Annotated in this window: 139 protein-coding genes and 1 pseudogene (1 of these 140 only partly in view); 65 read left to right on the forward strand and 75 right to left on the reverse strand. The window is 70.4% G+C overall.

The genetic code is table 11. The features are described 5' to 3' along the window. The 3 genes from BC793_RS28635 to BC793_RS28645 all read right to left on the reverse strand — a co-directional run. Positions 1-280, reverse strand: partial view of a lytic polysaccharide monooxygenase gene (locus tag BC793_RS28635; RefSeq protein ID WP_373871211.1) — the beginning only. It extends 833 nt beyond the left edge of the window; 280 of the gene's 1,113 nt are visible here — the first part of the coding sequence; its start codon is at positions 278-280; the stop codon falls past the left edge of the window. Then, entirely contained in the window at positions 277-3,204 is a 2,928-nt protein-coding gene (locus BC793_RS28640; RefSeq protein ID WP_109598109.1) for a glycoside hydrolase family 48 protein, read from the reverse strand. Before BC793_RS28640 ends, BC793_RS28635 begins: the two co-directional genes overlap by 4 nt. Positions 3,205-3,265: 61 nt before the next feature. Then, positions 3,266-5,938: a cellulose binding domain-containing protein gene (locus tag BC793_RS28645; RefSeq protein WP_109598110.1), complete on the reverse strand. Its 2,673-nt coding sequence runs from the start codon at positions 5,936-5,938 to the stop codon at positions 3,266-3,268. Between the two features lie 312 nt (positions 5,939-6,250). On the opposite strand from BC793_RS28645, the gene BC793_RS28650 reads away from it, so the two are divergent. From BC793_RS28650 to BC793_RS28665, 4 genes are all read left to right on the forward strand, one after another. Continuing rightward, positions 6,251-7,615, forward strand: coding sequence for a UDP-glucose dehydrogenase family protein (locus BC793_RS28650; RefSeq protein WP_109598112.1), 1,365 nt, complete (start codon positions 6,251-6,253; stop codon positions 7,613-7,615). Between the two features lie 361 nt (positions 7,616-7,976). Further along, positions 7,977-9,350, forward strand: a complete 1,374-nt coding sequence (locus BC793_RS28655; RefSeq protein WP_109598114.1) for an ABC transporter substrate-binding protein — start codon at positions 7,977-7,979, stop codon at positions 9,348-9,350. A gap of 121 nt (positions 9,351-9,471) precedes the next feature. Beyond that, positions 9,472-10,449 carry a carbohydrate ABC transporter permease gene (locus tag BC793_RS28660; protein WP_109598116.1) on the forward strand — a complete coding sequence of 326 codons (978 nt, stop codon included), beginning with the start codon at positions 9,472-9,474 and terminating at the stop codon, positions 10,447-10,449. Then, entirely contained in the window at positions 10,449-11,369 is a 921-nt protein-coding gene (locus BC793_RS28665) for a carbohydrate ABC transporter permease (protein ID WP_109598118.1), read from the forward strand. Before BC793_RS28660 ends, BC793_RS28665 begins: the two co-directional genes overlap by 1 nt. Before the next feature lie 89 nt (positions 11,370-11,458). Here BC793_RS28665 and BC793_RS28670 read toward each other — a convergent pair whose 3' ends face one another. Then, on the reverse strand, positions 11,459-13,150 hold the full coding sequence (locus tag BC793_RS28670; RefSeq protein ID WP_109598120.1) for an MFS transporter: 1,692 nt from the start codon (positions 13,148-13,150) through the stop codon (positions 11,459-11,461). A gap of 150 nt (positions 13,151-13,300) precedes the next feature. Further along, on the reverse strand, positions 13,301-15,184 hold the full coding sequence (locus BC793_RS28675) for a zinc metalloprotease (RefSeq protein WP_146246487.1): 1,884 nt from the start codon (positions 15,182-15,184) through the stop codon (positions 13,301-13,303). Between the two features lie 96 nt (positions 15,185-15,280). Between BC793_RS28675 and BC793_RS28680 the strand changes: the two genes are divergently transcribed. Both BC793_RS28680 and BC793_RS28685 read left to right on the forward strand, forming a co-directional pair. After that, positions 15,281-16,039 (forward strand): ABC transporter ATP-binding protein, encoded by a 759-nt coding sequence (locus BC793_RS28680; protein ID WP_109598124.1) that lies wholly within the window; start codon positions 15,281-15,283, stop codon positions 16,037-16,039. Further along, positions 16,036-17,895 (forward strand): GumC domain-containing protein, encoded by a 1,860-nt coding sequence (locus tag BC793_RS28685; RefSeq protein ID WP_146246488.1) that lies wholly within the window; start codon positions 16,036-16,038, stop codon positions 17,893-17,895. Before BC793_RS28680 ends, BC793_RS28685 begins: the two co-directional genes overlap by 4 nt. 105 nt (positions 17,896-18,000) lie before the next feature. Here BC793_RS28685 and BC793_RS28690 read toward each other — a convergent pair whose 3' ends face one another. The 13 genes from BC793_RS28690 to BC793_RS28750 form a co-directional block, all read right to left on the reverse strand. Then, entirely contained in the window at positions 18,001-18,426 is a 426-nt protein-coding gene (locus BC793_RS28690; protein WP_109598128.1) for a hypothetical protein, read from the reverse strand. Between the two features lie 177 nt (positions 18,427-18,603). Next, on the reverse strand, positions 18,604-19,953 hold the full coding sequence (locus BC793_RS28695; protein WP_109598130.1) for a nitrate/nitrite transporter: 1,350 nt from the start codon (positions 19,951-19,953) through the stop codon (positions 18,604-18,606). A gap of 2 nt (positions 19,954-19,955) precedes the next feature. Beyond that, entirely contained in the window at positions 19,956-20,273 is a 318-nt protein-coding gene (locus BC793_RS28700) for a Rieske (2Fe-2S) protein (RefSeq protein ID WP_109598132.1), read from the reverse strand. Next, a complete protein-coding gene (gene nirB, locus BC793_RS28705) occupies positions 20,270-22,732 on the reverse strand; it encodes a nitrite reductase large subunit NirB (protein WP_109598134.1) in 2,463 nt (820 codons plus the stop codon). The genes BC793_RS28700 and nirB overlap by 4 nt, the downstream gene beginning before the upstream one ends. Beyond that, positions 22,732-23,079 carry a molybdopterin oxidoreductase gene (locus BC793_RS28710; protein ID WP_109598136.1) on the reverse strand — a complete coding sequence of 116 codons (348 nt, stop codon included), beginning with the start codon at positions 23,077-23,079 and terminating at the stop codon, positions 22,732-22,734. Before BC793_RS28710 ends, nirB begins: the two co-directional genes overlap by 1 nt. Positions 23,080-23,081: 2 nt before the next feature. After that, entirely contained in the window at positions 23,082-25,181 is a 2,100-nt protein-coding gene (locus BC793_RS28715) for a molybdopterin oxidoreductase family protein (RefSeq protein ID WP_109598137.1), read from the reverse strand. A 95-nt stretch (positions 25,182-25,276) separates the two neighbouring features. Continuing rightward, complete coding sequence (locus tag BC793_RS28720) at positions 25,277-25,957, reverse strand: sirohydrochlorin chelatase (RefSeq protein ID WP_109598139.1); 681 nt, start codon at positions 25,955-25,957, stop codon at positions 25,277-25,279. Between the two features lie 239 nt (positions 25,958-26,196). Beyond that, positions 26,197-27,294: a uroporphyrinogen-III synthase gene (locus BC793_RS28725; RefSeq protein ID WP_203896150.1), complete on the reverse strand. Its 1,098-nt coding sequence runs from the start codon at positions 27,292-27,294 to the stop codon at positions 26,197-26,199. 131 nt (positions 27,295-27,425) lie between these two features. Continuing rightward, positions 27,426-27,644 (reverse strand): hypothetical protein, encoded by a 219-nt coding sequence (locus tag BC793_RS28730; protein WP_109598143.1) that lies wholly within the window; start codon positions 27,642-27,644, stop codon positions 27,426-27,428. 289 nt (positions 27,645-27,933) lie between these two features. Further along, complete coding sequence (locus BC793_RS28735) at positions 27,934-28,449, reverse strand: hypothetical protein (RefSeq protein WP_109598145.1); 516 nt, start codon at positions 28,447-28,449, stop codon at positions 27,934-27,936. A 53-nt stretch (positions 28,450-28,502) separates the two neighbouring features. Then, positions 28,503-29,405, reverse strand: a complete 903-nt coding sequence (locus BC793_RS28740; RefSeq protein ID WP_239169936.1) for a hypothetical protein — start codon at positions 29,403-29,405, stop codon at positions 28,503-28,505. Further along, positions 29,402-31,549: a hypothetical protein gene (locus tag BC793_RS28745; protein WP_239169937.1), complete on the reverse strand. Its 2,148-nt coding sequence runs from the start codon at positions 31,547-31,549 to the stop codon at positions 29,402-29,404. The genes BC793_RS28740 and BC793_RS28745 overlap by 4 nt, the downstream gene beginning before the upstream one ends. Continuing rightward, positions 31,542-32,300: a hypothetical protein gene (locus BC793_RS28750; RefSeq protein ID WP_109598147.1), complete on the reverse strand. Its 759-nt coding sequence runs from the start codon at positions 32,298-32,300 to the stop codon at positions 31,542-31,544. The genes BC793_RS28745 and BC793_RS28750 overlap by 8 nt, the downstream gene beginning before the upstream one ends. Before the next feature lie 169 nt (positions 32,301-32,469). Here BC793_RS28750 and BC793_RS28755 point away from each other — a divergent pair, with 169 nt between their 5' ends. Together BC793_RS28755 and BC793_RS28760 are read left to right on the forward strand one after the other, a co-directional pair. Beyond that, positions 32,470-32,973 (forward strand): Pycsar system effector family protein, encoded by a 504-nt coding sequence (locus BC793_RS28755; protein WP_109598149.1) that lies wholly within the window; start codon positions 32,470-32,472, stop codon positions 32,971-32,973. An 88-nt stretch (positions 32,974-33,061) separates the two neighbouring features. Next, positions 33,062-33,745, forward strand: a complete 684-nt coding sequence (locus tag BC793_RS28760) for a Crp/Fnr family transcriptional regulator (protein WP_109598151.1) — start codon at positions 33,062-33,064, stop codon at positions 33,743-33,745. A 52-nt stretch (positions 33,746-33,797) separates the two neighbouring features. Here the strand turns inward: BC793_RS28760 and BC793_RS28765 are convergent, their stop codons facing one another. After that, on the reverse strand, positions 33,798-34,709 hold the full coding sequence (locus BC793_RS28765; protein ID WP_109598152.1) for an AurF N-oxygenase family protein: 912 nt from the start codon (positions 34,707-34,709) through the stop codon (positions 33,798-33,800). Between the two features lie 53 nt (positions 34,710-34,762). On the opposite strand from BC793_RS28765, the gene BC793_RS28770 reads away from it, so the two are divergent. Genes BC793_RS28770 through BC793_RS28790 form a run of 5 tightly spaced genes read left to right on the forward strand, consistent with a single transcriptional unit; the run spans position 34,763 to position 39,155 of the window. Further along, positions 34,763-35,470 carry a TetR/AcrR family transcriptional regulator gene (locus BC793_RS28770; RefSeq protein WP_109598154.1) on the forward strand — a complete coding sequence of 236 codons (708 nt, stop codon included), beginning with the start codon at positions 34,763-34,765 and terminating at the stop codon, positions 35,468-35,470. Continuing rightward, entirely contained in the window at positions 35,467-35,988 is a 522-nt protein-coding gene (locus BC793_RS28775) for a DUF4873 domain-containing protein (protein ID WP_239169939.1), read from the forward strand. Before BC793_RS28770 ends, BC793_RS28775 begins: the two co-directional genes overlap by 4 nt. After that, on the forward strand, positions 35,981-37,450 hold the full coding sequence (locus tag BC793_RS28780) for a flavin-containing monooxygenase (protein WP_109598156.1): 1,470 nt from the start codon (positions 35,981-35,983) through the stop codon (positions 37,448-37,450). Before BC793_RS28775 ends, BC793_RS28780 begins: the two co-directional genes overlap by 8 nt. After that, a complete protein-coding gene (locus tag BC793_RS28785; RefSeq protein ID WP_109598158.1) occupies positions 37,447-38,319 on the forward strand; it encodes an SDR family NAD(P)-dependent oxidoreductase in 873 nt (290 codons plus the stop codon). The genes BC793_RS28780 and BC793_RS28785 overlap by 4 nt, the downstream gene beginning before the upstream one ends. Then, positions 38,316-39,155: an alpha/beta fold hydrolase gene (locus BC793_RS28790; protein WP_109598160.1), complete on the forward strand. Its 840-nt coding sequence runs from the start codon at positions 38,316-38,318 to the stop codon at positions 39,153-39,155. The genes BC793_RS28785 and BC793_RS28790 overlap by 4 nt, the downstream gene beginning before the upstream one ends. Positions 39,156-39,379: 224 nt before the next feature. On the opposite strand, the gene BC793_RS28795 is transcribed toward BC793_RS28790, so the two are convergent. Together BC793_RS28795 and BC793_RS28800 are read right to left on the reverse strand one after the other, a co-directional pair. After that, the gene (locus tag BC793_RS28795) at positions 39,380-40,282 is read right to left on the reverse strand and encodes a hypothetical protein (RefSeq protein WP_109598162.1); all 903 of its coding nucleotides are present in this window, start codon (positions 40,280-40,282) and stop codon (positions 39,380-39,382) included. Positions 40,283-40,512: 230 nt separating this feature from the next. Further along, positions 40,513-41,718, reverse strand: coding sequence for a citrate synthase 2 (locus tag BC793_RS28800; RefSeq protein WP_109598164.1), 1,206 nt, complete (start codon positions 41,716-41,718; stop codon positions 40,513-40,515). Positions 41,719-41,785: 67 nt separating this feature from the next. Between BC793_RS28800 and BC793_RS28805 the strand changes: the two genes are divergently transcribed. Both BC793_RS28805 and BC793_RS28810 read left to right on the forward strand, forming a co-directional pair. Further along, entirely contained in the window at positions 41,786-42,964 is a 1,179-nt protein-coding gene (locus tag BC793_RS28805) for a citrate synthase (protein ID WP_109598166.1), read from the forward strand. Between the two features lie 47 nt (positions 42,965-43,011). Further along, positions 43,012-43,653: a nitroreductase family protein gene (locus BC793_RS28810; protein WP_109598168.1), complete on the forward strand. Its 642-nt coding sequence runs from the start codon at positions 43,012-43,014 to the stop codon at positions 43,651-43,653. 78 nt (positions 43,654-43,731) lie between these two features. On the opposite strand, the gene BC793_RS28815 is transcribed toward BC793_RS28810, so the two are convergent. After that, on the reverse strand, positions 43,732-45,477 hold the full coding sequence (locus BC793_RS28815; RefSeq protein ID WP_203896152.1) for an ABC transporter ATP-binding protein: 1,746 nt from the start codon (positions 45,475-45,477) through the stop codon (positions 43,732-43,734). 166 nt (positions 45,478-45,643) lie between these two features. Between BC793_RS28815 and BC793_RS28820 the strand changes: the two genes are divergently transcribed. Beyond that, positions 45,644-46,057 (forward strand): MarR family winged helix-turn-helix transcriptional regulator, encoded by a 414-nt coding sequence (locus BC793_RS28820; RefSeq protein WP_170167285.1) that lies wholly within the window; start codon positions 45,644-45,646, stop codon positions 46,055-46,057. A gap of 169 nt (positions 46,058-46,226) precedes the next feature. Here BC793_RS28820 and BC793_RS28825 read toward each other — a convergent pair whose 3' ends face one another. Next, positions 46,227-47,108, reverse strand: coding sequence for a tetratricopeptide repeat protein (locus tag BC793_RS28825; RefSeq protein WP_109598173.1), 882 nt, complete (start codon positions 47,106-47,108; stop codon positions 46,227-46,229). Between the two features lie 116 nt (positions 47,109-47,224). Continuing rightward, positions 47,225-47,710, reverse strand: coding sequence for a MarR family winged helix-turn-helix transcriptional regulator (locus tag BC793_RS28830; RefSeq protein WP_109598175.1), 486 nt, complete (start codon positions 47,708-47,710; stop codon positions 47,225-47,227). 112 nt (positions 47,711-47,822) lie between these two features. Between BC793_RS28830 and BC793_RS28835 the strand changes: the two genes are divergently transcribed. Continuing rightward, positions 47,823-49,892, forward strand: coding sequence for an MMPL family transporter (locus tag BC793_RS28835; protein ID WP_109598177.1), 2,070 nt, complete (start codon positions 47,823-47,825; stop codon positions 49,890-49,892). Positions 49,893-49,947: 55 nt separating this feature from the next. Here the strand turns inward: BC793_RS28835 and BC793_RS28840 are convergent. Beyond that, positions 49,948-50,853, reverse strand: a pseudogene (locus BC793_RS28840) (LLM class flavin-dependent oxidoreductase); the annotation flags it as partial. 49 nt (positions 50,854-50,902) lie between these two features. On the opposite strand from BC793_RS28840, the gene BC793_RS28845 reads away from it, so the two are divergent. From BC793_RS28845 to BC793_RS28875, 7 genes are all read left to right on the forward strand, one after another. Beyond that, on the forward strand, positions 50,903-52,114 hold the full coding sequence (locus BC793_RS28845) for a molybdopterin-dependent oxidoreductase (protein WP_239169941.1): 1,212 nt from the start codon (positions 50,903-50,905) through the stop codon (positions 52,112-52,114). A gap of 9 nt (positions 52,115-52,123) precedes the next feature. Continuing rightward, the gene (locus BC793_RS28850) at positions 52,124-53,155 is read left to right on the forward strand and encodes a LacI family DNA-binding transcriptional regulator (protein ID WP_109598181.1); all 1,032 of its coding nucleotides are present in this window, start codon (positions 52,124-52,126) and stop codon (positions 53,153-53,155) included. 82 nt (positions 53,156-53,237) lie between these two features. Next, the gene (locus tag BC793_RS28855; RefSeq protein WP_109598182.1) at positions 53,238-54,917 is read left to right on the forward strand and encodes a glycoside hydrolase family 13 protein; all 1,680 of its coding nucleotides are present in this window, start codon (positions 53,238-53,240) and stop codon (positions 54,915-54,917) included. 192 nt (positions 54,918-55,109) lie between these two features. After that, entirely contained in the window at positions 55,110-60,011 is a 4,902-nt protein-coding gene (locus tag BC793_RS28860) for a diguanylate cyclase domain-containing protein (RefSeq protein WP_109598184.1), read from the forward strand. Then, entirely contained in the window at positions 60,008-61,942 is a 1,935-nt protein-coding gene (locus tag BC793_RS52410; protein WP_109598186.1) for a putative bifunctional diguanylate cyclase/phosphodiesterase, read from the forward strand. The genes BC793_RS28860 and BC793_RS52410 overlap by 4 nt, the downstream gene beginning before the upstream one ends. 426 nt (positions 61,943-62,368) lie before the next feature. Beyond that, entirely contained in the window at positions 62,369-63,181 is an 813-nt protein-coding gene (locus tag BC793_RS28870) for an SAM-dependent methyltransferase (RefSeq protein WP_109598188.1), read from the forward strand. Positions 63,182-63,409: 228 nt separating this feature from the next. Further along, positions 63,410-64,414, forward strand: coding sequence for a hypothetical protein (locus BC793_RS28875; protein ID WP_109598190.1), 1,005 nt, complete (start codon positions 63,410-63,412; stop codon positions 64,412-64,414). Positions 64,415-64,581: 167 nt separating this feature from the next. Here the strand turns inward: BC793_RS28875 and BC793_RS28880 are convergent, their stop codons facing one another. From BC793_RS28880 to BC793_RS28940, 13 genes are all read right to left on the reverse strand, one after another. Next, on the reverse strand, positions 64,582-65,340 hold the full coding sequence (locus BC793_RS28880) for an ABC transporter ATP-binding protein (RefSeq protein ID WP_109598192.1): 759 nt from the start codon (positions 65,338-65,340) through the stop codon (positions 64,582-64,584). Further along, positions 65,327-66,346 (reverse strand): taurine ABC transporter substrate-binding protein, encoded by a 1,020-nt coding sequence (locus tag BC793_RS28885; RefSeq protein ID WP_109598194.1) that lies wholly within the window; start codon positions 66,344-66,346, stop codon positions 65,327-65,329. Before BC793_RS28885 ends, BC793_RS28880 begins: the two co-directional genes overlap by 14 nt. Before the next feature lie 27 nt (positions 66,347-66,373). Then, complete coding sequence (locus tag BC793_RS28890) at positions 66,374-67,222, reverse strand: ABC transporter permease (RefSeq protein ID WP_109598196.1); 849 nt, start codon at positions 67,220-67,222, stop codon at positions 66,374-66,376. Between the two features lie 117 nt (positions 67,223-67,339). After that, positions 67,340-68,272, reverse strand: coding sequence for a LysR family transcriptional regulator (locus BC793_RS28895; RefSeq protein WP_109598198.1), 933 nt, complete (start codon positions 68,270-68,272; stop codon positions 67,340-67,342). Between the two features lie 163 nt (positions 68,273-68,435). After that, the gene (locus tag BC793_RS28900; protein ID WP_109598200.1) at positions 68,436-69,416 is read right to left on the reverse strand and encodes an SMP-30/gluconolactonase/LRE family protein; all 981 of its coding nucleotides are present in this window, start codon (positions 69,414-69,416) and stop codon (positions 68,436-68,438) included. 9 nt (positions 69,417-69,425) lie between these two features. Next, a complete protein-coding gene (locus BC793_RS28905) occupies positions 69,426-70,676 on the reverse strand; it encodes an MFS transporter (RefSeq protein WP_146246490.1) in 1,251 nt (416 codons plus the stop codon). A gap of 21 nt (positions 70,677-70,697) precedes the next feature. Further along, entirely contained in the window at positions 70,698-71,816 is a 1,119-nt protein-coding gene (locus BC793_RS28910) for an LLM class flavin-dependent oxidoreductase (protein WP_109598204.1), read from the reverse strand. Between the two features lie 70 nt (positions 71,817-71,886). Further along, on the reverse strand, positions 71,887-73,155 hold the full coding sequence (locus tag BC793_RS28915; RefSeq protein WP_109598206.1) for an LLM class flavin-dependent oxidoreductase: 1,269 nt from the start codon (positions 73,153-73,155) through the stop codon (positions 71,887-71,889). Next, positions 73,148-74,101 (reverse strand): LLM class flavin-dependent oxidoreductase, encoded by a 954-nt coding sequence (locus BC793_RS28920; RefSeq protein WP_109598208.1) that lies wholly within the window; start codon positions 74,099-74,101, stop codon positions 73,148-73,150. Before BC793_RS28920 ends, BC793_RS28915 begins: the two co-directional genes overlap by 8 nt. Beyond that, a complete protein-coding gene (gene nikE, locus BC793_RS28925; protein WP_109598209.1) occupies positions 74,098-75,627 on the reverse strand; it encodes a nickel ABC transporter ATP-binding protein NikE in 1,530 nt (509 codons plus the stop codon). Before nikE ends, BC793_RS28920 begins: the two co-directional genes overlap by 4 nt. Beyond that, positions 75,624-76,472 (reverse strand): ABC transporter permease, encoded by an 849-nt coding sequence (locus BC793_RS28930; protein ID WP_109598211.1) that lies wholly within the window; start codon positions 76,470-76,472, stop codon positions 75,624-75,626. The genes nikE and BC793_RS28930 overlap by 4 nt, the downstream gene beginning before the upstream one ends. A gap of 85 nt (positions 76,473-76,557) precedes the next feature. Further along, positions 76,558-77,478 carry an ABC transporter permease gene (locus tag BC793_RS28935; RefSeq protein WP_109598213.1) on the reverse strand — a complete coding sequence of 307 codons (921 nt, stop codon included), beginning with the start codon at positions 77,476-77,478 and terminating at the stop codon, positions 76,558-76,560. Next, complete coding sequence (locus tag BC793_RS28940) at positions 77,475-79,106, reverse strand: ABC transporter substrate-binding protein (protein ID WP_109598215.1); 1,632 nt, start codon at positions 79,104-79,106, stop codon at positions 77,475-77,477. Before BC793_RS28940 ends, BC793_RS28935 begins: the two co-directional genes overlap by 4 nt. Positions 79,107-79,233: 127 nt before the next feature. On the opposite strand from BC793_RS28940, the gene BC793_RS28945 reads away from it, so the two are divergent. Further along, on the forward strand, positions 79,234-81,177 hold the full coding sequence (locus BC793_RS28945; RefSeq protein ID WP_307784567.1) for a sulfatase-like hydrolase/transferase: 1,944 nt from the start codon (positions 79,234-79,236) through the stop codon (positions 81,175-81,177). A 25-nt stretch (positions 81,178-81,202) separates the two neighbouring features. Here BC793_RS28945 and BC793_RS49025 read toward each other — a convergent pair whose 3' ends face one another. Further along, positions 81,203-83,491, reverse strand: coding sequence for a hypothetical protein (locus BC793_RS49025; protein ID WP_146246491.1), 2,289 nt, complete (start codon positions 83,489-83,491; stop codon positions 81,203-81,205). 190 nt (positions 83,492-83,681) lie between these two features. Then, entirely contained in the window at positions 83,682-84,377 is a 696-nt protein-coding gene (locus tag BC793_RS28955) for a TetR/AcrR family transcriptional regulator (RefSeq protein ID WP_239169942.1), read from the reverse strand. A 50-nt stretch (positions 84,378-84,427) separates the two neighbouring features. Here BC793_RS28955 and BC793_RS28960 point away from each other — a divergent pair, with 50 nt between their 5' ends. Continuing rightward, positions 84,428-85,591: an acyl-CoA dehydrogenase family protein gene (locus tag BC793_RS28960; RefSeq protein ID WP_109598219.1), complete on the forward strand. Its 1,164-nt coding sequence runs from the start codon at positions 84,428-84,430 to the stop codon at positions 85,589-85,591. 27 nt (positions 85,592-85,618) lie between these two features. Then, a complete protein-coding gene (locus BC793_RS28965) occupies positions 85,619-86,701 on the forward strand; it encodes a CaiB/BaiF CoA transferase family protein (protein WP_109598221.1) in 1,083 nt (360 codons plus the stop codon). Positions 86,702-89,453: 2,752 nt separating this feature from the next. Here BC793_RS28965 and BC793_RS28970 read toward each other — a convergent pair. The 6 genes from BC793_RS28970 to BC793_RS28995 all read right to left on the reverse strand — a co-directional run bounded on the left by BC793_RS28970 (position 89,454) and on the right by BC793_RS28995 (position 94,653). After that, positions 89,454-90,803: a cellulase family glycosylhydrolase gene (locus BC793_RS28970; RefSeq protein ID WP_109598223.1), complete on the reverse strand. Its 1,350-nt coding sequence runs from the start codon at positions 90,801-90,803 to the stop codon at positions 89,454-89,456. Positions 90,804-90,935: 132 nt separating this feature from the next. Then, positions 90,936-91,988 carry a GGDEF domain-containing protein gene (locus BC793_RS28975; RefSeq protein ID WP_109598225.1) on the reverse strand — a complete coding sequence of 351 codons (1,053 nt, stop codon included), beginning with the start codon at positions 91,986-91,988 and terminating at the stop codon, positions 90,936-90,938. A 40-nt stretch (positions 91,989-92,028) separates the two neighbouring features. Beyond that, the gene (locus BC793_RS28980) at positions 92,029-92,319 is read right to left on the reverse strand and encodes a GGDEF domain-containing protein (protein WP_109598227.1); all 291 of its coding nucleotides are present in this window, start codon (positions 92,317-92,319) and stop codon (positions 92,029-92,031) included. After that, the gene (locus BC793_RS28985; RefSeq protein ID WP_109598229.1) at positions 92,291-93,850 is read right to left on the reverse strand and encodes a methyl-accepting chemotaxis protein; all 1,560 of its coding nucleotides are present in this window, start codon (positions 93,848-93,850) and stop codon (positions 92,291-92,293) included. Before BC793_RS28985 ends, BC793_RS28980 begins: the two co-directional genes overlap by 29 nt. Positions 93,851-93,918: 68 nt before the next feature. Then, complete coding sequence (locus BC793_RS28990; protein ID WP_109598231.1) at positions 93,919-94,269, reverse strand: UBP-type zinc finger domain-containing protein; 351 nt, start codon at positions 94,267-94,269, stop codon at positions 93,919-93,921. Between the two features lie 12 nt (positions 94,270-94,281). After that, on the reverse strand, positions 94,282-94,653 hold the full coding sequence (locus tag BC793_RS28995; RefSeq protein ID WP_239169945.1) for a winged helix-turn-helix transcriptional regulator: 372 nt from the start codon (positions 94,651-94,653) through the stop codon (positions 94,282-94,284). 163 nt (positions 94,654-94,816) lie between these two features. Between BC793_RS28995 and BC793_RS29000 the strand changes: the two genes are divergently transcribed. Continuing rightward, positions 94,817-95,671: an SDR family oxidoreductase gene (locus BC793_RS29000; RefSeq protein WP_109598235.1), complete on the forward strand. Its 855-nt coding sequence runs from the start codon at positions 94,817-94,819 to the stop codon at positions 95,669-95,671. A 42-nt stretch (positions 95,672-95,713) separates the two neighbouring features. Here BC793_RS29000 and BC793_RS29005 read toward each other — a convergent pair whose 3' ends face one another. Continuing rightward, complete coding sequence (locus BC793_RS29005; RefSeq protein ID WP_109598237.1) at positions 95,714-96,175, reverse strand: aminoacyl-tRNA deacylase; 462 nt, start codon at positions 96,173-96,175, stop codon at positions 95,714-95,716. Positions 96,176-96,191: 16 nt separating this feature from the next. Here BC793_RS29005 and BC793_RS29010 point away from each other — a divergent pair, with 16 nt between their 5' ends. Next, positions 96,192-96,566 (forward strand): DUF427 domain-containing protein, encoded by a 375-nt coding sequence (locus BC793_RS29010; RefSeq protein WP_109598239.1) that lies wholly within the window; start codon positions 96,192-96,194, stop codon positions 96,564-96,566. On the opposite strand, the gene BC793_RS29015 is transcribed toward BC793_RS29010, so the two are convergent. Next, positions 96,515-97,534, reverse strand: a complete 1,020-nt coding sequence (locus tag BC793_RS29015) for a TIGR03617 family F420-dependent LLM class oxidoreductase (RefSeq protein ID WP_109598241.1) — start codon at positions 97,532-97,534, stop codon at positions 96,515-96,517. The genes BC793_RS29010 and BC793_RS29015 overlap by 52 nt on opposite strands. Positions 97,535-97,594: 60 nt before the next feature. Between BC793_RS29015 and BC793_RS29020 the strand changes: the two genes are divergently transcribed. Next, positions 97,595-98,413 carry a MerR family transcriptional regulator gene (locus tag BC793_RS29020; RefSeq protein ID WP_109598243.1) on the forward strand — a complete coding sequence of 273 codons (819 nt, stop codon included), beginning with the start codon at positions 97,595-97,597 and terminating at the stop codon, positions 98,411-98,413. Here BC793_RS29020 and BC793_RS29025 read toward each other — a convergent pair. After that, positions 98,397-99,254: a P1 family peptidase gene (locus tag BC793_RS29025; protein ID WP_109598245.1), complete on the reverse strand. Its 858-nt coding sequence runs from the start codon at positions 99,252-99,254 to the stop codon at positions 98,397-98,399. The two genes, BC793_RS29020 and BC793_RS29025, sit on opposite strands and share 17 nt — an antisense overlap. A gap of 96 nt (positions 99,255-99,350) precedes the next feature. On the opposite strand from BC793_RS29025, the gene BC793_RS29030 reads away from it, so the two are divergent. Then, positions 99,351-101,396, forward strand: a complete 2,046-nt coding sequence (locus BC793_RS29030) for a catalase (RefSeq protein WP_109598247.1) — start codon at positions 99,351-99,353, stop codon at positions 101,394-101,396. A 245-nt stretch (positions 101,397-101,641) separates the two neighbouring features. On the opposite strand, the gene BC793_RS49030 is transcribed toward BC793_RS29030, so the two are convergent. Both BC793_RS49030 and BC793_RS29035 read right to left on the reverse strand, forming a co-directional pair. After that, positions 101,642-101,827 (reverse strand): hypothetical protein, encoded by a 186-nt coding sequence (locus BC793_RS49030; protein ID WP_146246492.1) that lies wholly within the window; start codon positions 101,825-101,827, stop codon positions 101,642-101,644. 247 nt (positions 101,828-102,074) lie between these two features. Continuing rightward, positions 102,075-102,566, reverse strand: a complete 492-nt coding sequence (locus tag BC793_RS29035) for an Hsp20/alpha crystallin family protein (RefSeq protein WP_109598249.1) — start codon at positions 102,564-102,566, stop codon at positions 102,075-102,077. Positions 102,567-102,848: 282 nt separating this feature from the next. Between BC793_RS29035 and BC793_RS29040 the strand changes: the two genes are divergently transcribed. Further along, the gene (locus BC793_RS29040; RefSeq protein WP_109598251.1) at positions 102,849-103,730 is read left to right on the forward strand and encodes an LLM class F420-dependent oxidoreductase; all 882 of its coding nucleotides are present in this window, start codon (positions 102,849-102,851) and stop codon (positions 103,728-103,730) included. 138 nt (positions 103,731-103,868) lie between these two features. Beyond that, positions 103,869-104,906, forward strand: a complete 1,038-nt coding sequence (locus BC793_RS29045) for a LacI family DNA-binding transcriptional regulator (RefSeq protein ID WP_109598253.1) — start codon at positions 103,869-103,871, stop codon at positions 104,904-104,906. Here BC793_RS29045 and BC793_RS29050 read toward each other — a convergent pair. From BC793_RS29050 to BC793_RS29060, 3 genes are all read right to left on the reverse strand, one after another. Then, positions 104,871-105,770, reverse strand: a complete 900-nt coding sequence (locus BC793_RS29050) for a carbohydrate ABC transporter permease (RefSeq protein ID WP_109598254.1) — start codon at positions 105,768-105,770, stop codon at positions 104,871-104,873. The two genes, BC793_RS29045 and BC793_RS29050, sit on opposite strands and share 36 nt — an antisense overlap. A 1-nt stretch (position 105,771) precedes the next feature. Next, entirely contained in the window at positions 105,772-106,620 is an 849-nt protein-coding gene (locus tag BC793_RS29055; protein ID WP_239169946.1) for a carbohydrate ABC transporter permease, read from the reverse strand. Positions 106,621-106,694: 74 nt separating this feature from the next. Continuing rightward, positions 106,695-108,011: an extracellular solute-binding protein gene (locus BC793_RS29060; protein ID WP_203896154.1), complete on the reverse strand. Its 1,317-nt coding sequence runs from the start codon at positions 108,009-108,011 to the stop codon at positions 106,695-106,697. Between the two features lie 234 nt (positions 108,012-108,245). On the opposite strand from BC793_RS29060, the gene BC793_RS29065 reads away from it, so the two are divergent. The 7 genes from BC793_RS29065 (at position 108,246) to BC793_RS29090 (ending at position 116,438) form a co-directional block, all read left to right on the forward strand. Next, positions 108,246-110,594 carry a glycoside hydrolase family 3 N-terminal domain-containing protein gene (locus BC793_RS29065; protein ID WP_239169947.1) on the forward strand — a complete coding sequence of 783 codons (2,349 nt, stop codon included), beginning with the start codon at positions 108,246-108,248 and terminating at the stop codon, positions 110,592-110,594. A 9-nt stretch (positions 110,595-110,603) separates the two neighbouring features. Next, positions 110,604-111,272 carry a GAF domain-containing protein gene (locus BC793_RS51650; protein WP_239169948.1) on the forward strand — a complete coding sequence of 223 codons (669 nt, stop codon included), beginning with the start codon at positions 110,604-110,606 and terminating at the stop codon, positions 111,270-111,272. Further along, the gene (locus BC793_RS51655) at positions 111,236-111,808 is read left to right on the forward strand and encodes a PP2C family protein-serine/threonine phosphatase (protein WP_239169949.1); all 573 of its coding nucleotides are present in this window, start codon (positions 111,236-111,238) and stop codon (positions 111,806-111,808) included. The genes BC793_RS51650 and BC793_RS51655 overlap by 37 nt, the downstream gene beginning before the upstream one ends. A 141-nt stretch (positions 111,809-111,949) precedes the next feature. Continuing rightward, positions 111,950-113,386 carry a gamma-aminobutyraldehyde dehydrogenase gene (locus tag BC793_RS29075; protein WP_109598262.1) on the forward strand — a complete coding sequence of 479 codons (1,437 nt, stop codon included), beginning with the start codon at positions 111,950-111,952 and terminating at the stop codon, positions 113,384-113,386. After that, positions 113,386-114,657 (forward strand): 4-aminobutyrate--2-oxoglutarate transaminase, encoded by a 1,272-nt coding sequence (gene gabT / locus BC793_RS29080; RefSeq protein ID WP_109598264.1) that lies wholly within the window; start codon positions 113,386-113,388, stop codon positions 114,655-114,657. Before BC793_RS29075 ends, gabT begins: the two co-directional genes overlap by 1 nt. A gap of 48 nt (positions 114,658-114,705) precedes the next feature. Beyond that, positions 114,706-115,161 (forward strand): Lrp/AsnC family transcriptional regulator, encoded by a 456-nt coding sequence (locus BC793_RS29085; protein WP_109598266.1) that lies wholly within the window; start codon positions 114,706-114,708, stop codon positions 115,159-115,161. 5 nt (positions 115,162-115,166) lie between these two features. Continuing rightward, positions 115,167-116,438 (forward strand): NAD(P)/FAD-dependent oxidoreductase, encoded by a 1,272-nt coding sequence (locus BC793_RS29090; RefSeq protein ID WP_109598267.1) that lies wholly within the window; start codon positions 115,167-115,169, stop codon positions 116,436-116,438. A 109-nt stretch (positions 116,439-116,547) separates the two neighbouring features. Here BC793_RS29090 and BC793_RS29095 read toward each other — a convergent pair whose 3' ends face one another. Both BC793_RS29095 and BC793_RS29100 read right to left on the reverse strand, forming a co-directional pair. Next, complete coding sequence (locus tag BC793_RS29095) at positions 116,548-118,203, reverse strand: sensor histidine kinase (RefSeq protein ID WP_239169950.1); 1,656 nt, start codon at positions 118,201-118,203, stop codon at positions 116,548-116,550. 50 nt (positions 118,204-118,253) lie between these two features. Next, complete coding sequence (locus BC793_RS29100) at positions 118,254-118,682, reverse strand: response regulator (protein ID WP_109598271.1); 429 nt, start codon at positions 118,680-118,682, stop codon at positions 118,254-118,256. 262 nt (positions 118,683-118,944) lie between these two features. On the opposite strand from BC793_RS29100, the gene BC793_RS29105 reads away from it, so the two are divergent. Next, positions 118,945-119,280: a gamma-glutamylcyclotransferase family protein gene (locus tag BC793_RS29105; protein ID WP_109598273.1), complete on the forward strand. Its 336-nt coding sequence runs from the start codon at positions 118,945-118,947 to the stop codon at positions 119,278-119,280. A gap of 220 nt (positions 119,281-119,500) precedes the next feature. On the opposite strand, the gene BC793_RS29110 is transcribed toward BC793_RS29105, so the two are convergent. Beyond that, positions 119,501-120,883: an aspartate aminotransferase family protein gene (locus tag BC793_RS29110; RefSeq protein ID WP_109598275.1), complete on the reverse strand. Its 1,383-nt coding sequence runs from the start codon at positions 120,881-120,883 to the stop codon at positions 119,501-119,503. A 104-nt stretch (positions 120,884-120,987) separates the two neighbouring features. Here BC793_RS29110 and BC793_RS29115 point away from each other — a divergent pair, with 104 nt between their 5' ends. After that, complete coding sequence (locus tag BC793_RS29115) at positions 120,988-121,800, forward strand: hypothetical protein (RefSeq protein ID WP_109598277.1); 813 nt, start codon at positions 120,988-120,990, stop codon at positions 121,798-121,800. A 48-nt stretch (positions 121,801-121,848) separates the two neighbouring features. Then, positions 121,849-124,098 carry a hypothetical protein gene (locus tag BC793_RS29120; protein ID WP_109598279.1) on the forward strand — a complete coding sequence of 750 codons (2,250 nt, stop codon included), beginning with the start codon at positions 121,849-121,851 and terminating at the stop codon, positions 124,096-124,098. A 28-nt stretch (positions 124,099-124,126) separates the two neighbouring features. On the opposite strand, the gene BC793_RS29125 is transcribed toward BC793_RS29120, so the two are convergent. The 7 genes from BC793_RS29125 to BC793_RS29155 all read right to left on the reverse strand — a co-directional run bounded on the left by BC793_RS29125 (position 124,127) and on the right by BC793_RS29155 (position 132,600). Then, entirely contained in the window at positions 124,127-124,918 is a 792-nt protein-coding gene (locus BC793_RS29125; RefSeq protein ID WP_109598281.1) for an ABC transporter permease, read from the reverse strand. Further along, positions 124,915-125,778, reverse strand: a complete 864-nt coding sequence (locus BC793_RS29130; RefSeq protein ID WP_109598283.1) for an ABC transporter permease — start codon at positions 125,776-125,778, stop codon at positions 124,915-124,917. Before BC793_RS29130 ends, BC793_RS29125 begins: the two co-directional genes overlap by 4 nt. Before the next feature lie 3 nt (positions 125,779-125,781). Beyond that, positions 125,782-126,990, reverse strand: a complete 1,209-nt coding sequence (locus tag BC793_RS29135) for a polyamine ABC transporter substrate-binding protein (protein ID WP_239169951.1) — start codon at positions 126,988-126,990, stop codon at positions 125,782-125,784. 41 nt (positions 126,991-127,031) lie between these two features. After that, on the reverse strand, positions 127,032-128,156 hold the full coding sequence (locus BC793_RS29140) for an ABC transporter ATP-binding protein (RefSeq protein WP_109598287.1): 1,125 nt from the start codon (positions 128,154-128,156) through the stop codon (positions 127,032-127,034). A 3-nt stretch (positions 128,157-128,159) separates the two neighbouring features. Then, positions 128,160-129,611 (reverse strand): gamma-aminobutyraldehyde dehydrogenase, encoded by a 1,452-nt coding sequence (locus BC793_RS29145; protein WP_203896155.1) that lies wholly within the window; start codon positions 129,609-129,611, stop codon positions 128,160-128,162. 153 nt (positions 129,612-129,764) lie between these two features. Continuing rightward, on the reverse strand, positions 129,765-131,102 hold the full coding sequence (locus BC793_RS29150; protein WP_203896156.1) for an aspartate aminotransferase family protein: 1,338 nt from the start codon (positions 131,100-131,102) through the stop codon (positions 129,765-129,767). 10 nt (positions 131,103-131,112) lie between these two features. Next, entirely contained in the window at positions 131,113-132,600 is a 1,488-nt protein-coding gene (locus BC793_RS29155) for a CoA-acylating methylmalonate-semialdehyde dehydrogenase (RefSeq protein WP_109598293.1), read from the reverse strand. 58 nt (positions 132,601-132,658) lie between these two features. On the opposite strand from BC793_RS29155, the gene BC793_RS29160 reads away from it, so the two are divergent. Continuing rightward, entirely contained in the window at positions 132,659-133,993 is a 1,335-nt protein-coding gene (locus BC793_RS29160; protein ID WP_109598295.1) for an aminotransferase class I/II-fold pyridoxal phosphate-dependent enzyme, read from the forward strand. A 332-nt stretch (positions 133,994-134,325) separates the two neighbouring features. Here the strand turns inward: BC793_RS29160 and BC793_RS51660 are convergent, their stop codons facing one another. From BC793_RS51660 to BC793_RS29175, 3 genes are all read right to left on the reverse strand, one after another. Continuing rightward, on the reverse strand, positions 134,326-137,097 hold the full coding sequence (locus BC793_RS51660; RefSeq protein WP_109598297.1) for a serine/threonine-protein kinase: 2,772 nt from the start codon (positions 137,095-137,097) through the stop codon (positions 134,326-134,328). A gap of 609 nt (positions 137,098-137,706) precedes the next feature. Continuing rightward, positions 137,707-139,926 carry an ABC transporter permease gene (locus tag BC793_RS29170; protein ID WP_109598299.1) on the reverse strand — a complete coding sequence of 740 codons (2,220 nt, stop codon included), beginning with the start codon at positions 139,924-139,926 and terminating at the stop codon, positions 137,707-137,709. Next, entirely contained in the window at positions 139,926-140,648 is a 723-nt protein-coding gene (locus BC793_RS29175; RefSeq protein WP_109598301.1) for an ABC transporter ATP-binding protein, read from the reverse strand. The genes BC793_RS29170 and BC793_RS29175 overlap by 1 nt, the downstream gene beginning before the upstream one ends. A gap of 133 nt (positions 140,649-140,781) precedes the next feature. Here BC793_RS29175 and BC793_RS29180 point away from each other — a divergent pair, with 133 nt between their 5' ends. From BC793_RS29180 to BC793_RS29190, 3 genes are all read left to right on the forward strand, one after another. Further along, complete coding sequence (locus BC793_RS29180; protein ID WP_109598303.1) at positions 140,782-141,924, forward strand: sensor histidine kinase; 1,143 nt, start codon at positions 140,782-140,784, stop codon at positions 141,922-141,924. Between the two features lie 139 nt (positions 141,925-142,063). Continuing rightward, positions 142,064-142,744: a response regulator gene (locus tag BC793_RS29185; protein WP_373871213.1), complete on the forward strand. Its 681-nt coding sequence runs from the start codon at positions 142,064-142,066 to the stop codon at positions 142,742-142,744. A 184-nt stretch (positions 142,745-142,928) separates the two neighbouring features. Beyond that, positions 142,929-143,345, forward strand: a complete 417-nt coding sequence (locus tag BC793_RS29190) for a phage holin family protein (protein ID WP_109598305.1) — start codon at positions 142,929-142,931, stop codon at positions 143,343-143,345. 169 nt (positions 143,346-143,514) lie between these two features. Here BC793_RS29190 and BC793_RS49790 read toward each other — a convergent pair whose 3' ends face one another. Continuing rightward, positions 143,515-144,390, reverse strand: a complete 876-nt coding sequence (locus BC793_RS49790; RefSeq protein ID WP_158319406.1) for a hypothetical protein — start codon at positions 144,388-144,390, stop codon at positions 143,515-143,517. An 826-nt stretch (positions 144,391-145,216) separates the two neighbouring features. On the opposite strand from BC793_RS49790, the gene BC793_RS49795 reads away from it, so the two are divergent. The 7 genes from BC793_RS49795 to BC793_RS29230 all read left to right on the forward strand — a co-directional run bounded on the left by BC793_RS49795 (position 145,217) and on the right by BC793_RS29230 (position 153,447). Beyond that, positions 145,217-146,245 (forward strand): DUF3618 domain-containing protein, encoded by a 1,029-nt coding sequence (locus BC793_RS49795; protein WP_158319407.1) that lies wholly within the window; start codon positions 145,217-145,219, stop codon positions 146,243-146,245. Between the two features lie 981 nt (positions 146,246-147,226). Continuing rightward, on the forward strand, positions 147,227-148,255 hold the full coding sequence (locus tag BC793_RS29205) for an autoinducer 2 ABC transporter substrate-binding protein (RefSeq protein WP_109598307.1): 1,029 nt from the start codon (positions 147,227-147,229) through the stop codon (positions 148,253-148,255). Beyond that, on the forward strand, positions 148,255-149,760 hold the full coding sequence (locus BC793_RS29210) for a sugar ABC transporter ATP-binding protein (RefSeq protein ID WP_109598309.1): 1,506 nt from the start codon (positions 148,255-148,257) through the stop codon (positions 149,758-149,760). The genes BC793_RS29205 and BC793_RS29210 overlap by 1 nt, the downstream gene beginning before the upstream one ends. A gap of 37 nt (positions 149,761-149,797) precedes the next feature. Then, complete coding sequence (locus BC793_RS29215; RefSeq protein ID WP_109598310.1) at positions 149,798-150,793, forward strand: ABC transporter permease; 996 nt, start codon at positions 149,798-149,800, stop codon at positions 150,791-150,793. After that, positions 150,790-151,848, forward strand: a complete 1,059-nt coding sequence (locus BC793_RS29220; protein ID WP_109598312.1) for an ABC transporter permease — start codon at positions 150,790-150,792, stop codon at positions 151,846-151,848. Before BC793_RS29215 ends, BC793_RS29220 begins: the two co-directional genes overlap by 4 nt. Then, the gene (gene rhaI / locus BC793_RS29225; RefSeq protein WP_109598314.1) at positions 151,845-152,996 is read left to right on the forward strand and encodes an L-rhamnose isomerase; all 1,152 of its coding nucleotides are present in this window, start codon (positions 151,845-151,847) and stop codon (positions 152,994-152,996) included. Before BC793_RS29220 ends, rhaI begins: the two co-directional genes overlap by 4 nt. 49 nt (positions 152,997-153,045) lie before the next feature. Further along, complete coding sequence (locus tag BC793_RS29230; RefSeq protein WP_109598316.1) at positions 153,046-153,447, forward strand: Hpt domain-containing protein; 402 nt, start codon at positions 153,046-153,048, stop codon at positions 153,445-153,447. Between the two features lie 11 nt (positions 153,448-153,458). Here the strand turns inward: BC793_RS29230 and BC793_RS29235 are convergent, their stop codons facing one another. Further along, positions 153,459-154,619 carry a response regulator gene (locus BC793_RS29235; RefSeq protein WP_109598318.1) on the reverse strand — a complete coding sequence of 387 codons (1,161 nt, stop codon included), beginning with the start codon at positions 154,617-154,619 and terminating at the stop codon, positions 153,459-153,461. Positions 154,620-154,810: 191 nt separating this feature from the next. On the opposite strand from BC793_RS29235, the gene BC793_RS52415 reads away from it, so the two are divergent. After that, the gene (locus BC793_RS52415) at positions 154,811-155,995 is read left to right on the forward strand and encodes a sensor histidine kinase (protein WP_109598320.1); all 1,185 of its coding nucleotides are present in this window, start codon (positions 154,811-154,813) and stop codon (positions 155,993-155,995) included. A 72-nt stretch (positions 155,996-156,067) separates the two neighbouring features. Beyond that, a complete protein-coding gene (locus BC793_RS29245) occupies positions 156,068-157,672 on the forward strand; it encodes a methyl-accepting chemotaxis protein (protein ID WP_109598322.1) in 1,605 nt (534 codons plus the stop codon). Here the strand turns inward: BC793_RS29245 and BC793_RS29250 are convergent. Further along, on the reverse strand, positions 157,640-157,975 hold the full coding sequence (locus tag BC793_RS29250; protein WP_109598324.1) for an STAS domain-containing protein: 336 nt from the start codon (positions 157,973-157,975) through the stop codon (positions 157,640-157,642). The genes BC793_RS29245 and BC793_RS29250 overlap by 33 nt on opposite strands. Further along, on the reverse strand, positions 157,972-158,367 hold the full coding sequence (locus BC793_RS29255; RefSeq protein WP_109598326.1) for an ATP-binding protein: 396 nt from the start codon (positions 158,365-158,367) through the stop codon (positions 157,972-157,974). Before BC793_RS29255 ends, BC793_RS29250 begins: the two co-directional genes overlap by 4 nt. 97 nt (positions 158,368-158,464) lie before the next feature. On the opposite strand from BC793_RS29255, the gene BC793_RS29260 reads away from it, so the two are divergent. From BC793_RS29260 to pflA, 3 genes are read left to right on the forward strand one after another with little or no spacing between them, the layout of a single operon-like run. After that, on the forward strand, positions 158,465-160,432 hold the full coding sequence (locus BC793_RS29260; RefSeq protein ID WP_109598328.1) for an ATP-binding protein: 1,968 nt from the start codon (positions 158,465-158,467) through the stop codon (positions 160,430-160,432). Positions 160,433-160,455: 23 nt separating this feature from the next. Next, positions 160,456-162,681: a formate C-acetyltransferase gene (pflB, locus tag BC793_RS29265; RefSeq protein ID WP_211340652.1), complete on the forward strand. Its 2,226-nt coding sequence runs from the start codon at positions 160,456-160,458 to the stop codon at positions 162,679-162,681. Next, a complete protein-coding gene (gene pflA / locus BC793_RS29270; protein ID WP_109598332.1) occupies positions 162,678-163,412 on the forward strand; it encodes a pyruvate formate-lyase-activating protein in 735 nt (244 codons plus the stop codon). Before pflB ends, pflA begins: the two co-directional genes overlap by 4 nt. 84 nt (positions 163,413-163,496) lie before the next feature. Here pflA and BC793_RS29275 read toward each other — a convergent pair whose 3' ends face one another. Together BC793_RS29275 and BC793_RS29280 are read right to left on the reverse strand one after the other, a co-directional pair. Further along, a complete protein-coding gene (locus BC793_RS29275) occupies positions 163,497-165,152 on the reverse strand; it encodes a CocE/NonD family hydrolase (RefSeq protein WP_109598333.1) in 1,656 nt (551 codons plus the stop codon). 217 nt (positions 165,153-165,369) lie between these two features. Continuing rightward, entirely contained in the window at positions 165,370-166,017 is a 648-nt protein-coding gene (locus BC793_RS29280; RefSeq protein ID WP_109598335.1) for a response regulator, read from the reverse strand. 161 nt (positions 166,018-166,178) lie between these two features. On the opposite strand from BC793_RS29280, the gene BC793_RS29285 reads away from it, so the two are divergent. The 6 genes from BC793_RS29285 (at position 166,179) to BC793_RS29310 (ending at position 171,421) form a co-directional block, all read left to right on the forward strand. Continuing rightward, entirely contained in the window at positions 166,179-167,750 is a 1,572-nt protein-coding gene (locus BC793_RS29285) for a GAF domain-containing sensor histidine kinase (protein ID WP_109598388.1), read from the forward strand. 47 nt (positions 167,751-167,797) lie between these two features. Further along, a complete protein-coding gene (locus tag BC793_RS29290; protein WP_109598337.1) occupies positions 167,798-168,754 on the forward strand; it encodes an Acg family FMN-binding oxidoreductase in 957 nt (318 codons plus the stop codon). A 64-nt stretch (positions 168,755-168,818) separates the two neighbouring features. Further along, positions 168,819-169,523, forward strand: coding sequence for an energy-coupling factor ABC transporter permease (locus BC793_RS29295; protein WP_203896158.1), 705 nt, complete (start codon positions 168,819-168,821; stop codon positions 169,521-169,523). Then, positions 169,520-169,861, forward strand: a complete 342-nt coding sequence (locus tag BC793_RS29300; protein ID WP_109598341.1) for a PDGLE domain-containing protein — start codon at positions 169,520-169,522, stop codon at positions 169,859-169,861. The genes BC793_RS29295 and BC793_RS29300 overlap by 4 nt, the downstream gene beginning before the upstream one ends. Beyond that, the gene (cbiQ, locus tag BC793_RS29305; protein ID WP_109598343.1) at positions 169,848-170,612 is read left to right on the forward strand and encodes a cobalt ECF transporter T component CbiQ; all 765 of its coding nucleotides are present in this window, start codon (positions 169,848-169,850) and stop codon (positions 170,610-170,612) included. Before BC793_RS29300 ends, cbiQ begins: the two co-directional genes overlap by 14 nt. Positions 170,613-170,674: 62 nt before the next feature. Then, complete coding sequence (locus BC793_RS29310) at positions 170,675-171,421, forward strand: energy-coupling factor ABC transporter ATP-binding protein (RefSeq protein WP_109598345.1); 747 nt, start codon at positions 170,675-170,677, stop codon at positions 171,419-171,421. Between the two features lie 22 nt (positions 171,422-171,443). Here BC793_RS29310 and BC793_RS29315 read toward each other — a convergent pair whose 3' ends face one another. Together BC793_RS29315 and BC793_RS29320 are read right to left on the reverse strand one after the other, a co-directional pair. Further along, the gene (locus BC793_RS29315) at positions 171,444-171,896 is read right to left on the reverse strand and encodes a peptidoglycan-binding domain-containing protein (RefSeq protein ID WP_109598347.1); all 453 of its coding nucleotides are present in this window, start codon (positions 171,894-171,896) and stop codon (positions 171,444-171,446) included. A 233-nt stretch (positions 171,897-172,129) separates the two neighbouring features. Then, positions 172,130-172,310 (reverse strand): phosphoketolase family protein (locus tag BC793_RS29320; protein WP_146246494.1); only part of this gene is annotated, 181 nt, incomplete at its 5' end.

A 172,310-nucleotide genomic window follows, 5' to 3' on the forward strand; every position in this document is an offset into this window, starting at 1 on the left:
GGAACCCGTTGACCCGCCCGGCCCCGTCGGACCGGAGCACGGCGAACCAGTTGTACAGAGAGGTGACGCCGCTCGCCGCCACCGCCGCGGCACAGGCCGCGTTCTTCGGCTCGATCGCGCCGGACTGCGGGTTGCGGCCGTCCTGGTAGCAGAACCAGGTACGGCTACCCGGAACTTGGATGGCGCCGTGTGCCTGGGCCGGGCTCGTCGGAAGAGCCAGGATCCCGGCCGTGGCGGCGAACAGGGCCACCACGGCCATGCGAATGAGTTTCATCGTCATCCCTGGGGGAAGAGGCGGGCGTATTCGGCGTAGCCGGTGGCCACGTCGACCTGCGCCCAGAACCGGTGATAGTTGAAGGACGGCGCGGGACCGCCCTTGAGGTAGGCGTCGAGCTTCGGGAAGTCGGGGTCGTCGCGGTAGAAGCTGCGGATGTCCAGGAACGAGACACCCGGCTTGATGACGTCGCCGTTCGGCATCTCACCGGTCCAGCCCGGCGGGATGTAGAGGCCCTGACCGGTGGAGGCGTTGTAGACGTCGTCCATCCGGTTGTAGTCGGCGCGGGTCTCGGTGCTCGACACGCCCTTGTCGTCCTTGAACGCCCAGATCGCGTCGAGCAGCCCCTTGGCCGCCGTCTTGGCCTGCGCGTTGCCGGACTTGGCGGCGTAGAAGGTGAGCAGCTTGGCGTACGAGCCGGCCACCCCGAGGTCCTGGCTGTGGTTGAGGACGGTCACGTGCAGGTTGGTGTTGGCGGCCGGGTTCGACGGGTTCCAGGTGGCCGGCGCGCCCGACCACTGCAGGTCGGACGGGATGGCGAAGGTGTTCGTCCCGATGGTGGTGTTCGCCAGCGCCCACGGCACCCACTTGTCGAGCACCGCCTTGGCCTTGGCGTTGCCGGTCACGTAGTACAGCTCGGCGAGCCGCTCCAGCGACCAGGTCTGCATGCCGAACCAGCGGTTGGACGGCGGGTCCTCGTAGACCGGGGCCTCGACGTACGACAGCCCGTAGAACTGCGGGACGTTCGTGGGCCGCGCCGAGTAGTTGCCGTTCCAGCTGTTGGTCGCACCGCCGGCGATGGCACCCTCGGACGACTGGAGCCACTGGTAGAACTCCAGCTGCCGGTCGAGGCTGGCCTGCCAGTCGGCCTTCGCGGTCGGCGACTTCGGGTTGAAGGCGCTGACGTTGGACATGATGTACGCGGCCATCGGGTTCTGATAGCCGAAGTGGCTGACGCTGGAGCCGATGCGCCACGCCCAGCCCGCGTTGGTGTCGTAGGCCCCGCCCCAGGCGTAGTACCACGACATCAGGTTGCTGGAGGCGTTCTTGCCGGTGCCGGCCGGGCACGAGGTGGACGCGCAGCCGGGCTGCTTGAAGTACTTGTCGTAGAACGAGTACCGCAGGTAGTCGCCCATCTTGGCGGCGTTGGCGACGGTGGTCGAGATCTGCGCCTGCTTGCCCTGCTCGGTGGCCCACTGCAGAGCCCAGTAGGCGACCTGTACGGCGCGGGCGTCGGCGTCCGGCGCGTTGGTGTACTTCCACTGCTTGGCGTAGGACGCGTCCTTGGTGAACAGGTCCAGGTAGCCGTTCGGGCCGCCGTGCGCGAACGTGTCGCAGGACGGCTGCGGCACGGTCTCGAAGGTCGACTCCTGCGGGCCGCGCTGGAACGTGTTGATGTACGCGACGCGGGTGGTGCCGTCACCGCAGCGGCCGAAGCCGTAGACGTTGTCGACGTCCAGCAGCCAGTGCATGCCGTAGATGTCGGAGGTGCCGTACGCCGACTTCAGTTCGGCGGCCAGCGGGTCGGTACCGACCGACACGCCGGTGTCGAGCTGCGACGGGTACTGCGACGGCAGCGGGTACTCGGCCGCGTACGTCGCCGGCTTGGCGGGGTTGTAGTTGTCGTTGGTCGGCTGGTCGGCGTGGGACGGGATGATGTACTTCTCCATCGTGGTCCAGGCGCTGTTGAACGGCGCCCAGTTGCCGGTGATCCGCGAGTTGGCGGCCTCCAGCCACAGCCAGTAGGAGAACGCCTCACTGGTGGTCTCGTGACCGTGGTCGGGCGCCTCGTCGATCAGCGTCTCGATCGAGTGGTAGGGCACGCCCTCCGGGCTGAAGTAGCCGTTGGCCGGGTTCTTCAGGTCGTTGTAGAGCTGGGTGAACCGGGTGTCCACCGAGCCGGGCTCGGTGACCGTGACGCCGAGCTGGGCCGCCGTGTAGCCGGTCGAGGTGGCCGAGATCGTCGCCGTGGAACCGGCGGTCGCGGTCGAGGCGGCCGCGACGGTGACCGACTGGCCGGTGCTCCAGTTCGACGGCGTGAAGGTGAGCGTCGCCGGGGTCACGGTGACCGCGGTGGACCCGGCGCTGCGGGCCACGGCCACGGTGACGTTCGCGGTCGGCGCCTTGCTCAGCGCGAGCTTGAACGAGCCGCTGGCGCCCGGGTTGATCGCCAGGGAGGTGGCGTCGGCGACGATCGCCGGGGTGGTCGCCGCGTCCACGAAGACCGGCACGTCGGCGGTGCTGCTCTTGGTACCGGCGTTGTCGTACGCGATGGCCTGCACGCGATAGGCGGCGCTCTGCGCCGGAACCCCGTCCCAGGAGTACGTGTACGGCGCGGTCGTGTCGGTGCCCAGCAGCAGCCCGTCGTGGTAGAACTCGACCTTGGCGATGGTCTGCCCGCTCGCCGCCGTGGCGGTCGCCGCGATCGGGATCGAGGCCGGCGCGGTGTAGCGGGTGTTCGCCGCCGGGCTGGTGATGGCGACGGTCGGCGCGTTCGCCGCCTGGTTGCAGGTGGTGCCGTTGAGCGTGAACGCGGTGGGCACCGGGTTGGCCGAGCCGAAGGAGCCGTTGAAGCCGGTGCCGACGGTCGCGTTGGTGCCCAGCGAACCGTTCCAGGCCGCGTTGTTGACGGTGACGCGCTGGCCGGACTGGCTGTAGATGCCGCTCCAGCCCTGTACCGCCTTCTGCGCGGCGTCCGGGAAGTCGAACTCGAGCTTCCAGGTGCTCAGCGGATCACCGGTGTTCTTGATCTGGATGTCGCCGGTGAAGCCGCCGGACCACTGGCTCTGCACCTTGTAGACGACGGTGCAGCCGGCCGCGGCATAGGCCGGGGCACCGGCCGCCAGGACCGCGCCGGCGCCGAGGACGGCGACGCCGGCGACGGCGACTCTGCGCCGGAACCTACCGGCGCGTCGGGGGGATGGGGTCACGGGGAATTCCTCTCCGCCGGAGGGGTGGCGCCCGGCCGGGACCGGGCGCCGCCACTCCGGTCTACGGGGTGGTGGAGCAGCTGATCGGGGACGGGACGGGGTTGGTGGTGCCGGTGTTGCTGCCGAGGAATCCGAAGGTGGTGGAAGCCCCGGACGACAGCGCGCCGTTGTAGCCGGCGTTCGCGACGGACACGGCGGTCCCGGACTGGGTGGCGGTACCGCCCCAGCCCTGGGTGACGACCTGCCCGGCGGTGTAGGACCAGCCGGCCCTCCAGCCGGTGACGGCGGTGGTCCCGGTGTTCTTGACCGTGATCTCGCCCTGGAAGCCGCCGGTCCACTGCCCGGTCACCCGGTAGGTGGCGGTGCAGCCGGTGGGGGTGCCGGGCGAGACGGAGACGGACGGCGAGACCGAGGCCGACGGCGAGACCGAGACCGAGGCCGACGAGCTCACCGATGCGGACGCCGGGACCGACGGGGTCGGGCTGGTGGGGCCGCCCTGCCGGTCGGCGTAGAGGATGCCCCGGCCGTTGGTGCCCAGGTAGACGCGGCCGTAGATGCGCGGGTCGCCGGCCAGGGCGTCGCCGGCGTTGCCGTACTGGTGCCTGTCGTCGTTGATCCGCACCCAGTAGGCGCCGGTGTTGTCGGACCGGAAGACGCCGTCGACGCCGTCGACCGTGCCGACCAGGAAGACCGCCGGGCGCGTGGTCCCCGGCGCGGCCTTGCCGAACGCCACGTTGACGCCCTCGGAGACCCCGCCGCCGATCGCGGTGAACGTGCGGCCGGAGTCGGTGGAGCGCAGCAGCCCGGTCTTACCGGCCAGCCACACCTCGCCGGCGACTCCCGGCACCGCCTTCAGGTTGACCCGGCCGTCGGCGGGCATCGCGGCGGTCGACGCGGTGAATGTCGCGCCGCCGTCCGTGCTGGTGTAGAACCTGCCGGCGGCGTACCCGTAGAAGGTTCTGGGGTCGACCCGGTCGCTCTCCACCTTCGCCCCGGCCGGGATGCCGGTGGACGCGCTCCACGTGCTGCCCCGCGTGGTGGAGTAGTGCACGCCGACGCCGGCCGGCGACCAGACCACCGCGTTCGCGTCGGCGCCGACCGCGACGGTGCCGCCGCCGGTCACGCCGGACGGCTCCTGTCCCTGGTACCAGCTCTTGCCGCCGTCGTTGGAGACCCCGATGTGCGGTGCCGCGTCGGCGTTGCCGACCCGGACGAAGAACGAGGGGCTCAGCTCGGCGAAGTCCAGGCCGGTGTTGCTGCCCAGCGCCGGGGTGTCGTGGAAGCCCGCCGGCACCGCGTCGAGGTCGGCGTGGTGGAAACCACCGATGTCACCGAGGGCGCTGACCAGGGGCGCGCCGCTGGGCGGGCTGGCCAGGTCGAGGACCGCGGTCTCCTCCAGGCCCTTGGCCATCGGCTTGATCGTGACCGTCGTGTTGTTGTCCCAGTTGGTCAGCTGGGTGGTGCCGTAGACGGTGGCGCCGGTGCCGTAGAGCATCCGGTTGGAGTCGAACGGGTCGATCGCAAGGGACTCGTTCATCCAGCCGAGCTTCGGGCTCTCCTCGGGCGGCTGGGCGGTGCTGTTGAAGTCCAGCCACGGGTTCGCGGAGATGTCCATGGTGTAGCGCTTGGTGCGGCTGGGGTAGCTGCTCCAGTCCCAGGCCCGGGTCCAGGTCGCCCCGTAGTCGGTGGAGCGGAAGAAGATCGCGTCCGGCCACCAGGAGATCTGCGTGGCGACCATCAGGGTGCCCGGCTTCCGGGCGTCGACGGTCAGGCCGGAGTAGCCGTGGTAGCGGTCGGCGACCGGGGTCGGCGAGATGTCGGTCCAGACGCCGGTGGTGGTGTCCAGCCGGGCGACCTGACCGGCCGCGCCGTCGTACGGCCCACCGGTGTCACTCGTCGCGATGAAGAGGTATCTGCCCTGGATCACGCCCTTGTGCGCGAGGTACCCGGTGGGCTGCCCGGGGACCCGCTCCCACGTCGCACCGGAGTCCGGCGACCGGTAGACCGGGTTCTCCTTGTCGGCCACCCCGACGTATACAGCCGGTGACGCCGGGTCGAAGGTGACCCATGTCAGACCTTGGTTCTGATTCAGATAGCCGTTCGGATCGGACGGGTCGGCGACGTAGTTACCGGCGTTCGGGAAGTCGGTCACTTTTCCCCACGTGGCGCCGTAGTCGGTGCTGCGCCAGAGCCCGTTTCCGCCCTCGGCGGCGAAATAGACGTTCCGGTTGTTCCGCGGGTCGACGGCGAGCCGTTCACCCATCCCCCGGCCCGGCATGTTCCCGCCGACCTTGAACGGCAGATACGTCCGTGACCAGGTGTTTCCCTTGTCGGTCGAGCGCAGGATCGCGCCGTTGTTCGGGTCCCAGCCGTTCGTGTACATGCCGACGGCGGCGTAGACGCGGTTCGTGTCGACCGGGTCGGCGGCGATGCTCAGGACACCGTTGTGACCCCAGTCGTCCTGTCCGACCCAGTCCAGCAGCGGGGTCCAGCTCTGCGCCGGCTGGTTCCAGCGGTAGGCGCCACCGATGTCGGTGCGGGCGTAGATGAGGTCCTTCTCGCCCGGGTTGAAGACGACACCGGGGACGAACCCGCCACCGTCAATGCGAACGTTTTTCCAGGTGTAGGGCTCTGCGGGGGCGGCGGCGGCGCCCTCTGGGCCGGAGGCTACGACGACCGCGGTCGCCGCCGTCACGAGAGCGGCGACGATGGCGAAGCCGGGGGACCTTCGCATGGATGGGGACCCTTTCATTGAAAGGCATGAGTGGGAGCGCTCCCAGAAGCGTCGGTCGCTGTCATCTTGATGTCAAGAGCCGGAAACTTCTCGGAGATGTTCGGGTTGCCGGGATTCGACCGTTCACCCCGTGGGAACCAACACGACATTAAGTGACAATTAGCCGCTGGAAGGGCTGTGTATCATTCGGCCGGAACACGCAGGTCGGCACCATCCGAGGCGCCGGCCGGCCGGCCCGGCGAGAGGCCGGTTGGGCCACTTGGCGAATACGTGGCGTAACCGCGGGTACGGCATAGCGGTGGAGGAGATTGCATGAAGGTTTGCGTTATCGGTACCGGCTATGTCGGCCTGACCACGGGCGTCAGCCTGGCCTTCCTCGGTCACGAGGTGACCTGTGTCGACCTCGACCAGGCCAAGGTCGACATGCTGCGCGGCGGCAAGTGCCCGATCTACGAGCCCGGGATGGAGGACCTGCTCGCCGAGGCGGCGCAGAACCTCACCTTCACCACCTCGTATGAGGAGGCCGTCCCCGGTGCGGACGTCGTGTTCGTGGCGGTGCAGACCCCGTCGGCCGAGGACGGCAGTCCCGACCTCCGCTATCTCCGCCGCGCCGCCGAGAGTGTCGCGCAGAGCCTGAACCACGACTTCACCGTCGTGGTCAACAAGTCCACCGTGCCGATCGGCAGCGGCAACTGGGTCGACGCCATCCTGCGCGACTCGTTCGTGCAGCGCGAGGACCGTCCCGAGGGCGTCGAGTTCGCCGTCGCGTCGAACCCGGAGTTCCTGCGCGAGGGCAACGCGATCGCGGACACCCTCTACCCGGACCGGATCGTCATCGGCTCGGACAACCCGCGCAGCCTCGAGGTGCTCAACCGCCTCTACCGGCCGATCATCAACCAGACGTTCACGCCGCCGACCTTCCTGCCCCGGCCGGAGGACGCGAACGCGGTTCCGCTGGTCTCCACCGACCTGGCCTCGGCCGAGCTGATCAAGTACGCGGCGAACGCGTTCCTGGCCCTGAAGATCAGCTACGCGAACGAGATCGGCCAGCTCGCCGCCAAGGTCGGCGCCGACATCACCGAGGTCGCCCGCGGCATGGGCCTGGACCAGCGGATCGGCTCCCGGTTCCTCCAGCCCGGCGTGGGCTGGGGCGGCTCCTGCTTCGGCAAGGACACCAAGGCGCTGATCGCCACCGCGTCGGAGTACAACCTCGACATGCCGATCGTGAAGGCGGCGCGCGAGGTCAACAGCCGGCAGCGGGCGATCGCCGTCGAGCGGCTGCAGGACGAGCTGCGGATCCTCAAGGGCCGCAAGATCGGCCTGCTCGGCCTGGCCTTCAAGCCGAACACCGACGACCTGCGCGACGCGCCTGCCCTGGACATCGCGAACTCGCTGATCGCCCGGGGTGCGCGGGTCAAGCTGCACGACCCGGTGGCGACCGGCCGCTTCCGCATCGAGCAGCCGGAGCTGGCGGCGTACCTGAGCGAGACCATCGACGACGTGTTCGCCGACTGCGACGCGGTCGTGCTGGTCACCGAGTGGGCGCAGTACCTGGAGCTGGACTGGTCGAAGTTCGTCGGCCTGATGCGTACCCCGATCCTGCTGGACGGCCGGCACGTGCTCGACGCCGACCGGATGCGCCGTCTCGGCTACCGCTACGTGGCGGTATCCGGGTAGGCACGGGTAGACGTACGTCAACCGCCGCGACGGCCACGGGCCGTCGCGGCGGTTTCTTTTTGCGGATCACCGAACCGGGCTTACCGCGAACCCAGCAAAACCGGCTCACACCATACTTGAGTGACGTTTAGTCCGGTTAAATACGGTTAAAGGCGTACCACTCCGGTCGGCAGCCGGTAGGCTCTTCCGCCAATCTCCTTAACCGGTTAAGGTGCCGGTAGGTCGCAGCGATATCGTTACCGACTCGATCGCGCTGAAATCATTGCGCAACTTGCCGGTTACCTCTTGACTGTTGGTCAAGAAGCGCTTCGGACGGCGGCGTCGCGAGACGCCGGAGGCGCTATATGACATAGGGAGCGGTATGTTCGTTCAACGTGGGAGTTCGCGATCGCGGATCGCGCTCGCCGGTGCCCTCAGCGCGGGCCTGGTTCTCGGCCTGAGCGCCTGCGCGGACAGTAAGGACGACGGAGGCAGCGGCACGGTTCCCGCCTCGTCGCTCGGAGCCATCGACTGCACGCCCTACACCGCGTTCGGTGACCTCAAGGGCAAGGAAGTCTCGATCTACACGGGCATCGTGACCCCGGAGGACGCCCCGCAGAAGCAGTCCTACAAGCCCTTCGAGGACTGCACCGGCGTCACCATCAAGTACGAGGGCGACAAGGCCTTCGAGACCCAGGTCCTGATCCGCGCCGAGGCCGGCAACCCGCCGGACGTCGCCTTCGTGCCGCAGCCGGGCCTGCTCCAGCGTCTGGTCGCCACCGGCAAGGCCAAGGAGGCCCCCGCCGAGACGGCCGCGCTCGTCGACAAGAACTTCGGCGCCGACTGGAAGGCGTACGGAACGGTCGACGGCAAGTTCTACGCCGCGCCGCTGGGTGCCAACGTGAAGTCGCTCGTGTGGTACTCCCCCAAGGAGTTCACCGACAACGGCTACACCGTGCCCACCACGCTCGCCGAGCTCAAGACCCTGAGCGACAAGATCGCCGCCACCGGCAAGAAGCCGTGGTGCGCGGGCATCTCCTCCGGTGAGGCGACCGGCTGGCCGATGACCGACTGGATGGAGGACTTCTACCTCCGGCTCAACGGCGTCGACGCCTACGACAAGTGGGTTAAGCACGAGACCCCGTTCAACAGCCCCGAGTCCACCAAGGCCCTCGACGCCGTCGGTGAGTACCTGAAGAACGACAAGTACGTCAACGGCGGTCTCGGCGACGTCAAGAGCATCGCCAGCACCACGTTCCAGGACGCCGGCCTCCAGATCATCGAGGGCGCCTGCTCGCTGCACCGCCAGGCCAGCTTCTACGCGGCCAACTTCGACAAGAACACCAAGGTGGCCGAGGACGGCGACGTCTACGCCTTCTACCTGCCGGGTGAGACCGCCGACAAGAAGCCGGTTCTCGGTGGCGGCGAGTTCGTCCTCGCGTTCGCGGACCGTCCGGAGGTCAAGGCCTTCCAGACCTTCCTGGCGACCGACACCTGGGCCAACGCCAAGGCGAAGGTCTCCTCGGGCTGGGTGAGCGCCAACAAGGGCCTCCAGATCTCCAACCTGGTGAACCCGATCGACCAGCTGTCCGCCAAGATCCTCCAGGACCCGAACGCGCAGTTCCGCTTCGACGGCTCGGACATGATGCCCGCCGCGGTCGGCTCCAACGCGTTCTGGAAGCAGGCCACCAACTGGATCACCGGTCAGGACACCAAGAAGACCCTCGACGCCATCGAGGCCGCGTGGCCCAAGTGACCCAATAGCTGCACCGGGGCCGGTCGGGATATCGCCCGACCGGCCCTAGCAGTCTGATCACTTCTGTTCTTCACTTATTACCTCTTCACCCCTCCGTACGTACTGAGGAGGAACGGGCCGCGTGTTCACCACCGCCACCACCACATCTCAGAAGATCCTGCAGATGTTCGCGGCGATCCTTCTGTTCGCCGCCGTCATCGGCCTGATCCTGTTCATCGCCGGCCGGTTCACCGGTAAGCGTGACCGCGCGATCGCCGCGCTCTACCTCGGCCCGACCGTGCTGATGCTCAGCGTCGGGCTGCTCTACCCCGGTCTGCGGACCATCTACCAGTCGTTCCTCGACGCCTCGCTGAAGAACTTCATCGGGTTCGACAACTACGTGACGATCCTCAGCGATCCGGAACAGCTGACGGTCCTGCGCAACACCGCGTTCTGGGTGCTGGTCACCCCGTTCGTCGCGACCGGCGTGGGCCTGCTCTACGCCATCCTGGTCGACAAGGCCCGGATGGAGTCGTTCGCCAAGGCGCTGATCTTCCTGCCGATGTCGATCTCGTTCGTCGCGGCCGGCGTCATCTGGAAGTTCATGTACGAGTTCCGGCCCGACCAGGGGAACATCAAGCAGATCGGCTTCGTCAACCAGCTCATCGTCTGGCTCGGCGGGGAACCTCAGCAGCTGCTCATCGACTCGCCGCTGAACACGTTCCTGCTGATCGCCGTGATGGTCTGGATCCAGGCCGGCTTCGCGATGACCGTGCTGTCGGCGGCCATCAAGGCGATCCCGGACGACATCATCGAGGCCGCCCGCCTCGACGGCGTCGGCCCCTGGGGCATGTTCCGGTTCGTGACCCTCCCGGCGATCCGCCCGGCGGTCATCGTCGTCATCACCACCATCGCGATCGGCACCCTGAAGGTCTTCGACATCGTCCAGACCATGACCGGCGGCCGGTTCGACACCAGCGTCATCGCGAACGAGTTCTACAGCCAGACCTTCCGCAGCGACAACCGGGGCCTCGGCGCCGCGCTCGCGGTGGTGCTGTTCATCCTCGTCATCCCGATCGTCGTCTACAACATCCGCCAGCTTCGCCGATCGGAGGCGTGATGACCACCGCAGCACCCCTCACCACCACTCCGGTCGCGACGACGGAGACCAAGAAGCTGTCCGCCGCCGCGTCGGCGAAGGCGAAGCTCACCTCACCGTGGGCGTCGCTCGCCGCGGTCGTCCTGGCCGTGCTCTGGACGATCCCGACGTTCGGGCTGCTCATCACGTCGTTCCGGACGACGGAGGACATCCGGCGCAGTGGCTGGTGGACGACGTTCACCAACCCGCTGTTCACGCTGGACAACTACAAGGCGGTCCTGGACCCCGAGCAGGCCGGCGCCAACCTGCCGGACTCGTTCCTGAACTCGCTGGTCATGACGATCCCGTCGGTGATCATCCCGCTGTGCCTGGCGTCGCTCGCTGCGTACGCGTTCGCGTGGATGAACTTCCCCGGCAAGAACATCCTGTTCATCGCGATCTTCGCGTTGCAGATCGTCCCGCTGCAGGTCACCCTCCTGCCGCTGCTCCAGCTGTTCGTGGCCTGGGACATCGACGGCACGTTCTGGACCGTCTGGCTGTCGCACTCGACGTTCGCGCTGCCGCTGGCGATCTACCTGCTGCACAACTTCATCAAAGAGGTGCCGGCCAGCCTCATCGAGGCGGCCCGGATCGACGGCGCGGGCCACGTGTCGATCTTCTTCCGGGTGCTGCTGCCGCTGCTCACCCCGGCGCTGGCGGCCTTCGGCATCTTCCAGTTCCTGTGGGTGTGGAACGACCTGCTGGTCTCGTTGACGTTCGCCGGCGCGCCGGCGATCTCCCCGCTGACCGTGCAGCTGTCCAACCTCACCGGCACCCGGGGCACCGCCTGGTACCTGTTGTCGGCCGGTGCGTTCGTCTCGATCATCGTGCCGGTCACGGTGTTCCTGCTGCTCCAGCGCTACTTCGTCCGCGGCCTGCTCGCGGGCAGCGTCAAGGGCTGACCCACCCGCAGCACAGCGCGAAGGCCGCATCCTCCACGAGGGTGCGGCCTTCTTGCACGCCGCACGGCCGCGTCCGCGCATTCCACCCCTCATCCGGTACGGGTGGAAGCGGCCCCCACCCGCAGGTCGCCGTGCTCCCCCGGCGGGCGTAGCGCGCGGTAGGCGACCAGCCAGCTCGCGGCCAGCAGGAGCACCGGCACCAGGTAGGCACCGGCGACCGCGACCGCCAGATCCGGGCGCAGCGCCTCGCGGGCCGCGTCACCGAGGCCGAGCATCGCCGGCACTCCCCTGTCCGGCCCCGGCATCGCCGCCGTGACCAGGACGCTGAGCGTGATCGCCGTGAGCGCGCCGGCGAGCGCGTTGGACAGCTGCACGACCAGCGCGAGCAGGGTGGTGCCGCGGGGTGTCTCGGCGTGGTCGAGGTCCCGCAGCGCGACCGTCATGGTCGGCATCAGCGTCGCCCCCGATCCGGCGCTGAGCAGCGCGGTCGCCGCCATGATCCACGGGTAGCCGGCGTCCATGCCGACCGTCACCAGCAGCATCGCGCCGCCCAGCGTGCCGAGGGCCGTCCCGGTGAGCACGATGCGCCGCGCCGGTATCCGGTCGACGAGCCGGGTCGCGACCTGTGCCACCAGGCCGACCGTGATCGCCTGTGGCAGTCCGATCACTCCGACCATCGACGCCGGATCGCCTCGGACCCCCTGGATGAACAGCGGCAGCACCGCCATCGACCCGAAATAGGCCGCCGCGAAGAGGACCAGCACCCCGGCGCCGGCCCGAACCGGCCGGTGCCGCAGGAGCCGGAGATCGACGATCGGATCGGCGGCCCGCCGCGCCCGCCACACGAAGCCGCCGAGCATCACCGACCCGAGCAGAATCAGGGCGAGCCCGCCCGTGAATCCGGCCGTCTGGTCCAGCATGGTCGCCCCGAAAACGGCCGTCACCGCGCCGCCGGAGAGCAGCACCAGACCACCCCAATCCGGCTGGCTCTCACCGCTGTCTCCGGGGCGCCGAGACAGCGGTGAGAGCCAGCCGACCAAGATCCGCCTGCCCGCCGGCCGGCCTTCGGGCGTCCGGACGGCGGGTGTCCCGGCGGCGGGCGCCCCGGCGGCCGGCGTCCGGGCGGCCGACATCCGAGCGGCGGGCGCCCCGGCAGCGGGCGTGCCCGCGGCGGGCTTCTGGGCGGGGGGTGAAGCGGCGTCGGGGGGCAGGACGCGGAGGCAGACCAGGGTGGCGAGCAGGCCGAGGGGGACGTTGAGCAGGAAGATCCAGCGCCACGAGGCGGTGTCGATCAGCCAGCCGGCCAGCAGCGGGCCCAGCACCGGACCGATCACCAGCGGCAGGACCAGCAGGCTCATCAGACGGCCGCGCGCCTCGCGGGGGGCCGCCCGCAGGCCGATGGCCTGACCGACCGGATTGAGCAGGCCGCCGCCGAGACCCTGGAGCACCCGGAAGACGGCCAGCGACGTCACGTCCCAGGCGAGACCGGTCAGCGCGGAGAAGGCGGTGAACACGAGCAGCGCCGCGAGGTAGACGCGGCGGGCACCGTATCGGGTGGACAGCCAGCCGGCCAGCGGGATCACCGCGACCAGCCCGAGCAGGTATCCGGCGGTCGCCCACTGCGCGGCCGGCAGGGACGCGTCCAGGCCGGACACGATCGCGGGCACGGCCACCGCGGTGACGGTCATGTCGATCACGACCATCAGGCCGCCGAGAGCCAGTGCGAGCCCGATCGCCCGGACCCGGCGGTCGAGCGGTGCGGCGTACGAGATCCCCGTCATGAGATGAGGCTCGGCCTTCAACAACGGTTGAGGTCAAGCCCGACGTTCTCCCGGGCGCACCGGCGGACCTCTTGGTGAGCTGTGGCGCGCGACGGGCGTACCGGGGAAAAAGATGCCGGTCCCGGCGGAAACCGGGACCGGCAAGGGGTGTTACGGCTGGCTGCGCGGGCTGTCCGGAGCCAGGGTGTCGATGAACTCGTGCGGGCTGTGCAGGTCGGTGGTGCGCCGGGATTGGTCGGCCTCGGCCTTGAGGGTGGTGGCCAGGCCGGCCGCGTCGACGCCCGGGATGGCGGCGACGGTGCCGTAGGCCTTCTCGGCCAGGGCGTAGGCGATCCGGTACTCGTGCGCGGCGAACGCCTTCGAGGCGCCGCCGAGCAGGGCGTCGGCGGCCTTCAGGGCGGTCCGGCCCTTACCGGCCGGGACCTGGGCGGCCAGACGGTTCGCGGCCTCCCAGTAGGCGGCGGTGAGGAACCGGTCGTTGTTGTCCCGGTCGAACTGGCTGAAGTCCCAGTTGACGTCGATGTAGCTCATCATCGAGTTGTTCTCGTCGCCGGCGTTGACGTAGTAGAACTCGTTCGCCGGGCCGTAGTCGACACCCGTGGCGCTGTCGTAGCCGTCGTGCGGGTGGCTCATGCCCAGGTGGTGACCGACCTCGTGGATCTGCGTCGTGGTCAGGCCGTAACCGGCGGCGACCACCTCCGGGGAGATGAACGAGAACACGTAGCTCTGAGTGCCGGTGACGTAGTCGTCGTCGGCGACACCGAGGCCGGGAGTCGGGACGCCCTCGCCGACGGCGTAGTTGAACAGCGGGATCTCGTAGTCGACCTTGCCCTCGTCGTCGAGAGCGCGGTCCAGGTTCTCCCGGTTGTAGAGATACAGGTTGGCGAACGCCGGGAAGCCGGTCTCCGGGTAGCAGGACTCCTCGGTGGCGGCGGCGCCGAGATAGCACTGCTCGGCCTTCGCGTCGTACGGCAGGTCCTGCGTGTCGTACGACAGCCGGTTGCGCCAGCGCAGCTCCGCCAGTTCGGCCTTGAGCAGTGCCGGGGTGGTGTACTCCTCGGACGCGTTGACGCCGGGCCAGCCCTCGTACGTGTTGTCGTCGATGTTCAGGCTCTTCGGCGGCTCGGCCGCCGGCAGCTCGACCGGGTACAACGGCGACGTGGTGAACAGCAGGTTCAGGGCCACGTACCGGGTGATCTTGCCGAGGTCACCGGCGAGGGCCGCCGGGGCCCGGTAGCCACCCGCGGCGTACTCCCAGGTCGGCGGCATCCGGTAGTCCTCGATGCCGTCGCCGTCGAGGTCACGGTTGTCGACGTCGTAGTTGCTGGTCCACGACTCGGGACCGGCCGACAGGTCGTGGAACCAGATCCGGCGGGTGCTGCCCAGACCGGTCTCCTCGTCGTCGGCGGTCGTGCCACCCCAGGCGATCATCTTGCGGCTGGCCCGGTTGACGCCGAAGTCGTAGCCGGTGTCCGGGTCCGGCTCGCCGGTCTTCGTGTAGACGTGGTGCTTGAAGTCGGACCGGCCGTACCAGTTGATGAAGAAGACGGTGTTGCGGCGGGTGTCGACACCGGCCGGCGCGTTGTAGGCCAGCCACTTCTCCACGCTCGGCGCGTCGATGACGTTGTTGTTCGCGATGTCCAGGACGTTGTTCTCCTGGTCGTTGTACGCCTGCTGGAACGTCGTCAGGTCGGCCGGCTTCGCGAGCTTGGTGAGCTGACGGAAGAACCGGTCCTCGTACTTCCGGTCGGCGTAGGTGAGCTTGTAGTCGTATTTGTAGGTGATGCCGAGCTTCTCGGTGACGCCGTAGTTGAGGCGGGACCGGACCACCGGCTCATAGCCGCCGGCCAGCTCGCCGAGGAACGCCTTCTTCCCCACCTGCTGCGGCTCGTAGCCGATGAACACCACGTTGACCGGCACCTTCTCGACCAGGCGCGGCTGGCCGCCGGGCTTCAGGTAGCCGTACGACCCCGCGGCCGCGGCGGACCCGGCGGGTCCCACCGAAGCTCCGACGAGGACCGCGACGGCAGCCACGGTGAAAGATCTTCTCCATCCCATGTGGTGACACGCTGCCATCAACGCAGGCCGATGGGAACCCCCGTCGATGCGTTGTTGACTATCCTGTCCGCCATGTCATCGCCTGCACTTCGGATTCGAGGACTCTGCAAGACCTTCGGAACGTTCCGGGCGGTGGATCACCTCGATTTGACCGTCGCGCCGGGCACCTTCCACGGCATCGTCGGGCCCAACGGCGCCGGCAAGTCCACCACCATCGGCATGGCCGTCGGTCTGGTCGTCCCGGACGCCGGCGAGATCAGCATCCTCGGCCACGACGCGATCCGCGACCGGGCCGGGGCACGTGCCGTCACCGGGGTCCTGCCCGACGGCCTGGACCTGCCGGAGCGGCTCACCGGCGCGGAACTCCTCCGGTACAGCGCGGGGCTGCGCGGGCTGTCGCGTGCCGCCGCGGCCCAGCGTGCCGGCGAACTGATCGAGGTCCTCGGCATCACCAAGGCGGCCGCCACCCCGCTCGCCGACTGTTCCACCGGCAACCGCAAGAAGGTCGGCCTCGCCCAGGCGCTGCTGCACGCGCCCCGGCTGCTGGTGCTCGACGAGCCGTTCGAGGCGGTCGACCCGGTGTCCGCGGCGGGCATCCGGCGGGTGCTGCGCCGGTTCGTCGACGGCGGCGGCACCGTCGTCCTGTCCACCCACTCGATGCTGCTGGTCGAGCAGATGTGCGACGACGTCACCGTCATCCACCAGGGCCGGGTGGTGGCGGCGGGCCCGGTCGCCGAGGTCGCCGGCGGCCTCCCGCTGGAGGACCGGTTCGTCGCGCTGGTCGGCGCCGAGACCAGCGGTGCCGACGGCCTGGACTGGCTCGTCCGATGAGCGCCGTCGGTACTCCCGCGCGGATGCGGGCGAGCATGTTCCGGCGCTCGCTGCGCGAGCATCCCGGTCCGGTGGTGGCCGCGATCGTCGGTCTGCTCACGGCCGCGTGGCTGATCAGATACGGGGTGTACGGCGACCGGCACACCCTGTCCATCCTGGCCGGGACGTGGGTGCTCGGCTGGATCGTGCTGCCGCTCATGCTCGGCGGCGGTCGTGGCCGGGTCCGCCCGTCGCATCTGCGCCTGGAGCCGGTCGGCAGCGTGGCGGCCGCGGCCGGGCTGCTGCTCGCCTCCGCCGTCGGGATCGGGCCGCTCGTCTCGCTGGTCGCGCTCACCGCGCTGCCCGTGCACGCCGCCCGCTACGGCGCCCGTGGTGTCGCGATCGCCGCGCTGGGCGCGCTGCTGTTGTGGCTGACCGGGCTGATCGGGTCGGCGGTCGCCCTGGAGGCGATCGGGCACGCGGCCGGCCCGGTCGGGGCGGTGCTCACCGGCGTGTTCACCGGAACCGTGATGGGCGTGCTCGGCTCGGTGTGGGCGGTCGCGTCGTGGATCACGTCCCTGCTCGCCGGAGCACCCGACCACATCGTCCGGTGGCTGCCGTGGTTCCCGGGGAGCTGGCCGCTGTCGGCGGTGGCCGGCCCGTCCGTCCGTGGCTTCGCGATGATCGCCGGGCTTCTCGGGATCGTCGTGGGGTTCGCGCTGGCGTACCTGCTGCTGGTCCGCCGGGCCCTGGTCGCCGGGACCACCTGGCGCCCGCGCCGCTCCCCCGCCTCCTCAGTCCCCGCGCCGGCGGTCGGCGTCCCGGTCGCGCGGGCGGCGGGCGACTCTGTCGGGTCGGTGGCACGCGGGCGCGGGCTGTCCGGGGGCTGGTGGGGGCCGGGGCCGGTGTGGGCGGTCGCCGGGCGTGAGCTGCGTACGTGGGTGCGGCATCCGCTGCGGGTGCAGTATCTGGCGTTCGCCGTGGTCTACGGGTCCCTGCTGGCCGGACTGCCGATGATCGCGGGCGCGGACCTGCTGGTGCCGTGGGCCGGTGTCCTCACCGCGCTGTGGGCCGCCGCCATGTCGGCCGGGTTGGTCGGGCTGGACGGGACGGCGTTGTGGATGCCGTTCACCAGTCCGGGCGGCGAACGGGCCGAGGTCCGCGGACGGGCACTGGCCTGGTTGCTGCTGGTCAGCCCGATCGCGGTGCTGCTCACCGTCGCCGGGATCCTGCTCGCCCCGGACGTCGACCCGCTGCCCGCGCTGGCGGTGCTGCCGGCGGTGCTGGGGGCGGGCGCGACCGTACCCGTGTGGGTGTCGCTGTTGCGGGTCCGCCCGGTGCCGGACCCGCGGCATCCGACGTCCGCCGACAACCCGACCGACATCATCAGTGTGCTCGTCGCCTCGGCAGCCGGCCTGGTCGCCGCGGCCCTGCCGATGGCCCTGATCATCTGGGGCCCGGACGGTCTGCGCCCGCTCGCCCCGGCGGTGGGCGCGGCCGCCGGTGCCGGCATGTGGTTCGCCGGCGCCTGGCTGGCCGACGACCGGCTCGCCACCCGCAGCGCCGAGGTGCTGACCGCCGCCGGTCAGCGCACCCGGCCACCGGAGACGGTGATCCCGCTGACCTGGGACGCCGACTGGTACCGCGCGAACCGGGCCACCGCATGGGCGCTGATCCTGCTGATGGCCGGCTGGATCCCGGTCGTCCCGCAGGGCCTGATGGTGCTGGTCTTCGACATCGGTGGCGGCTGGATCGTCGCCTCCCACGTCAGCGGGACCGCCCGGACCGGTGTGGCGGTCGCGATGGTCGCCCTCGGTGGCGCACTGCTCCTGACCGGCCTCGTGCTCTGGGGTCGGCGTCCCCGCCCCACTGCGTGACCCGCCGGCGGTTCCGCGATCTCCCTCTCGAGGGAGCGGATCCGGCGGGAACGGCCGAGGGCCGCGCCCCGGACAGGCGCGGCCCTCGGCCGATCGAGCGGACGCTCAGCTCTTGCGCTGACCGTAGCCGCCGTAGTTGTCACCACCGTGGGTGTAGTCGCCCTTGCCGCCGCTGTGACCGTAGTGGCCCTTGCCGCCGTTCCAGTGCTTGTTGCCGTGGTTGTAGTTCCAGCCGTAGTAGACCTTGAGCGCCCAGTCCCCGCTGTGGAAGCCGCGGTAGACCTTGAAGCAGCTGTACCGCTGCCACTGGTTCCTCCACTGACCGATGCGGCCGATCTTGTGGCAGGTCCGCGGGCTGTTGTAGAAGCCGAAGATCCGGTCGCGGCGCTGGAAGTCCTGCTTCTGGGCCACGGCCGGCCGGGCGCCCGGCGTGGTCGTGGTGGACACCGCGGTGGCGGGACCGGCGGCGACCGTGACGCCGGTGGCGACGGCGACCCCCGTCATGACGAGGGCGCGGGTCATCTTGTTCATACGATCACCGATTCCATAAGAAAGGGTAATTTCTGGACAAGATGGATCGTATGATCCCCCGGCGCCTGCGGCATGGGAGACGCGCACCCCGAAAGAGTGAACTCCCGCAGCCGAGCTGCGGGAGTTCATACTTTCAGCCGGTACTCTGGTCGGCCGAAGAGTGGAGCGCGGGGCGGATCAGACGGCGATCCTGGTGCGGGCCGCCGGCCGGAGGTAGACCGCCCACGTGATCACCACGCAGAGCGCGTAGAAGACGATGAACGCCATGTACGCCGCGTCCGCGTCCTTGTAGGTCAGGAACGACTGCCGGAAGGCCAGGTTGACCAGCACCCCGCCGACCGCGCCGATCGCACCGGCGATGCCGATGACCGCGCCGGAGATCCGCCGGGCCCGGTGCTCGTCACCGGCGAACTTCTGCTTGAAGATCGCCGGGATCATCTTGTAGGTCGAGCCGTTGCCGAGCCCGCTGAGGATGAACAGGAGGATGAACCCGACCAGGTAGAGCGGCAGCGAGCGCTGCTGCGCGGCGAAGAGCACGATGGACGCGCCGACCGCCATCGCGATGAAGTTGAGGAAGGTGACCTTCGCCCCGCCGAACCTGTCGGCGAGAGCGCCGCCGAACGGCCGGATCAGCGAACCCAGCAGCGGGCCGATGAAGGTCAGGTAGGCGGCCTTGACCGGGGTGTTGAAGATGTCCGCGAACTGCACCTGCAGCACCTGGCCGAAGGCGAACCCGAAGCCGATGAAGGACCCGAACGTGCCGATGTAGAGCACCGACATCACCCAGGTGTGCCCCTCCCTGGTCGCGTCACGCATCCCCCGCTTCTCGTTGCGGGCCTGGGTCAGGTTGTCCATGTAGACGGCCGAGCCGACCGCCGCGATCACGATCAGCGGGATGTAGACGCCGGCCACCAGGCCGGGGCTGCCGGCGCCGAAGGTGGCCAGCACGAACAGGCCGACCAGCTGCACCGCGGGAACACCGATGTTGCCGCCGCCGGCGTTGATGCCGAGCGCCCAGCCCTTGAGCCGGTCCGGGTAGAAGGCGTTGATGTTGGCCATCGAGGAGGCGAAGTTGCCGCCACCGACACCGGCGAGCGCCGCCAGGATCAGCAGGGTCGAGTACTCGACGCCCGGCTCGATCAGGAAGGCCGCCGCGATCGACGGGATGAGCAGCAGCGACGCGCTGATGATGGTCCAGTTACGGCCACCGAACCGGGCGACGGCGAAGGTGTACGGAATCCGCAGCGCCGCCCCGACCAGCGTGGGCACGGCGGTGAGCAGGAACTTCTGCGCCGGGTCGAAGCCGTAGGCGGGGCCGAGGAACAGCACCATGACCGACCACAGTGACCACACCGAGAAGCCGATGTGCTCGGAGAAGATCGAGAAGATCAGGTTGCGCTTGGCGATCTGCTTGCCGCCGTTGTCCCAGAATGCCGGGTCCTCGGGCCGCCAGTCGTCGATCCAGTGGCCCTTCAGCGTCTTCGCTTCCGGTCTGTCCGGTGTGATCGTGGGAAGTGTCGCAGTCATTGTCAGTCTCCCAGAATGATGTGACCGTCATCGACCCGTACCGGGTAGACGCTGATCGGGGGCTGTCCGGACTGGGAACACCCGGTGGCGAGGTCCCATGCGTAGAGGTGCAAGGGACAGACGACAACCTTGTTGTCGATCTGTCCGTCCGCGAGCGGACCGCCCTTGTGCGGGCACACCGCCGACACCGCGCGAAGGGAGCCGTCGCGGAGGCGGAAGACTGCGATCATCTCGGACCCGACGGCGTAGGTACGTCCTTCGCCGAGCGGGATCTCGTCGAGGGGGCCGAGCACGGTCGGGGCGAGGGGGGTGATGGTCATGAGCGCACCGGAACCTGAGGGAGAACGGTCAGGGGAAGGGAGGTACGGAACTGGCCGGGCGTGGCCGGGACGGCCCGCTCCTTCCAGGGGTCCTTGTAGGCCTGCACGGCCTCCTCGACGGCGGCGTCCAGAGCCTCGGCGATGCCGTCGGTGTCCTCGATGACGATCTCGCGGATCCGCTCGATGCCGATCCGGGGGACGAACGCGTAGGTGCGCTCCAGCCAGTTCGCGTTCTCGCGGTAGTACTGCAGGAACCGGCCGGTCAGACGGATCACCTCTTCGGGAGAGTCGACCGTGACGAGCAGGTCGCCCTTGCGGATGTGGGCGCCCGCGGCGCCGCCGACGTAGATCTCCCACTTACCGCCGTCGATCGCGACGACCCCGAGGTCCTTGACGTACGCCTCCGCGCAGTTACGGGGGCAGCCGGTGACCGCGAGCTTCATCTTTCCGGGACCCTCCAGCCCCTGGTAACGCTCCTCGATCGCGATGCCCAGCGCAGTCGAGTCACCGACACCGAATCGGCAGAAATCAGAGCCGACACAGGTCTTCACCGTGCGGAAACTCTTGCCGTAGGCGTACCCGGACGGCATGTCGAGGTCCGCCCACATGGCCGGCAGCTGCTCCTTCGGGATGCCGAGCAGGTCGATGCGCTGGCCGCCGGTGAGCTTGACCATCGGCACCTTGTACTTCTCGGCGACCTCGGCGATCCGCTTCAGCTCGGCCGGGGTGGTGACGCCGCCCTTCATCTGCGGGACGACCGAGAAGGTGCCGTCCTTCTGGATGTTGGCGTGCACCCGGTCGTTGATGAAGCGGGCGTCGCGCTCGTCGACGTACCGGTCGGCCCACATCATCTTGAGCAGCGAGGCCAGGCCCATCTTGCTCTTGGCGTCGTGCTCGCCACCGGGCACCAGCTTCTCGAAGACCGCGGAGACGCTGGTCAGCTCGTACTTGCGGATCGCGTCCATCAGTTCCGGCTTCGGCATCGGCACGCCCGGGACGTACCAGGACGCGGCCGGGTCCTCCTCGGCCTCGCCGCCGGCCGCCCACTCGACGATCCGCTGCACCAGCGGCTTGCAGGTGCCGCAGCCCTTGCCTGCACGGGTCTTGTCCATCACGCCGGAAACCGTCTTGCACCCGGCGTTGACGACACCGCAGATGGCGCCCTTGCTGACACCGTTGCAGTTGCAGACCTGCGCGTCGTCCGGCATGTCCTCCGGCTTGACCTCGCCGGCCGGGCCGCCGATGTCGAACAGCATCTCGGCGCGCTCCTCCGGCAGGGCCTGGGCGCGGTCGAACGACTGGATCAGGCCGGCGGCCTTGCTGTTGTCGCCGACCAGGATCGCACCGGCCAGTGCCCCGTCGCGGATGATGAGCTGCTTGTAGACGCCCTTCTTCGGCTCGCTGTAGATGATCACCTCGTCGTCGTCGGTCTCCGGCGCGATGAGACCCATCGAGGCGACGTCGATGCCGGCGACCTTGAGCTTCGTGGAGAGCTTCGAGCCGGTGTAGGCGGCTTCGGTGTCGCGGCCGGTGATGTGGTCGGCGAGCACCTTCGCCTGGTCCCACAGCGGCGCGACCAGGCCGTAGAGGTTGCCGCGGTGCTGGGCGCACTCACCGACCGAGTAGATGTCCTCCTCGTCCTGCACCCGCATCTGGTCGTCGACCACGATGCCGCGCTCGACGGTCAGCCCGCTGTCCGCGGCGACCTGAGTGTTCGGCCGGATGCCGGCGGCGATCACCACGACGTCGCACGGGATCACCGTGCCGTCGGCCAGTTTCACCCCGGTGACCCGGTCCTTGCCGAGGATCTCGGTCGTCATCGCGTTGGTGATTACCTTGATACCGAGCTTGTTCTCGACGCTGGCCTGGAGCATGTGGCCGGCCTTCTCGTCCAGCTGCCGCTCCATCAGGTGGCCCATGGCGTGCAGCAGCGTCACGTCGCTCAGGTGGTTCTGCAGGCCGCGGGCCGCCTCCAGGCCGAGCAGGCCACCGCCGATCACGACGGCGCGCTCGTGGTCCCGGGCGTAGCGGATCATGCCGCGGGTGTCGTCGAGCGTCCGGAACGCGAAGACGCCCTGGTGGAAGCCGCGCTTCGGGTTGTGGATGTTCTTGATCGGCGGCGTCCACGAGCTGGAGCCGGTCGCGATGATCAGCTTGTCGTACGGGGTGGCCGACCCGTCCGTCGCGTACACCTTCTTGGCGAACCGGTCGATCCGCTCGATCTTCACCCCGGCGTTGAGGGTGATGTCGTTGTCGGCGTACCAGCTGAGGTCGTTGAGGTAGATCCCGGCCTCGTCCTCCACCCCGGCGAGCAGGTTGGACAGCATGATCCGGTTGTAGTTGCCGTAGGGCTCGTCACCGAACATCGTGATGGAGAAGTCGCCGTTGCGGGCGAGGATCTCCTCGACCGTGCGGGCGCCCGCCATGCCGTTGCCGATGACTACCAGTTTCTTGGTCATCAGATCTCCACCAGTCCGAGGTCCACGATCACTGTTCCGTTCAGTCCGGCCGGCGCGGCGAGCCACAGCTCCACCGTGGTGCCGCCGGCGAGGTCCTCCAGCACCCGCAGCGGTACGTGGACGTCGCCCTTGGCGCCGACCGGGAAGTACCGCATGGGTGCTCCGTCGCGCACCAGCACGACGCAGATCAGTTCGTCACTCGCGTTGCCGGCGCGGAAGTAGACCGCCTGGGCGCTCGCGCCCGCCGGAACCGTGTAGCTGAGAGCGGTGCCGAGGGGGGCGGGCTCGTCGAGGCCTTTGCCCTCGAAGGCGAATACGCCCTGGAGAAAGCGAGGGGTGGAGTACATGGTCAGACGCTCCCGTCTTCGGCTTTACACAGGGCGATCGCGCACACCTTGAAGGCGGGCATCTTCGAATGGGGGTCCAGTGCCGGGTTGGTCAGTGCGTTGGCACCGGGCCAGTGGAACGGGGCGAACACCGTGTCCGGGCGGATGCCGTCACTGAGCCGGGCCCGCAACGTCGCGGCGCCCCGGCGGCTGCGCAACTCGACCAGGTCACCGTCGGCGATCCCGTGCCGGCGGGCCAGGTCGGGGTGGATCTCGGCACGTGGTTCGGGCAGCGCCACGGTGAGCGCCCGGACCCTTCTGGTCTGGTTGCCGCTCTGGTACTGCTGCATGTTGCGGCCGGTCGTCAACACGTACGGGAACGTCGAATCGGGAAGCTCCGCCGCGTCGCGGTGATCGACCCGGATGAATCTCGCGCGGCCGGAGGCGGTCGGGAAGTCCGCGCCGAACAGCCTCGGCGTCCCCGGGTGCGTCTCGTCCGGGCACGGCCAGAAGACGCCCTCCTCGGCCTCGATGCGCTCGTAGGTGATGCCGGCGTAGTCGGCGATCCCGCCGGCGCTCGCCCGGCGCAGCTCCTCGAACACCGCGCGCGGCTCGTCGCTGAAGAACCCACCCCGGCCCAGGTGCCCGGCCAGCTCCGCCAGCACCGTCAGGTCACTCTTGACCAGCGGCGGAGGCGGCAGCGCCATCTTCCGCCGGATGACACGGCCCTCGAGGTTCGTCATCGTGCCCTCCTCCTCCGCCCACTGGGCGGTCGGGAGGACGACGTCGGCGAACTCGGCGGTCTCCGAGCGGAAGATGTCCGAGACGACCAGGAAATCGAGTTTCCGCAGCTTGTCGACGACGTTGTTGCTGTGCGGGGCGGAGACCACGATGTTGCTGGCCAGCACCCAGAGAACCTTGACCCCGCCGTCGGCGCCGAGACGATCGATCATCTCGTACGCCGAGAGCCCGGGCCGTGGCAACTCGTCGGGTTCGATCCCCCACACCGCGGCCACGTGGGCGCGCGCCGCCGGGTCGTCGAGCCGGCGGTAACCCGGGAGCTGGTCGGCCTTCTGCCCGTGCTCGCGCCCCCCCTGCCCGTTGCCCTGGCCGGTGATCGTGCCGTACCCGGAGAAGGGCCTGCCGACCAGGCCGAGCGCGAGTGCCAGGTTGATCCACGCCTGCGCGGTGTCGGTGCCGTTGCTGTGCTGTTCGGCGCCGCGCGCGGTGAGGATCATGCCCGGGCCCTCGGTGGCGAGCAGCCGTACGGTCTCGCGCAGTTGCGCCTCCGGGACGCCGGTCATCCGCTCGACCCGCTCCGGCCAGTAGGAGTTCGCCGCTGCCCGGACGGCCGCGAAGCCCTCGGTCCTGGTCGCCACGTACTCCTCGTCGACCCAGCCCTCGCGGATCGCGATGTGCAGCATCCCGTTCGCCAGAGCCAGGTCGGTGCCGGGCAGCGGCTGCAGGTGCAGGTGGGCACCGTTGGCCGTGTTCGTGCGGCGCGGGTCCACCACGATGTGCTTGGCGCCGTTGGCCCGGCCGGCGTCCAGGTACTGCATGGACGGTGGCATCGCGTCCGCCGGGTTCGCGCCGACCAGCAGCACCGTGCGCGCCTCGGCCACGTCGGCCAGCGGGAACGGCAGTCCACGGTCGATCCCGAGGGCCCGGTTCGCCGCGGTGGCTGCGCTCGACATGCAGAACCGGCCGTTGTAGTCGATCGCCGACGACCGCAGCGCCACCCGTACGAACTTGCCGAGCGCGTACGCCTTCTCGTTCGTCAGGCCGCCGCCGCCGAACGCGCCGACACTGTCCGGGCCGAACCGCTCCTGACTGTCCCGGATCGCGGTCACGATCCGCTCGTACGCCTCCTCCCAGGACGCCTCCCGCAGGGGAGACTCCCGGTTGCCGGGCTCCTTGCGCACCAGCGGCGTCAGCAGCCGGTCCGTGTGGTCGAGCAGGTCCGCCGCGGTGAAGCCCTTGGCGCACAGGCCGCCCCGGTTGACCGGGAACTCGGCCGGTTCGAGCCGGACACCCGGCATCCCCAGTCGCGTGGGAAGCTCGGGCGTCAGCGTCATCCCGCACTGCAGGGCGCAGTACGGGCAATGCGTCTGGGTCGCCGTCACACCGAGAATGTTCTCGGCCCGCCGTTAACCCTTCAGACGTGTTGCGGTGACGCTGTTGTTCAGGAATCCCTACATTGGCTCCGCCACGGTTGTGACTACAAACCGCTACCGACGGTTGTGAGGATCGCGCTGTCGAACCGACGCAGCACCAGGTCGGCGACCTGCCCGTCGTGGCACAGCGCAGGGGTCACCGAGTCGGCGCCGGCACTGTGCAGGGTGCGGTAGAAGAGGCCCTCGGCCAGCAGATACGCGGCGACGGCGATGTTCCGGGCGCCCTCGGCCCGCAGCCTCGCCACGACGTCGGCGACCCGCGGGCCACTGCCGGACGTGCAACCCAGCTCGACCCGGCCGGGCAGTTCCGCCGCGACCTCCCGGATGCCCCGCACCCACAGCGGATCCGACGAACCGGCCGAGGCGAGCACGATCGCGTCGGCGCCGGCCGGAACGTTGCGGCGCAGGCTCTCCAGGAAGACGTCGTCCGGGCCCAGCGGCGCCGTCACCGGGAAGCCGGTCCCGGCGACCGCCTCGGCGATGTCGACCCGGACGTGGTAACCGGCCGACAGCAGGAGCGGCACGACGACGGCGTCGCCACGAGCGGCGGTCACTCCGGCGACGACGTCGGCGACCTTCGGCTCCTGCACGTCGACGTAGCAGAGGCGGACGTCCAGGCCGGGCCGGCGGCGGGCCACCGAGGCGGCCAGCTCCTGGATCTGCTGGCGGCCGGCGGGCGAGCGGGTGCCGTGGGCGACGGCGATCAGGGTGGTGTTCTCGCTCATGCGACATCTCCTCAAGGCGGTGCGGTGGGGAGCGGCCCGGCATGACATCAGGCTCGCGGTGCGGCTCCGGCGGCCACCGGGGGAATGTCCGCGGTGGCCGCGCCGGCCGTACTGGTTCAGCGTCTGGTTCCGGTGGCCCGGCATGGACATCGGGCGCTTCCAGGTCCGGCCTCGTCGCCGGTGGTGGTGACGGCCCGGCTGGTCATCGGGCTGCGTCGGGTGTCGGGTGTTGCGGAGGGTCAGGCGGCTTCGTCGATGCGCAGTCGGTACCCGCGCTTGATCACTGTCTCGATGTGTTTGCCGGAGCCGAGGGCCGCCCGCAGCCGGGCCACCGCCACGTCGACCGCGTGGCCGTCGTTGCCCCGGGGCAGAGACGCGGCCAGCTGGTCCTTCGAGACGACGGCGCCGGGTTTGCGGACCAGTGCCGAGAGGATCGACATCGCCGCGGGGGCGAGCGCGTGCGGCACCTCGTCGATCAGGACGGCGTGCCCGCGTACCTCCAGGGTAGTCCCGGCGACCTGGAGCCGGACCGCGCGCCGCGGCAGCTCGTCGGTGACCGTCTTGATGAGCGCGCCCAGGCGGTAGCGCTCCGGCATCACCGTGGGGATGCCGCGCTCGACCAGCGGCGCCGCCGTCACCGGGCCGACGCACGCGGCGAGCGTGTGATCGCTGAACGCCGTCGCGACGTCGGCTTTCGCCTCCTCGGCGATCTGCAGGAACGCCTTGACCGCGGGCGCACTGGTGAACGTCACGGCGTCGATCTGACCGGCCGCGACCTGTTCGGCGAGCCGCCGCACCGGGGCCACGTCGGGCGGCAGCGCCCAGCGGTAGACCGGCACCTCGACGACGGCCGCACCGGCCGTACGCAGTGTCTTCACGAACTCGGTCTGCGGCTCCCCGTGCTCCTGCACCACGATCCGCAGCCCGGCCACCCCCTCGCTGAGCAGCCGTTCGAGCACCTCCTCGGAGGCCTCCGTCTTGGCCGCCCAGTCCTCGATGAGCCCGGCCGCCCGGATCGCGCCGCACGGTTTCGGGCCGCGGGCGATGATCCGCGCGTTACGCAGCGACTCCCGCAGTGTCTCGGCCAGCCCCCAGCCCTCGGCCGCCTCCAGCCAGCCGCGGAACCCGAACCCGGTGGTCGCGACCACCAGATGCGGTTCCAGGCCGATGCAGGCCGCCGTCGCCGCGTGCAGCGCCTCGTCGTCGATCAGTGGAATGATGGTGATCGCGGGTGCGCTGATCACCCGTGCTCCGCGTCGTTCCAGCAGAGCAGCCATCTCGTTCCGGCGTCTCTCCGCGGTTACCGCCACGGTGAAGCCGGCCAGTGCGCCCTCGATCATCCGGTCCCCATCCTGTGCCGCCGTCCGGTGCAAGAGTCCTAAGGCCTGGTTTCGGGACCGGCAATCGAATGTTTCCGCCAGAATAACGGCTGGTCACTTGGCTGCGATCAGCTGTTGTGAGCTGTTGATCATGTGCCGGTGACGTCGTCCGGGCGCTCGAAGAGGGAGCCTTCCATCCCGAGAATGCGCCGCACCTCCATGATCAGGTGGAACGCCGCGATCCGGCCGTCCAGCACCCCGATCCGGTAATCGGCACCGATCTCCGCATCCTCAGCGATCTGCGGGTCCCGGTATCCGGCGGCCCCGTCCACCCGCCCGGCGTTGTAGGCCACCAGAGCGTCGTCCATCTCGTCCTCTCCCCCGGCACGTCACCGTTCATGCCGCACCGCAGGCCGGCACGTCACCGTTCACGCCGCACCGCAGGCCGGCACGTCACCGTTCACGCCGCACCGCAGGCCGGCACCTCACCGTTCACGCCGCACCGCAGACCGGCGCGGAACGTCGCGACAATGTCGCACACCATGCGGCCGTGGCCCACCGGCCGACCGTCCCGAACCGGACGCCCATCCGCCGCCGCCCGTCCGGCCGGTGGTAGGAGAGCGGCAACCTCGCCGAAACCGGCCGCCGGATGCCGGGTCAGCCCTCGTAAAGGGGGTGGTCGTCGGTGCTGGGCGGCGTGGGATCGACACCGGCGGCGATCAGGTCCGCGGCGGTGAAGGTGCAGTCGGCGCGGTCGCCGAGGAAGACGATGAGCAGTTCGTCGAGGATCAGCAGGTGGTCCTCGCGGGACTCGTCGTTACGGGACCAGATGCGGTCGCTGGCCGCCATCACGCGGGCACCGGTGGCGCCGGTGGCCTCCAGCCGCTGAAGCAGCAGGCCCGCCTCCAGGAACCCCGACCACGGCGTGGTCAGCGACAGCAGCGAACGGGCCGTCGACTGGAACAGCACGAACAGCACCCGGTCCGGAGCATCCTCGCGGCTCAGGCGCACACCGTAGAGGCGCTGTAGCCCGTCGAGCATCGCCTCCTGGTGGGCACGGAGCGCGGCGTTGTAGTCGGAGGACTCCGGATAGTAGCCGCCGTACCTCTCCCCCTCGCGCGTGGCCAGAAACGCATCGATCAGATCGCGCCGGCCGTACGTTCGCTCACTCATGATCTTGAATTTAGCCGCCGATGGGGCGCGGTGAGCCTGTTGATTCGCACACGTCACAGGGTTCGGGTGGTCGGCCCGTCCTGCCGGTGGCCGTTCGCCGGAGCTCCGTCGGCCTGCTGGAAGAGCCGGTCCGCGCGATGCTGTAAGCGCTCCAGCAAGGCGTCGAAGTGTTCAGTCCGTTCGAAGGTGTCACCGCCGTCCACCTTCCTGGTCATCAGCTCCTCGAGTTTCTCGGCGGTGGCGCGTTGCTCGTCGACGATCTTCCGGACCACCTCCGCCAGTTCGTTCTCGGTCATCTCCGCGGCACCACCGGCGACCGGGCTGACCATCAGGTCGGTCAGGATGGTCGTCCACTGCCTGCTGAGCCGTTCGGCGTACTCGGCGCGGCGCATCTGCACGTCGTGCTCGAAGTCGAGCTTGATGATCTGTTCCCAGTAGGGCCGGATCGCTTCCTTGACGTGCTCGTCCAACTCGACCCAGACGTGCGGGTCACAGCTGAGGGTCGCGCCCCGCCAGGTGAGGCTCCACGGCCCGCTCTGTTGCAGCTCCCGCTGGAGTTCGGCTTCGAACTCCCGCGCCCGGTGCGGGGAGTGCAGACGCGAGAGTCTGGCGGCGAGCGCTTTCAGGCGCCGGGTCGCATACGGCATGAGCGCGTCGATGGAGCTGGTCAACTCGTCCTGGTAGAGCCCGTCGGCCGCCCACACGAACGTGGCCTGGACGTGGAAGTTGAAGACGTAGCCGTTGGCCGGCACGACCAGCGGGGACGGCAGCCGGCGACGTCCCCGCAGCACGCCGGGAGGCGGCGGCGGTGGCGGCGCGGGTGCGGGCGAGAGCGGGATGACGGGCATCGGCTCCGGTTCACCGAAGGGGGCGAGAAACGCCCGCCACATCCGGCCGAGCCACGCGCAGAAACGCGTCCACAGGCCCGTTCGTGCGATCTCCGGCTCGACGATCATGATTCCCGCCTTTTCTGCTTCATCCAGTCCGGTGTCCAACCGGGAAGGCCGTTCCGGAACGTCGCCGTCCGGCTGAGGTAGAAGGCGACACGCCTCCGTGTCGTGGGCGAGCCGGCGGCCACCGCTTCGAGCAGCGACACCAGGATCGGGATGTACTCCTCGTGCCGGTCGGCGTAGTCCAGCCACCCGGCCAACGCCTCCCCGGCTGCGAACGCGCTGCGGGCATCGAGGAAGGCGCCGAGCCACAGACGGCCGAGTTGCTCGCGGTCCATGCCGCCCCGGAGGAGCCGTTCCAGCAGATCCGGCCGCTCGCCGGGGACGTCCTGGTCGGTTCTCGCCGCCAGGAGCACGAACGCACGAGCCGCATGCACCTGTAGCGAACGCTCCTTGGACCATTCGTGCAGCTCGGCGATGAGCCAGTCGGCGCGGTCCGGCCGGTAGAGCTGGCTGATCGCGACGGCCACGACCCGGCGGCGGCGCTGGAACGGGGCCACTGCGATGCGGGCGAGGTCGAACATGCTCCACGCCAGTACGGTCTGTTCCAGACCGCTCGCGTACACGCGGGCAGCCGTGTCGCCCTGGTAGCTGCGTTCGGAGCACCACTCGCTGAGCTTGGCCCGCACCATGGGCCCGACGTCACCGGCCTGGTCGGCGATGGTCATCGTCCACGCTGCGACCTGTCGCGTGGAGGCCCGGCCGGAGCGGGACCATCTGTCCACGAGGCCGGCATGGAGGCGGTCGAAATCGTGCAGAACCAGGATTCCGGCGGTGTCGGCGGCGGCCCGGCGCATCACTTCGTCGTCATCATCGGCGAGGCGGTCGAGCCACTTCAGCAACGCGGCACGGGTGCCGTCGAATTCGTGCCATGCCACGTCGATGATCGCCCGGCGTAGGCCGGCGTCGCGGAGCACCGCCGTACGCGAGGCGCCGCGTACCACGGATCCGGGCTTCTGCCCCTCGTCCCACTCCTCCGACAGCCGCTCGCCGAGCAGATCACGTACCGGGTGCAGCAGTGCCATGCTGCCCCAGTCCGGACGCAACGCCGCACTGTCGATCTCGTGCAGCAGCCGATCGGCGGCTTCGAACACGTAGTGCAGCGGTCGTCGCTCGAAGACGGCGTAGCACAGGCGGAAGGCACGCTCGTGCTGGCCGGCTCGGCGGACCCGGGAAGTCGTGTTCCGGTCGGGCAACAGGATGGCGGCGGCCCGCTCCCGCCGTTTCCCGTGTGAACGGTCGAGGATGTCGCGTACCTCTCGCTCGGTTGAAGGCCGTTTCTCAGCGAACGCATGCGCGAAGGCGACACTCTCCTTGGGCCCGTTGACGGCTTTCAGTTCGCCCCCGACCTCATCGCTCAGATACAGGGCGGGGATCGCCTGCCCCGTCTCGGCGAGCAGGTTCGTCAGATGTTCCTGGAAGACGGCGAACAGATCCGGGCGCTCGTGCCGTACCTCGCCACCCTGGTGTTCCCATCGCCAGGTGCCTTCGTCCCGAATGAGCAGGAGGCTCGACCGACGGCGGTGGAAGGTGCCCTCCAGTTTTCGCATCGCCCCGATGTGCCCGTTGCCGGCAAGCCGGAGCACGAAACCACTGTCCTCAGGAAGACGTTCGGGATCTCTGGTGAGTTCCTCCGGATCCACATCCGTCGGCAGCTTGATCTCGTAGACGCGGCGCGGGTCGTGCCGGACTTCCAGAGCCGCCCGTACGGTCGTGAACCGGCCCGAGTTCCGGAGCCCGGTCAGGCAACCGGTGGCACGCTGGGACAGGAGGTCATGGAGCCGCTTGTCGGCGTCCGCGGGCGCGTAGCACCGGAGGGCGGGAAGCGGATCGATGATCAGATCCAGCGGCTGCTCCCCAAAGTAGTTCTTCATCGTGTTGTGGCTGCCGAACTGGGCCGGCCCGTGGGTGGTCGTCTCGTCGAATCTGATTCCCAGCATCTCGGCGATGGCACGCGGATCGATGCGCAGGTCACCGACGGTGACCTCGTCATCCTCCGCATCGGTCACGGCCGGTGAGGGCTGCCGCGGTTCCGCCGGTTGTCGAGCGGCTCCGTCGGCCTCGGCGGGCTCGGGCGGCGGCGGCGAGTCCGGCGGCGACGGCAGCGCCGGGCCGTTGCCGGCCTCCTCGTCCGATTCCCCGTCAGCCATGAGAGTTCCGCATCGTGTTGTGGTTGCCGAACTGGGCCGGCGCGTGCGTGACGACGCCACTGAACGTCTGTCCGACGGGAGCGGGCGGCACCACGGTGGGCGCGCCTGTGACGGCTTCCGGAGTCGAGGAGTCCCCCACCTCGGGCGGGAACTCGGATCCGGCATGCGCGGCGTTCTCTCCCGGCACGTAGATCCAGGCAGCCGCACTGAAGTTCTTCTCCGGGATCTCCGCCCGGACCCGGGCGAACTGGTCGGGGCGCAGGTCCCGGTAGTGCTCGATCACGTCCCGGTAGAGGGAGTCCGAGACCACCAGGGCCACGTTCGCGTCCGGGAAGTCACGCAGCGCCCGCTTCACCTGCGGCGAGTCGACCAGCCGGCAGGTGTCGATGACGGCGTCGCCAGGGAATCCGTTGGCGCCCTCCAGATGCACGAGGCCCTGGTGCACGGCGAGGCGCAGACGAACCCTCGCCTCCGGAGCCAGTCCCTGGTTGTACTCCCGGAGCAACTGGTCCGCCACCGGCGCCAGCCTTCCCGCCACCGCGCGCTCACTGGCCGACGCGGGCAGGATCGCCAGTTCACCGTCGCCACCCTGCTGGATCTGCCAGTCCACACGGCGAAGGCCGACCACCGACGCGGCGTCGTCCATGATCTGCCGGAAGGCCGATTGGGCGCGGTACTGCAGAACGTTGTTGCGTTTGCTGTAGCTCTCCATGTCCGCGGCGACGACGATGCGGCGGTGCGGATCCTGCAATGGGGGCACGCGGGTTCACCCTTCGAGTCCGGTTCGATGTGTCCCCTCCTCTCTACCGGCGACGCCGTCCGGCGATTACGTATATCTATGGGTTGTCGGGATGTCGATCGATCACCGGAACCCGTACGAGGATGTAATCGTTTCGACGATCCGGCGCTGAACTGGAGCCATGACAGTTGAGGAACGATCCGACACGCTGCGCGACCTCCACTCGGCCCTGTTTTCCGCCACGTCGCTGCAGGAGACCATCCGCCACGCCGACATGAAGGCGCAGGCCCTGCTCGGCGTCCAGGGCGGGATCGCCGTGACGGTGCTGCAGCAAGCGCCGACCATCGCCGGCGCCCGATCACCGGCCCTCCTCGCGGTGGCGGGCATCGGCGCGGTCCTGTGGCTCGGCGGTCTGGGCGTCAGCGCCTGGCACCTGCTGGCCACGATCATGCCCCGCCTGGGCGGCGCACATCCGGGCAACAGGTTCACCTTCCCGGCCGCACGGCCCACACAGGAGGACATCCGCACGCAGCGGAACGAGGCATGGGACGCCGCCTCCGTGCTGGCGGACATCGCCCTGGCCAAGCATTCTCGGATCCGCCGCGCCCTGCCCTCGCTCATCGTCGCCTCGACCTCGGCGGGCGCGCTTCTGGCACTCGCGGTCACGGTCGCAGCCACGACGTGAGACCCGCGCAAGCCAGACGGAGCGATGGCACATAATGTAGCCGCAGAAGCACGCGGCGTAACCGCCCCCGTGTCCGGAGGAGGCATGCTTGACCGAATCACTGTGGCTTCAGGGCACGCTGCTCAGCCGCCTCAGCGACTCCACCCGCCGCAGGCTCCTCACCCTCGGCATCCCCCGGACCGCGGCGGCCTCCCGCGTCATCATTCAGGAGGGCATGAACGAGTCGCATGTCATCCTGCTCAACGACGGCCTGACGAAGGTGACCGTCGCGATGGCGGACGGGCGGCACGCCCTGCTCGACGTGCGCGTCTCCGGCGACCTCGTCGGTGAGATCTCCGCCTTGAACGGCACTCCCCGATCGGCGACCGTCACCACGTGCCGGGCCTCGGCGATCCGGATCATCCAGCGCAACGACTTCCGGTCGTTCCTGCGCGACCATCCGGACGCGGCCATGGCGATCGCCGGCATCGTGGCGGACAGGCTGCGGTTGGCCAATCGGCGCCGGGTCGACTTCGCCTCCTACCCGGTGAAGGTCCGTCTCGCCCGGATCCTCTGGGAGATCGCCATGGCGTACGGCTACCGCCAGGACGACGGCATCGTCGTGGACATCCAGCTCACCCAGTCGGAGCTGGCCACCATGTGCGGTGCGGCCGAGATAACCCTGCAGAAGGCGCTGCGCGAGCTGCGTGCGACCGGGATCGTCGACACCGGCTACCGCCAGGTCGTCGTCCGGAACGCGGCGGCGCTCCAGTCCTGCGCCGACGCGCTGTGACCGCCAACGGCGAGCGCCCGTCACACGCCCCGGCCGCTTCCCGGCGAACCGGTCAGGCGGTTGCGGCCGGACGTGGGAGCAGGCCGGACGCGTGCCAGAGGGCGGTTCCCGGGCCGCCGATCAGGTCGAGGTCGGTGAGGAAGGCGACGATCCGCTCGCCGGCCCAGCGCATCGTCTCCCGGTGGTGGGGGTTGGCGCGGGCGGCGCGGCGACCCTGCTCCGGGTCGAGGCCGACGGCCCGGTAGACGCGCGGGTCGATCAGGCGGGTGCCGGTCAGGTATGCGGCCCGCCCGATCACCAGCTTGTCGAAGGTGATCCGCCCGCGGCCGGCGGAGCGGATCTGCCGGGCCAGTTCCTCACGGGCGTACCGGACGTGCCGGGCCTCCTCGACGACGTGGATGCGGGACACCATCCGGACCAGGGGCTGCACGTTCTCGTCGTTCATCGCCTCGCGCTGCAGGGCGTCCAGGATCTCCTCGGCGATGAGGATGGCCGCGTACATGCGCGGGCCGACGCCGGTGTGCGCGATCCATTTGCCGAGCCACTGGTTGACGCCGGTCGGCTGGTAGAGCGGCGCGCCGAGGCGGGCGATCATGCGGCCGAACATGACCGAGTGGCGGCACTCGTCGGCGATCTCGGTGAGCGCGTACTGGGCGTGCGGGGCGGTCGGGTCCTGTTTGAAGTATTCGCGGATCAGCAGCTGCATGAGGATCGTCTCGAACCAGACACCCAGGCCGGCGATGCTCGCGACCTCGTGTTTGGTGAGTTCGATGCGCTGCTCCTCGGTCATCCGCTCCCAGAGGTCGGTGCCGTAGAGGCTGGAGCGGTGCGGCGGCACGAAGTACTTGCCTTCGACGAACGGGGCCTCCCAGTCGATCTCCACCTCGGGGTCGTACGAGTGCTCGGCCGAGGAGCGAAGCAGCCGGGTGGCGGTGCGGTCCCGGTCGGTAGGAGTGGTGGTCATCCGGTCCTCCAGAACACTTGACGTTACCGGCGGTAACAGTTACTTCTTGTACTATGAACTCGGCCACACCGCCCGTCAATCCCGGCTCCTCCGGCGCGAACCGTTCCGACGGCCGCCGCGGCCGCTGGGACGGCCATCGTGAACAGCGCCGGGCCGAGCTGACCTCCGCGGCCATCGAGGCGATCCGCCAGCATGGCCCGGATGTCGGCATGGAAGCCATCGCCGCGCACGCCGGCGTCAGCAAACCGGTCCTCTACCGCTACTTCGCCGACAAGTCGGAGTTGTGGCTCGCGGTCGGCCAGCAGGCCGGCGCGACCCTGCTGGAGGCGATGGTCCCGGCGGTCGCCGCAGTCCGGGAGGAGCGGGCCGTCGTGGCGGCAGCGATCGACGTCTACCTGGCGCACATCGAGGCCGACCTCAACCTGTACCGGTTCGTCGTGCACCAACCGGACATCGCCCGCCACCGGGATGTGGTCGCCGACGTGATGGACACCGTGGCCAGCGGCCTGGCCCGGATCTTCGGCGACCGCCTGCGGGCCCGCGGCCTCGACGCCGGTGCGGCACTGCCGTGGGCCTACGGGGTGGTCGGTTACGTGCAGTCGGTCGGCGACTGGTGGCTGCGCCAGCAGCAGCCGATCAGCCGGGAGGCCCTCGGCGATTACCTGACGACGTTCCTCTGGGGCGGTATCGCCGGCATGCGCCGGGCCGCCGACATCCCCGGTGGACTTGCCGCACACGAAGGGTGGGCGAGAGATCTGTGAGCACCGGCCCGAGCAATGTTGACTCGATCAATGTTGACCCGCTCAACATTGATGCAGCCAATGCAGTCAATGCGATCGATCAAGTTGACGCGGGTCATGAGGAGTACCGCGGTCCGGCCACGTTGCGCCTCGACGACGGCACGGTTCCGGTCGACATCCGGATGTCCGCGCGTTTCGAACCGATCGAGGGCCGCTTCCGCTGGGCCGGCCGTACCGGACGGCAGGACATGCTGCGCGAACGCGTCGGCGCCGGCCTGCGCAAGGCCACGATCGTCGTGCCGGGTTCGCCGGAGACCACGGTCAAACTGAGCGACCCCGACCCGTGGGGCGGCATCCGCCTCTCCGGCACGGGAACGCCCCCATGGTTCCCACCCACGGAACAGCCGACGGCCGAACGAGCGACGGCGACCGAACAAGCGACCGCGACCGAACAAGCGACCGCGACCGAACAAGCGACCGCGACCGAACGAGCGACCGCGGCGGGACGAGCGGCGAACGGGGAGACCTCGCATGTCTGACGACCAGCACTTCGACGTCCTGATCGTCGGCGCCGGGCTGTCCGGCATCGGCGCGGCCTGGCGGCTGCAACGGCAGCGCCCGCAGGACACGTACGCCGTCCTCGAGGCCCGGGACGCCATCGGCGGCACCTGGGATCTGTTCCGTTATCCCGGCGTCCGGTCCGATTCGGACATGTTCACTCTCAGCTATCCGTTCCGGCCGTGGCGCGAACCCGAGTCGCTGGCCTCCGGCGACAAGATCCGCCGGTACATCGAGGAGACCGCGGACGAGGCCGGCATCACCCGGCACATCCGCTTCGGCACCCGGGTGACCAGCGCCGCATGGTCGTCGGCGGAGGGGCGCTGGACCGTGCACACCTCCACCGGCGAGGTGCTGACGTGCGCTTTCCTCTACGGTTGTGCCGGCTACTACAACTACGCGGAGGGCTACCAGCCGGACTTTCCCGGCCTGGACGACTTCACCGGCACGGTCGTGCACCCGCAGTTCTGGCCGGAGGGCCTGGACTACCGCGGCAAGCGCGTGGTGATCATCGGCAGTGGCGCCACCGCCGTCACGCTGGTGCCGGCCATGGCCGCCGACGCGGCGCACGTGACGATGCTGCAGCGCTCCCCCTCGTACGTCACGCCTCTTCCGGACCGGGACGTGGTCGCCGACGTGGCCCGCCGCATCCTGCCGCCGAAGGCGGCGAACCGGGTGGCCCGCGCCAAGAACATCCTGCTCACGCAGGCCTTCTACCAGATCGCGAAGCGTCGCCCGAAACTGGTGCGGCGCGTGCTGCGTGGCGTCGCCGTGCACTTCCTGAAGAACCCGGGTTACGTGGACGAGCACTTCAAACCGCACTACGACCCTTGGGACCAGCGACTGTGCGTGATCCCGTCCGGGGATCTCTACCGGTCGATCAGCAGTGGCCGCGCCTCGGTCGTCACCGACCACATCGACACGTTCGTCCCGGGTGGTCTCCGCCTCAAGTCGGGAACGACTCTCGATGCCGACATCGTGGTCTCGGCAACCGGATTGTCACTGCTGCCGGTCGGCGGTATCCAGCTCTCCGTCGACGGCGACCCGGTCGACGTCGGGAAGTCGGCCTCCTACCGCGGCCTGATGCTCGGCGGCGTGCCGAACTTCGCCTACTGCATCGGATACGTCAACGCGTCGTGGACGCTGCGGGCCGATCTGTCCCACCGCTACCTGCTGAAACTGCTCGACCACATGGAACGTCACGGCTACGCGGCGGCGGCACCGACCGCGCCGACGGGCACCGGGCGCCCGCTGCTCGACCTCTCGTCTGGTTACGTGCAGCGTGCCCTCGACATCTTCCCCCGTCAGGGCGACCGCGATCCGTGGCTGGTCCGGCAGAACTACCTGCGCGATGCGTTCACCACCCCGCGCGCCGACGTCACCCACGACATGGAGTTCACCCGCCGTCCCGCTCCCGTCCGCTCTGCAGAGGTGGTCTCATGACCCGACTTCCCGAATACCGGTTCGCCGGTCGCACGGCCGTTCTCACCGGAGCGGCCGGCGGCATCGGCGAACAGGTCGCCTACGGCCTGGCCCATCGCGGCAGCGACCTGGTCCTGGTCGACGTCGACGAGAACCGGCTCCAGCCGGTCGCCGAACGTATCCGCACGTCGCATCCCGCCATCACCGTCCAGACCGTCGTCGCCGACCTCGCCGACCGGGCCGCCGTCGAAGGCCTCGCCGCGCAGGTGCTCGCCGAGCATCCGGCGATCGGGCTGCTCGTGAACAACGCCGGCATCGCGCTCGGCGGCCGCTTCGACCAGGTGTCGATCGACCAGTTCGAGCAGGTCATGAACGTGAACTTCCGGGCGCCGATGCTGCTCACGCACGCGCTGCTGCCGGCCCTCACCGCCACGCCCGGCGGGCATCTGGTCAACGTGTCCAGCCTGTTCGGGCTGATCGCGCCACCCGGCCAGAGTGCCTACTGCGCCAGCAAGTTCGCACTGCGGGGGCTCAGCGAATCCCTGCGCGGCGAACTGATCGACAACGGCGTGGGTGTGACCACCGTTCACCCCGGCGGGATCAAGACACGCATCGCCGAGTCCGCGCTGGTGGGCTCACGCGTACCGGAGGAGGAGATCGAACCCAACCGCAGACTCTTCGCCGCGCTGCTCAGCTATCCGCCGGAGAAGGCCGCGGAACAGATTCTGCGGGCTGTCGCGAAGCGAAAGGCCCGGCTGCTCATCGCGTCCAGCGCCAAGGCGCCGGACCTCCTCGCCCGGCTCCTGCCGGTCGGTCACGCCCGGATCGTCCGCGCGGCCACCGTCGCGGCCTCCTCCCGCGGCGCGCGACCGGCGGTGATCAAGAGATGAAATTCGAGGATGTACGGGGTACCCGCGTCCGTTTCCACGCAACAGGCGATCCGGCCGCCCCGCCGGTCGTGCTGCTGCACGGCATCGGCCGCAGTCTGGAGGACTGGGCGCTCCAGCACCCTCTTCTCGACAACGAATATCGTGTCATCAGCATCGACATGCCCGGGTTCGGACTGTCCCAGCGGATGCCGGCCGTCACCACCCTCGACGTCCTCGCCGAAGGTGTGTGGGCGACGCTCGACACGATCGGGGAAACCCGGCCCGTCCACCTGATGGGCAACTCGCTCGGCGGCGCCGTGTCGATGACCATGCTCGCCGGCATCCCCGACCGGGTGTCCACGCTGACCCTGGTCAACAGCGCCGGCTTCGGGAAGGAGGTGACCGTCGCGCTGCGCATGCTCGCCGTACCCGGCCTCGGCCGCCAGATGCTGCGCCGCATCGACCGGATCACCGCTCCCCGGATGGAACGCCTGATCTTCGCCGACCGCACCCTGGTCACCCCGGAACGCATCGCAATGGCCGTCAAGATCGCGCGCCAGCCGGACTTCGCACCCGTCTACCTGGAGATCGCCAAGGCCCTCGGCGGCGTCCGCGGTGTCGCCGCCGCCTGGCGCACCGATCTGCTGACCCGGGTCGCCTCCGCCACCCGGCCGACCATGCTCGTCTGGGGTGAGCGTGACCTGATCCTGCCGAGCAGGCACCTCGCCGCGGCCCGCGCCGCGTTCCCGCACGCGCAGTCGCACATGTTCGCCCGCACCGGCCACATGCCCCAGATCGAACGCCCGGAGGATTTCGCCGGGCTCGTCCGCCCGATGCTGGCCCGGGTCACCGTCTGAGACCTGGTCGAGGGGGCACGGTCCGGGTGGCAGCCGAGGGGGCGCCGCCCGGACCGCTCCGTCTCCGTCGCCTCCATCGCGAGACACGTCGCACGAGGTTCGCCATTCCCCCCGCCCTCCCGCGACGCGGCCGAAACGCCGACCGAAACTGAGGGCCCAGACCGAGCGGACACTGGGGGTCGGACCGACCCGACGCTCCCGCCTCGCCGAACCCCGTCTTCCGTCTAATCGGCCGCGCGCCGGACGGTGACATCGCTGCGGGCCAGGCTGGCGGGCAGGCCGTCGCGGGTCTCCCCCGCTTGCAGGCTTCGCGCGGTGGACGGGTCGACGACGACCGCCGTGAGCTGCAACGTGTCGTCACCACCGCTGTCCAGGGTGGCGGGGCCGCAGGCGAAGTTGTTCCCGCCCCGGCAGGCGCCCTCGACCCGGTAGGCGCCGGAACCGTGCCGCGACAACAGCCAGACCTGGTGGTCCCCGGGCATCTCGGCGGTACCGCTGACGGTCGTCGCCGCGGTGATGGTCTCACCTTCCCGAGGCTCACCCACGGTGACCGACGCGGCCGCCGCCGGGGTGCCGGAGCTGACGGCATCGGTCGCCGTTCGCGGTGCGGCCCCGACCGGCGTCTTCTCCGACGGCAGATCACGCACACCGGACAGCACGGCCGCATCCTCGTCAGTGATCGATGGAACCGGCATGGGCGATCCACTTCGGCCACTCGGCGAGGCGGACCGGGGGCTCGGCGACCGTGGCGCTTCGACCTCAGCCGGCGGGGCGTAGGGCGCGAGACCGGTGTGCACCGCGGCCGCCGAGACCCGCACCGGTGGTGCCGACATGACGGCGGCCGGTGGCGGGCGGAATTCGGGTGCCGCCGCCCCGGGCCCGGAGGCCGAGACGACGACGGCACCGAGTCCGGCGACCGCGAGTGCCGCGGCGAGCACCGGGCGCCGGTGTGCCTCACGGTTGGCCGCAACCGTCGCCCGGCCCAGCACCGCTGTCATGATCCGCAACGCCGCCAGCCCGTTGATCATCGTCAGGGAGCGCCGCGACCGGCTGGGCGGCGGCTGCTCGAAGCCGGCCGGGCTCTCGTGCGGGCCACCGGGTTCGGATCCCCGGGAGGTGACAACCATCGAACGCCTTCCGCATGTTCGGCTGGCCGCCGGTGAACCGCCGGCCGGAGCGCCGTGCTCGGCGGCGCCATCCGACCCGATAACCAAGCCGTCGCCGCTTTGGATGCGGTTGTCCGGAGTGTCGGCATTGTGGCGAGGCTCTCCCTGCCGCCGACGCCACCCGCCGACCGGCCGGATTCCGCCTGCCCACCGGCCTACCGCCCACCTTCAAAGACCGGACGCCGCAGCCTCTACCTCTGCGCGGGCCATCCGGCCACCTGGCCGGCGTCTCGCTCGCCGGGCCCCACGTAGTCGGCAGACGGACGGATGATCTTGCCGAGTCGCTTCTGCTCCAGGATGTGGGCGCTCCAGCCGGCGGTACGGGCGCAGGTGAACATGGCCGCGAACAGGTCGGCCGGAACGCCGGCGAAGTCCAGGATCACCGCCGCCCAGAACTCGACGTTGGTCTCCAGGACCCGGTCCGGTTTGCGTTCCCGGAGTTCGGCGAGGGCGGCCAGTTCCAGCTCGCGGGCCACCTCGTAGCGGGGGGCGCCCAGTTCGCGGGCCGTGCTGCGCAGGATCCGGGCGCGCGGGTCCTCGGCGCGGTAGATGGCGTGGCCGAAACCCATCAGCCGCCGGCCGGAGTCGAGGACCTCGCGCACGTAGCGACGCGCGTCGGCACCGGCCTCGACGGCCTCGATCATGCCGAGCGCCCGGGACGGTGCGCCGCCGTGCAGTGGGCCGGACAGTGCCGCGATCGCCGCGGACAGGCAGGCGGGAGCGTCGGCGCCGGTGCTCGCGACGACCCGGCCGGTGAACGTGGACGCGTTCATCCCGTGTTCGGCCGCGCAGATCCAGTAGCGGTCGATCGCCGCGACGTGCCGCGGGTCCGGCTCACCCTGCCACTCGATCATGAACCGTTCGGTGGCAGTCCGCCCGGCCTCGATGAGCCGCCGCGGCACAGCAGGGAGCCGGGAGCCCGAAGGTAGCCGGGAGCCCGCCGGGAGCCCGGACCCCGCGGGAAGCCGGGACCCCGCGGGGACTGCGGACCCCGCCGGGACTGCGGACCCGGCGGGCGGGAACGCCGCCCGGGCAGCCTGAGCGGCATACGACAGGACCGCCGCCGACGTGCGCGCCAGATCGTCGCGGGCCTGATCGTCCGGGATGTCGATCAGTTGCCGCAGGCCCCATCGGGGAGCCAGGAGCGCTACCGCGGCCTGTACGTCGGCGCGGATGTCACCGGAGTTGTCCACAGGCGGCAGGTGCTCGGCCGCCGGAAGCCCGCGGGTGAAGTCACCATCGACGAGCAGCCCCCACACGTCGCCGTAGGAGACGGTTCCGGCGAGGGAGTTGATGTCGACACCGCGGTAGCGCAGCGCCCCTCCGTCCCGGTCGGGTTCGGCGATCTCGGTGTCGAACGCGACGACACCGGCAAGTCCTGGATTGACTGTCAACATGACTTCAATCTGGATTCGTCAAGTGTTGATGTCAATATTGATCCAGTCAACATGAGAGGATGACGACATGACCGCGCAAACGCTGATGACCACCGAAGAGGTCGCTATCCTGCTGGGCGTCAAGCCGGCCACCGTCTACGCGTATGTGAGTCGTGGTCTGCTCACCAGCCGCCGCAACGCCGACGGCAAGAACAGCCTGTTCGCGAAGACCGACGTCGACGCGTTCCTGGCCGGCCGAAAACGCACGACCACCCCCGGCATCCAGACCGGCATCACCCTGATCAAGGACGACAACCTGTTCTTCCGCGGCCGTGACGCGACAGTGCTGGCCCGCTCCGCCACCTACGAGGCGGTCGCCTCCCTGTTGTGGACCGGTGAGCTCGACGACGTCCCGTTCCCGGTCAACCCGGAGCTGCGTTCCCTGGCCATGGACGTGACCGGCCGCCTGCCGAAGACGGCCCGCCTCACCGACCGGCTGCGCGTCACCGTCGCCGCGGCCGCGGCGGCCGACCCGCTGCGTTTCGACACCGCACCGACCGCCGTCGTCGCGACCGGCCGGCAACTGCTCGCCACCATGGTGCAGGGCCTGCCGCCCCGCAACGGCATCCCGGTCCGGCCGGTGCCGTTCGCCGAGGCACTGTGGCTGCGGCTCACCTCCCAGCGGCCCGGTGACACCGGGTTGCACCTGCTCAACGCCGCTCTGATCCTGCTCGCCGATCACGACATCGCGGCGTCGACGCTGGCCGCCCGGATCGCCGCGTCCACCCGGGCCCACCCGTACGCGGTGGTCAGCGCCGGTCTCGCCGTGCTCGACGGGCCGTTGCACGGGGCGGCGAGCGGTCTCGCGTACCCCCTGCTCGAGGAGGCCATCAACGGTCCGGGCCCGGTCGCCACGATCTCCGACCGCCTGCGTTCGGGGGTGCCGGTGGCCGGTTTCGGTCATCCGCTCTACGCGGGCGGCGATCCGCGGGCCACCGCCCTGTTCAGCCTGCTCGACGAGGGGCCGGTCAAGGACGCGGCGCTGCAACTCGACGCGACCATGCGTACCCGATCGGGCACCGCTGCCAACGTCGACCTCGCGCTGGCCGCGCTCGCCCTGCACCATCGCATGCCGGCCGACGCCGGCGAGGCGATCTTCGCGGTGGCCCGCACCGCCGGCTGGCTGGCCCACGCCCTCGAGGAGTACGGCGACCGCCCGAGCCGTTTCCGTCCGTCCGGCGCCTACGCGGGCAACCAGCCCGCGTGACCGCCCGGGAACGGCGCGCCGATACTACCGGCCAGTAGGCTTTCGGCATGACCTCTCCCGACCCGAACACCCTCCCCCTGCTGGAGGCGTTGCACTCGACGCCGGCCCGCCGTTACCTGTCCACCGAGCCGATCGACGACGACGTGATCCGCGCGATCCTGGACGCCGCGATCCGTGGCCCGTCCGCGGGGAACGGCCAGTTCTGGGCCTGGATCGTGGTCCGTGATCCGGACACCAAGAAGCAGATCGCCGGCTGGTACCGGGAGGGCTGGGAGCGCCACTACGGCTCCCGCCGCGAGGAGATCCTCAACGCCCCGGACGGCGGCGCGATGAGCAGGCGCAGTTTCCTCGCCGCCGACCATCTGGCGAACCACCTCGAGGAGGCCCCGGTCTGGATCATCCCGGTCCTGCTGGGTGCCGCGAAGTCCACGAACCCGCGTCTCGGGTCGTCGATCTACGGCGCGGTGCAGCACCTGATCCTCGCGGCCCGCGCGCACGGCCTCGGCGCGACCCTCACCACCCTGCACATCGGCCACGAGGCCGATGTCCGCACCCTGCTCGGCCTGCCCGAGGACGCCCTCACCATGGCGCTGATCCCTCTCGGTCACCCCAGTAAGGGCCGCTGGTCCGAGCCGAAACGCCGCCCTCTCGACGAGGTCGTCCACTTCGAGAAATTCAAGAACGCCTGATCTGCTACGACCACCAGAGCGCCGTGGCCACCTCACGAGGTGACCACGGTGCCCGGCTCACACGGACGAGCAGGTCGGTCAGCGGGCCAGGGCGGCGTAGCGGCCCTCGGCCTCGATCAGAGCCTCGTGGGTGCCGGACTCCAGGATGCGGCCGTGGTCGATGACGGCGATCTGGTCGGCGTTGCGCACGGTGGACAGCCGGTGGGCGATGGTCACCGTGGTCCGGCCCCGCGACAGTTGGTCGAAGGCGCGCTGGACGGCCCGCTCGGTCTCGTTGTCGAGGGCACTCGTCGCCTCGTCGAGGACCAGGATGCGCGGGTCACGCAGCAGCGTACGGGCGATCGCGATGCGCTGTTTCTCGCCGCCGGAGAAGCGGTGCCCACGGGAGCCGACCATCGTGTCGTAGCCGTCGGGCAGGGCCGCGATCAGGTCGTGGATCTGGGCGGCGCGGGCGGCCCGCTCGATCTCGGCGTCGGTCGCGTCCGGTTTCGCGTAGCGCAGGTTCTCCCTGATCGTGGTGTGCAACAGGTACGTCTCCTGGCTGACCACACCGACCATCGTGGCCAGGTCGTCGAGAGACAGGTCGCGCAGGTCGACACCGTCGATCGTCACCCGGCCCGACGTGGGGTCGTGGAGGCGGGCGATCAGGGCGGCGATCGTGCTCTTGCCGGAGCCGGTCTCGCCGACCAGTGCCAGTGACGTGCCCGCCGGGACGTCCAGACTGACGCCGGCGAGTGCGGCGGTGGGGCTCTCCCCGTACACGAAGGTCACGTCCTCGAACCTCAGGTGGCCCCGCACCCGGTCGAGGCGGACGGGCGCCGCCGGCTCCTCGATCTCGACCGGCAGGTCGAGGTATTCGAAGATGCGCTGGAACAGCGCCAGTGAGGCGGTCAGGGTGACCCCGACGTCGAGCAGGCTCATCAGCGGCCGGAACAGGCCCGCCTGCAGGCCCGTGAACGCGACGAGCGTGCCGATGCTCATCGTCCCGGCGGCGAACGGCAGGCCGGCGGCCAGGTAGATGGCGGCCGGAATGACCGCGAAGACGACGTTCATCGTGGCCATCCGCCAGCGACCGGCCAGCTCGGAACGCAGCTCCAGATCGATGAGACGCGCCGACGAGGCGGTGAACCGCTCGGTCAACTGACCGCCGGCGCCCATCGTCTTGGCCAGTTGGACGCCGCTGATCGACAGGCCCTCGTCGATGATCACGTTGAGGTCGGCGAGCTCACGCTGCCGCTGCGCGGTGATGGCCTGGCGCATCCGCGCGACCCGGCGGGTCCAGTAGATCGCCGGTGGCAGCGCGATCAGCGACACCAGCGTGAGCTGCCAGGACAGGGCGGTCATCGCGACCAGGGTGGCGATCACCGTCGTCAGGTTGGCGGCGACGGACGTGGCGGTCGAGGTGACGACCTGCTGCATGCCGCCGATGTCGTTGGTGATCCGCGACTGCACCTCGCCGGTGCGCGTGCGGGTGAAGAAGCCGACGGACTGCCGTTGCAGGTGGGCGAAGACCTGGGTGCGCAGCCGGTGCATGACGCGCTGGCCGATCCTGGTGGAGATCCACGTCTGCACGACACCGAACGCGGACGTGGCCGCCGCGATGGCGATCATGCCGGCCACCAGCCAGGACAGCAGCCGCACGTCGGACTGCGGGAGAGCGACGTCGATGACCTCGCGCAACAGGAACGGCGAGCCCATCGAGACGACGGACGAGAGGACGATGACGGCCACGACGACGGCGAGCTGCCGACGGTGGCCGATGAACAGTGCGCCTATGCGGCGCAGCGGAACGGCGCGGGCCTGCGCCTTCTCCGCGGGGGTCAGTGTGCGTGCCGCGCCGCGGCCTCTTCCATCTGCCAAGAACAAACCTTTCCGGTACGGACGAGGGGCCCCGTGATCGCGCAAGAGGCGGATCAGGAACCACCCGGGAACAACACTGAGGTTACCTCATCATGAGGGAACAACGGTAGCCCCTGCTAGATTGTTCCGCGTGGAGGAGGAGAACCTGCTGGAGGCGTTCTGGGCGGTGACCCGGCGGCTGCGCGTGCACACCCGGATCGCGCTGGAGCCGTGGCATGTGTCACCGTCGCAGTCACGTGCCCTCGGGGTGCTCTCCCGGCACGGCGAGATGCGGCTCAGCGCCCTCGCCGACCATCTGCACATCGCGCCGCGCTCCGCCACCGAGGTCATCGACGACCTGCAGAAACGCGGCCTCGCCGTCCGTAAGCCGGACCCGTCGGACCGCCGGGCCACCCTGGTCGCGCTGACCCCGGAGGGCGTGTCCACGATGCAGGCCATCAACGAGGCGCGGGCCGCCGAGGGCGAGCGCCTGTTCGCCGGCCTCGACCCGGCCGACCGCGCCGATCTGACCCGCATACTGCGCCAGCTCCGCGACTCCCGCTGACCCCGACCCGCATCCTGCGCCAGCTCCGCGACTCCCGCTGACCCTGACCCGGCGACCCGCCGGGCGGCCCCGCCCGAGCGGACCCACCGCCGGATCACGTCCGAGCGAAGCCGCGGTTCGTCCTGCTCGCAGCGATACCGCCCGCCGGCAGGATCACCGACCGAAGGGGTCAGCCGCCGGCACCGCGCCGACTCGCCGGGCGGGCCAGGGTGGACACGCAGCCGGCGGCTCCCGCGGCGCAGAACAGGGTCAGGTAGAGGCTGGCCGGGGCGATCAGCAGGCCGGTCACTTCCAGGATGCCGACGCCGGCGATCGCGGCCAGGAACCAGGCGAGGGCGACGCGGGCCACGTACCCGAGGGCGTCGCGGCCCGGGCCGGGGCGCCGCGGCGACGGCCGTCCGGGGTGGACGCGCAGCGACTCGGCGAACTCGTCGGCGGCCAGGGCCAGCGACGCGGCGTCGATCGCGGTGCTCATCGCCTGGTCGAACCGTCGCAGCGCGGCCCGCGCGCCGGCGTGCCCGAAGTCGATCGCCAGAGCACGGCCGAGAGCCTCGCGGGCACTCAGCGGCCGGCCGATCGCGAACAGCGCCATCCCGTACGTCACGTGCAGGTCGGCGTCGTAGCGGGCCATGTCGGCCACGCACCGCAGACCCTCGGCCGCGTCGGTGGGCAGACCGGCGGCGAGCTGCGCCTCGGCGAGCCGGTTGTGCAGGCGCGGGTTGCCGGGATCCTCCCGGCAGGCGGCCGCGGCGGCGGCGATCGCCTCGGCGTGGTCACCCAGCCGGGAACGCGCCCGGCTCAGCCAGAACAGCGACTCCACGCCGTACGGGTCGAGGTGCCACGCGGCCTGCGCCGCGAGCAGTGCCCCGGGCAGGTCGCCGAGGTCGAGGCGCGCCCGGGCCATCCGCTGCCAGGCACCGGCGTTCTCCGGTTCCCGCCCGACGAAGGGCGCGAGCAGCCGCTCGGCATTGCGGCCGCGACCACGGGCTAGCAGGGCGTCGGCCTCGGCAAGGAGGGCGTCGGCCGCGGAGGGAAGGGGCTCGGTTCGCACGCCGCCTTTGATCGGCAGCCGACCGCGCGGGTGGCGGGACCCGCCCGGTGCACCTCCGTTGCAAAGCGGGCGGCGCAGGCGGCCCGGAGTCCGCGGCGGGGAACGCGTGCGGCGGGTCAGGTCTGGCGCAGCTCGTCGCGGTAGGAGGTGAGGGCGCCGATCATGCCGTGCAGGAACTTCTCGATGGTGTGCAGTTCGTCCACGCCGAACTGGGCCATCACCGCGTCGGTGCGCGGGGCCAACGGGGTGAAGAACGCCATCGCGAGGGCCATGCCGGCGTCGGCGTAGCGCAGGTGCACGACACGGCGATCGGCGCTCTCCCGGCTGCGCCGCAGGTGGCCGCCACGTTCCAGGCGGTCGATCAGGGCGGTCGTCGCGCCGGACGTCAGGCCGATCGCCTCACCCAGGCGACCGGGGGTGAGCGGGTCGCCGCGGCGTTCGGCCTGCATGACGGCCAGCAGCGCGTGCATGTCGGTGTTGTGCAGACGGTGCTGGTGGGCGAAGGCGTGGCCGATGTGCTGCGCCTCGCCGCTGTACGTGTTCAGCAGGTCGACGAGCTCCCTGCGTAACCGCGCACGTTCCGCGGTCTCGGTTCCTTCCACGCGGTAAGTGTTGCAGATCGGCTCACCGTGGTGAACAATCTCGATAGTAAAGATTCTCAGTCTTGAAGAAATCATTCTCAGTCTTGAATAAATGCCTTAGGGGGCACCTGCGATGAGAAGGGCATGGGCGACGCTCCTCCTGGCCCTGCTGCTCGGCGGACTCGTCTTCGGGTTCGCCGGGACCACCGAGACCGACAACGACCCGACCTCGTCGTTACCGTCCTCGGCCGAGTCGACCCGGGTCGCCGAGTTGCAGCGCAAGCTTCCGTCCGGACGCACCAATCCGGCACTGGTCGTGGTGGCCAAGGGCGGGCAGGCACTCACCGACGCCGACCTGGTCACGGTGACCGGCCTGGGCCGGCCGATCCTGTCCGACGACCGCAAGGCCGCCATCGTCACCGTGCCGCTGCCGGCCACCGGTGACGCGAACGCCACCAGCGACGCCGTCGCCGACCTGCGCGCGAAGGTCCGGGACGGCCTGCCGGACGGGGTGACCGCGCAGGTCACCGGCGGTGCCGGCTTCGGCGCCGACCTGTCCAACAGCTTCAGCGGGGCGAACACCAAGCTGCTGATCGTCACGGTGATCGTGGTGACGATCCTGCTGCTGGTGACCTACCGCAGCCCGATCCTCTGGATCGTGCCGCTGTTCGTCGTCGGTTTCGCCGACCAGCTCGCCGCCAAGGTCATCGCCCTGCTGTCGCAGCACACCGACCTGGCCATCAACGGATCCACCGCGGGCATCGTCACGGTGCTGGTCTTCGGTGCCGGCACGGACTACGCGCTGCTGCTGATCTCCCGCTACCGGGAGGAGCTGCACCGGTACGAGAACCGGTTCGAGGCGATGGCCAAGGCACTGCGCGGGGCCGGCCCGGCCATCGCGGCCAGCGCCGGCACCGTCATCCTCGCCCTGCTCACCCTGCTGCTGGCCAGCCTCCGGAGCAACACGGCCCTCGGCATCTCGGCGGCGGCCGGTGTCGCCATCGCCGCGGTCTTCGCCCTCGCCGTACTGCCCGCCGCACTGCTGATCTGCGGCCGCGGGCTGTTCTGGCCGTTCATCCCCCGGGTCGGCGCGTCCGGAGCGGAGGACGGCAAGGGCTTCTGGGCCCGGGTCGGCCACGGTGTCGTACGCCGCCCGATCCTGGTCACCGCGGCGTCGATGGCCGTCCTCGGTCTGCTCGCCCTCGGCGGTCTCGGCTCCAAGGTCGGCCTGTCGCAGACCGAGCAGTTCCGGGTCGAGGCCGAGTCGGTGCAGGGCCTGGAGACGCTGAGCAGATACTTCCCGGCCGGCGCCGCGGGGCCCGCGGTGATCCTGACCGAGCCCGCCAAGGCCGGACAGGTCCTCGCCACCGTGTCCGCCACCGAGGGCGTCGCCCAGGCCCGGGTCGCCGAGCAGAACGCCGACCAGGTCAGCATCAGCGCCGTCCTCACGGCGGCACCGGACACCGCCGAGGCGTTCGGCACCATCCGTGCGCTGCGCGACGGCCTGGACGGTGAAGCCCTGGTCGGAGGCTCGGTCGCGACCGCCCTCGACACCCGCGACGCCGCCCGCCACGACCTGACGGTGATCGTTCCGGTGATCCTGGCGGTGGTGTTCCTGGTCCTGGTCGCCCTGCTACGTGCCGTGGTCGCACCGATCCTGCTGATGATCACGGTGGTCGTCAGTTTCCTGGCCTCGCTCGGTGCCGGGTCGTGGCTGTTCCGCAATGTGCTCGACTATCCGGCCCTGGACAACTCGGTGCCGCTGTTCTCGTTCCTGTTCCTGGTCGCGCTCGGTGTCGACTACAACATCTTCCTGGTCACCCGGGCCAAGGAGGAGGCGGCGACCCGCGGCACCAAGGACGGCATGGTGCACGCCCTGGCGGTCACCGGTGCCGTCATCACCAGCGCGGGCATCCTGCTCGCGGCGGTTTTCGCGGTCCTCGGTGTGCTGCCGGTGGTCACCCTCACCCAGATCGGGATCATCGTCGGCATCGGGGTGCTCCTGGACACGCTGCTCGTGCGTACCGTCCTGGTCCCGGCACTGGCGACGCTCACCGGCGACCGCTTCTGGTGGCCGGGCCGCCCGCAGGCGACCGCCGGATCCGCCGGAGGCGAGGAGCCGCCGGCGCGGTCGCCGACCGATTGGCAGGCGGTCGACCGCACCCAGGTCGCCGAGTCCGCCGGCGACCCCCACAACAGGTAGACGGAGATGCCGGGTGGCCCCGAAGGTCGCCCGGCAGCACCGTGTTCAGCGGGGTGTGGCTGCCGACCAGGGCGGTACCGGCGCCGCCGCGAACCAGGCCCACCCCGGCCCTCAGGTTCGGCGCGACGACCAGGCCGTCACGGTCGCCGCCGTGCAGTTCGCGCATCCGCTGCTGGCCGACCGACTCGCTGCGCCGCAGGCCCTGCTGGACGGCCTCGATGTCGGCCGGGGACACGTTGCGCAGCAGTCGTTCGGCCTCGGCCCAGGCGGCTTCGGCGGTGTCCCGGGTGATCACGTGCAGGCGGATGCCGAACCGCATCGCCGGGTTCAGCGAGCGGATCCAGGCCAGCTTCCCGGCCACCTGGGCGGGCGGCTCGCCCCAGGTCAGGTAGACGTCGGCGTGCTCGGCGGCGACCGGGCCGGCGGCTTTCGACGAGCCACCGAAGTAGATCGCCGGCCGCTGTGAGGGGACGCGGGCCAGGCGCGCCTCCTCGACGGTGACGAACGACCCGTCGTACGAGATGGTCTCTCCGCGCAGCAGGCCGTTGACCACGGTGAGAAATTCGCCGGTCCGCGCGTAGCGCGCGTCCTTGTCCAGGAAGTCGCCGAACTGGCGCTGCTCCCGCGACTCGCCGCCGGTGACCACGTTGAGCAGCAGCCGGTTGCCGGACAGGCGCTGGAACGTCGACGCCATCTGTGCGGCGAGCGTCGGCGAGATCAGGCCCGGCCGGAATGCGACCAGGAACTTCAGCCGCTCGGTGACCTCGGTCAGCATCGCCGTGGACAGCCAGGCGTCCTCGCACCACGCGCCGGTCGGGGTGAGCGCGCCGACGAAACCGAGCTGCTCGGCACTGCGGGCGATCTGGCCGAGGTACTTGGTGGTCAGCGGGCGCATACTCTCGGCGGTGCCGACGATGTCGCGGCTGTCGCCGTTGGTGGGCAGGAACCAGTGGAAATCCATGGCCCCAAGACTATCCAGTTATCCTACTCAATCGATAGGATCCCTGGGTATGAACGAGGGTGCATACGACGAGCGCAGACTGCGTGACTTCCTGGCCGGGCGCACGCGCGGATTCTCGCGGCGGGACCTGCTGGCCCTCACCGCGGCGGTGGGTGCCGGGGCGATGCTTCCCGGGTCTCCGGCGGCCGCCGCCGCTCCCATCGTGAAACCTCTGCCGGCTGATCTGTTCCGGCCACTGGGCACCAATGCCGAGACTCGTTTCTCCGCCTTGAAGGACCAGGGTTACTACGTGCCGGTCGATCGGTTCTTCGTGCGCAACCACACGGTGACGCCGACGATCGACGCGGGTTCCTGGAGCCTGGAGGTTTCCGGCAGCGGCACCAGGCCGGCCACTTTCGGGCTCAAGGATCTCCAGCGGCTGCCCTCCGTGACCGCACCCGTCGCCATCGAGTGCGCGGGCAACGGCCGCAGCTACTTCACCTCACAGCAGGGGCAGACGGTCTCGGGCACCGCCTGGACCCTGGGTGCGATCGGCGTCGGCAGCTGGAAGGGCGTCCGATTGTCGACCGTGCTGCGCCGGGCCGGTATCTCCCGGCATGCCGTCGATGTGCAGCCGATCGGCCTCGACCCGAATTTCGTCAGCGGCGGTGTCGACCTCGGTCCCGTCCGCCGACCGTTCCCGGTCCGCAAGGCCTTCGACGACGTGATCCTCGCCTATGAGCTGAACGGTGAGCCACTGCCCCCGGACCACGGCTTCCCGGTCCGGGTCGTCGTCCCGCGCTGGGTCGGCATCTCGTCGATCAAGTGGGTCGGGCGGATCGAGGTGTCCGCCGAGCCGCTGTTCTCGCCCTGGAACACGACCTTCTACCGGCTCTTCGGCCCGGACTTCCCGGCCGAGGGGCAGCCGTTCAACAGGCAGTCGATCAAGAGCGCGTTCGAGCTGGACCCCGGGGCGACGTTCCCAGCCGGTGTCCGCACCCGGCTCACCGGCCGGTCCTGGTCGGCCGACAGCCCGATCCGGGAAGTCAAGATCAGCACCGACGGGGGTACGACCTGGCGCCGGGCCCGTCCCTACGGGGCGACGCCGGGCGGGGTGTGGCAGCGCTGGGAGTACGACTGGACGCCCACCGCCGGCGAGCACGTCCTGTTGGCCCGGGCCACCGACGTGCGCGGTAACACCCAGCCGGACGTCGCGCGGTTCAACACGCTGGGTTACCTCTTCGACGCCGCGGTGCGCGTACCGGTGACCGCGGTGGGATAGTGTCCGCCCATGCCGTCGGGAAGGGCCACGTCCAGTGACGTCGCGGCGGCGGCGGGCGTGTCCCGGTCGGCGGTGTCCTTCGCGTTCAACAACCCTCAGCGCATCTCGGTGGCGACCAGGGAGCGGATCCTGGCCGCCGCCGAGGCGCTGGGCTACGCCCCGAGCACGCTGGGCCGGATGCTGCAGGCCGGCACCACGAACTCGATCGGGGTGCTGCTGCCCCAACGGCTGGCCCGGATCCTGGAGAACCCGTACTACTCCCGGTTCCTGATGGGCGCCGGCCAGGTGTGCGACCAGGAGGGTTACACGCTGCTGCTGACGCCGCCCCTCCAGGACTCGGTGCTGAAGGCCATTCCGTACGCGGCGGTCGACGGTTTCATCGTGTGCGGCCTGGAGACCGACCGGGGTGAGGTCGCCGAACTGACCCGGCGGGGCATCCCGTTCGTCCTGATCGACAGCGACCGGCTCGAGGGTGCGCCGAGTGTCGAGGTCGACGACCGGGGCGGGGCCCGTGAGGTGACGCGCTACCTGCTCGGCCTGGGGCACCGGCGGTTGGCCGTACTGTCGATGGATCCGGGGCCGGGGGCGGCGGCACGCGGGTACCGGGGACCGCTGGCGCGACGGATGGCCGGCATCACCGATGCGCTCGCCGAATGCGGTCTGTCCCTGGCCGATGTCCGGCTGGCCGAGGTCCCGGTCTCCCGCGGCGAGGGCCACCGCGCCACTCGCACCCTGATGGCGGACGACAGCCCCCCGACCGCCGTCCTGGCCCTCTCCGACATCCTCGCGTACGGGGCGGTGGACGCTCTGCAAGAACTTGCAATCTGGGTGCCCCAGGAAGTGTCCGTGACCGGGTTCGACGACCTCGCGGAGTCCTCGTGGTTCCGTCCGCGGCTCACCACCGTACGGCAGCCGATCGTGACCAAGGGACGGATGGCCGCCGAGTTCCTGATCTCGGCAATCAGGGGTGAGGAACAGCACCCGCACCAGACTCTGGAGACCTCGTTGGTGGTCCGGGAATCCACCGCAAAAGTGGCATAACCGCCCTCTGCAAGAACTTGCTGCAAGAAAGCAGCGCCCAACCTATGTAACACGTGTTAGTAAGCTGCTAGCGTTCGTCGCCATGACGGACCAACTGATCGCACCGCCCACCGTGGAGGCGCCCCCCGCATCGTGGTGGCGCAACGCGGTCATCTACCAGATCTACCCGCGCAGCTTCGCCGACTCCAACGGTGACGGCATCGGTGACCTGCCCGGCATCAGCAGCCGGCTGCCGTACCTGCGGGATTTGGGTGTCGACGCGGTGTGGCTCTCCCCCTTCTACGCCTCGCCGCAGGCGGACGCGGGTTACGACGTGTCCGACTACCGCACCGTCGACCCGATCTTCGGCACCGTCGCCGACGCCGAGCAGCTGATCTCCGGCGCGCACGCCCTCGGCCTGCGGGTGATCGTCGACCTCGTTCCCAACCACTCGTCGGACCAGCACGACTGGTTCAGGCGGGCGATCGCCGAGGGCCCCGGCTCCCCGTTCCGCGAGCGCTACCACTTCCGCCCCGGCCGGGGTGCCGACGGCGAACTGCCGCCCAACGACTGGCCGTCCATCTTCGGCGGGCCCGCGTGGACGCGTACCGGCGACGGCGAGTGGTATCTGCACCTGTTCGCCCCCGAGCAGCCCGACTTCAACTGGGAGCACCCGGCCGTACGGGACGAGTTCAAGACCATCCTGCGGTTCTGGCTCGACCTGGGCGTCGACGGTTTCCGCGTCGACGTGGCGCACGGCATGGTCAAGGAGGCCGGCCTGCCGGACATCGGCGACACCGGCGAGTGGCACCTGCTGGGCGCCGGCGAGAGCCCGTTCTTCGACCGCGACGGCGTCCACGAGATCTACCGCGACTGGCGCCGCATCCTCGACGAGTACCCCGGCGAGCGGATCGCCGTCGCCGAGGCCTGGGCGCCGACGCTGGCCCGGGTCGCCAACTACGTCCGCGGCGACGAACTGCACCAGGCGTTCAACTTCAGCTACCTCGGCACCGCCTGGAACGTGCACGAACAGCAGCAGATCATCGACGAATCGCTCGCCGCGATGCGCGAGGTCGGCGCCCCCACCACGTGGACGCTGTCGAACCACGACGTGGTCCGGCACACCACCCGCCTGATGCAGAAGATCGACGGCGACGCCGCCGGCCGCAAGGCCACCGCCGTCGACGACGAGGCCGGCCTGCGCCGCGGCCGTGCCGCCTCCGCCCTGATGCTGGCGCTGCCCGGCTCCGCCTACGTCTACCAGGGCGAGGAACTGGGCCTGCCCGAGGTCCTCGACCTGCCGCCGGAGGTCCGCCAGGACCCGGCGTTCCACCGCGCCACCGGCCAGGACGGCTACCGCGACGGCTGCCGGGTCCCGATCCCGTGGAGCGGCGCCGAGGCCCCCTACGGTTTCGGCCCCGACGGCGGCGGCAGCTGGCTCCCCCAGCCCGTGTCGTGGGCGCGGCTCAGCGTCGCCGCCCAGGCCGGCGTGCCCGGCTCGACCCTGGAGCTGTACCGCTCGGCCCTCGCGATCCGCCGCACCGAACCGGCGATGGCCCCCACCGACAACCTCCGGTGGATCCCGGCTCCCGCCGGCGTGCTCGCCTTCGACCGCGAAACCGACGGCGCCCCCACCTTCCGCTGCACGGTCAACATGAGCACCGAACCGGTCGAGGTCGGCCGGCCCGGTGACGTTCTGCTGGCCAGCGGTCCGCTCGAAGGCACCGCCGACACCGTGATCCTGCCGCCCGACACCACCGTCTGGTGGTCCATCACCCGGTGACACCGCCACCGGTATGAGGCGTCCGGCCATCCCCAGGACGGTGAGGGATGGCCGGACCAGGGCGTGACGCACCGGGGGGGGCGCGTCACGCCCTTTCTGTCTCTCCGCCTTTCGCGCCTGCCGCTCGGCTCTCATCGGTGGCAGGGGGGTTGCAAGGCTCATGGTGGGCACCGGTGGGCCGAAAGGCAGCGCGTGACTTCTGAGCGTGTCGACGAGCTGCTGTACGACAGTGACCGGACCCGCGTCAGCCGTGTTCGGCTGGCGGACGGGACGTCGGTCGTCCGCAAGCAGCCGCTCGGGGCGGGAGCGGCCGACCGGCTGCGCAACGAAGTCGCGGTGCTACGCCGCCTGGCGGCCGTCGACGGTGTGCCCACCCTGACCCGGGCCGAGGCGAGCGGAACGCGCACCTCGCTCGACGGCGCGGCCCACCACTCCGGGGACCAGCGGCACGGAGCACCGGCCCTGGGCGAGAGCGGTGTTCTCGAGCTTGTCGACACGGGGAGCCGTACCCTCGCTGATCTTGAAATGCCGTGGGCGACCGGCGTATTGCTGGACCTCAGCCTGGCTCTTGCCGAGGTGCTCGCGGCAATCCACCGGTGCGGTGTGGTGCACCGGGACGTGAGTCCGGCGAACGTGCTGGTCGACACGGTGACGAACCGGCCCACGATGATCGACTTCGAGCTGGCGACGCTGCCGGGCGCGAGCGGCGGCGAAGGGCTCGTCGGCACGCTGCCCTATCTGGCGCCGGAGCAGACCGGTCGCACCGGGCGCCCGGTCGATCACCGCAGTGACCTCTACTCGCTGGGCGCCACCCTGTACGAGCTGGCCACCGGACAGCCGCCGTTCGGGCGGGACCGGGATCCGCTGGGCCTGATCCACGACCATCTGGCGAAGGAGCCGACGCCGGCGGCCGAGGTGAACCCGCTGGTTCCGGCGCTGCTCTCGGAGATCATCCGGCGTCTGTTGAACAAGGATCCGGAGCAGCGCTATCAGAGTGGTGAGGGGCTCGCCCACGACCTGGCGCAGCTGCGTGCCGGGCGTCTGACCGTGCTCGGCGAGCGGGACTTCCCGATCCGCCTGGCACCGCCGGCCCGTCTGGTCGGCCGGGAGGCGCCGCTCGCCGCGCTGCGGGCACTGCTCGCGGAGGTGCACACCGGTAGCGTCCTGGCCCTGATCACCGGACCGCCCGGTGTCGGCAAGACCGCGCTGGTGGACCGGTTGCGCCCGGCCGTCGCGGCGGCCGGTGGACGGTTCGTGACCGGCAAGTTCGACCAGTTCCACCACGACGCCGGCGGCGGCGCGGTCCGGGAGGCGTTCGACCGGCTCGGTGACCAGCTGCTCGCCGAGCCCGAGGACGTGGTCGCCGACCTGCGGTCACGGCTGCGGGAGGCACTCGGCGCGGACGCCGGGGTGATCGCCGCGCTGATGCCGTCGTTCCGGGCGCTGCTGGAGGTGGCGCCGGAACCCGCCGACGACCCGCGCGCCTTCCTCGCGCGGCTGCGCCAGGCCGGCATGACCCTGCTGCGCACCGTGGCGAACGGTGCTCCGCTGGTGTTCTTCCTCGACGACCTTCAGTGGGCGACCGGGGCCGCGTTCAGCTATCTCGACGACGTGCTGGACGACGCGGACGTGCCGGGCCTGCTGGTGCTGGGCGCCTACCGCGAGGAGGAGGTGGACGAAGCTCACCCGCTGACCGCGGTGCTGGCCCGTCTGCACCGGGAACGCGGCGACGCCGGGGAGGTGCGCCTGGACAATCTGAGCGTCGGCGACATGGGTGTGCTGATCTCCGAGATGCTGCGGCTGCCGGAGGCCGGGCAGCTGGCGGAGGCGCTCGCCGGGCGTACCCGTGGCAATCCGTTCGACACCGTCGAACTGCTGAACGCCCTGCGCCGCGAGGGTGTGCTGGTACCGGACGGCGGCGGCTGGCGCTGGGACGCGGACGCGGTCCGCGACTTCGTCGGTCACGGTGATGTGGTGGCACTGCTCACCCACCGGATCACCGCTCTGCCCACGGACACCCGTGCGGCCGTCGATCTGATGGCCTGCCACGGCGGTGAGGTTCCGCTCGGCCTGCTGGGCGCCCCGCTGACCGCAGCCGTCGACGACGGGCTGGTCGTGGTCGACGGCTCCTCGGCGCGGTTCCGGCACGACCGGGTGCAGCAGGCCGCGTTCGGCCGGCTGACCGCGGACGAACGCGCCCGGCTGAGCCTGTCGCTGGCCCGGCGGCTGGCACCGGCGCCGGAAGCGGCGCCGCTCTACCTGGCCGCGGCAAACCTGCTCCTGGCAGCGGGCACCGCGACGCCGCCCGCACCTTCGGAAGCCGCGATGTCCGCCTCACCCGCGGACGCCGTGATGCCGGGTGAGCGGCGGACGGCGGCGGCGCTGCTGCGCCGGGCCGCCGCGGCAGCCCGGCTGGTCGCCAACCATGCGTCGGCCGAGGCTCACCTCGGCGTCGCGCTCCGCCTTCTCGACCGCACCGATGCCGAGTACGCCGAAACGCGAGCCGCCTGGCATGCGGCACTCTGCGCGCTGGGCCGTTTCGACGACGCCGACCGGGTCTTCGCCGACCTGGCCGCGACCGTCGGCGACCCGATCCTGCTGGCCGATCCGGTGGCCGAGCAGCTCGGTGCCCTGACCAACCGCCGGATGCTCCCCGAGGCCCTGGAACTGGGTTTGCACACGCTGGCGCGACTCGGCATCGACGTGCCGGCCGGCCCCGCTCAGATGGGTCCGCGGATCGGCGCCGGGATGGCCACCTTCTACGGCTGGCTGGCGACGTCCGGTGACGCCGACCATCCGGAGATCACCGATCCGCGTCTGCTGGCCGCCGCCCACGTCGTCAACCGGCTGTCGCCGGCGGCGTTCTTCGGGGACCGGATGACGATGGCCTGGCTGGTGGCACTGGCCGCCGAGATGTGGGCCGAGCACGGTGTGTGCGCGGCGCTGACCGGCGTGCTCGGCAACATCGGCATCGTCACGATCGCCGGCAGCGGTGATTACGAGGCCGCCTACCGGGCCACGGCGCACGTGCTGGCGACCGGTCTGAAGCACGGCTACGAGCCGGAGACGTCGCAGGTGAAGTTCCTGCACGCGGTGTCGACGGCGCCGTGGTTCGAGCCGTTGGAGAGCAGTGTCCGGACGGCGCACGAGGCCCGTGACGGGCTGCTGCGCGGCGGGGATCTGCGCAACGCGTTCTACACGTACTACGCGTCCGTGCCGCAGATGCTGGACTGTTCGGCCGACATGGAGCCGTACCTGCGGGAGGCGCAGGCGGCCACGGCGTTCGGTGACCGGATCGGGGCCGGCCACGACTCGGCGATGTTCGTGACCGCGGGCATGGTGGTGCGCACGTTGCGGGGCACCGGCGGTTTCGACGACTCCTATCTGGAGTCGCTGGCCGGCAACGACGCGGCGACCTCCTACTTCACCGCCATGCGGGCTCTCGTGGCGGCGATCCTCGGCGACAACGATGCTCTGGTCCGCTACAGCGCGGCCACGATGCCGCCGATCACCGCGGTGCCCGGTGTCTACCTGCACGTCCCCGCGAACGTGGTGGCGGTCCTCGCCGCCGCGGTCACCGCCCGTACCGCGACCGGTGCCGCACGGGACGAGGCCCTCGCGGCGCTCGACCGCGGCCGGGACTTCCTGGCCGCCCGCGCCGCCGGGCAGCCCGGCAACTTCCGGCACCTGCACCGGCTGGCCGAGGCCACCCGGGCGGCCGTGTACGGCGACTTCCCGGCCGCGGCCGCCGCCTACGACGAGGCGATGTCCGACGCGGCGACCGCCGGCCGGTCCTGGCACGCGCCGCTGATCACCGAGCTGGCAGCCCGGTTCTACCTGGACCACGGGCTGGAGCACGTGGGCGACCGGCTGCTCGGCGAGGCCCTTGCCGGGTACGCCCGGTGGGGTGCCGCCGCGAAGGTGCACGCCATGAAACGGGCCTACCCGGCACTCGGGTCCGCACTCGGCTCCCCCGCCCCCGCCCAGCCCGCCACCGTCGGCGGCGCCCACAGCATCAACCTGTCCACCGAGGTCATCGACCTGATGGCCGTCCTCGAAGCGGCCCGGGCGCTCAGCTCGGAGACCAGTGTGGACCGGCTGCGGCTGCGGGTGCAGCAGGTGCTCGGCGCGATGACCGGTGCCACCGCGGTGCACGTGGTGCTGCACGACGACCGGGCGAACCGCTGGGTGCTGCCCGGTGACGGCGACCGGCCGGACCTGGACGCCGAGGAGGCCGCCGCGCAGGGTCTGCTGCCGCTGTCCGCGATCCGGTACGCCGAACGCGCCCGCGAGCCGATGCTCGTCGACGACGTGTCCCTGGACGACCGGGTCGGGCGGGACCCGTACCTGGCCGGATTGGAGCACTGCTCGCTGCTGGTGGTGCCGGTGATCGGGCACGGGCAGCCGCGTGCCGTGCTGGTGCTGGAGAACCGGCTGAGCCGGCGCGCGTTCTCGGCCGGCCGGCTCGACGCGGTCCTGCTCATCGCCGGGCAGCTCACCGTCTCTCTGGAGAATGCGCAGGTGTACGCGTCGCTGGAGCGGGCGGTCGCGGACCGTACCGAGGAACTGGCCGAGGCCAATCAGCGGCTCGAGCTGCTGAGCGTGACCGACCCGCTGACCGGGCTGCCGAACCGGCGCAAGCTGACCACGTTCCTCGAGGACGCCTGGCTGCGCGCGGAACGGTCCCACGAACCGATCGGCGTCGCCATGATCGACATCGACAACTTCAAGAAGTACAACGACCACTACGGGCATCAGGGCGGTGACGAATGCCTGCGCCTGGTCGCCGAGGCACTGCGTACCAGCGTCCGTACCACCGACCTGGTCGCCCGCTACGGCGGTGAGGAGTTCTGCATCGTGATGCCCGGCGCGACCACGGAGAACGCGCGCGTCGTCGCCGACCGTGCCTGCCGTGCCGTCGCCGGGCTGCGGCAGCCGCACGAGCCGGCCGTCGGTGGCATCGTCACCGTCAGCGTCGGCGTCACCGCCGGCACCCCGCTCACCGACGCCGGCCCCGAGCAACTGCAGAAACTCGCCGACGAAGCCCTGTACGAGGCCAAGCGCGGCGGCCGCAACCGGGTGGTCGGCGGATGAACGGCACGGACGGGGGACGGCTGCGGCGGACCCGGCGCTGGGTGATCGGCACGCTCGTCGGGTCGCTGGCGCTGCTGTCCGGTTACTCGCTCGTGGACAGTGGACGGCACTCGGCCATCGTGGAGGACCTTCTCCGCGACAGCGACCGGGTCACCGCCTATCAGGAGGCCGCCTATCTGTCGGCGTACGAGATGTCGCTGATCCGGGCGACCGCCGACGATCCGTCCGGACCGCAGCGGGAGCGGGTGCTCGCCGTCGACGACCAGGCGCACCGGGCCACTCTCGCGATCGCCGTCGCCGCTCCCGGCACCGGCGACGCGGCCGAGGCCGGCACCATCGCGCAGCGGCAGATCAACCTGCGGCAGGACATCATCTGGTACCTGTCGATGCTGGACCGCGGCGAGACCGGCAAGGCGGCCGAGGTCCTGAACACCGTCATCGAACCCAGCTACCAGCGCAACACCGACCGGCTGCTGCAACTGCGCGACCGATACCAGCAACGGTACGAGCACCATCAGGAGACCGCCCGGCACGACTCGCGCCGGCTGCTCTGGGGCAGCATCGTCACGTTCGTGCTCAGCCTGCTCGCGCTCGCCCTGTTCGGCTGGCACACCCGCGCGCACCGGCGCCAGGTCGAGGCGATGGCCGCCACCGATCTGCTCACCGGGCTGCCCAACCGGGCAGCGTTCACCACCCATCTGCACCGTGCACTGACGGCGGTGCGACCGGCCCGTACCCTGCCCGGCATCACCGTTCTCACCGTCAACATCAACGGGTTCCGGCACGTCAACGACCAGTTGGGCCCGCACATCGGTGACCGGCTGCTCGCCGAGGCCGGCTGGCGGCTGTCCGCGGTGGTCCGCGACGGTGACGTGGTCGCCCGTACCGGCGGCGACGAGTTCGCGATCCTGCTGCGTGACCTCGACCCGACCCGGGCCGACTGCGTGGCGGCCCGTCTGCGGGAGACCTTCGACGAGCCGTTCCACCTCGACGACATCACCGTCGACCTGGAGATCAGCATCGGCGCGGCGACCGCCTCGGCCGACGACGACGTCAGCACCCTGCTCGGGCACGCCGACAGTGCCATGCACGACGCGAAACAGCAGCACGACAGCTTCCGCCGGTTCAGCGGCAGCACCGGCCAGGACAGCACCGACCGGCTCACCCTCCTCGGTGACCTGCGGCGCGGTCTCACCGACGCCACCCAGTTCACCCTGCACTACCAGCCGAAGGTGTCGCTGGCCGACGGTTCGCTGGCCGGTGTCGAGGCTCTCGCCCGCTGGAACCACCCGACCCGTGGCCCGGTTCCGCCCGGCCAGTTCGTGCCGGTGCTGGAGACGACGAGCCTCATCCACCCGTTCACCGAACGGGTGCTCACCCTCGCCCTGGAACAGGCCCGCGCCTGGCTCGACGCCGGGCACCGGATCCCGGTGGCCGTCAACGTCTCCACCCGCAGCCTGCTCGACGAGACGTTCCCCGGCCGGCTGGCGGCGCTGCTCGACGCCGCCGGAGTTCCCGGAGCGCTGCTCTGCATCGAGATCACCGAACACACGGTGCTGTCCGATCCGACGACCACGATCGACGCGCTGCGCCGCATCCGCGATCTGGGAGTCAAGACATCCATCGACGACTTCGGTACGGGCTACTCGTCCCTGACCTACCTGAAGATCCTGCCCGTCGATGAACTCAAGATCGACCGCTCGTTCGTCGCCGACATGGTCGCCGACGCGTCCAGCCACGCCCTCGTGGCGTCCGCCGTGGACCTGGCCCACAACCTGAGCCTGACCGTCGTCGCCGAGGGTGTCGAGGACGACCTGACCGCGGCCGCCCTCAGCGATCTCGGCTGCGACACCGCCCAGGGCTACCACTTCGCCCGCCCCGCCCCGGCCGCCGACCTCGACGCCCGCTTCCTCCCCGTGGTGCCCGCCTGACCCCGCCCCACCGCCCAACCCCCCGGCTGGCCCCCACCGCTGCCTCACACCCCTCGAAACAGCGGTGACAACCAGCCACAAAGACCCAGCTGGCTCCCACCGCTGCCTTACACCCCTCGAAACAGCGGTGACAACCAGCCACGGAGGTCCAGCTGGGCTTCGGCGCTGCCTCCGCTGGAGATGTTCGTTTGCTGGCACCGGTCGGCTTGCTCATCGCGTTGCTCCCGCGCCGCATATCGCGGGGCGGGGAGCGGCGTGGCGCGGGCGGGTGGCGGAGGCGCGCGGGGCGGGTGGCGGTGGTGGTGACCGCGCTGATGACTGGTGGTGCCGATGCCGGAGAGTGGCCGTACCGTCCGGTGTGGACCCGTTGAATCGGCGGCGTATGCTCTGCGCCAACCGCGAAGCCCGCCGACGGGAGCCGTAGCCATGACCGACAGTGACAATGCCGCTGCCGCCAAACTGGACACCAGCGTGCCGCACTCGGCGCGTGTGTGGAACTACTGGCTGGGCGGTAAGGACAACTTCCCGGTGGACCGGGCGGTCGGTGACGACTTCGCGAATCTCTACCCGGACATCGCCGTGGTGGCGCGGCATTCCCGGGCGTTCCTCAGGCGCGCTGTCACCTTTCTGGTGAAAGAGGCCGGGATCCGGCAGTTCCTGGACATCGGAACGGGCATGCCGACCGCGGAGAACACGCATCAGGTGGCGCAGGCGGCGGCCGCCGACGCCCGGATCGTGTATGTCGACAACGATCCGCTCGTCCTGGTGCACGCGCGGGCCCTGTTGACCAGCACGCCCGAGGGCCGGACCGACTACGTCGACGCCGACCTGCACGATCCGGTGAAGATTCTCGAGGCGGCGGGCGCGACGCTGGATCTGAGCCGGCCGGTCGGGCTCATTCTGATGAACATCCTCGGTCATGTGCCCGATATCGATCAGGCGATCGCGATCGTGCGCGGACTGCTCGACCGGCTGCCGTCGGGCAGCTACTTCATCACCGCTGACGGCACCAACGTGATCGACGGGCCGGCGTTCGAGGAGGCCATCGCGGTGTGGAACGCGAATGCGCCGCTCGGCTATCACCTGCGCCACCCCGATCAGATCGCCCGGTTCCTCGACGGGCTCGAGGTTCTGGAGCCGGGCCTGGTCGCGTGCTCGAAGTGGCGGCCCGCCCCGGACGCCACGGGCGAGGACCTGCGCGAGGTCGACGAGTTCGGCGCGGTGGCCCGCAAGCCGTAACCCCGGCCGCCCGGCCGTGACCCCGGCCCACAAGCCGTGACCCTGGCCGACAAGTCGTGACGCCGGCCGACGAGTCGTGACCCCGGCGGCCGGCGCGGCGTAAGCGACCACGGGAAGAACAGCACCGGGCACCCGGCCGGTCAGGTGGTTCCCGGAAGATCTCATCCGGCGGGGTGGGCGGCCGATCCTAGCGGCGCCCTTCCCCCGCTACCCCCCGAGGTCATTCGTATGTCCGTGCTGTCTCGTCCCGCGATCCTGCTCGCTTCCGCCTCGGTTGCCGCGAGCCTTCTGGTCGCCCCGGCCGCCGCGTATGCCGCCGACACCACCACCGAACTGTCCGCGACGCAGATGAAGGCGGCGGTCGCCGCGGTCGCCGCGGCCACCGACACCGCCGCGGCGCAGGGCTGGACGTCGAAGATGGACCTCAGCATCGCGATCGGCGGTATGACGGCGACCGGCTGGCAGACGATCACCACCGACCGGGAGCACGGTCTGCTGGCGGCGTCGTTTGCGGTGAACGGGCAGCCGGAGGCCTCGGTCTTCCTGGACGAGGGCAGCGGCGGCTACGAGTCGGCCGGCGACGACAGCCGCACGAAGGCGGCGCTGAAGATGATCGGCCGGCCGTCGGTGAAGTTCGTGTTCACCGCGGACGCGTCGCTCACGTTGGAGGACGACGCCCCGGCCCCGCTGGACCTGGTGTCGCCGTCGGTGGGTGCGGGCACGAAGACGCTGCACGACGACGGTTCGGCCGATTTCACGTTCGCCGACCCGTCGGTGGGTGAGGTGACGTTGCACACTGACGCCTCGTCGGTGCTGACGGCCGCGTCGACCGAGCTGAACGACGATGAGGCGACGCTGTCGACGACGCTGGACTACGCGTACGGGCCGCAGGCGGTGACGCTGCCGTCGGCCGGCGAGACGGTGGATGCGCAGACCCTGGCGAAGGGTGTCGCCTATCTGGACATGGCCGGTCTGGTGCGCAACGCGGCGGTGGGCGGCGCGGCCGATACCCGCAAGGCGGCCAAGGGCGGCAAGGTGAAGGTGGCGACGCTGCGCAAGCTGGTCCGGCGGGAGGCGGCGGAGACCAACGCGTCGACCGGCGGCGTCGCGGTGGTCAAGGTCAAGGACGTCACCGCGGGGGTACGGGTCTCCGCGACGAACCCGTGGACGAAGAAGACGGTCGCGTACACGGTGAAGGCGTCCGGTAAGAAGGTCGTCGTGAAGAAGGTCTGACACGACAGCGTGGCGACCCGCGGTGCAGGCCGCACCGTGGGTCACCACGCCGCCGGAACCGACCCGCGGCCCGGTGACCCACTGGACCGCGGGCCACCGGAGCCGGACGACCGGGTCAGACGGTGACGGGCGACCGGGCCACCAAAAACCGGCGACTGGCGACCGGGTCAGACGGTGACGCGATCGCGGATGGCGTGGCCGACCTCGGCGCGCAGTGCGGCGAATTCGGGCAGCCCCCGGAGTTCGTCGGCGGCGATGCCGGTGCGTGGCAGGTCGATCGTGAGGTCCAGGGCGATCGTGCCGGGCCGGGGCGTGAGGACCACGACGCGGCTGCCGAGGAACACCGCCTCGTCGACGCTGTGCGTGACGAAGACGCTGGTCCGGCCGGTGGAGGCGCTGACCTGCCGTAGGTCGTCCTGGAGTTTCTCGCGGGTGAGCGCGTCCAGTGCGGCGAACGGTTCGTCGAGCAGCAGCAGGGGGTTCTCGACGGCCAGGGCGCGGGCGATGGCGACGCGCTGCTGCTGGCCGCCGGAGATCTGCCAGATGCGGCGTTTCGCGACGTCGTGCAGGCCGACCCGGCGGAGCAGGTCGTCGACCCGTTCGTCGGTGACCGGCCGGCCGGCGTAGCGCAGGGCCAGGGCGATGTTGCCGCCGACGGTCTTCCAGGGGAACAGTCGTGGCTGCTGGAAGACCAGTCCGGCGCCGCGGCCGGGGACCGGGGCCGTCCCGTTGGTCAGCACGGTCCCGGTGGTGGGCTGTTCGAAGCCGGCGATCAACCGCAGCAGGGTGCTCTTGCCGCAGCCGGAGGCGCCGACCAGGACGAGGAACTCGCCCGGTGGGACGGTCAGGTCGATCGGGCCGACGGCGGTCACGTCACCGTAGGAGTGCGTGACCCCGCTGACCGCGATGGCGTCAGCTGAGGACACCGGGCAGCCCCTTGACGTAGAGGGCCTTCTGCACGTCGGCCAGGGACGGCACGGCGTCGATCTTCTGCTGCGACTTGAGGAACTCGGCGGCGCTGACCAGGTTGTCGGCGAGTTTGCCGGGCGCGCTCTCGGTGCCGAGCCACTCGGGTGACGCCAGGTCGGCGGGTTTGAGGAAGACGCCCTGTGACAGCTGGGCCTTGGCGTCGTCGGCGGAGAGGTTGAGTTCGGCACCGACGGCCTTGCCCGCGGCGTCGGGGTCGGTCGCGATGACGTTCAGCGCCTGCGCCTCGACCTTGCGCCACGCGTCGACGGCTTCGGGGTGGGCGGTGGCGAACGCGGTGGAGACGACACCGAGGTCGAGGGTGGGTTTGCCGCCGGCGGCGAGTTCCCGGCTGGTGATCAGGACCTTGCCGGTCTTCTTCAGTTCGTCGAGCGACGGCAGCCAGCTGTACGCGGCGTCGATGTCACCACGGGTCCAGGCGGCGAGGATGTCCTGTGGTTCCAGGTCCACGATGGTCAGGTCGGACTCTTTGAGGCCGGCCTTGTCGAGGGCGGCGAGCAGGCTGTAGTGGGCGGTGGACGCGAACGGGGTGGCGACCTTCTTGCCGCGCAGTGCGGCGACGTCGGTGACGCCGGAGTCGTTGCGGGCGACCAGGGCCTCGTTGTCCCCAGCCACGTCGAGGACGAATGCGACCTGGTAGGGGATGTTGAGCGGGGCGGACAGGCCGCGGGCCACCGGGCTGGAGCCGATCGCGGCGATGTCGAGGCTGCCGGCGACGAACGCGGTGTTGATGCTGGCGCCGGAGTCGAACTTCGTCCAGGTGATCTTGTAGTCGGGCAGCGCCTTCTCGAGCAGGCCCTGGTTCTTGACGATCAGGTCACCGGAGGGGAACGCCTGGTAGGCGATCCGGATGGACTTCTCCGCGGGGTCGGCGCCACCACTGGCGGCGCCGTTGCCGCACGCGGCCAGAAAGAGGACGGAGGCGAGGGCGAGGAGTTTCTTCACAGGTTTTCCTTCAGAGGTGACGAGATGTCAGGCGCGTCCGCGCCAGGGGATCAGCCTGTTCTCGGCGGTGAGCAACAGAGCGTCGATGAGCAGGCCGGAGAGTCCGATGGCGAACAGGCCGAGGACGACCACGTCGGTCTGGGAGTAGCGCTGGGCGTCGCGGATCATGCCGCCGATGCCGGGGACACCGTTGATGGTCTCGGCGGCGACGACCGAGGAGTACGCGACGCCGACGGCGAGCCGGATGCCGGTGAAGATCTCCGGCAGCGCGTGGGGCAGGACCACGTCGCGGATGCTCTGCCAGCGGCCGGCGCCGAGTGCCCGGGCCGCCTCGACCAGGCCGGTCGGGGCGTTGTGGACGGCGGCGGCGGTGGCGACGGCGACCGGGGGCAGCGCGGCGATCGAGAGCAGCCACAGTTTCGGGGTCTCGTCGATGCCGAACCAGATGATGAACAGGCTGAAGTAGGCGAGCGGCGGCAGCGCCCGGACGAAGGTGATGACCGGTTCGGCAACCACGCGCAGCCAGCCGACGGTGCCGAGGAGCACACCGATGAGCAGGCCGCCGGCGATGCCGATGAGCGACCCGATGACGATGCGCCGCAGCGAGACACCGAGGTGCTCGATGAGCAGGTGGCCGCTGTACCCGCGTACCCCGTCGTGGGTGGTCGACGTGGTGATCAGCTGATCCCAGACCGCGCCGGGTGAGGGGATGAAGGTCGGGTTGTGCATGACCCGGGCCGTCACCTCCCACAGCAGGTAGAGCACGGCCAGCGCGAGCAGGCGCAGCGCGAGGCGGCGGCGCAGGCCGCCGCTGGGCGCGAGCGCGGCCTTCTCCGCCGGCGCGGCGGGCGGCGCGGGAGCGAGCGTGGTGGTCAAGGAGGTCTCCAGGCGGGGGTACGTGCCAATACCCGCTATTCCTATCGCATCTATGGGGTTACTGGCAATACCGCCGGCAATACCGCACCGGTGGCGCGCCGATCGGGGGCGGGTGACCTACCGCAGGATGCCGGCCGGTTCCTGATCCCCGGCCGGGGTGATCTCCCGGCCGGCCGATTCCACCAGGTGATGCCGCAACGACTGGGCGGCGGGACTCAACAGCCGGTCGCGCTGCCGCATCACCCCGATCGGCGGGTGCGCCGGCGGCGGATGCAGGTGACGCACGGCGATCGCCGGCCCGGCCGGTGCCTCGGCGGCCGTGCGGGACAGCAGTCCCACCCCGAGACCGGCGGCGATCAGCTCACGGACGGCGTCCAGGCTGTGGGTCTCGAAGTGCACCCGGGGCAGGAAACCCGCCGACCGGGCCGCGTCCTCCAGGATCCAGCGCAGGCCGCTGCCGGGTGGCATGCTCACGAACGGCTCGTCGCGTACCTCACCGAGGGTGAGCCGGCCGCCGGCGGCCATCGTATGCCCGGGCGGCAGCGCCAGCAGCAGCTGCTCGTCGGCGAGCGGCACCGCGTCGAAACGGGGCGGCAGGTCGGCGTGGACCGGGCCGACCACCAGGTCCAGATCGCCGGTGTCGCAGGCGCCGAGCAACCCGGTGATCCGGCCCGAGCGCAGCCGCACCGCGATCCCGGGATGCCGGTCCCGGAACGAGGCGAGCGCCCCGGCCAGGTCGTAGGGGCCCAGGCCGGCGGTCGCGCCGACGGTCACCCGGCCGCTGACGACGGCGGTGATCTCGGCCATCTCGCCGCGGGCGCCGTCCAGTTCGGCCAGGATGCGGCGGGCCCGGGCCACGAACAGCTCCCCCGCCGGCGTCAGCGCCACCTTGCGGGTGGTGCGCGCGAACAGGGTCACCCCGAGTTCGATCTCCAGCGCCCGCACCTGCGCGGACACCGCCGACTGGGCGACGTGCAGCCGACCGGCCGCGCGGGTGAATCCCCCGTAGCGGGCCACCGCCTCGACGTAGCTGAGCTGCCGAATCTCCACCCGACGATGGTGCTCGCTCGCCGTCCGCAAAATTCTTGAAAACCGATAAATCACTCTTTTGTACGAGCCAGCCCGTCACCGACGAAGTGGACCGTCCCGGGCCTACCGCGCCGGGCAGGCAGCCCGTCGCGACCGAAACGCGTCCGCCGGGCGTCTCCCGGCGTCACCGGGCCGGCGGCTCCAGCACGGCGATCTCCGGGCGGGTCAGGCTGCCGGCCACCAGCAGCCCGTCCTGTTCGGCCGCCGACGTGACGAATCCGTACCCGCCGTCGTCGGAACGCAGGTCGTGCACGATCCGGCCGCCGGCGTCGAAGGCCATCACCCAGGCGATCGGCACCGCCTGGGGCCGCAGCGCCTCGGGCAGGTTCCACACCAGCAGCCGCAGGAACCCGGGCAGCGGCAGCAGCCGGTCGAGCAGGGCGTCGCGCGGCGCGGCGATCCCGGCCCAGAGCAGCCCGTCGCTGCCGAGCCACAGGTTGTCGGGGAAGCCGGGCAGGTTCTCCACCAGCATCGTGTCGGTGCCGTCGAGGCCGTACCGGCGGATCCGGTAGCCGGCCGTCTCGGCGACCAGCAGCGCCGTCCCGTCGGCGGTCAGGGCCAGCCCGTTGGCGAATTTCAGCCCGTCCAGCAGCACGGTGACCGTCCCGTCGGGGTCGCGGCGCAGCAGCCGCCCGGTGCCGGAGTGCTCGAACACGTCGCCGAGATGGTCGTCCAGGCTCCACCGGGTGGTCGACGAGGTGAACCAGATCGTCCCGTCCGGGCCCTCGACGACGTTGCTGGCGAACGTGAGCGGCTCGGCGCCCACGGTGTCCACCAGCACCTCGACGGTCCCGTCGGCGCCGACGGCGAGCAGACCGCGGTCGTGGTCGCAGACCAGCACCCCGCCGTCGGCACGCGGGTGCAGCCCGAGGGGCCGTCCGCCGGTGTCGGCGAGCACGGTCCGGTCGCCGGTGGCCGGGTCGATGCGGAGGATGCGCCCGTCGGCGAGCCCGGTGATCACCCGCCCGGCGCTGTCGACGACGACGTCCTCGGGCCCGTGCCCACCGGTCGCGATCAGCTGCCGCACCCGGAGCGGGCCGGTGGCCGCGGACGGGGTGCGGGCGGGCGGCGACCAGCGTCGCGGCCGGATCCAGCGGCGGGCCATGGGAGCCTCCTAAACCGACGGGGCGGTGGCGTGGTGGTTGGTGAGGCGGCGCACGTCGGGCAGGGCGAGGGCGGCGGCGCTGGTCGTGACGATCACGGCGATGCCGACGGCCAGCAGGGGGACGGCTCCGAGGGCCGGGGCGGCGAACCCTACCAGGACGTAGCCGAGCGGCAGCGTCACCAGCGAGCCGAACCAGTCGTAGGCCACCACCCGGGACAGCACCTCGCGGGGCACGTTGGCCTGGAGGGTGGTCTCCCACAGGGTGACGTAGACGGTCATCCCGGCGCCACCGGCGACCGCGGCGGCGATGACCACCGGCAGCGGCGCGGACAGGCCGAGCACCAGCAGTACGGGCACGAACCCGAGCAGCGCCGGGACGCCGGTGCGCAGGGGATGACGCGGGGTGACGCGGGCCATCACCAGCCCGGCCACGACGGCGCCGGCCCCGAACCCGCCGAGGATGAACCCCCAGCCGCGCGGGCCGCCGAGCCCGTCGGCGGCGATCTGCGGGCCGAGCACCAGGTAGGCCGGGATCACGGTGAGGTGGATCAGCCCGGACTGGGCCACCAGCGACCACAGCCACCGCCGGGACCGGAATTCGGCCCAGCCCTCCCGCAGGTCGGCGACGACGCCCGCACCGGCGGCCCGCGGTGCGGCCGTGTCCCGCGGGACCCCGAGCAGGAACAGGGCACTGACCAGATAGGACGCGGCGTCGATGGCGAACACGGTGCCCGGGTTGAAGGCGGCCACCAGCAGGCCGCCGGCGGCCGGGCCGATCAGGCCGCCCAGCGATCGGCCGAACCCGATCAGCGCGTTGGCCCGTTGCAGCGTGGCCGGGCCGTTCAGGGAGGGGATGAGACCGCTCAGGGCGGGCCGGAAGAAGGCGCTGCCCAGCCCGTCGATCGCCGCGAAGATCATCAGGGCGGCCAGCGGCACGTGCCCGGTGAAGATCCAGACCGCGAGGGCGGCCTGGCTGACGCCGCGGGCCACATCGGCGGTCAGCAGCAGCGCACGCCGCGACACCCGGTCCGCCAGCACTCCACCGACCAGGACGAACCCGACGGTCGGCAGGCGGCTGGCGCCCAGCACCAGACCGAGACCGGCGACGCCGTGCCCGCTGGCCAGCACCGCGAACGCCAGCGCCACCGGGGTCATCTGGCTACCGAGGACCGACGTCCAGAAGCCCGCCAGCAGGTTGCGCATCGGACGGCTGAGCGTCCGCGGCCGGCTGACAACATCATGGTCTTCGATACCCGGCACCCGCCGATCATAGGTGACGCGTCAGGCCGGCCATTCCTTGGCGAGCAGCTCGAAGGAGCGGACCCGTTCGGCGTGGTCGTGGGTGATCGTGGTGACCAGCAGCTCGTCGGCGCCGGTGACCCGCTGGAGGGTACGCAGCCCTTCGGCCACCGTCCGCGGCGATCCGGCGAACCGGGTGGCGACCCGGTCGGCGACGAGCTGCCGGTCCAGGTCGGTCCACTCGTACGCCTCGGCCTCCTCGATGCTCGGGAACGGGACGGCACCGAGACCCGAGCGGATGCTGCGGACCCAGACGGCGAACGGCTTCGCCAGCTGCCGGGCGGTCGCGTCGTCCTCGGCCACCAGCACGTCGGCCGAGACCATGACGTACGGCTCGGCGAGGGCCGCCGACGGCACGAACGACTCCCGGTAGGCCCCGACGGCCTCCAGCACCTTCGCCGGGGCGACGTGGTAGTTGGCGGCGAACGGCAGCCCTCGGGCCCCGGCGGTACGGGCACTCTCCCCGCCGGAGCTGCCGAGCAGCCACACCTGAAGGTCGGCGCCGGCGCCCGGGGTGGCGGTCACCGCGTTGCCCTCGTCGTCGACGACCGGCCCGGCCAGCAGCGCCTCGATCTGGTCGAGCACATCACTCAGGCCGAGCGGGTCGGCGCCCGGCTGGTGCAGGAACCTTCCGGCCAGCTCGGTGCGTTTGGAGGCGAAGATCGGCGCCCAGGAGAACGGTTTCGGGATGAGCAGACCGTCGACGACCCGTTCCTGCTGCTCCTTCTTCTCCTCCTCGAGCAGCCGCTTCACCTCCTTCCCGGCCTGCCCGGAGCGGCCCAGCCCGAGGTCGAACCGGCCCGGGTACAGCGCGTCGAGCAGCCCGAACTGCTCCACGATGGACAGACTGGTCTGGAAGCCGGTCTGCACGGCGCCGGAGCCGAGCCGGATGTGGTCGGTGACCGCGGCGATCTGGCCGAGCAGCAGCGCCGGCTGCGAGCTGGCCACCCCCGGGGTGAAGTGGTGCTCGGCCACCCAGTAGCGGTGATAGCCGAACTGCTCGGCCCGGCGGGCCAGGTCGAGGGTGCGGCGCAGGGCGTCACGCACGTCACCGCCGGAGACCAGCGGGGCGAGATCGAGGATCGACAGGGGTACGGGCATGGCTACCGCCCTTTCCGTCGGCACACCGGGAACCGGTCGAGGTTCCTCATCGGGTTCAGCTGCGGGAGTCTCATGCCAGCCCCAGGTTCTCGCGCAGGGTGGTGCCGGAATACCCGGTCCGGAACACGCCGCGTTCCTGCAGCAGCGGGACCACCCGGTCCACGAAGTCGTCGAGCCCGGCCGGGGTGAGGTGCGGGACGAGGATGAACCCGTCACAGGCGCCGGTCTGCACGTACTCGTTCAGCAGCTCGGCGACGCGGGCCGGGGTGCCGATGAAGTTCTGCCGCCCGGTGACCTCGATGATCAGGTCCCGGATCGACAGGTTCTTCGCCTCGGCGCGGGCCCGCCAGTCCCGGGCGGTGGCCAGCCGGTCCGGGTACATGCCGGCGCGGCCCTTGATGATCGTGTCGTCCTCGTCGAGCACCGGATCGATGTCCGGCAGCGGCCCCTCGGCGTCGTATCCGGACAGGTCGGTGTTCCACAGCTGTTCCAGCAGCAGGATCGCGGTCTGCGGGCTGACCTGTAGCCGCCTGATGTGGTGGGCCTTCTCCTGGGCGTCGGCGTCGCTGTCGCCGAGCACATAGGACACCCCGGGGATGATCTTCAGGCTGTCCTCGGTCCGGCCGTACTTCGCCAGCCGGTCCTTGACGTCGCGGTAGAACCGCCGGGCGTCGTCGATCCGGTGGTGCCGGGAGAAGATCGCGTCGGAGTGTTCCGCGGCCAGTTCCCGGCCGCCGTCGGAGTCACCGGCCTGCAGGATGACCGGATGGCCCTGCGGGCTGCGCGGCACCCCGAAGCGGCCCCTGATGTCGAACTGGCTGTTGCCGACCGCGACATCGCCGCCGTCGCTGTCCCACAGCGTGCGGGCGGTCGCGATGAACTCCGCGGCCCGGACGTATCGGTCCGCATGGTCGAGGAAGCCGCCGCGCCGGAAGTTCGCACCGAAGAACGCTCCGGGCGAGGTGACCACGTTCCAGGCGGCCCGCCCGCCGGACAGGTGATCGAGGGTGGCCAGCTGGCGGGCCAGTTCGTACGGCTCGTGGTAGGTGGCGTTCAGGGTCCCGGCCAGCCCCAGATGTTCGGTGACGGCGGCCAGGGCGGTCAGCACCGTGATCGTGTCCGGCCGGCCGACCACGTCCAGGTCGTGGATCAGCCCCCGCTGCTCACGCAGCCGCAGGCCCTCGGCCAGGAAGAAGAAGTCGAACAACCCACGCTCGGCGGTCTTCGCGAGGTACTCGAACGAGCTGAAGTCGATCTGGCTGCCGGCCCGCGGGTCGCTCCAGACGGTCGTGTTGTTCACACCGGGGAAGTGGGCGGCGAGGATGATCTGCTTAGGCACGTCCGGCCTCCTGGTAACGGTTGACGGCCGGTCCGAGGCCGAGGCGCTCGCGCAGCACCGGGGTGGCGGACGGCTGGAACAGGCCGCGGCGGCGCAGCTCGGGAACGAGGGCCCCGGTGACGTCGGCGACGTCGGTCACCCGCAGCCGGAACCCGTCGACGCCGGAGACGGTCCACCAGTTCTGGATCAGGTCGGCGAGCTGGACCGGCGTGCCGTTGAAGGTCGCCGCGTCCGTCGGGACGTGGCCGCCGACCGTCAGGTCGGCGAAGACCTTCTTCTCCGGAACGATCCGGCGGACGTGGCGGGCCGCGTCGCCGGCGTCGGACGGCGTCACGAAGAAGACGTCGGCGTCGAGGCGATCCCACACCTGCGGCCCGTGCGCGAGGGCGGCCACGACCGGTTGCCCCTGCGGCGGCCGCGGCACGATCGACGGCCCCTTCACCGAGAAGTGCGGCCCCTCGAAGTCGATGTAGTGCACCCTGTCCCGGTCGATGTACCGGCCGGTCGCCGTGTCCCTGATGATCGCGTCGTCCTCCCAGCTGTCCCAGAGCCGCCGCACCACCTCGATCGCGTCTCCGGCCTCGGCCAGCAACTCCTCGGCCGGCAGCGGTTCCCGGCGGCCGAGCAGCGCCGCCTCGGCCGGGTCCGTGGAGACCCGCACCTGCCAGCCGGCCCGGCCCCGGCTCACCCAGTCGAGCGTGGCCAGGGCGGTGGACAGGTGGAACGGCTCGGTGTGGGTGGTGGTGGCGACCGGCACCAGGCCCACGTGCCGGGTCAGCGGCGCGACCCGGGCGGCGACCTGCACCGCGTCCGGCCCGTACCGCCCGAATCGGTCCTCGAACGTCATGAAGTCGAGCCCGGCGTCGTCAGCCAGCCCGGCCTGCCGGATCCAGTGACCGGCGTCGAACGAGTCGCCGGTCAGCGCGACCGCCAGATGCAACGTCATCGGGAAACCTCCACAGTGGGCACGGCGTCGAGCAACGCCCGGGTGTATTCGTGGCCGGCGTGGTCGAAGACGGCCTTGACCGGGCCCTGTTCGACGACCCGGCCGTCCTTCATGACCAGGACACGATCGGCGATGTCACGGATCACGCCCAGGTCGTGGGAGATGAACAGCAGCGCCGTCCCGTCCGTCTCGCGGATGCCGGCCAGCAGGTCCAGAACCTGCGCCTGCACCGACACGTCGAGGGCGGAGACCGGCTCGTCGCAGATGATCAGACTCGGCCGCGGTGCGATGGCGCGGGCCACGGCGACGCGCTGCCGCTGCCCACCGGACAGCTGCCGCGGGTACCGGTCGAGGACGTCGGCGCCCAGCCCGACCCGCTCCAGGCAGGGTGCCGGGTCCTCACCGCGGGGCAGGGCCTCCCCGACGATGCGGCGCACGGTCCACCGTGGATCGAACGCCGACAGCGGGTCCTGGGCGATCAGTTGCAGCCGGCGCCGCATCGGACGGCGGGCACGTTCCGGAACCCCGCTGAAATCGGCGCCCTCGAACCGCACGTGCCCGGACGTCGGGCCGGCCAGCCCGAACAGCAGCTGCGCCACGGTGGTCTTACCGGACCCCGACTCACCGACCAGCCCGACGATCTCCCCGCGGCGGATCGTCAGACCGAAATCCCGCACGACGGTGCGGTCGCCGTACACCTTGCGCAGTCCGGTGGCCTCGGCGACGACGTCGCCCGGCGCGGTGGTGGTCCCGCGCCATCTCCCGGTGGCGGCCGAGATCAATTCTCTGGTGTACGGGTGACCGGCGCCGACCAGAATCGTGCGGGTGTCGCCGCCCTCGACGATCCGGCCGTCCTTCATCACCAGCACCCGGTCGGCGAGTTTCGCCACGACCGCCAGATCGTGGCTGATCAGCAGCAGCGTCTCCCCGTTCGTGCGGCGTTCGGCGAGCAGGGTGAGGATCTGCGCCTGTACGGTCGCGTCCAGCGCCGTGGTCGGTTCGTCGGCGATCAGCAGCCGCGGCCCGCCGGCGATGGCCGAGGCGATCAGCGCCCGCTGCCGCAGCCCGCCGGACAGCTGATGCGGGTACTGCCGGGCCCGGCGATCCGGTTCCGGCACGTGCACGTCGGTGAGCAGCCGCCGGATGCGCTGGGGCCGGTCACGACGGTCACCGATGCCGTGCGCCCGCAGCACCTCGCCGATCTCCGCACCGACCGTGCGCAGCGGGTCCAGCGACACCAGGGCGTCCTGCAGGATCAGCCCGGCGAACCGGCCGCGCAGCCGCCGCCAGTCTCGGGCGGCGAACCCGCGCACGTCCCGGCCGTCGACGGTGAACGTGTCCGCCTCGACGCGGGCCGCCGGACCGGCCAGTCCGACCAGGCTGCGGGCGGTGACGCTCTTACCGGAGCCGCTCTCGCCGACCAGCGCGACACACTCCCCCGCACCGATCGTCAGGTCGACCCCGCGTACCGCCTCGACCTGCCGTTTCCCGACAAAGGTGACCCGCAGATTCCGGACGTCGATCACGATGGGCGTCCTTCGAAACGGTGCTGCACGTGGCGGCCGATCACGGTGAGGGAGATGACGGTGGCGGTGACGGCGGCTCCCGGCAGCAGTGACGCCCACCAGGCGATGTGCAGGTATCCGCGGCCTTCGGAGAGCATCGCGCCCCACTCCGGCGACGGTGGTTGCGGCCCGAGACCGAGGAAACTGAGGCCGGCCGCGATCAGTACCGCCTCGCCCAGCCCGATCATCGCCAGGACCGGGATCGGGCCGAGCACGTTGGGCAGCACGTGCCGCAGCACCAGCCGCGGCCGGGACGCTCCGAACGCGACCGCGTGGGTGACGTACGGCGCCTGCCGCACCACCAGCGTCTGGGCCCGCACCACCCGGGCGTGGTGCGGTGTGGTGGCGATGCCGATGGCCACGATCAGGCTGGTGGTGCCGGTGCCCGCGATCGCGATGAACAGCAGCGCCAGCAGCACCAGCGGAAACGCGGCGAGCGCGTCGAAACCCCGGCTGAGGGCCTCGTCGGCGACCCGGTGGACGAGCCCGGCGACCACCCCGAGCAGGATGCCCGCGCCGACCGCGATGACGGTCGCCGCCACACCGATGCTCAGCGAGTGCCGGGCGCCGTGCACCACCCGGTCGAAGACGTCCCGGCCGAGTTGGTCGGTGCCGAACCAGTGGGCCGCCGACGGCGCCTCCAGCACCCGCAGCGGGTCGGCGGCCAGCGGGTCGCCGGCGAACAGCGACGGCCACGCCGCCGCGGCCAGCGTCACGAGCAGGACGAGCCCGGCCGCGGTCAGGCCGGGGCGGGGCCGGCGCAGGGTGAACCGGCGCGCCACCGGTCGGGGCAGAGCGAGCGTCACGGCAGTGCCTCCCCGGTTCTGCCCGCCCGGCCCGCGCCCGTGACGTCGCCGTCGGCTGCGGGTGGCCGGTGCCTGGTGCAGTCGGTCATGACGTGCTCCTTCGCAACCGCGGATCGATGAGCAGATAGGCCAGGTCGGCCACCGTGTTGACGACGACGAAGGCGGCGGCCGCGAGCACCACGACGGCCAGCACGACGGGCATGTCGCCGTTGCCGACGGCCTGGAGGGTGACCTGGCCGAGCCCGGGGCGGCCGAAGACCTGCTCGATGATCACCGCCCCGCCGAGCAGCGCACCGGTGAGCCAGCCGAGCAGGGTGACCGCCGGGATGAGCGAGTGGCGCAGCGCGTGCCGCATGAGGACCGCCCGTTCCGTCAGGCCCCGGGCCCGGGCGGTGACCGCGAACGGCTCGTCCAGCGCCCGGTCCAGGCCGTCGCGCAGCACCTGGGCCAGTACCCCGGCGATCGGCAGACCCAGCGTGACCGCGGGCAGCACCAGCGCCGCCCAGCCCTGGTCGCCGGAGACCGGGAACAGCCCGAACCGGAACGAGAACACGCTCAGCAGGACGATCCCGATCAGGAACGGCGGGGTGGACACGATGATCAGCTCGGCGGTGGAACTGGCCCGGCGGACCCACCGGTGCCGGGTGGTGACGGCCAGGACCAGGGCGAGCACCACGCCGAACACGGCCGCCGCGACGGCCAGTCGCAGGGTGGGCGGCAGCTGGTCGCCGATCACCTCACCGACCGGCCGCTGGAGCAGGTAGGAACGGCCCAGGTCACCCTGGGCGGCCCGCCACAGATAGTCCAGGTACTGCACGACGGCGGGCCGGTCCAGGTTCCACTCCGTGATGATCTGAGCCCGGATCTGCGGGGTGTCGGCGCCGTCGCCGATCAGGCTGTCGACGATGTCGCCGGGAGCGGCCAGCAGCGCGAGGTACGCCGCCGTGGCCGCCGCCCAGAGCACGACGGCACCGGAGGCGATCCGCCGGGCGACCGCCCTGGTCACCTGCTCAGCCAGAGGTCGTAGGCGCTGGCCGGCACTCCGGCGGCCGGTTCGAAACCCCAGCCGCCGACGGTCGTCCCGGCGGCGATCTGGTCGGCCGGGGCGTAGAGCGGCAGGATCAGCGCCTGATCGGTGATGGTCAGCTTCTGCACCTGCTGGTACGCGGTCTTCCGGCGCGCCTGATCCGATGCGGCCTGCCCCTGTTCGAGCAGCTCGTCCAGCGCCGGGTCCTGGAAGCCGGTCCGGTTGATCGCGCCGCCGGAGTGCAGCAGCAGGTTCAGGGCGGCTCCGGCGTCGGTGTCGGCGCGGGAGTTGTCGAACACCTCGTACTGCCCGTCGGCCAGCGCCTGGGTGGCGGTGCCCTGGTCGACGACGGCGACGTTCAGGTCGATGCCGGCGCTCTGCTTGACCTGCGCCTGCACGGCCTGGGCCAGCACGTCACGGCGGTCGCGGACGAACGGCGCCGACTGCACCAGCCGTACCGTCAGCCGTTTGCCGTCCCTGGTCCGGAAACCGTCGGCGTCCCGCGCCGTCCAGCCCGCCTCGTCGAGCAGCCTGTTGGCCTTCGCGGCATCGCCGCCGTAGGTCTTCTCCAGCGTCCTGTCGTAGAACGGGCTGGTCGGCCCGACGACGCTCCACGCCCGGGTGGCGCTGCCCCGGTAGACGCCGGTGAGCACCGCGTCCACGTCGACGGCCTCCCGGAACGCCTGCCGCACCCGCAGGTCGTCGAAGGGTGCGTGCGTCGTGTTGAAGTAGTACGAGTACGCCGATCCGGAGTTCAGGCCCCGCGACAGCGACAGCTGCGGGTTCGCCGTGATCAGTGCCTCGTCGGTGGCCGGCACACCCTCGATGATCTGCACCTGGCCGGAGGTGAGTGCCCCGACCCGCACCGACGGCTCCTTCAGGAACCGGTAGGTGATCCGGTCGAGATGGGCGGGCCCGGTGTGCCCGGCACCGGCCGGTGCCCAGTTGTAGGCCGGGTTCTTCGTGAAGACCACCTCCTGCCCGGCGGTGTAGTGATCCAGCAGGAACGGCCCGGTCCCGGCCAGGTCGGGGCCGCCGGCCTTGAGGTTCTTCGCCTCCTTCAGCGACTTCGGCGACACCTGCGCGCCCTGCGGTGAGGAGAGGAAGTCGAGCAGCAGCACGTCCGGCTGCCTGAGGTGGAAGACGACGGTGGCCGGGTCGACGACGTCCACCCTGTCCAGGTTGCGCAGTTGCACGGCCCGCACGGACGGGTTGTAACCGTCGACGGAGAACTGGTCGATGTTCGCCTTGGCGGCCTCGGCGTGGAATCTCGTCCCGTCACTGAAGGTCACGTCCGTACGCAACTTGAAGGTGTAGGTCCGGCCGTCGGCCGACACCTGGTGGCCGGTGGACAGCCACGGCACGTAACCGCCCTGGGTGTCATGGGTGAGCAGGGCCTCGAACGTGTTCCAGACCAGCAGGCGGGCCTTGGCCTGGGCGTACTGGTGCGGGTTGAAGGTGATCGGCTCGGTCTCGACGGCCCAGGTCAGCGATCCGCCGCTGACCGGCCGGCCGGCCGCGGCCGTCCCCTCCCGCGGGGCGGAGCAGGCGGTGGTGAGGACGAGGGCGAGGGCTGTCGCGACGACGGCGGGTCGGGTACGGCGCATGGGCGGTTCCTCCTCTACCACTTTTCCTATCGTCCCTATAGGAAATTGGCAAGAGGCTGAGACCCTGGACACCCAACTTCTCGACCGTCCTCTGAACCATCCCGCGACCGCATGCGTGTCCCATGACGTGCAGCCGACAGACCTCGCCGACCCGCAGAACCCCGACTCGGAGAAGCCCTCCGGGAAACCGGCCGACTCCTCACCGGCCGCCGAGCACTCGGAGCAGTCACCGGAACAGCCCACCGAGGCTGCGCCCGCGGAGGAACCGGCCGAGGTCCCCGAAGAGCCCGCCCAGCCCACCGAGAAGCCCGCGGAGACCGCCGAAGAGCTTCCCGCCGTCGCGGAGAAGGCCGCCGAGGCGACCGAAGAGCCGATCGAGGTCGAGCCGACCGTCGCCGCCGCCGTCGAGGCCACCGAGAAGACCCCGGGCCGGGTACGCCGGATCCTGCGCTCGCCCCGGATGTCCCAGGCACTGAACGTCCTGGCCGGCGTACTCGTCTTCGCCGCACTGCTCTACCCGAACGTCCTGCGCCGCCTCACCCTCGGCAACTTCGCCCGCATCCCGATCGAAGCCGCGTTCGGCATCCTCCTGCTGATCGTGCTCCCCCGCCGCCCCCGCCTCGTCGTCGGCTCGATCCTCGGCGCCGGCCTCGGCTGGCTGATCATCCAGAAGAGCCTCGACATGGGCTGGTTCAAAACCCTGGCCCGCCCCTTCGACGTCATCCTCGACTGGGAACTGTTCGACGACACGTTCAACTTCATCCGCGACTCCTACGGTGCCGCCGGCGCCTGGGGCGCCGCGATCGGCGCGATCGTGCTCGCCGCCGCCGTCGTCGCCATGATGATCTGGGCCGTCCTGCGCCTCGCCGCCCTGATCACCGAACACCGCCGCCGCTCCGCCCTCGCCGCCGCCGGGATCGCCTCGGCCTGGATGCTGTCACTCGCCGTCGGCCTCCAGCTGCTCCCGGCCGTCCCGGTCGCCGCCCGCACCTCGGTCACCTACGCCTGGGACCGCGCCTGGCAGGCCAAGACCGGCATCGCCAACGAGGCCGCCTTCGCCGAGGAGGTCAAGGCCGACCCCTACAAGAACGTGCCCCCCGACCAGCTGCTCACCGCCCTGCGCGGCAAAGACGTCGTGATCACCTTCGTGGAGAGTTACGGCCGCAACGCCGTCGAGTCGCCCAGCCTCGCCGCCGGCACCACCGCCGTCCTCGAGGCCGGCGACGCCAAACTCAAGGCCGCCGGCTTCGCCGCACGCAGCGGCTGGCTCACCTCGTCGACGTTCGGCGGCAACAGCTGGCTCGCCCACTCCACCCTGCTGTCCGGCCTGTGGATCAACAACCAGTCCCGGTACCGCAACCTCACCGCCAGCGACCGCCTCACCATCCCCAGCGCCATGCAGAAGGCCGGCTGGGACACCGTCAGCGTCATGCCCGGCGCCACCCGCGCGTTCCCCGAGGGCAAGTTCTACGGCTACAACCGGATCTGGGACTCCCGCAACCTCTCCTACCAGGGCCCCCGGTTCAGCTGGGCCCAGATGCCCGACCAGTACACGCTGAAGCAGTTCACCGAGGTCGAGTACAACCGGCCCGGACGCAAACCGCTGATGGTCGAGATGCCGCTCATCTCCAGCCACACCCCGTGGGCCCCGATCCCCACCTTCATCGACTGGGATCAGGTCGGCGACGGCTCCGTCTACAACGCGATCGCCGCCGACGGCGCCCAGAAGGCCGACATCTGGTCCAGCGCCGCCAAGGTCCGCCGCGAGTACGGCAAGTCGATCCGCTACACCCTCACCACCCTGATCTCCTGGATCGAGAAGTACGGCAACGACGACCTGGTCCTCGTCTTCCTCGGCGACCACCAGCCGTCCAGCGTCGTCACCGGCGACAACGCCAGCCACGACGTCCCGATCACCATCGTCGCCAAGGACCCGGCCGTCCTCGACCGCATCGCTCCCTGGAACTGGACCCCCAGCCTCAAACCGGCACCCGACGCCCCGGTCTGGCAGATGAACACCTTCCGCGACCGCTTCTTCACCGCCTTCGGCCCCGACGGCGGCACCCACTGAGCCAGGTGTGCGGCGCCGGTCCCGGTCACTCCAGGCGCCGCACACCGCCTGCACCGCCGCGAGCCAGATACGCCCGCAACCGCTCGTGCCGGAACTGGTAGACCGCCCCGTTACGCCGCAACACCCCACGCCCGGCCGCGTCCGCCAGAAACGGCATCAACCGCCACGGCAACCGCCCCCGGGCCGCCAACCACAACCGCACCACGGTGTACGTGAGCCAGGCCGACGAAACCGATGAGCCCAAACCAACCGCCAGAAACCATCCGAACGCCCCCGCCATCAGACCGGCCCGGACGACATACCAGACCGGGGCCGGATCCAACTGCCACATCCCCGCCGACCCGCCCGCCACCACAGCGACCATCGTCACCGCGCTGATCAGCAAAGGCGGCACCAGCAACGTGGCACGGTCACCGCGCAGCGTCCGCTCCGGGTCCCACAACTCGTCCGCCGGAGTCGGCCGGATGAACGCCGACGCCAAGCCGAACACCAGGCCGAGCGGGACACCCAGACCGATCGCCACCGTCGCACCGACGAACAACGCCGAGCCGAGCGGGTCCCGCAACTCCGAGTCATTCCACAGGCCGAGGGACAGACAGAGCGCTGCTCCGATCAGGAACGCCAGCGCCGGCCCCTGGAACCCCTCCAGCGGCGCCGCCACCACCTTCGCCGCCCTGCCCCGGCGGCCCAGCCACACGACGGTCAGCGCCAACTCCCGCCAGACCGGCCGGGTCACCCAGACCGCGGCGACCACCAGGGCGATCGACAGCACGATCAGACCCCGCCCGCCCACCGGGAACAACAGCACCCTGGCGAAGCTCATCGGGGCGACGAAGGCGATCCCACCGACCGCGGCCGTCCTGAGCCGCCGAGCCTGAAACCGCAGATGACGTGGCTCCTCCGGAGTGCTCGCGCCCGGGTAGAAGAACGCGATTCCGCCGACGACCGCGGCGAAGACACCCATCTCCACCCATAGATCGCCCACCAACGCGAAGAACAGCACGAACGGCGCCACAACCCCGGACACCACCGCGAATCGCGCCGCGGGAACAGGTGAACCGGAAACCCAGCCGATACGCCACCACGCGAAGTCCTGTTGCCCCTGCCGATCCAGAAGCCGGGCCAGAAAACCGAGCCAGACCGCCGATCCGGCTGCCGAGAACCGGGACCGCGCCGGCAACCGGTCCGGATACAACGCCGGCAGGTAGCGGTCGAACAGCCGCCGTTCCAGCTCACCGCTCGCGGCGAGTGCGATCAACTCGGCCGGCTCCGAACCCGGCGCCCGGAAGACCGTCCGAGCCAGGTAGGTCATCAGCGGGTTCGACAGCGCGACCGCCAGCGGACCGGACGGATGCCGGGCCAGTTCCCGCGCCACCGCCGCCCATCGGGCCCCATCACCGGCCTGCCCGCCCGGCAGGTATCCGGCCGCCTGCTGCGGGCTCAACGGGTCCAACTCGACGATCAGCGCGCGGTTCAGCGGCTCACCGGTCCCGGACACCGTCGCCGCATACTCCTCGGCCCGGCTCATCACCACCAGCGGGAGGTCGACCAACTCGTTGAGCGCCGACACCGCGGCCGCCCGCTCCTCCGGCCGCATCTCGTCCAGGCCGTCCAGCACCGCGATCACACCACGTTCCGCGATCAGCCGCCCGGCCTCCCGCGCGAGAACCCGCAATCCGTAGCGCCCGGCCAGCATACGGCCCAGCCACGGCGCGAACTCCTCGGTGGACGGACGCCAGCCGGCCATGTCCAGCAGCACCGCCACCGGCTCCCCCGGCCGCCGGTCGGCCAGCAGCCCGCACGTCAGCAGCACCGCCGCCGACGTCTTGCCCGCACCGGGCCGTCCGATCACGACGAGCCGCCGGAACGGCAGCCGCCGCCAGGTCTCCGCCAGATCCTGCACGTCGCCCGCGAGACGCAGCCGGGTCACCCGCACCTGATCCAGGTCGGCCACCTCGTCCGGCGGCACCCCGACCGGCCGTTCGGTGACCCGCCACCGGATGCGCATCGGCGTCGTCCCGCGCAGCCCGCGACGCACCGCCTCCCGCTCCCACTGCCGCCCGGCGAGGCGCGCCAGCCGATCCAGCACATCGTCCGGCTCGGCCACCTGCTCCCGCGCCGGACCGGCCAGCGCCCACAGCGCGAGCAAACCGACCGGGAGCGCGACCGCCGCCCCGGCCGCGCCGAGCACGCTGCCCATCTGGTCGCCGGTGTCCCGAACGTCGGCCGGCAGCGACAGAAACGTCCCGGCCAGCCCGACTACGAAGAGGACGGTCCCGCCCACCGCCCAGAGGATCCGTCGCCGCGAATGCATACCGGCATCGTCCCGCACCGACGTCGAGCCTGTCCTTACTGGACTCTGCACGCCGCCTTGCCCCCAGCGCTGCTCCCATGAGCCGAGGTTCCGCCCCGAACCGGCGAGCTCGGGCACCATGCGTAAGGCATCCTAGGAGGCTAGCTCAAAGCCGGACCGTTTCGTCCGGTGCCTGGACTGTTCGGTCCGCCTATACGGCTTGCGGGAACGCTTGTTCCACCATGGCGACCAGCGCCGTCGACAACAGCACGTGCACCTGCTCGCGGGTCAGTACACCCCGCTGCAACCACTCCTGAGCCGTCCAGATCGCCAGGCCGACATACGACCTGGTCATGCCCCGCAGCGCCGGCGACGGATCCTCACCCATGCCGACCGCACGCAGCACACCCGCCGCGGCGACATCAACGGCCTCAGCGATCACGGCGTTCACATCGGCATCACCGGCCATGCCGCCGGCCCCGGTGGCGGCCAGCCAGGAGGTGCTGTGCCGGGAGACCACGTCAAGGAACCAGCTGACGATGGAATCGGCCCGTTCGGGCAGTTCGCCCTCGGGAAGCTGCTCCAGCGCCACTTCGGGCACCGTCAGCATCACGCGCACCACTTCGAGGTAGAGGTCCTTTTTCGTACCGAAATAGTGGTTGACCAGGCCGCGGGCGACGCCTGCGTCGCGCGCCACGTCGGTGGTGGAGACATCGGCGTAGGGTTTGGACCCGAACAGGCGGATCGCCACCGACAGGATCTGTTCGCGCCGGGCGTCCGGTTCCAGCCGGCGCCGGCGCATCGCCTGGACACTCACCCGCCCGACCTTACGGCACGTCGATCGATAGCCTTCCGAGATGCCCGTTCCATCTATGTCGCCATCGGCGGGAACGATGAATCGCGGCAATTCATACCCAGCTTATTGACACATCGCCAATAGTGTTCGATGGTGGGTCGATGCCGACGCCTGGACTGGACGGTTATGTCGAACCGTGGCGCAAGCCGGAACACGACGACCTGGCCGAGCTCGCGCGCACCTTCTTCACCAAGGAGGTGCTGCCGCACGCCGCCCGCCTGGAGCAGCAGGGGCACCCCGATCGCGAGCACTACCGCCGGGCCGGCGAGCTGGGTCTGCTGGGCCTGTCCGTCCCGGAGGAGTACGGCGGCGGAGGCGGCGACTTCACCCACGAGGCGACGCTGTTGCACGAGCAGACGCTGGCCGGCGAAGGTAGCCTGGGCATCGCCGTGCACAGCGGCATCGTCACCGGCTACCTCAACGACTACGGCTCCGAGGAGCAGAAACGTCGCTGGCTGCCGGGGCTGGTGAGCGGGGAGCTGGTCGGCGCGATCGGCATGACGGAGCCGGACGGCGGTTCCGATGTGCAGGCGATCCGCACCCGGGCGATCCGGGACGGCGACGACTATGTGGTCAACGGTTCGAAGACGTTCATCACCAACGGAATCCTGGCGGACCTGTTGGTCCTGGCGGTGAAGACCGACACGTCCGCACGCGCGCACGGCATCTCAATGCTGGTGTGTGAGCTGACCGGTGACCCGGCCGGCTTCCGCCGCGGCCGCAGGATCGAGAAGATCGGCCTGCATGCCAACGACACGGCCGAGTTGTTCTTCGACGACTTCCGGGTCCCCGCCGCGAACCTGCTGGGGACCGAGGGGTCCGGTTTCATCCAGATGATGCGGCAGCTGCCGCAGGAGCGCCTGGTCATCGGGGTCGGGGCGGTCGCCGCCATGCAGCGTGCCGTCGAGCTGGCCACCGCGTACGCGAAGGAACGTGTCGCCTTCGGCAAGCCGTTGATCGGGCACCAGAACACCCGCATGGTCCTGGCCGAGGTGGCCACGCGCACCCGCGTGTCCCGGGCCTTCCTGGACGACTGCATCCAGCGGCATGCCCGCGGCGAGCTGGACGTGGCGACCGCCGCGATGGCGAAGCTGTATCTGACCGAGGGCCAGTGCGAGGTCGTCGACCGGTGCCTGCAGATCTTCGGCGGTTACGGGTACACGACGGAGTATCCGATCGCGAAGATGTATGCGGACGCCCGGGTCCAGAAAATCTACGGCGGCACCAACGAGATCATGAAGGAGCTGATCTCCCGTGTCCTCTGACGTTCTCCCCACCGATCGGTGCCGCCGGTGACCGCCCTGGCCGGCATCCGCGTGGTGGAGCTGTCCGGTCTGGCCCCGGCCCCGTTCGGCTGCATGATCCTCGCCGACCTGGGCGCCGACGTGGTGCTGGTGGAACGTCCCGGTGGCAACGGACCGGCCGGTCCCCCTCCGGGACCGATGCAACGCGGCCGTCGTACCGTGACCGTCGATCTGAAATCCGAAGCCGGTGTGACGCAGCTGCTCAGCCTGCTCCAGAAGGCCGACGTCCTGGTCGAGGGTTTCCGCCCCGGCGTCGCCGAGCGGCTGGGTTTCGGCCCGGACGTGTGCGAGAAGCTGAACCCCGGCCTGATCTACGCGCGGATGACCGGCTGGGGCCAGGATGGTCCGCTGGCCTCCGCGGCCGGCCACGACATCGACTACATCGCGATCGCCGGCGCCCTGCACCCGCTGGGCCGGGCCGGCGAGAAGCCGCACGCCCCCGTCAACCTGCTCGGCGACTTCGCCGGCGGCGGCATGCTCCTGGCCGTCGGCGTCCTGGCGGCCCTGGTGGAACGCTCCCGCTCCGGCCGGGGCCAGGTGATCGACACGGCGATGGTCGACGGTTCATCACTGCTGATGACCTTCATCCACGGCATGGCCGCGGCCGGTCGCTGGCCCGGCCCCCGGGGCGGCAACCTGCTGGACGGCGGCGCCCCCTTCTACGACACCTATCAGGCCGCCGACGGTGGCTTCCTGGCCGTCGGCTCCCTGGAACCACAGTTCTACGCCGCCCTGCTCGAAGGCCTGGACCTGGCCGACGACCCGGACCTGCCCAGCCAGTTCGACATCAAGGCCTGGCCCGAGTTGCGCCGCCGCTTCACCGAACGCTTCCTGGAGAAGACCCGCGACGAATGGACCGCGATCTTCGAACCACTGGACGCCTGCGTCAGCCCCGTCCTCTCCCTGGCAGAGGCCCCCCTGCACCCGCACAACGAGGCCCGGCGGGCATTCATCGAGGTGGGCGGCATCGTCCAGCCGGCCCCCGCACCGCGCCTGCAGCGCACCCCGGCGAAAACCCCCGCCCCTCCGCAGACCACATCGGTCCCGGAGGTCCTCTCCTCCTGGTCCTGACCTCTCCGGTACGAACCAGAAGTGCCCCACCGCAACGGCCCGGCCCCGGACTACCACGCCACGTGGCTGCCCGGCCCGGGCCGCAGCGCGTCCGCCGGGCTGATGCGGCCCCTCCCCCGCAACCCACAGCACCCACCCGACAGCAGATACACGAAAAGAAACGCCCCAAGTGAACGCGCCGTGTCGAGTTCTGCGACCTGGTGGAGTCGACCGATGACGGCGTACCGAATCCCGAAAAATCGCGGACGGGCACGGGAAGCTCCCCGGAATCTTCAAGAAACCATGCCCGCCTCGCGAACAGCAAGAATCAAGTAATCGCCCAAGATTTGACCTGTGCCACCGAAGAGCGACATAAGCGCGCCCGGAGCCACCCGAATTCATTGAGTGAAACCTCGCACACGGCCCTGCGCCGGCCACCCTAGTCAATAAAATTCCACAGTGGGGCGACCGAGGCAGAAAGGCCATCGGCAACGCTTTCCTGATAGTCAGCCACGCATTCACAGGTCGCGCCCTGATTGGTTTTCGAGCCACATTCCCACTCGACGGCGCACACTGCCCGACCGATCGAACCATCCACGGCGATGCCACAAAGGACAGCCCCACGCCGCCGCCCGGACACACCGTCGCACGCCGCCTCGAATTTCCTGGCGACAACGTCTCGACCCGCAACCCTGCGCGAACCTGCCGCGCCACTCCCACCAGCCGCTGGGTTGGCGGTGGAGCCCAACGCCTCGCCGCGCCAGAAGCCGGCACCTTCACCGAGTTGACCCGACACGGACTTGACTGCCCAGAAGACGCTGATGCAGCGCATGCCGAGGCAACGGACGCCGCCATGGGAGGCACCGATGCGATAGGCGGCAAGGCCGAAGGCAACGACGGCACAGTAGGCATAGACGGATGCCGCGCAACCTTAGGCAGCCACGCGGCACGCGGAAAAGACTGAGTCGGCGCTACCGGAGGCGGCGACGCGACACCCTGCAAAAACCGAGTCGACGCAACCGGAGGCGGCGACGCGACACCCTGCAAAAACCGAGTCGACGCAACCGGAGGCGGCGACGCGACAGAGGGCGAAGACGAGCACGGCGAAGCCGCAGACAACAAAGCGTGCGAAGACGGCAGGACCGAAGACGACGCGACCGGAGACGGCAGCACCCGAGACGGCAGGACCGAAGACGGCGGGACCGAAGACGGCGGCGCGGTAGACCTCGAAACCGAGGACAGTGACGCGACAGAGGCCTGGGCAGCAGGCGGCGGGATGGCAGATCGCTGGGCAGCGGACCCAGACGAGGCAGACACTTCCCGGGGATCCGGAAGCGTGAGCGGAGAAGCAGGCGGATCGGGGCGCGCGGGAACGCTTCGCCCTGTGGACACAGCCTCGCGGATACGGCGCAATTTCTCGGCATGGCGGCGCTGCAATCCCCACGCGCGGTGACGCTCGTGTTCACGCCGAAATTCGTCCCTGGCGGCAGAGTAATTTCGAGACGCGGTTCGGTCCCGCATTGAGGTAATCTCTGCCCGTCCGAACAACGACATCTGCGCCATACCTGAATTCTTCCGGACCCGAGAGCGCGACTGTAAGTATTCGATCATGCCAACCCCGGACTTCACGGGCGAGGAGAATCACATGACCTCACGGTGCAGATAATGATCGATCGGGCGACGCCGCACAGAAAAGATCAGCCGATGACCACGTCCCAGCGGATAGGTGGAGAAGTCAGAAGGACGAGCTTATTGAACGTCACTCCGCACCCGAATACGGCGAAAAACGGTTCGTCCCAACACCACTCAACGCACCGGAGAATGACAGCGTGCCCGGCCATCACCCGGCCATCCGACTCAGATATCTTCATCGGCTGCCAGGCCGACCAACCCGGTCGTCGCTCAGTACCGTGTCCCGCGCCGAAGGCCTGGTGGCCAAGGCTTCTCGGCCCCTGCACCGGCGTCGTCACCAAGTAACACCAGATCTGACTCCGAGGGTTCTCAAGAAACCCGCGCAAGAGTGGATCGGCGGCAGGCCAGAGCAAGGCACGCCACGACCAACTGGTGACGGCGGAGCGACCGCAAGACAAGATCCCCCAGCCGAGGCGGGCGGACCACAGGGTGAAATCCGCCAGTTCAGGATGGGCCGCTCGCAAGGCGAAATCACCGGCCGAGGCGGACCGACCTCAAGACAAACTCACCAACGGAGCCGGGCCGGCCCAAGGCGAAACCACCAGCCGAGGAGGGCCGACTACATGGCGAAATCCACTACCGAAGCCGGGCTCGACCCAAGGCCAAACCACCGGCCTGGGCCAGCCGCAAGGCGAAGTCCGACGAAGCCGTGCTGGCCCAAGGCGAAACCACCGGCCGAGGCCAGCCGCAAGGCGAAGTCCGGCAAGGCCGGGCCGGACCAGGGCAAACCACCGGCCGAGACGGATCGCCCGCAAGCCAGATCCCACCGGTAAAGCTGAACCCACCGCAAGACGAGAGCGCGGGGCGCTGGCGATGGAGGCGGGCCACCCGCAAGGCGAATCCCACCGGCAAAGCTGAACCCACCGCAAGACGAGAGCGATGAGGGGCCGGCCAGGCGCTCACCGCCGTCGCCCACCCCACGTGGGGGCGGTGGCGAGCACCTGGCCGGGTGTTCATGTGCAGGGGATGATTGACAGGGGCAGGGATGGCGCCGGGGCGGGCGCTTCTGCCGCCATCCTACATGGGAGCGCTCCCAAAGCAACCGGCCCGGCCGGGAGAACGACCGGCCGGGCCGGTTGGATCAGGCGGCGGCGCAGGTCACGGTGGGTACGCCGTTGGTTCCGGTCCAGGAGCCGAGGAAGCCGAAGTTGGTGCTCGCCCCGGCTCCGAGGGTGCCGTTCCAGGCGGCGTTGCGGGCGGTCACCGTGGTTCCACTGCTGGTCACCGTGGCGCCCCAGGCGTTGGCGACGGTCTGGCCGTTGGCGTACGTCCAGGTCACCGTCCAGTTTCTGATCGCCGCGCTGCCCGCGGTGATCTTCACGTCGCCCTGGAATCCGCCCTGCCATTGTCCGGTGATCGTATAGGTGGCGGTGCAGGCGCCGGTGGGCGTCGACGGTGAGGGCGACGGGGATGACGGCGTGGGCGACGACGGCGCGGGCGAGCTGGGCTGGACGCCGCCGAAGATGGTGGCCTCGCGGCTGGTGGCCTTGAGTCCGTTGGGCCCGTTGACGATCCGCTCGCCCCAGGTGGTGAGGGAGGCGGCGTCGAAGCCGTTGGTCATGTCGAGGATCGGGTCGGTGTTGCCGGCCCACGACCACCCGAGGTATCCGATGCCGCGGGCCTGGGCCTCGGCCATCAGGGTCTGGTCGTCCACCTCGCCCGGCGCGAACTGCCAGCCGAACTCGCCGATGACCACCGGCCAGTTGTTGTTCTGGAACACGTCGAGGTAGTTGCGGATCGATGCGGCCGTGTTGAACACCGCGTACATGTGGATGGACAGCACCGTGTTGTCGAGCGGGTCGGCGTCGAGGACCGTCTGTGCGTTGTCGCGCATCGTGTACTGCCAGTCCTGGCCCCAGTTCGGGCCGTCGACCATGAGCAGGTGCTCGAAGCCGTTGCTGCGCATCTTCTGGATGGCGGCGACGGTCGCGGCCGTCCACTGGCCGGCGTTGGTGTTGCCGATCGGCTCGTTGCCGATGTTGATGACGACGTGATTCTCCTGGCCGGTGAGCACACTCTTGAGCCCGACCCAGTAGTCGACGGCCTGGTCGAGGCTGTAGGCGGCACTGTCCTCGCCGTACCCGGTGGTGTCGTGGTTCTCCAGGACGCAGATCAGCCGGTTCGCCTTGCACAGGTTGATCACGTTGGTGACGTCGGCGGCGGTGTTGGCGGTCCAGCGGCCGCCGCTGAGGACCACCCGGACCGTATTGGCCCCGGCCGCCTTCATGTCGGCGAACGAGCCGGTCTGCCCGGCGTACCAGGTGTGCATGTGGTTGATGCCGCGCATGATGAAGTTGCTGCCGTTGGCCTCGACGATGTTCCGGCCGCTGACGTGCAGGCCGGTGGCGGCGTAGGCGGGGGCGACGAACGTCAGCACGGATGCGGTGAGGGTGACGAGGACTGCGGCGATGGTGGCCAGTCTTCTCTTCATGACCTGCCTCTTGACGGGGGATGGTGACGGCGTTCACTGAACGCCCCGCCCCGGGCAGTCCCCTGTCACGTCGATTGCCGACGTGTCAACGGCACGTTACCCGGCCACCCCTCGCATCGCAACGGATCGATGTCACGCGGCCGGGCGGGCCTGCTTCTCGCGGTACATGGCGGCGTCGGCCTCGGCGGTGAGGGCGTCGAGGCCGGCTGTGCCACCGGCCGGGCGCAGCGCCACACCGATGCTGACACCGACCGTGACGCGGATGCCGTCGCCGAGGCCGGCGGGCCGGCGGACGGCGTCGCGGATGCGCTCGCTGACGGCGGCGACCGCACCCGTCCCGGCGCCGGGCATCAGGACCAGGAACTCGTCGCCGCCGAGCCGCCCGACGGTCACCCCGGGACCGGCGGCGTCGGAGATTCGGGTACCCACCTCGTACAGCAGGCGGTCGCCGGCGGCATGCCCGTACGTGTCGTTGACCTGCTTGAACCCGTTGAGGTCGAGGAGCAGGACGCCCAGCGCGCCGCCGGTGAGCCGGGCCGCGTACGCGTCGAGGTGGGCCCGGTTGGGCAGCCCGGTGAGCCCGTCGTGGGTGGCCTGGTGCTGGAGCGCGAGCCGGGTCTCCTGAAGGGTGGTGAGCTGCCGGGCGAACGCGGTCGACTGGGATCCGGCGATGATCGCGGTCATCGCGCTGATGCCGAGCACGAAGGCGGTGTCCGGCGAGCCCGGCACGAGGACGAGGAAGGCCACCGACGTGGCCGCGAAGGTCAGCAGGGCGCCCACGAGCTGATGCCGGATCGCGGCGATGGAGATGCTGAGACCGAGCAGGGGCCAGGTGGTCTGTTCGAAGTCCCGTTCCGAGACGGCCACGAACGCGATGATCATGATGGTGTCGAACAGCACCTGGACGGCGCTGAGCAGCGGATACCAGCGGGAGCCGGCTCGTCGCCGGGCCAGCAGGCCCACCAGGTTCGACGCGGTCATCAGCCCGAGTCCGAGCTGGCAGACGAGCATCATGTCGTCGCTGAGCACCCGGGGCGCCAGATCGGTCACGCCGGCCATGTAGATCGCGGTCAGCACCAGCCCGAGGGTGCGGGAGACCAGCTGGGCCGCCTCCACCGCGCGCCGGCGCGACCGCAGCGAGTCGTCGACCGGCGGCACGGCCCGCCAACCGGTCACCTTGCGCACGCGCCTCTCATCGGCAGAGTGCCGCCCGACCTTGAGAAAGTCAGGCGGCGACGGTCCGGCCCCGCTTGTCGCGGTACATTCCCGCGTCGGCCTCGGCGGTCAGCGCGTCGAGCCCAGCATCGCCGCCGGCCGTCCGCAGCGCCACCCCGGTACTGACCCCGACGGTGACCGTACGCCCGTCGCCGATGTCGATCGGCTGCCGGATCGCGTCACAGGGCCGGCCGCCTTCCGGCGACCGACCCTGCTGGACGAAGAGGACCAGCCCCTGCTGACCAAGGCGACCGGCTCCGCTGACGGAGAGGTCAGAACTTGAACGCGCCGACCAGGCCACGCAGTTCGTCCGCGGTACGCGACACCGCCGCACTGGCCTCCCGGGTCTGCGTGACGCCGCCGACCGTGGCCGCGCTGGCCGAGGAGACGTCGCTGATGTTGGCGGCGATCCGGCTGGAACCGGCGGCGACCTCGGCGATGCTGCGGCTCATCTCGCCGGTGGTGGCGGTCTGCTCCTCCACCGCCGAGGCGATGGTGGTCTGGAAGTCGTTGATCTGGGCGATGACCTCGGAGATGCGGTTGATGACCTCGACCGCGCCGCCGGTGTCCTGCTGGATGGCGTTGACCCGGCTGTGGATGTCCTCGGTGGCGCGGGCGGTCTCCTGGGCGAGGTCCTTGACCTCGCTGGCGACGACGGCGAAACCCTTACCGGCGTCGCCGGCGCGGGCGGCCTCGATGGTGGCGTTGAGGGCGAGCAGGTTGGTCTGCTCGGCGATCGAGGTAATCAGCTTGATGACGTTGCCGATCTCGGCGGACGACTCGCCGAGCTGACGGATGGTGTCGGTGGCGCGGGCGGCCTCGGTCACGGCGATCGACGCGATCTGGGCGGCCTCGCTGGTGTTGCGGGAGATCTCCCGGATGGACAGTCCCATCTCCTCCGATCCGGCGGCGACGGTCTGCACGTTGCGGGAGATCTCGTCGGCCTCGGTGGCGGCCGAGCTGCTCTGCCGGTCGGTGTTGTCGACGGCGTCGGCGATCTGCGCGGAGACCCCGGCGAGCTGGTTCGAGGCGGTGGCGAGCTTGTCGGCGTCCCCGGCGATGGTCTGCATCGAGGTGCGCAGCTTGTCGAGGGAACGGTCCAGACCGGCGGCCATGACACCGAACTCGTCGCGGCTGGTGATGCCGCTGCGCACGGTCAGGTCGCCCTTGTCGAGCGCGTCGATGACGTTGCCGAGCTGCCGGATCGGGCCGAGGATGGAACGGGCCAGCGGAATCGCCATGCCGACCAGCACGACCAGGCCGAGACCGGCCACGATGATCGCCATGTTCCGGGTCTCGGACACGGCGGTGGCCATCTCCGCCTTCTGCTCGGCGACCGCCGCCTCCACCTTCTCGGTGAGCGCGTCGAGCTGGTCGTCGGTCTTGTTGTTGGCCTCGGGGATCTCGTCGATTCGGCCGAGCACCGACTTCGGGTCCGCGACACCGTCGGTCACGAACTGGCTGATGAACTCGCTGAAGGCGACGAAATCCGGGCGGTAGCTCTGGAACTCCTGGAACAGGGCGGACGGGAGACCGCAGGCGACGATCTTGTCGGCGGCGATCGTGGAGGACTCCACGTCGTCGGCGACGTCCTCGCTCACGTCCTGGCCGAGCGCGGCCCGGTAGGCGTCGACCTTCAGCTCGCTCTGCCGGTTGTTCAGGTGGTTGATCGCGGCCAGGCAGGCCTCCAGGCTGCGCATCTCCTCCGCCTGGGTGCTCAACGTCGACTGGCTGGTCAGGGTGATGGCAGCCAGGCCGCCGAGCGCGACGGCCCCGGTGGCCACGATCACCCCCAGCCGCTTCGCCGTACCGATGTTCTGAATCGCCCGCATTCGCCCTCCCTAGCATCCGACGATCACACCATCGGATGTGGTAGGGCTCACCTGAGGAAAGGCACTGCTCAGCGGTTCAGGCGGCGGGTCCAGTCGGAGGGGACGGCACCGGCCGGTCCGGGAACGGGCTGATCGGCGGGACGGCTGTTGGGCGGGGCGAGTTCGGGGCCGGACAGGCCCTGCTCGGTCTGATAATTCCAGAACCAGTCCTCACCCGGCTCGAACGACTGGACGACCGGGTGCCCGGTCTCCTTCCAGTGTGCCGTGGCGTGCTGCGACGGCGAGCTGTCACAGCAGCCGACGTGGCCGCACTCGGCACATCGGCGCAGATGGAACCACCAGCCCCCGGCGTCGAGACACTCGGCGCAGCCGGTGCCGGACGGAGGGACGTCGGTGCGGATCGGTGCATCGCTGGTCACCGCGAAAACCTATCAACGGGTCCGGTCGTAGGCCTCCTGCGCCACGGAGATCTGCCCCAGCTCGCCCTCGACCAGCTCGATCAGCTCGACGAACTTGGCCGCGACCTTCTCCCCGAGCGGGGTCAGGCTGTACTCCACCCGCGGCGGGATGGTGGCCTGCACCTCACGGAGGACGAGGCCGTCGCGCTCGAGTGCCTGGAGGGTCTGGGCCAGCATCTTCTCGCTGACGCCGTCGACCCGGCGGCGCAGTGCGTTGAACCGGAACGCGCCCTCGTGCAGCGCGGCCAGGGCCAGGCCACCCCACCGGCCGGTCACGTCGGCGAGCACGCCCCGGGAGGCGCAGTCCCGCGCGAAGACGCTGGGAATCAGCTCGTCGTCGTCCACGCCGAGCACGATACCAGCACTGCGCCGGGGTTTGCACTTTCGGAAAGTTAGTGCCATTGTTCTGGTCACCGCCCCCAGCGGACCGGCTGGCTCCCAGCGCTGTCTCAGCGCGTCGGAGACAGCGCTGAGGACCAGCCGGAAAGATCTTCTACAGGGAGTCGACATGACCATCGCCGTCACCGGAGCCACCGGACAGCTGGGCCGCCTCGTCGTGGAGTCGCTGATCGCCCGCGGCGCCACGCCCGGCGAGATCGTCGCCGTCGTCCGGGACACCGCGAAGGCGGGCGGCCTGCTCGCCCTCGGCGTGCAGGTGCGCGAGGGCGACTACGACCGCCCGGAGACTCTGAGCACCGCACTCGCCGGCGTCGACCGGCTGCTGCTGATCTCCGGCAGCGCGGTCGGTCAGCGGATCCCCCAGCACACCGCGGTGATCGACGCCGCCAAGCAGGCCGGCGTCGGCTTCCTGGCCTACACCAGCATCCTGCGCGCCGACACCAGCCCGATCGGCCTCGCGCCGGAGCACCTGGCCACCGAAGAGCTGATCAAGAGCAGCGGGATTCCGTACGCCTTCCTGCGCAACGGCTGGTACATCGAGAACTACGCCGGCTCGTTCGGTCCGGCGATCGCCCAGGGCGCGCTGTACGGCAGTGCCGGCGAGGGCCGGATCGCCGCCGCCACCCGGCCGGACTTCGCCGAGGCCGCCGCGGTCGTCCTCCTCAGCGGCGAGACCGGCGTCTACGAGCTGGCCGGCGACGAGCCGTTCACCCTGGCCGAGCTGGCCGCCGCGGTGGCGGAGCAGTCCGGTGCCCCGGTGGCCTACACCGATCTGCCGGCCGAGCAGTACCAGGCGGCCCTGACCGGCGCCGGTGTCCCGGAGGGCTTCGCCGCCCTGCTCGCCGACACCGACGTCAAGATCCGCGACGGCCACCTGGACGACGACACCCGGACCCTGTCCCGCCTGATCGGCCGCCCGACCACCCCGCTCGCCGACGCGGTCGCGGCCGCCCTCAAGAACTGAGGCCGGAAGCAGCACTCAAGGACTGAGGCCGGATGACCGCCCTCAGGAATCGAGGTCGGTGACGTCCGCGAAAGAGCCGCCCAGGGCTTCGATCGCGGCGTCGGCACCGACCCGCAGGGCGACGCCGCGCTCGCCGGCACCGAGGCTGATGGTCCGGCCCCGGGTGCTCTCGTCGGCGATCACCGGCCACGGCCGCCGGGACCCGAACGGGGTGATGGTGCCCCGTTCGTACCCGGTGGCCTCCCTGGCGGTCGCGGCATCCGGCATCGACAGCCGGCTCACCCCGAGCAGGGCACGCAGCCGGGGCCAGGAGATCGACCGGTCGCCGGGGACGAGCACGAACAGATAGTCGTCGTCGGCGCGGCGCACCACCAGGGTCTTCACCAGGTCACGCACCTCCACCCGCTGGGCGGCGGCGGCCTCGGCCACACTGCCGACCGGGCCGTGCCGGATCACGTCGTACTCGATCCCGGCGGCGGACACCGCTTCCACGGCACTCGACAACGTTAGGCTCCTTCACATGGCCAAGCCTCGTCTGCAACCAGGCCCCGATCATCCGATCACGATCACCCCGACCGGCTCAAGGGTGACGGTCACCGCCGGCGGGCGGGTCGTCGCCGACACCGGGAACGCACTCACGCTCCAGGAGGCGAGCTACCCGCCCGTCCAGTACGTGCCGCTCGCCGACGTCGACCCGGCGTTGATCTCGGCGACCGATCACCAGACCTACTGTCCGTACAAGGGCGACGCCAGCTACTGGTCGCTGCCGGAGGCGGAGAACGCGGTCTGGGGTTACCGGGATCCCTACGACGCGGTCGCGGCGATCAAGGACCACGTCGCGTTCTACCCCGACAAGGTGGAGCTCCGGATCGAGGACCGCACCGCCGCCAGCTGATACCGGTCGGCCTCGTACGGCGTGTAGAGCGAGATCCGATCAATCGCGGAACCGAATCGGTCGAGCAGCCCGGCGGCCACCGCCGCCGGGTCACCGGCCACCGCGAACGCGTCGAGCACCTCGTCGGTGACCGCGTCGCCCATCTCGTCCCACGATCCGCGGCGCGACAGCACGTTGAGCCGGTCGGCCAGCTCGCCCCACCCGTGCAGCTCCAGCACCGGACGGTAGGCGGGCGTCGAGGCGTAGAAGGCGATCTGCCCGCGGACGGCCCGCTCCGCCTTCGCCCGGTCGGCCACGTCGGCGCCGAGCACCACGAACGCACTCATCTCCATCGCGAATCCGTCGAGGGAGCCACCGCGCGCCTCGCGGACCGCCGGGATCAACCGCTGCGACAGATAATCGGCGGTGGTCAGCGGGTGCACCAGCAGGCCGTCGGCGACCCGCCCGGCGACCGCGACCATCCGCTCCCCCACCGCGGCCAGCTGCACCCTCGGGTTGCCGAACGGGTTGGGCCCCGGATCGAAGAACGGTGTCATCAGGGTGTGCTGGTAGAAGGAGCCGCGGAACGCCAGCCGCTCGCCGGACGCCCAGGAGTGCCAGATGGCCCGCAGCGCGGCCACGAACTCCTCCATCCGCGCGGCCGGCCGGCTCCACGGCATCGCGAACCGCCGCTCGATGTGCGGTTTGACCTGCGAGCCCAGACCCAGCCGGAACCGGCCCTCGGAGATCAGTTGAAGGTCGTTGGCGAGGACCGCGACGTTCATCGGGTTGCGGGCGAACGCCACCGCGATCGCCGACTGCAGCGACAGGGTGCCGGTCGCCCGCGCCACCAGCGTGAGCGTGGTGAACACGTCGTGCCTGGTCTCCGCCGCGTTGAAGCCGTCGTAACCGACCTGCTCGGCGGAGACCGCAGCCGTCTCGATCTCGGACGGTGAGGCCGCGACCGGGGCGGCGTAGTCAACCAACATCCCCCAGACTTACCAGATCTTGACTCTCACACCGTGTCAGGCTGTGAACTCGGAGCCGTCATGTTCACCATCGGAGACTTCGCCCGGCACGGTCGCGTGTCGATCCGGATGCTGCGCCACTACGACGCCACCGGGTTGCTGCGGCCGGCCCACGTCGACCCGTTCACCGGCTACCGGCACTACACGGCCGGGCAACTGGCCCGGCTCAACCGGATCATCGCGCTCAAGGATCTCGGGTTCACCCTGCATCAGGTGCACGAGATCATCGACGGCACGCTGAGCACCGACGAGCTGCGGGGCATGCTGCGGCTGCGCCGGGCCGAGCTGGAGGCCACCGTGGCCGCGTCGGCCGCGCGGCTGGTCCAGGTCGAGGCACGTCTGATGGCCATCGAGAGGGAGGGTCACATGCCCGGCAACGACATAGTGATCAAGCAGGTTCCGGCGGTCCGGGTCGCGGAGCTGACCGCGGTCGCCGACGGCTATGCGCCGGAACAGATCAGCCCGGTGATCAATCCGCTCTACGGCGAGCTGTTCCGGCGGCTGGAGACCGCCGGGGTGCGGCCCACCGGGCCGGGCGTCGCCTATTACGAGGACGCGGGCGACGGCCGGATCACCGTTCATGCCGCGATCCAGGTCGCCGCCGGTCCGGGTGCGGGCGACTTCGAGGTACGGGACCTGCCGGTGATCGCCGAGGCCGCGACGATCGTGCACCACGGTTCGATGGACACCGTGGTGCCGACCGAGCAGGCGCTGGCCGCGTGGATCGACGCCAACGGGTACCGGGCGCTCGGCTACGCCCGGGAGATCAACCTGGAGTGCCCGGAGAACCGCGACGACTGGGTGACCGAGTTGCAGGTGGCGGTCACGAAGGCCGGATGACCGCGCTGCGGATGGCGGCCGCCGTCACCTCGGTGGCGGCCGCGCGCAGCAGGTCCAGGTCGGCGCCGTCGACCTCGCCGGTGGCCAGCGCGACCACGGCGTCACCGTCGTAACGGGAGTGCGCCGGGTGCAGGGCCCGGGCGAACCCGGTGTGGCCGCTCTGGGCGAGCAGGTGACAGTCCAGTTTGCTCAGTCCCGCGTCGGTCAGCAGCACGGCGATCGTGGTGTTCTGGAGACCGGACCGCACGGCCGGGTCGGTGACCGGCGGGCCGCCGAACACCGGCCGGCCCGCCTCGTCGAGCACGTCGCCCCACGCGTTGACCACGACCACCGCCGCGATCGTGGCCGGCCCGGCCCGGCCGGTGGCCACGCCCAGCCCGCCCGGTGCCGGCTCCGGGCGCCATCGGCCCGTCCTGGCCCCGGCGCCGGCTCCGGTCGTACCGCTGCGGAAGGGTTGTCCGGTGAGAGCCGCGAGCGCGGCGTCGCGGCCGGCGCCCGGACCCGGCGGGTCTGTCGCGACCGACTCGTCGAAGATCGACATGCCGACGACGATCGGGACCGGCCCGAACGGTGTCGGGAAACCCTGGCCGCGCTCGCGCAGCAGGCCCATCACGCCGTCCGCGGCGGCCAGGCCGAACGCCGACCCGCCGGAGAGCACCACGGCGTCCACCCGTTCGACCATGCGGCCCGGCTCCAGCAGGGCGAACTCGCGGGTGGCCGGGGCACCGCCGCGGACCTCGCCGGAGCCGACCGTGCCGGGCGGCGGCAGGATCACCGTGACGCCGGTGCCGGCTCCCGTCCAGTGGCCCGCATGGGCCGACAGCAGCTGTGGTCGGGGCATGAACGGAACCGTACCGGCTACCCACGTTCTGATGCGGAATGCCTGGGTATGCAAAGCCCTCGTCACCGGAGGTTCGCACAGAAACGGAAACCCCACATGGAGCCCACCGTTCCCAGCCCGGCCCACCTCGACCCGGAGGAGTCCACGCCGCTGGAGACGTCGCTCGCCACCGAGCGCGGTCTGCAGACCGGCGACTACCTCACCTCCGGTCAGGGTGTCCGGCTGCCGGACACCGACCACTCCCTCAAGGCGGGACCGCGTGGCCCGTCGCTGCTGGAGGACTTCCACCTGCGCGAGAAGATCACCCACTTCGACCACGAGCGGATCCCGGAACGGGTGGTCCACGCCCGCGGGTCCGGCGCCTACGGCACGTTCACCGCGTACGGGAACGCGGCGTCCGTCACCAAGGCCGGTTTCCTCGCCGAGAAGGGCCGCGAGACGCAGGTCTTCGTGCGGTTCTCCACGGTGCTCGGGTCGCGCGGGTCCGCCGACACCGTGCGTGACGTGCGCGGGTTCGCCACCAAGTTCTACACCGCCGAGGGCAACTTCGACCTGGTCGGCAACAACATGCCGGTCTTCTTCATCCAGGACGCGATCAAGTTCCCCGACCTGATCCACGCCGCCAAGTGGCACCCGGACCGGGAGATCCCGCAGGCACAGACCGCGCACGACACCTTCTGGGACTTCGTGTCGCTGCACACCGAGGCCACCCACCACGTGTTCTGGGCCATGTCCGACCGGGGCATCCCGCGCTCGTACCGGACGATGGAGGGTTTCGGCGTCCACACGTTCCGGCTGGTCAACGCCGACAACGAGACGGCCCTGGTGAAGTTCCACTGGAAGCCGGTCGCGGGCGTGCACTCGCAGGCGTGGGAGGAGACCCAGCTGACCGCCGGCGTCGACCCCGACTTCCACCGCCGCGACCTGGCCGACTCGATCGACGCCGGGTTGTTCTACGAGTACGAGCTGGGTATCCAGGTGATGCCGGACAACCCCGACGAGACGTTCGAGGGCATCGACCTGCTCGACCCGACGAAGATCGTGCCGGAGGAACTGGCGCCGGTGCAGCCGATCGGCAAGCTGGTGCTCAACCGGAACCCGGACAACTTCCACGCCGAGACCGAGCAGATCGCGTTCCACATGGGAAACGTGGTGCCCGGCATCGACGTCACCAACGACCCGCTGTTGCAGGGCCGGCTCTTCTCCTACCTGGACACCCAGCTCAGCCGGCTCGGCGGTCCCAACTTCACGCAGCTGCCGATCAACCGGCCGCACGCGCCGGTCAACGACAACTTCCGGGACGGCATGCACCAGAGCGTCGTGCACCGGGGCATCGCCCCCTACCTGCCGAACAGCCTCAGCTTCGGCGGGCCGGTGCCGGCCGGGCCGGAGAACGGCGGCTACGTGCACGTGCCCAAGCCGGTCCTCGGCGACAAGGTACGCGCCAACCCGGTGTCGTTCGCCGACCACTACAGCCAGGCCGCGCTCTTCTACCACAGCCTCAGCCCGATCGAGCAGGACCACATGGTCGAGGCGTTCACGTTCGAGCTGAGCAAGTGTTATGAGCAGGCGATCCGCGTACGCATGCTGTCGGTCCTGGCCAACGTCGACGCCGGGCTGACCGCCAAGGTCGCCGCCGGGCTCGGCCTCCCGGCGCCGGAGGGCAAGCCGCCGGTCGCGGTGACGCCGTCGCCGGCGCTCGCCCAGATCACCGACCGGACCTGGCCGATCGCCGGGCGGGTGGTCGGCGTCATCGGCACGCCCGACGCCGCCACCGCCGCCCTTCAGGCGACCCTCAAAACCCAGGGCGTGGTGGTACGGGTGATCGCGCCCGTCGGCGGTGAAGGTGTGGAACGGACGTTCCAGACCGCCCGGTCCGTCGAGTTCGACGCCGTCGTGGTGGCCATGGCGACCGACAACCCGCAGGTCACGGTGCTGCTGCAGGAGGCGTACCGGCATGCCAAGGCGATCGGTGTCCAGGGCGACGGCGAGCGGACGCTGGCCGCGGCCGGCATCGATGTGAAGGCCCCGGGCATTCTGCGCGACCCGGACGCCGAAACGCTGGCCGCCGCACTGGGCAAGCACCGCGTCTGGGAGCGGATCCCGCTGCTGAAGCCGGCCGCCGCCTCCGCCGGCTCCTGACCGTCCCGTCCAGCCGGCCCCGGCTCACCGCGGGCCGGCTGGGTCGCAGGCCTGGGTCACCGCAGGCGGCCCCGACCGCGGCCCAGGGTCACCGCGGGCCGGCCTGGACCGCAGCCTGGGTCACCGCAGGCGGGCCAGGACCCGCGGGCCTGGCGGCCCGCGAAGCGTCGGCTGGTCCTCACCGCTGTCTCAGCGGCGCTGAGACAGCGGTGGGAGCCAGCCGGTTTTCATGCTGACCAGGCGGGTCAGCGGCGGATCGAGGCGAGCGCGAGGCCGGCGACGCTACAGCAGGCCGTGAGCCAGGCCAGGGCCAGCACGGACGACGTCACGGTGCCGGGAGTCAGGGCCGGCGAAACGTTAAGGACCATCAGGGCGGCGCCGATGAAGACGAACGTGGCGACGGCCGCCACCTGGAGATACGAGCGGGGCAAGACGGGCTCCCAGGGTGTGACTGACGGGGAGCCGCAACCCTCTCCCACCACCCGGGCCTGCGGCAACGGCTCATCCGGCCGAATTTGCGGCCGTCCGTCGAGCCCTGAGAAGTCCGGCCGACTTTGCGGCGGTCCGCCGAGCGCTGAGAAAGTCCGGCCGACTTTGCGGCCGTCCGTCGGGCGCTGAGAAGCCGGGCCGGCGCACCGCCGGCCCGGCCGGGTGAGGGATATCGGGCTTGAACGGCGTTCAGCCGGCGAGGGACTTCGTCGCCGTGCTGTCGCCCTCGATGGTGGTGGGCTGTTCGGACGCGGCGATCGCCGGGGCCTGACCTGTGTTGATCGCGATGCGGCGCGGCTTGGCGGCTTCGGCGATCGGAATGGTCACGGTGAGGACGCCGTCCTGCCAGGTCGCGTCGACGCGGGCCAGGTCGAGGCCGTCGCCGAGGGTCAGTCGCCGCTCGAACGTGCCGGTCACCCGTTCGCGGCGCAGCCACTGCACGTCGGCGTCGGTACGGGCGGAGCGCTCGGCCCGGATGGTGAGCATGCGCCCGTCGACGTCCACACTGACCGAGCCCGGGTCGATCCCGGCCAGGTCGCAGTGCAGCACGAAGTGGTCACCGGAGCGGTACAGGTCCATCGGCATCGCCACGGCGGCGGCGCCGGCGGTGGCGGTGGGGACCCCCAGCATCCGGTCGGCCAGGCGGTCGAACTCGCGGAAAGGATCGAAAGTCAGCACCACGATCAGCCTCCTTGAAACAGCCGCCGGACCGTCCGACGGCGCGTGGCGCTCGGCTGACAACTCTCGCCGAGGTCGGTGGAATCTCTCTGACCAGCACCGACAAGACATTTTTTAGCACTGTTCGACGCGGAGTGCCAGCCCTTCCGCCATGATTTTTTTGAGCCACCACGGCGGGTGGACGCGACTGCGGGCGGGGCGCCGGCCCCCCCCTACTGGACCACTCGGAAAACTTCCTCGCGTCGCCTCCGGGGTGACGCCCCGTACGGTGGGTAGGTTGATCTCATGAGCATTGGTTTCGGGGTTTTCGTGCCACAGGGGTGGCGGATGGACCTGGTCGAGATCGCCGACCCGGTCGAGCAGTACGAGGCGATGACCGCGGTGGCGAAGGTGGCCGACGCCGGCCCCTGGGACAGCATCTGGGTCTACGACCACTTCCACACCGTGCCCGAGCCCACGATCAACACGACGTTCGAGGCCTGGACGGTCAGCTCGACGCTGGCCCGGGACACCAGCCGGGTCAACATCGGGCAGATGGTCGGCTGCAACGGCTACCGGCACCCGGCGCTCTACGCCAAGATCGCGTCGACGGTGGACGTGGCCAGCCACGGCCGGCTCTACGCGGGGCTCGGCGCCGGGTGGTATGAGCACGAGTGGAAGGCGTACGGCTACGAGTGGTCGGAGGTCCCGGAGCGGATGGCCGCGTTCCGTGAGGCCGTCGAGATCGTGCACCGGATGTGGACCGAGGAGCGGCCGGTCTTCACCGGTAAGCATTACCGCATCGACCAGCCGATCAACGAGCCGAAGGGGGTCCGCAAGCCGCACCCGTCGTTCTGGCTGGGCGGTGGCGGCGAGAAGGTGACCCTCAAGCTGGTCGCCAAGTATGCCGACGGCGCCAACTTCGGCAACGGCGACCCGGAGATCGTCCGGCAGAAGGCGGCCGTCCTGCGCGCCCACTGTGACCGGCTCGAACGCGACTACGACCGGATCAGGAAGTCGACCAGCTACCACCTCGACCCGAGCCACTCCAGCGCCCAGCACATCGCCAAGGTGGAGCAGCTCGCCGAGGCCGGCGCCGACTACGTCATCGTCTACATCCCGCGGGTCGCCTACGACCACGAGCCGCTGCTGCGTTTCGCCGAGGAGGTCGTTCCGCAGTTCGCCTGACCGATTTGCCGACACGCCTAGGACTGGGACCGCTCCCAGTCCTACCAGGCATTTCTCGTTCGGGCGGGGCATGGCAGAATTCCGGTGCCGGGTTCCGAAAGTTCCAGCCGAGATGGGCCCGCGGTAAGGAGCAGCCCCGTGGCCTCTGGCAGGGGAAGAGTGACGATCGCCGCTATCGCGGAAGCGGCGGGGGTTTCGGTGCCCACGGTGTCTCGGGTGCTCAATGGTCGATCCGATGTCTCGCCGGGCACCCGCGAGCTGATCGAGCGGTTGCTGCGCGAGCACGACTACCGTCCTCGCAACTCTCGGCATTCCGGACGAGCCCGGCTCGTCGACCTCGTCTTCAACGACCTGGACAGCCCGTGGGCGCTGGAGTTGGTGCGCGGCGTCGAGGACGTGACGCACGCCGCCGGCGTCGGGACGGTGGTGTCCCAGGTGCACCGGCGCAGCACCGCGACCCGGCAGTGGCTGCAGAACCTGCGGGCCCGTGCCTCCGACGGGGTCATCTTCGTGACCTCCGACGTGGCGGAGCCGGTGCACAGCGAGCTGCACCGTCTCAAGGTGCCGGTGGTGATCATCGATCCGGCCGGCGGGGTGGCGTCGGACGTGCCGACGATCGGGGCGACGAACTGGTCCGGTGGGCGGACCGCCACGGACCATCTGCTGTCGCTGGGGCACCGGCGGATCGGTTTCGTGGCCGGCCCCAGCAATCTGCTGTGCAGCCGCGCCCGGCTGGACGGTTACCGGGCGGCGATGGAGGCGGCCGGGGTCCGGGTCGACGAGGAGCTGATCACCACCGGCGACTTCGGCAACGAGGCGGGGTTCCTGGCCGGCAACCGGCTGCTCAACCTGCCGGAGCGCCCGACGGCGATCTTCGCGTCCAGCGACCTGATGGCGCTCGGGGTGTGCGAGGCGGCCCGGCGGCGGGGCCTACGGGTGCCGGATCAGGTGAGCGTGGTCGGCTTCGACGACCTGCCCGAGTCACGGTGGTCGTCGCCGCCGCTGACCACGATCCGCCAGCCGCTGGCCGAGATGGGCGGGCTCGCCGCGCGGACCGTGTTGCGGCTGTCGCGCGGCGAGGCCATCGAGACCCCCCGGGTGGAGCTGGCCACCAAGCTCATGGTGCGGGAGAGCACCAGATCATTTGCTGAATCCGGCGGTCAGTCCACTGAGTAGCTGACGGCGCCCGATCACGTAGAGGGTGAGGATCGGTAGCGTCGTCAGCACCACCGAGGCCAGCACGGCGGGGATGTTGACGCTGTACTGGCCCTGGAACTCCCAGAGCGCGAGCGGCAGGGTCCGCTGCTCGGGGCTCTGGGTCAGGATCAGCGGGAGGACGAACCCGTTCCACACGGTCAGTCCCTGGTAGATGGTGACCGTCACCAGGGCCGGCCGGGTCAGCGGGAAGGCGAGCCGCCACAGGGTGCCCCACTCGGTGGCCCCGTCCATCCGCATCGACTCGAAGAGCTCCTTCGGCACGTCGCGGATGAAGTTGCCCAGGACCAGCACACTCAGCGGGATGGCGAACGCCAGCGAGGGCAGGATGATCGCGCCGAGGGTGTCGTACATCTGGATCCTGATGATGATCAGGTAGATCGGGATGATGACCGCCTGCAGCGGGATCGCCAGGCCCATCAGGAACAGGCCGTTGACCGCCCGCAGGAACCGGCTGCCGGCACCGCCGCGGATGATCGCGTACGCCGCCATGAACGACACGAGCACCGCCGGGCCGACCGCGCCGACCGTGACGATGACGCTGTTGATGAAGTACTGGACGAAGTCGCTCTCCAGGACGAACCGGTAGTTCTCCAGCGTCGGGTCCGCCGGCGGCGCAAGCGGGTTGGTGTCGTAGTAGTCGTTCTGCAGCTTGAGGCTGGTGATCACGATCCAGTAGATGGGCATCACCACGATGGCCAGCCAGATCCAGCCGGCCAGCCCTCCGGCGAAGTTCCAGTGCACCGGACTGGACCGGCGCCGGCGCTTGACCGGCGGCTGCGCCGCGGCCTTCGGCGGCGTACGGCTGTCGAGCATCGTCGCCATGTCAGGCTCCTTCCAGCTGGCTGTCGGCCTGGTCACGCCCGCCGAGCCGGCGCAGAGCCAGCGCCAGCACGAGGCCGCACAGCACCAGGATGACAGCGATCACGCTGGCCGGGCCCATCAGGTTGGCCTTGAATCCACGCGTGTACATGTCGACGGCCAGAGCGCGGGTGGCGTCGCCGGGACCGCCGGCGGTGAGCACCCAGATCAGGTCGAAGAAGGTCAGCGATCCGACCACCATCAGCGTCGACGAGGTGATGATCGTGTACTTGAGCTGCGGCAGCGTGATGCTGAAGAACTGGCGCACCCGGCCGGCGCCGTCGATCTGGGCCGCCTCGTACATCGACGCCGGGATCTGCCGGACCCCGCCCTGGTAGATCAGCGAGTGGAACGGGATGAACTGCCAGGACACCACGAACACCACGACGCCGACGGCCAGGGTGCTGTCGCCCAGCCAGTCCTGCTGCAGGAACTCGAAGCCCAGCCCGGCGCCGAGCCCGAAGTTCGGGTCGAGCAGCGCCTTGTAGGTGATCGAGATGGCGGCCTGGCTGAGCAGCAGCGGGATGAAATAGAGCACGGCCAGCACGCCGCGGTAGCGGTGCTGCGCGGCGAGGAACACCCCGATCAGGATGGAGAGCGGCGTCTGCACCACCCAGGAGAGCGCCATGATCAGGAAGGTGACCCCGAGCGCGTGCGGCAGCTGCGGATCGGCCAGCACCGAGCGCCAGCTGTCCAGGCCGGAGAACGGGATGTCGGTGGTCTGGCCGCTCCACGAACTGAAGCTGAGCACCAGGACGCCGACCAGCGGGATCAGCCCGAACAGCGTGAAGGCGATCAGGGCCGGCCAGGCCATCCAGGAGACGGAGCCGCTCCCCGCAGCGCTGCGAGCGCTGAGAGGAGCGGTCCGCACCACAGGCGGAGCAATGGTCATTTCCCGATGACCGCGTTCATGTTGTCGGCGAACTGCTGGGGCGAGACGTCCTCGGTGAACAGCTTCGCGATGTTGCTCAGCAGAGCCTCCGCCGCCGTCGGGCTCAGCGCCTGGTCCCACGACTGGCCGAAGTTCTTCGCGCCGCTGGCCACGCCGTAGACGAACTTCAGGAAGTCGGCGTCCGGCGAGGCCGCGAGCTTGGCGTCGGCGCCCTTGACGATCGGCACGCCGCCGGTGCCGATCCAGTCCTGCTGCTCGGTGTCGTCGAGCATGCTGGCGAAGAACTTCTTGGCGATGTCCTTCTGCTCGGCGGAGGCCTTCGAGGAGATCGAGAGGAACTGACCGGCGTTGCCGTACGTGTCCTCGGGGTTGCCCTTGCCACCCTCCACCGGCGGGAAGTTCATGTAGCCGAGCTTGCCGTCCTTGATGAAGCTGCCGCCCTGGGCCTGGATGATGCCGTAGGACCAGCTGCCGTGCAGCATCATGGCGGCCCGGCCCTTGAAGAGCAGTGCCTGGTCGGCGTTGGAGTCGGCGGTGATCGAGGAGAAGCCCTTGACGAAGCCGTTCGCCTTGACCAGTTCCTGGGTCTTGGTCAGGGCGTCCAGAGCGGCCGGGTTGTTCCAGGCGTTCGGCTTGCCCTCGTAGATGTCGTTGAACACCTCGATGCCACCGATGCGGTCGAAGAGCAGCTCCAGCCACATCATGTTGGTCCACCGGGACTGCCCGCCGAGCGAGAACGGCGCGATGCCCTTGGCGTTGAACTGCGGCACCAGGGCCATGATGTCGGCCCACGACTGCGGCGGCTGGAGGCCGGCGTTCTGGAAGACCTCCTTGTTGTAGAACAGCACGAGCGGCTGGACCGTCTCGGCCGGCATCGCGTAGATCTTGCCGTTGACCGTGGCCGGGCCGAACGAGGCCGGGAAGAGCCGGTCCTTGACCGCGGCGTTCTGGCCGAACCAGTCGGTGAGGTCCTCGACCTGGCCCGCCTCCACGTAGGTCTTCAGGCCACCGCCGCCCCAGCCCCAGATGACCGAGGGGCCCTGGCCGGCGCCCATCGCGGCCTTCAGCTTGTCCTTGTACACGTCGTTCTGGAACGTGGTGACCTTGATCTTGCCGTTGGGGTTCGCCTGGTTGAACCGCTCGACCGCGCCGGTACGGGGCTTCTCCCCGGGCGGGCCGCTGAGGAACCAGTAGGACGCCTCCCCCGCCTTCGCCGCGCCGCCTCCGCCGGCCGGGCCGGAGGTGCCACAGGCGCTGAGGGCGGCGCCGGCGGCGGCTCCGGCCGTGAGGGTCAAGAAATTCCTGCGCTTCACGCTTATCTCCGTTGTTCAAAGCTGTAAGGAGCGGAATCGCTGCCGAAAGTTTCGAGTGACAGCTGCAAATTAACGCGAGGTTTCGTTAACGTAGGGTTTCGCCGTGACGAGTGTCAAGACTCTTGCCCTAACCGTGCCCGGAGCGCGAGAGTTACCAACGCCGGTGGGCGCGTCACCGTCCGCCGCGGCCCACCGGCCCGCCGCTAGACGGCACCGAAAGTTTCGGAGGTTTCGTTGACAACACATCCCTGGCAAGATCCGGCGCTGCCGGTTCCCGAGCGCGTCGAGGCTCTGCTCGCCGCGATGACGCTCGAGGAGAAGGTGGCCCAGCTCGGCAGCCGGTGGATCGGCAAGGACAAGGGCGCCACCGGCCCGGCCGGGCCCGAGCCGGAGGCGGAGCACTCGGTCGCCCCGATGGAGAGCGAGTTCAGCGAAGGGCCGGCTCTGGAGGACGCCAGCCGGCACGGTCTCGGCCAGCTCACCCGGGTCTACGGCAGCTACCCGATCACGGTCGGTGAGGGCACCGCCGAGCTGGTACGCCAGCAGCGGATCGTGATGGCCTCGTCCCGGCTCGGCATCCCCGCGATGGTGCACGAGGAGTGCCTCACCGGGTTCACCATGCACGGCGCCTCGGTCTATCCGGCCGCGATCGCCTGGGGCGCCACCTTCGACCCGGAGCTGATCGAGCGGATGGCCGCCGCGATCGGCCGGGACATGGCGGCGCTCGGCGTGCACCAGGCGCTGGCCCCGGTGCTCGACGTGGTCCGCGACTACCGGTGGGGCCGGGTGGAGGAGTCCATCGGCGAGGATCCCTACCTGGTCGCGACGGTCGGCTCGGCGTACGTCCGCGGTCTGCAGGGCTCGGGGGTTCTGGCCACGCTCAAGCACTTCGCCGGATACTCCGCCTCTCGGGGCGCCCGCAACCACGGCCCGGTACCGATGGGCCGTCGCGAGCTGCTCGACATGATCCTGCCACCGTTCGAGGCCGCCGTCCGCTCCGGCGCCGGATCGGTGATGAACTCCTACTCCGACCTCGACGGGGTGCCGGCCGGCGCCGACGGCTGGTTGCTCACCGACCTGCTGCGCGGCGAGTGGGGCTTCACCGGCACGGTCGTCTCGGACTACTGGGCGGTGCCGTTCCTGGCGAGCATGCACGGCATCGCCGCCGACGACGGCGGCGCCGGTGCCCGCGCGCTGGAAGCCGGCATCGACGTGGAGCTGCCCGACACCATCGGGTACGGCTCCGAACTGGTCGCCCGGGTCCGCTCCGGTGAGGTCGACGAGTCGTACGTGGAACGCGCCGCCCGCCGGGTGCTGACCCAGAAGGCGGAACTGGGCCTGCTCGATCCCGAGTGGACCCCGGAGTCCTCGGTGGCCACGTCCGCCGCGGTGGTGCTGGACTCGCCGGCCAACCGGGAGCTGGCCCGCGAGGTGGCGGAACGCTCCATCGTGCTGCTCGACCCCGGTGACGTGCTGCCACTGCCGGGTACCGGGCGGATGGCGGTGGTCGGCCCCTGCGCCGACGACGCCCGCACCTTCCTGGGCTGCTACGCGTTCCCCAACCACGTGCTTCCCCGCTATCCGGGCGTCGAACCGGAGATCGAGCTGCCGACCGCGGCCGAGTCGCTGCGGGCCGAGTTCGGCGGCGCCGCCATCACGTACGCCCCCGGTTGCGCCGTCGACGGCGACGACCGCTCCGGGTTCGCCGAGGCGGTGGCCGCCGCCCGGGACGCCGACGTGTGCCTGGCGTTCGTCGGCGACCTGGCCGGCCTGTTCGGCAAGGGCACCTCGGGCGAGGGCTGCGACGCCGCCGACCTGCGGCTGCCCGGAGTGCAGGCGGACCTGCTGGAGGAACTGCTGGCGACCGGCACCCCGGTGGTGGTGGTCGTGGTCTCCGGCCGGCCGTACGCGCTCGGTGACGTGGCCGGCCGCGCCGCCGCCCTGGTGCAGGCGTTCATGCCGGGCGAGGAGGGCGGCCCGGCGATCGCCGGGGTGCTGTCCGGCCGGGTGCAGCCCAGCGGCAAGCTGCCGGTGCAGATCCCGCGGACGCCGGGCGGCCAGCCCGGCACCTACCTGCAGCCGCGGCTCGGTGCGGAGCACACCGGTACCAGCAATCTGGACCCGGCGCCGCTGTTCGCGTTCGGGCACGGCCGGTCGTACACCACGTTCGAGGTGGGCGACCTGCGCCTGTCGGCGAGCCGGGTGCCGACCGACGGCGAGTTCACCGCGACCGTACGGGTCCGCAACACCGGCGAGCGGGACGGCACCGAGGTGGTGCAGTTGTACCTCTCCGACCCGGTCGCCCAGGTCACCCGTCCGATGGTTCAGCTCACCGGTTTCCAGCGGGTGGAGCTGGCCGCCGGCGCTTCGGCGGAGGTCGTCTTCCACGTGCACACCGACCGCACGGCTTTCACCGGCCGGGATTTGAAACGTATCGTCGAGCCCGGTGAGCTGCGGGTTCTCGCCGGCACGTCGGCCGGTGACCTGCCCTGTGCAGCGACCGTCGAGCTGACCGGGTCGATCCGTCCGGCGGGCCCCGGACGGGTCATCACCACGCCGGTGGAGGTGCGACCGGAACACTAGGCTGAACCCGTGCCCCGACGCATCAACGACGACGAGCGGCTACGCCGGCTCGAAGCGGTCACCGATGCGACGCTGTCCCGGCTGGACGCCTCCGATCTCCTCGACGAGCTGCTGGACCGGGTGCGCGACCTGCTGGGCGTCGACACCGCGGCGATCCTGCTGCTCGACGCGCACTCCCAGCACCTCGTCGCGACCGCGGCCAAGGGCCTGGAGGAGGAGGTGCGGGCCGGGTTCCGGGTGGCGGTGGGGCGCGGGTTCGCCGGCCGGGTCGCGGCGGTCCGCGCCGCGGTCCGGCTCACCGACGTCACCCCGGCCGACGTGGTCAACCCGCTCCTGGTGGCGAAGGGCATCCGCTCGCTGCTGGGCGTGCCGATCGTGGCCGGCCGGGATCTGGTCGGCGTACTGCACGTCGGCACGCTCCGCCGCCGGGAGTTCGCCGACGACGACGTGAAACTGCTCGAGCTGGTCGCCGACCGGGCCGCGGTGGCCGGGCGGATCCGGTCGGCGAACTCGACCAGTCCGCCGCGCTGGCCCTGCAGCGCAGCCTGCTGCCGGCCCGGCTGCCGTCGGTCCCGGGGGTCGACCTGGCCGCGCGTTACGTTCCGGGGCACGCCACCGGCATCGGCGGCGACTGGTATGACGTGTTCGTCCTGCCGTCCGGCTGGCTGGGCGTGGTGATCGGCGACGTCTCCGGGCACGGCCTGGCGTCGGCCGTGGTGATGGGCCGGATCCGTAGCGCGCTCCGGGCGTACGCGCTGATCTGCGACGATCCGGCGCAGGCGCTGACCCTGCTGGACCGCAAGGTGCAGCACTTCGAGGCGGGCAGCCTCACCACCGCCCTCTACGCGATGATCAGCCCCGACCGGGACCGGGCGGTGATCTCGACGGCCGGCCACCTGCGCCCGGTGCTGGCCGGCCCGGACGGGACGGCCGCCCTGGCCGGGGTGCCGGTCGACCCGCCGCTCGGGGTGGTCCATCCGGACCGGTCCCGGCGCAGCACCGCGGTGCCGCTGGCGCCGGGCACGCTGCTGTTCTGCTACACCGACGGTCTGGTGGAACGGCGCGGCGAGATGATCGACACCGGGCTGGACCGGCTGGTCGCCACCGTTCGGGCCGACGCGCCGGAGGTGGTCTGCGCTACCGTCATGTCGGACGCGGCCGATGCGCCACACACCGACGACGTCGCGGTTCTCGCCGTTCGCCGCCACGGATGACGGCCGGTGTGTCACCGTTCGATGGCGGGTTCGTTTCCGGGCCCCAGTTCCTACGGAAATATTGCTGTGACCTCTTGTTCGCAACGGATTCAGCAGAAAAGATGGGGCCGAATTCGCTGATACCACAGCTGGAGGCGCCGGATGACCGCGAAGACGGTACTGCACAACCTCATCGGGGGCGAAGCGGTCGCACCCGTGGAGGGGCGGTACTCCGATCTCATCGACCCGTCCACCGGTGAGGTGTTCGCCTCCGCCCCGGTCTCCGGATCCGAGGACGTGGACCGGGCCATGACAGCCGCCTCCGGCGCGTTCGCGCAGTGGCGCGACACCACCCCCGGCGAACGGCAGCGCGCCCTGCTCAAGTTCGCCGACGCCATCGAGGCCCGCGCCGACGAGCTGGTCGCCGCCGAGTCGAAGAACACCGGCAAGCCGCTCGGCCTGACCGCCAGCGAGGAGCTGCCGCCGGCCATCGACCACCTGCGCTTCTTCGCCGGTGCCGCCCGGGTGCTGGAGGGCCGCTCCGCCGGGCAGTACATGAACGGGTTCGAGAGCTACGTGCGCCGCGAGCCGATCGGGGTCTGCGCCCAGGTGACGCCGTGGAACTATCCGCTGCTGATGGCGATGTGGAAGATCGCGCCGGCGCTGGCCGCGGGCAACGCCGTGGTGCTCAAACCGTCCGACACCACCCCGGTCACCAGCGTGCTGCTCGCCGAGATCGCCGCCGAGTTCCTGCCGGCCGGGCTGTTCAACGTGGTCCTCGGCGACCGCGACACCGGCCGCGCCCTGGTCGGCCACCGGACCCCGCAGATGGTGTCGATCACCGGTTCGGTCCGGGCCGGCATGGAGGTGGCCGGGTCGGCCGCCGCCGACCTCAAGCGCACCCACCTGGAGCTGGGCGGCAAGGCACCGGTCGTGGTCTTCGACGACGCCGACGTCGAGGCGGCCGCCGCGGCCATCGCCGAGGCCGGCTACTTCAACGCCGGGCAGGACTGCACCGCCGCCACCCGGGTGCTGGCGTCGGCCGGCGTCTACGACGACTTCGTGGCGGCTCTCGCCGCGCAGGCCCGGGAGATCAAAACGGGCGCCCCGGACCAGAAGGACGTGCTCTACGGCCCGGTCAACAACGCCGGCCAACTGGCGCGGGTGGCCGGGTTCATCGACCGGCTGCCGGACCACGCGGTGCTCCAGGCCGGCGGCTCCCAGGTGGGCGACCGCGGTTTCTTCTACTCCCCCACGGTCGTCTCCGGGCTGCGCCAGGACGACGAGATCATCCAGAACGAGGTGTTCGGCCCGGTCATCACCGTGCAGAAGTTCACCGACGAGGACGAGGCGGTCGCCCACGCCAACGGTGTCGAGTACGCGCTGGCCTCCAGCGTGTGGACGAAGGACCACGGCCGGGCGATGCGGATGACACAGCGTCTCGACTTCGGCTGCGTCTGGGTCAACTGCCACATCCCGCTGGTCGCCGAGATGCCGCACGGCGGCTTCAAGCACTCCGGGCACGGCAAGGACCTGTCGGTGTACGGGTTCGAGGACTACACCCGCATCAAGCACGTCATGCACCACGTGGGGGCGTGATGAGCACCTCCGAAGAGCTGCACAAACGACGGCTGGCGGTCGTCGCCAAGGGTGTCGGCTCCGTGGTGAGCGCCTATGTCGACCATGCCGGGGGCGGCACGCTCACCGACGTCGACGGCCGGGAGTGGATCGACTTCGCCTCCGGGATCGCCGTCACCAACGTCGGCAACGCCGCCCCGCGCGTGGTCGAGGCGGTCCGTGCGCAGGTCGAGCGGTTCACCCACACCTGTTTCATGGTGGCGCCCTACGAGTCGTACGTGGCGGTCTGCGAACAGTTGATCGACCTGACGCCCGGCACCTTCGAGAAGCGGGCCGCGCTGTTCAACTCGGGCGCCGAGGCGGTGGAGAACGCCGTCAAGATCGCCCGGCACGCAACGGGGCGACCGGCCGTCATCGTGTTCGACCACGCCTACCACGGCCGGACCAACCTGACGATGGCGCTGACCGCGAAGAACATGCCGTACAAGCACCGGTTCGGCCCGTTCGCCCCGGAGGTCTACCGGGCGCCGATGTCGTACCCGCTGCGCGACGGCGGCCTGGACGGTGCCGAGGCGGCGCGCCGGGCGGTCGACGTGATCGAGAAGCAGGTCGGCGGGTCGAACGTGGCCGCCGTGCTGATCGAGCCGATCCAGGGTGAGGGCGGGTTCGTGGTGCCGGCGCCGGGCTTCCTGCCGGCGATCGCGGCGTGGGCGAAGGCGAACGGGGCGGTGTTCATCGCCGACGAGATCCAGACCGGGTTCGCCCGTACCGGTCGGTGGTTCGCCTCCGAGGACGAGGGCCTGGAGCCCGATCTGATCACCACGGCCAAGGGCATGGGCGGTGGACTGCCGATCGCCGGTGTGGTCGGCCGGGCCGACCTGATGGACGCGGTGCACGCCGGCGGGCTCGGCGGCACGTACGGCGGCAACCCGGTGGCCTGCGCGGCCGCGCTCGCCGCCATCGAGACGATGCGGGAACTGGACCTGAACGCCGCGGCACGGCGGATCGAGTCGGTGCTCAGACCCGCCCTGTCGGAGATGGCCGCCGCCGACCCCGGGATCGCCGAGGTGCGCGGCCGCGGGGCGATGATCGCGATCGAGCTGGTGCTGGCGGACAACGAGCCGGACCCCACGCGTACCGCGGCGGTGTCGAAGGCCTGCCACGAGGCCGGCCTGCTGACGCTGACCTGCGGCACCTACGGCAACGTGCTGCGGTTCCTGCCACCGCTGGTCATCTCCGACCCCGATCTCCACCGCGGTCTCGACATCCTTCGCCGCGCTCTGCTCACCTGACGGGCGACCCCTTTGCTGACGTCAAGCGTTCCAGGGAAGAATCGCGGCGTGACGGACGTGACGCTGGACGATACGAACAAACTGATCATCGAGCATCTACAGCGTGACGGACGCATGTCGTACGCCACGCTGGCCAAGACGATCGGTCTCTCCGAGGCGGCGGTGCGCCAGCGCGTGCAGCGGCTCCTGGACAACGGGCTGATGCAGATCGTGGCGGTCACCGACCCGCTGACCCTCGGCTTCGCCCGGCAGGCGATGGTCGGCCTGCGGGTCAACGGCAACCTGCGGACCATCGCCGATCAGATCGCCGAGGTGCCCGAGGTCGACTACGTGGTGATCTGCGCCGGGCGGTACGACCTGCTGGTCGAGCTGGTCTGCACCGACGACGAGCACCTGCTCGACATCCTCAACGAGAAGGTGCGCACCATCGACGGTGTCACCGAGGCCGACACCTTCATGTATCTGCGGCTCGCCAAACAGACCTACGCCTGGGGAACACGGTAACTCTCATGAACAGCCCCTCCTTCTGGCTGAGCAGTCTGGGCCCGATCGAGAGACGCCCGCCGCTCGCCGGTGACCTCGCCGCCGACGTGGCCATCGCCGGCGGCGGGTACACGGGGCTGTGGACCGCGTATTACCTGGCCAGGGCCGATCCGTCGAAGCGGGTCGTGATCCTGGACGCGGAGTTCTGCGGTTTCGGCGCGTCCGGCCGCAACGGCGGCTGGGCGTCCGGGCTCTTCCCGGTGCCCGAGGCGAAACTGGCGCGCCGGTTCGGGCCGGACGCCGCGGCCGCCATGCACCGGGCGCTCGGCGACACCGTCGACGAGATCGGCCGGGTCGCCGCGGCCGAGGGCATCGACTGCGACTACGCCAAGGGCGGCACGCTCTCCCTGGTCCGCAGCCCGGCCCAGCTGCGCCGCGCCCAGCGTGACCCGGGCTTCGTCGACGCGGCGACGGCGACGGCCATGTGCCACGCCACCGACGTGCTCGGCGGGATCTACAGCGAGCACTGCGCCGCCCTGCACCCGGCCAAACTGGTCCGCGGACTCGCCGCCACCGTCGAGCGCCTCGGCGTCACCATCCACGAGAGCACCCGCGCCGAGCAGATCAGAACCGGGCAGATCAAGACCCTTCGGGGTACGGTCCACGCGCCCACGATCGTGCGGGCACTGGAGGGTTACACCGCCGGTCTGGCCGGGCACCGCCGCGACATCGCGCCGGTCTACTCCCTGATGATCGTCACCGAGCCCCTGCCGGAGGAGTTCTGGCAGCGCGTGGGCCTGGCCCGGCGGGAGACGTTCACCGACGAGCGGCGGCTGGTCATCTACGGACAGCGGACCGCCGACGACCGGCTGGCGTTCGGTGGGCGCGGTGCGCCGTACCACTTCGGGTCGAAGATCCGCCCCGAGTACGACCTGGTCCCGGAGGTGTTCGAGGCACTGCGGGCGACGATCACCGAGCTGTTCGGGATCGACCCGCTGATCGCCCACCGCTGGGGCGGGCCGCTCGGCATCCCGCGGGACTGGATGCCGTCGGTCGGCCTGCGGGACGGGATCGCCTGGGCCGGGGGCTACGTGGGCGACGGTGTCGCGGCGGCCAATCTCGCCGGGCGTACCCTCGCGGATCTGATCCTCGGGGTGGACAGCGACCTGACCCGCCTGCCGTGGGTCGGGCACCGCTCGCGCCGCTGGGAGCCGGAACCCGCTCGCTGGCTCGGCATCAACGCCGGCCTGCGGGCCACCGCCCTGCTGGACGCGCTCGAACGCCGCCGCGCCGCCTGAACCTCCGGGCCGTCATCTCCCGCCGCCGGCTGCCAGCCCACCGGCATCTCCGGCCGCCGGCTGCCCGCACACCGGCATTTCCGGCCGCCGGCTGCCCGCGCACGGCGTCTCAGGCCGGTGGGCCGGCCAGCGGGAGACGGATGCAGACGACCGTGCCGGACGGCCGGTTGTCGGACAGCCGGATCGTCCCGCCGTGCAGCAGCACGATGGCGCGGGCCAGGCTCAAGCCCAGCCCGCTGCCGCTGCTGCCCTGGTGACGGACGTTGCTGCCGCGGAAGAAACGCTCGAAGACCCGGGCGTGCTCGCCCTCCGGCGTGCCGATACCGCTGTCGGCGATGCACAGCTCGGCCATCGTGCCGATCGCGCGTAACCGCACGTGGATGGGCGCGCCCGGCGGGCTGTAGCGCACCGCGTTGGACAGCACGTCGTCGACCACCTGCCGCAGCCGGATCCGGTCGCCGGGCAGGCGCAGCACGGCCGGCACCTCGGTGACCAGGGTGAGCCGGCCGCCGCTGTGCCGCAGGCAGGTCACCGCGTCGGCGACCAGCGAGGCCAGGTCGACGTCGTGGATGTTCAGGCCCAGGTGCCCGGAGTCCAGGCCGGCCAGATCGAGCAGGGTGTCGGCGATCCGCTGGAGCGCCTCGGCGTTACGGGCGATCACCCGGCTCATCCCCCGGATCTCCGGGTCGAGGGCGGCGGTCTCCTCGGCGAGCAGGGTGGCGTTCGCGGTGATCGAGGTCAGCGGGGTACGTAACTCGTGCGCGACCAGATCCACGAAATCGGCCTGTGCGCGGGCCAACTGGCGCGACAGCCCTTCGGCGCGGCGCTGGGCGACGAAGATGCCGATCTGCGCGGCCACCCCGTCGAGCAGCACGGTGAGCAGGTCCGGCTCGTACTCCTGGGTGCCGGCGTAGCAGGTCAGCACGCCGAGCAGGCTGCCGCCGTCCCGGACCGGGACGGCCAGCGCGGTCCGGACGCCGCGGCGCAGGCAGATCTGCACCCGCTCGCGCTCGTGGGCGGTCCGCAGGTCGGAGCTGAGCGCGATGTCCGGCACCCAGATCGGCCGGCCGCTCTCCCAGACCCGGCCGGTGATGCCCTGCCCCCACTGCGGGCTGTGCCGGAAGAAGCCCTCCGGGTCGAGGCCCGCAGCGTCCCAGTGCCCGACCGACTGGAGCCGCCCGGTCGTGTCGTCGATGAGGAACAGTTCCGCGCACGGCCAGCCGAGCGTGGCGGTGACCGCGCGCAGCAGGTGCGGCGCCGCCTCGGCCGCGGTGGACGCCTGTTTCAGCACGTGCTCGACGGCGATGTGGCAGTTGCGGAACCGCTCGACCCGGCGCAGCGCGGTGACCTCGTGGGCGACGGCGACCGCACCGAGCGGCACCCCGCCCGGTCCGGGGATGGGCTGCGCGCTCGTGTCGAAGATCCGCACCCGGTGCCCGGGCCGGCTGACCAGGACGTCCTCGGAGATGACATGCTCGCCGTGCAGGGCACGCAGCAGCGGGTTCTCCGCACGGGTCATCGCCCGCTGGTCGGGGGTGGTGAGGTGCTGGAACGCCAGGTCCTCGAAGCCGGGTGGCAGCGGGCCGTCGGGGCCGATGCCGGTGATCTCGCGCATCGCCCGGTTGGCGAAGACCACCCGTCCGTCACCGTCGCAGGCGAGCACACCGGCGTCCATGCTCTGTAGCAGGGCACCGAGGAAGGCGCCGTTGTCCAGAGCGGCCGCGGCCTCGTCCAGCACCACCATGACCCGCCCGATTCTGCTCACCGAGGCCCGCGGTCACGGGCTGTTCACGGCCTTACCCACTTCCTTATTCTTCATACTGAGACGGTTATGTCCGCTGGACACCGATTGTCCGCCGCATCGTGGCCGTGGGGTCCGATGGCGACCAGTTCCTCCATGGTCGCGAGCAGCTGCTCGTTCGGGCAGGGCTTGAGCATGATGGCGCAGACCTGCGCCGATCCGGCCCGCGGATCACCGGGCCGCAGATGACCGCTGAGAACGGCGACCGGGATGAGCCGGATGTCGTCGTCCGGATGTCCACGGATCGCCTCGATCAGCTCCCAGCCGTCCATCACCGGCATGCCGAGATCGGTGAGCACGAGGTCCGGCCGATGCTCCAGAATCGCCTCGAACGCTTCCCTTCCGTCCGATGCCCGCAGCACGGTCATTCCGGTTCGCTTGAACACCCTGACCAGTACCAGGGCGATGTCCTCGTCGTCCTCAGCGATCAGCAATACGGCCATGTCAGCTCCGTGGAGAAGGTCCGTCGTTCCAGCATGCGCCAGCCCGCTACGGACCGGGGCGAGAACTGCATTTCGCCACCTGGCACTCCCGCGTTCCCGCTGGACGGATCGACGCCCCGACCGCCCGTGGCCGCCCGGCGGCGGGGTCGCGGGGCCACCGCCGGGCGGCCGGGACCACGGTCCGCGGGCGGTCCGGGCCGGCCTGGTGGCGCGAGCGGATCATGCCGAGGGACGGCCGGGCGGTCCGGATACGATCGCGGGCATGCCGCTGCTGTTCTCCTACGGGACCCTGCGTGATCCGGCCGTGCAGACGAGCGTTTTCGGGCGCGAGTTGAGCGGACGGGGCGACCGGATCGTCGGGTTCCGGGTCGAGCGGCTGGAGATCACCGATCCGGAGGTGCTCGCCGTCAGTGGGGAGGCCTACCACCCGATCCTGGTGCGCACCGATGACGCCGCCGAGACGGTCGAGGGGTCGGCGCTCGACGTGACGGAGGCGGAGCTGCTGCTGGCCGACGGCTACGAGGTCGACGACTATCAGCGGGTCACGGCGCCGCTCACCTCCGGCGACACGGCCTGGGTCTACGTCGCCCGGCGCTGAGCCTGGCTGGTCCCCACCGCTGTCTCAGGACGCTCGAGACAGCGGTGGGGACCAGCCGGACGGTGACCAACGGCTACGCCCCGGCGGTCGCGCCCGCGACCGGGACCGGCCGGGCGGTGACCAACGGCTACGCCCCGGCGGTCGCGCCCGCGGCCGGGACCGGCCGGCCGCGTCGCGCGGTAGGGAACGGTGCTTTCGGTAGCCGTACGAGAAAAGGGTTTCAGAGGCGGTTCTGGGCTTCGGTCAGGACCGACCGGAGGATCTGCTCGATCTCGGCGAACTGGGTCTGGGTCGCGGTCAGCGGCGGCGCCAGCTGGATCACCGGGTCGCCGCGGTCGTCGGCGCGGCAGTAGAGGCCGGCCTCGAACAGGGCCTGGGAGAGGAAGCCGCGGAGCAGGCGCTCGGACTCGTCGGCGTTGAAGGTCTCCTTGGTGGTCTTGTCCTTGACCATCTCGATGCCGAAGAAGTAGCCGTCGCCGCGGACGTCGCCGACGATCGGGAGGTCGAGCAGCTTCTCCAGGTGGGAGCGGAACAGCGGGCTGTTGTCGCGGACGTGCCGGTTGAGGCCTTCCCGTTCCATGATGTCGAGGTTGGCCAGGGCGACCGCGGCGCCGACCGGGTGGCCGCCGTAGGTGATGCCGTGGGCGAACCAGTTGGTGCCGGTGAGGAACGGCTCGGCCAGGCGGTCCGAGGCGATCATCGCGCCGAGCGGGACGTAACCGGAGGTCAGGCCCTTGGCGACGGTGATGATGTCGGGCTGGTAGCCGTACCGGTCGGCGCCGAAGTACTCGCCGAGGCGGCCGAACGCGCAGATCACCTCGTCGGAGACGAGCAGCACGTCGTACTCGTCGCAGATCTCCCGGACCCGCTGGAAGTAGCCGGGCGGCGGCGGGAAGCAGCCGCCGGCGTTCTGCACCGGCTCCAGGTAGACGGCGGCGACCGTGTCCGGGCCCTCGAACTCGATCATCTCGGCGATCCGGTCGGCGGCCCAGAGCCCGAACTGCTCCGGCGTCATGTCCTCGTCGGGGCGGCGGTAGTAGTTGGTGTTCGGCACCCGCATGGTGCTCGGCACGAGCGGTTCGAAGTCCTGCTTGAACGGCGGGATGCCGGTGATCGACAGGGCGCCCATCGAGCTGCCGTGATAGGCGACGGCGCGGGAGATGACCTTGGTCTTGAGCGGCTTGCCGACGCGCTTGAAGTAGGAGCGGGCCAGCTTCCACGCCGACTCGACGGCCTCCGAACCGCCGGTGGTGAAGAAGACCCGGTTCAGGTCGCCGGGCGCCAGGTCGGCGAGACGCTTGGCCAGCTCGATCGCCTTCGGGTGCGCGTAGGACCAGATCGGGAAGTAGGCCAGCTCGGCCGCCTGCTTGGCGGCGGCGTCGGCCAGCTCCTGACGGCCGTGCCCGGTCTGCACCACGAACAGGGCGGAGAGACCGTCCAGGTAGCGGCGGCCGGCGGAGTCCCAGACATAACAGCCGTCACCGCGGGTGATCACCGGGACCGGAGCGTTCTGGTACGCCGAGAGCCGGGTGAAGTGCATCCAGAGGTGGTCTCGGGCGGCGTCGGACAGTGCGTCCACGTCAGCGGGGGATCGGTCTGTCACGGGTATCTCTCCCACTAGTTCAGGATGTTGATCCGATACTGCCCACGGATTCCGTTGCGCACAAGACAGCCAGCCACTATTTCCGTAGGATTTACAATGTCCCGATGGTGAGGATCGTGCCGCTGGAGGACGACTCGGACTGGGTGCAGGGCGTCCATCCCCTGCTCGGCAATCTGGAGGATTTCCAGGACCTTCCCGCGGACTTCCCGTTCGACTTCTCCGCCGCCTCGCTCACCGCCCTGGACCGGCTCATCGCCGAACGCGGCGATGACGGGTCTTTCGAGCGCGGCGCCCGGGCCTACGCGGGCGAGACGTTGATGCGGATCGGCGGCGGCCGGTGGGTGTCCACTGAGGGACACCCCTTGGCGATCCGGTTCGACGAGGCGCTGGACCTGCCCGGATTACCGCTCGAACCGCTGCCGCCGGCGGGTCTCGCCGCGGTGGCGGAGCGCGTGGCCACGGCCGTGGCCCGGCGACGGGCCGACGATCCCGGGTGGGAGCCCGCGAAACAGGCGACTCCGGGCGTCGACCGGGCACCCGAGCCTCCGGTCGCCGAACTGACCCACTGGCTGGCCGGCCGGCGGGCCGCCTTCGCCACCTGGTCGGCCACGCGCACGGAGACCTGGGATTTCTCCGAGGAGTCACTGGACGCCCTGGAGCGGATCGCGCGGGCAGGTGGAGCCATCCCGCCCGAGCTGGCGGAGTGGTATCTGGGCGAGACGCTGATCCGGGTCGGCACCGGCTCCTGGTATTTCCGGCCCGTCACACCGGGCCGCCGCAACGCGCTGGACGGCCATCGCTTCGTGCGGCCGGCACCCCCGGGGGACGGCGTGATCGTTCCCGCCCTCGAGATCGCCGATCTGCCCGACGAGGCCGAAGGCCATCTCCGCCGGGCCCTAACGCTCTACCGCGAGTGACATAGACCGATTCACATATTTGCCCGCGGAAACTACCCTGGCGGCCGGATGCTCCGGCGGACCAGTGAGGTGGACATGCGGCGGTTGTTGCGCGCGGCTCTGGCAGCGATCCTCGCCGCACTGCTGGTGGTGGCCTCCGGATTCGCGCCGGCGTCCGGCTGGGCGGCACCGAAGAAGAACCAGAGGTGTCCCGAGGTGCCCGGCGCCCCCTTCGACTGGTCGAACGTGCTCGACTCGGACTCCGACATCTTCGAGTTCCCCGCGGGCGCGACACCCCGGACCTTCGAATACCAGGATCCGGCCGGATGGCTGAGCTACGAGTCCGAGCCCACCCTCGCCCAGATGCGCAAGATCGGCACGAAACACAAGAAGTACGATCCCTCGAAGGTCACCGACCCGACGCTCGCCCACGAGATCCGCCGCAAGCGCATGATCGCCCGCTGGTACAAGTACCAGGCCGGCAACGGCACCCTGACCTGGGAGCAGTGGCGCGACCGGTACATCCGCAACCAGTCCAACGTCCACGAGGGCGAAGCCTTCGAGAACCTCGTGCGTGACCTTCTCGGGCTCAGCGGCAGCACCGGCTGGCGCAGCCAGGCCCGGGTACCGAAGAGCCCGGTCCGGCGCGACTGGGACTTCCTGATCCTGACCGTCCAGTGCCGGCTCGGCCTGGAGGTCAAGGCCGGCGCCAGCAAGATCAAGAAAAGCCAGCTCGATAAGGACGGTTCGGAGAACGAGCGGGAGAAGACGCTTCCCGAGTCCGAACGGGTCGCGAAGGTCCAAGTGGTGTCGGAACGGCCGACACGCGCGGAGGCGGCCGCGTTCAAGAGGGCGGGCGTCAAGGTGTTCGTGATCCAGGCGGAGGGAGTTCCGGTGCCACCACCGACCCCCGGAGCGAACCCGCCGGCCCCCGCCGGCCAGGCCGCGAAGCCGGATCCGCAGCCCAAGGACGACGGCGGTGGCGCCGAGGTGATGACCGCACCGGGTGAGGCCGCCTCGGACGGCGGCCTGGTTCGGGCGCTGGCCGGCGTTCCGGCCACGAAGGCGGAGGCGGAGGAGGACCGCAAGGTCAGCCGGGAACTCGCGGACGACTGGGCGGACCCCGAGGACATGCCCGACGACACCGGGGGCATCGACTTCAGCACGCTCGAGTTGCGGTACATCGCGGATCCGACGGCCGGGGATGCCGGGCTGAAGTACTCGTTCTCGGCGGAGCCCACGGCCGACGGGCAACTGTCGTGGGGTGGGCTGGCCGCGGCACAGCAGGCGTCGGACGCGTTCTTCGTGTGGATGGCCCTGCGGCCCGAGCACTTCTGGGTCAACCTGAACCCGAACGAGCCGGACCGGATCATCGAGGAACGGCTCGGCGCCACCGACGCCGGGCGGGTGCTGCTCGAGGCCGACCTCCAGATGAAGAAGACGGTGGCGAAGCTGATCCACCCGGACGCCACGGGCGGGCAGCGGTTCTGGGACTCGCTGCGCAACACCGACGACGAGCAGACGTGCCTGTCGTTCCGGCAGTGGATCGTGCCGGACACCGCCACCGTGCACGAACACGACGGCGGGCTCTACATCGTGGACGCGCCGCTGATCGTCAAGTCGGAGACCGAGTACTTCGACGGTGGGGACGCCGCCGAGGGCGCCGCGGCGGGGTGCAGGCCGGGTGACGAGGCGACCGAGAAACACAACGCGGAGGTGTTCCGCAGCCAGATCCTGACGAAGGTGCAGGAGGCGGTGAACACCGCCCCGGAGTACGCCGAGCTGCGCCGGGTCTACCTGAGCCGGGTGGCCGCCGAGTGGTACCGGCAGCGCAGCACGAACCGCAACACCGCGTTCGCCGACATCGTGAACAGCGGGGACGTGAGCCGGTGGCCGTCACGGACCGGGTGGAAGCCGCGGGAGGTGTTCGACAGGTACGTGAAGTCGTACACCGACGGCGAGTTCGACGTGACCCGCGAGACGGCCCTGGGCACCGTGATCGAGACCCACACCTACATCTACGGCGGGGTGGATTTCTCCCAGTCGCCGCGCAGCGAGGTGGGGGCCGCCGCGTTCGGCAGCCGGTGGGGTGGGCTGCCGTCGACGGTGGCGGACTCGATGGCCGGGACGGTCGAGGACGACGGGCGGATCTGGCTCGGTGGCGCCTCGGCGGACCGGCCGACCGTGCCGTTCAAGGTGACGTCCGTGCTGACCTGGGCCGCGGGGGCGGTGATGGCGCTGCTGGTGGCGGCGTTGTTCGTACGATCGCTGTGGCGTCAGCAGCGGCGACGCCGGGAATGGCATGCGGCCCGGCGCTGACCGCGCCGGACCGCACACACCGGGTCTCTCAGGCCGCGGCCGCGACCTTCCGCTTCGACCGCGAGCGGAGGTTGGCGACGACCGCGAACAGCACGCCGGCCGCGAAGATCATCGTGCCCATGACGTTGACCTGCGGCGGCAGGCCGACACGGGTGGCACCCCAGATCCACAGCGGGAACGTCTCGGTGGTTCCCGCGGTGAAGTTGGTGATCACGAAGTCGTCGATGGAGAGCGCGAACGCGAGCATCACGCCGGACGCCACGGCCGGCAGGATGATCGGGAAGATCACCTTCCAGAAGGTGGACCAGCCGGTCGCCCCCAGGTCGGCGGCCGCCTCCTCCAGGGACCGGTCCAGGGTCATCACCCGGGCCCGGACCACGATCGCGACGAACGAGACCGAGAACATCACGTGGGCGATCGTGATCGTCACGACGCCGGGGCTGACCCCCATCGAGACGAACAGGCTCAGCAGCGACGAGCCCATCACCAGCTCGGGCGAGGAGATCGCGGCGAACATCAGCAGGTTGAGGCCGCCGGACCCGCGGAAGCGGAAGCGGCCCAGCGCATAGCCGATGCCGGTGCCCAGCGCGCCGGCGATCAGCGCGGTGAGCACCGCGACGATCAGCGACGTCACCAGGGCCTCGGTGAGCGCTTCGAGGGCGAACACGTCCTTGTACCACTTGAACGTGAAACCCTGCCAGGTCTGGTTGTACCGGCCGCTCGGGTTGTTGAACCCGAACAGGATCATCACCGAGATCGGCAGGATCAGCCAGGCGATCAGCACCCAGGTGTAGATGTGCAGGACGCGCCGGCCGTTCATCGCGCCGCCACCTTCATGACGTCCTCGGTGCCCAGCATCCGGGCGTAGGAGAAGACCCCGATCAGGAGCACCGCCATCAGGGTGAACGACAGCGCCGACGCCGACGGGTAATCGGAGTTGGACAGGAACTTGGCCTGGATGACCTGGCCGATCATGGTGGTCTCCGAACTGCCGAGCAGCTCCGAGTTGACGTAGTCGGAGCTGGCCGGCACGAAGGTCATCAGCACGCCGGCGAAGACGCCCGGCAGCGCCAGCGGGAAGATCACCTTGCGGAACGAGGTCATCGGGGAGGCGTACAGGTCCCGGGCCGCCTCGACCACCCGCGGGTCGATGCGTTCCAGGGCCACGTAGATCGGCAGCACCATGAACGGCAGGAAGCTGTACACCAGCCCGGCGATGACCGCGCCGGACGTGCCGAGCACGTTGAAGCCGTCCGGGAGGATGCCGGCGGCCTTCAACGGATGCAGCAGCACGCCGTCGTCGGTGAGCAGCATCCGCCACGAGATCGTGCGCAGCACGAACGACACGAAGAACGGCAGCATGATCAGGAACAGGTACGTCGCCTTCCTACGGCCCCCGTAGAAGGCGATCCAGTAGGCGACCGGGAACGCCAGCACGATCAGGATGATCGACGTGATGGCGCCGTACACCAGCGAGCGGATCAACTGGGTCTGATAGTCCGCCAGCGACTCCGTGTAGTTCTGCCAGTGGCCGGTGAACACGAAGCCGTTGACGACGTCGCCCTCCTGCAGCGACAACGACAGCATGGTGACCATCGGCACCGCGAAGAACAGCAGGAGCCACAGCCCGCCGGGCAGGACGAGCAGATAGGGCGCGAGTGTACGTTTCACCCGGTCCATGGGTTACCCGAGCACGATCGGCTGGAACACCCGCTCGAAGTCGTTCTTCTCCTCCGCGGTGTTGAAGTTGACGTAGTAGTGCAGCCGCTTGTACTCGGCGTCACCCGGGAAGACGAGCGGGCTGTCGGCGACCGAGAGCAGGAAGTCCCTGTCCTCACCGGACGCGGCGGCCGCGTGCTTCTTCATCTGGGCCTGGGCGCCGGGCACCGGGCACACGTAGTTGATGTACTCGGCGAGCGTGGTGGCATTGTCCAGCTCGTACAGGAAGTCCATCAGCGTGATCGCGTCGACCGGGTTCGCGGCGGTGACCGGGATGGCCATGTTGTCGGTCCAGATGGTGCCGCCCTCGGACGGGATCACGAACTTGAAGTTCGTGCCGTCCGAGACGTTCTTCTGGAAGATGTCACCGGACCAGGCCTGGGTGATCCAGACCTCGCCCTTGCCGAGCGCATCGACGTAGCTCTGGTCGTAGTAGTTGCGGACGATGTCGCCGTCCTTCTGCTCCTTGAGCTTGGCGGCCGCCGCCTTCCACGAGGTCTCGTCCGACTTGGACGGGTCGAGGCCGGCCGCGAGCAGGCCGAAGTTGGCCAGCTCCTGGAGGTCCTTGAACATGCCGACCTTGCCCTTGTACTTCGGGTTCCACAGGTCGGCGAGGCTGGTGACCGGTTCCTTGATCTTGGACGGGTCGTACGCGATGCCGGTGATGCCGGACGCGTACGGGATGCTGAAGACGTTGCCCGGGTCGTACGAGGAGGTGGCGTACGACTTGGCCGCGTTGGCGGCGTAGTTGGGCAGCTTCGAGTGGTCCAGCGGAGCGAGGAAGCCGGAGTCGCGGAACTGGCCGAACTGGACCGAGTTGGTGATGACCATCAGGTCGTACCCGATCGACTGCCCGGCCGACAGCTGCGGCTGGACCTTGGCGAACCAGGGGCCCATCTCCTGGATGACCTCGTCGTAGGTGACCTGAATGCCGGTCTTCTGGGTGAACTTCTTGAGCTCCGGCTTCTTCGGGTCCATGTAGAGCGGCCAGTTGGCGAAGTCCAGCTTGCCGGACTGGGTCTTGCCGCTCCAGAACTTCGCGACGGCGTCGGGGGCAATACTGGCCTGCGGCTTGCCCTTGCCCTCCACGCCACACGCGGCGAGGAAGGCGCCCATCGCCGACAACCCGCCGAGGCGCAACGCGTCACGGCGACCGAGCCGCGACTGCGTCATGCCTCGCAGGAGGGAGGGGCTCGGCTTATCGGTGGGGTACATCAGACTCCGATCGGGTACGAGTGCTGCGGGGCCCAGGTGAGGAAGACGCGCTCGCCACGAGACGCGACGTCCTCTGCATCGTGAGCATTCTGATCGAACACCACGAAGTCGCTTCCAGCGGTGGTCGCCACTGTGTAATTCGTCGAGGTCCCGTGATAGACGACCTCGGTGACGGTGCCGGAAAGGAGGCTCCCGTTGACGTTGCCGGGCAGTGTCCGGTGCAGGTCGATCTTCTCCGGCCGGACCGAGACCTCGATGTCGCGGCCCACGGCGACACCGGCCGGTACGGGTACCACGACGCGCTCGCCGGGTCCCTTCTCGAGGACCGCGTAGCCCTGATCGGACCAGCTGACGCGGCCGTCGATGATGTTGGAGGTGCCGATGAAGCCGGCCACGAACCGGGTGGCCGGGCGCTCGTAGATGTCCCGCGGCGAGCCGAGCTGCTCGATCAGGCCGCTGTTCATCACGGCGATACGGTCGCTCATGGTGAGCGCCTCGCCCTGGTCGTGGGTGACATAGACGAAGGTGATGCCGACCTCGCGCTGGATGCGCTTGAGCTCGATCTGCATCTGCTGGCGCAGCTTGAGGTCCAGTGCGCCGAGCGGCTCGTCGAGCAGCAGCGCCCGCGGGTGGTTGACCAGCGCCCGGGCCAGCGCGACCCGCTGCTGCTGGCCGCCGGACATCTCCCTGGGCTGGCGGCGCTCCATGCCGGTCAGCGAGACGATCTCGAGCATCTCACCGACACGCCGCTTGATGTCGCTCTTGCCGACCTTCTTGCGTTCGAGGCCGAACGCCACGTTCTGCTGCACGGTCAGGTGCGGGAACAGTGCGTACGACTGGAAGACCATGTTGACGTCACGCTTGTTCGGCGCGACGCCGGTCACGTCCTTACCGGCGAGGAACACCTTGCCGGCGGTCGGGTCCTCGAAGCCCGCGATCATCCGCATCGTGGTGGTCTTGCCACAGCCGGATGGGCCGAGCAGCGAGAAGAACTCCCCCTGTGCGATCGCCAGGTCCAGACTCTTGACGGCGGGCACCGCCTCACCGTGCGACAGGTAGTCCTTGCGCACGCTGGCGAACTCGATCGCCGGCTGTGCGGTCGGCGTGGAGGGGGAACTGGTCATCTATCACCTCTGCGCGGGGGTGCCATTGAAGCTCATCACGTGCTTGATACGGGTGTATTCCTCGAACCCGTACATCGAGAGATCCTTGCCGTAACCGGAGTGACCGTAGCCGCCGTGCGGCATCTCGGAGACGAAGGGTAGGTGCGTGTTGATCCAGACCGCGCCGAAGTCCAGCCGGCGGGACACCCGCATGGCCCGGCCGTGGTTCTCGGTCCAGACGCTGGCGCTCAGCCCGAACCGCACGTCGTTGGCCCAGCGGACGGCCTGGTCCTCGTCGGTGAAGCTCTGCACGGTGACGACCGGGCCGAAGATCTCGTCCTGGATCATCTCGTCCCGCTGGCGCAGGCCGGCCACGACGGTCGGCGCGAAGAAGTAGCCGCGGTCGCCGACGCGGTGCCCACCGGTGACGACCTCGGCGTGGTCGGGGGTGCGGTGCAGGAAGCCGGTGACCCGGTCCAGCTGGTTCGCGTTGTTGACCGGGCCGAAGAAGGCGTCCGGGTCACTGGGCGCGCCGACCCTGGTCGCCCTGGCCGCCTCGGCGAGCGCCGCGGTGAAGTCGGCGGCGATCCGCTCGTGCACCAGGACCCGGGTGGCGGCGGTGCAGTCCTGACCGGCGTTGAAGTAGCCGGCGCCGGCGACCGCGGCAGCGGTGGCGGCGATGTCGACGTCGTCGAAGACCACGACCGGCGCCTTGCCGCCCAGCTCCAGGTGCACCCGCTTGAGATCGGGGGCGGCCGCCGAGGCGACCTCCATGCCGGCCCGGGTGGAGCCGGTGATCGACACGAACTGCGGCGTCGGGTGCGTGACCAGGGCGCGGCCGGTGTCCCGGTCACCGCAGACGACGTTGAGCACACCCGGCGGCAGGAACTCGCCCGCGATCTCCGCCAGCAGCAGCGTGCTGACCGGGGTCGTGTCCGACGGCTTGAGCACCACCGAGTTGCCGGCCGCGATGGCGGGAGCGAACTTCCACACCCCCATCACCATCGGATAGTTCCACGGGGTGATCTGGGCGCAGACGCCGATCGGCTCACGGCGTACGAAAGAGGTGTGGTCCCGCAGGTACTCCCCCGCGGCCTTACCCTCCAGGACCCGCGCCGCGCCGGCGAAGAAGCGCAGTTCGTCGAGGATCGGGCCCATCTCCTCGGCGCGGGTCGCCTCCACCGGTTTGCCGGTGTTGCGGACCTCGGCCGCGATGATCTCGTCCGCGCGTGCCTCGACCGCGTCGGCGATCCGCAGCAGCGCCCGCTGCCGCTCGGCCGGGGTGCTGTCCCGCCAGACCTCGAAACCCTCCGCGGCGGCGGCCACCGCCTTCTCGACGTCCCGCACCGAGGAGACCGGGGCCTGTGCGTACGTCTCCCCGGTGCTGGGGTCGATCACCGGGGACGTGACGCCGTCCTCGGTACCGGTGCAGGCCCCGGCGACGAAGTTGCGCAGCACGGGAACAGAGGTGCTCACAGGGATTTGGCCTTCCGGTGTAGGGCGTTCTCACCCGGACTGGAGGGACCTTGTCACACCGGCGAGTGAGCTAGCAAGGGAATCCGAAGTAATTTCCAAAGCCGAAACGGAATCAGAAGATCCGACCCCGTTTCAGCAACGTAATCCGGGGTTTTATGCGGTGAATCCGTCGGCCACCGTGAGTGCCTCGTCGATGATCTCCAGGCCCTCGCGGAGCTCCTCCGCGGTGATCGTGCACGGCGGCACGACGTGGAGCCGGTTGAAGTGGACGAAGGGCCACAGGCCCCGCTCCTTGCAGGCCGCGGCGACCGCGTTCATCGGTGCGGCGGCGGGCCCGGCGGCGTTGAACGGTACCAGAGGGTCCCTGGTGTCCTGATTCGTGACCAGCTCGATCGCCCAGAACACGCCCAGGCCGCGAACGTCGCCGACGCTCGGGTGCCGGGCCTTCATCGAGGCGAGCGCGGGGCCGATGATGTCGTCACCGAGCGCGCGGGCGTGCTCGACGATCCCCTCGTCCTTGAAGATCTGCATGCTGGCCACCGCCGAGGCGCAGGCCAGCGGGTGCCCGGAGTAGGTGAGACCGCCCGGGAACGCCCGCTCGCGGAACGTCTCGGCGATCTCGTCGGAGATCACCACGCCACCCAGCGGCAGGTAGCCGGAGTTGACGCCCTTGGCGAAGGTGATCAGGTCGGGGGCGACACCCCAGCGGTCCACCGCGAACCACTCGCCGCACCGGCCGAAGCCCGCCATCACCTCGTCGGCGATGAAGACGATGCCGAACTCGTCGCAGATCTCCCGTACGCCGGCCAGATAGCCGGGCGGCGGGACCAGGATGCCGTTGGTGCCGACGACGGTTTCGAGGAGGATCGCGGCGACGGTGGCCGGGCCCTCGAAGACGATCGTGTCGCGCAGGTGCTGGAGAGCGCGGCGGCTCTCCTCCGCCTCGTTCTGCGCATAAAACGGCGACCGGTAGGGGTACGGCCCCCAGAAGTGCACGACACCGATGGCCACCGGCTCGTTCGGCCAGCGCCGCGGGTCGCCGGTCGCGGTGATCGCGGTGGCGGTCGAGCCGTGATAGCTGCGGTAGGTGGCGAGCACCTTGTGCCGGCCGGTGTGCAGCCGCGCCATCCGGATCGCGTTCTCGTTCGCCTCGGCGCCGCCGTTGGTGAAGAACACCTTGTTCAGGTCGGCCGGGGCGATCTCGGCGATCATCCGGGCCGCCTCGCCGCGCTTGTCGTTGGCGAAGGCCGGCGCGATGGTGGCGAGCCGGCCGGCCTGCTCCTGGATGGCGGCGATCAGGCGGGGATGCTGGTGCCCGATGTTGATGTTGACCAGCTGGGACGAGAAGTCGAGGTACTTCTTGCCGGTGTAGTCCCAGATGTGACTGCCCAGCGCCTTCTCGATCGGCAGCGGGTCGATCAGGCCCTGCGCGGACCAGGAGTGGAAGACGTGCGCGCGGTCGTCGGCGCGCACCTGCGATTCAGTGCTCACGAATTCATCCTCAACGAGTCTGCGGGAAGCCGAGGTCGACCGACGAGGTTCCCGGGTCGGGCCAGCGGGAGGTGACGACCTTGCTGCGGGTGTAGAAGTGGATGCCGTCCGGGCCGTACATGTGGGTGTCGCCGAACAGCGACGCCTTCCAGCCACCGAACGAGTAGTAGGCCACCGGCACCGGGATCGGCACGTTCACGCCGACCATGCCCGCGTTGACGTCGAACTGGAACTGCCGGGCCGCGCCGCCGTCCCGGGTGAAGATGGCGGTGCCGTTGCCGTACTCGTTGTCGTTGACCAGCTGCAGCGCCTCGGCGTAGGTGTCCACCCGGACGACGCTCAGCACCGGCCCGAAGATCTCGTCGGTGTAGACGGTCATCTCCGGCGTGACGTTGTCGAGCAGCGTGGCGCCCAGGAAGAAGCCGTCCTTCGGCAGGTCGTCGGCACGGCCGTCGGCCACCACCGTCGCGCCCTGCGTGGCCCCGGCCTCGATGTAACCGGCGACCTTGTCCCGGTGCTGGGCACTGATCAGGGGGCCCATCTCGGAGGCGGGGTCCGTACCGTCGCCGATCTTGATCTTGGGAAGTCGCGCAGCGATCGCCTCGACCAGCGGGTCGGCGATCTCGCCGACCGCGACCACCACGGAGATCGCCATGCACCGCTCGCCGGCCGCGCCGTAACCCGCGCTGATCGCCGCGTCGGCGGCCGCGTCGAGTTCCGCGTCCGGCAGGACGATCATGTGGTTCTTGGCGCCGCCGAGAGCCTGCACGCGCTTGCCGTGCGAGGTGCCGGTCTCGTAGATGTATCTGGCGATCGGGGTCGAGCCGACGAAGCTGACCGCCGCGACGTCCGGATGCACCAGGATCGCGTCGACCGCCTCCTTGTCCCCGTTGACCACGGTGAACACGCCGTCCGGCAGGCCCGCCTCCTGCCACAGCCGGGCCAGCCACAGCGCGGCCGACGGGTCCTTCTCGCTGGGCTTGAGCACGAACGCGTTGCCCGAGGCGATCGCGGTGGCGCACATCCACAGCGGAACCATCGCCGGGAAGTTGAACGGGGTGATACCGGCGACCACACCGAGCGGCTGACGGATCGAGTAGACGTCGACGCCGGTCGCGGCCTGCTCGGAGAAGTTGCCCTTCATCAGGTGCGGGATGCCGGTGGCGAACTCGACGTTCTCCAGGCCCCGGGCCACCTCGCCGGCCGCGTCGGCGAGGACCTTGCCGTGCTCGCGGGTGACGATCGCGGACAGCTCGCCGGTGCGCGAGGCGAGCAGCTCACGGAACTTGAACAGGACCGCCGACCGCTTCGAGAGGGAGGCCTCCCGCCAGCCCCGGGCCGCCGCCTTCGCCGCCTCGACCGCCGCGTCGATCTCCGCCGCGTTCGCGAGATCGACCGAGGCGATCTGCTCGCCGGTGGCGGGATTGAAGACCGGGCCGACCCGACCCGAAGTGCCGGCGGTCTCGGCGCCGCCGATCCAGTGCGCGATGTGATTCATGCACCGAGATTATGTGACGACTCTAGACCGAACAATGACTTGATTGTACTGTCACATAATGTTTTACCAGGCCGTCATGGAACGGCTCTCCGACGCCAGCGCCCGCGGCCTCGCCGAAGCGGTCAGCCGCGCCGTCGGCGACGGCGCCCTCACCGGCGGGAGCAAACTGCCGCCGGTGCGCTCGGTCGCCACCGAACTCCAGCTCTCCCCCAGCACCGTCAACGCGGCATGGCAGCTCCTCCGGCGGGCCGGCACCATCCGCACCGACGGCCGGCGGGGCACCGTCGTCGCCACCCCCGGCGCCGGCGGTCCCGGTCGTTATCGGGCGGCGCTGCGGCGAACCTCGGGATTCGGGCTCGACCTCTCGACCGGCGTCCCCGACCCGGCGCTGCTGCCGTCCCTGCCCGACCTGCACGGCCTGTCCCCCGCGCCGAGCAGCTACCTCGACGAGCCGGTGCTGCCCGAGCTGGGGGCCCTGCTGCGGGAGCGGTGGCCGTACCCCGCGGAACGCCTGGCGATCTTCGACGGGGCGATGGACGCCGTCGACCACGTGGCCACCGCACTGCTGCGGCTCGGTGACGTCGCGCTCGTCGAGAACCCGTGCTTCCCGCCCCTGCTCGACCTCCTCGACACGCTCGGCGTCCGGGTCGCCGGCGTCGCCACCGACGCCCACGGCATGCTGCCCGACCGGCTCGCCGCCGCCCTGGCCCGCCGGCCCACCGCGGTCTTCCTCCAGCCGCGCGCCCTCAACCCCACCGGCGCGTCGTGGTCACCGTCGCGGGCCGCCTCCCTCGCCGCGGTCCTCGCCGACAATCCGCAGGTGTACGTGGTGGAGGACGACTCGGCCGGCGAGTTGTCCTCCGGGCCGCCGCTGTCCGTCGGCACCCACATCCCGCGGCAGACCGTCCACGTACGCAGCTTCTCCAAATCACACGGCCCCGACCTGCGGCTCGCCGCGCTCAGTGGCCCCGCGACGGTCCTCGACCCGATCCTGGAACGGCGGCTGCTCGGCCAGGGCTGGACCAGCCGGCTCCTCCAGCACCTGCTGCTCACCCTCCTCACCGCCCCCGCGTCGATCGCCGCCGTCGCCGCCGCCCGCGACGAGTACGCCCGCCGCCGCCGGCTGATCACCTCCGGTCTCGCGGCGGCCGGGATCACCCTGCCGCCGGGCGAGGGCCTCAACCTCTGGCTGCCCGTCGCCGACGAGCAGGCCGCCCTGCTCAGCCTGGCCAGCGCCGGAATCGGGGCGGCGGCGGGGACCGCCTTCGCGTTCGGTGCGGGATCGGCACCCCATCTGCGGGTGACCGTCGGTCTGGTCGCTACCGGTCACGCCGAGGTCGCCGACCGCCTGGCCACGGCGGCGCGGGCCGCCGGCCAGTCCATCCCGCGTTGACTCGGGGGCGACCTTCGCGACCCGGCACCTCCGGCGGCTTCGCCGCCTTTCGACGCGCGGCCCGTTCGCCCTTCCGACGCGCGGCCCGTTCGCCCTTCCGACGCGCGGCCCCTTCGCCCTTCCGCGCATTAACCTGCCGCCTTTTCGCGCGCCCGGCCTTTCGGCGTTCCTCGCGCCCAGCCGTGCCGGCTCTCGCGCCCGGCCCTTTCGCGCTTCCGCGCGCCGAGACCTGCCGCTTCTCGCGCCCTCGGCCTGGCATCTTTCCCGAACGGCCACCTTTGCAGCCAGTCGGCCCGCCCGGCTCACCGACTCTCTGGATCGGCGCGGGCCTGTCAGCTCTTGGCTGGGACGAAGCTGTCGAACACCAGCTGGAGGTCGTCGCGGGACTCGTTCCACTCGGAGTCCGGCGTCTGCCAGTAGATGCCGTAGGCCTTGTCGTCGGCCACCACCGTGCCACGGTTGTTGACGTGCCGACGGACTCCGTCGCGCACGAACGTGAACTCCCAGTCGGCGGCCTTGCGGAAGTAGTCGACCGCCTTGATGTGCACCTCGTCGTACTGGGGGAAGTCGCCGCCCCGGACCCGGTTCTCGGCCTGGTTGGTCCAGTCCTTCACCGGATTCGACTTCGGCTCGTCGGTCTGGTCGATGCCGAGGATCTTCCCGTCACCGCGGAAGTAGACGATGCTCCCCTCCTTCGAGCGTTCCCAGCCCGCGGGGACATAGAGAGAGAAGCCAGTCTTATCGGTGTACTTCACCCACCCGGCCGGCAGCTGGGGACGCCCGTCCCCCGTCGGAGTCGGGCTCGGCGGCACCGGAATCGGCGCCGCACTCGACGAAGCCGCGGGTGACGGGGTCGCCGACGTGGCTCCCGCCGTGCCACCCGCGGTCGCACCGCCCACCGGCGCCGCCACGGACTGCGTCGGCTGGGCTTCAGGGCTACCCGTGCGCCCGATCACCGCCCAGGCGACTCCCGCGACAAGAACGACGGCCAGCGCCGCCACCGCCACGATCAACCCACGCCGGCGGCGACCCGTTCCGGTCACATCATCATCGGGTACGTCGAACCCGCGCCGACCCGGCCCGACCGCCAAGCCCACAGTCGGCGGGACTGTATCCACCTTCGTGTCCGCCTCGGACCGGCGGCCCTTCGCATCCGGCTCGGACCCTCGTCCGGCCTCCGGCGAAGTCCCCGTTGTCGGCCCGGACACCGTTTCTGGATCCACCGCCGCATCCGGGACTGCACCGTGACCCATCGCGACATCCGGCGACGACGCAGCCCGCTCGGCCGCTTCCGGTTCCCGCCCAACGCCCGGCCCGTCGCCCGCTCCCGGATCTGTTCCTACGGCGGGCGTGGCCACCGTTCCGGGGCCTGCCTCCGACTCCGGATCCGCACCCGGCCTCGCCGCCGCGTCGGCGTCTGTTCCCGGCTCCAGATCCGCACCCGAGCCAGGCGCAGCCTCCCGAACCGCCTCCGATTCCGGTCCTGAACCCGACCTCGCCGCCGCGTCCGCGCCCGGAGCCGTCCCTACAGCTGGCGCGGCCACCGTTCCCGGGCCTGCCTCCGAATCCAGTTCCGCGCCCGTCCCGGCCGCCGCGTCGGCGTCTGCTCGCGGCTCCAGATCCGCACCCGAGCCAGGCGCAGCCCCCCGAACCGCCTCCGAATCCAGTCCCGAACCCGGCCTCGCCGCCGCGTCCGCGTCCGGCTCCAGATCCGCACCCGAGCCAGGCGCAGCCTCCCGAACCGCCTCTGGATCCCGTCCCGCCGCGTCCGCTCCAGGCTCAGCCTTCACACCGGACCCGGCGGCCGATCCAGGAACCGACTCCGGCCCCGAATCCGTCCCGGCAACTGCGACCCCGTCAGCTCCCGGCTCAAGCTCCACACCTGAACCGGCGGCCGCTCCCCGAACCGCCTCCGGCTTCATGTCCGACCCGGCCGCCGCCGACTCCGACTCCACGCGCGGGCGGGACGCCGCGTCGCCGCGCGTCCCTGTCTCCAACTCCGCGGCCGACTCGGCCGCGGCTCCGACGCCTGGCGCGGGTGCGGGCTTGGAAGCCGGCGCGGCTGCCCTCGAAACCGGTGCCGGTTTCGACCGGCCGGCACGCGAGCCGCTGCTACGGGATTCACCGGAGCGCGAGCCGCTACCGCGCGAATCGCCGCCGCGCGACCCGCCGGTCGATTTGTCGCCGGAGAACCGAGGCCGGGGAATCCTGAACACGCCCGGAAGACTGGCGGCGAATCCCGCCAGACCGGAAGGTTTCGTCTGCTGCTCCGCGGAGCTGTCGGCGGACGTGGACAATCCGTCGATGACGGCACGGGCAAGGCTCTCGGCGTCCTCGGCCGTCATACGCGTGGCCGGGTCCTTGCGGAGCAGACCGTCGAGCAGCGGCCGCAGCACACCGGCGTGAACCGGCGGATCCGGTTCCTCGGTGGCGATCGCCGTGAGGGTGGCCATCGTCGAACCACGCTGATAGGGCGAACGGCCCTCGATCGCCGCGTAGAGGGTGGCACCGAGCGACCACAGGTCGGCTTCCGGCCCGCTCGGGGCGCCCTTGACTCGTTCCGGCGCCATGAAGTGCGGCGATCCGACCAGGATGTCGGACCGACTGATCACCCCGTCGTCGTCGACGGCCGCGATGCCGAAGTCGGTGAGCAGCACCCGTCCGTCGTCGGCGAGCAGGACGTTCGCCGGCTTCACGTCACGATGCTCGACCCCGAGCCGGTGGGCGGTGCGCAGCGCTCCGAGAAGCTCTACTCCGATGCGGGCGACCCGATAGGGATCCAGCGGCCCCTGTTCGGCGATCTCCTCCCGAAGCGACCGGCTCGGCACGTACTCCATGACGATCCAGGTGCGGTCGTCGAGCTGCAGCACGTCGTACACCTGAACAACGTTGGGATGGTTGATCCGCGCTGCCGCCCGGGCCTCCCGGATGGTGCGACGCGCTGATGCCCCACCATCGGCGCCGAACGGCTGGTCGATCTCCTTGATCGCCACATCCCGTTCGAGCGTCTCGTCACGGGCCAGGAGCACCTGGCCCATCCCACCGCGGCCCAGGCTCGCGCCCAGCCGGTACCGTCCGGCAAGCAACACGGGCGCATCAGGCATGGGCACCGTTATACCCGCCCGACGCACGCATCAAGCGAACCCCCACTTATCCCAAGCCGCATAACGGGCATTCCTTCACCCCCACCTACCTCACGGTCATCCCAACCCCACACTTCGCCGCATTCGGCCGTCGGGACGCCCTTCTCACTGCCGCACGACCCGAAGAACCGTTCCCCCACATCACCCAGCCGATCCCTCCGCTGGGCCCGGTTTCATCGCCCCCTTCACCAACGCTGCCGTCAGGGCTCAGGAAACTGTCCCTCGACTGGTCCGTGATCGCCCTCACTGATTCCTCTGCACCGCCGCTGGATTCTCCGCTTGCCCTCATCGATCGACCCGCAACTCGGCTGAACACCGCACTTGCCCGGACAGGTCTCTCCCCGACTGCGCTGATCCTGTACTCGCCCGTACCGAATCCCTCCGGTCCTCTGCCGCCGGCCCTCCGCTCGGCCACGCCCTCCGAGCCGGCCCTCCGCTCGGCCACGCCCTCCGAGCCGGCCCTCCGCTCACCTGCCGCACGGGATCGTCCCGCCCGATTCATCAATATGTCCTGAGCTCGGGTTTCTCCGTCCTGGCCCGTCCAGCGAAGGAGTGGCACCGCACCCGGAATCACCGGGCGGCGGCTGGTCGGTTGATGAAGCGGGCAGCGGGGATGGTGGCCGCCGCGACCGCCAGCAGCAGGCAGATCAGAATGGTGACACCGGTGGCCGGCCAGGACACCAGAACCGGGACGTGCTGACCGACCTGGGCGCCCAACGACCGGGCCGAGCCGGCCACGGCGATCAGCCCCGCCGCGCCGCCCAATAGCGAACCGATGATCACCGTCAGCGTCGTCTCGAGCGCGACCGCCCGCAGCACCTGCCCTCCGGTGGCCCCGGACAAGCGCAGGACGCGGTGGTCGGAGCCGCGCCTCCGCGCCGCCATGAGCAGTGTGTTGACCACGGCCAGCGCACCCGCCCCGGCCGAGACTGCCAGCAGTAGTGCGGTGAAGGTGGCGACCAGCCTGTCGTCCTCGGTGTCGATCTGCCGTGCCAGATCGGCCGGGGCGGCCACCCTCGCACCGGGCCCGGCTGGGCCGCCGGGAGCCGGGTAGACGGCGGGGGCAAGGGCGGACGGGTCGTGCCGCCGGGCCGCGTCGCGGGCGACGAACAGTTCGGCGGTGAACGGCCCCGGAGGCGCGACACCGGTCACCCGCAAGGTCTCGGTCACGCCGTCGCCCCAGGTGACCGTGATCTGCTCGGCACCCTTACTCGGTACCAGCGCCGTCCCCGGCTCCACCCCGTCCATGCCGATCGCGACCACGGCCCGGCCACTGATGTAGACGACACTGTCCAGCGGGGCCCGTCCGGCGACGCCGTCGTGCAGGCCGGGAGTCTCGTCGGGGACGAGGACGGGGGCGGACGGCACCACCGCGGTGCGCCCGGCGTCCCACGCGGCTGCCGAGGTCTGCACGGTGCCGGTCACGAATACCGCGAATGCGACGGTGAACAGCACCGGCGCAGCTGTCGATGCGGTGCGCCGGACAGCGGCGCGGGCGCTCTCACGGGCGAGGGTCGCGGTGATGCCGGGCAGCGGTCCCAGCACCATCCTGATCAATGCGGGAATGATCGCCGGGGCGAGCAGCGCGGCCGCCGCTATCAGTGCCATCGCACCCAGGAGCGCGTACGACGCGAGGTCCTGTAGCTCCCCGGACGTGGCCCCCGCGACGCCGGCGGCGATGGCACCGGCCACGGCGGCCCCGCCGATCCCCCATCGGGTTCGGCTCATCGCCCCTGGTTCCCGCTCAGCCGTGCGCAAGGCTTCGATGGGGCCGATGCGAGAGACGCGCCGGGCCGCGGTCACGGCACCGATGAGGGCGATCAGGGGGCCGGCCGCGAAGGCGACGGTCAGTGCCCACGGCTCCCAGTGCACGATGTACCCGACGGGTTCGAGCCGTTCACGTACCAGCATCGGTGCCAGCGCCAGCGCGGACAGGCACCCGAGGAGCACGCCGGCCGCGGCCGCTGCGGAACCGAGCAGAAACGCCGAGCGATACAGCATGCGGCGGATCTGGCGTGGCGTCGCCCCCACCGCACGGAGCAGGCCGATCTCGCGGCGGCGCTGGTTCACCTCGAACGCCGACGTGGAGGCGACCAAGAAGACGCAGGCGAACCCGGCGATCGCCGCGGTCGCGGTCAGCACCTGCATGCCGATCCAGCGGACGCGGGCGTCGTTGCGCGGCTCGGCCAGCCCTCGGTCGTCGCCGGTCAGGACGGTCCCGTCGGCTCCCACCACCGCCCGCAGCACCGTGACGTCGGGGCTGCCCGACACGCCGATGGCCCGGACGCCGGGGCCCAGCCGTGCCGCCTCGGCGTCCCCGACGTGGATGCCGGGCAGGTCGGTGTGCGCGGCGACCCGGAACCGGACCGGGCCGGCTCCGGTGAGAACCGTGACGGACTCACCGACGGCCACGCCGAGATCCCGGTCCACGACGGCTCGGCCCGCTCCTGGATCCGCACCGTGCCAGGCGTGTCCCCGTGTCACGCCCGGCACCGGACGGCCGTCCCTCAGCGGCTGGGCGTAGAAGTCACGATCGATCGTCACAGCGGTCACTCCGGGAACGACGCGTAACCGCCCGGCCAGGGACCTGGCGGTCTCGGCCGGCCAGGGAACCGTCTCGACGAACTCGTCGGCCCGGTTGGCGGCGGCCGGGCTCTGCACCACCGCGGTGAACCCCTCGAAACGCTCCGGAACACGTGGTCGCGCCGAGGCCAGCAACAGCAGGAAGGTGGTGACGATCGTGGTGCCGAGCAGCACGGCGACGAAGGTGCCGGCCCGGTCGCGGGCCATCACGCCCGCTCCAGGGCGGTCATCCGGTCGGCGACGCCGGCCGCGTCGACGCCCGTCAGCTCGTCGGTGATCCGCCCGTCGACGAGCAGCACCACCCGGTCGGCGACGGCAGCCGCGACCGGGTCGTGGGTCACCATCACGACGGTCCGCCCGTGCCGGTCGACCAGGCCGCGCAGCAGTTCCAGAACCTGATGGGACGTACGGTTGTCGAGCGCCCCGGTCGGCTCGTCGGCGAAGAGCACCGCCGGGCGGGTGAACAACGCCCGGGCGATCGCGACCCGCTGCTGCTGACCTCCGGACAACTCGCGTGGCCGATGACCCGCCCGGTCTCCCAGCCCGACCTCGGTGAGGGCGGCCCGCACCAGAGCGTCGTCGGCACGGCGGCCGGCCAGCCGGATCGGCAGCGCCACATTCTGTGCAGCCGTCAGCGACGAGACCAGATTGAAGTCCTGGAAGACGAACCCCACACGGTCACGGCGCAGCCGGGTGAGGGCGGTCTCCCCGAGATCGCTGAGGCGGATGCCGGCGATGGTCACCGCGCCACTGCTGGGTGATTCGAGCCCGGCCGCGCAGTGCAGCAACGTCGACTTCCCCGATCCGGACGGCCCCATCACGGCGGTGAAGGTGCCCTCGGCGAAATGTGTCGTCACTCCGTCTAGTGCGGTCACCACGCCGGCGCCGCTGTCGTATGTCTTGGTCAGATCTTCCAGCTCGACTGCCATGCCGTCGAGATTCGCGCAGAGGGCCGTGCCTTGTCGTCGAGCTCAGGAATGGTCCTGAACCGGCCTCGTCATACCGTGGTCTGACGTGCCGCGGGTGGACGCGCATGGAGAAGTTGATGGATACGCTCGCCACATGCCCGCCCCACTGCTCCTGGTGCAACGAATGGGCCCGGCAGCTCAGCGGGCCGTCGATCTGCTGGTCGCTGCCGCGGCCGCTGTCCTGTGCTGGTTCGCGGCCATTTCCACCCCGGCGACCAAGCTGCCGGAGCCGACCTGGCTGGCGCTCCTGGCCGGGGTGGCGGTCGGCGCTCCGCTGGTCGTGCGCCGGCGGTGGCCGATCGTCACCGCCGTCGTGGTCGCCGTCGCAGCCGCCGCGCTTCTGGCCACCGGCGTCATCCCGGATTACGCCTCGCCCGCGCCGGTGGCCGTCGCCGGGGTCACCGCGTACACGGTGGGACTGCTGTCGGAGGGCGACCGGGGTGCGCGCGGTGTCCTGATCGCGATGGGCTTCCTGGTGGTGGGCGCCGCGTTCAGCGGGGCCTCGCCGGGGTTCGGTGGGATCGCCTTCGCCGTGCTGGTGTGCGGTTCGAGCTGGGCCGTCGGGTGGACGCTGCGGGAGCGCCGCCGGCATGCCGAGGTGACCGCCGCCGAGAGCACCGCCCGGGCGGTGGCGGAGGAACGTCTGAGAATCGCCCGGGAGATGCACGACGCCGTCGGGCACAGCCTCAGTCTCATCGCGGTGAAGTCTTCGGTGGCCGTCCACGTCGCCCGGCAGCGCCCCGAGGAGGTGGTCGACGCGCTGGACGTCATCGCGGCGGAGAGTCGGGGCGCTCTCACCGAGCTACGGCGGACGGTCGGCGCGTTGCGGACCGAGCCCGGCTACGGGCCGCCGCCGAGGCTCGGCGATCTGGAGCGGCTCGCCGAGCGGGCGGAGTCCGCCGGAGTGTCGGTGCAGCTCGACGTCCGCAGCGGGGAAGACCTGCCCGATTCCGTGGCGGCGGCCGCCTACCGGATCGTGCAGGAGTCACTGACGAACGTGGTGCGCCACGCCGCACCCGCCGCATGCCGCGTCGACGTCGAGAGCACCGGCGCTCAGCTGCGGATCGAGGTCACCGACGACGGCGCGAGACGCCACTCGCCCGCACCCGGCGGCGGGACCGGTATCGCCGGTATGCGGGAGCGGGTCGCCGCCTACGGAGGCACGTTCAGTGCAGGCCCACGTCCGGGCGGGGGCTTTGCGGTGGTCGCCACCCTGCCGTACGGATCCACGTCGTGATCGGCCGCTCGCTCACACGCGGCCACCACCGGACCGGTTCACTCCACCGGCCAGGCGCCGGCGATCAACCCGGCCACGACACCGCGGCGGACGGAGGAGGCTTGATCCTCAGCATGACGAACAGTGACGGCGGACCGACGTGAGCGACATCGAGAAACCGATACGGGCCTTGATCGCGGATGACCAGGCACTTCTGCGGGCCAGCTTTCGCCTTCTGCTCGAGATCACTCCAGGCCTGATCCCGGTGGGTGAGGCCGGCACCGGCGCCGAGGCCGTCGAACTGGCACGGCGGGAGCAACCCGACGTGGTCCTGATGGATATTCGGATGCCGGATATGGACGGGATCGAGGCGACTCGGCGCATATGCGGATCCCCGGAGACGCCCTCGACCCGGGTGCTGATCCTGACCACGTTCGACTACGACGAGTATGTGTTCGCTGCGCTGCGGGCCGGCGCCAGCGGCTTCCTGCTCAAGGACGTCGCCCCGGCGGACCTGATCACCGGAATAGAAGTGGTGGCCGCAGGCGACGCGCTTCTGGCACCCAGGATCACCCGACAGCTGGTCGCCCACTTCACCACCCTGCCGGAGCCGGGTGCGCGGCCGGCCAAGGCCCTGGAGAACGTCACTGAACGTGAGATCGAGGTTCTCACCCTGGTCGCGAGCGGCCTGTCCAATACCGAGATCGCCGCCCATCTGCTGGTCAGCCTGCCGACGGTGAAGACCCACATCGGCCGTCTGCTCGCCAAACTCAACGCTCGCGACCGCGCCCAGTTGGTCATCGTCGCCTACGAGACCCGCCTCGTGATACCGGCGAGCTGACCCCGGGGAGGCGCGCGGAAGCCCCGGTGTTCCGGCTCCGGCACCACTCGCGCACATCGGGTCGCGGCACACGGCAGAAGACGGTTCACCAGCACTTACCGGAACCGGCAGTCCCGGTGGCGGGCGATTAGTCAGCATTGGGGTGGGTACGTCTGCCAGGACAACCGTGCAGAACGGAGGGACGATGACCCACACAGACGCACGAGCCGATCAATCGACCGCGGATCTGGTCAGCCGGCTCAGCGAACAGGTGACCACACTGATCCGTGACGAATTGGCGCTGGCGCGCATCGAGATGACCGAGAAGGGCAAGAAAGCCGGCAAGGGGGCGGGCCTGCTCGGCGGCGCCGGGGTGATCGCCCTGTACGGCGTCGGCGCACTGCTCGTCACCGCGGGTGCGGCTCTCTCGCTCGTCATGCCGGTGTGGGCGGCAGCCCTCATCGTGACGGTGGTGTTGTTCTGCGGCGCCGGGATCGCCGCCATCGCCGGGAAGCGTGAGGTGCAGCAGGCCGTGCCGCCGACCCCGGAGGCCGCCATCGCGAGTGGCCGCCGCGACATGGACGAGTTCATGGCCGCGGCCCGGCGTGGGGCGCGATCATGAGCGTTCCCAACCGCAACCGCTCCGAGCCACGCCGCCCGGCCCCCAACCGCAACCGTCCGAAGCCGGGCCCGCCGGCTTCGAGCCGGGCGCCGGCCGAGGGCCCACCCATGTCGACATCACCGTCGCCCAGCGCTTCGAACGCGCCCGTACCAGGCCGGTCCGCGGCGGCTCATCCTCCGGACCCGATGAACGCCGGCCCGACCAGGTCGGGCACGCCAGCGCCCGGCCCGGCAAGCCCGAGCGCGGCGAACACCGCGAATGTCAGCCCGACGAAGTCGAACACGGCGAACGTCAACCCACCGAAGCCGAACCCCACGAACACGGCGAACGTCAGCCCACCGAAGCCGAACGCGACGAACACAGCGAACGTCAGCCCACCGAAGCCGAACGCGACGAACACGGCGAACGTCAATCCACCGAAGCCGAACGCGACGAACACCAAGGCCCCACACCCCAGCCCGATGAAGACAGGTGCGACGAGCACCAACACCTCCAACATCAGCCCGCCGAAACCGGGTGCCACAAACACCAGCGCCTCGAACGTCAGCTCGCCGAGACCGGGCGCGGCAACCACCAGCACCTCCCACTCGACCGCGCCAAGGCCAGGCGGGACGGGCACCAGCACACCCAAGTCCGGCGCGGCAGCCGCCAACGCACCGGATTCCGGCGGGGCGAAACCCGGGCACACAACGCCCGACCCCACTCTGTTCGACACCAGCCACCCACCGACATCCCGGCCCGCCACCCACCGATCAGCATCAGAGGGCCCGGCGACGACGAATCCCGGCCCGGCTCGTCCGGACGCCGGAATCGATTCGGGCATCGGCAGCCGATCCGGTACGGCCACACACAGCACGGTCACACCCGGACCGGGTTCACGCACCACGGTGACGAGCAGTTCGCCGACTCGGCCGGACGGCGGTCGGGCAACAGCCGGCTCACACCCATCGACCTCACAGGCTTCGGCAGCAAGCCCATCGCCCAAGCCGAGCCCGGGAGTCGGTCCCTCACTGAAGCCGGAACCGATGGCAGGCTCATCGCCCATGCCGGAACCGGCGGGAGGCGCGTCGCCGAAACCCGGATCAGTCGGAACGCCGTCAGCCGGATCGAGCCCGGGAACAGCCCAGCCTCCGCAGCCGGTATCGGCGAGAATCTCGTCGCCGGCACCGGCAACGGGACAAACGCCGTCGGGGAAGCCAAGCCCCGGAACGAACCCCTCGGCGAAGCCAGGGCTCGCGGGAAGCTCGTCGCCGACACAGCAACCGGGCCGAATGCCTACAGCGGGGCCGAAAGGAATGCCAACAGCAGGACCGAGCGGTAGGCCCCCGGCAGGATCAGGCGAGATGCCAACAGCCGGAGCGAGCGGAGCCCCCACAGCAGCACAGAGCGGTAGGCCCCCGGCAGGATCCGGCGGAATGCCAACAGCCGGACCGAATGGAACGCCCACAGCAGGACAGAGCGGTAGGCCCATGGCGGGACAGAGCGGTGGGCCCACGACGGGATCAGGTGGAATGCCCACAGCCGGATCGAGCGGAATGCCAACGCCAGGACCAGGCGGAATGCCGTCGGCGAAGGCGGTCCCGGAAGCACCGCGACCGATGTCGGCGGGAGCCACGCCGGTTCAGGACTTCATGCCGCCGGCCAGGACGGTCGCGGACCGCGGTGACGACCCACCGAAGCCCGCCCACCAGCACGCCGCGAGTAGTGACGCAACTTCGGCTCCGGTTTCCGGCCGCGCAACAGGCCGAGCGGCGGTGCCCGGATCAGGTCCACACAGTGCGACCCCGCCCAGTGCGACTCCGTCCATCAGCACCACGACACCCGCATCAGCTCCGTCGGCGCCTACGGCGAACGTCGAAAGGACCGCGCCGATGGAGACCCGCAACCCGGCCACCGTCCCGGGCCGAACCAGCGCCCACGCGCAGACCACTACCGGAGTAGGGAACCAGGCCATCAGCGGAACCGGCGCTCAGACACCGATGGGCGGCCGAACCGACGTCCAGAACCCGGGCGACACCGGACGCCGGATCGATCCGAGGGCGGACAGCGGTACCCGGGAGGCGGCCGCCACGCACGGCGACGGCCCCGGCACCACAAGGGCGACCGGACCGACCGGGTCGGAACAGGGCCGGACGTCCACGAACCACGATGAGGATGTTCACGCCGCTGCCGAACTGGCCCGGAACGGACAGGGAGACGATCCGGCCGAGGCACTCCGGGCGGAGATCGAGCAGACCCGGGCGGAGATGGGCGAGACCGCCGCCGCGCTGGTCGCGAAGCTGGACGTCCCCAGCCGTATGAAGGAAGCCGCCGCGGAGAAGAAGACGCAGTTCACCGAGGCGGTGGCGGAGAAGAAGGCACAGCTGACCGAAGCCGCCGCGGAGACCAAGGACAAGGTCATGGAGGTCGCCGCGGAGAAGAAGAACCAATTGACCGGTACGGCCACCGATGCCGAGCCGGGCCGGATCAGGCAGGCGGCGGCCGGGGCAGCCGGCAGCATCGCCGCCAAGGCGGAAGCCGTGACCGAGGCGATCCACGGCAAACGCACGTCGGACAACGAGACGGTGACTGCCGGCGACAAGGCACGTGCCGGTTCGCCGTCGACGGGCAGCCGTCGAGTGGTGACGTCCAGCGAGTCGTCGCAGGCGAGGCAGGAGTCCGCCGAGACCAGGACACATCTGGCCGAGGCGGCAGCCGAAGCCGCGGAACGTGCCACCACCGCGATCGGCACGCTGCCGGCCAGGGCTTCCGAAGCCATCGGTACGTTGCGAGGCCGCACCGACCCGTCGTCCGGCCCAGTGTCGGACCAGATGCCGGACCGGCGGAAACGCTACGCCCTGATCGGCGCCGCGCTCGCCATGGCGGCAGGCGTGACCGTCCTGATCCGAAGGCTCCGCTGACGGCGGGCCATAAACGCTGTCACCCACGAGCCACAAACACTGCCACCCACGGGCCCTGCCGCACGACCGGCGGGGCCCGCTGTCGTCTTCGCCCAGCCCAATCCGCGGTCCCCCGCGACACCGGCGCCGCGGCCGCCAGGCAACACGATGGGGTAGAGCAAGCCAGACCGTCACCTAGCGGACAACACCACAGAACAACACAAGGCGGATCACCAGCTGCGGGACAACCCCACAGAACAACACAAGGCGGATCACCAGCTGCGGGACAACCCCACAGAACAACCGACGCAGCCCGCCACCCTGAGACAACAGCACCGGACAACACAAGACAGCCCGCCGTCCTCAGACAGCACCACGGGACAACACAAGACGGACCGGCAGCCGCCAGAGAACGCCGCGGAACTAACACAAGGCACACCGCCACACAGCGGACGGCACCGCGGAACAACACGAGGTAGGCCGCCGCTCAGGCACTAGGACCGGACAACACACGGCGGATCGGCAGCCGCCAGGCAGTACCTCGGAGCAACACGAGATAGACCGCCTCCGCCTAAGCAACACCAGCGGACAACACGAGGCGGACCGACGTCCCGCCGGGCAACGCCGTAGCGAAACACGACGGCAGAGCGCCACCTACCGCCGCAACAGCGGTAGATCCTGGTCGGGCCGGGAAGCGCCGCGGGTAGCCGAGGCTGGACGACGGGCGCCAGGCAACGCGACGGTGTGGCTGAGTGGTGGGACGGTGCGGCCGAGTGGTGGGACGACGTGGGAGCGAAGCCGCAGAGAAGCGCCGACGGGACGAAACGGGGGTAACGGTGACGCGGCTTGAAACGTATCAGGATGGCGCCTTGTGCGAATGACCTGCTCGAAGAAGAAATCAAGGCCACCCTGGGAATCAACTCTTGACCCTGCCCTAACGGACTCGTAACGTGACTCACACCTCAGCTAGAACGTTTCAAGAACCCTTTATCAGGAGGCGTCATGCGTCCTCGGTTTACCGCTGCCGTCGTCATGGCCACGACGGCCGCCATAGCTCTGACCGGCTGCACCAAGAAGAACGACACCGACACCGCCGCATCGGGTGACGCGGGTAAGAAGACCTACAAGGTGGCTTTCGTCCCGAAGTTGCAGGGTGTTCCCTACTTCGAGGCGATGAACGCCGGCGGCAAGGAGGCGGCCGCCGCACTCGGCAACGTCGAGTGGCTCTACCAGGGCCCGACCCAGGCGGACGCCGCAGCGCAGGCTGACATCGTGCGGTCGTACATCCAGCAGAAGGTCGACGCTCTGATCGTCGCGCCGAACGACCCGGACAGCATGGCGCCGCTGCTGCAGCAGGCCAAGGACGCCGGCATCCACGTGGCGACCGCCGACACCGACGCCCCGTCGAGCGTTCGGGAGGTGTTCGTCAACCAGGCCACCGCCGAGGGCATCGGCCAGGGGTTGACCGATTCGCTGCTGACGGCGATGGGCGGCAAGGGCAAGTACGCGATCGTGTCCTGCGGTCAGACCGCGGAGAACCTGAACTCCTGGATCGAGGTCCAGAAGGCGTACACCAAGGAGAAGTACCCGGACGCCGAGATCGTCGACATCGTCTACGCCGGTGAGGACCAGGCGAAGGCGACGCAGATGGCGACCGACCTGATGAACGCGCACCCGGACCTGACCGGCCTGGTCGGCGAGTGCACCTCGTCCGCGCCGGGTGTGGCGCAGGCCGTCAAGGACGCCGGCAAGATCGGCAAGGTCTTCACGGTGGGCCTGGGCACCCCGCAGGCGATGAAGCCGTACCTGCAGGACAAGTCGTCGACCGCCGCGATCCTCTGGGACGTGGAGAACCTCGGCTACCTGACGGCGTGGGCCGGCGCCCAGATCGCGCAGGGCAAGCCGTTCGCGGCGACGAACAGCGTGTCGAGTGAGCTGTCCGCGGTCACCTACACCGAGGCGAACAAGATGCTGCTCCTCGGTCCGGCGCTGGCGATCACCGACCAGAACGTCGACCAGTTCAACTACTGATGACCGACGAGATCGAAACCCCGAGGCTGCGCCTTACCGCTGTGGCGAAGCGGTTCGGCGCGGTCCGGGCCATCCAGCACGCCGATTTCACGGTACGGGCGGGCAAGGTCCACGCCCTGGTCGGTGAGAACGGCGCCGGCAAGTCCACGATGATCAAGATCGTCGCGGGGGCCGAGGTGGCCGACACCGGCGAGATCGAGTTCGAGGGTGAGCCGGTCAAGCTGGGCTCCACCACGGCGGCGATCGCGCTCGGCATCGCCACCGTCTATCAGGAGCCGCAGCTCTTCCCGGAACTGACCGTCGCCGAGAACATCTTCCTCGGCCGTGAGCTGCGTAAGGCCGGCCGGGTCGACTGGGCGGCGCAGAACGCGAAGGTGGTCGAGCTGCTGGAACTGCTCGGGCTGCCGGAGCGGTACACGACCGCCGAGGTGGGCACCCTGTCGGTGGCCGAGCAGCAGCAGGTGTCGATCGCGAAGGCCCTGGCGGCGGACGCGAAGGTGCTGATCCTGGACGAGCCGTCGGCGATCCTGACCGACGCCGAGATCGAGGTGCTCTTCGACGTGGTCCGGCGGCTCACGGCCGCCGGTGTGGCGGTCGTCTACATCTCGCACCGGCTGGACGAATTGTTCCGGATCGCCGACGAGGTCACCGTCATGCGTGACGGGCGGACCATCGGCACGTACCCGATCAAGGATCTGAGCGTGCGGCAGATCGCCCACCTGATGGTGGGAGAGGAACTGTCGGACGCCCGGCCGCACCGCCGGGTGCCGGACGGGCCGGCGGTGCTGGAGCTGCGGAATCTGACCCGCGAGGGCAGGTTCCGCGACGTCGACGTGAGCGTCCGGGCCGGCGAGATCGTGGCACTGTACGGCCTGGTCGGCTCGGGCGTCTCGGAGATCGCCGCATGTGTGTACGGCATTGACCGAAGTACACATGGATCCATATTGATCAACTCAACTCAAGTCAACATCAGGAATCCCGAGCATGCACAGCGGTTGGGTATCGCGCTGTTGCCGGCGAACCGCAAGGTCGAGGGCATGTTCGGCTTCCAGTCGATCGCCTTCAACATCTCGGCCGGCCACCTGCGCCGGATGTCGCGGTTCGGGGTGTTCATCGACCGCGCGCGGGAACGCGCCAAGGCGCTGGAGCTGATCAAGCGCCTCGCGGTGAAGACGCCACACGAACGCCAGCCCATCAGTGCGATGTCCGGCGGCAACGCGCAGAAGGTCGTCCTGGCCCGGCAGCTCGTCGAGCGACCGAAGGTCCTGGTTCTGGCCGAGCCGACGCAGGGTGTCGACGTCGGTGCCAAGGAGGAGATCCACCGGTTGATCACCGAACTGGCCGAGGAGGGCACCGCCGTCCTGGTCGTCACCTCGGACCTGCCGGAGGCGCTGCGGATCGCCGACCGCATCCAGGTGGTGCGGGGCGGCACCACGACCGACGAGTTCGGCCCGGACGCCAGCCAGGTGGACCTGCTGGCCGCAGCCGCGGGAGGCAGCCGATGACCGCGGCAGCGATGACGAAGACCGCCGGAGGCGAGCGATGACCGCGGTGACGGAGGCGAAGATCCGGCGGCGGGTTCTGCCGTCGCCGATCACCGGCCAGGAGATCGTCCTGGTCGGCGTGATCGTCCTGCTGTGGGCGGCGCTGGCGGTCAGCACACCGGCGTTCCTCACGGCCGGCTCGATCCAGCCGCTGCTGGTGGCCACCGCTCCGGTGGCACTGGTCGGCGTGGCGATGACCATCGTGATCATCACCGGCGGCATCGACGTGTCGGTCGGCGGCGCGATCATGGTGTGTTCGGTGCTGACGGCGAAGGCGCTGGTCGGAGCCGAGGTCAACCTGGGTGTCGCGGTACTGCTGTCGATCGCCGCGGGCGGTGTGCTCGGCCTGGTCAACGGCGTGCTCATCGCGTACGGCCGGGTGCACGCGATCATCATAACGTTCGGTACGGCCAACCTGTTCATGTTCCTCGGCCTGCGGATCTTCGGCTCCGGCACGGTGAACGGCATCCCGGGGACGCTGGCGTTCTTCGGGCGGGGACCGGACGGCCGTACCCTCGGCATCCCGCACGCCTTCCTGATCACCCTGGTGATCACCGCGGTGGCCTGGTGGTATCTGCGGCACACGGCCGGTGGGCGGCACTTCTTCGCGATCGGCGGCGACGCGCAGGCGGCGCGGCTCGCGGGGGTCCGGGTCCAGCGCCGGATCCTGCTGGCCTACGTGCTGACCGGTGTGCTCGTCGGTCTCGCCTCGTGTTTCGTGATCGCGCAGGGCACGTCGACGCTGGACCAGTCGGTCGGCTCCGGCAAGGAACTCGCGGTGATCGCGGCGGTCGTGATCGGCGGCACGAGCATCATGGGCGGCCGCGGCTCGGTGCTCGGCACCCTGCTCGGCGCGCTGCTGGTGCAGTCGGTGGTGTCCGGGGTGACCCAGCTGGGCTGGCGTTCGCAGCTGTCCGACCTGTTCGTCGGCATCTTCATCATCGTGGCGGTCGGCGCGGACCTGCTGCGTGCCCGCGCAAGGAGGGCCCGATGACAACCGTCGCGGAAAAACGGGAGAAGACGGACTTCGTCAAGATCCTGCTCACCCAGCGGATCGCCCTGCTCGCGGTACTGATCGTCGTAGTGGTCGTCACGTTCTTCATCAACGACGCCGGCGGCTACCTCACCGCGCCCTACGACTTCGACTACATGTCGGCGAGCCTGATCAGCGCGGTGCCGCTGGCGATGCTGGGCCTGGCCGAGATGCTGGTGATCCTCTCCGGCCGCGGCGGCATCGACCTGTCCGTGGGTGCGATGGTGAGCCTGGCCGGCATGGTGTTCGGCTTCGCGTACGGCGAATGGGGCTGGCCGCTGTGGCTGGCGATCCTGGCCACGGCCGGGTTCGGCGCACTGCTCGGTGCGGTCAACGGCTTCCTGGTCTCGTACATCGGCTTCCCGGCCCTGATCGCGACCCTGGCGACGTTCTACGCGTACAAATCGCTCGCGATCGTGATCAACAACCAGCAGCCGATCAGCACGAAGCCGATCCAGGAGCTGTTCTCCCTGAGCAGGTCGGTGGAGCTGCCGCTGTTCGGCGAGTACGTACCGAACGTGCCGCTGGGCATCTTCACGTTCCTGCTGCCCACCGCGGTGGCGGTCTGGCTGCTGCTGGCCCGCACCGCGTACGGGCGGCGCCTCTACGCGATCGGCACCAACGACGTCGCCGCTCGCTGGGCCGGGCTCCCGGTCCGGGACACACGCTTCAAGGCGTACGTCTACGCGGGTCTGATCTCCGGTCTGGTGGCCGTGGTGACCGTGGGACAGTTCGCCTCGGCCCGCCCGGACGCGGGCGTCTCCGGCAACGGTATGGCCCTGCCCGCGATCACCATCGCCGTCCTCGGCGGGGTGGCGATCACCGGTGGCATCGGCCGGGTCTCCGGGGTCGTGCTGGCCACTCTGCTCATCGTCTGGCTCAACGCCGGCATCCTGCTGGCCTTCGTCGGTAACGAGGGCTCGCAGTACCAGCTCCTCGCGCTCGGCGCGGTGCTGGTGTTCGCCGCTCTGTTGAACGGGCTCACCAATCGACGGTACGGAGGTACCACATCATGAACCTCGACGGTCTGGACGGCTTCACGATCGAGGTCCCGAGCTGGGCGTACGGGAACTCGGGCACCCGGTTCAAGGTCTTCACCCGTCCCGGTGGGCCACGCAACCCGTACGAGAAGCTGTCCGACGCCGCGCAGGTGAATCGTCTCACCGGCCTGGCCAACCGGGTGTCGCTGCACATTCCGTGGGACCTGGTCGACGACTGGGGCGACCTGAAGGCGCACGCCGACAAGCTGGGTGTGCAGATCGGCGCGATCAACTCGAACGTGTTCCAGGACGACGACTACCGGCTGGGCTCGCTGTGCAACCCGGATCCGGCGATCCGCCGCAAGGCGATCGACCATCACCGGCAGTGCCTGGACGTGATGCGGCAGACCGGTTCGACGGATCTGAAGATCTGGCTGCCGGACGGCTTGAACTACGCCGGTCAGGACTCGCTGCGGGGCCGGCAGGACCGGTTGGCCGAGTCGCTGCGGGAGATCTACGACGCCTCCGACGACAACCACCGGATTCTGCTGGAGTACAAGTTCTTCGAGCCGTACTTCTACTCCACCGACATCCCGGACTGGGGCACGTCGCTGCTGCACTGTCTGGCGCTGGGCGAGCGGGCGACGGTCGTTCTGGACACCGGTCACCACGCGCCGGGAACGAACATCGAGTTCATCGTGATGCAGCTGATCCGGCAGAAGAAGCTCGGCGCGTTCGACTTCAACTCGCGCTACTACGCCGACGACGACCTGATCGTGGGTTCGGCCGACCCGTTCCAGCTGTTCCGGATCATGTCGGAGATCGTGGCGGCGGACGCGCACCGGCCGGAGTCGGGTGTCAACTTCATGCTCGACCAGTGCCACAACATCGAGGAGAAGATCCCCGGCCAGATCCTGTCGGTCCTCAATGTCGAGCAGGCGCTGGCCAAGGCGCTCCAGGTCGACCAGGCGGCGCTCGCGACCGCGCAGCGCGAGGGTGACGTGCTCGGTGCGCACCAGGTGCTGATGGACGCCTACGAGACCGACGTGCGGGGGGCTCTCGCCGACCGGCGGGAGGCCCGGGGGCTGCCGCGCGACCCGGTCAAGGCCTTCCAGGCATCGGGGTACGCCCGGACGGTCGCCGCCGAGCGGGTGGGCGGCACCCAGGCGAGCTGGGGAGCGTAATCGCCGCAAAATACTCCTGATGGCCGCCGGCCGGGCGCACCATGGGCGGATGGAGACCGCCACACAGCCGGAGGACCTGGCCCGGGTGGCCGGGGTACGGGCCCGTCTCGCCGATCTCGTCGAGCCGGCACCGTCGCCCGCCGAGGTGGCCCTGGTGCTCCGGCTGCTCCGCTCGTTCGCCGCGAAGGCCCCTCTCGCGGCGGACGAGCTGGTCCGCCTGATGCATGCGGGCGACCCGGGCCCGGTCCGGGACCACGCGCACAGCCTGAAGGGGTCGGCCGCGAACATCGGCGCCGTCGAGCTGGCGGAGCTCTGCTCGCAGGTGGAGGACGCGGCCCGGGGCGGGGTCGTCACCGGCCCCGGCCGCATCGCGGACCGCCTGCTCGCCGTGACCGGCGGCACCGTGCGGGCGGTTCGGGCTCTCACCCTCGAGTACGAGCGGCTGGTCTGATGACGGACGGGTCAGGCGGCGGTGAGTACCGGCTCGACCAGACCCACCACGCGGGAGAAGTTGACCAGACGGTCCAGCATCGCCTCGGTCACCACCGTGCCGCTGCCGATCAGCACGAGTCCGTTGGTCGCCAGCACGTCCTGGGCCAGGCGCATCCCGACCTGGAGATCGGCCACCGCGTAGGCGTGCGTGCCGCCGGCCACCGGGCTCTCCACGCCCTTGACCTGCCGCAGGGCGGCCAGCACGTGCGGGGCGCAGGTGCCCTGCCGGGTCAGCGTGTTGATGGCCATCGCGGGCGTGGTGGAACGGGCCGCCGCGGTGTCGTACTCGATGGCCGTCCGTACGACGCTGATCGCGCCCTCGACCAGCGGCGACCAGCCGCCGGCCGGGGGTTTCTCGCCGGCCAGCCCGCGGACCGTGGACACCACGTCCTCGATCATCGGGATGTCCTTGATCAGCGGGAGCACCATGGCCGGCATCCCGTTGACGGCCTTCTGCTCGTCCGGGGTGAGGTTGGCGCCCTCGGTGAGCTTGCTCATCACGTCGGCCGGCACGCTGACCGCGCCGATCTGGGAGGCCATCGCGGCGACCTCGATCTCCCAGAGCCCGTCCAGTTCGAGGGCGCTGGTGAGTTCGCCGACCAGCTTACGGATCCGGCCGGCCCGGGCGAACCCGAGCGGGCTGGACAGTTCGAGGATGCCGAAGAGTGCCTGCACGCTGGTCTTCAGCGTGGTGTCGACCATCTTGCGTTCGGCCATCGCGTGATCGTGCCGGGTCACCGCACCCTTGATCGCGTCCATGAGTTCGGTGCGGCTGGCCGGCTTCGCCAGGTAGCGGTAGACACCACCGGAGTTGATCGCGGCGATGACGGTCTTCATGTCGCCGTGGCCGCTGTGCAGGATCCGGATGACGTCCGGGAAGTCCGCCTGGATCCGGCCGAGCAGCGTGATGCCGTCCATGCCGGGCATCCGCACGTCACTGACCACCGCGGCGACGTTGTCGTTCGCGGCGAGCAGTTTCAGCGCCTGCTCGGCGTCCTCCGCTCTCAGCAGCCGATGGTCGCGGCCCAGCTGGATGGAGAGGGTCTCGAGCATCACGTCGTCGTCGTCGACGAGCAGCAGTGTGGGCTTCTTGTTATCGGCATCGCCCGACCGGTACAGCTCGGTCCTCATCGTGGCCCTCCTTCGACTGACCGGCCTTGGTGCTACGTGGCCTATCGCCTTTTCCGGGCGATGGCTGAGGTTTGGCCGGGTCCGGATTTCGGCCCGGTGAACTCCTCAACCGGCTCCCGCGAGCCGCCGAAAGGCGATCCACGAGCCGTGGCGGGAAGCCGTCGGCTGCCGGCGGAGAAACGGATACTGATGTGAGCGCATTAGGGGAAGACGCCCGTCTCGCGGCTGTGCACAGCTATCACCTGCTGGGTGCCCCGCGCCCGGTCGTGCTCGACGAGCTGACCCGGCTGGCCGGCGCCGTCCTCGGCACGCCGATGTCCACGGTGACCCTGCTGGACGCCGACCGGGAGTGGTTCGCCGGCAAGACCGGTGTACCCGGCGACGGCGGGCCCCTGAACACCTCGTTCTCCGCACCGGTCGTCGACACCCGCGAGCCGCTGGTCGTCGAGGACACCCTCGCCGAGCCGCGGTACCGCACGTGGGAGTGTGTGCGGGAGGCTCCCAACGTCCGGTTCTGGGCCGGGGTGCCGCTGGTCGACGAGGACGGGCACACGCTGGGCAGCCTGAGCGTGCTCGACGACAAGCCGGGTACGGTCGGCGACCGGCAGCTGGATCTGCTGCGCACTCTGGCCGGGCAGGCCGTCGGCCACCTGGCGGCGCTGCGCAACCGGCAGTTGCTGGCCGAGATCGGCGACGAGCTGTCCCGGGCGATCAGCCGCGAGGAGGACTTCGTCGCGACCGTGTCGCACGAGCTGCGTACTCCGGTCACCACCATCCAGGGCTACCTGGAGCTGCTGGTCGACAACGAGGAGCTGGCGCCCTACCGGCGGCTGATCGACCCGATTCAGCGCAACGGTGAACGCCTGGTCCGGATGGTCGATCATCTGCTGGCCGGCACCCGCCCGGCGGCCGCGCCCCTACCGCTGCTGCGTGCCGGCACCGACCTGATCGCGGTGGCCGAGGCGGCGTCGGCGGCCTGCCGGGGCCAGGCGGCGCAGCGGGACGTGCCGATCGTGATCGAGTCGGGGCCCGGCCCCTGCACGGTTCCCGGCGACTTCACCCGGCTCAGTCAGGCGGCCGAGCATCTCGTACGCAATGCGGTGATCTTCAGTGTCACCGGGCAGACCGTGACCATCCGGGTGACCGCGGGCCGGCTCGAGGTCGTCGACGAGGGAGCCGGCATCCCGGCCGATGAGCTGCCCCATGTGGTGGAGCGGTTCTATCGCGGCCAGTTCGCCCGCGAGCAGGCTGTTCCGGGTGTCGGGCTGGGTCTGAGCATCGCCGACCGGATCATGCGGGCGCACGAGGGCACCCTCACTGTCGAGTCGGCCGGGTCCGGCCGGGGCACGTGTGCCCGGATGACCGTCCCGAGGTGATCATTGCCGCTCAGCGCCGGATCCGGCCTGCCGATGGGAGGGTCGGGGACCGGCGACAGGCGGGGGGACTCGATGGCGATTCTGCGGCGGATGCGGCTGGCCGGGCGGATCGGCGGTGCCTTCCTGGTGGTGCTGATACTTCTCGGCGTGGCCGTCGGCATCGGTGCGTGGGGGCTGACCCGGCAGTCGGCCTCGGCTGACGAGCTGCGGCGGCTGCTGCACCTGATGCATCAGGTGGACGAGCAGAAGTACTACAACGGCGACATCTCCGGATGGCAGATCGCCTACGCGTGGGACACCCGCCGGATGGACCCGGTGAAGGCCGTCAGCCCGGACAGCGCCAACCGGAAGGGCTTCCTGGCCGACCTCGCCGTGCTTCTGAAGCTGCTCGCGGAGACCGACACGACGGCCATGACAGACGCCGAGCGCGCCGAGTTCGAGAAGCTGGCCGGACTGTGGGACAGGTTCAAGACGACCGACGACCAGGTGGTGGCCCTGTACGCCGCCGGGCGGATCGACGAGGGTGACAAGCTGCTGCTCGAGGAGAGCTACGCGGTCTACTTCGAGATCATCGAGGTGACCGGCAAGCTGGTCACCTCGGTCGTCGCCCGGGCGGACGCCGCGGCACAGGACGCTCAGGACGAGGCGGCGTCCTTGCGTACCGCGATGATCGTCGTGTTCGTGGCGTCGGTGGCCGCCGCCGTCCTCTGCACGGTGGCGGTGACCCGCAGCGTCACCGGCCCGGTGGGCCGATTAGTCGAGGTGTTGCGCGGTATGGCGCGCGGTGACCTGACCCTGCGCCCGGACACCACCGGCAGCGACGAGGTCGCGGTGATGTCGCGCGCCGTGGACGAGGCCATCGCCGGGGTGAAGACCACGGTCACCGAGATCGTCGACAACGGTGGCCGGCTCACCGACGCCTCCGACACCATGCGCCGGGTCAGTCACCAGATCGACAGCGCCGTCGCCGAGGCCGACCAGCAGGCCGGGATGGCCGCGGCCGCCGCGAACGGGGTCGCCGGCAACGTGCACACGGTCGCGGCCGGCACCGAGGAGATGGGTTCGGCGATCACCGAGATCTCCCGTAACGCCGCCGACGCCGCCCAGGTCGCGACCGACGCGGTCGCCGCCGCCCGGGCCACCAGCGAGACGATCAACCGGCTCGGCGAGTCGTCGGCGCAGATCGGCGACGTCATCGAGACGATCACCGCGATCGCGTCGCAGACCAACCTGCTGGCGCTGAACGCCACCATCGAGGCGGCCCGCGCCGGCGAGTCCGGGAAGGGTTTCGCCGTGGTCGCGAGCGAGGTCAAGGACCTGGCCCAGGAGACGGCCCGGGCGACCGAGAAGATCTCCCAGCAGATCGCCGCGATCCAGAGTGACACCGGTCAGGCGGTCACCGCGATCGACGAGATCAGCCGGATCATCGAGCAGATCAGCGACTTCCAGACCACCATCGCCTCGGCCGTCGAACAGCAGAGTGCCACGACCGCCGAGATGAGCCGCGGGGTCAGCGAGGCCGCGAACGGGGTCACCGACATCGCCGCCAACATCGCCAGCGTCGCGCACGGCACCGCGTCCAGCCGGGAGGCGGTCGGTGAGGTGGCCCGGACGGCCGCGGACGTGCAGACGCTCGCCGACCGGTTACGGGCGTCCGCCGGTCGGTTCTCGATCTGACCGGCCGCCGACCAGCATCTCGTAGACCCCGGTGACGGTGAGCGACCGGAGCACTATGCCTTGCGGCCGGTGCACCCGGAAATCGATGCCAGCCCGCGTGGCGGTCTCGTGGGCGGCGACCAGCACGTCGATGCCGGACGAGTCGCAGAAGGTCAGCCCCGCCACGTCGACGACCAGCTCTCGTGGCCGGTCGGCGATGGCGAGTGCGGCCTGCTGCTCGAACAGGTCGCCGGTGTCCAGGTCGAGTTCTCCGCGCAGCATCAGCCGGGTCACGTCGCCGTCGTCGAGGCGGACGATCTTCATGCCGCACCACCCTGGGGACAGCGCACCAGTTCCACCAGGACTCGCTTGCCGCCGCGGTAGTTCTCCACCGACCAGCCCTCGGACAGGGCCTCGATGAGGGCGATGCCCCGGCCGCCGCCGTTGTCGGGAGCACGGCGGCGCGGCACCACGGACGAGCCGTCGGCGACCGACACGATCACCCGCTCGTCGTGGGACTCCAGGTGCAGTGCCAGACAGCCGCCGCCGTGCCGGACCGCGTTGGTGACCAGCTCGCTGACCACCACGGCGGCCGCGTCCAGCCAGTCGGCATCCCGGAACCCCCAGCCGGCCAGCACCGCGGTGACCGCGCGGCGGGCGGCAGCGGGCGCGGCCCGGTCGAGTGGGACGTCCAGGTGGGCGGTGAGCTCACTCATGCAAAACCCCGAGAGTCGCCGATATGCGGCTGCACGGTACCCCCCTTTCGCCGGCGACGAAACCTCTGCCGGATTTATCGTGATTTAGGCTGGTGGTATGGCATCGGTGCTGGTCGTCGAGGACAACCCGGAACATCAGGCGGTGATCGCCGAGGTGGTCCGCCGTCTCGGGCACACCGCCACCCTGGCCGGTGACGGCCGTGAAGGGCTGGCCGCCGCTATCGCCGCGCGGCCCGATCTGGTCGTCGCCGACGTGGACATGCCACATCTGGACGGCATCCGGATGTGCCGGGCGCTGCGGGAGCACCCGGTGACCGCCACCGTCCCGGTGGTGCTGATCACCGCCTACCTGCCGCCCGGCGACACCTCCCTCGCCTCGGCCGAGGCGGACGCCGTGGTGCCCAAACCGTTCAGCGTCAAGGAGCTGTCCGAGACCCTGCGGACCTGCCTGGAGTCGCCGCCGCCCCGGCACGACCCGGCCTTCACCGAGGCCCTGCTGCGCAGCCTGGACGCCGGCGTGGTCGCGTGCGACCTGGACGGCCGGCTCGTGGTGATCAACCAGGCGGTGCGCGACTTCTTCGGCGACGAGAGCCTCGGCGTGCCGGCCCGGGACTGGGCCGAGCGGTTCGGGTTGCGCCGGCACGACGGCACCCCCCTGCCGCCCGACGAGGTGGCCCTCTACCGGGCGCTGGGCGGCGAGGAGTTGCGGCACGACGGGGTGCTGGCCCACGACCGGCAGGGCCGGCGCCGCTGGTTCGCGATCAACGCCCGGCCGGTCCGCGACGCGAGCGGCAACATCCTCGGTGCGGTCGCGGCGGTCCACGACGTCACCGCCGAGCACCACCAGCACCAGTACGAACGATGCAAGACCGAGGTGCTCAAGGCGCTGGTGCACGCCCCGGACGCGGACCGGGCCGGCACCGAGGTGCTGCGTGCCATCTCCGGCGAGCTGGGCTGGCCGTACCTGCGGCTGTGGCTCGTCGATCCGGTGACCGACCGGCTGCGCCCGGCCGCCACCCACCTCGCCGAGGGCGCCCCGCAGATCGGGTTGCCGCAGGTGCTGGGACGCGGCGAGGGGCTCGCCGGGGCATGCTGGCAGAGCGGCGAGCCGATCTGGGTGCCCGATCTGGGCGCCCCGGACCTGCCGGTGGCGGCGGAGGCCGAGCACTACCGGGCCGCGGTGGCGGTGCCGGTCCGCAGCGCGGACAACGTGATCGGCGTGCTCAGTTCCTTCACCGTCGAGCACCAGGAGCCCGACCCGGCTCTCACCGTGCTGCTCAGTGGCATCGCCGGGCACATCGGCGGCTACCTGGAGCGGCGCCGGGCCGAGGAGCTGTCCAACCAGCTGGCGGCCAGCATCGGCGAGTACATCGCGCTGGTCGGTCACGAGCTGCGCACCCCGCTCACGTCGATCGGCACCTACACCGACCTGATCGCCGAGGAGGACGACACCACCACCGTCGGCGAGGTCCGCGAACTGCTCGGGGTGATCGAGCGCAACAACGCCCGGCTGCGCTCGCTCGTCGAACGGCTGCTCGACCTCTCCGCCCTGGAGGCCGGGCACGCCCAGCTCACCATCGGCGACGTCGACCTGACGGCGGTGATCACCGAGGCGCTGCCGGACGCACCGATCCGTACCGACCTGCCGGCCCGGCTGGTGATCCCCGGGGACCGGGCCCGGCTGCGGCAGGTCGCCGAGAACCTGATCGGCAACGCGGTCAAGTACAGCCCCGACGGCGCCACCGTGCACGTGGGCCTGACCGCCGACGACGACGCCGCGGTGCTGACCGTCAGCGACGCGGGCATCGGCATCCCGTCCGGTGAGCGGGACCGGCTGTTCGCCCGCCTCTACCGGGCCACCAACGCCCGGCACAGCGGCATCCCCGGCGCCGGGCTGGGCCTGGCACTGAGCCGCACCATCGTCGAACTGCACCGCGGCACCATCACGCTGAGCGGCAACGACGCCGGCGGCACGATCGCCACGGTCCGGCTGCCCCGCCGATCCGGGACCTCCGGCCCTGCCCACCCGGGACACCGGGACGGGACCCTGGGATCGAGGCATTAGGAGGGGTCATGCAGGGAGGAAACATGGACGCGTGGCGCGGGTTCGCCGGCACGACGTGGCGCACCGGGATCGACGTGGCCGGGTTCATCCACGACAACGTCCGGCCGTACGACGGTGACGCCGCCTTCCTGGCCGGGCCGACCGCGCGTACCACCGGGATCTGGGCCAGGCTCTCCGAGATGTTCGTGGTGGAGCGGGCCGACGGCATCTACGACGCCGACACGTCCACCCCGTCGACGATCACCGCGCACGCCCCCGGATACATCGACCGGGACGCCGAGCTGATCGTGGGTCTGCAGACCGACGCGCCGCTGCGCCGGGCCATCATGCCGTTCGGCGGTCTGCGGATGGTCGAGGGCGGCCTCCAGGCGTACGGCCGCGAACTGGACCCGGGCGTCAGGAAGGTGTTCACCGACTACCGCAAGACCCACAACGCGGGTGTCTTCGACGCGTACCCGGCCGACGTCCTCGCCGCCCGCCGCTCGCACATCATCACCGGCCTGCCCGACGCGTACGGCCGCGGCCGGATCATCGGCGACTACCGCCGGGTCGCCCTCTACGGCGTGGACCGCCTGATCGAGGACCGCCGGCGGATCAGGGCCGCCCTGGACGCGCGCCTGTCGGTTGCCGACGTGATCCGCGACCGCGAGGAGATCGCCGAGCAGATCCGCGCGCTGGGCGAGCTGAAGACGATGGCGGCGTCCTACGGCTTCGACATCTCCGGGCCGGCGGCCACCGCGCAGGAGGCCGTCCAGTGGCTGTACTTCGCCTACCTGGCCGCCACCAAGGAGCAGAACGGCGCGGCCATGTCACTCGGCCGGACCTCCACCTTCCTCGACGCCTACCTCGCCCGTGACCTGGACGAGGGCCGGATCACCGAGGAGTTCGCCCAGGAGCTGATCGACGACTTCGTGATCAAGCTGCGGATCGTCCGGTTCCTGCGCACCCCCGAGTACGACGAGCTGTTCTCCGGCGACCCGACGTGGGTGACCGAGTCGATCGGCGGCATCGGATCCGACGACCGGCCGCTCGTGACGAGGACCAGCTTCCGGTACCTGCAGACGCTCTACAACCTGGGCCCGGCGCCGGAGCCGAACCTGACGGTGCTGTGGTCGCAGCGGCTCCCGGAGGGTTTCAAGAGGTTCTGCGCCCAGGTCAGCATCGACACGAGCAGCATCCAGTACGAGAACGACGACCTGCTCCGGCCGTACCTCAGCGACGACGCGGCGATCGCCTGCTGCGTGTCGGGCATGCGGGTCGGCAAGGACATGCAGTTCTTCGGCGCGCGGGCCAACATCGCGAAGGCGCTGCTCTACGCGATCAACGGCGGCCGCGACGAGATCAGCGGCGCGCAGGTGGCACCCGCCACGAAGCCCCTGAACGACGACGTCCTCGACTACGACGAGGTCTTCGAGGCCTACGACCGGACGCTCGACTGGCTCGCCGAGATCTACGTCGACGCGCTCAACGTCATCCACTACATGCACGACAAGTACGCCTACGAACGTCTCGAGATGGCCCTGCACGACTACCCCGTGCACCGTTTCCTGGCCACCGGCATCGCCGGTCTCTCGGTCGCCGTGGACAGCCTGTCGGCGATCAGATATGCGCAGGTCAAGCCGGTCCGCGACGAGACGGGGCTGGTCGTCGACTACGCGGTGGACGGCGACTACCCGACGTTCGGCAACAACGACGACCGGGTCGACGCGATCGCGGTGGACCTGGTCGACCGGTTCATGGCCAAGATCCGCCGGCAGCCGATGTACCGCGGCGCCGAACCCAGCCTGTCCGTCCTCACGATCACGTCGAACGTCGTCTACGGCAGGCACACCGGCAACACGCCCGACGGCCGGCGGCTCGGCGAGCCGTTCGCGCCCGGCGCCAACCCGATGAACGGCCGCGACCGGCACGGGCTGGTGGCGGCGGCGCTGTCGGTGGCGAAACTGCCGTACCGCAGCGCCCGCGACGGCATCTCGCTGACCATCACCTCCACCCCGGACGGCCTCGGCCGCACGAAGGACGAGCAGGTCGGCAACCTGGTCGGCGTCCTCGACGGCTACACCGACAGCCACGGGTTCCACATGAACGTCAACGTCCTCGACCGGGCGACCCTCGAGGACGCGATGGCGCACCCGGAGAAGTACCCCCAACTCACCATCCGGGTGTCCGGTTACGCGGTGAACTTCGTCCGGCTGACGGCGGCCCAGCAGCGCGACGTCATCTCGCGGACCTTCCACGGTTCGCTGTGACGATCACCGGGAGTGTGCACTCGTTCGACGTCTCGACCGGCGTCGACGGGCCGGGGACGCGATTCGTCGCGTTCCTGGCCGGGTGCCCGCTGCGCTGCCTGTACTGCCACAGCCCCGACACCTGGTACCGCCGCAGCGGGCGCCCGATGGACGCCGACGAACTGATGGCCGAGATCTCGCGATACGAGCGTTTCATCAAGGTCGCGCGGGGCGGCGTCACCCTCTCCGGCGGAGAGGCACTGCAACAGCCCGATTTCGTACGCGAGATCTTCACCCGTTGCCGCGCAAAAGGCCTGCACACCGCCCTGGACACCAGCGGCTACCTCGGTGCGAAGGCATCCGACGAGCTGCTGGACGTGACCGACCTGGTGCTCCTGGACGTCAAGTCCGGTGACGAGGACACCTACCACCGGGTGACCCGGACCGGCTCGCTGGCGCCGACGGTCGAGTTCGCCCACCGTCTGGCGGCCCGTGGCATCCCGATCTGGATCCGCTTCGTCCTGGTCCCCGGCCTGACCGACACCGTCGAGAACGTCGAGGCCGTCGCCACGATCGCCGCCTCGATCCCGACCGTGGAGCGCGTCGAGATCCTGCCGTTCCACCGCCTGGGTGCCGGCAAGTACGCCGCCCTCGACCAGCCCTTCCCGCTGGCCGACACCCCCGCCCCGTCCCCGGAACTGCTGGACCGGGTCCGCGGCCAGTTCCGCGCCCACCACCTGACCGTCCACTGAACCCCCCGGCCACACCCCCCGGCTGGTCGTCACCGCTGTCTCAGGCGCGCCGAGACAGCGGTGACGACCAGCCGGGGGGTGTGGTCACGGCACCCACACCGGCAGTTCGAGGTGCGACGGGCGGGACGGGTCGTGCGAGATCTCCTGCTCGGCGCGGTGCGTCGTGGAGGCCACGGCGGCCGGCTCGCCGGAGCCGGGGTTGCGGGCGTACCGCGGATGGGCGCCGGAGCTGACCTGCACACTGATCCGGTGCCCGGCGGCGAACGTGTGGAACGCCGGCCACAACTCGATCTCCACCTCCGCGAAGTCCCCGGTGGACGGGCCGATACGGCGGATCGCGTCGCACACGGTCATCGAGCGGCCGTCCGGGTGCACGTCACAGATCCGGACGAAGACGTCGGCGCTGGGCTGCGACGACCGGAACCGGATCCGCGCGACCGGGGTCCCGGCGATCGTCACCGCGGCGCCGAGCACGTCACCGCGGAACACCACCACGTCCGGGCGGCTCTCGTGGGCGGCGTTGTCGAGCGGCCCCTGCTTCGGTTCCAGGCTGGGGCCGCCGACCGCCGGGGTGGGATCGTCGGGGTCGTACACGTAGCCGGTCACTCCCCCGTCCGGGACGTCGGCGTGCAGCCGGCCGGTCGCGTGCAGGTTCCAGGTCTGCCCGGTGGTGCCCGGCGGCGGCCAGGACGGCAGGTCGTGCCACTGCTCCACGCCGGTGCGGTAGGCGCGGACCGGGGCCGGGCGCGTGCTGTCCGTACCGGTGAAATGCTCTTTGAGGAACGCGGTGGCCTCACCGACCGCGGTCGCGGCCAGCTCGCGGGCCGAGTGTCCCCACGGGCCGATGGTGAGCCGGGGCGGCCGGCCGGCGGCGGTGAGGGCGGCGTGGTTGTGCAGCTGCCACGGCAGGAAGATGTCGTACCAGCCGGTGATCATGTAGACCGGGGCGGTGACGTCGGTGACCGAGGCGGTGTGCGACTGGCTCGCCCAGTACTCGTCGGTGAGCCGCTCGTGGGAGACCCAGTCCTGGTACCAGTGGACGCGGCGGCCGGTGGCCGTGACGTCGCCGTCGAGCAGCGGCAGGGTGCCGAACCCGCGCAGCAGCCGGCGGTCCGGGCGCAGCATGCCGAGGAGGAGCGGGATCGTCTCCCGGCGGACCATCCGGTTCATCATCTGCGTCCAGCCGAGCGCGTTGCGCAGCGCGAAGGCGTTGTTGTCCCAGGTGATCGCGCCGAAGTCGGGCATCGTCACGAGCAGGCAGAGGGCGTCCGGCGCGTATTCCGGGTCGTCGCGCTGCAACGTGCCGGCCACCGCCCACTGGGTGTAGCCCATGTAGCTGGGCCCGAACGTGACGACCCGGCCGGTGCACCACGGTTGCGCCCGGACCCATCGGTGGGTGGCGATGCCGTCGCGCTGCTCGTCGACCTGCGGGGTGAACAGGCCGCCCGAACCCGAGGTGCCGCGGCAGCTCTGGAACAGCACCGGGAAACCCTCCCGGGCCAGCGCCTTCGCCTCTCCGGCGACCAGACCGCTGCGGCCGTACGGCCCGCGGATCACGATCGTCGGCAGGCGCGGATCGGGATCGCCGGTGGGCAGTATCAGGTCGGCGAGCAGTTCCACGCCGTCGTCCATGGGGACCCGCAGGTTCCTACGGATCTCGAGGTCGTACGGGCCTGGGGTCAGCCCTTTGAGGGTCTGCGACTGCATCCAGCGGGACAGCCGGGAGCGGAGCGTGCGCATGAGGGGCTCCTCGGGGGTTCAGGGCGTGCGGAGGGGTACGGCCAGGGCGTCACGCAGGCGTACCACGACCGGAGAAGCCGCCGCCGGCAAGCGGCGGCGGCTCGGGGTCTCGCGCCGACCACCGCGGAAGCCCGGCGGCCGCGCTGTCGGCCGGGAGTGGGCAGGTCGTCGCGGTGGTGGCCCCGGTGCTTTCGGTAGCCGTACAAGATGAGGGTCTTCAGCGGTGTGACGGGTGGTCGCCGAGCAGTTTGGTGGCCAGGACGGCGGCCTGGGTACGGCGTTCGAGGCCGAGTTTCGCCAGGAGGCTGGAGACGTAGTTCTTGACCGTCTTCTCGGCGAGGAACATCCGGCCGGCGATCTCCCGGTTGGTCAGGCCCTCGGCGACGAACTCCAGGATGCGGCGCTCCTGGTCGGTGAGGGAGGCCAGCTCGCGCGGCTGCTCGACGCCGTTGCGGATGCGCTCCAGGACCCGCTGGGTGACGGCCGGGTCGAGCAGCGACTGGCCGGAGGCGACCCGGCGCACCGCGTCGACGAGGTCGGTGCCGCGGATCTGCTTGAGCACGTACCCGGAGGCCCCGGCCATGATCGCGGCGAAGAGCGCCTCGTCGTCCTCATAGGAGGTCAGGATCAGGCCCTTGATCGACGAGTCGACGGCCCGGACGTCACGGCAGACGTCGATGCCGTTGCCGTCCGGCAGCCGCGCGTCGAGGACGGCGACGTCGGGACGCAGGGCGGGGATGCGCCGGGCCGCCTCCTGGGCGGACCCGGACTCGCCGACCACCTCGATGTCGCCGCCGGCCTGGAGCAGGTCGACGAGGCCGCGGCGGACGACCTCGTGGTCGTCGAGGAGAAAGACTCGGATCATGTCTCCTTCCTACCGTGCGAGGGTCCCCCGCACCTAGGGCCTAAGGTCCCGGGCGGGTCCGTCGCGGTTACCGATAGCCTTGCCGCGTGGCCGAAGGAACAACCCCCTCGCTCGGTTTGAGCCCGTTGTCGCGGGTCCGTCTCGACGAGCTCCTGCAGGAGATGCAGAACCGGGTCGGCGACATCGTGACCAGCCGGGAGCGATTGCGCGCCCTGCTCGACGCGGTCGTCGGCATCGGCTCCGACCTCGACCTCAACAGCACGCTCCAGCGGATCGTGAAGGCGGCGTGCGCGCTGGGCGACGCCCGCTACGGCGCTCTCGGCGTGCTCGCGCCGGACCGCAAGAGCCTGTCCGACTTCGTCACGCACGGCATCGACCCGGCGGCGCACGCGAAGATCGGGGACCTGCCGCACGGGCGCGGTGTCCTGGGCCTGCTGATCACCGAGCCACGACCGGTGCGCCTGCCGGACATCACCAAGCACCCCAACTCGTTCGGGTTCCCGCCGCACCACCCGCCGATGCACAGCTTCCTCGGCGTGCCGGTCCGCACCCGGGACCAGATATTCGGCAACCTCTACCTGGCCGAGAAACGGTCCGCCGAGCAGTTCACCGACGACGACGAGGAGATCGTGGTGGCGCTGGCCGCCGCGGCCGGTGTGGCGATCGACAACGCCCGCCTCTACGAGCTGGCCCAGCGCCGGCAGCGGTGGCTCTCCGCGGCCGCCGAGATCACCAGTGTGCTGCTCGGCACGGTCCGGCGGACCGAGGCGCTGCGGCTGATCGCCCGCCGGGCCCGTGAGGTGGCCGACGCCGAGCTGGTGCTGGTGCTGCTCCTCGAGCCGGACGCCGACCGCTACCGGATCGAGGTGGTGGAGGGCGGCGACTCGGGACTGACCGGCAAGGTGCTGCCGGCGTTCGACGACTCGTACCGGCTGGTGGAGGACCTGCGGGACGCCGCCGAGTGGCCCGGCCCGATCCCGGGCGGCCCGGCCCTGGTCGCGCCGTTGAAGAGCAGCCCGCAGGGTGTGCTGATCGTGAGCGGGCCGGCCAGCACCGATGACGCGGCGCTGCTGTCGACGTTCGCCGGGCAGGCGGCGCTGGCGCTGGAGCGGGCCCGCGCGCAGGAGGAGCGGGAGCTGCTCGCCGTCCTGGAGGACCGCGAGCGGATCGCCCGTGACCTGCACGACGTGGTGATCCAGCGGCTGTTCGCGACCGGCATGCAGTTGCAGGGCGCGATGGGGCCGGGTGTGCGGCCCGAGGTGGTGCAGCGGATCAACACGGCCGTCGACGACCTGGACGCCACCATCAAGGACATCCGCCGGTCGATCTTCGAGCTGCGGGCGCCGGTCGGCGCGACGCTGCGGACCGAGCTGCGCGACACCTGCGACGCGGCGCTGGACACGCTCGGGTTCCGGCCGACGCTGGAGACGTCCGGGCCGGTGGAGAGCGCGGTGCCGGACGACATCGTGCCCGAACTGATCGCCGTGCTGCGCGAGGCCCTGTCGAACGTGGCCCGGCACGCCCGGGCGCACAACGTGCGGGTGTCGGTGCGGATCGCCGACCAGCGGGTGGTGTTGCAGGTGGAGGACGACGGGGTGGGCGTCGACCCGAGCCTGGCCCGGGGTGGCCTGGTCAACATGGGTGAGCGGGCGAGTGACCTGGGCGGCGAGTTCGAGATCGGACCGCGCGCGGACGGTCCGGGAACGCTGCTGCTGTGGCGGGTCCCGTTGTAGGACCTTCGGCCCTTAACCCCGGGAACCGGACGCGGCACCGTGGAGAGATGAACCGCTACGACTCGTCCGACCTGCGGCGCGCCGCAGCGGCCGGACTTCAGGCCCCGTCCATGTACAACAGCCAGCCGTGGGCGTTCCGTCTGCGGGCCGGCGCCATCGAGGTGCTAGCCGATCCGGGACGGCAGGTCACCGTCGCCGACCACAGCGGCTGGGCGCTGCGGCTGGCGCTCGGCGCGGCCACCTTCAACGCCCGGCTGGCGCTCGCCTGGAGCGGCACCCCGGCCGAGGTGAAGCTGCTGCCGGACCCCGGTGAACCGGACGTGGTGGCCCGCCTGACGCCGGCGGCGCACCGGCCACCCACCTACACCGAGCGCGACCTGTACGCCGCGGTCGATCGCCGGTACAGCAACCGGCACCCGTTCTGGCCGGATCCGGTGCCGGCCGACGTGCGGGTGCGCCTGATCGAGGCGGCCCGGGTCGAGGGCACCTGGCTGGACCTGCTGGTCGGGATGACCGCGCTGACCGGTTTCTCGGAGATCGCGCACAGCGCCGACCGGGTGCTGCGGCGCGACAACCGCTACCAGGCCGAGATGATCACCTGGACCGACACCGAGTCGGCGGGCGACGGCATCCCGGTGGCGGCCGCGGCGGCGGTGGCCGAGGCGCAGGACCTGATCCCGCAGCGCAACTTCGGTGGGCGGCGACGGGCACCGGGCCGCGACTACGAGCCGGAGCCGCTGGTCGGCATCCTGGGCACGGCCGGCGACCGCAAGCTCGATCAGCTGATGGCCGGGCAGGCGCTGCAGCACGTCCTGCTGACCGCCACCGACGCCGGCCTGTCCAGTTCGCTGATCTCCCAGCCGATCGAGGTGCCGACGGCGCGCGACCAGCTGCGGCGGTCGCTGGGCCGGTCCGGGTTCCCGCAGATCGCGTTCCGGGTGGGGTACGGCCAGCCCGGTCACCCGTCACCGCGGAGGGACGTGGCCGACGTCCTGGTCGGGTGAAGATCATCACTGACCCAGTTGCCAACTATATGCAACAACCACTGGTGATGAATATGCTGGCGCCATGGACGACGTGCGGGCTATGCACATCGCCAACGGGATCATCAACGGTCCCGTCTCGGCGATCTTCATTCTGATAGCGGTGGCGGGCCTGGCCGTCTGTGTCCGTCGCGCCAAGGTCGACCTCGACGACCGGCTCGCACCGATGGCGGGCCTGGTCGCGGCGTTCATCTTCGCCGTGCAGATGCTCAACTTCCAGGTGCTGCCGGGCGTCTCCGGCCACCTGCTCGGCGGCACCCTCGCGGTCATCCTGGTCGGCCCGTGGGTCGGCGCCCTCTGCGTGGCCACCGTCCTGCTGGTGCAGGCGCTGGTCTTCGCCGACGGCGGGCTCACCGCGATCGGGCTCAACATCACCAACATGGCGCTGATCGGGACCGCCGCGGCGTACCTGCTGGTCGCCCTGCTGCTGCGGGTCCTGCCCCGCACCGTCGGCTCGCTCGGCACGACCGCCCTGATCGCCTCGGTCATCGGCGTGGTGGTGGCCTCACTCGGCTTCGTCGCCGAGTACGCCCTGGGCGGCACCACCGAGCTGTCCCTCGGCGGGGTCGCCGCCACGATGGCCGGCGTGCACACCCTGATCGGCATCGGCGAGGGCCTGATCGCCGCCACCACCGTGGTCACCGTCGCCAAGGTCCGCCCCGACCTGGTCTACGCCCTGCGCGCGTTCCGTAAGCAGCCGACCGTCGCCAAGACGGGAGTCACCGCATGAAGAAGTTCGTGATCGCCGGCCTGTTCGTGGCCCTGCTCCTGGCCGGCGTGGTGTCCCATTTCGCCTCCGGTAGCCCCGACGGCCTCGACCACGCCGCCCGCGAGGGCTGCACCTTCAACGCCGACGACGAGATCACCGGCGGCACCTGCATGGCTCAGCGGGAGCAGGAGCACCAGCTCGCCGACAGCCCGTTCGCCGACTACGGCATCAAGGGCATCGACAACGAGTTCCTCTCCACCGGGCTCTCCGGCGTCGCCGGGGTGCTGCTCACGTTCGCGATCGGCGGCGGCCTGTTCTGGCTGCTGCGCCGCCGCTCCCCCGCCGGTGGGACGCACTGACGTGGAGCGCCTCTTCCTGGCCCGCGCCAGCCGGGTGCACCGGCTCGCTCCCGAGGTCAAGATCGCGGCGGTGCTGCTGTTCACGATCGTCGTCGTGATCACGCCGCGGGAGGAGTTCGCCGCCTTCGCCGGTTACGCCGTGCTCATCGCGCTGGTCGCCGCCCTGGCCCGGGTACCGGCCGGCTGGCTGCTCCAACGGTCCACGATCGAGTTGCCGTTCGTGCTGCTGGCCGTGGTGCTGCCCTTCGCCGGCCACGGTGAGCGGGTGGACTGGCTGGGCATGTCGCTGTCGATCGACGGTCTCTACGGCGCGTGGAACATCTTCGCCAAGGGCACCCTCGGTGTCCTGGCGTCGCTGCTGCTCGCCGCGACCACCACCATGCGTGACCTGATCCTCGGCCTGGACCGGCTGCGCTGCCCCACCGTGATCACCCAGATCATGACGTTCATGCTGCGCTACGTCGACGTGCTGATCGACGACGCCCGCCGGATGCGGATCGCCCGGCTGTCCCGCGGCTACGACCCGCGGTTCCTGTGGCAGGTCAAGGCGTTCGCGGTCGGTGTCGGCGCGCTGTTCCTACGCTCCTACGAACGCGGTGAGCGCGTCTACCTGGCCATGCTGTCGCGCGGCTACGCCGGCCGGATGCCGTCGGCCGGCGACACCACGGCCCCGGCCCGCGAGTGGGCGCTCTCCTCGACCCTGCCGGTGGCGGCCGCCGGCATCGCCGTCGCCGCGGCGATCCTGGCATGATCGCCGACCCGGCCGCCGGTCCTCGTCCCGGCGCGAAACGGCCGCCGTCCTAGCATGATCGGATGACCGCGGCGCTCAGCATCACCGGCCTCACCTTCGCCTACCCCGACGGGCGGCAGGCGCTGCACGGCATCGACCTCACCCTCGACGAGGGCGAGCGGGTCGCCCTGCTCGGCCCCAACGGCGCCGGCAAGACCACCCTGGTGCTGCATCTCAACGGCATCCTGCACGGCGGGGCCGGCCGGGTGGAGATCTCCGGCCTGCCGGTCACCCCCGGCGACCGCAAGGCGATCACCGAGATCCGCCGCCGGGTCGGCATCGTCTTCCAGGACCCCGACGACCAGCTGTTCATGCCGACGGTCGCCGAGGACGTCGCCTTCGGCCCGGCGAATCTGGGGGTACGCGGAGCCGACCTCGACGATCGGGTCACCGAGGCACTGGCGGCCGTGGGCATGCTGGAGCACCGTGAGCAGGTCCCGCAGCATCTGTCGTTCGGCCAGCGGCGCCGGGTGGCCGTGGCCACGGTGCTGGCGATGCGCCCCTCGCTGCTGGTGCTCGACGAGCCGTCGTCCAACCTCGACCCGGCCAGCCGCCGCGAACTGGCCGAGATCATCCGGTCCCTGCCGGTGACCGTGCTGATGGTGACGCACGACCTGCCGTACGCGCTGGAGCTGTGCCCGCGCTCGGTGATCCTGGACGAGGGCCGCATCGTCGCGGACGCCCCGACCGGCGATCTGCTCGCCGACCGGGACCGGATGGCCGCGCACCGTCTGGAACTGCCGTTCGGCTTCAATCCCCCGAACGTGTAGACCGCGTTCGCCGGGTGATGCCTCAGGCCGCCCTGCTCAGCGGGACCGACTCGCGCAGGCCACTGACCAGCGCCTGCCACGTCTGCGGCCCGACCACCCCGTCGATCTCGACCGTCACGCCGCCGGCCCGGATGCTCCGCTGGAGGTCACGGATGGCCGCCTCGGTCCTGGGCCCGTAGATCCCGTCGGCGCCGTCGAGGGCGAACTCCTCCTGCAGGCCGCGCACCGCACTGCCGCGCATCCCGGGCCGGACCGGTACCAGCAGCGCGCGCCACGTGTCGGCGTCGACGACCCCGTCGTCGGGAAGGCTCTTGGCCCGCTGCACGGCGCGCACCGCGGCGCCGGTCTCGGATCCGAAGACGCCGTCAACGGTGACCGTGTGACCGTGGGCGAGCAGCAGGTACTGCAGCGTCTGCACCGGGTGGTCGGTGGCTCCCTGCCGGGTCGTCGGCCAGGGGTTCAGGGTGGCGGTCATACGGGGGTCCCCTTCCTCATCGTCGAGCGACGGGTTTGTGCTCCCCTCACTTTCGCTTCCCGCGCCGATGAATAAAAGGGTGAGACAGCTCTCCGCGACACTTTCGCAAGAATTGATGAGCGCTTGCTGTCTGATTCGCGAACTCCAATGGACGAACCGCGCGCGAATCTGTTGATTCGCGCGCGGTATCGCTCACCTACGTGCACCCCGTAGTGGGATTTCCCACCGCCGGATCAGCTCTCCGCCCAGTCCTCCAGCGACCAGTCGCGGACCTCCGGCATGTCCTCCAGGTGCTCCACCACGTACCTGTCGTGCTTCTCCAGCTGCGCCTCGCACCAGGCCTTGACTTCGCTGGCACCGGCCGGCAGCCGCCGGGCGTTGTTGATCGCGTCGATCACCAGGTGGTACCGCGAC

This window comes from Actinoplanes xinjiangensis (assembly GCF_003148685.1).
GTDB lineage: Bacteria > Actinomycetota > Actinomycetes > Mycobacteriales > Micromonosporaceae > Actinoplanes > Actinoplanes xinjiangensis.

Coding starts and splice junctions, on each gene's coding strand:
- BC793_RS28645 (WP_109598110.1), bottom strand. CDS start 5,938: ATGCGAAGGTCCCCCGGCTTCGCCATCGTCGCCGCTCTCGTGACGGCG.
- BC793_RS28650 (WP_109598112.1), top strand. CDS start 6,251: ATGAAGGTTTGCGTTATCGGTACCGGCTATGTCGGCCTGACCACGGGC.
- BC793_RS28655 (WP_109598114.1), top strand. CDS start 7,977: ATGTTCGTTCAACGTGGGAGTTCGCGATCGCGGATCGCGCTCGCCGGT.
- BC793_RS28665 (WP_109598118.1), top strand. CDS start 10,449: ATGACCACCGCAGCACCCCTCACCACCACTCCGGTCGCGACGACGGAG.
- BC793_RS28670 (WP_109598120.1), bottom strand. CDS start 13,150: ATGACGGGGATCTCGTACGCCGCACCGCTCGACCGCCGGGTCCGGGCG.
- BC793_RS28680 (WP_109598124.1), top strand. CDS start 15,281: ATGTCATCGCCTGCACTTCGGATTCGAGGACTCTGCAAGACCTTCGGA.
- BC793_RS28685 (WP_146246488.1), top strand. CDS start 16,036: ATGAGCGCCGTCGGTACTCCCGCGCGGATGCGGGCGAGCATGTTCCGG.
- BC793_RS28690 (WP_109598128.1), bottom strand. CDS start 18,426: ATGAACAAGATGACCCGCGCCCTCGTCATGACGGGGGTCGCCGTCGCC.
- BC793_RS28695 (WP_109598130.1), bottom strand. CDS start 19,953: ATGACTGCGACACTTCCCACGATCACACCGGACAGACCGGAAGCGAAG.
- BC793_RS28700 (WP_109598132.1), bottom strand. CDS start 20,273: ATGACCATCACCCCCCTCGCCCCGACCGTGCTCGGCCCCCTCGACGAG.
- nirB (WP_109598134.1), bottom strand. CDS start 22,732: ATGACCAAGAAACTGGTAGTCATCGGCAACGGCATGGCGGGCGCCCGC.
- BC793_RS28710 (WP_109598136.1), bottom strand. CDS start 23,079: ATGTACTCCACCCCTCGCTTTCTCCAGGGCGTATTCGCCTTCGAGGGC.
- BC793_RS28720 (WP_109598139.1), bottom strand. CDS start 25,957: ATGAGCGAGAACACCACCCTGATCGCCGTCGCCCACGGCACCCGCTCG.
- BC793_RS28730 (WP_109598143.1), bottom strand. CDS start 27,644: ATGGACGACGCTCTGGTGGCCTACAACGCCGGGCGGGTGGACGGGGCC.
- BC793_RS28735 (WP_109598145.1), bottom strand. CDS start 28,449: ATGAGTGAGCGAACGTACGGCCGGCGCGATCTGATCGATGCGTTTCTG.
- BC793_RS28740 (WP_239169936.1), bottom strand. CDS start 29,405: ATGATCGTCGAGCCGGAGATCGCACGAACGGGCCTGTGGACGCGTTTC.
- BC793_RS28745 (WP_239169937.1), bottom strand. CDS start 31,549: ATGGCTGACGGGGAATCGGACGAGGAGGCCGGCAACGGCCCGGCGCTG.
- BC793_RS28755 (WP_109598149.1), top strand. CDS start 32,470: ATGACAGTTGAGGAACGATCCGACACGCTGCGCGACCTCCACTCGGCC.
- BC793_RS28765 (WP_109598152.1), bottom strand. CDS start 34,709: ATGACCACCACTCCTACCGACCGGGACCGCACCGCCACCCGGCTGCTT.
- BC793_RS28770 (WP_109598154.1), top strand. CDS start 34,763: ATGAACTCGGCCACACCGCCCGTCAATCCCGGCTCCTCCGGCGCGAAC.
- BC793_RS28780 (WP_109598156.1), top strand. CDS start 35,981: ATGTCTGACGACCAGCACTTCGACGTCCTGATCGTCGGCGCCGGGCTG.
- BC793_RS28785 (WP_109598158.1), top strand. CDS start 37,447: ATGACCCGACTTCCCGAATACCGGTTCGCCGGTCGCACGGCCGTTCTC.
- BC793_RS28790 (WP_109598160.1), top strand. CDS start 38,316: ATGAAATTCGAGGATGTACGGGGTACCCGCGTCCGTTTCCACGCAACA.
- BC793_RS28795 (WP_109598162.1), bottom strand. CDS start 40,282: ATGGTTGTCACCTCCCGGGGATCCGAACCCGGTGGCCCGCACGAGAGC.
- BC793_RS28800 (WP_109598164.1), bottom strand. CDS start 41,718: ATGTTGACAGTCAATCCAGGACTTGCCGGTGTCGTCGCGTTCGACACC.
- BC793_RS28805 (WP_109598166.1), top strand. CDS start 41,786: ATGACCGCGCAAACGCTGATGACCACCGAAGAGGTCGCTATCCTGCTG.
- BC793_RS28810 (WP_109598168.1), top strand. CDS start 43,012: ATGACCTCTCCCGACCCGAACACCCTCCCCCTGCTGGAGGCGTTGCAC.
- BC793_RS28835 (WP_109598177.1), top strand. CDS start 47,823: ATGAGAAGGGCATGGGCGACGCTCCTCCTGGCCCTGCTGCTCGGCGGA.
- BC793_RS28845 (WP_239169941.1), top strand. CDS start 50,903: ATGAACGAGGGTGCATACGACGAGCGCAGACTGCGTGACTTCCTGGCC.
- BC793_RS28850 (WP_109598181.1), top strand. CDS start 52,124: ATGCCGTCGGGAAGGGCCACGTCCAGTGACGTCGCGGCGGCGGCGGGC.
- BC793_RS28855 (WP_109598182.1), top strand. CDS start 53,238: ATGACGGACCAACTGATCGCACCGCCCACCGTGGAGGCGCCCCCCGCA.
- BC793_RS52410 (WP_109598186.1), top strand. CDS start 60,008: ATGAACGGCACGGACGGGGGACGGCTGCGGCGGACCCGGCGCTGGGTG.
- BC793_RS28870 (WP_109598188.1), top strand. CDS start 62,369: ATGACCGACAGTGACAATGCCGCTGCCGCCAAACTGGACACCAGCGTG.
- BC793_RS28875 (WP_109598190.1), top strand. CDS start 63,410: ATGTCCGTGCTGTCTCGTCCCGCGATCCTGCTCGCTTCCGCCTCGGTT.
- BC793_RS28900 (WP_109598200.1), bottom strand. CDS start 69,416: ATGGCCCGCCGCTGGATCCGGCCGCGACGCTGGTCGCCGCCCGCCCGC.
- BC793_RS28910 (WP_109598204.1), bottom strand. CDS start 71,816: ATGCCCGTACCCCTGTCGATCCTCGATCTCGCCCCGCTGGTCTCCGGC.
- BC793_RS28920 (WP_109598208.1), bottom strand. CDS start 74,101: ATGACGTTGCATCTGGCGGTCGCGCTGACCGGCGACTCGTTCGACGCC.
- BC793_RS28940 (WP_109598215.1), bottom strand. CDS start 79,106: ATGCGCCGTACCCGACCCGCCGTCGTCGCGACAGCCCTCGCCCTCGTC.
- BC793_RS49025 (WP_146246491.1), bottom strand. CDS start 83,491: ATGCATTCGCGGCGACGGATCCTCTGGGCGGTGGGCGGGACCGTCCTC.
- BC793_RS28960 (WP_109598219.1), top strand. CDS start 84,428: ATGCCGACGCCTGGACTGGACGGTTATGTCGAACCGTGGCGCAAGCCG.
- BC793_RS28970 (WP_109598223.1), bottom strand. CDS start 90,803: ATGAAGAGAAGACTGGCCACCATCGCCGCAGTCCTCGTCACCCTCACC.
- BC793_RS28985 (WP_109598229.1), bottom strand. CDS start 93,850: ATGCGGGCGATTCAGAACATCGGTACGGCGAAGCGGCTGGGGGTGATC.
- BC793_RS29000 (WP_109598235.1), top strand. CDS start 94,817: ATGACCATCGCCGTCACCGGAGCCACCGGACAGCTGGGCCGCCTCGTC.
- BC793_RS29010 (WP_109598239.1), top strand. CDS start 96,192: ATGGCCAAGCCTCGTCTGCAACCAGGCCCCGATCATCCGATCACGATC.
- BC793_RS29015 (WP_109598241.1), bottom strand. CDS start 97,534: ATGTTGGTTGACTACGCCGCCCCGGTCGCGGCCTCACCGTCCGAGATC.
- BC793_RS29020 (WP_109598243.1), top strand. CDS start 97,595: ATGTTCACCATCGGAGACTTCGCCCGGCACGGTCGCGTGTCGATCCGG.
- BC793_RS29025 (WP_109598245.1), bottom strand. CDS start 99,254: ATGCCCCGACCACAGCTGCTGTCGGCCCATGCGGGCCACTGGACGGGA.
- BC793_RS29030 (WP_109598247.1), top strand. CDS start 99,351: ATGGAGCCCACCGTTCCCAGCCCGGCCCACCTCGACCCGGAGGAGTCC.
- BC793_RS29040 (WP_109598251.1), top strand. CDS start 102,849: ATGAGCATTGGTTTCGGGGTTTTCGTGCCACAGGGGTGGCGGATGGAC.
- BC793_RS29050 (WP_109598254.1), bottom strand. CDS start 105,770: ATGGCGACGATGCTCGACAGCCGTACGCCGCCGAAGGCCGCGGCGCAG.
- BC793_RS29055 (WP_239169946.1), bottom strand. CDS start 106,620: ATGGCCTGGCCGGCCCTGATCGCCTTCACGCTGTTCGGGCTGATCCCG.
- BC793_RS29075 (WP_109598262.1), top strand. CDS start 111,950: ATGACCGCGAAGACGGTACTGCACAACCTCATCGGGGGCGAAGCGGTC.
- gabT (WP_109598264.1), top strand. CDS start 113,386: ATGAGCACCTCCGAAGAGCTGCACAAACGACGGCTGGCGGTCGTCGCC.
- BC793_RS29090 (WP_109598267.1), top strand. CDS start 115,167: ATGAACAGCCCCTCCTTCTGGCTGAGCAGTCTGGGCCCGATCGAGAGA.
- BC793_RS29100 (WP_109598271.1), bottom strand. CDS start 118,682: ATGGCCGTATTGCTGATCGCTGAGGACGACGAGGACATCGCCCTGGTA.
- BC793_RS29105 (WP_109598273.1), top strand. CDS start 118,945: ATGCCGCTGCTGTTCTCCTACGGGACCCTGCGTGATCCGGCCGTGCAG.
- BC793_RS29115 (WP_109598277.1), top strand. CDS start 120,988: ATGGTGAGGATCGTGCCGCTGGAGGACGACTCGGACTGGGTGCAGGGC.
- BC793_RS29120 (WP_109598279.1), top strand. CDS start 121,849: ATGCTCCGGCGGACCAGTGAGGTGGACATGCGGCGGTTGTTGCGCGCG.
- BC793_RS29125 (WP_109598281.1), bottom strand. CDS start 124,918: ATGAACGGCCGGCGCGTCCTGCACATCTACACCTGGGTGCTGATCGCC.
- BC793_RS29130 (WP_109598283.1), bottom strand. CDS start 125,778: ATGGACCGGGTGAAACGTACACTCGCGCCCTATCTGCTCGTCCTGCCC.
- BC793_RS29135 (WP_239169951.1), bottom strand. CDS start 126,990: ATGACGCAGTCGCGGCTCGGTCGCCGTGACGCGTTGCGCCTCGGCGGG.
- BC793_RS29140 (WP_109598287.1), bottom strand. CDS start 128,156: ATGACCAGTTCCCCCTCCACGCCGACCGCACAGCCGGCGATCGAGTTC.
- BC793_RS29155 (WP_109598293.1), bottom strand. CDS start 132,600: ATGAATCACATCGCGCACTGGATCGGCGGCGCCGAGACCGCCGGCACT.
- BC793_RS29160 (WP_109598295.1), top strand. CDS start 132,659: ATGTTTTACCAGGCCGTCATGGAACGGCTCTCCGACGCCAGCGCCCGC.
- BC793_RS51660 (WP_109598297.1), bottom strand. CDS start 137,097: ATGCCTGATGCGCCCGTGTTGCTTGCCGGACGGTACCGGCTGGGCGCG.
- BC793_RS29170 (WP_109598299.1), bottom strand. CDS start 139,926: ATGGCCCGCGACCGGGCCGGCACCTTCGTCGCCGTGCTGCTCGGCACC.
- BC793_RS29175 (WP_109598301.1), bottom strand. CDS start 140,648: ATGGCAGTCGAGCTGGAAGATCTGACCAAGACATACGACAGCGGCGCC.
- BC793_RS29180 (WP_109598303.1), top strand. CDS start 140,782: ATGCCCGCCCCACTGCTCCTGGTGCAACGAATGGGCCCGGCAGCTCAG.
- BC793_RS29190 (WP_109598305.1), top strand. CDS start 142,929: ATGACCCACACAGACGCACGAGCCGATCAATCGACCGCGGATCTGGTC.
- BC793_RS49790 (WP_158319406.1), bottom strand. CDS start 144,390: ATGGGCGATGAGCCTGCCATCGGTTCCGGCTTCAGTGAGGGACCGACT.
- BC793_RS49795 (WP_158319407.1), top strand. CDS start 145,217: ATGGAGACCCGCAACCCGGCCACCGTCCCGGGCCGAACCAGCGCCCAC.
- BC793_RS29205 (WP_109598307.1), top strand. CDS start 147,227: ATGCGTCCTCGGTTTACCGCTGCCGTCGTCATGGCCACGACGGCCGCC.
- BC793_RS29210 (WP_109598309.1), top strand. CDS start 148,255: ATGACCGACGAGATCGAAACCCCGAGGCTGCGCCTTACCGCTGTGGCG.
- BC793_RS29215 (WP_109598310.1), top strand. CDS start 149,798: ATGACCGCGGTGACGGAGGCGAAGATCCGGCGGCGGGTTCTGCCGTCG.
- BC793_RS29220 (WP_109598312.1), top strand. CDS start 150,790: ATGACAACCGTCGCGGAAAAACGGGAGAAGACGGACTTCGTCAAGATC.
- rhaI (WP_109598314.1), top strand. CDS start 151,845: ATGAACCTCGACGGTCTGGACGGCTTCACGATCGAGGTCCCGAGCTGG.
- BC793_RS29230 (WP_109598316.1), top strand. CDS start 153,046: ATGGAGACCGCCACACAGCCGGAGGACCTGGCCCGGGTGGCCGGGGTA.
- BC793_RS29235 (WP_109598318.1), bottom strand. CDS start 154,619: ATGAGGACCGAGCTGTACCGGTCGGGCGATGCCGATAACAAGAAGCCC.
- BC793_RS29245 (WP_109598322.1), top strand. CDS start 156,068: ATGGCGATTCTGCGGCGGATGCGGCTGGCCGGGCGGATCGGCGGTGCC.
- BC793_RS29250 (WP_109598324.1), bottom strand. CDS start 157,975: ATGAAGATCGTCCGCCTCGACGACGGCGACGTGACCCGGCTGATGCTG.
- BC793_RS29255 (WP_109598326.1), bottom strand. CDS start 158,367: ATGAGTGAGCTCACCGCCCACCTGGACGTCCCACTCGACCGGGCCGCG.
- BC793_RS29260 (WP_109598328.1), top strand. CDS start 158,465: ATGGCATCGGTGCTGGTCGTCGAGGACAACCCGGAACATCAGGCGGTG.
- pflB (WP_211340652.1), top strand. CDS start 160,456: ATGGACGCGTGGCGCGGGTTCGCCGGCACGACGTGGCGCACCGGGATC.
- BC793_RS29275 (WP_109598333.1), bottom strand. CDS start 165,152: ATGCGCACGCTCCGCTCCCGGCTGTCCCGCTGGATGCAGTCGCAGACC.
- BC793_RS29280 (WP_109598335.1), bottom strand. CDS start 166,017: ATGATCCGAGTCTTTCTCCTCGACGACCACGAGGTCGTCCGCCGCGGC.
- BC793_RS29285 (WP_109598388.1), top strand. CDS start 166,179: ATGCAGAACCGGGTCGGCGACATCGTGACCAGCCGGGAGCGATTGCGC.
- BC793_RS29290 (WP_109598337.1), top strand. CDS start 167,798: ATGAACCGCTACGACTCGTCCGACCTGCGGCGCGCCGCAGCGGCCGGA.
- BC793_RS29295 (WP_203896158.1), top strand. CDS start 168,819: ATGGACGACGTGCGGGCTATGCACATCGCCAACGGGATCATCAACGGT.
- BC793_RS29300 (WP_109598341.1), top strand. CDS start 169,520: ATGAAGAAGTTCGTGATCGCCGGCCTGTTCGTGGCCCTGCTCCTGGCC.
- BC793_RS29310 (WP_109598345.1), top strand. CDS start 170,675: ATGACCGCGGCGCTCAGCATCACCGGCCTCACCTTCGCCTACCCCGAC.
- BC793_RS29315 (WP_109598347.1), bottom strand. CDS start 171,896: ATGACCGCCACCCTGAACCCCTGGCCGACGACCCGGCAGGGAGCCACC.